This is a genomic window from Vibrio aerogenes (assembly GCF_024346755.1).
GTDB classification, from domain to species: Bacteria; Pseudomonadota; Gammaproteobacteria; order Enterobacterales; family Vibrionaceae; genus Vibrio; species Vibrio aerogenes.
The window spans coordinates 3,344,448-3,575,133 of sequence record NZ_AP024861.1; the positions used below are offsets into that span (position 1 = coordinate 3,344,448).

At 46.7% G+C, this 230,686-nt stretch carries 218 protein-coding genes, 12 tRNA genes, 6 rRNA genes and 9 pseudogenes (2 of these 245 only partly in view); 94 read left to right on the forward strand and 151 right to left on the reverse strand.

All coding sequences use genetic code 11. From position 1 onward, the window contains the following. The 3 genes from recJ to xerD all read right to left on the reverse strand — a co-directional run. Positions 1–1,354: the 5' portion of a single-stranded-DNA-specific exonuclease RecJ gene (gene recJ / locus OCV29_RS14745; RefSeq protein ID WP_073602612.1), read on the reverse strand. The gene continues 392 nt to the left of window position 1, outside the view; 1,354 of the gene's 1,746 nt are visible here — the first part of the coding sequence; the start codon lies at positions 1,352–1,354; its stop codon lies off the left edge, out of view. Between the two features lie 89 nt (positions 1,355–1,443). After that, a complete protein-coding gene (dsbC, locus tag OCV29_RS14750; RefSeq protein WP_073602613.1) occupies positions 1,444–2,187 on the reverse strand; it encodes a bifunctional protein-disulfide isomerase/oxidoreductase DsbC in 744 nt (247 codons plus the stop codon). A gap of 18 nt (positions 2,188–2,205) precedes the next feature. Beyond that, on the reverse strand, positions 2,206–3,114 hold the full coding sequence (gene xerD / locus OCV29_RS14755) for a site-specific tyrosine recombinase XerD (RefSeq protein ID WP_073602614.1): 909 nt from the start codon (positions 3,112–3,114) through the stop codon (positions 2,206–2,208). 175 nt (positions 3,115–3,289) lie between these two features. On the opposite strand from xerD, the gene fldB reads away from it, so the two are divergent. Continuing rightward, the gene (gene fldB / locus OCV29_RS14760) at positions 3,290–3,808 is read left to right on the forward strand and encodes a flavodoxin FldB (protein WP_261887335.1); all 519 of its coding nucleotides are present in this window, start codon (positions 3,290–3,292) and stop codon (positions 3,806–3,808) included. 89 nt (positions 3,809–3,897) lie between these two features. On the opposite strand, the gene OCV29_RS14765 is transcribed toward fldB, so the two are convergent. Next, positions 3,898–5,190, reverse strand: a complete 1,293-nt coding sequence (locus OCV29_RS14765) for a hypothetical protein (RefSeq protein ID WP_073602616.1) — start codon at positions 5,188–5,190, stop codon at positions 3,898–3,900. A gap of 340 nt (positions 5,191–5,530) precedes the next feature. Here OCV29_RS14765 and OCV29_RS14770 point away from each other — a divergent pair, with 340 nt between their 5' ends. After that, entirely contained in the window at positions 5,531–7,195 is a 1,665-nt protein-coding gene (locus OCV29_RS14770; RefSeq protein ID WP_073602617.1) for a glycoside hydrolase family 32 protein, read from the forward strand. Between the two features lie 353 nt (positions 7,196–7,548). On the opposite strand, the gene OCV29_RS14775 is transcribed toward OCV29_RS14770, so the two are convergent. Then, positions 7,549–7,947, reverse strand: coding sequence for a hypothetical protein (locus tag OCV29_RS14775; protein WP_073602618.1), 399 nt, complete (start codon positions 7,945–7,947; stop codon positions 7,549–7,551). Positions 7,948–8,268: 321 nt separating this feature from the next. Here OCV29_RS14775 and OCV29_RS14780 point away from each other — a divergent pair, with 321 nt between their 5' ends. The 4 genes from OCV29_RS14780 (at position 8,269) to OCV29_RS14795 (ending at position 15,925) form a co-directional block, all read left to right on the forward strand. After that, on the forward strand, positions 8,269–9,258 hold the full coding sequence (locus OCV29_RS14780) for a sensor domain-containing diguanylate cyclase (protein WP_073602701.1): 990 nt from the start codon (positions 8,269–8,271) through the stop codon (positions 9,256–9,258). Between the two features lie 194 nt (positions 9,259–9,452). After that, complete coding sequence (locus OCV29_RS14785; RefSeq protein WP_073602619.1) at positions 9,453–11,360, forward strand: methyl-accepting chemotaxis protein; 1,908 nt, start codon at positions 9,453–9,455, stop codon at positions 11,358–11,360. Positions 11,361–11,807: 447 nt separating this feature from the next. Then, positions 11,808–13,721: a methyl-accepting chemotaxis protein gene (locus tag OCV29_RS14790; protein ID WP_073602620.1), complete on the forward strand. Its 1,914-nt coding sequence runs from the start codon at positions 11,808–11,810 to the stop codon at positions 13,719–13,721. Positions 13,722–14,017: 296 nt separating this feature from the next. After that, positions 14,018–15,925, forward strand: coding sequence for a methyl-accepting chemotaxis protein (locus tag OCV29_RS14795; RefSeq protein ID WP_073602621.1), 1,908 nt, complete (start codon positions 14,018–14,020; stop codon positions 15,923–15,925). Between the two features lie 78 nt (positions 15,926–16,003). Here the strand turns inward: OCV29_RS14795 and OCV29_RS14800 are convergent, their stop codons facing one another. From OCV29_RS14800 to budA, 5 genes are all read right to left on the reverse strand, one after another. Next, positions 16,004–16,378 carry a VOC family protein gene (locus tag OCV29_RS14800; RefSeq protein ID WP_084193235.1) on the reverse strand — a complete coding sequence of 125 codons (375 nt, stop codon included), beginning with the start codon at positions 16,376–16,378 and terminating at the stop codon, positions 16,004–16,006. A 221-nt stretch (positions 16,379–16,599) separates the two neighbouring features. Further along, positions 16,600–19,578 (reverse strand): hypothetical protein, encoded by a 2,979-nt coding sequence (locus tag OCV29_RS14805; protein WP_073602622.1) that lies wholly within the window; start codon positions 19,576–19,578, stop codon positions 16,600–16,602. Positions 19,579–20,015: 437 nt separating this feature from the next. Beyond that, on the reverse strand, positions 20,016–20,774 hold the full coding sequence (locus OCV29_RS14810) for an SDR family NAD(P)-dependent oxidoreductase (protein ID WP_073602623.1): 759 nt from the start codon (positions 20,772–20,774) through the stop codon (positions 20,016–20,018). A 74-nt stretch (positions 20,775–20,848) separates the two neighbouring features. Next, a complete protein-coding gene (gene alsS / locus OCV29_RS14815; RefSeq protein ID WP_073602624.1) occupies positions 20,849–22,561 on the reverse strand; it encodes an acetolactate synthase AlsS in 1,713 nt (570 codons plus the stop codon). 82 nt (positions 22,562–22,643) lie between these two features. Beyond that, the gene (gene budA / locus OCV29_RS14820) at positions 22,644–23,429 is read right to left on the reverse strand and encodes an acetolactate decarboxylase (RefSeq protein ID WP_073602625.1); all 786 of its coding nucleotides are present in this window, start codon (positions 23,427–23,429) and stop codon (positions 22,644–22,646) included. A gap of 101 nt (positions 23,430–23,530) precedes the next feature. On the opposite strand from budA, the gene OCV29_RS14825 reads away from it, so the two are divergent. From OCV29_RS14825 to OCV29_RS14855, 7 genes are all read left to right on the forward strand, one after another. After that, entirely contained in the window at positions 23,531–24,421 is an 891-nt protein-coding gene (locus OCV29_RS14825; RefSeq protein ID WP_073602626.1) for a LysR family transcriptional regulator, read from the forward strand. A 382-nt stretch (positions 24,422–24,803) separates the two neighbouring features. Beyond that, positions 24,804–26,552, forward strand: a complete 1,749-nt coding sequence (locus OCV29_RS14830) for a lysophospholipid acyltransferase family protein (protein ID WP_073602627.1) — start codon at positions 24,804–24,806, stop codon at positions 26,550–26,552. A gap of 192 nt (positions 26,553–26,744) precedes the next feature. Further along, positions 26,745–27,644, forward strand: coding sequence for an N-acetylmuramidase family protein (locus OCV29_RS14835; protein WP_073602628.1), 900 nt, complete (start codon positions 26,745–26,747; stop codon positions 27,642–27,644). Between the two features lie 77 nt (positions 27,645–27,721). Continuing rightward, on the forward strand, positions 27,722–28,567 hold the full coding sequence (locus tag OCV29_RS14840; RefSeq protein WP_245796774.1) for a class I SAM-dependent methyltransferase: 846 nt from the start codon (positions 27,722–27,724) through the stop codon (positions 28,565–28,567). After that, positions 28,564–30,120 (forward strand): transporter substrate-binding domain-containing protein, encoded by a 1,557-nt coding sequence (locus OCV29_RS14845; protein ID WP_073602629.1) that lies wholly within the window; start codon positions 28,564–28,566, stop codon positions 30,118–30,120. The genes OCV29_RS14840 and OCV29_RS14845 overlap by 4 nt, the downstream gene beginning before the upstream one ends. After that, on the forward strand, positions 30,117–30,755 hold the full coding sequence (locus OCV29_RS14850; protein ID WP_073602630.1) for an ABC transporter permease: 639 nt from the start codon (positions 30,117–30,119) through the stop codon (positions 30,753–30,755). Before OCV29_RS14845 ends, OCV29_RS14850 begins: the two co-directional genes overlap by 4 nt. Then, positions 30,748–32,859, forward strand: coding sequence for a PDC sensor domain-containing protein (locus OCV29_RS14855; RefSeq protein WP_073602631.1), 2,112 nt, complete (start codon positions 30,748–30,750; stop codon positions 32,857–32,859). The genes OCV29_RS14850 and OCV29_RS14855 overlap by 8 nt, the downstream gene beginning before the upstream one ends. Positions 32,860–32,957: 98 nt before the next feature. Here the strand turns inward: OCV29_RS14855 and OCV29_RS14860 are convergent, their stop codons facing one another. Together OCV29_RS14860 and OCV29_RS14865 are read right to left on the reverse strand one after the other, a co-directional pair. After that, the gene (locus tag OCV29_RS14860; protein ID WP_073602632.1) at positions 32,958–33,398 is read right to left on the reverse strand and encodes a GNAT family N-acetyltransferase; all 441 of its coding nucleotides are present in this window, start codon (positions 33,396–33,398) and stop codon (positions 32,958–32,960) included. 152 nt (positions 33,399–33,550) lie between these two features. Continuing rightward, complete coding sequence (locus OCV29_RS14865; protein WP_073602633.1) at positions 33,551–33,757, reverse strand: hypothetical protein; 207 nt, start codon at positions 33,755–33,757, stop codon at positions 33,551–33,553. A gap of 95 nt (positions 33,758–33,852) precedes the next feature. Between OCV29_RS14865 and OCV29_RS14870 the strand changes: the two genes are divergently transcribed. After that, a complete protein-coding gene (locus OCV29_RS14870; RefSeq protein ID WP_073602634.1) occupies positions 33,853–34,710 on the forward strand; it encodes an alpha/beta fold hydrolase in 858 nt (285 codons plus the stop codon). A gap of 30 nt (positions 34,711–34,740) precedes the next feature. Here the strand turns inward: OCV29_RS14870 and OCV29_RS14875 are convergent, their stop codons facing one another. The 15 genes from OCV29_RS14875 to rsxA form a co-directional block, all read right to left on the reverse strand. Continuing rightward, positions 34,741–35,688, reverse strand: coding sequence for a helix-turn-helix domain-containing protein (locus OCV29_RS14875; RefSeq protein ID WP_073602635.1), 948 nt, complete (start codon positions 35,686–35,688; stop codon positions 34,741–34,743). Between the two features lie 1,278 nt (positions 35,689–36,966). Beyond that, complete coding sequence (locus tag OCV29_RS14880) at positions 36,967–37,425, reverse strand: HPP family protein (RefSeq protein ID WP_073602636.1); 459 nt, start codon at positions 37,423–37,425, stop codon at positions 36,967–36,969. Between the two features lie 136 nt (positions 37,426–37,561). Then, a complete protein-coding gene (locus OCV29_RS14885; RefSeq protein WP_073602637.1) occupies positions 37,562–38,557 on the reverse strand; it encodes a trypsin-like serine peptidase in 996 nt (331 codons plus the stop codon). A 678-nt stretch (positions 38,558–39,235) separates the two neighbouring features. Next, positions 39,236–40,423: an AraC family transcriptional regulator gene (locus tag OCV29_RS14890; protein ID WP_073602638.1), complete on the reverse strand. Its 1,188-nt coding sequence runs from the start codon at positions 40,421–40,423 to the stop codon at positions 39,236–39,238. 584 nt (positions 40,424–41,007) lie between these two features. Beyond that, positions 41,008–41,586 (reverse strand): PqiC family protein, encoded by a 579-nt coding sequence (locus tag OCV29_RS14895; RefSeq protein ID WP_073602639.1) that lies wholly within the window; start codon positions 41,584–41,586, stop codon positions 41,008–41,010. Further along, positions 41,583–43,229 carry an intermembrane transport protein PqiB gene (gene pqiB / locus OCV29_RS14900; protein WP_073602640.1) on the reverse strand — a complete coding sequence of 549 codons (1,647 nt, stop codon included), beginning with the start codon at positions 43,227–43,229 and terminating at the stop codon, positions 41,583–41,585. Before pqiB ends, OCV29_RS14895 begins: the two co-directional genes overlap by 4 nt. Further along, positions 43,219–44,610, reverse strand: coding sequence for a paraquat-inducible protein A (locus OCV29_RS14905; RefSeq protein ID WP_084193237.1), 1,392 nt, complete (start codon positions 44,608–44,610; stop codon positions 43,219–43,221). The genes pqiB and OCV29_RS14905 overlap by 11 nt, the downstream gene beginning before the upstream one ends. 393 nt (positions 44,611–45,003) lie before the next feature. After that, positions 45,004–45,537: a flavodoxin gene (locus tag OCV29_RS14910; RefSeq protein WP_073602643.1), complete on the reverse strand. Its 534-nt coding sequence runs from the start codon at positions 45,535–45,537 to the stop codon at positions 45,004–45,006. A gap of 139 nt (positions 45,538–45,676) precedes the next feature. After that, positions 45,677–45,940 carry an RnfH family protein gene (locus OCV29_RS14915; protein ID WP_073602644.1) on the reverse strand — a complete coding sequence of 88 codons (264 nt, stop codon included), beginning with the start codon at positions 45,938–45,940 and terminating at the stop codon, positions 45,677–45,679. Continuing rightward, a complete protein-coding gene (locus OCV29_RS14920; protein WP_073602645.1) occupies positions 45,937–46,632 on the reverse strand; it encodes an electron transport complex subunit E in 696 nt (231 codons plus the stop codon). The genes OCV29_RS14915 and OCV29_RS14920 overlap by 4 nt, the downstream gene beginning before the upstream one ends. Next, entirely contained in the window at positions 46,625–47,251 is a 627-nt protein-coding gene (locus OCV29_RS14925; RefSeq protein WP_073602646.1) for an RnfABCDGE type electron transport complex subunit G, read from the reverse strand. The genes OCV29_RS14920 and OCV29_RS14925 overlap by 8 nt, the downstream gene beginning before the upstream one ends. A 3-nt stretch (positions 47,252–47,254) precedes the next feature. Beyond that, complete coding sequence (locus OCV29_RS14930) at positions 47,255–48,250, reverse strand: RnfABCDGE type electron transport complex subunit D (protein ID WP_073602647.1); 996 nt, start codon at positions 48,248–48,250, stop codon at positions 47,255–47,257. After that, positions 48,243–50,024: an electron transport complex subunit RsxC gene (gene rsxC / locus OCV29_RS14935; protein ID WP_073602648.1), complete on the reverse strand. Its 1,782-nt coding sequence runs from the start codon at positions 50,022–50,024 to the stop codon at positions 48,243–48,245. Before rsxC ends, OCV29_RS14930 begins: the two co-directional genes overlap by 8 nt. A 15-nt stretch (positions 50,025–50,039) precedes the next feature. Continuing rightward, positions 50,040–50,573 (reverse strand): RnfABCDGE type electron transport complex subunit B, encoded by a 534-nt coding sequence (locus OCV29_RS14940; protein WP_073602649.1) that lies wholly within the window; start codon positions 50,571–50,573, stop codon positions 50,040–50,042. A 13-nt stretch (positions 50,574–50,586) separates the two neighbouring features. After that, positions 50,587–51,162: an electron transport complex subunit RsxA gene (gene rsxA, locus OCV29_RS14945; RefSeq protein ID WP_073602650.1), complete on the reverse strand. Its 576-nt coding sequence runs from the start codon at positions 51,160–51,162 to the stop codon at positions 50,587–50,589. Between the two features lie 473 nt (positions 51,163–51,635). On the opposite strand from rsxA, the gene nifL reads away from it, so the two are divergent. From nifL to OCV29_RS14975, 6 genes are all read left to right on the forward strand, one after another. Then, complete coding sequence (nifL, locus tag OCV29_RS14950; protein WP_073602651.1) at positions 51,636–53,165, forward strand: nitrogen fixation negative regulator NifL; 1,530 nt, start codon at positions 51,636–51,638, stop codon at positions 53,163–53,165. 6 nt (positions 53,166–53,171) lie between these two features. Then, positions 53,172–54,764: a nif-specific transcriptional activator NifA gene (gene nifA / locus OCV29_RS14955; RefSeq protein WP_073602652.1), complete on the forward strand. Its 1,593-nt coding sequence runs from the start codon at positions 53,172–53,174 to the stop codon at positions 54,762–54,764. 184 nt (positions 54,765–54,948) lie between these two features. After that, positions 54,949–56,313: a nitrogenase cofactor biosynthesis protein NifB gene (gene nifB, locus OCV29_RS14960; protein ID WP_073602653.1), complete on the forward strand. Its 1,365-nt coding sequence runs from the start codon at positions 54,949–54,951 to the stop codon at positions 56,311–56,313. Continuing rightward, on the forward strand, positions 56,294–56,551 hold the full coding sequence (locus OCV29_RS14965) for a 4Fe-4S binding protein (protein ID WP_073602654.1): 258 nt from the start codon (positions 56,294–56,296) through the stop codon (positions 56,549–56,551). Before nifB ends, OCV29_RS14965 begins: the two co-directional genes overlap by 20 nt. Then, the gene (locus OCV29_RS14970; protein WP_084193239.1) at positions 56,551–57,144 is read left to right on the forward strand and encodes a nitrogen fixation protein NifQ; all 594 of its coding nucleotides are present in this window, start codon (positions 56,551–56,553) and stop codon (positions 57,142–57,144) included. The genes OCV29_RS14965 and OCV29_RS14970 overlap by 1 nt, the downstream gene beginning before the upstream one ends. Before the next feature lie 245 nt (positions 57,145–57,389). Beyond that, entirely contained in the window at positions 57,390–57,695 is a 306-nt protein-coding gene (locus OCV29_RS14975) for a hypothetical protein (protein WP_073602705.1), read from the forward strand. Between the two features lie 295 nt (positions 57,696–57,990). Here the strand turns inward: OCV29_RS14975 and OCV29_RS14980 are convergent, their stop codons facing one another. From OCV29_RS14980 to OCV29_RS14990, 3 genes are all read right to left on the reverse strand, one after another. Next, the gene (locus tag OCV29_RS14980) at positions 57,991–58,287 is read right to left on the reverse strand and encodes a hypothetical protein (RefSeq protein ID WP_073602655.1); all 297 of its coding nucleotides are present in this window, start codon (positions 58,285–58,287) and stop codon (positions 57,991–57,993) included. A 256-nt stretch (positions 58,288–58,543) separates the two neighbouring features. Continuing rightward, on the reverse strand, positions 58,544–58,954 hold the full coding sequence (locus tag OCV29_RS14985) for a VOC family protein (protein ID WP_073602656.1): 411 nt from the start codon (positions 58,952–58,954) through the stop codon (positions 58,544–58,546). 180 nt (positions 58,955–59,134) lie between these two features. Continuing rightward, positions 59,135–59,302, reverse strand: a complete 168-nt coding sequence (locus OCV29_RS14990; RefSeq protein ID WP_175561511.1) for a hypothetical protein — start codon at positions 59,300–59,302, stop codon at positions 59,135–59,137. 182 nt (positions 59,303–59,484) lie between these two features. On the opposite strand from OCV29_RS14990, the gene OCV29_RS14995 reads away from it, so the two are divergent. Next, the gene (locus OCV29_RS14995; protein WP_073602658.1) at positions 59,485–60,405 is read left to right on the forward strand and encodes a helix-turn-helix domain-containing protein; all 921 of its coding nucleotides are present in this window, start codon (positions 59,485–59,487) and stop codon (positions 60,403–60,405) included. Positions 60,406–60,548: 143 nt separating this feature from the next. Here the strand turns inward: OCV29_RS14995 and OCV29_RS23675 are convergent. The 3 genes and pseudogenes from OCV29_RS23675 to OCV29_RS15015 all read right to left on the reverse strand — a co-directional run bounded on the left by OCV29_RS23675 (position 60,549) and on the right by OCV29_RS15015 (position 63,054). Continuing rightward, positions 60,549–61,414, reverse strand: a pseudogene (locus OCV29_RS23675) (queuosine precursor transporter). A 180-nt stretch (positions 61,415–61,594) separates the two neighbouring features. Further along, positions 61,595–61,768 carry a hypothetical protein gene (locus tag OCV29_RS15010; protein WP_175561512.1) on the reverse strand — a complete coding sequence of 58 codons (174 nt, stop codon included), beginning with the start codon at positions 61,766–61,768 and terminating at the stop codon, positions 61,595–61,597. Positions 61,769–61,947: 179 nt separating this feature from the next. Further along, entirely contained in the window at positions 61,948–63,054 is a 1,107-nt protein-coding gene (locus OCV29_RS15015; protein ID WP_073602659.1) for a S1 family peptidase, read from the reverse strand. Between the two features lie 764 nt (positions 63,055–63,818). Here OCV29_RS15015 and OCV29_RS15020 point away from each other — a divergent pair. From OCV29_RS15020 to OCV29_RS15040, 5 genes are all read left to right on the forward strand, one after another. Next, positions 63,819–64,226: a hypothetical protein gene (locus OCV29_RS15020; RefSeq protein ID WP_073602661.1), complete on the forward strand. Its 408-nt coding sequence runs from the start codon at positions 63,819–63,821 to the stop codon at positions 64,224–64,226. A gap of 182 nt (positions 64,227–64,408) precedes the next feature. Next, positions 64,409–64,921 carry an SLC5/6 family protein gene (locus tag OCV29_RS15025; protein WP_073602662.1) on the forward strand — a complete coding sequence of 171 codons (513 nt, stop codon included), beginning with the start codon at positions 64,409–64,411 and terminating at the stop codon, positions 64,919–64,921. A gap of 122 nt (positions 64,922–65,043) precedes the next feature. Then, entirely contained in the window at positions 65,044–65,490 is a 447-nt protein-coding gene (locus OCV29_RS15030; protein ID WP_139281511.1) for a hypothetical protein, read from the forward strand. 1,331 nt (positions 65,491–66,821) lie between these two features. Further along, complete coding sequence (locus tag OCV29_RS15035) at positions 66,822–67,745, forward strand: hypothetical protein (protein WP_073602666.1); 924 nt, start codon at positions 66,822–66,824, stop codon at positions 67,743–67,745. Positions 67,746–67,980: 235 nt separating this feature from the next. Then, a complete protein-coding gene (locus OCV29_RS15040) occupies positions 67,981–68,427 on the forward strand; it encodes a hypothetical protein (RefSeq protein WP_139281512.1) in 447 nt (148 codons plus the stop codon). Positions 68,428–68,504: 77 nt separating this feature from the next. Here the strand turns inward: OCV29_RS15040 and OCV29_RS15045 are convergent, their stop codons facing one another. The 20 genes and pseudogenes from OCV29_RS15045 to OCV29_RS15135 form a co-directional block, all read right to left on the reverse strand. Further along, positions 68,505–68,987, reverse strand: a complete 483-nt coding sequence (locus OCV29_RS15045; protein ID WP_073602668.1) for a hypothetical protein — start codon at positions 68,985–68,987, stop codon at positions 68,505–68,507. After that, positions 68,987–69,454 (reverse strand): hypothetical protein, encoded by a 468-nt coding sequence (locus OCV29_RS15050; protein ID WP_073602669.1) that lies wholly within the window; start codon positions 69,452–69,454, stop codon positions 68,987–68,989. Before OCV29_RS15050 ends, OCV29_RS15045 begins: the two co-directional genes overlap by 1 nt. Before the next feature lie 116 nt (positions 69,455–69,570). Next, positions 69,571–70,032 carry a hypothetical protein gene (locus tag OCV29_RS15055; protein ID WP_139281513.1) on the reverse strand — a complete coding sequence of 154 codons (462 nt, stop codon included), beginning with the start codon at positions 70,030–70,032 and terminating at the stop codon, positions 69,571–69,573. A 33-nt stretch (positions 70,033–70,065) separates the two neighbouring features. After that, a complete protein-coding gene (locus tag OCV29_RS15060) occupies positions 70,066–70,494 on the reverse strand; it encodes a hypothetical protein (RefSeq protein ID WP_139281514.1) in 429 nt (142 codons plus the stop codon). A gap of 211 nt (positions 70,495–70,705) precedes the next feature. Continuing rightward, positions 70,706–71,560 (reverse strand): peptidylprolyl isomerase, encoded by an 855-nt coding sequence (locus OCV29_RS15065; protein WP_073602672.1) that lies wholly within the window; start codon positions 71,558–71,560, stop codon positions 70,706–70,708. Next, positions 71,557–72,039 carry a nitrogen fixation protein NifZ gene (locus tag OCV29_RS15070; protein ID WP_073602673.1) on the reverse strand — a complete coding sequence of 161 codons (483 nt, stop codon included), beginning with the start codon at positions 72,037–72,039 and terminating at the stop codon, positions 71,557–71,559. The genes OCV29_RS15065 and OCV29_RS15070 overlap by 4 nt, the downstream gene beginning before the upstream one ends. Positions 72,040–72,127: 88 nt before the next feature. After that, positions 72,128–72,610, reverse strand: coding sequence for a nitrogenase-stabilizing/protective protein NifW (locus OCV29_RS15075; protein WP_084193247.1), 483 nt, complete (start codon positions 72,608–72,610; stop codon positions 72,128–72,130). Further along, the gene (nifV, locus tag OCV29_RS15080) at positions 72,588–73,763 is read right to left on the reverse strand and encodes a homocitrate synthase (protein ID WP_245796775.1); all 1,176 of its coding nucleotides are present in this window, start codon (positions 73,761–73,763) and stop codon (positions 72,588–72,590) included. Before nifV ends, OCV29_RS15075 begins: the two co-directional genes overlap by 23 nt. A gap of 108 nt (positions 73,764–73,871) precedes the next feature. Then, positions 73,872–75,110, reverse strand: a complete 1,239-nt coding sequence (gene nifS / locus OCV29_RS15085) for a cysteine desulfurase NifS (protein ID WP_261887336.1) — start codon at positions 75,108–75,110, stop codon at positions 73,872–73,874. Continuing rightward, entirely contained in the window at positions 75,100–76,002 is a 903-nt protein-coding gene (gene nifU / locus OCV29_RS15090; protein ID WP_073602674.1) for a Fe-S cluster assembly protein NifU, read from the reverse strand. The genes nifS and nifU overlap by 11 nt, the downstream gene beginning before the upstream one ends. A gap of 379 nt (positions 76,003–76,381) precedes the next feature. Then, the gene (gene fdxB / locus OCV29_RS15095; RefSeq protein WP_073602675.1) at positions 76,382–76,672 is read right to left on the reverse strand and encodes a ferredoxin III, nif-specific; all 291 of its coding nucleotides are present in this window, start codon (positions 76,670–76,672) and stop codon (positions 76,382–76,384) included. A 9-nt stretch (positions 76,673–76,681) separates the two neighbouring features. Further along, on the reverse strand, positions 76,682–77,170 hold the full coding sequence (locus tag OCV29_RS15100; RefSeq protein ID WP_073602676.1) for a NifB/NifX family molybdenum-iron cluster-binding protein: 489 nt from the start codon (positions 77,168–77,170) through the stop codon (positions 76,682–76,684). Further along, positions 77,167–78,534, reverse strand: a complete 1,368-nt coding sequence (nifN, locus tag OCV29_RS15105; protein ID WP_073602677.1) for a nitrogenase iron-molybdenum cofactor biosynthesis protein NifN — start codon at positions 78,532–78,534, stop codon at positions 77,167–77,169. Before nifN ends, OCV29_RS15100 begins: the two co-directional genes overlap by 4 nt. 13 nt (positions 78,535–78,547) lie before the next feature. Beyond that, entirely contained in the window at positions 78,548–80,002 is a 1,455-nt protein-coding gene (gene nifE / locus OCV29_RS15110) for a nitrogenase iron-molybdenum cofactor biosynthesis protein NifE (RefSeq protein ID WP_073602678.1), read from the reverse strand. Between the two features lie 271 nt (positions 80,003–80,273). After that, a complete protein-coding gene (locus tag OCV29_RS15115) occupies positions 80,274–81,209 on the reverse strand; it encodes a 5-oxoprolinase subunit C family protein (protein WP_073602679.1) in 936 nt (311 codons plus the stop codon). After that, the gene (pxpB, locus tag OCV29_RS15120; RefSeq protein ID WP_073602680.1) at positions 81,206–81,910 is read right to left on the reverse strand and encodes a 5-oxoprolinase subunit PxpB; all 705 of its coding nucleotides are present in this window, start codon (positions 81,908–81,910) and stop codon (positions 81,206–81,208) included. The genes OCV29_RS15115 and pxpB overlap by 4 nt, the downstream gene beginning before the upstream one ends. Then, entirely contained in the window at positions 81,907–82,638 is a 732-nt protein-coding gene (locus OCV29_RS15125; protein ID WP_073602709.1) for a 5-oxoprolinase subunit PxpA, read from the reverse strand. The genes pxpB and OCV29_RS15125 overlap by 4 nt, the downstream gene beginning before the upstream one ends. 195 nt (positions 82,639–82,833) lie before the next feature. Further along, entirely contained in the window at positions 82,834–83,718 is an 885-nt protein-coding gene (locus OCV29_RS15130) for a HEPN domain-containing protein (RefSeq protein ID WP_261887337.1), read from the reverse strand. A gap of 185 nt (positions 83,719–83,903) precedes the next feature. Then, positions 83,904–83,987, reverse strand: a pseudogene (locus OCV29_RS23590) (RidA family protein); the annotation flags it as partial. Between the two features lie 178 nt (positions 83,988–84,165). Continuing rightward, entirely contained in the window at positions 84,166–84,606 is a 441-nt protein-coding gene (locus OCV29_RS15135; protein WP_073606215.1) for a GFA family protein, read from the reverse strand. Positions 84,607–85,012: 406 nt separating this feature from the next. Here OCV29_RS15135 and OCV29_RS15140 point away from each other — a divergent pair, with 406 nt between their 5' ends. From OCV29_RS15140 to OCV29_RS15150, 3 genes and pseudogenes are all read left to right on the forward strand, one after another. Next, the gene (locus OCV29_RS15140) at positions 85,013–85,297 is read left to right on the forward strand and encodes a type II toxin-antitoxin system RelB/DinJ family antitoxin (protein ID WP_073606214.1); all 285 of its coding nucleotides are present in this window, start codon (positions 85,013–85,015) and stop codon (positions 85,295–85,297) included. Beyond that, on the forward strand, positions 85,294–85,572 hold the full coding sequence (locus OCV29_RS15145) for a type II toxin-antitoxin system RelE/ParE family toxin (protein WP_073606213.1): 279 nt from the start codon (positions 85,294–85,296) through the stop codon (positions 85,570–85,572). Before OCV29_RS15140 ends, OCV29_RS15145 begins: the two co-directional genes overlap by 4 nt. A gap of 151 nt (positions 85,573–85,723) precedes the next feature. Beyond that, positions 85,724–85,997: pseudogene (locus tag OCV29_RS15150) on the forward strand (type II toxin-antitoxin system TacA family antitoxin). A gap of 84 nt (positions 85,998–86,081) precedes the next feature. Here OCV29_RS15150 and OCV29_RS15160 read toward each other — a convergent pair. From OCV29_RS15160 to OCV29_RS15165, 3 genes and pseudogenes are all read right to left on the reverse strand, one after another. Beyond that, positions 86,082–86,966, reverse strand: coding sequence for a HEPN domain-containing protein (locus OCV29_RS15160; protein ID WP_261887338.1), 885 nt, complete (start codon positions 86,964–86,966; stop codon positions 86,082–86,084). Positions 86,967–87,151: 185 nt separating this feature from the next. Beyond that, positions 87,152–87,235: pseudogene (locus tag OCV29_RS23595) on the reverse strand (RidA family protein); the annotation flags it as partial. Positions 87,236–87,365: 130 nt separating this feature from the next. Further along, the gene (locus OCV29_RS15165; RefSeq protein WP_073606177.1) at positions 87,366–87,857 is read right to left on the reverse strand and encodes a GFA family protein; all 492 of its coding nucleotides are present in this window, start codon (positions 87,855–87,857) and stop codon (positions 87,366–87,368) included. Positions 87,858–88,044: 187 nt separating this feature from the next. On the opposite strand from OCV29_RS15165, the gene OCV29_RS15170 reads away from it, so the two are divergent. Both OCV29_RS15170 and OCV29_RS15175 read left to right on the forward strand, forming a co-directional pair. Continuing rightward, complete coding sequence (locus tag OCV29_RS15170; protein ID WP_073606178.1) at positions 88,045–88,677, forward strand: LysE family translocator; 633 nt, start codon at positions 88,045–88,047, stop codon at positions 88,675–88,677. A gap of 219 nt (positions 88,678–88,896) precedes the next feature. Beyond that, entirely contained in the window at positions 88,897–89,157 is a 261-nt protein-coding gene (locus OCV29_RS15175) for a GNAT family N-acetyltransferase (protein WP_073606179.1), read from the forward strand. On the opposite strand, the gene OCV29_RS15180 is transcribed toward OCV29_RS15175, so the two are convergent. The 5 genes from OCV29_RS15180 to OCV29_RS15200 form a co-directional block, all read right to left on the reverse strand. Beyond that, complete coding sequence (locus OCV29_RS15180; protein ID WP_139281727.1) at positions 89,154–89,480, reverse strand: transposase; 327 nt, start codon at positions 89,478–89,480, stop codon at positions 89,154–89,156. The two genes, OCV29_RS15175 and OCV29_RS15180, sit on opposite strands and share 4 nt — an antisense overlap. A 368-nt stretch (positions 89,481–89,848) precedes the next feature. Continuing rightward, positions 89,849–90,343, reverse strand: coding sequence for a GNAT family N-acetyltransferase (locus tag OCV29_RS15185; RefSeq protein ID WP_073606180.1), 495 nt, complete (start codon positions 90,341–90,343; stop codon positions 89,849–89,851). Between the two features lie 108 nt (positions 90,344–90,451). Then, positions 90,452–90,979 carry a hypothetical protein gene (locus tag OCV29_RS15190; RefSeq protein ID WP_073606181.1) on the reverse strand — a complete coding sequence of 176 codons (528 nt, stop codon included), beginning with the start codon at positions 90,977–90,979 and terminating at the stop codon, positions 90,452–90,454. A gap of 504 nt (positions 90,980–91,483) precedes the next feature. After that, complete coding sequence (locus OCV29_RS15195; RefSeq protein ID WP_073606182.1) at positions 91,484–91,939, reverse strand: hypothetical protein; 456 nt, start codon at positions 91,937–91,939, stop codon at positions 91,484–91,486. A gap of 18 nt (positions 91,940–91,957) precedes the next feature. Then, entirely contained in the window at positions 91,958–92,911 is a 954-nt protein-coding gene (locus OCV29_RS15200) for a phage integrase (RefSeq protein ID WP_073606183.1), read from the reverse strand. Between the two features lie 188 nt (positions 92,912–93,099). Between OCV29_RS15200 and OCV29_RS15205 the strand changes: the two are divergent. The 19 genes and pseudogenes from OCV29_RS15205 to OCV29_RS15295 all read left to right on the forward strand — a co-directional run. Then, positions 93,100–94,257 (forward strand): annotated as a pseudogene (locus tag OCV29_RS15205) (replication endonuclease); the annotation flags it as partial. Between the two features lie 9 nt (positions 94,258–94,266). Next, a complete protein-coding gene (locus OCV29_RS15210; protein ID WP_073580014.1) occupies positions 94,267–94,446 on the forward strand; it encodes a hypothetical protein in 180 nt (59 codons plus the stop codon). Then, positions 94,439–94,837: a hypothetical protein gene (locus OCV29_RS15215; protein ID WP_073606184.1), complete on the forward strand. Its 399-nt coding sequence runs from the start codon at positions 94,439–94,441 to the stop codon at positions 94,835–94,837. Before OCV29_RS15210 ends, OCV29_RS15215 begins: the two co-directional genes overlap by 8 nt. Beyond that, positions 94,837–95,307: a hypothetical protein gene (locus OCV29_RS15220; RefSeq protein ID WP_073606185.1), complete on the forward strand. Its 471-nt coding sequence runs from the start codon at positions 94,837–94,839 to the stop codon at positions 95,305–95,307. Before OCV29_RS15215 ends, OCV29_RS15220 begins: the two co-directional genes overlap by 1 nt. 4 nt (positions 95,308–95,311) lie before the next feature. Next, complete coding sequence (locus tag OCV29_RS15225) at positions 95,312–95,971, forward strand: type IV secretory system conjugative DNA transfer family protein (protein ID WP_073606186.1); 660 nt, start codon at positions 95,312–95,314, stop codon at positions 95,969–95,971. A 248-nt stretch (positions 95,972–96,219) separates the two neighbouring features. Next, a complete protein-coding gene (locus OCV29_RS15230) occupies positions 96,220–97,023 on the forward strand; it encodes a major capsid protein P2 (RefSeq protein ID WP_073606187.1) in 804 nt (267 codons plus the stop codon). A gap of 8 nt (positions 97,024–97,031) precedes the next feature. Continuing rightward, on the forward strand, positions 97,032–97,304 hold the full coding sequence (locus OCV29_RS15235; protein ID WP_073606188.1) for a hypothetical protein: 273 nt from the start codon (positions 97,032–97,034) through the stop codon (positions 97,302–97,304). A gap of 9 nt (positions 97,305–97,313) precedes the next feature. Then, a complete protein-coding gene (locus tag OCV29_RS15240) occupies positions 97,314–97,466 on the forward strand; it encodes a hypothetical protein (RefSeq protein ID WP_175561618.1) in 153 nt (50 codons plus the stop codon). Beyond that, positions 97,463–97,654 (forward strand): hypothetical protein, encoded by a 192-nt coding sequence (locus OCV29_RS15245; RefSeq protein ID WP_073606189.1) that lies wholly within the window; start codon positions 97,463–97,465, stop codon positions 97,652–97,654. Before OCV29_RS15240 ends, OCV29_RS15245 begins: the two co-directional genes overlap by 4 nt. Before the next feature lie 2 nt (positions 97,655–97,656). Then, a complete protein-coding gene (locus tag OCV29_RS15250) occupies positions 97,657–98,364 on the forward strand; it encodes a hypothetical protein (RefSeq protein WP_073606190.1) in 708 nt (235 codons plus the stop codon). A 1-nt stretch (position 98,365) separates the two neighbouring features. Further along, entirely contained in the window at positions 98,366–98,974 is a 609-nt protein-coding gene (locus OCV29_RS15255) for a YdcH family protein (RefSeq protein ID WP_073606191.1), read from the forward strand. Beyond that, positions 98,971–99,498: a hypothetical protein gene (locus tag OCV29_RS15260; protein ID WP_073606192.1), complete on the forward strand. Its 528-nt coding sequence runs from the start codon at positions 98,971–98,973 to the stop codon at positions 99,496–99,498. Before OCV29_RS15255 ends, OCV29_RS15260 begins: the two co-directional genes overlap by 4 nt. Further along, positions 99,491–99,664, forward strand: coding sequence for a hypothetical protein (locus OCV29_RS15265; RefSeq protein ID WP_175561619.1), 174 nt, complete (start codon positions 99,491–99,493; stop codon positions 99,662–99,664). Before OCV29_RS15260 ends, OCV29_RS15265 begins: the two co-directional genes overlap by 8 nt. 25 nt (positions 99,665–99,689) lie before the next feature. Next, positions 99,690–100,100 carry a virion protein gene (locus OCV29_RS15270; RefSeq protein ID WP_073606197.1) on the forward strand — a complete coding sequence of 137 codons (411 nt, stop codon included), beginning with the start codon at positions 99,690–99,692 and terminating at the stop codon, positions 100,098–100,100. Positions 100,101–100,191: 91 nt separating this feature from the next. Further along, positions 100,192–100,413, forward strand: coding sequence for a hypothetical protein (locus OCV29_RS15275; protein WP_073606193.1), 222 nt, complete (start codon positions 100,192–100,194; stop codon positions 100,411–100,413). Further along, a complete protein-coding gene (locus tag OCV29_RS15280) occupies positions 100,413–100,562 on the forward strand; it encodes a hypothetical protein (RefSeq protein ID WP_175561620.1) in 150 nt (49 codons plus the stop codon). Before OCV29_RS15275 ends, OCV29_RS15280 begins: the two co-directional genes overlap by 1 nt. A 173-nt stretch (positions 100,563–100,735) precedes the next feature. After that, positions 100,736–101,017 (forward strand): annotated as a pseudogene (locus OCV29_RS15285) (type VI secretion system PAAR protein); the annotation flags it as partial. 233 nt (positions 101,018–101,250) lie between these two features. Next, positions 101,251–101,910, forward strand: coding sequence for a hypothetical protein (locus OCV29_RS15290; RefSeq protein ID WP_073606195.1), 660 nt, complete (start codon positions 101,251–101,253; stop codon positions 101,908–101,910). Then, the gene (locus tag OCV29_RS15295; protein WP_073606196.1) at positions 101,907–102,302 is read left to right on the forward strand and encodes a hypothetical protein; all 396 of its coding nucleotides are present in this window, start codon (positions 101,907–101,909) and stop codon (positions 102,300–102,302) included. The genes OCV29_RS15290 and OCV29_RS15295 overlap by 4 nt, the downstream gene beginning before the upstream one ends. Positions 102,303–102,399: 97 nt before the next feature. Here OCV29_RS15295 and OCV29_RS15300 read toward each other — a convergent pair. The 30 genes and pseudogenes from OCV29_RS15300 to dusA form a co-directional block, all read right to left on the reverse strand. Beyond that, positions 102,400–102,476, reverse strand: a tRNA-Trp gene (locus OCV29_RS15300). Between the two features lie 22 nt (positions 102,477–102,498). Beyond that, positions 102,499–102,575 (reverse strand) — tRNA-Asp (locus tag OCV29_RS15305). Positions 102,576–102,637: 62 nt separating this feature from the next. Further along, positions 102,638–102,753: ribosomal RNA gene (rrf, locus tag OCV29_RS15310) — 5S ribosomal RNA — on the reverse strand. 120 nt (positions 102,754–102,873) lie between these two features. After that, positions 102,874–105,763, reverse strand: a 23S ribosomal RNA gene (locus tag OCV29_RS15315). 333 nt (positions 105,764–106,096) lie between these two features. Continuing rightward, positions 106,097–106,172, reverse strand: a tRNA-Val gene (locus OCV29_RS15320). 10 nt (positions 106,173–106,182) lie between these two features. Beyond that, positions 106,183–106,258, reverse strand: a tRNA-Ala gene (locus tag OCV29_RS15325). 10 nt (positions 106,259–106,268) lie between these two features. Continuing rightward, positions 106,269–106,344: transfer RNA gene (locus OCV29_RS15330), tRNA-Lys, on the reverse strand. A 19-nt stretch (positions 106,345–106,363) separates the two neighbouring features. Further along, positions 106,364–106,439, reverse strand: a tRNA-Glu gene (locus OCV29_RS15335). A 66-nt stretch (positions 106,440–106,505) separates the two neighbouring features. Further along, positions 106,506–108,047 (reverse strand): 16S ribosomal RNA (locus OCV29_RS15340). Between the two features lie 321 nt (positions 108,048–108,368). Further along, a 5S ribosomal RNA gene (gene rrf, locus OCV29_RS15345) occupies positions 108,369–108,484 on the reverse strand. Between the two features lie 122 nt (positions 108,485–108,606). Then, a 23S ribosomal RNA gene (locus OCV29_RS15350) occupies positions 108,607–111,496 on the reverse strand. A 297-nt stretch (positions 111,497–111,793) separates the two neighbouring features. After that, a tRNA-Ile gene (locus OCV29_RS15355) sits at positions 111,794–111,870 on the reverse strand. A gap of 59 nt (positions 111,871–111,929) precedes the next feature. Beyond that, positions 111,930–113,471: ribosomal RNA gene (locus tag OCV29_RS15360) — 16S ribosomal RNA — on the reverse strand. The 16S, 23S and 5S rRNA genes sit together here with 7 tRNA genes alongside, the layout of an rRNA operon. A 546-nt stretch (positions 113,472–114,017) precedes the next feature. After that, positions 114,018–114,794: a phosphoadenylyl-sulfate reductase gene (locus OCV29_RS15365; RefSeq protein WP_073603631.1), complete on the reverse strand. Its 777-nt coding sequence runs from the start codon at positions 114,792–114,794 to the stop codon at positions 114,018–114,020. Next, positions 114,787–116,520: an assimilatory sulfite reductase (NADPH) hemoprotein subunit gene (gene cysI, locus OCV29_RS15370; RefSeq protein WP_073603630.1), complete on the reverse strand. Its 1,734-nt coding sequence runs from the start codon at positions 116,518–116,520 to the stop codon at positions 114,787–114,789. The genes OCV29_RS15365 and cysI overlap by 8 nt, the downstream gene beginning before the upstream one ends. After that, positions 116,520–118,343 (reverse strand): assimilatory sulfite reductase (NADPH) flavoprotein subunit, encoded by a 1,824-nt coding sequence (locus OCV29_RS15375; protein ID WP_073603629.1) that lies wholly within the window; start codon positions 118,341–118,343, stop codon positions 116,520–116,522. The genes cysI and OCV29_RS15375 overlap by 1 nt, the downstream gene beginning before the upstream one ends. A 105-nt stretch (positions 118,344–118,448) precedes the next feature. After that, entirely contained in the window at positions 118,449–118,685 is a 237-nt protein-coding gene (locus OCV29_RS15380) for a hypothetical protein (RefSeq protein WP_073603628.1), read from the reverse strand. Positions 118,686–118,773: 88 nt separating this feature from the next. Continuing rightward, the gene (locus OCV29_RS15385; protein WP_073603627.1) at positions 118,774–119,694 is read right to left on the reverse strand and encodes a LysR family transcriptional regulator; all 921 of its coding nucleotides are present in this window, start codon (positions 119,692–119,694) and stop codon (positions 118,774–118,776) included. Then, positions 119,694–120,710 carry an ABC transporter ATP-binding protein gene (locus OCV29_RS15390; RefSeq protein WP_073603626.1) on the reverse strand — a complete coding sequence of 339 codons (1,017 nt, stop codon included), beginning with the start codon at positions 120,708–120,710 and terminating at the stop codon, positions 119,694–119,696. Before OCV29_RS15390 ends, OCV29_RS15385 begins: the two co-directional genes overlap by 1 nt. Next, complete coding sequence (locus OCV29_RS15395; protein ID WP_073603625.1) at positions 120,694–121,701, reverse strand: ABC transporter ATP-binding protein; 1,008 nt, start codon at positions 121,699–121,701, stop codon at positions 120,694–120,696. The genes OCV29_RS15390 and OCV29_RS15395 overlap by 17 nt, the downstream gene beginning before the upstream one ends. A 3-nt stretch (positions 121,702–121,704) precedes the next feature. Then, a pseudogene (locus tag OCV29_RS15400) lies at positions 121,705–122,630 on the reverse strand (ABC transporter permease). Then, positions 122,630–123,610 (reverse strand): ABC transporter permease, encoded by a 981-nt coding sequence (locus OCV29_RS15405; RefSeq protein ID WP_073603624.1) that lies wholly within the window; start codon positions 123,608–123,610, stop codon positions 122,630–122,632. The pseudogene OCV29_RS15400 and the gene OCV29_RS15405 overlap by 1 nt, the downstream one beginning before the upstream one ends. After that, positions 123,610–125,214, reverse strand: a complete 1,605-nt coding sequence (locus OCV29_RS15410; protein ID WP_084193306.1) for an ABC transporter substrate-binding protein — start codon at positions 125,212–125,214, stop codon at positions 123,610–123,612. The genes OCV29_RS15405 and OCV29_RS15410 overlap by 1 nt, the downstream gene beginning before the upstream one ends. A 212-nt stretch (positions 125,215–125,426) precedes the next feature. Next, the gene (locus OCV29_RS15415; protein ID WP_073603622.1) at positions 125,427–126,419 is read right to left on the reverse strand and encodes a peptide ABC transporter ATP-binding protein; all 993 of its coding nucleotides are present in this window, start codon (positions 126,417–126,419) and stop codon (positions 125,427–125,429) included. After that, the gene (gene dppD / locus OCV29_RS15420; RefSeq protein ID WP_073603621.1) at positions 126,416–127,384 is read right to left on the reverse strand and encodes a dipeptide ABC transporter ATP-binding protein; all 969 of its coding nucleotides are present in this window, start codon (positions 127,382–127,384) and stop codon (positions 126,416–126,418) included. Before dppD ends, OCV29_RS15415 begins: the two co-directional genes overlap by 4 nt. A 9-nt stretch (positions 127,385–127,393) precedes the next feature. Beyond that, complete coding sequence (dppC, locus tag OCV29_RS15425; RefSeq protein WP_073603620.1) at positions 127,394–128,296, reverse strand: dipeptide ABC transporter permease DppC; 903 nt, start codon at positions 128,294–128,296, stop codon at positions 127,394–127,396. Positions 128,297–128,306: 10 nt separating this feature from the next. Beyond that, positions 128,307–129,317: an ABC transporter permease subunit gene (locus OCV29_RS15430; protein WP_073603619.1), complete on the reverse strand. Its 1,011-nt coding sequence runs from the start codon at positions 129,315–129,317 to the stop codon at positions 128,307–128,309. Positions 129,318–129,434: 117 nt separating this feature from the next. Then, on the reverse strand, positions 129,435–131,030 hold the full coding sequence (locus OCV29_RS15435) for an ABC transporter substrate-binding protein (protein WP_073603618.1): 1,596 nt from the start codon (positions 131,028–131,030) through the stop codon (positions 129,435–129,437). Between the two features lie 452 nt (positions 131,031–131,482). Continuing rightward, on the reverse strand, positions 131,483–131,680 hold the full coding sequence (locus tag OCV29_RS15440; protein WP_073603617.1) for an envelope stress response protein PspG: 198 nt from the start codon (positions 131,678–131,680) through the stop codon (positions 131,483–131,485). Between the two features lie 238 nt (positions 131,681–131,918). Then, the gene (gene dusA, locus OCV29_RS15445) at positions 131,919–132,899 is read right to left on the reverse strand and encodes a tRNA dihydrouridine(20/20a) synthase DusA (protein WP_073603616.1); all 981 of its coding nucleotides are present in this window, start codon (positions 132,897–132,899) and stop codon (positions 131,919–131,921) included. A 128-nt stretch (positions 132,900–133,027) separates the two neighbouring features. Between dusA and OCV29_RS15450 the strand changes: the two are divergent. Further along, positions 133,028–133,195: pseudogene (locus OCV29_RS15450) on the forward strand (site-specific integrase); the annotation flags it as partial. A 147-nt stretch (positions 133,196–133,342) separates the two neighbouring features. Here OCV29_RS15450 and OCV29_RS15455 read toward each other — a convergent pair. The 4 genes and pseudogenes from OCV29_RS15455 to OCV29_RS15470 form a co-directional block, all read right to left on the reverse strand. Beyond that, positions 133,343–133,525 (reverse strand): annotated as a pseudogene (locus OCV29_RS15455) (S24 family peptidase); the annotation flags it as partial. Between the two features lie 34 nt (positions 133,526–133,559). After that, entirely contained in the window at positions 133,560–133,820 is a 261-nt protein-coding gene (locus OCV29_RS15460) for a bacteriocin immunity protein (RefSeq protein WP_073603614.1), read from the reverse strand. Beyond that, positions 133,817–135,520, reverse strand: coding sequence for a type VI secretion system tube protein TssD (gene tssD, locus OCV29_RS15465; RefSeq protein WP_073603613.1), 1,704 nt, complete (start codon positions 135,518–135,520; stop codon positions 133,817–133,819). The genes OCV29_RS15460 and tssD (OCV29_RS15465) overlap by 4 nt, the downstream gene beginning before the upstream one ends. 197 nt (positions 135,521–135,717) lie before the next feature. Continuing rightward, positions 135,718–135,900, reverse strand: a complete 183-nt coding sequence (locus tag OCV29_RS15470) for a hypothetical protein (RefSeq protein WP_139281571.1) — start codon at positions 135,898–135,900, stop codon at positions 135,718–135,720. Between the two features lie 112 nt (positions 135,901–136,012). Between OCV29_RS15470 and OCV29_RS15475 the strand changes: the two genes are divergently transcribed. Genes OCV29_RS15475 through OCV29_RS15485 form a run of 3 tightly spaced genes read left to right on the forward strand, consistent with a single transcriptional unit; the run spans position 136,013 to position 137,340 of the window. Continuing rightward, positions 136,013–136,171, forward strand: a complete 159-nt coding sequence (locus tag OCV29_RS15475) for a DUF6402 family protein (RefSeq protein ID WP_175561535.1) — start codon at positions 136,013–136,015, stop codon at positions 136,169–136,171. Next, positions 136,168–136,680 (forward strand): DUF6201 family protein, encoded by a 513-nt coding sequence (locus tag OCV29_RS15480; protein WP_073603611.1) that lies wholly within the window; start codon positions 136,168–136,170, stop codon positions 136,678–136,680. Before OCV29_RS15475 ends, OCV29_RS15480 begins: the two co-directional genes overlap by 4 nt. Positions 136,681–136,719: 39 nt before the next feature. Next, complete coding sequence (locus OCV29_RS15485) at positions 136,720–137,340, forward strand: glutathione S-transferase family protein (protein ID WP_073603610.1); 621 nt, start codon at positions 136,720–136,722, stop codon at positions 137,338–137,340. Positions 137,341–137,486: 146 nt separating this feature from the next. Here OCV29_RS15485 and OCV29_RS15490 read toward each other — a convergent pair whose 3' ends face one another. The 11 genes from OCV29_RS15490 to OCV29_RS15540 all read right to left on the reverse strand — a co-directional run bounded on the left by OCV29_RS15490 (position 137,487) and on the right by OCV29_RS15540 (position 148,584). Then, on the reverse strand, positions 137,487–137,945 hold the full coding sequence (locus tag OCV29_RS15490; protein WP_073603609.1) for a GNAT family N-acetyltransferase: 459 nt from the start codon (positions 137,943–137,945) through the stop codon (positions 137,487–137,489). Between the two features lie 44 nt (positions 137,946–137,989). Further along, positions 137,990–138,205 carry a hypothetical protein gene (locus OCV29_RS15495; RefSeq protein WP_139281570.1) on the reverse strand — a complete coding sequence of 72 codons (216 nt, stop codon included), beginning with the start codon at positions 138,203–138,205 and terminating at the stop codon, positions 137,990–137,992. Between the two features lie 242 nt (positions 138,206–138,447). After that, complete coding sequence (locus OCV29_RS15500) at positions 138,448–139,392, reverse strand: sugar-binding transcriptional regulator (RefSeq protein ID WP_073603607.1); 945 nt, start codon at positions 139,390–139,392, stop codon at positions 138,448–138,450. A 150-nt stretch (positions 139,393–139,542) separates the two neighbouring features. After that, positions 139,543–140,964: an L-fucose/L-arabinose isomerase family protein gene (locus tag OCV29_RS15505; RefSeq protein ID WP_217653295.1), complete on the reverse strand. Its 1,422-nt coding sequence runs from the start codon at positions 140,962–140,964 to the stop codon at positions 139,543–139,545. Beyond that, positions 140,964–142,472, reverse strand: coding sequence for an FGGY family carbohydrate kinase (locus OCV29_RS15510; RefSeq protein ID WP_073603606.1), 1,509 nt, complete (start codon positions 142,470–142,472; stop codon positions 140,964–140,966). Before OCV29_RS15510 ends, OCV29_RS15505 begins: the two co-directional genes overlap by 1 nt. 1 nt (position 142,473) lies before the next feature. Next, positions 142,474–143,418: a transketolase family protein gene (locus tag OCV29_RS15515; protein ID WP_073603605.1), complete on the reverse strand. Its 945-nt coding sequence runs from the start codon at positions 143,416–143,418 to the stop codon at positions 142,474–142,476. Next, positions 143,411–144,241 (reverse strand): transketolase, encoded by an 831-nt coding sequence (locus OCV29_RS15520; RefSeq protein WP_073603604.1) that lies wholly within the window; start codon positions 144,239–144,241, stop codon positions 143,411–143,413. Before OCV29_RS15520 ends, OCV29_RS15515 begins: the two co-directional genes overlap by 8 nt. 154 nt (positions 144,242–144,395) lie before the next feature. Further along, positions 144,396–145,475 (reverse strand): ABC transporter permease, encoded by a 1,080-nt coding sequence (locus OCV29_RS15525; protein WP_217653301.1) that lies wholly within the window; start codon positions 145,473–145,475, stop codon positions 144,396–144,398. Next, entirely contained in the window at positions 145,475–146,992 is a 1,518-nt protein-coding gene (locus tag OCV29_RS15530) for a sugar ABC transporter ATP-binding protein (protein ID WP_073604131.1), read from the reverse strand. Before OCV29_RS15530 ends, OCV29_RS15525 begins: the two co-directional genes overlap by 1 nt. Positions 146,993–146,997: 5 nt before the next feature. Continuing rightward, a complete protein-coding gene (locus OCV29_RS15535) occupies positions 146,998–147,582 on the reverse strand; it encodes a DUF2291 family protein (RefSeq protein ID WP_073604132.1) in 585 nt (194 codons plus the stop codon). 66 nt (positions 147,583–147,648) lie between these two features. Beyond that, positions 147,649–148,584 carry a D-ribose ABC transporter substrate-binding protein gene (locus OCV29_RS15540; RefSeq protein WP_073604133.1) on the reverse strand — a complete coding sequence of 312 codons (936 nt, stop codon included), beginning with the start codon at positions 148,582–148,584 and terminating at the stop codon, positions 147,649–147,651. Between the two features lie 280 nt (positions 148,585–148,864). Here OCV29_RS15540 and OCV29_RS15545 point away from each other — a divergent pair, with 280 nt between their 5' ends. The 4 genes from OCV29_RS15545 to OCV29_RS15560 all read left to right on the forward strand — a co-directional run bounded on the left by OCV29_RS15545 (position 148,865) and on the right by OCV29_RS15560 (position 151,208). After that, complete coding sequence (locus OCV29_RS15545; protein ID WP_073604177.1) at positions 148,865–149,632, forward strand: transporter substrate-binding domain-containing protein; 768 nt, start codon at positions 148,865–148,867, stop codon at positions 149,630–149,632. A gap of 267 nt (positions 149,633–149,899) precedes the next feature. Continuing rightward, positions 149,900–150,235: a type II toxin-antitoxin system RelE/ParE family toxin gene (locus OCV29_RS15550; RefSeq protein WP_261887339.1), complete on the forward strand. Its 336-nt coding sequence runs from the start codon at positions 149,900–149,902 to the stop codon at positions 150,233–150,235. After that, positions 150,232–150,516 carry a NadS family protein gene (gene nadS / locus OCV29_RS15555; protein WP_073604134.1) on the forward strand — a complete coding sequence of 95 codons (285 nt, stop codon included), beginning with the start codon at positions 150,232–150,234 and terminating at the stop codon, positions 150,514–150,516. The genes OCV29_RS15550 and nadS overlap by 4 nt, the downstream gene beginning before the upstream one ends. Positions 150,517–150,608: 92 nt before the next feature. After that, entirely contained in the window at positions 150,609–151,208 is a 600-nt protein-coding gene (locus OCV29_RS15560) for an HD domain-containing protein (protein WP_073604178.1), read from the forward strand. A 51-nt stretch (positions 151,209–151,259) separates the two neighbouring features. Here OCV29_RS15560 and OCV29_RS15565 read toward each other — a convergent pair whose 3' ends face one another. The 3 genes from OCV29_RS15565 to OCV29_RS15575 all read right to left on the reverse strand — a co-directional run bounded on the left by OCV29_RS15565 (position 151,260) and on the right by OCV29_RS15575 (position 154,927). Then, a complete protein-coding gene (locus tag OCV29_RS15565; RefSeq protein WP_073604135.1) occupies positions 151,260–152,750 on the reverse strand; it encodes an esterase/lipase family protein in 1,491 nt (496 codons plus the stop codon). Between the two features lie 175 nt (positions 152,751–152,925). Further along, a complete protein-coding gene (locus tag OCV29_RS15570; RefSeq protein WP_073604136.1) occupies positions 152,926–153,945 on the reverse strand; it encodes an AraC family transcriptional regulator in 1,020 nt (339 codons plus the stop codon). Continuing rightward, positions 153,935–154,927, reverse strand: coding sequence for a diguanylate cyclase domain-containing protein (locus OCV29_RS15575; protein WP_073604137.1), 993 nt, complete (start codon positions 154,925–154,927; stop codon positions 153,935–153,937). Before OCV29_RS15575 ends, OCV29_RS15570 begins: the two co-directional genes overlap by 11 nt. A 341-nt stretch (positions 154,928–155,268) precedes the next feature. Here OCV29_RS15575 and OCV29_RS15580 point away from each other — a divergent pair, with 341 nt between their 5' ends. Then, positions 155,269–157,347 (forward strand): phytase, encoded by a 2,079-nt coding sequence (locus OCV29_RS15580; RefSeq protein ID WP_073604138.1) that lies wholly within the window; start codon positions 155,269–155,271, stop codon positions 157,345–157,347. Positions 157,348–157,478: 131 nt separating this feature from the next. Here the strand turns inward: OCV29_RS15580 and OCV29_RS15585 are convergent, their stop codons facing one another. Next, on the reverse strand, positions 157,479–157,844 hold the full coding sequence (locus tag OCV29_RS15585) for an HMA2 domain-containing protein (RefSeq protein WP_245796870.1): 366 nt from the start codon (positions 157,842–157,844) through the stop codon (positions 157,479–157,481). Between the two features lie 185 nt (positions 157,845–158,029). Here OCV29_RS15585 and OCV29_RS15590 point away from each other — a divergent pair, with 185 nt between their 5' ends. From OCV29_RS15590 to OCV29_RS15615, 6 genes are all read left to right on the forward strand, one after another. Continuing rightward, complete coding sequence (locus OCV29_RS15590; protein ID WP_175561548.1) at positions 158,030–158,362, forward strand: HMA2 domain-containing protein; 333 nt, start codon at positions 158,030–158,032, stop codon at positions 158,360–158,362. Continuing rightward, complete coding sequence (locus OCV29_RS15595; protein ID WP_073604140.1) at positions 158,359–159,216, forward strand: hypothetical protein; 858 nt, start codon at positions 158,359–158,361, stop codon at positions 159,214–159,216. The genes OCV29_RS15590 and OCV29_RS15595 overlap by 4 nt, the downstream gene beginning before the upstream one ends. Next, entirely contained in the window at positions 159,213–159,524 is a 312-nt protein-coding gene (locus OCV29_RS15600) for a magnetosome protein MamC (RefSeq protein WP_073604141.1), read from the forward strand. The genes OCV29_RS15595 and OCV29_RS15600 overlap by 4 nt, the downstream gene beginning before the upstream one ends. Beyond that, entirely contained in the window at positions 159,511–159,846 is a 336-nt protein-coding gene (locus OCV29_RS15605; RefSeq protein ID WP_245796872.1) for a YtxH domain-containing protein, read from the forward strand. Before OCV29_RS15600 ends, OCV29_RS15605 begins: the two co-directional genes overlap by 14 nt. Position 159,847: 1 nt before the next feature. After that, positions 159,848–161,908: a heavy metal translocating P-type ATPase gene (locus OCV29_RS15610; protein ID WP_084193342.1), complete on the forward strand. Its 2,061-nt coding sequence runs from the start codon at positions 159,848–159,850 to the stop codon at positions 161,906–161,908. 496 nt (positions 161,909–162,404) lie between these two features. Beyond that, complete coding sequence (locus OCV29_RS15615) at positions 162,405–163,358, forward strand: hypothetical protein (protein ID WP_073604143.1); 954 nt, start codon at positions 162,405–162,407, stop codon at positions 163,356–163,358. Between the two features lie 23 nt (positions 163,359–163,381). Here OCV29_RS15615 and OCV29_RS15620 read toward each other — a convergent pair whose 3' ends face one another. The 7 genes from OCV29_RS15620 to OCV29_RS15650 form a co-directional block, all read right to left on the reverse strand. Further along, positions 163,382–164,257: a GH32 C-terminal domain-containing protein gene (locus OCV29_RS15620; protein WP_073604144.1), complete on the reverse strand. Its 876-nt coding sequence runs from the start codon at positions 164,255–164,257 to the stop codon at positions 163,382–163,384. A 291-nt stretch (positions 164,258–164,548) separates the two neighbouring features. Beyond that, positions 164,549–165,763, reverse strand: a complete 1,215-nt coding sequence (locus OCV29_RS15625) for a hypothetical protein (protein ID WP_084193343.1) — start codon at positions 165,761–165,763, stop codon at positions 164,549–164,551. After that, the gene (locus OCV29_RS15630) at positions 165,753–166,442 is read right to left on the reverse strand and encodes an ABC transporter ATP-binding protein (protein ID WP_073604145.1); all 690 of its coding nucleotides are present in this window, start codon (positions 166,440–166,442) and stop codon (positions 165,753–165,755) included. The genes OCV29_RS15625 and OCV29_RS15630 overlap by 11 nt, the downstream gene beginning before the upstream one ends. Further along, positions 166,442–167,677, reverse strand: coding sequence for an ABC transporter permease (locus tag OCV29_RS15635; protein ID WP_073604146.1), 1,236 nt, complete (start codon positions 167,675–167,677; stop codon positions 166,442–166,444). The genes OCV29_RS15630 and OCV29_RS15635 overlap by 1 nt, the downstream gene beginning before the upstream one ends. Beyond that, on the reverse strand, positions 167,667–168,896 hold the full coding sequence (locus OCV29_RS15640; protein WP_073604182.1) for an ABC transporter permease: 1,230 nt from the start codon (positions 168,894–168,896) through the stop codon (positions 167,667–167,669). Before OCV29_RS15640 ends, OCV29_RS15635 begins: the two co-directional genes overlap by 11 nt. Before the next feature lie 4 nt (positions 168,897–168,900). Continuing rightward, positions 168,901–169,647 carry an outer membrane lipoprotein-sorting protein gene (locus tag OCV29_RS15645; protein ID WP_073604147.1) on the reverse strand — a complete coding sequence of 249 codons (747 nt, stop codon included), beginning with the start codon at positions 169,645–169,647 and terminating at the stop codon, positions 168,901–168,903. A 136-nt stretch (positions 169,648–169,783) separates the two neighbouring features. Further along, positions 169,784–173,092, reverse strand: coding sequence for an AAA domain-containing protein (locus OCV29_RS15650; protein WP_073604148.1), 3,309 nt, complete (start codon positions 173,090–173,092; stop codon positions 169,784–169,786). Between the two features lie 440 nt (positions 173,093–173,532). Here OCV29_RS15650 and OCV29_RS15655 point away from each other — a divergent pair, with 440 nt between their 5' ends. The 14 genes from OCV29_RS15655 to OCV29_RS15720 all read left to right on the forward strand — a co-directional run bounded on the left by OCV29_RS15655 (position 173,533) and on the right by OCV29_RS15720 (position 191,318). Further along, positions 173,533–173,853: an STAS domain-containing protein gene (locus OCV29_RS15655; RefSeq protein WP_073604149.1), complete on the forward strand. Its 321-nt coding sequence runs from the start codon at positions 173,533–173,535 to the stop codon at positions 173,851–173,853. Positions 173,854–173,885: 32 nt separating this feature from the next. Beyond that, on the forward strand, positions 173,886–174,725 hold the full coding sequence (locus tag OCV29_RS15660; protein WP_073604150.1) for an OmpA family protein: 840 nt from the start codon (positions 173,886–173,888) through the stop codon (positions 174,723–174,725). A gap of 1 nt (position 174,726) precedes the next feature. Then, on the forward strand, positions 174,727–176,823 hold the full coding sequence (locus tag OCV29_RS15665; protein ID WP_073604151.1) for an SLBB domain-containing protein: 2,097 nt from the start codon (positions 174,727–174,729) through the stop codon (positions 176,821–176,823). Continuing rightward, a complete protein-coding gene (locus OCV29_RS15670; RefSeq protein ID WP_073604152.1) occupies positions 176,820–177,509 on the forward strand; it encodes a P-loop NTPase family protein in 690 nt (229 codons plus the stop codon). The genes OCV29_RS15665 and OCV29_RS15670 overlap by 4 nt, the downstream gene beginning before the upstream one ends. A gap of 94 nt (positions 177,510–177,603) precedes the next feature. Beyond that, entirely contained in the window at positions 177,604–179,862 is a 2,259-nt protein-coding gene (locus OCV29_RS15675) for an ATP-binding protein (protein WP_306345604.1), read from the forward strand. Between the two features lie 141 nt (positions 179,863–180,003). Continuing rightward, the gene (locus OCV29_RS15680) at positions 180,004–181,545 is read left to right on the forward strand and encodes a sigma 54-interacting transcriptional regulator (protein WP_073604154.1); all 1,542 of its coding nucleotides are present in this window, start codon (positions 180,004–180,006) and stop codon (positions 181,543–181,545) included. Next, positions 181,523–182,551, forward strand: a complete 1,029-nt coding sequence (locus OCV29_RS15685) for a glycosyltransferase family 4 protein (protein WP_073604155.1) — start codon at positions 181,523–181,525, stop codon at positions 182,549–182,551. Before OCV29_RS15680 ends, OCV29_RS15685 begins: the two co-directional genes overlap by 23 nt. Positions 182,552–182,671: 120 nt before the next feature. Further along, entirely contained in the window at positions 182,672–183,874 is a 1,203-nt protein-coding gene (locus OCV29_RS15690; protein WP_073604156.1) for a glycosyltransferase, read from the forward strand. A gap of 1 nt (position 183,875) precedes the next feature. After that, on the forward strand, positions 183,876–185,096 hold the full coding sequence (locus tag OCV29_RS15695) for a glycosyltransferase family 4 protein (RefSeq protein WP_073604157.1): 1,221 nt from the start codon (positions 183,876–183,878) through the stop codon (positions 185,094–185,096). Then, the gene (locus OCV29_RS15700; protein WP_073604158.1) at positions 185,093–186,544 is read left to right on the forward strand and encodes a lipopolysaccharide biosynthesis protein; all 1,452 of its coding nucleotides are present in this window, start codon (positions 185,093–185,095) and stop codon (positions 186,542–186,544) included. The genes OCV29_RS15695 and OCV29_RS15700 overlap by 4 nt, the downstream gene beginning before the upstream one ends. Positions 186,545–186,574: 30 nt before the next feature. Further along, positions 186,575–187,975: an O-antigen ligase family protein gene (locus tag OCV29_RS15705; protein ID WP_370737201.1), complete on the forward strand. Its 1,401-nt coding sequence runs from the start codon at positions 186,575–186,577 to the stop codon at positions 187,973–187,975. A gap of 73 nt (positions 187,976–188,048) precedes the next feature. Further along, positions 188,049–188,759 carry an acyltransferase gene (locus OCV29_RS15710; protein ID WP_073604159.1) on the forward strand — a complete coding sequence of 237 codons (711 nt, stop codon included), beginning with the start codon at positions 188,049–188,051 and terminating at the stop codon, positions 188,757–188,759. 10 nt (positions 188,760–188,769) lie between these two features. Continuing rightward, the gene (locus OCV29_RS15715) at positions 188,770–189,894 is read left to right on the forward strand and encodes a glycosyltransferase (protein ID WP_073604160.1); all 1,125 of its coding nucleotides are present in this window, start codon (positions 188,770–188,772) and stop codon (positions 189,892–189,894) included. Continuing rightward, entirely contained in the window at positions 189,891–191,318 is a 1,428-nt protein-coding gene (locus OCV29_RS15720) for a GumC family protein (RefSeq protein WP_073604161.1), read from the forward strand. The genes OCV29_RS15715 and OCV29_RS15720 overlap by 4 nt, the downstream gene beginning before the upstream one ends. Positions 191,319–191,363: 45 nt before the next feature. Here the strand turns inward: OCV29_RS15720 and OCV29_RS15725 are convergent, their stop codons facing one another. The 3 genes from OCV29_RS15725 to tssD (OCV29_RS15735) are packed head-to-tail and all read right to left on the reverse strand — an operon-like array spanning position 191,364 to position 192,902. Next, entirely contained in the window at positions 191,364–191,729 is a 366-nt protein-coding gene (locus OCV29_RS15725; RefSeq protein ID WP_139281599.1) for a hypothetical protein, read from the reverse strand. Positions 191,730–191,748: 19 nt separating this feature from the next. Further along, complete coding sequence (locus OCV29_RS15730) at positions 191,749–192,363, reverse strand: hypothetical protein (RefSeq protein ID WP_073604163.1); 615 nt, start codon at positions 192,361–192,363, stop codon at positions 191,749–191,751. A gap of 44 nt (positions 192,364–192,407) precedes the next feature. Continuing rightward, positions 192,408–192,902 carry a type VI secretion system tube protein TssD gene (gene tssD, locus OCV29_RS15735; RefSeq protein WP_073604164.1) on the reverse strand — a complete coding sequence of 165 codons (495 nt, stop codon included), beginning with the start codon at positions 192,900–192,902 and terminating at the stop codon, positions 192,408–192,410. 331 nt (positions 192,903–193,233) lie between these two features. Here tssD (OCV29_RS15735) and OCV29_RS15740 point away from each other — a divergent pair, with 331 nt between their 5' ends. The 5 genes from OCV29_RS15740 to OCV29_RS15760 all read left to right on the forward strand — a co-directional run bounded on the left by OCV29_RS15740 (position 193,234) and on the right by OCV29_RS15760 (position 197,457). Then, on the forward strand, positions 193,234–194,331 hold the full coding sequence (locus OCV29_RS15740; RefSeq protein ID WP_073604165.1) for a glycosyltransferase: 1,098 nt from the start codon (positions 193,234–193,236) through the stop codon (positions 194,329–194,331). After that, a complete protein-coding gene (locus tag OCV29_RS15745) occupies positions 194,328–195,515 on the forward strand; it encodes a glycosyltransferase family 2 protein (protein WP_073604166.1) in 1,188 nt (395 codons plus the stop codon). The genes OCV29_RS15740 and OCV29_RS15745 overlap by 4 nt, the downstream gene beginning before the upstream one ends. Before the next feature lie 11 nt (positions 195,516–195,526). Further along, positions 195,527–196,162 (forward strand): sugar transferase, encoded by a 636-nt coding sequence (locus OCV29_RS15750; RefSeq protein WP_073604184.1) that lies wholly within the window; start codon positions 195,527–195,529, stop codon positions 196,160–196,162. Positions 196,163–196,526: 364 nt separating this feature from the next. After that, complete coding sequence (gene zur, locus OCV29_RS15755) at positions 196,527–197,006, forward strand: zinc uptake transcriptional repressor Zur (RefSeq protein ID WP_073604185.1); 480 nt, start codon at positions 196,527–196,529, stop codon at positions 197,004–197,006. Further along, positions 196,996–197,457, forward strand: coding sequence for a chemotaxis protein CheX (locus OCV29_RS15760; protein ID WP_073604167.1), 462 nt, complete (start codon positions 196,996–196,998; stop codon positions 197,455–197,457). Before zur ends, OCV29_RS15760 begins: the two co-directional genes overlap by 11 nt. Before the next feature lie 84 nt (positions 197,458–197,541). Here OCV29_RS15760 and pgi read toward each other — a convergent pair whose 3' ends face one another. Next, positions 197,542–199,191 (reverse strand): glucose-6-phosphate isomerase, encoded by a 1,650-nt coding sequence (pgi, locus tag OCV29_RS15765; RefSeq protein WP_073604186.1) that lies wholly within the window; start codon positions 199,189–199,191, stop codon positions 197,542–197,544. A 325-nt stretch (positions 199,192–199,516) separates the two neighbouring features. On the opposite strand from pgi, the gene OCV29_RS15770 reads away from it, so the two are divergent. Beyond that, entirely contained in the window at positions 199,517–199,936 is a 420-nt protein-coding gene (locus tag OCV29_RS15770) for a secondary thiamine-phosphate synthase enzyme YjbQ (protein ID WP_073604168.1), read from the forward strand. Positions 199,937–199,987: 51 nt separating this feature from the next. Here OCV29_RS15770 and OCV29_RS15775 read toward each other — a convergent pair whose 3' ends face one another. Beyond that, positions 199,988–201,400: a replicative DNA helicase gene (locus OCV29_RS15775; RefSeq protein WP_073604169.1), complete on the reverse strand. Its 1,413-nt coding sequence runs from the start codon at positions 201,398–201,400 to the stop codon at positions 199,988–199,990. A gap of 211 nt (positions 201,401–201,611) precedes the next feature. Here OCV29_RS15775 and OCV29_RS15780 point away from each other — a divergent pair, with 211 nt between their 5' ends. Then, positions 201,612–202,340: a DUF481 domain-containing protein gene (locus OCV29_RS15780; protein WP_073604170.1), complete on the forward strand. Its 729-nt coding sequence runs from the start codon at positions 201,612–201,614 to the stop codon at positions 202,338–202,340. A 97-nt stretch (positions 202,341–202,437) separates the two neighbouring features. Here OCV29_RS15780 and rplI read toward each other — a convergent pair whose 3' ends face one another. The 14 genes from rplI to fkpA form a co-directional block, all read right to left on the reverse strand. After that, positions 202,438–202,887 carry a 50S ribosomal protein L9 gene (gene rplI, locus OCV29_RS15785; RefSeq protein WP_073604171.1) on the reverse strand — a complete coding sequence of 150 codons (450 nt, stop codon included), beginning with the start codon at positions 202,885–202,887 and terminating at the stop codon, positions 202,438–202,440. Between the two features lie 33 nt (positions 202,888–202,920). Next, the gene (gene rpsR / locus OCV29_RS15790) at positions 202,921–203,148 is read right to left on the reverse strand and encodes a 30S ribosomal protein S18 (RefSeq protein ID WP_000090471.1); all 228 of its coding nucleotides are present in this window, start codon (positions 203,146–203,148) and stop codon (positions 202,921–202,923) included. 87 nt (positions 203,149–203,235) lie between these two features. Beyond that, positions 203,236–203,631 carry a 30S ribosomal protein S6 gene (gene rpsF, locus OCV29_RS15795; RefSeq protein WP_073604172.1) on the reverse strand — a complete coding sequence of 132 codons (396 nt, stop codon included), beginning with the start codon at positions 203,629–203,631 and terminating at the stop codon, positions 203,236–203,238. 231 nt (positions 203,632–203,862) lie between these two features. Further along, positions 203,863–204,339, reverse strand: a complete 477-nt coding sequence (bfr, locus tag OCV29_RS15800; protein WP_073604173.1) for a bacterioferritin — start codon at positions 204,337–204,339, stop codon at positions 203,863–203,865. 86 nt (positions 204,340–204,425) lie between these two features. Further along, positions 204,426–204,614, reverse strand: coding sequence for a (2Fe-2S)-binding protein (locus OCV29_RS15805; protein WP_073604174.1), 189 nt, complete (start codon positions 204,612–204,614; stop codon positions 204,426–204,428). A 180-nt stretch (positions 204,615–204,794) separates the two neighbouring features. Continuing rightward, positions 204,795–205,979, reverse strand: coding sequence for an elongation factor Tu (gene tuf, locus OCV29_RS15810; RefSeq protein ID WP_073603663.1), 1,185 nt, complete (start codon positions 205,977–205,979; stop codon positions 204,795–204,797). A 112-nt stretch (positions 205,980–206,091) separates the two neighbouring features. Further along, complete coding sequence (fusA, locus tag OCV29_RS15815; protein ID WP_073606012.1) at positions 206,092–208,188, reverse strand: elongation factor G; 2,097 nt, start codon at positions 208,186–208,188, stop codon at positions 206,092–206,094. 74 nt (positions 208,189–208,262) lie between these two features. Then, positions 208,263–208,733: a 30S ribosomal protein S7 gene (gene rpsG / locus OCV29_RS15820; RefSeq protein WP_073579955.1), complete on the reverse strand. Its 471-nt coding sequence runs from the start codon at positions 208,731–208,733 to the stop codon at positions 208,263–208,265. Positions 208,734–208,839: 106 nt separating this feature from the next. Then, positions 208,840–209,214: a 30S ribosomal protein S12 gene (gene rpsL, locus OCV29_RS15825; RefSeq protein WP_004737194.1), complete on the reverse strand. Its 375-nt coding sequence runs from the start codon at positions 209,212–209,214 to the stop codon at positions 208,840–208,842. Between the two features lie 149 nt (positions 209,215–209,363). After that, complete coding sequence (tusB, locus tag OCV29_RS15830; RefSeq protein WP_073606011.1) at positions 209,364–209,639, reverse strand: sulfurtransferase complex subunit TusB; 276 nt, start codon at positions 209,637–209,639, stop codon at positions 209,364–209,366. A gap of 10 nt (positions 209,640–209,649) precedes the next feature. Further along, positions 209,650–210,006 (reverse strand): sulfurtransferase complex subunit TusC, encoded by a 357-nt coding sequence (gene tusC, locus OCV29_RS15835; protein ID WP_073606010.1) that lies wholly within the window; start codon positions 210,004–210,006, stop codon positions 209,650–209,652. Continuing rightward, positions 210,003–210,398 carry a sulfurtransferase complex subunit TusD gene (tusD, locus tag OCV29_RS15840; protein WP_073606009.1) on the reverse strand — a complete coding sequence of 132 codons (396 nt, stop codon included), beginning with the start codon at positions 210,396–210,398 and terminating at the stop codon, positions 210,003–210,005. The genes tusC and tusD overlap by 4 nt, the downstream gene beginning before the upstream one ends. Next, positions 210,395–211,117: a helix-turn-helix transcriptional regulator gene (locus OCV29_RS15845; RefSeq protein WP_073579951.1), complete on the reverse strand. Its 723-nt coding sequence runs from the start codon at positions 211,115–211,117 to the stop codon at positions 210,395–210,397. Before OCV29_RS15845 ends, tusD begins: the two co-directional genes overlap by 4 nt. Before the next feature lie 166 nt (positions 211,118–211,283). Beyond that, positions 211,284–212,090, reverse strand: a complete 807-nt coding sequence (gene fkpA / locus OCV29_RS15850) for an FKBP-type peptidyl-prolyl cis-trans isomerase (protein WP_073606008.1) — start codon at positions 212,088–212,090, stop codon at positions 211,284–211,286. 143 nt (positions 212,091–212,233) lie between these two features. On the opposite strand from fkpA, the gene OCV29_RS15855 reads away from it, so the two are divergent. Both OCV29_RS15855 and OCV29_RS15860 read left to right on the forward strand, forming a co-directional pair. After that, positions 212,234–213,214: a WD40 repeat domain-containing protein gene (locus OCV29_RS15855; RefSeq protein WP_073606007.1), complete on the forward strand. Its 981-nt coding sequence runs from the start codon at positions 212,234–212,236 to the stop codon at positions 213,212–213,214. A 4-nt stretch (positions 213,215–213,218) separates the two neighbouring features. After that, positions 213,219–213,446, forward strand: coding sequence for a SlyX family protein (locus tag OCV29_RS15860; RefSeq protein WP_073606006.1), 228 nt, complete (start codon positions 213,219–213,221; stop codon positions 213,444–213,446). Between the two features lie 10 nt (positions 213,447–213,456). On the opposite strand, the gene OCV29_RS15865 is transcribed toward OCV29_RS15860, so the two are convergent. The 9 genes from OCV29_RS15865 to tsaE all read right to left on the reverse strand — a co-directional run bounded on the left by OCV29_RS15865 (position 213,457) and on the right by tsaE (position 222,810). Then, entirely contained in the window at positions 213,457–213,645 is a 189-nt protein-coding gene (locus OCV29_RS15865) for a DUF2065 domain-containing protein (protein ID WP_073606005.1), read from the reverse strand. Between the two features lie 75 nt (positions 213,646–213,720). Further along, positions 213,721–214,698 (reverse strand): protease modulator HflC, encoded by a 978-nt coding sequence (hflC, locus tag OCV29_RS15870; protein ID WP_073606004.1) that lies wholly within the window; start codon positions 214,696–214,698, stop codon positions 213,721–213,723. Positions 214,699–214,700: 2 nt separating this feature from the next. Then, entirely contained in the window at positions 214,701–215,891 is a 1,191-nt protein-coding gene (hflK, locus tag OCV29_RS15875) for an FtsH protease activity modulator HflK (protein ID WP_073606003.1), read from the reverse strand. A gap of 46 nt (positions 215,892–215,937) precedes the next feature. Next, the gene (gene hflX, locus OCV29_RS15880) at positions 215,938–217,227 is read right to left on the reverse strand and encodes a ribosome rescue GTPase HflX (RefSeq protein ID WP_073606002.1); all 1,290 of its coding nucleotides are present in this window, start codon (positions 217,225–217,227) and stop codon (positions 215,938–215,940) included. Between the two features lie 32 nt (positions 217,228–217,259). Continuing rightward, the gene (gene hfq, locus OCV29_RS15885) at positions 217,260–217,523 is read right to left on the reverse strand and encodes an RNA chaperone Hfq (RefSeq protein ID WP_073606001.1); all 264 of its coding nucleotides are present in this window, start codon (positions 217,521–217,523) and stop codon (positions 217,260–217,262) included. 200 nt (positions 217,524–217,723) lie between these two features. Continuing rightward, positions 217,724–218,656, reverse strand: coding sequence for a tRNA (adenosine(37)-N6)-dimethylallyltransferase MiaA (miaA, locus tag OCV29_RS15890; protein ID WP_073606000.1), 933 nt, complete (start codon positions 218,654–218,656; stop codon positions 217,724–217,726). Next, positions 218,653–220,626, reverse strand: a complete 1,974-nt coding sequence (mutL, locus tag OCV29_RS15895) for a DNA mismatch repair endonuclease MutL (protein WP_073605999.1) — start codon at positions 220,624–220,626, stop codon at positions 218,653–218,655. Before mutL ends, miaA begins: the two co-directional genes overlap by 4 nt. Before the next feature lie 4 nt (positions 220,627–220,630). Continuing rightward, positions 220,631–222,352, reverse strand: coding sequence for an N-acetylmuramoyl-L-alanine amidase (locus OCV29_RS15900; RefSeq protein ID WP_073605998.1), 1,722 nt, complete (start codon positions 222,350–222,352; stop codon positions 220,631–220,633). After that, positions 222,349–222,810, reverse strand: a complete 462-nt coding sequence (gene tsaE, locus OCV29_RS15905; RefSeq protein WP_073605997.1) for a tRNA (adenosine(37)-N6)-threonylcarbamoyltransferase complex ATPase subunit type 1 TsaE — start codon at positions 222,808–222,810, stop codon at positions 222,349–222,351. The genes OCV29_RS15900 and tsaE overlap by 4 nt, the downstream gene beginning before the upstream one ends. 235 nt (positions 222,811–223,045) lie before the next feature. Between tsaE and queG the strand changes: the two genes are divergently transcribed. Both queG and OCV29_RS15915 read left to right on the forward strand, forming a co-directional pair. Further along, positions 223,046–224,164 carry a tRNA epoxyqueuosine(34) reductase QueG gene (gene queG / locus OCV29_RS15910; protein WP_073605996.1) on the forward strand — a complete coding sequence of 373 codons (1,119 nt, stop codon included), beginning with the start codon at positions 223,046–223,048 and terminating at the stop codon, positions 224,162–224,164. A gap of 116 nt (positions 224,165–224,280) precedes the next feature. Continuing rightward, the gene (locus OCV29_RS15915; RefSeq protein WP_073605995.1) at positions 224,281–224,772 is read left to right on the forward strand and encodes a hypothetical protein; all 492 of its coding nucleotides are present in this window, start codon (positions 224,281–224,283) and stop codon (positions 224,770–224,772) included. An 840-nt stretch (positions 224,773–225,612) separates the two neighbouring features. Here the strand turns inward: OCV29_RS15915 and OCV29_RS15920 are convergent. The 6 genes from OCV29_RS15920 to orn all read right to left on the reverse strand — a co-directional run bounded on the left by OCV29_RS15920 (position 225,613) and on the right by orn (position 226,769). Then, positions 225,613–225,688: transfer RNA gene (locus OCV29_RS15920), tRNA-Gly, on the reverse strand. A gap of 13 nt (positions 225,689–225,701) precedes the next feature. After that, positions 225,702–225,778, reverse strand: a tRNA-Met gene (locus OCV29_RS15925). A 39-nt stretch (positions 225,779–225,817) separates the two neighbouring features. Then, positions 225,818–225,893: transfer RNA gene (locus tag OCV29_RS15930), tRNA-Gly, on the reverse strand. A 13-nt stretch (positions 225,894–225,906) separates the two neighbouring features. Further along, positions 225,907–225,983: transfer RNA gene (locus tag OCV29_RS15935), tRNA-Met, on the reverse strand. 39 nt (positions 225,984–226,022) lie between these two features. Beyond that, positions 226,023–226,098: transfer RNA gene (locus OCV29_RS15940), tRNA-Gly, on the reverse strand. Between the two features lie 125 nt (positions 226,099–226,223). After that, positions 226,224–226,769 (reverse strand): oligoribonuclease, encoded by a 546-nt coding sequence (gene orn, locus OCV29_RS15945; RefSeq protein ID WP_073603684.1) that lies wholly within the window; start codon positions 226,767–226,769, stop codon positions 226,224–226,226. Positions 226,770–226,923: 154 nt separating this feature from the next. On the opposite strand from orn, the gene rsgA reads away from it, so the two are divergent. The 4 genes from rsgA to OCV29_RS15965 all read left to right on the forward strand — a co-directional run. Further along, on the forward strand, positions 226,924–227,985 hold the full coding sequence (gene rsgA, locus OCV29_RS15950) for a small ribosomal subunit biogenesis GTPase RsgA (RefSeq protein WP_073603683.1): 1,062 nt from the start codon (positions 226,924–226,926) through the stop codon (positions 227,983–227,985). An 83-nt stretch (positions 227,986–228,068) separates the two neighbouring features. Next, positions 228,069–228,926: an archaetidylserine decarboxylase gene (gene asd, locus OCV29_RS15955; protein ID WP_073603682.1), complete on the forward strand. Its 858-nt coding sequence runs from the start codon at positions 228,069–228,071 to the stop codon at positions 228,924–228,926. 116 nt (positions 228,927–229,042) lie between these two features. Then, positions 229,043–230,344 carry a S1 family peptidase gene (locus OCV29_RS15960; RefSeq protein ID WP_175561537.1) on the forward strand — a complete coding sequence of 434 codons (1,302 nt, stop codon included), beginning with the start codon at positions 229,043–229,045 and terminating at the stop codon, positions 230,342–230,344. Beyond that, positions 230,337–230,686, forward strand: the 5' portion of a protein-coding gene (locus OCV29_RS15965; protein ID WP_073603680.1) for a hypothetical protein. Its footprint extends 7 nt past the window's final position; 350 of the gene's 357 nt are visible here — the first part of the coding sequence; its start codon is at positions 230,337–230,339; the stop codon falls past the right edge of the window. The genes OCV29_RS15960 and OCV29_RS15965 overlap by 8 nt, the downstream gene beginning before the upstream one ends.

Below are 230,686 nucleotides of genomic sequence, written 5' to 3' on the forward strand. Positions count from 1 at the left end.
GCACAATTTCATCAAACCGCGCAGAAAAACGCTCAAAATCGCGCTCCCGAATCGATAATCCGGCAGCCATCGCATGGCCACCAAACTTCAGGATCAAATCCGGAGAACTGGTATCAATTAAATCAAGCGCATCCCGCATGTGTAATCCGGGTACAGAACGACATGAACCTTTCAGAATCCCTTCCCCTGCATCAGCAAACGCAATCACAGGGCGGTGATAAGTATCTTTTATCCGGGAAGCTAAAATACCAATCACCCCCTGATGCCAGTCACGCTGAAACAGGGCAATGCCAAAAGGTAAAGCCGCATTCTCGCCAAGTTTCAAACGCTCACAAAACGCTAATGCTTCTTGCTTCATACCGGATTCGATCTCTTTCCGGGTCTGGTTCAGTCCATCCAGTTCGCTGGCCATCCGGCGGGCAGCATAGATATTGTCGCTCAGCAACAGCTCAACACCGAATGACATATCGTCCAGCCGGCCTGCCGCATTAATTCTCGGCCCCAGAGCGAAGCCAAAATCAGAAGCCACCAATGTCCGGGGATCCCGGTTAGCGACTTCAATTAACGCCTGAATTCCCGGACGGGTCTGACCTGCCCTAATCCGCTGAAGCCCCTGATACACCAGTACCCGGTTGTTGTCATCCAGCGGAACCACATCAGCAACCGTACCAAGCGCGACTAAATCCAGTAAGGTCATTAGCTTGGGTTCAACAAGCCCGGCCTGTACAAACCAGTTCTGCCGCCGCATATGTACGCAAAGTGCCATCATGATATAAAAAGCGACCCCGACACCCGCCAGCGCTTTAGAAGGAAACCCACAGTCAGGCAGATTAGGATTCACAATCGCATCAGCTTCCGGCAAGGTGATGCCAGGTAAGTGGTGATCGGTCACAATAACCTGCAAACCCTGTGTTTTTGCATAACGAACACCTTCCAGAGAAGACACGCCGTTATCCACGGTCATAATGACTTCAGCCCCCATGTCTATCGCCTGAACAACGACTTCAGGGCTTAATCCATACCCATCATCAAACCGGTTGGGCACCAGATAATCAACATTCCTGCAACCCAGCATCCTGAGCGCCAGTACAGATAACGCCGTGCTGGTCGCTCCGTCTGCATCAAAATCTCCGACAATAATAATCCGGCGCTGCTCACGTACTGCCTGATACAGAATCTCAACGGCTCGATCGATGCCTTTGAACAGCTGATAGCTGTGCAAAGCCCGGGCACTTTTTTCCAGCTGGCTGACATCATGGATTCCCCGGCCGACATAAAGACGGCGCAGTATCGAAGGGATGGTTTCCGGTAACAGTGAAATATCAGGTTGAGGTCTTCTTTTTATTTCAATCATATCGTTAAAAGCCCGGTATACACCGGGCCTCTTTTTAAGAAACTAAGCCTGTTAAGAAACCAGGCTTATTAAGAAACTAAACTGCGTGATCAGATAGATTCTAACCGCTTTAGCAATTCTTTGGGAGGAAGATATCCGCCGACCATCACGCCATTAGGTAAAAAGATTGCAGGCGTTCCTTTCACACCCAGCTCTTTACCCAATTCATAATGGTTATTAATCATCGTCTTGCACTGGTCAATGTTTTTGCCTGGTTCAACCTGCTTCCGGTTCATTTTGGCATCTTCCAATGCTTTCTGCGGATCATCTGCACACCAGATCGCAGCCATATGATCAGCGACCGGCCCTTTACCGCCCTGACGAGGGAAAGCCAGATAACGGATCGTAATGCCTAAATCGTTATATTCTTTTAACTGGCTATGTAAGCGAACACAGTAACCACAAGTGATATCTGTAAACACAGTGACAGCATACTTCTCATCTTTCGCTTTGAATTCGATCATCTGATCTTTCAGCGCTTCGATTTTTTTCGCATGAATTGGAGCAAGACGTTTGGCAATCACATCTTCATAGCTGCCATCATCATGCAGTTTAAACAGTGTACCGGCAACAAACAGCTTACCATCTGGTGTTGAGAAAAGCGTGCCATTTGACGTACTGACTTCTAATAAACCATCGATATCCTGAGAAGGTACAACGTTATGTACTTTCAGGCCGATTTTTTCAAAACGTTTGGTAATTTCCTGTTTATCAAACGACACTGACGCGTAAGAAAAAACAGAAAAAAGAGTACAACATAAAATCATTATCTGGGGGATACGTATAACGCGCATCATATTTCACCTTATTATTTAAGCCCTTGGATGGTGCTCACTATGTAATTGTTTCAATCTTTCAGTGGCCACATGAGTATAAATTTGTGTTGTCGATAAGTCACTATGTCCGAGCAACATCTGTACGACTCTTAGATCTGCACCATAGTTCAGTAAATGTGTTGCAAATGCATGTCTTAACACATGGGGTGATAGTTTTTCGGCATCAATCCCGGCAATAATCGCATAATGTTTAATCCTGTGCCAGAAAGTCTGACGGGTCATTTGCTTCGCCCGGCGGCTGGGAAAAACAACATCGGAAGAGTGGTCTCCAAGCAAGACTCCCCGCCCATTTTGCAGAAAAACCTCTATCCACTCTATCGCATTTTCCCCGACCGGCACTAATCTTTCTTTATCGCCTTTCCCCATGACACGGACAACGCCCTGCCGCAAACTAAGATTTTCCATGGTCAGGCTGACAAGTTCTGTGACACGCAGCCCGGTTGCATAAAGTAATTCCAGCATGGCTTTATCCCGCAATTCCAGCGGATCATTGGTATCCGGCGCACTGAGCAATGCTTCAACCTGAGCTTCACTCAAATCTTTTGGTAATCGTTTTGGCAATTTGGGGGCGACTAATAAGGCACTGGGGTCATCCGCACGGAATTTCTCCCGGTATAAATACTGGAACAAACGACGAATCGCAGAGAGCATTCTCGCCCGTGACGTCTGTTTATACATCTGATCGACCAGCCAGGCCTGATACGCCTGTAACTCAGAAACACCAACTGACACCAGCTGGTAGTTCTGTTCTTTCATCCAGCCTAATAACTTCAGCAGGTCATTTCTGTACGAAACCAGTGTATTATCTGAGAGTCCCCGCTCCATCCACATCGCATCTAAAAAATGTTCAACCTGATGCTGATCGTCGGTAAAAGAATCTGACACACTTATATCCCATACTTAATATTTTAACGTGCTTCATTAAATAACACAGAAACACACAGATTACAGATCATTCAACGGTAAAGTTTTTGAAAATTATAGACGCTGTCCAACTTACCTTGAGCCTCTTGATAGATAACGTTAGAATCTGACAAACTTTTAAACACTATATAACCTCATGAAAATTGACCTCTTCTACGGTTCCACAACCTGCTATACCGAAATGACAGCTGAAAAAATCCGGGCAATCCTCGGCGAAGATTTAGTTGATATACATAATGTTAAAGAGACACCCCTCACGGAAATGGAAGCTTATGATTTCCTGATTCTTGGTATTTCCACCTGGGACTTTGGCGAAATTCAGGAAGACTGGCATGCCGTCTGGAATCAAATCCAGCAGTTAAATCTGCACGGAAAATTTATCGCCCTCTACGGGCTGGGTGATCAGCAAGGTTATGGCGAATGGTATCTTGATGCGATGGGATTACTACACGATGAACTGAGCAGTTGTGGGGTAACCTTCCTGGGCTACTGGCCGAATCAGGGCTACGAGTTTGAGTCCTCAAAGGCTCTGACAGAAGATGGCAACCATTTTGTCGGCCTGGCACTAGATGAGGATTCTCAGTATGAACTGACAGATGAAAGGCTGGCAAACTGGTGCGAGCAGATACTGACTGAGTATCGCGACACATTGTAATGGCTGCCAGTTCAATCAGGCGAAAGAAAGTGTCACTTTCGCCTGTTTCGGCCCGTGGTCAAGTCGCCAGATCACCTCAATCAGTATCTTCAGGTCATCCGGGTATATATCCACAACAATGTAAAGCAGAAGCCATACATCAACAGCGCATAACGCCAGTTAAGTTTCAGCAGTGTTCCTGCACTAATCTCATAACGGGACTGTATACTGAGCTGAACGCCGGAAAAAGGTGACAAACTAATCCCCAGCGACCACCCCATCAATAAAGTCAAACCCAGCAGATTTGGATCCGATACCGCGGGCGCCAGGATACTGCCGGCCAACACAACACTGGTTACCGGATGCATGCCTGTCATGGCCAGAACAACCAGAATCAACAGCGTTATCCCTGCTTCAATATAACCAAAATGTGCCGGTGCCAGATGTAGATCCAAAGACGTCAGTACACCAGCAACACCCGCCGCCAAAAGTGCAGCCGCAGCAAACAGCACCACTTCCCCGGCAGAGCCGGCAATGCCCGATTCAATATGCCGAATCATTGTCTGACTCCCGGCCCGGCTGCCGTGATTCAGTAACAGCCACAGCGCAGTGAAAGAGACAGATGTCACCGAAACTAAAGTTAATACACTCAATGATGCAAAGGCCTCATGTGCGAAGATAACCACCAATGCCAGAAAACAAGGCATCCATAATGAGTCCCATGCCATGGGATAACCATGCAGCTCTTTTGCTGATGGCTGCCTGAGAATTTCCCAGGCGCTGACAGCAATTCCGGCCAGACTCACCGGAATACCAAATAAAACCAGTGTACTGAGCTGAGAACCGGGCGCACTCACCAGCGTCAGCCCCATGGCTGCAAAAAACGGTGACCAGAAAGCACAGATACAAAATGCCCGCAGCAGCAATAGCCCCTGGACAGGCGTTATTTGCTCATGTTTGGCCAGCCGGTCTCCGACAATAATCACAGAAGACATATTCAATACAGCACCAAATAAATGCGCACCAAGTAATGTGCGCAGCAATGCCCGTCGCCCTTTCGGCAACATGCCTGGTGCCCGCTGCTCCGCGCCGGTACACAGTTTTAAAAAACCGACAGCAATCAGCATATTAATCACTTTCTGATTGGCTTCCAGTGCAGTCAGTAAATACTGCCCGCTCATACCGTGAATCACACCGAAAATCAGGCACAGACTCCCGATCAACAACAGGGCGACGATCTGTTTTTTTTGATTGGGTTTAACACACGGCAACAACAAAATTGCCGCTAACCAGACAGGAATGCCGGCCCAGAAAGAGCGCAATGGCGTCAGCGCTGAAACAACCGAAAGTACCAGACTCCCAAGTAACAGCCAGCCAGATATTTTCGCAACGTTGGAACTCATGGCAGAAATATATTGAAAGATGAGGAAATGATCTCAACGTATCATATTGAGCACACGGTATAAATCGATAATCGCTTCACAGTTTTTATTTTCGGCAGGGCTCTGTCTCTCCGACAGACTGTTTTTCTGCATTCTGACCCGCTATGATCCCAAACATCAGTGATCGGAACCCGCATAATGCCACTTTCTGCTCACCCAAATAACCCCAGAGCGTGTTTATCTTTCATCGCCTGACCTGTAGTCGCCTGAAAATTGCTCAGTCAAGGCGCGAAAAGTATTCAACCAACAAAAAACATTCAACCAACAAAAAGTATTCAGTTAATACAAACAGAGAGCAGAAATGACACCAGAAGAATTGATTACAGCATGTGGCGGTCAGGATAATCTGTGCCGGGCACTCAAAGTCAACGACACGGTTATTTTAGAGTTAAACGACCCGTCACTGAGAACAGCACCCGCCGCTTCACTTCCGTTTAATGCTGCACTGTCCCAGGTGACCTGGCACCCCGAGACACCACTGACTCCGGATCAATGGCAGTTTTTCGGCCAATTGATAGATGACAGTATCCGCCGTCAACTCTCACAACTGAAGAAAACAGAACCTGCTCAGTTCCGGCCTCAATGGCACATTGCACCGGTTCAGGGCATGCTCAATGATCCAAACGGATTTATCTTTCATCAGGGAAAATACCATCTCTTTCACGGGCTGTATCAATTCTCCGGAAAGCACAAAGATCGCTGCTGGGTTCACTACACCAGTGATGATCTCGTCCACTGGACACCGCAGCCAGTCGCACTGTGTACTGCTGACTGGTTTGACAGCCACGGCGTCTACTCAGGCCATGCCGTCAGTCAGGACAATGAACTGGTGATCATCTACACCGGTAATGTCCGGATTGGAGAACAGCGCGATCGGATGAGTACACAATGTCTGGCAACTTCAACAGATGGTATTCACTTCACCAAACATGGTCCCTTAATTGACGAACTTCCTCCCGGCGTTACCCCGCACTTCAGGGATCCCAAAATTTTCCGTCATCGTGATCACTGGATCATGCTGCTTGGCGCACAGGAAGAAACCGCTGACGGAACCCTCAGGGCGCGTCTGGCTCTTTACCGTTCAGAGAATTTACGGGACTGGCAGTATTGCGGACTTTACGGGGAAACACTGAACAACGGACACTTCGGGTACATGTGGGAATGCCCCGATCTGTTTGAGGCCGACGGGCAGTTACTCTCGATGCTCTGCCCACAGGGGATTGAATCCCACAGCCCTTTTTACACCATTCCTCATCACTGTGGCTATGTGAAAGCGACACTGGATAGTGAAGATCACCTGTCGCTCAGCGACTTCAGACATCTGGATCATGGGTTTGACTTTTATGCGCCGCAAACAACTCAGGCAGCCGATGGCCGGCGGTTATTAATCGGCTGGATGGGCATGCCGGATGAAACCCAACGGCCTTCTGTCCATGAAGGCTGGTTACATCAGCTCACCTGTATCAGGGAACTGACTTATCAAAACAACCAGCTTTATCAGCAGCCAGTCAGGGAACTGTTACAGCTGCGTGGCACTGAACAAATGGTCAGTTTCTCAGGATTATCGACACGGGAAGTAATCCCGATGACATCCAAAAGCTTTGAACTGCAAACTCATTTCAGCTGGCCGCAACAGGGGCAAAAAACATTACGTTTAATGGATAACGGTGAATATTATTGTGATTTGATCCTCGATGCCAAAAACCGGCGTATTGTGCTGGATCGCAGTCATGCTCTGCCTCAGGATGGTGATACATTGCGCGATATTCCCTGGCCGGAGCAGGAAGATGTCAGTATTCAGCTGTTTTCCGATCAATCCTCTTTGGAAATATTTATCAATGGCGGGCGATATGTGATGACATCCTGCATTTTTACTCCGGCGAATGCATGCCGTCTGCAATTACTGAGCAGCCACCCTTGCACCTGGCATGACATACAGTACTGGCATTTAAGTTCGGGAAAATGATACCAAAGTGATACTGAAATCCGCTTCGTCATCACTAAAATAACAGTGTAAGCCGGCTTGATAATGCGCATCACGGCAGGAGAAAAAGCGATGATGTTCAGGGCATCTGTTGTTCAGAACATCTGTTTTTCCTGAAAATATGGTTTCCCTGAAATATAGCGTTTCTGAAAATATAGCTTTTCTGAAAATACAGCGTTTCTGGAAATATAGCTTTCCTGTCCAAATTCGTTTCAAGACGATTGTACGAAGACTCCTGTGATAATCCTGAAAATCTTGAAATGGCCCTTGTTTTTCTGTTTGCAGGGGCTTTTTTTATGTCCGGACCTCTCAGGCTGGCTCATTTACCAGCAAATTTACCAGCAAAAGTTCAAAAACCAGAAATCAGTAGTTTCATCACGGATAAAATGTGCATGTTGATCCAGATAAATATCCAGGCGACACACATCGGGCAGATAAGCTTGTCCGGTATGTCCTATGATATCCATCCGCCCGATACTGTCTTGGTGACGGGTATATGACCAATGGATGACTGCACTCAGATCTTTTGAGAAAATCGTTTCTACCAGAGGCCGCTTAATCACCATCATCCCGGCTCCTTGAGACAGCAGAATTTTATCTTCACTCTGATCATAATTGCTTAATACAACTTCGATCGGAAAAGCGGGATTGTCATAATGGATGTATAAACGCTTGGGAAAGAAAAAAGCGATGGCGATGAGCAGAATCAACAGAAAGACCAGAAAATTAACCATCCTTCCCCGTGATATTCTCACAGGTTTCCGGTGCGCGTTGTCGATGGTTAATTGTCCTGAATAAATAGCAGAGTTTGATGTGGATTGGAAAAGCATGGCTGATGATCTCGCTATGAAATACATATTAACTCTCAAATGAGATTTTTAATATTTTATGCTTTTATCAGCCTGAATTCGACAGGTAATAGCAACAGTATGTATATCTTGGGAAATATCGTCAGGAAAACCAGCCCGGTATTAACAGAACACCACGATACCCAGCCTCTAAAATATCAGTTCTATGCTATTTTTAAGATGTGTTCAATTCATAACCCATTTTCTATGCTCAAACCTAAACGACCAGAAAACGAACAAAACAGACTCACCGCCCTGCGTCACCTGAATGTGTTGGACACGCCCCCGGAAGAAAGATTTGATCGGATAACACGGCTGGCCAGACGGCTTTTTGACGTTCCGATCGCACTGGTGAGCCTGGTTGACGAAAACCGTCAATGGTTTAAATCATGTTTTGGCCTTGATGCACAAGAAACCTCCCGGGATATTTCTTTTTGTGGCCACACAATTCTGGAAAATCAACCATTTATCGTCCCTGATGCATCTAAAGATCTCCGCTTTGCCGACAATCCACTGGTCACCGGAGCCCCGCATATACGCTTTTATGCCGGTGTCCCCCTTCATTATCAGGGCTGTGCCGATGAAATCTGTCATCTCGGCACACTGTGCATTATTGATCAAACCCCCAAATATATGTCTGAAGCTGAACTTGCAGATTTAATTGATCTGGCGCGGCTTGCAGAGCGTGAACTTTCAGCCTCCCACATCGCCAGTATTGATGAACTCACTCATATTCAGAACCGGCGCGGCTTTATTTCACTGGCTCAGAAAGCATCATCCTTCTGTCAAAGAGAAAATAAACCTTACTCGCTTGCTTACATCGATTTAAATCAGTTTAAACCCATCAATGATCAGTTTGGCCATGCCGAAGGTGATAAAGCACTGCAAATGTTCGCCCAACTCATGCAGGAAAGCTTCAGGGAATCTGATGTCATCGCCCGGATGGGTGGTGATGAATTTGTCGTTTTGATGCCAGGCATCGATGAACACAATGCACAGATAGCAATCAACAGGTTCAGGACGCTGGTGAATCAATACAATCAGGATGCCGGCAATGGCTACGATATCATTTTCTGTGAAGGGTTGATTTCTGTCTCTCCCGGACACCATCAAACGATCGAAGCACTCCTGTGTGAAGCAGATAAGCTGATGTATCAAAACAAAAACATCAAGTCATCCGGCACAAAACCAGAATAAAGATCGGTTGATCTTCCATGTCATATCCATCATTGAACCCCACATCGGTGAACGCTTTGATTTCATTCGTCCCGTATTAAAAATCACAATGTCGATCCAAGTCATCAAAATAAATGACCATTTCGTTAGTTATCGGCTAGTTTTAATAAAAGACAGACATCAATTGAAGCGGGAATAGATCAAGGGGGCATTCAATGTTGAATCTGGGCTTTAAAACAACATTATTATTATCGGTGATTGCCATTGTAACGCTGACTGTTGGTTCATCGAATTACCTCTCATATCTCCGCGCAAGTGAGATTCTGCACGACTCGATTTATGAAGGTATCGAACAGCGGGTCAGTCTTGAAGGTCAGGCGGTGTCTGATTTCATTGGCTCCAAAACCAGTGCCGTCGTCAATCTGGCCAATGATTACCGGACATACCGGTATACGGACCAGCACGCAGAACGAATGCGGGTGGGAGCAATTTCAGCACTGATACCCACGTTAACGGTTGGGTTTGCAAACGGGGATGCCTATGCTTCCTATGAAAACAATATCTGGGTAAACGGTAAAAACCCCGACAGCTATGACCCGCGTAAACGGGGATGGTATCAGGATGCAATGCGCTCATCCGGCCCGATATTTACTGCGCCATACAATGATGCAACCACCGGAGAATTAATGGTCAGTATCGGTCAGCATGCCGGTGACGGAACCGTAATTCTTGCCGATATCCCTTTAACCGTCTTGTCTGAAACGGTCTCTCATATCAAAATTAACGGCGCTGTCGCCTTAATCATGACCGATGATTCAACAGTACTTGCCAGCACCTCTCCTGTGGTTAAAACCGGAGAAAAACTCACTGATTTTCCTGCACTGGTTCAGGTCGCACGGGGCGTGAAAAATCATGAGAATAAAATTATTGATTATAGTCTGAACAATGTTGATAAAGTCATGTTCTCCAAGAAAATTAAATACGGGAATAAAGACTGGTACATGCTGATAGGTATCGATAATGATGTGGTCTTCAGCCAGCTCTATGAGATGAGAACCAAATCGCTGATTCTGACGGTGATATATGTCGTTCTCAGTATTGTCGTCACGCTGCTGGTACTCAACTTCCTCTATCGCCCGATACTGGCGCTCAAAAAGACGGTCACCGGACTCAGTGAAGGCAATGGTGATTTAACCCAGCGCCTGGATGTGAAAACCAGTGATGACTTAGGACAAATTGCCGGTGGCATCAATAAGTTCATCGCCAGCCTGCAAAATATGATGCTCGATATTCAGGCATCTACCCTGACCCTGAAAGACAATATTGGCAAGCTCAAACTTCAGTCAGAAGATAATGCTTCAATTTTAAATCACCATGTTCAGGAAACTGAACAGATTGTGACGGCCATTGAAGAGATGAGTGCAACCGCTGATTCTGTGGCCCAGAATGCCGGTGACGCCGCTCAGTACACCAAAGAAGCTGCTGACATAGGAAGTAACGCACTGACAATTGTGGATGAAGCAAAATCCAGAGTCACCAATCTGGTCGATGACGTCGACACAACCGCCAACAGCCTGCAAGCCATGAGTGATGAAACCAAGGATATCAGTACCGTGCTGAATGTCATCGGTGATATTGCAGAACAAACCAATTTGCTGGCTTTAAATGCAGCCATTGAAGCGGCACGGGCCGGTGAACAGGGACGCGGGTTTGCAGTGGTCGCCGATGAAGTCCGGGCATTAGCCAGCCGGACCCAATCCAGTACCGAGGAAATAGAACAGGCTCTGAGTCGCCTGCTTTCACGCAACAGTCAGGTCGTCGAAGCAATGAACGGCACCAAATCAGCCTGTCAGGAAACTTCAGAGACCACAGAGCAAGTCAGTCACAGTATCAATTCATTAACTGAGCAGGTTTCCGGCATTACCGAGCTCACCATCCAGATTGCCACGGCAGCGGAAGAACAGAGCAGTGTGTCTCAGGAAATCAGCCGCAATATGACGGCTATCAATGATATCGTGACACAACTGAATAAAAACGGAGAAGAAAGTCTTCACCAAACAGAAAACATTAACGATGTGAATACCAGTCTGGCAGGAATCGTCGGACAATTTAAACTGCAGTAAAATAAAATACTGGATAGCTATTCATTTCAGGATAGTTATTCATTTCAGGATAGTCATTCATCTCAGGATAGTCATCTTCATTGATGGCTATCCTGACGTCCCCCGACCCAATCCAAAGTAAACATACAAGCGGTATACAAATTCACCCAACAAATAGATCTAAAGGCATATCACTACAGCTAAATATACAAATAAGGTGATATAAACCACACGATATACATCAACACACAACCCCCATCTTTAAATAAAACAAAAAGTTACAAACTTAATCATAATCATAGAAAATTATTTTCATAAAAAACATTTCTAAAATCTATTCCATAACAACATTCAAATATGTTATACCAACACTCACGGCGATAAATGAATATTTATTGCTCAATATTAATTTTATATGACAAATTAAATGAATAAACATCATTTAAAAATGAGTGAAAGAGGTTATTAATGGTGGGTTTTGGTTTTAAGAAAACACTTCTGTTTTCGATCATTGCAATCGTGGCAATTACGCTGGGTTCATCCAGCTTCCTGTCTTACCACGAAGCCAGTGATATTTTCAGAGCATCGATTTATGCCGATATGGAAGAACGGGTTAATATTGAAGCTCAGAAAATTACAGATTTCTTTCAAATGAAAGCAGAAACTGTTTCCAGAGTCGCAGATGACTACCGCCATCATCAATATACCGATGAACATATCGAACGCATGCGGGTTGCCGCTGCGGCATCAGGTATTCCGGAGCTCAAAGTCGGGCTTGCCAATGGCGATGCATACGTTTCTTACTCTGATGACGTTTGGGTCGACGGTAAAAAACCTTCTGGCTATGATCCCCGTAAAAGAGGCTGGTATCAGGATGCACTGAAATCGTCCGGCACAATTTTCACTGCCCCTTACCGTGATATCACAACCGGTGAACTGATCATCAGTATCGGTAAACATGCAGGCCATGGCACCGTCATTCTGGGTAACATTCCCCTGAGTGTTTTATCCGAAGCTGTTTCAGAAATTCACTTAAAAGGTATCGTGGCATTAATTATCGCTGATGACTCAACAATTCTGGCCAGCAGCTCCGCGGTCGCCAAAACGGAAACAAAACTGTCGTCTTATCCGGATCTGGCAGATATTGCCCGGAAAGTCGTCACACAGCAGGTGGAACATGGTGAATATGACTACACCTTAAACGGTGTCAACAAAGTGATGTTTGCCCGGAAAATCAACTATGGTGACAAAAGCTGGTACATGATGATTGGCCTCAATAAAGACGTTGTCTTTAAGAAGCTTAATGACATGAAATATAAAGCTTTAATTCTGGCCAGTCTTTATATCGCACTGAGTATCATCGTAACGCTGCTGGTCCTGAATTATCTCTATCGCCCGATTCTGGCACTGAAAAAGACCATAACCGGTTTATCTCAGGGCAATGGTGATCTGACCCAACGTCTCGAAGTGCAATCAAACGATGACCTCGGCCAGATTGCTGATGGAGTCAATCAGTTTATTGCCAGCCTGCAAAACATGATGCTGGACATTCAAGCTTCAACCCTCAGTCTGAAAGACAACATCTCCAGCCTGAAAACACAATCTGATGATAATGCCACCATACTGAACCAGCATGTGCAGGAAACCGAGCAGGTTGTCACCGCGATTGAGGAGATGAATGCAACAGCGGATTCTGTCGCTCAGCACGCCGGTGATGCAGCACAACTGACCAAAGAAGCGGAAACGATTGGCAACAACGCGCTAACGGTGATGGATGAGGGTAAAAATAAAGTCGTCAGTCTGGTCGATGAAGTCGGCACCACGGCCAACATTCTTCAGCTGATGAGTGAAGAAACCAAAGAGATCAACGCAGTTCTGACTGTGATTGGCGACATTGCCGAACAAACAAATTTACTGGCTCTGAATGCTGCCATTGAAGCCGCCAGAGCTGGTGAACAAGGACGGGGATTTGCTGTCGTCGCCGATGAGGTGCGGGCACTGGCCAGCCGCACGCAGTCAAGCACCGAAGAAATTGAACAGGCACTGAATCAGCTGCTTTCAAGAAACACAGAGGTTGTTAACTCAATGAATGCCACCAAATCGACGTGCCAGCAAACCTCTGACACCACAGAGCGGGTGAGTCAGAGCATCACTTCACTGACCGATCAGGTCACCGGGATTACTGAGTTGAGCATTCAAATTGCAACCGCTGCGGAAGAGCAAAGCAGCGTCTCTCAGGAGATCAGCCGGAATATGAGTACGATTAACAGCATGGTGAACCAGCTCAATGAGAATGGTGAAGCAACAGCACTGCAAACCGGGAACATTACCCGGGTGAATAACGACCTGATAGCCATCATCAATCAGTTTAAACTTCAGTAACAACAGATTATCTGGCTGAAAACATTTGTGGCGGGACGATTTCACTGCCGCCACAAATTGCACAAAAATAAGCAAAACACCCTCGATAAATGTAAATAAACTGTTATATATCAGTGACTAACCAATGTAACAGACAATAAAAAATCCATATTCTTGAGACACAAGACTAATAATTTGGATTAAAACAAAAAAACAAATGACTAAATCGTCATTTAACTTCAAGATTTACCGGTATATATACCCATATATGGGTATACACATATTTTGTTATGCCGAATCGTAAGCAAAGGAGTTTTATGATGAATTTCGGTTTCAAAAAAACACTCTTACTCTCCATTATTACCATAGTGACCGTAACTGTAGGTTCATCAAATTATCTGTCCTATCTTCGTGCCAGCGATATTTTCAGCACCTCCATCTACAACGGCATGGAAGAGCGGGTGTCTCTGGAAGCCCAAAAAGTAGCCGGTTATATCAAAACCAAAACAGATTCAGTGGCGAATATTGCCAGTGACTACCAGGCACACCAATATAGCAGCGATCACGCAGAGCGCATGCGGGTTGCCGCATTATCGGCTCATATTCCGGCACTGACTGTCGGCTTTGCCAACGGTGATGCGTATGCATCGTTCTCCAACAGCAATTGGGTTGACGGTAAAAACCCACCAGATTATGACCCCCGGAAACGAGGCTGGTATCAGGATGCGATGCAAACAACCCGTGCTATCTTCACACAGCCCTATCATGATGCAACAAGCGGAGAACTGATGGTCAGTATCGGCAAACAAGCCAGTCATGGCACGGTTATTCTGGCTGATATACCACTGACGATCTTATCTGATACCGTGGCTCAAATTCAGCTCGATGGCGTTGTAGCCCTGATTATTACTGAGGACTCCACCATACTTGCCAGCACATCTCAGGCGGTGAAAGTCGGCGATAAACTGATACATAATCAGGATCTTTCTAATATGGTTCACCGACTGACAGCCAGTGATCATGCCATTGTTGACTACACACTGGATCAGGTCGAAAAAGTCATGTTTTCCCGGAAGATAAAATACGGCGATAAAAACTGGTACATGCTGATCGGTCTGGATAAAGATGTGATTTTCAGTAAGTTAAATGAGATGAAATACAAAGCCATGGCACTGACAGCGATTTATGTGGTGCTCAGTATTATCATTACGCTTTTGGTGCTGAATTTCCTCTATCGTCCGATTCTGGCACTGAAAACCACGATTATCGGCCTTTCGCAGGGAGATGGCGATTTAACCCAGCGTCTTGAAGTGAAAACCAACGATGATTTGGGCCAGATGGCCGACGGTGTCAACAAATTTATTGCCAGTCTGCAAACCATGATGTTAGACATACAAGCATCCACACTCACGCTGAAAGACAATATTTCCCGGCTGAAACATCAGTCAGAAGACAATGCCTCCATTCTGAATCAGCACATGCATGAAACGGAACAGGTTGTCACCGCAATTGAAGAAATGAGCGCTACAGCAGATTCTGTTGCACAAAATGCAGGAGAAGCGGCTCAGTTCACCAAAGAAGCAGCAACGATCGGCAGCAATGCTCTGATGGTCATGGATGAAGGAAAAGCCAAAGTCATCAGCCTGGTAGATGAAGTCGATACCACAGCAAGCAGCTTACTGGCGATGAGTGAAGAAACAAAAGGCATCAATGAGATTCTGAATGTCATTGGCGGCATTGCCGAACAAACCAACCTGTTGGCACTCAACGCAGCCATTGAAGCAGCAAGGGCCGGAGAACAGGGACGCGGCTTTGCCGTAGTTGCTGATGAAGTCCGGGCACTGGCCAGCCGGACCCAGGCCAGTACCGAAGAAATTGAGCAGGCGCTGACGCATTTGCAATCAAGAAACGCCCAGGTTGTCGACGCAATGAACGCAACCAAAGTCACCTGTCAGGAAACCTCTGAAAGTACAGAAGAAGTCAGCCATAGCATTACTGCTTTAACCGGTCAGGTTTCCGGTATCACTGAGCTCAGCATGCAAATTGCGACAGCAGCTGAAGAACAAAGCAGTGTGTCTCAGGAAATCAGCCGCAATATGAATGCAATCAATGATATGGTGACACAACTGAATCAGAATGGTGAAGACACAGTCCAACAAACAGATAATATCGATCAGGTTAACGCCGGACTCATCAATATTCTCAATCAGTTCAAACTGAAATAACCCCGTATCTTCACAATAAAAAATCCCTCATAAAAAATGAGGGATTTTTTCGTCACTGCGCAGGCAAATACCAGTCAATCATGGTGTTATCGCTTTATGACAGACCGCTTCAATATTATGTCCATCCGGGTCAATCACAAAAGCACCATAATAATTTGCATGATAATGCTCCCGGATCCCCGGCGGACCATTATCTTTCGCGCCGGCAGAAATTGCAGCCTGATAGAAACGGTCGACGTCTTCACGGGAGTCCGCAAGAAACGCAATATGCATTGGGTGTTGCACCATTTCACCGGTACCAATCCAAAACTCCGCTTTATTCTCTTTTCCGAAACCAGCCCAGCCGTACACTTCCTTCACCAGCTCAATGCCTAATGGTGCCAGTGATTTGAGGTAAAATGCTTTACTCTTGCCGAAATCAGAAACCCCCATACCGATATGATCAATCATCATGATGTCACCCCCGTTTTATATTCAGCGATACACAATAAAAATCATCACATAAAGCACTGTATATTCATACAGATAAAGAATCAAGAGAACGATGCAATGAAATCAGCCAGAAAACAGAGAAAGATATGAGGAAAACAGAGAAAGATATGAGATAGCAGCATAAAAAAGTTCAGGGGCTCGCATACCCCTGAACAAAAGATGAAGAAGGATCCAGAATATAATTATTGTTGAACCAGTGTCAGCACGACTTCACCACTGTAAGTTCCCGCTTCAATGTCAGTCGCTTCCCCATTGACTGTCATTTGCACGGTATAACCCACAGGCGCTTGTATGGTCGCGCTGTCAGCCAGTGTCAGTTTGCCCAGATAAGAATCATGCTGAATCAGCCATGATGATGAAGCATCAAATGAAGCACTGATTCCCCAGTTAGCCGTTGCACCATAATAGTTACCATTCAGGCTGGAATCATCACCATTGCCATCGGTATAAGACAGGGATTCAACGTTCCACAAGCCGTTAGAACCATCCGCAAACGAGCCGGTAAACATCGTACTGTTAAATGTCACACTCATTGCTGAAGAACGCGCTGACGAACGACCTTCCACAGCACGGGTCACATCCCCTTCATTCCAGACCACACCAGACACTCTGGACTGGTTGAACGTAATCACAGGACTGGAACCCGCCTCAGAAGAAACCAGATAACGGTAATCTTTCCGGTTCAGGTTCTCAGCTTTACACTGATTCAGCTCAAGATTGATGCCTGATGCTTCAAATTCGAAAACAGAGCTCGTCAATCCGCCATAACTGCTGCCCACAGTCAGATAAGGCACATCAGAAAAGTCGGTGCTGCCGGTATATTGGCCTGCAGAGTAATTGTAATACGTGTTGTCCAGCACACTACTGCGCAGAGGTGTATTGGCAGTATAATGGCGTCCGGCAAGCTGACTCAGCGTCTGCAGTAATGTGCTCTGCGCATCGGCAGTCACATCATAATGGTCACACAGCTGGCCGAGAGTCATCTCCGGATCACTCATCATATAATGCATCAGTTCAGCACCACCACTGGCAGTCTCCCATGCCGCAACCGCTTTGGCTGCTGTCTCTCCGGTCACATAACCAAATGAGTTATTGCTGGCCTGAAACGACACCTTGGTAAACGTTGAGGTTGATGAACTGTTAATTCCTCCCCGGTTTCGAAAGCCTATCTGACCGGATATCTGGCTGTTCTTCATGCTGAATGTCCCACCGGAAGCAGAAACGACACCGGCATCCATCCGGGAGACAAACGATGAATTTTCTGCGGTGATGATACCGCCACCGATCACGTAAGCACCGGCAGAACGGTTCCCGTAAACCCGGGTGTGGAAGTTCTTCACTTCAACCACGCCATTGCCGAAGTCATTTGCCAGCGCCGACGCCTGTCCGACCGCATAACTACCGTAGATACCGGTAATCGCATTGACATCTTCCAGATACGCATACCCGCCGTACACAACATCAGCCGCATGGTTATTCCAGCCCTGCAGGTTCATATCTGCGTTGTACAGTTTGACAGAAGAAGTATCAAACGGTGCAGAACCGGTTTCTGTGTCGGTTCCTGATGCACCGGCAATAATCCCGTTGGCACCATCGCCGGTTGCGCTTAACGTACTTCTTGGTCCGGTCAGACTTCCGACTGTAATTGCCCCCCCATTGGTCGCATACAGCAGCGCATTCATGCCCCATTCCATCACAATTTCATTGTTATAGGTGCTCAGACCGCTTTCATAAGACATTTTGGCCCAGTTACCGACAGAAGTAGAGTTTGCATGCAGCTCATCGACTGTCACCGAACCATAGTTTGTCGCCCACAACACACTGCGCTCTTCATTGATTGCCGCTTCCAGCGGCTCGCCATCTTTATCTGTATCAGCAAAGAGGACTGTTTTTGTCACCGCATCACTTTCACCATCCGCTTTCACCACGGCATTGGCAAACGACAAATAAACCGGATTCAGGATATTCCGCGCACTCAATCCGTTCAGGTTATCATTGTCACTGACAATGGAAGTCGAGTTATAAGCATAAGAGATCGTATAAGGTGAGTAATAAAGCGTATCAATATCACCATCAGAATCCGTATCCCGCCAGGTCACATATTTATAGTAACCACTGCCGGTTGAAGGGAATAATCCGCTGGTGCTGTCCGCTGAGACAGACTCTCCGGTTTTCACATCGTACGCCACGGCTGCGTCATCCACGGTCACCGGATTTCCGTTGAGATAATATCCGGCAGCAAACTGCAGTTTACTTTTAACCTCGCTGTAAGATGAATCAGCGGCAATTGCGGTATTTAACGTCTCAGCATCTGCTGCTGTCAGAGAACGGAATGTTTTACTTAACTCATCTTCAGTGACGGTGCTTTCAAATCCGGAATAAATTTCAACAACCTGCGCCTCTGCAACATAATCGGCACCACTGAAGGTGACCGAACTGCCATCGACCGCGACATCATCACTCTCGTGGCTGGCACTTTCTGCAATTGCAGTAATCGCAGAAGTCGTCAGTTCATAGCCGGAAGGAGTGGTGACATTGAGATAATTCCCCCCTGCAATGGCCGCCGCAGTTGAGTTGGTGAGCGTGACAGATATCGCTTCACTGCCTGTTGTCACCACGGATTTTCCCCCGGCGGAGGTCTGTGTTGTTGAGGAAGGAAGGTAAAGCGCCGCATTCCCGCTGCTTTGAAATGCAGCATCATCAATGACAACATCCGGATTCGCAAAAGAAATAATCGCGGCGGTATTCAAATCATAAAATGCCCAGTCTGAAACATCAGTCACGGTATCAGGCACATAAACCGCAGCAATTTCACTGTGGTGACCAAACGCCTGAGAAGCAAGTTTCGTCACCGGCGCACCACCTAACACACTGGGAACTATCACAACACTATCGGATTTTCCCGCATAGTAAGTCAGAGTACTTGTCACTGTTTTGGTATCACCGGATGTTGTGGTAATGACATCAAATGACCAGTTACCTTCTGTCGCAGACACCTGGGTCGTTGTGCTGGTTTCTTCGCCACCCGGAGGTGCTCCCGGTGGGGTGCCCTGAGAAGTATCATCTGTTGAATCTGTTGTCGCCGAATAAGCAGGTAATCCGGCAAAAAGAACACCTAAAAGTAAAACCCGGCAAGGGTTTAACCGAAAAGTTGGTTTCATAGTACGCTCCACTGTGAGTGCTTTTCATGCTGTCCGGCGTAGCGTTAAACCGGTATGGCATTGTCTACAACGCGATTATATTTTTATGTAACCCCATGATATGAATAATAAAAATATCAATACGTAAACAAAAAACTGATGAAAAGCTGATTTTATAAAACTGATAGCACACTATCACAGCAGGGATGACCACCATAGATTTCAACGGGTAAATGAAAGTAAACGAGTGTCAAGTAGCGTAAATAGACAATAAATCAGGATATTTTCCGGGGTGTAAGTTCCATTTCAAAGCAAGCTCCATTTCAAACACGCTCTAGTCATTTTTCCGGGTATATAACAAATGAAAAAAGAGACGAGAGGTCCACAGAGTACCACTCGTCTCAGGCAGGTATATCAAATTGTTTTTTTATACTTCAAATTGACTGGATCATACGCGATCAGACAATCTTGGGTTGTCCGTCAGAGGTTGTTGCCCCTCCGTCTACCGGTAAATTCACCCCGGTGAGGAAAGAGGCATCATCACTGACTAAAAAAGTCACAACCGACGCGACTTCTTCCGGCTCAGCCGCCCGGCCAAGGGCAATTCTTTCATTAAACTTATCACGAACTTCCTGAGGCCAGCCATTGGTCATATTGGTTTTCACCAGGCTCGGACACACAGCATTAATCCGCACACCAGCTTCACCATGATCTAATGCCATTGCCCGTGTCAGGTTCACAACCGCTCCCTTGGCAGCGCAATAGAATGCCGCTCCCCAGTCACCGCCAAGTCCGGAAACCGAAGCCGTATTCACAATACAGCCCTTGGTTTTCAGCAGTTCCGGCAGAGCAAATTTTGAACAATACACCACACCGTCAATGTCAACACCGGAAATTTTCTTCCAGTCTTCAACACTGGTTTCCAGCACAGAGCCCGGTATATGAACGCCCGCATTATTCACCAGAATATCCAGCTGACCAAAGCGATTCACTCCCTCAGCCACCATCGTTTCGACCTGTTGTGGATCGGAAACATCGACCTTCAGTGTCATCACTCTTTGTACATCAAACTGCTGTGCCGTTTGTGCCAGTTGTTCCTGATTCCAGTCCACTAAAATCAGTTTTGCACCCTCGGTATACAATCTGCGGGCAATTGCAGCACCAATCCCGTTTGCAGCACCTGTCACAAGTGCTGTTTTACCCTCAATACCTTTCATTTGCTACTCCTCGTAACGTCATTTCTCTTTGATTAATATGAATAATCTCAATAAAACGACGTACAGAATACGCCTTAACTGAATACAGAATCAAGGGTTCCGACTTTTCTTGGTGCCATTAATTTATGGTTATCTTTATAATCAACTGGTATCGCAACGACAACCGGACCTTCGGTTTCCATCGCTTCCCTCAGAACCGGCATCAACATGGAAGGCTCAGTAACAGCCATCCCTTTCGCACCGAATGAATCGGCATAAGCTTTAAAATCAATTGGTCCAAAATCAACACAGGCGTGACGCTGATATTTTTTCAGTTCCTGGATCGCCACCATGTTGTAGCCGTTATCCACCCAGATAATATGTACAATATTGCTTTTCAGGCGGACTGCAGTTTCAAGTTCCATACTGGATTGCATGAATCCGCCATCACCGGAAACTGAAATCACTTTCTGACCAGGATTCAATAAACTTGCACCAATCCCCCAGGGCAGTGCAACCCCCATGGTTTGCTGTCCATTTGAAATCAGCATCTGACGCGCCCGGAAGCAACTCAGATAGCGGGCGATCCAGATATGGAAACTTCCCATATCAAGACACAGGGTTGTATCCGGCGTAATCACAGCCTGCATCGCTTTAAGCACTTCCAGAGGATGGAATCCATCCAGATAAGATTTAGACGAGTAATGAGTGATAATCTCACGCTGTTGTGCAACTTCACTCAAAATAGTACTGGCGGTCAATGAAAGCTGGCTTTTATCGCTCAGTCTTTCTGTCATCATATCCAGTGTTTTTGCGATGTGACCAATCACTTCAACACAAGGCTGATAGCAGCGGTCAAAGTCGGCAGCCATCACATCCAGATGAACCACCGGTGTATGTTGCTGATTCCACAGCTCCGGATCATACTCAATCGGGCTGTAACCAATGGTCAGAACTAAATCAGCATCTGCCAGCAACAGGTCACCGGGCTGATTATTGAATAATCCGATCCGTCCACCAAAACGGTGGTAATAACTGATATCAACTGCACCAGCTGCCTGATAAGTGCCAACAACCGGTAGCTGGGTTTTTTCAAGAAAACGACCAATGGCTGATGCATTTTCCGGACGGCTGGCCTGCAATCCAAGTAAAACCACACACCGTTTCGCTTTGCTGATTTCTTTCACCGCATCAAGAATTGCATCCTGATCCGCTGCCCCCTGCACGGGCTGGTGATTGGGCACAATCATGTCATTCGAGGTCATATCACCCAAAACATCCTGTGGCAGGCTGACGAAAGAAGACCCGGCTCTGCCATATTCCGCCGCCCGGAAAGCATTTGCCATGACTTCACCCGCAGCATCTACATGCTGAATTTCAGCGCTGTACTTCGTGACCGGACGAAAAATATTGACGGTATCCATACTCTGGTGAGTCAGTTTTTCTTTATCTGCCCGTTTCACGGCACCACCAATTGCAACCAGCGGATCACCTTCCGATGTCGCCGTTGCCAGACCAGAAAGTAAATTGCCGCATCCCGGTCCTGAAGTCACCATTGTCACACCGGCTTTTCCGGTTAAACGACCGACGACACCAGCCATAAATGCGCCATTAGCTTCGTGACGCACCGGGATCATTTGAATATTGGTATCCTCAATCGCATCGAACAGCCGGTCAATTTTTGCACCGGGAATACCAAAAATGAATTTTGTGCCTTGTTGCTCCAGTTGACGTGCAATTAACTGAGCGCCGTTGATGGATGCTTCAGGCTGAGTTTCATGCATTTTATGTACAGTTGATGATTTCATAGCGGCAACCTCGTTGATTATCTTCAATATTTTGTATTTATATATGGTGTGTTTGCAGCACCGACGTTTTTGTTAAAGCAAGCTATTGCTCAGTTTTTTCTATTGCTGCCTGAATGTCTTCAGGGTTCAGATTAGCGTCCAGGAAATCCACGGTCGTCGGTGTATCAATGAACAGTTTTGAAACCCGGCCAATCTGAATCTTGCCTGATTTCACCTGATATTCCTGAATGTGTCCGCCCCCCAGTCTGTCATCGGTAATAAAGTGCTCGTGATATCCGGGAACATTAATTCCGGTGAAGTACTCTGGCGTGCGAAAGCCGACAACAACACCTTTCGCATTCTCAAAAGTGAACGTGGGTTGTTCTTCAACGACTTCCACCATGGGCCGGTAGGGCCGCTCCTGCTTTGGAACTGTTCTGGTCCGGACAAAGTTAAATTCACCATCAATCCGCACCGCACAGAAAAGGTTCTGGCTGGGTGCAAATTCATTCACGATCTGATGAATTTGTTCTCTGCTGACCGGACGTACCAAAGGCAGTTCGATTTCAGGTTTGAACCAGGTCATCACAGCAAACGGCGTACACTGTTCATGGCGAGCGCGATTTGCAGAACCATCTGACTTCAGCTGGAAGACTTCGCTGTCAAAAGCAATCAGCTCTCCATCCAGTTGATTAAATGTCCCTAATCCAAAGTCGCCATGTTCCAGCAGTTCTTTGATTGTGGTTGTGCCTTCATAAACCCCGGCAATTAAAGCGCTCATGAGTGAGGTCTGATAAATTTCCCCCTCTCCGGTTTCCTGATGATAACGTTGAAATGCGTTTGCGACATGAACCGGACAATCACAGACCTGTGCTGTTAATCTACTCATTATTTTCCCCTCGCTTCTATGCAAGTTAATGTATAAATACATTGACTTCTGAGGGCGTCTGAATCCAATATAAATTAGATTAAATTCGATACGGAAAAAATATGGAACTTCGTTACCTGAAGTATTTTGTGGCTGTCGCAGAAACTAAACACTTCACCAGAGCCGCAGAAAGACTGGGAATTGCCCAGCCTCCGCTTAGTCAGCAGATAAAAAAACTGGAACATGAAGTCGGTGCACCACTCTTCAACCGGCTGACCCGTGGTGTGGAATTGACACCGGCCGGGGAAACACTTTATCCGCATGCTGTAAGAATTTTATCTTCAGTTGATGAAGCCCTGAGTAAGGTTCAACAGGTCGCAAGGGGTGAAATTAATAAGATCAAGCTCGGATTTGCCACCTCGACCGGTATGCTGGAAAAAGTTTTAACACTTGTACACCGGTTTCAGTCACGCCATCCGGATATTCAGATTATTCCGTCTGAAGTACCGATGCCGCAACTGGTCGACAATCTGCTGGACAAAAACGTAGATATCGCTTTTCTGCGCCTGCCCTGTTACGCTAGTGAAAAGCTGGAAAAGTGGGAATTGTTTGATGACCCGTTTGTCGCGGTATTACCCGAGTCTAATCCGCTGAGCCACCATCATCAGTTGTCACTGCACCAGCTGAAAGATCAGAAGCTGGTTGTTTTTCCCAGAGAAACAGGGCCAGGTTTATTTGATGCGCTGCACCAGGCTTTGGACAATTTTGACATCAAACCACAAAGTAATATCAGTGCACCACAGCTTCGAGCAACCGTTTCCATGGCGCTGGCCGGTATCGGGATTGCGTTGGTGCCACAATCTCTGACCGAGCATCTCAGCGGACAGAGTAAAATTATTCCCGTCAGTGATATGCCACTGTCCAGCCGGGTGGTGTTGTCATGGAACAAAACATCTTTGAGTGAACCGGTGCGACAGTTTATCGCTCTGACAAAGTCCTATGGTATTGCATAAAATGTCCTGTGGTATGTCATCATATGGTATTGCATAACATAAATCGTGACTCACATTCACCAGGATCAACAGCCTCTTCTGACCACCTCAAAAAACGGGATTCAGCGTGTTACCGTTAATTTCAGGTCAAAATACTGAAATTTTACTGTTAGCACGCCCTTTGAATAAGCAAAGATTGTCGTATATCAATGAGATAAATTCCTCCTCTCCCACTGATACGCAACTATACTGATATCGACATTTTTCAATGTCCCCTTATAATAAAAACGATGTTTTATTCATCATATTGTCATGCGGGTGACATCAAACTCTCATTAAAAGAGCACAGTATTGAAATATCACCAAACTAGCATGACTTGCAGAAGACTGAAACGAGGTTGATATGTTATCAAATAGCCCTTTTAAACTGCCGAGAAAGACCCCCTTCGGCCTTGGCGAACATCTGACAGAGTGGGCAACCGGATTACGTAAGCTCGATAAATTTTATGCCCAGCGTCCTGCAGGTTGCGATACCAGAGAGTTCTTAAGGTTTACGCTGGAAATTCTTGGCATTGATTATCAGGTCGTGAAAGGTGGTCTGGGACATATTCCTGCTTCGGGCCCGGCTGTCATTGTCGCGAATCATCCTCTGGGCTGTGTTGAAGGTGTGATTCTGGCAGAGCTTCTTCTTCAGGTCCGTTCTGATGTACAAATTCTGGCAAACCATTATCTGAAAACCGTCCCTGAACTGGATTCACTTTTCATCGGTGTAGACGTGTTTAAACCCAACTCAAATCTTTCTGCTGTACGGGCTGCACACCGGCATCTCGCTGATGGCGGGCTGCTGCTGATTTTCCCGGCCGGTGAAGTTTCTCACCTTGTCAAAGACAAACAGCAACGTCTGCAGGATATTGAATGGAGCCAGTCGGTCAGTAAACTGGTCCGGAAAAATAAAGCGATCTCTGTACCGGTATTTATTAACGGGCAGAATTCAAAACGTTTTTATATGGCTGGTAAAATTCATCCGCTGCTCAGAACGCTGATGCTCGGACGTGAATTACTGAACAAGAAGTCATCCAAACCGATTGAAATTGCCATTGGCCAGCAAATTCAGTTTAAAGAAATGAAATCGCTGACTGATGAGCAGCTGGTTCATTACCTGCGTTTTAATACATATTTACTCAACCCGGCCACGAAACAGCTGCGGAACAAAGAAATGGGTGATCAAAGCCTGCCACCGATTGCCGGACGCTTACCCATCGAAGATCTGAAACAGGATATTGACCGTCTGACCCCGGAAGAGCATCTGTTAACCCATAACGAATTTGATGTGTACTGTGCCCGGCCAGAGTCCATTCCGGCAATCATGCATGAAATTGGCAGGGTTCGTGAGCAAAATTTCCGTCAGGTTGGTGAAGGAACAGGTTTGTCTCTGGATGTTGATAAATTTGATCGCGATTATTTGCATCTGTTCATCTGGGATCAGGATAAAGAACAGTTAGTCGGTGCCTATCGCCTCGGACTGGTTGATCAACTGATGGAAAGACACGGCTTATCCGGTCTGTATTCCAGCACCTTGTTTAATTATGACCCGAAATTCATTCAAAAGATGGGTAAATGCATTGAAATGGGGCGTTCCGTCGTTGCAGAAGCATACCAGCGAAATATGACCTCTTTGCTGCTGCTCTGGAAAGGGATCGCCACATATGTCAGCCGTAATCCCGAATATACCCACCTGTTCGGCCCGGTCAGTATCAGTAACGACTATAGTGAAGATGCCCGTCAAATCCTGACAGAAAGTCTCTCCGTCAATTACTACGATCAGCAGCAGGCCCAGCTGGTCTCTCCGACCAACCCATTACCGAAAAATCATCATTATGACTGGCATAAATCTCTGTTAAATGCCTTGTCTGATTTGCAGTTACTTTCCCGCCTGATCGCCCGGATTGATGATGGCAAAGGTGTTCCGGTTTTATTGCGCCAATACCTGAGCCTGAACGGGAAACTGGTCTGTTTCAATGTCGATCCTGACTTTAACGACGCCCTTGATGGCCTGATTGTGGTTGACCTGCGTCAGGTGCAGGAAAAAACACTGGGCCGGTATATGGGCAACGAACACGCCAAAGAATACCTGACCTGTCATCAAAAATAGTCATTCAATCGTGATGAGATAACCACCTCGCTTCTCCGGTATTACACCGCCAGTGGGCCGGAGAAGCGCCTTCCCCCTCATTCATTATCAAATAAACCAATCCCCCGTGAATCGCCCGGCTCTCCCCGATTAAGACAGCTCAGTTCCGGTTAACTTGACGCATATAATCATCCGGTGACAGGAAAAAATATCATGAAACACCTTAACCTGACCGCCCCGGTTGGCGCCGGGGCAGTGAATGAACCTGACGATGTGCTGAATATCCAACGGGCTTTGAATCAGATTGCTGAAAAAATCGGACTGACCACACCCCTTGCGGAAGATGGCAGAATCCTGACAGATAATCATGACTCTCCAACCTGCAATGCTATCGGTTTAATGCAGCAGACGCTGTGTCAGTTTCAACATCCGGACATGCGGATTGACTGCAACGGTAAAACCCACAAAACACTGGATCTGGCGCTGGAACCCGAAGTCAGCTTTGAAGAGATGTTCACCGCCGGGGGATCACCTCAGCAAGGACTGACAGAAGATGATTTTCACGCGGCGTCTGAAGTACTTCGTTGCGAAACCGCTGCCATTCAGGCCGTTTCCGAAGTGGAGTCAGCAGGGAGCGGATTCTTCAGTAACAAGCTGCCAATCATCCTGTTTGAAGCCCACAAATTTTCCGGTTTTACCCATCACAGATTTGATGACACTCACCCGCACATTTCTTCCCGCAAATGGGACCGCTCACTTTATCTGGGAGGAGAAAAAGAGTATGACCGGCTGAAGCAGGCGATGGCGCTTGACAGCACTGCCGCACTGAAATCAGCCTCTTACGGACGTTACCAGCTGATGGGATTCAATTACCAAAGCGCGGGCTACGACAATGTTCAGAGCCTGGTTCACAGCATGGTGACGTCCGAACGCAATCACCTGATGGCCTTTATTCACTTCATTAAGTCAAACCCGAAACTACATCAGGCCATGCAGCGTCTGAACTGGCCGGAATTTGCCCGTGAATATAACGGCCCCGGCTACGCCGCCAATCACTATGATGTCCGCCTGCAAACCGCTTATGAGCATTTTAATCAGCATGCGCATAAGTAGTTGCCTGATACCGATTTTCCTGAATCGATTCTTTCATCAATCAATCATCCCGCAGATCCATGAGAAGGAGCTGAATTTTGATTACATCCAATATCCGGGAAACAGCGAAAGCATACGATAGTTATCATGGCATTGGGCTGTACTGTACCCGTTATCCTCAAGCGAATGCCCGTGTACTGAACACCATTTTTGATGTGTTATCAAAGATGCCAAAACCGTGTCGGGTACTGGATTATGGCTGTGGATATGGTCGCTATCTCTATCCGATCCTCAAACAGACCCAACACCATGTTTATGGATATGATATCAGCGAAGTGGCGATTTCACAGGCCTTGACGAACCTGAATGAGTTTCAGGAACGAATGTCACTCTTCAACCATCATGAGACACTGGATGATGCACTGAATCATGGTGACCATAACAATAGTAATCATAACAAGAGTGACCATAACAAGAGTGATCATGCAGGAAAGATCGATGCAGGATTACTGCTGTTTGGCGTTTTGTCTCACCTGAAAGGGAAAGATGAACGATGCCGGTTATTAAAGTGGTTTTATCAGCATCTGCACCCGGATCATGGCCGGTTAATTCTGTCTGTTCCGAACCGGCGACGGCGTTTTCTGTATCATCAGTGGCAGACAAAACGCCATCATCCGGAAATACCAGCTGGCGATATTACTTATCACCGGCATCAGTCTGGCCGGAAAATCCCGCTCTATTATCATCTCTATCAATGCCATGAACTGACATCAGAACTGGAAGAAGCCGGATTTGAACTTGAGCATTTAACTGCCGAAAGTTTTTTTCCGGAACGGACTGTGCTCAATTCCCCTTTATTAAGCAAGCTCGACCACAGACTCTGTGAATGCCTTCCGGTATCTGCAGGCTACGGTATCCTGGCTGTGGCGAGGAGGCGGACATGAAATATCGTCACACCTTCTTCCTGTGTCTGCTCTGCTGTATCTGGCTACAATCTGCTTATGCCGCTGATTTATTAGAAAAAATCAGAGACAGGGGCGTCATCGTGATCGGCGTTAAAATCGACTATCCCCCCTGGGGAATGATCGATAAAAACCAGCAACACGCCGGATTTGAGCCCGATATCGGGCGGCAAATTGCCAAAGAACTGAATGTTAAAGTCAGGTTCAAGGCCGTCACCAGTGCCAACCGCTTTCAAAAACTGAATGAAAAAGATGTTGATATGCTGATCGCAACCGTCGGTGATACCCAGAAAAGACATCAACAAGTCCATATGGTTCTTCCTCACTATTTCCGCAGTGGTGTCACCGTACTGGCCCACTACAGCAAAGAGATCCGGCTCTGGGCTGATCTGATCGGGAAACCGGTCTGTTTAACAGCAGGGGCCTATTTCAACAAAACGCTGGTACAAAACTACCGGATAGAACCGATTATTCTGATGAGTAACCGGGATGTAAAGCTGGCGCTGCTCACCAATAAATGTCAGGCATGGGCTTATGACAACAGCAGTCTGTTTCACCTGAGTCAAATGCCTCAATGGCAGGATTATGAACTGCCGCTGGAGTCAATTCTGCCCATCCACTGGTCACTGGTTACCCGAAAAGATACGGCTTCAAAATCGCTGGCTTCATGGTTATCCGGGTTTCTGATCAAACATATCCGTCAGGGGGATTTACTGACCTGGGCCAAAGGCTGGGATTTGCCGGATCAACACTATCTTCAACAACAACATCAGCTCTGGCTGAGCAAGGATGAAAACGGTCAGCCGGTGTGTAGTCACTTCCCTTCCGCGGCCAACCGGGGGCTCTGTTTCGAACCCACATTGAGCCTGACAAATCCCTCAACCCATACTTACTGGCCATTTGACAAATTTGACAGCGAGTTACTGGCTCAGTCTTTACTGCATACCGTCTTTTATACCTTACTCGCACTGATCATCACTGTGGTCATTGCCATCACCTTTTCGTTCCTGACGCTGTATACACCGGCCTGGTTTGGAAAAGCCATGGCTTTTCTCACCCATATTCAGAGCACGATTCCCCCGATTCTGATGTTGTATCTGGTGTATTTCGGTGCTCTGTCTTACTGGTACGACGCGGGTCAGGAATCGATTCTGGATGGTGTCAGTATCTCTTTGATCGTCCTGTCACTCTATGCTGCCGCCGGCATCAATAATCTGGTCATTTCATCCTCATTAAGTGGCGGCAAACTGATTCATCGATACATGAAAAATTATACAGGCGTGAAGGCCAACCTGATCAATCTGGCAAAGGCTGCCGGGCTGGCAAGTGTGGTTGCTTCTCCCAATGCCGTACTCGTGATTAACAGTCTGGTCGCCAGCACCGGTCAACCGGTTTTACTGATGAGCCTGCTGGCTGCATTTTATTACACCGAAGTCATGCTGTTTACAGCACTCACTGAATCCTGCATGTCCGCTTTCCGGGCCCGCTATGCCCGCAACACCGTCAGTAAAACATTGCCCGGAGACCCGTTATGAGTCACTCAGAATTGTATGCTTTAACGCTGTTATTATTACCGGCATTTACCTATAACCTGCTGATTTCACTGCTGGCAACCGTAGCCGGCATTCCAACCGGATGGGTGCTCAGTCTGTTGAGCCTGACCTCCTGCCGTTGGTTTCATCCGATCGCACGGCTGATACAGTCAGTCTTCTGTAATGTACCCAGTTTTGTCTTGCTGTTTTATCTGACCATGATCATGCCTTCTCATCTGGAGTTATTCAGCTTTCAGTGGCAACTCTCCCCGCTCATCAAAACCGTGATTGCGCTGGCCATCCCGGTGACCGGCTACAGCTGTGATGCATTTATACAGCAGCATCAGGGACACAAAGCCATCACTCTGGCAGCACTCAAGCAATTCTTTATCGTGATTTTAATGGCCTCAACAACGGCTTCGGTGATTGGTGTGAAAGAAATTCTGGCAACAGCCAATATGTTTATCGCCTCGGCCGGTCACGCAGGCATCATGCTGCCCGTTTATGGCGTTGTCACATTCATTTTCGTCCTCTCCGGCCTGCTGATTCAGCTGATTTTTGCCATTCTGAAGCATCGCTTCATTCACAAAATCACGTCCGGGACCACCACGCGCGCTCAGGAGATCAATCATGAATAACCACATCCTGGCATCGGGGCTGACATCCAGACATCTGCGCCGGATTTCCCTGCTTTTTGCATTCTTTGCCGCCGGATTACTGTTACTCAAATTTCAGTGGCAAACACAGGTTGATACAAAAATCAGACATGATTTGGTGTATCAGAGCATTCAGGCTGGCACGCAAATCAATCAGCGGCTGGAAACACTGGCCAGTCAGACCCGGATGCTCAGGTTACAGATCATCCGGAACCATCTCAGCGATCAACAGATCCGGCAAAAAATCCGCGACGTGGTTGAGAATACCGAAGGAGTTTTCCGCAGCGGTATCGCATTCAAACGCAACCGGTGGTCCGGAAAAACAGTACTTTACTCGCCTTATTATCAGAAAGATCACCACAATACCCCGTCTCAGCAGATTACGGACAGCTATGACTATACCCGTCAGGATTCAGCGGAAGGCGTGAGAACGCTTTGGTTCAGTCAACCCATGGAACAGGGCAATATGTGGACTGAGCCCTATTTTGACAAGCAGGCGGGTGCCTGGCTCATCACTTACGCAATGCCGTTCCGCTCAAATTATGATGGCCAACATGCCAACGGCAATGATGGTGTGGTTTTCCTCAGTATTTCCTTAAGTGAGCTGACCAATAAAATGTTTCAGCTCCATCTGGGAAATCAGGGATTCGGCGTGCTGATCTCAGGCACAGGGAAGCTGATTACGTCTCCCGATCAATCGATTATCGGCCACAGCATTTTTCAGTTGTCACCGAAAGGTTATCCACTGCTCAATGCCATTTCCCCACTGTTACAAAGGGGAGAACTCTCCACATTCATTCATCCGCTAACCGGTCATGAGCAGTGGATGGTGCTCAGGCGGGTCGATGCGCTGAATGCATGGCTGGCACTGATCATTGATGCCAACGAACTACGGCTGAACCGGAGTGTATCCACCTGGTACTGGGATACGGTTCCTTTCTTTGCCATTGCTGCACTGGTCACCTTACTGGCCTCGTATCATTTCCCGGCTCAGATTCATCAGGCCACCAACCGGGTTTATACCGCTTTATCCGTTTGTCTGTTTTCCTGCCTGCTTCTGCTCTGGTATCAGGCTCTGACACCAAAACCACTCGCGCAGGGACAAATTCTGCTGGTGGATAAACAAAGTGCACGGATGGCATTAAAAAAAATCAGCGCTCTCTCCGCTCAAAAAGTGACCTTGCAACATGTCCAGCCGATCCGGATAGAAATTCAGTCGATTGATTTGCTCAAAGCCGATCAAATCAGTCTGATCGGAGAAGTGATTTCCTGGTCGGGAGAAAGCAGGTATCCGCCATTACAAATCGACTATGTTGAAAATATCAGCTGGTCACTAAAGCGCTCTTACCCGAAAACGCAGGTCTGGGAGTTTGTCGCAACCATCAAACAACCTTTTGATTATGGCTCTTTCCCGCTCGATAATGAGATTATCCGGCTGACGTTGCTGCCCCCGCCTCATGACAAAAACACCGTGCTCATTCCGCAATTCTCCAGCTACCGTTCCATGCGGCCCGAATCCAGACCGGGTGTCGCCATTCAGAAAGATGAGTTCTCCGGCTGGAAATTGCTGCGGACTTACTTTAACTATCAGCAAGCGGCCTTCACCGGATACGGCGATCAGGTTCACCCGCTCAACCATCTGCCCGCCATTAATCTGGACCTGAACATCGTGATTCAGCGCAATATAACCGGCCCGATCATCAGCCATATTATGCCTCTGCTGGTGGTCAGTTTTCTGACCTACTGTATGCTCAGGCTCTGGACGAAAGATGAAAAAAAACAAGCACTGTGGGGATTCAGCACCGCGACAGTTCTCCAGTACTGTGCATCACTGTTCTTCATCCTGATCATTGCCCATGTTGCTCTGCGGGATGCACTCAATGCACACGGCATCATTTTTATTGAGTACTTCTACTTTCTGGCGTACCTGCAGATCATGTTTACAGCGATTGGCGCGTTGGTTTACACCTCCGGCATTCATGTGTGGGTGTTTGAATACCAGCAGGGGGCGAGGATTAAACAGTGGTACTGGCCTTTTATTTTGCTGCTGTCTTTGTTAATTACCACGATTTTCATTGAAAAATAGCAACGGAGACAGATAACCAGCCCCATAAAAACCACCCGGTATAAGGGTGGCAGGATAAATCATTTTCTGATCCGGATTGATATCAGTTTTTTTGAGGGTTACTCTGGCTGAAGCAGCATTTCATATTCAGCTTCCGACTCACCCACTGGCTTAAAGCCCAGACGCAGATAAAGCCGTTGTGCCGGGTTCGATTTGATCACACTCAGCCCGACACTGGCACCGATTGTCCGGGCTTGATCGATCACCGACTGAATCACCTGCCGGCCAATCTTTCTGTTCTGATAATCCGGGTGGATCTGAATCTGAAAAATATACCACTGATGTTGTTCAGTCAGATAAACCGCTTTAAATAAACCAGCGGCAACACCATCACATTCAATGATCCGGGCGTGTTCAAATTCGTACCGGACTCTTTGCAGATAATCCTCACGCCCGGTTGGCATCCCCACCGCTTCGAGATAACGCCGCATGGTCAGATCTCTCAACTCAATTAAGAAACCGATATCCGATGACTGTGCTTTTCTGAGTGTCATCTCCATATTGAGTCCATCCTTTTCCGGGTTAGAAGCCGGTCAAAGTATAGCAAATGTGGCTGGGGGGCAATTAGCCACATCACATAATACTCACAGATAAAAACAACCAGACATCCGTTGCTTTTTCCGGTAATGACAGACAGAAAAACAAAACAGACTTATAAAGCTTTTTGACAGGGAGTAATCTGTTGCTCACCAAAAGCAAGTAATTTAATTTCCATGAGTACCCCGAAGTACTCCACATGAATACAAGGCTCACTCTGTTGCTTAAGCTGATTGTTTAATTCCACCAGAAGATCCGCGATAAAGTTTTTAACAGATTGGTCGGCTTCTGCCAGATTCGTCGTTAACTGGTTCTGATTCATATTTCACCTGCCCGTTGATTTGAAGCGTATCCGATTACACGATTATTTTTATGGATGATTTATATTGCTTCTTCTACCTAATGATGGAGAAGACAATGAACATTAATCACATGATTTTAGACGGCAACTTGTTTAGGTATTCATTATATAAAAAAGAGAATTCAGACCAGTCAGACCAATATGTGATATTCCTTCTGGGTGCATTACAAGATATTGAATCGGTTGACTCCTTTTCCCGTCAATTCTCCCAACATCTTAATTGCCTGACTATTGAAGTTCCCGGAACAGGACGAACCACCCCTTTGAATTCAACAATTAGTATTCGGGAGCAATCTAAAATGCTACTTGATTTTATTATGCATTTGGGTATTCCACGTGCACACCTAATAGCTTTCTCATACGCTACTGCTTTAGCTATAGAACTTTGTGACCTCTGGCCTTATGTTTCCAGCTTATCGATCTGTGGTGGTGTTCCCGGTATTCCTGAATCCGGAAGGTTATCAACAAAAAAAGCAATTGCCGCAGCAATGACAGATGTAAAAGAATTCGCACATACATTTACTCAATCACTGACTGTAAAGAATCCGAACATTCCCCGATATAAAGCAATAATAAGAGCGACTGAAAGAAGTATATCTAAATTTGACTCAGTGAGAGTTGACATATTTGTTGAAAATACAATAAGACTATTAGTTCACTCTCCATCTGATGTAAATAAAATAAAAATACCTTGCACAATATGTATTGGAGAACATGATCCTTATGTTACCAGAGAAGCCGCGGAAATATTTTCTCATCAACTAATAAATAGTAACTTTATTATTATTAAAGATGCAGACCATTTGGTTCACCTTCAACATCCGGAAAAAGTATATTCAGCAATGATAACGTTAGCCGCTTCATCAGTCGCAATTAAAAATACATTCAAAGAATTAGATGTAATCATTCAGTAGGCATATTCTCATACAACATATACAACAAGGTCAACTGAAAATAGTGGGTATTTTGGGTTGACCATGTTCACTCAATATCTCATCAGAATCGTCCTCTTGATTCAGATTCAGAAGCTCAACAACGATTTTTACAATCGACACTTTTTGCTTCTGAGTCAAATAGCTCAATGCCTCAACAATCAATGAATCCCGTATCTGTTGTGTTTGTCTGAGCTTATGAAATTCAGGATACACCTGCATTTCACTGGTAAAGTTAACATGATCTTTTAATTTAAATCCTAATTTGACTCTGGCACCAATTGAAATAGAAAAAGGTACAGTTTTTGTCTCATCCTCCAGAACAGAATACTGATATTCTGATATCCCAAGCACTCTTGCCAATGTATCTACTGTCAGGTTATGTTTTTTCCTGAATTGTCTTACTGTAAGCGCCACAGAACGATAATAATCTTCTGTAAACAGATTATAATCCAGTACTTTGGGTGGAAATAGCTTATTATAATCATCAATAACGCCATATTCTTTTTCAGTCTGCTGCTTAAATTTGATGAAATCAGACATAGTTGATGAATCCATATAGCTGCATATAATGCTCAACAATGCTTCAAACTGAACCGATGGTAACTTACCTATACAAACCAGAACTTCAACAGCATGATCATCCATCCCACGGTAAAATTCTTTCATTTTAAACCCATAATAAAAAGCGGTCATAGGAACCATCATTACCCACGAATATGCAGCAACAAAATGAACAGGGCGCATTGATGGATAGCTTTGCTGCATGTAACGCTTTATAGCTTTTTCATTGATACCAGAAAATTTTTCAGCCAACCGGGAAAAAGTTAATTTTTGAGTTCGTTTGACATAAGACATTGATATTGAAATATTTATATTTATATCTTCCAGAACTTTATCTAAATATAAAACCTCCTCATCAGAGATATGAAATGAAATGTTATCTTTTATTTCTGACATACAAATAACCTAACCACTAAGTTGAGAAACAAAGAATATTTGATTTATCTTATAAGTCAATCTTGTTATTAAAACCATTGAATAATCAAGTCAGAATATTATTTTTATATAATGCTATTTTAGTGACGGTTTGACTTAATGTTTGTTTTTACGATTATCATTAACATTATTTTCTCCCTCAATAAACCTTTACAGTAATTTACATTAATTAAACCCGACTGTTATCTTGTCCTGTCATTGAACTTATAATTTCCCAGAGACACATCAGCTTACAGTTCGACAGCAAGTATTGAATTGTTCCCACGCTCCCGCGAGGGAATACATACCAGACTCGATACAATCACAGCGATGTAAGGGGATCACATCATCGGAAGTTTTCTGCATCGGTGGACTGTTTGGTGCGCTATTGGATTCATCGATCCAAGCAGCTTTGAGTGCCGCGCCCCAGACGGTTTTTGAAAGACCAAAAACCGCCGAAAAAGTCTTTTTATCTTTGGCTTAAACGCGCGCGGGACAGGACCAATTTTTATCGCCATCCGTGGCGAGAAAAATTTTGAACACACGTCGTGTCTGTTCATCCTTTGATTGTTCGTTGATTTGAGATGTTTTATGAATTGTTCCCACGCTCCCGCGTGGGAATACATACCCGACTCAAAACCATCACAGCGATGTAAAGGGACATCATCGGAAGTTTTCTGCATCAGTGGACTATTTGGTGCGCTATTAAGTCCATCGATCCAAGCAGCTTTGAGTGCCGCGCCCCAGACGGTTTTTGAAAGACCAAAAACCGCCGAAAAAGTCTTTTTATCTTTGGCTTAAACGCGCGCCGGACAGGACCAATTTTTATCGCCATCCGTGGCGAGAAAAATTTTGAACAGACATCGTGTCTGTTCATCCTTTGGTTGTTCGTTGATTTGAGATAATCAAGATTGAATTGTTCCCACGCTCCTGCGTGGGAATACATACCAGACTCAACACCATCACAGCGATGTAAGAGGTCACATCATTGGAAGCTTTTCGCTTCTGTGACCTGTTTGGTGCGCTATTGAATCTATCGATCCAAGCGGCTTTGGGTGCCTAAGCCCCAGACGGTTTTTTTAAGGATTGGCTGAGCTGGTTCCACTCCACACCAGATGCATAACAGACTGATACCAATCTGGTCAATTCGCTGATCATCCGGATGTGTCTGGTGAAGCAAACATACAAATACATGGATGGCTTGAGCGGTTCATGGAACCAGATATATCCGGATCAGAAAATGACTTCGTTTGGTATGACTCAAAACGACGACGTATACATCTTTATATACAGATAACGCATCGCACGGCCAAGGACGACAATCACAACGGTGCCCAGTAATACCGGGGTGATCAGAAAGTCCCAGCTTTGGCCGGTCAGCATAATCAACAGTGGGTTGGCACCGGCTGGCGGATGAATGATCCGGGTCAGCAACATGGTTGTCACCGCAATACCGGTCGCTAATGCGAGATAAAAAGAAGTTACGCCGATAAACTCCACAAATGTCAGCCCGATCACAGCGGTCATCATATGGCCGAGAATGACATTTTTAGGTCTGGAAAACGGACTGGCTGAAACGCCAAACACCAGTGCCGCTGTCGCACCAAATGGCGCCATCAACAACGCTGACTCCCCAATAGCTTTCTCAGAAAGAGACAAGATTCCAATTGCGATAGCTGCACCAAAACCGGCAAAAAATGCAAACATCAAAAAGCGCATCAGTTTCTCCACACTATCGCAATTGTTATTTATATCATGGTTGATAAAAGTACGGATTGCGACGTCATATCCATACAGTGAGCAGGGTTAGTGAGCTGTATCAACAATGAAGTAAAAACAGCCTGCCCGGTTGGGGCTATTGAGCCTGATAAGCTGACATCCAGTCTTGCAGCGTCGCATATACGGTACTGGTTAAACGCGTTCCGCAATTGCGGCTGGACGATCCTGTTGTGTGAATTCCCCGGACCACATTGCTGTTATCCCGGATGGCGCTCCCGCTTTCACCACCAGCGGTATCCAGTGTATAACAAATACGGTAATCAGAAATCGCCGATGTCGTGCCCGAATCTGTCCACATGGTGCCAAAAGGTTTATCCCCCGGATAACCGGTCACGGCATGGGTTCCTCCGGAATAAATACCCCATGATGCATGTCCACCATTCGGCGCTTCATCGAGCACGATCAGTGCGTAATCGTAATTGGAATTCCCGTTATTAAGCCATGCAGAGGTTGTCACGGCAGTTTTCCAGCTGCTTGTTCCCCACGGTTTGGCTGAACCATTTTGTCCGGCGGAAAAGCCAAGTTCCCTGTACCAGCTACCGGCACCGTTCGAAACGCAATGTCCCGCTGTTAAAACATATTTATCGCCAATTAAGGTGCCTGTGCAGCCAATATCAATCCGGCCAATATACTGATACGGGGCGGATGTGGTATTGGTCACCCGGGTCCGGCTGTCTTCGGCACCAATCACCACCCCCTGAGCATCCCGTGTTTTAGAAGAGAATGGCGCTATCGTGGCGGCCTTTTCCGGGGAGTAAAAAAGCTTTTCATCCAGCCCATACCGATGCAGGCCCTGTGCTGCCTGTTCCAGTGCTGTCAGCGCTTCCACCGAAAGCGAAAGAGCAGACTGTGAGCCATCCCGGTTCACTGCTACGGCAGACATCGCCTGAGCACGCTGCGCTACAGACTCCGCAAATGTTGCGGTCTCATCAGCGATGGGAGGCTGAACGATATTGACGCCTTCAATAAAGTTTGCCTTCTGATCCATCTCAACAAATTGAGACAATTCATTGGCAGACACACCAAGAGAAAAAAGACCGGCGAATGACAGACAAATCATATTCTTTTTCATTTTTATTCCTTTCATTTCTGGTTACACAAAGAACAGCTGCATGACGCTGTTCTGATGGGCTTATGCTGCCTCATCAGCAATAAGCAACTAAATGTATATACAGAAAACAATACGGATTAAATCGCCAATTTCTATTGATGGAAGAGAAATCATAAATAAAAGGAATGATTATTGATAATATGCAATTGAGTTTATATTGTTATGGGTTAAACAAAAATTGAATGATTGCGGAAGCTCCCGCGACTCAGGGAACAACACTGCCAGACATGAAAAAAAAGCCGGCAAATGCCGGCTCGAAATCAGGAGAACAAATTAAGATAAAAATAACAAGTTAAAGAATACTCACAAGATTAGAGAGACATATCACATAAAAGTTCATCAAAAATATGACGCTATTCATAGGGGAAACGGGCATTATTGCATTTCCAAACCACCTCATCCCTTACCATACAAGGCCTGATGCCGTGTTTCGGTTTTGATTGCAAAGTTATGTCAATTTATTGTCAATGCATGTCAGTAAAAAAATATGCCCGGAAAAACATGCACATACAGTTTCTCCGGGCATATCTGAACGCTTCAGGATCTGTTGACCCTAGAGCGTGTTTCATCTGAGAGACTCAAGTGAGATCATAATGCAGAATTCACTCTGTCAGATTTTCCGGGATTTCAGCCAGCAGATTACGCAACGTACTGTTCTGATGACAAATCATGTTTCTCCGCCCGTTGACTGTTCCGGTATTGCCGCGGTGTACATCCGATATAACGCTTGAACATTTTCTCAAAGTGGCTGAGATCACCAAAACCACAGCTCATGCAGACATCTGTAATTTTTATATGGGTATTCTCGGATATTAATTGCTGAGCAAAACGTACCCGTACCTGACAAAGTATCGTTTTAAACGACACTTTAAGGTGTTTACGAAACAAATAAGATAGATGAGAAGCACTGGTATAACTGGCTTCTGACATCAGGGTCAGCGAGATATCTTCCTGATAATTCTGGCTGAGAAAGTGGAGTGCCTTGATCAGAGCCGGATGATAATGCCGGAAAGGTTCAAGATGCTGATTCAGCAGGCAATCAATAATATCGGCAGTCCTGGACTGCCGCGGCCTGACACCACAACTCAAGACATCATGAACCGTTACAACTGGCTCAGGCAGTGAAGCCAGAGATAGCAGCACATGTTGTAATTGCTCAATGTTACCCGGCCATTCATAATGCCGCATTAAATGCATCGCTTCTGGTGTCAGATGCATTTTTTTATTCAAAGAGCGGCTGATAAATTCGATATGATATTCAATATCTTCAGCCCTTTCCCGTAAAGGCGGTAAATGAAAGTTCAGCTGCAGCACTGAAGGTCCCAGTATTTTTGACAGATACTGAGGTTGCAGCACAAAAGATTCGAGCGATTCGGTACAGGAGACCATCAACCGAACCTGATTTTTCCTGAGTTTTTCCTGAATCACATCCATTGAAAACAGAAAAATCAATTCATCTTTAAAGACGGATTTCAGACTATCAATTTCTTCAAAATAAACAGCACCACCTTTGGCCAGTTCGATACATCTCAATACGTTTTCCCGGTAAGTTCCCGGATTATGAACATTGGCAGGAATACAGATAAAGGGGTGTAAGCGGTGGCTGCTGTTCTGGTGAATCAGGTAAGCGATATCCCGTTTTTCACATCCTGATTCGCCTGAAATAAATACAGGAAAATTCACTTCAGAGGCAAACATCATTTTTTGCCGGAGACGTTCTGCGGTGTCTGAATGTCCCAATATGGGGTAACATAACTGACCGGATGAAATAACATCCTCTTTATCTATATTTGAAATTTGCTCTGATTGCTTCGTTTTATTTATCATTATCTAATTCCTTTTATCACTTATTGACGTTGAAATTCATGCTAAACGGGTCAACAAGACTGAAGATTGGAATTTATAATGATGTTTACGGTCAAATGAATGACCATAATGTTTCCCTGACTATCTTAATAAAAAACAAGTAACATACCAATTAATTAATCAGTTGAAATAAAAGCAATAATTACCTGTAATTTTAGTCAGTTATAATATTAACATTATCATCAGAAAAGAGTGTCCAGCTTTGGTTAATATTCATATCAGCAAAACTACGTGTTAAATTTTAAATTGTTCAAAATTCAAAAAAATAACCATACGAAAAACTTGATAAATATTAAATATATTCTACGCGCAAAAGTGAAATATCTGAAAAAGCCAAATGAAAACTATTTATTAAAATGAAAACCATTTATTAAAATAAAATACCTTCGGAAAAATAAATTGATATATACCCAGATGACCTCAAGATGCATGTTCAGCGAAAATTAACTGGTTTCAGAGCCAGGCTAAAACCAAACTCACATGCTGGCATCAATACAGGCCGGGAACCCGGCCGGAAGAATAAACCTGACGCCCAAGGCCGGGCCTCAGAGCTGACTGGACAGAGAATCCGTAAATTGCCCCACCCCTTCAGACAATGCACTCACTAACGCTGCATATCCGGATTCTTTCAAAGCAATATGAAGATCAAAATAATGATTCCGGATGCGCTGCCCGGTTGGGTTTAATAGTGTCCATTCTCCGGCAATCTCAGCTTCACCGGTATAGACTCCGTTAAACTTCTGAATCCGGACAATTAAACGCAAAGGCTTACCGGTCAAAGGATCATTACTCATGGCTTCCGGCCAGTAACGGGTTTGCTTTGAGCGTAAATCCTGAATGATCCGGGACGTAATCTGATCTGAAATCCGCTGGGCCCACTGATTATGGCGGGCCTGAATCACCTGCGTCTGTGACGTCCGGTAAACCAGGCCGGGTTGATTGAGATAATCCGCCAGCTCGGTTTTAACCACCAGCAGCGGCGCGGTTTGCTGCGCAACCGGCGGCAGCGGATTGACCGGCAACAGAAACATCTGGTTTGAAACATTCTCCTGATGACTGCAACCCGTGACCAAAACCACCAGCCCACAGATCAGAAAGCACTGCCGAATCCAATCTCTGATCATTTCTTCGCTCCTTTTGCCGGTACAGGATCCTGTTTTTGCTCATCGCCGAAAACCAGCGAATTCGGTTTATTTTTAATTTGTCGTAAAACGGGCTGCAGCTCAACCATCGCCTGCTCAAATTGCTTGAGTGCACCATCCAGATCCTGATAAACCGTGGAATCGGGACTAAAACCATCCAGCGTTTGCTGAATCTTTTGTAAACTGGCCTGCACTTCAGCCGGAAGCGATTGGGTCTCTTTCTTATCAATCAGCTTTTGCACACTTTGTGTCGCCTGATTAAATGATGCCAGCGATTTCTCCAGCGTTTTCAATGATCGGTTCAGTGAGTCAGCCGTTTCGTCCAGCGGCAGATGATTGAGCTTTTTCAGCAAATCGGTAAACTGCTTCTGTACTTCGGTAAAACCGCCGGGTTTGGTCGGGAAAATTTCATACCCTTCAAAAAATGACGGTTTGTATACTTTATCCGGTTCATTGTAATCAATACCGATATACAACGCCCCCGTCAGCAGGCTGCCGGTTTTCAGCTCGGCCCTCAGTCCGGCGGAAAACTCTTTGCGAATCATATTCTTAAACCGTTCAACCGGCAACGTCTGACGCGCCGCATAGATGCGTTCCAGTTCAATCCGGATTAACACCGGAATTTGCGTTGAATGAAAATCATAATCTTGTCTCGCCCGGCTGAACGGCACCTTTTTCACGGTTCCGATACGCAGGCCCCGGTATTCGACCGGCGCACCGGCATTCAGTCCCCGAATCGATTCATTGAAGAACATCAGATATTCGATATATTGATTATAACGCTCTTCATTCATCTGCTTCTGATCATCGAATAAACGAAAACGGGTGCGTTGCTCTGTCACCACCTCACCGGGGTCTTCCCCTTCAGGCACCCCAAAACTGACCCCGCCGGAAATCAGGCTCTCAATCGAATCAAAATGAAGCTTCACCCCTTCAGTTCCCATATCAAGACTGAGACCTGAATTAATCCAGAAACGGGTATTTTTACGAATCAAATCATCGTAAGGCTGGAAGACAAAAATCTCATAAAAGGCCTTTTGCCGGGCGACATCAAATGTCACTTTTTCCACCCGGCCGGCAGTAAAACCTTTATAAATCACCGGATCACCAACCGTCAGTTTGCCAGCCAGTTCATGGGTCAGCACGATCCGCAAGCCTTTGGCGTCTGCCGGAGCAACCGGCGGTTGCTCCAGAATTGTAAATTCACGCTTTTCTTTTTCAGCCCGGCCGGGCTGAAGCTGAATATAAGCACCGGACAGCAAGGTATCCAGCCCGGAGATGCCTTCGCTGCCCACCCGTGGTTTGACCACCCAGAACAAAGAATCTTCTTTCAACATCCGCCGGGCATCTTTATTCATACGGGCTGTGACCAGAATCGAATCATAATTTTCGTTCAGTTTTACCCCGGTCACGATCCCGACTTTTACATTCAGTGAACGAATTTCAGTTTTACCGACTTTAATCCCTTCGGCTGTCTGCATCTTCAGAGTTATTTCCGGCCCCGTACTATAGATGAACTGAAATAGCATCCAGGCACCAATCAACATCGCAATCACCGGAATAATCCAGATAGCGGATATCTGAGTCTGATTTTTTACTTTGCCCTGTAACTGTTTATCGCTCATTCTCTTTCATCCCGTTAAACTCTCCCATACTCGACGTAACATGGTATCCGGTGGCATGCTCTCTGGTGGCATCGTCTCTGGTAACATGCTCTCCACTGTCTTTTTCAGAAGGGTTCTGCCATAAATCTCTCGGGTCAAACACCATCGCTGACAGCATGGTAAAAATGACAACAATTGCAAATGAGACCGCCGCTGGCCCCGGATAGACAGCCATCAGGTTCTGCAACTGAACCAGTGCAGCCATCAGTGACACCACAAAAATATCCACCATCGACCAACGGCCGATAAATTCAGTCATCCGGTAAATTTTTATACGTTGCATGACGTCTTTGCCCGGTAACGACTGCGCTTTTTTTGCCGACAGGAATAACCACCCCAAGATAAACATTTTTGCCAGCGGAATGAACATACTGGCGATAAAAATCACCACAGCAACCGGATAAGAGCCCATATCCCACAGTAACAGAATCCCTTCCAGAATTGTCGTCGGGGTATTGGAACCAAAACTGACGGTATTCATCATCGGATACAGGTTGGCCGGAATATAAAAAATAACCGATGTCACCAGCAAAGCCCAGGAACGCTGCAGATTGAGTTCCGGATGATAAGGATGCAGCAGACTGCCACAGCGGATGCAGCCGGTATGTTTCCCTGCGGATTCAGGATTAATCTGATGGCAGACATGACAAGACGTATGATTGCCATCCAAATGCGTATCACCAGCTTTCACCCCTTCAACCGGCTGAGGCGGAATAAACTGGTTCCACAGCCAGAAGCGATCAATCAGCGAAACACATTTCACCACCAACACACTATAAACACAAAATGCCCAGAAAGAGCTGCCTAAACCGATATCTGCCAGCGAAGAAATTTTCACCAGACTAACTAACACCCCAATCAGAAAAACATCCACCATCAGCCAGGGTTCAACCCGGAAAAGCACCCGGCAAAGTAACCGGATACGCCGGCGCTGACGCTCTGAGCAAAGATGAGAAGACGCACTCCCCGCTTTGAGATACAGATACAAAATCAGGCTGATATAAATGGCCGGTAAAATAAGAACGGTTGCCAGCAGCACAAAGGCAATCAGGAAGTATTTGAACTGGTCAAGCATTTCCACCGCATGAAACAAGGTAATTTCCTGCGATAGTCCTTTGACACTAAACGACATAAACGGAAATGAGATACTGAGAATCAGCATCATCAGACAGGAAACCGAATACGCAACCACCCGCTGGGATGGCTGAAGTACCCTGAATGTCAGCCGGTGACGGCATCGCGGGCAAAGCAGCTTCTGACCTTCATCAAGCGCTGTCGCCTCCACAACAAGGCCGCACTCCTGACAGGCAATTAATGGCGGGCTGATCCTTTCAGCTGTCATATTCCTAACCGGCAATCAATCCAATTGTTATAATCTAACATATCAGATATAAAGCCGGAAACTTTGCTTTTGTGTCAAAATCAGACATCACACGACACGACCCCGTCCGTCTCCGGATTGATCAAAATACATCTGATGGTTTCACTCGTGTGGGCTGCGTGATACCAATCTGGAAAATAAACTGATCATCTGGATATGTCTGGTGGAGCAAACATACAAGGGCATGGATGGCTTGAGCGGTTTGCGGAACCAGATATATCCAGATCAGAAAATTACTTAGAATGGTATGACATGAAATCAAACAGGAAGTCAGATAAGCGGCAGATTGCCGCTTATATGTCATGATGAAATTATTCTGGTTTTTATTGATGACCTGAGTGGGTGATGATTCGTTTACAACACCATCTCTGCCCTGATTTGTTCAATCCAGCCGGTCACCCGCTGATCCGTCATTCCGGACTGATTGTCTTTATCAATCACCAGCCCGACAAACTCGTCTTCATCGACCGCATTGGAAGCATTGAACGTATAGCCTTCAGTTGGCCAGAATCCATAGATTTCCGCCCCACAGTTGGCAACATAGTCATACAGCTCTCCCAGACCATCAACAAATTCATCCGGATAGCCGACCTGATCACCTAATCCGAACAAAGCGACCTTTTTCCCTGATAAATCCAGCCCTTCAAAATTGGGCAGAAACTCTTCCCAGCTTTGTTCCTGACAATCGACCGATAATCCGGGCAGTTGTCCGTCTCCCAATGTTGGTGTCCCCAGAATCAGATACTCATACGCTTCTAAATCTGAAGCCTCACACCGGTTAATGTTTTTAGGTTTGTCGGCAAGATCACCTAACAGTTTTGCCATCTGCTTTGCAACTTTGCGGGTACTGCCTGTATCTGTTCCAAAAAATATTCCAACCTTTGCCATAATGCTTCACTCCTTGAAAAAAAGGTTCTGAAAAACTGTGTCTGTAAAGATACTTTGCAAGCGCCGTACCTGACATAACCTCATGAAAAATAAGAACATCAATTCATAAAAACCAACAAATTGTCGTAAACCGGACAATTTATTCGTCATCATCGTCATCTTCATCATCCGGCTTCCATGTGATGGGACGATAAATTTCAACCCGGTCGCCGGGCGATAGCAGATTATCCAGCGGCTTAACCTTGCCAAATACGCCAACCTTCTGAGTATCCAGCTGAATATCCGGAAACATGTTGAGAATATCTGACTGATGAATCGCACTCAGCAATGTGGCTTCATCGTCGACTTCAACCGGAATCCAGACCTGTTCCGAGGGCATTGCATAAACCACACTCACTTTCATAGCCGGTCTCCTTCTGCCGTTAATGCAGCCGTGGCTTTCATCTGACGCACCAGAATTTCACCTTTTTGCTTCACCGCTAACAACAAACCCAGCATCAGAAACCCGCCTGGCGGCAGGATAATCAACAGCAATCCCCGGTAATCTGGTATCACCGTCATTTCAAGAAATGCAAAATGATGGCCGAGCAATAAGCTGGCATTGGAAAACAGAGTCCCGCTGCCAAGCACTTCTCTTACGCCGCCAAGAACAGTCAGCACCCAGGTAAAACCAATGCCCATAAACACACCGTCGGTCACCGAAGGGAGTGGGGCATTTTTACTGGCAAAGGATTCCACCCGGCCCAGAATGGCGCAGTTGGTCACAATCAGCGGAATAAACAACCCCAGCACTTTATGCAAAGGATGCAGCCAGGCATTTAAAATCGCATCAATCAGGGTCACCAGAGTCGCAATAATGATCACATTCACCGGAATCCGCACCGCTTTACTGATCAGGCCACTGGCCAGCGAATTCAGCAGATTCGCCATGATCATCACCGCCGTGGTCGCCAGACCGAGTCCGAGCCCGTTGGTCGCACTGCTGGTCACCGCCAGCAGAGGACATAACGCCAGTGACTGTTTCAGCACGATATTGTTGTGCCACAGTCCATCCTGAATAATCGGAGAATAGACGCTGCGTTTATCTTTATTCATGGCTCTCTCCCTGCGCCTGATGCATTCCCTGATACTCACTCAGCGCTGACATGGCTTTGTGAATCCCTCTGACCACACTTCTTGGTGTAATCGTTGCCCCGCTGAACTGATCAAAATCTCCGCCATCTTTTTTGACGGCCCATACCGGGGTGTTGCGCAGCGAACGCTGATTAAAGCTCAGCACCCAGTTGCTTTTTTCCAGCTCAATTTTATCTCCCAGCCCCGGCGTTTCGGTATGACTGATGATTCTGACGCCCTGAATCACACCATTCAGGTCGACGCCAATCAAATACTTGATCGGGCCACTGTAACCTTCTTCATCTCCCTTGATCACATGATGTGTCAGCTGCCCCTGAGCATTTTTGACCTCATAAATATGAAAGATCTGCCCTTGAAAGGTCACCTGATGGTCATCCCGGAAGACATCATTGGCGTACAATTTTCCGCCCAAAACCTGATCAAGCAGCGCATTCTGGTCTTCTGAAATTCTCATGGCGATCACCGGCCGGGTCACAACCTCAGTCCCGACCAGCAGCAGCGCAGCCAGCCCGCAGGCGGCGGCAAGCAAGCCACTCTGATAACTGATTTTATCTTTCCACTGTTCTACTCTGTCCATCATGACTTACTTCCCCGCGGTTGAATGGCTGCCAAAAATCCCCGGCCGCAGGTAATGATCAATCAGCGGACTGGCGGAGTTCATGATTAACACGGCAAACGCCACACCTTCGGGGTAGCTGCCAAACGCCCGAATCAGCCAGATCAAAAAGCCACATCCGGCACCATATAACATTTGCCCTTTCACACTGGTTGGTGATGTAACCAGATCGGTCGCGATATAGAACGCACCCAACATGGCACCGCCACTGAAAAGGTGGACCAGCACCGGCAGTGCATGCTGCGGGTCAATCACATGAGCAATTGCGGCAGGAATCAGTAATCCCAGCAAAAAGGTGACCGGAATCGCCCAGTGAATGATGCCTTTGTAAATCAGCCAGATGCCGCCCAGCAGAATCAACAGACTGCTGGTTTCTCCCAGACTACCGGCCTGCTGACCGAAAAAAACGTGTGATAACAGAATCGGATCTGTCCGCTCAGAACTCAGCGCTGTCGCTGAAGTCATTCCATCAAAGTGCAGCCATCCGGCTGACACCCGGACCAGATTATCGCTGAAATCGACGGGTGCCGGCGTCGCCCAGCGGGTCATCTCCACCGGAAAGCAAATGATCAGCATCACCCGCGCCAACATCGCCGGATTAAACAGGTTCTGCCCCAGTCCGCCATAAATCTGTTTACCAATCACAATGGCAAATGCACTGCCAAACACACACATCCATGGCGGCAGAGAAGCCGGTAAACTCATCGCCAGTAACAGCCCGGTTAATGCCGAAGAACCATCCATACAGGCACTGCTCTTTTTCTGCATCACCACCAAACATGCCCACTCAGTGAGAATCGCCGCAGCCATACAGGTTGACACCACAAGGATGCTGTTTAATCCGAACTGATAAAAGCCAAACAGCGTGGCAGGAAGCAGCGTCGCAATCACCGTATACATGATCCGGATGCTGCTGTTTTTATTGTGGGCAAAAGGCCCGGTTGCCGGTTCAAAATTAATCATTGTTGCCCTCCATGGCGGTTACTTCTTCTGGCTGAGTCACAGCTTCCAGCTTCATCCGGTTCCGGGGATGACGCGGGGGACGAGGTGGCCGGGCCGGGCGTGGCGACACAGTCACTGTTTCTTTTTCCGTTTCTGTCACCTCAGCCTCTGCCGCAGAAGGTGTGGCTGTGGCTTGTATTTTCTCCCCTCTGGGTTTTCTCGCCGGGCGTGCCGGTCTTACCGGGCGCTGTGGTGCAGCCGTTAGTTCGGCGACAGCCGTTGGTTCGGCGACAACCGTTTCAGCACTGGCAGATTGGCGGGCCGGACGTTTTGGCCGGGCTGCTGGCTTTTTCTGCGCTGCTTTCTTTTTCTTCGCCGCTTGTTTTTCGGCTTCCTCTTTTTCCAGCCGCTGTTTCCTTGCCTCGGTCAGTTCTTTGGCGCGGGCTGATTTTTTCTCCTGTTGATGATTGGCCCAAATTGCACCTTTGGCATGCATAAAGTATTGCACCAGCGGAATATGTGACGGACAAACGTAGCTGCATGCGCCGCAGGATAAACAGCTCAACACCCCCAGCTCTTTCGCCATGGCAAAATCAGACACCCGGGTGTGAGCCGCCAGCTGAAAAGGCATCAGCCCCATCGGACAGGCACGGACACACTGCCCGCAGCGGATACATTCCTGATGCTGATGACTGTTCACCACTTCATCTTCTGTCAGTGCCAGTAATCCGCCGACGGTTTTATCAACGGGGACATGCGGCGATGAAATCACCTGCCCCATCATCGGTCCGCCGAAAATTAGTCTCTCGGTCTCCTGAGACATACCGCCACAGTAGGCAATAATTTCATTGACCGGCGTCCCGACCGGCACTTCCACATTGCGGGGTTCACCAATCCCTTTGCCGGACACGGTAATCACCCGCGTCACCAGCGGGCGACGGAAACGTACCGCATGATAAACCGCACGGGACGTCGCAATGTTATTGACCAGCACACCAATCTGATTGGAGCTGCCACCTTTTGGCACCTCTTTTCCTGTCAGCGTTTTGATCAACTGTTTGGCAGATCCCATCGGATAAATGCTCGGGACTTTCTGCACATGGATATCTTCATCCTCTGATGCCGCATAAAACATTGCCTGAAATGCCAATGGTTTGTTATCTTCAATACCGATTAACACCCGTTTGGCACCGGAAGCTTTTAAGATAAGCCGGGCACCCACAATGATTTCAGCCGCATACTCCTGCATGGTCAGATCATCGCTGGTCAGGTATGGCTCACACTCCCCGCCATTTAAAATCACGGTATCCACCTGATTACGTTTTGCCGATCTCAGCTTCAGCCCGGTCGGAAACCCCGCCCCGCCCAGTCCGACGATCCCGGCTTCACTGACCCGCTCGATAATGGTTTCATCATCCACCGTTGCCAGATTAGCACCGGTAATCAGCTCCCCCCACGAGCGATCTTCATTCGCCCGGATCACAATAGTGTCACTTTTAACCCGTGCCGGATGCGCCGTAATATGCGCCGTAATTGCGGTCACAATGCCATTCACAGAGCTATGAACCGGTGCCACCCGGTCAGAGCGCGAGACAGCAACCAGCTGTCCCCTTTTCACTTTGTCGCCCACCGCAACCAGCGGCGTCAGTCTGGCTCCATTTCGCTGTTGCAGCGAGAGATAAACATGCCGCGGCCAGAACCCACGATCAATGTGCTTATCATTGGTCAGAGATTTAAAAGATTCCGGATGGACGCCGCCGGAAAAAGGACGGCGGAGGTGAAGTAAATTCATCATCAATGCTCCCGCTGATTATACCAGTGCCACTTGTTTTGGCTTCGGCCAGTACCAGGTCGCAGAATCTGGTTCAATTTCCTGTATCGTCAAACAAGCCTGAGGACAGGACTGGCTGCACAGCTTGCAACCGGTACAAATGTCCTGAATCACGGTATGCATCTGCTTGGGTGCACCGACAATGGCATCAAAAGGACACGCTTTAAAACAGCGGCCACAGCCCGAGCAGCCTGATTCATCGATCACCGCCACCCACTGTTTATCTTCCTCGCTCATCTCGACAGATACGCCCAGAATATCCGCCACATTCAGTGCCAGCGAAGCCCCGCCCGGAGGACAGCAATCGGGACTCAGTTCCCCGGAAACCATTTTTTCAGCAGCCTGGCGACATCCCGCCTCACCACACTGCCCGCACTGACCGCCGGGCAACAGGTTTTCAATTTGATCCACCAGCGGATCACTTTCGACTTTAAAAACGATTGCAGCAAAACCGAGCGCAGTTCCCAGCATGCCGCCCATAATCACGAAAAATATAAATGACGATAAGATCATACCCACCTCCCTGTCAGGCCATTCCTGAAAAACCCATAAAGGCCATCGATAAAATGCCTGCGGTAATAAACGCGATTGGCGTTCCTTTAAAAGCAGCCGGCACATGACTGAGCCTTAACTGGCTGCGCAACCCGGCGAACAGCGTAATCACCACCAGAAACCCAAATGCAGATCCGGCACTGAACATCACCGCTGAGACAAAAGAATAATCCTGCTGAACCGCCAGCAAAGCCACACCGAGTACCGCACAATTGGTGGTAATCAATGGCAGATAAACCCCCAGCGCCTGATATAAACCCGGAAAAGCTTTTCTGACATAAAGCTCGGTGAACTGCACCACGGCAGCGATGACTAAGATGAAAGTGATGATGCGCATAAATTCCAGCCCGAGCGGTCTTAAAACAGCGAACTCCAGAATCCAGGTCGTTGCGGCAGCAAACGTCAGCACAAATGCCGTGGCGATGCCCATCCCGAGAGCGCTGTCGACCTTGCCTGAAACGCCCATAAACGGACATAAACCTAAAAACTTGGCCAGAACCACGTTATTTACGAATGCCGCACTGAGCATAATGATCAATCCATCGGTCATGCTGATAGTCCTTGCGATGTTCGTTCTCAGGGACATTTCTGCACGAGCTGTGCCATTGTGCATGAATGCACCATCAAGTCGCGTCATCGCCTGAAATCACGTTGGGTTGCATAAAAACAGACAGGGTTGCCGCGAATATTCAGAATTGTCGTAAAGCAGACAAAAACGGATAGGTGATGAAGATTTGTCCTGAATCAAACAAAGCTTCACTTTAAGCCTTGTTATCAGCACTGGTGCGGCACAGAAGCCAATCCGTGCATTGAGTGGAATAAGATATGCATAGTGTAATAAATAGACAGAGAAATAAATATACAGAAAAATAAATATGCAAAGAGATAAATCAACAGAGCAATAAACAACCACTTTATACCATTCACACTCAACACAATTCAGGAGAGCGAATACCAGTCAGGAAAACAGACAGATCATCTTGAGGTCACTCAGGTTAATCATCATTGCTAAGGAAAGCTTCTATGGGACAACCAGATACGCTTATGTTACAGACCCCTTCCCCGGCATTCGGCGAAGAAGTCTTTGCGCAGATTGTTTCCAACGCCCCGGTTGCCATCAGCATCACGGATGAGTCGGGAAACATTCTTTTTGTGAATCAAACTTTCTGCAACATCACGGGCTACAGTCATGAAGAGCTGACAGGCCAGCATTCTTCAAAGCTTTCTTATAAAGCAACGCCCCGTTCTGTGTATGAAAAACTCTGGTCTGCCATCACACAGGGACACCACTGGCAGGGACAGCTCCTCAACCGGAAAAAAAACGGCGACCCTTATATTGCTGATATGTCGGTTTCACGCATCAACAATGGCCATGGAGAGATCCGCTACTACGCCATCCACAAAGACATTACCGAAGAACATCATCTGCAACTCCACCAGAAAAACCAGTCACTCATGTTTGAAGCGGTGCTGCATGCCGCTCCGATGGCGATTGCTTTAGTTGACCAGCAACACAGGGCTATTTTCAAAAATGAACGTTTTGAGAAGATGAAGGATAATATTCATACCTCGCCGGTTCAGTTGCTGCTCGATACACTCAATGATGATTACGGGTATGACTCGCTGGAAGAGTTTATGGGAAGCGACACCCAGAAATATAAGGGTATTCATATCGGTAATCAGGGACCAGCCCATGAGCGGTGGTTTGATTTCATACTGGTAAAAATACCGGTTTCAGATACCACCGCAGAAACCTATTTCAACCGGGAACAGGGCTTCTATATTGTGGTTGCCATTAATGAGCGAACCCGTGAAAAGTTGCTGGTCGAGGAAAGGCGTATTAACTCGGTCAAACTCATGACCCGTGATAACAAATATGTGCATGCAATGCAGGAAGCACTGATGGCAACCCTGCACCAGCTTCAGGGGCCGTTTAATATGATTGAGTCGGCGATCAATATTCTCAAAAGAACCAACGCCGCCTGCCCCGGACTGGTTGCGATGGATGAAGCGATGAACACCGCAGTTCATGCCATGGATGATATCAAACAGGCGATTCCGGAACGGACATCCGAAGCCTTTCAGCCGGTCAATCTCAACCTGATTGTCAAAGATGCCACCTCCATCAGTACCGACGAGCTGCTGATGTCTTCGACGCATCTCAATCTGAACCTCGACCCGTCACTACCGGTGATTCATGGCATGCCTCACCGCCTGGTGCTGGCCCTCAAACAGCTGATCGATAATGCAATCGACGCCATTCAGGTAGCGAATCCGCAGGAACGTATTTTACAGATCACAACCTATGTTGAAGATCATGACGTCCATCTGGCAGTTGAAGACTCAGGCGGCGGCGTTGCCAAAGCGATTCAGATGAAAATCTTTCATCCGTTTTTCAGTACCAAGCCCAAACACCAGTCCGGTTGCCGGGGGATTGGTTTATCTATCGTTCAGCAGGTATTAAACGAACATGCAGCAACCATTGCGATGACGCACAGCACGCAGCTGAGCGGTGCCAAAGTACTCATTACATTTCCGGTGAACGGGTGGTAAACAGTTATGACAGTCTCTTATTCATCATTAGATTTAGAGCGTCAGCTGCTTGCAGCCATGTACAATATCAGTTGCGTTCTGAACAGTAGCCTCAATTATTGTGACACGACAGATAACGTGTTGAAAATCCTCCATGAGGAGTGCCAGCTCAAATGCGGCATGCTGACCATTCTCGACCAGTCCAGGGATATCCTGCTGGTTAAATCCGTTCATTCCCCCGCTTCCGGGGTGAATATCAGCCAAAAGCCCGTGCACTACAAAGTCGGTGAAGGAATTGTCGGCGAAGTGTTCCGTCAGGGCAGCTCCATGGTGATCAGAAATCTGGGGCAGGATATGCGTTTTGCAGACAAACTGGCCCTGTATGACTACGATAAGCCTTTTGTCTGCGTTCCCCTCAAAGATGCCAATAATCAGGTAATTGGTGCCCTGTCTGCCCAGCCACCGAATCTCGATGATCAGGCCATTACCATGCTGACCCGGTTTCTCGATATGGCCGCCAATCTGATTGCCCGCAACGTGCAGTTAGCCCACCAGATAGAGACCCAGCAACAACAGCTGGTCAGTGAGCGCGACGGGCTCAGGCGTAAAGTCAGAAACAATTACAGCTTTAAAAATCTGGTCGGACACACCAAGTCAATGCGGCAGATTTTCGAACAAATCCGGCTGGTTTCCCGCTGGGATTCAACCGTGCTTGTCCGGGGAGAATCAGGCACGGGCAAAGAGCTGGTCGCCAATGCCATTCATTATAACTCACCACGTGCAGCCAACCCTTTTATCAAACTCAATTGTGCTGCACTGCCGGACAACCTGCTGGAATCTGAACTGTTCGGCCATGAAAAAGGCGCATTTACCGGTGCAGTCAAACAGCGGAAAGGCCGATTTGAAATGTCGGATCACGGCACTATTTTTCTCGATGAAATCGGTGAAACCAGCCCGGCGTTTCAGGCCAAGCTGCTCCGGGTATTACAGGAGAAGGAATTTGAGCGGGTCGGCGGTTCCTCCACCATTTGTGTTGATGTGCGGATTATTGCAGCCACCAACAGAAATCTGGAACAGGAAGTCGCCAACGGCAATTTCCGTGAAGACTTGTATTACCGGCTCAATGTGATGCCGATGCATTTACCGGCATTACGGGAGAGAATTCAGGATATCCCCGAACTGACCGAATTTATGCTGCAAAAAATCGGCAAAGCACAACGGCGTAAACTCACGATTACCGACAGCGCCATCCGGACCATGATGACTTACGGCTGGCCCGGTAATGTCCGGGAACTGGAAAACACGCTGGAACGGGCTTCTGTGTTAAGTGAATCCGGAGAAATCAGCCCGGAACTGATCATCTTTAATCAGGTTGAACCTATGTTCCCGGCGCAAACCAGACCGGCTTCCCCCGCGCCACAGTCATTCACTTCAACGCCGCTGAATGAGCTGCCCAGTATCAATAAAGAAAAGCAATTTAACGATGAACGGGAAATGGTGATTGATGCACTGGAACGTTCCGGATGGGTCAAAGCTAAAGCAGCCCGGCTGTTGAATATGACCCCCAGACAAATTGCTTACCGGATTCAAATCATGAATATTGAAATGAAACAAATCTGACAACTTCCGGCTGTCAATCATTGTCTTAAACCAGACAATGATTGACAAAACCTGCTGACACAAACCATACAATTCACTTTAAAACCATGCAATTTACTTTAAAAACAATCAATTAAGCCAAGGCACAAGGTTTGCAACAGTCCAGAGGTTACTCTTTGGATATGGATTAATTATTGAGGTGTTTATGGAAGCAAACACACCCGTGCGGGCAAGGGATACGCATTCTTCTGAAATCCGCCATTTTCTGTCAAAACAGGTGCAGGAAAAAATAGCGCAACACCCGTGCTATTCGAAAAACGCTCATCAGTACGCCCGGATGCACCTCCCTGTAGCCCCGGCATGTAATATTCAGTGTCATTACTGTAACCGTAAATACGATTGCAGTAATGAATCCCGGCCGGGCGTGGTTTCCCGCGTTGCCTCTCCTGATATCGCACTCAAACAATTTGCCACGATAAAAAAACGGGCACCCAACTTAACCGTGGTCGGTATTGCCGGTCCCGGCGATGCACTGGCGAATCCGGACGCAACTTTCAGCACACTGACCGCAATCAGGCAGGCAGATCCTGACGTACAGTTATGTATTTCAACCAACGGACTGATGCTGGCCCCTTATGTTGACGAACTGGTTGCCGTGGGCGTCAGTCACCTGACCATCACGATCAACTGCACCGACCCGGACATCGGCAGTCAAATCTATCCGTGGATTTACTTCAATCATCAGAGACTCAGAGGCAGAGAGGCCGCAAAAACGCTGATTGAACAACAGTTTGCGGGTTTAAAAGCAGCGGCAGATGCCGGCATGCTGGTGAAAGTCAATACCGTGCTGATTCCGGGTGTCAATGATCATCACATCAAAACCGTCTCCGAAGCAGTCAAAGCACATGGCGCGCTGCTGCATAATATCATGCCGCTGATTTCAGACCCGGCTCACGGCACCTGGTTTGGTCTGACACATCAAAGAGGCCCCACCGACGAAGAGCTGGCGCAAGCCCGGACTGAGTCAGGTGACTATATGCCGCAAATGACACACTGCCAGCAATGCCGGGCAGACGCAGTTGGCGTGCTCGGCGGTTGCTCCTCATCCAGTGAATCCCCCGAACATCCGGAGATGGCAGAGAACACGACATCATCGCCCCGGCTGCGGATTGCTGTCGCCGCCAGTGATGATTCAGGCCTGATCAACACGCACTTCGGTCATGCAAAGTGGTTTGAAATTTATGAGTATTCTGCACAAAGCGGCCACTTCGGTTTTATCGAAAACCGTTCCACCAGCCAGTATTGTAGCGATCAGCACTGCGACGATGACTTTGATGAAAAAGAACGCATCATCCGGTCAGTCTCTGATTGCGATATGGTGCTGTGTGCCCGCATGGGAATCACGCCATGGCGTCAGCTGGAAAAACTGGGCGTCCGGCCCAATGTCGATTTTGCTTATCAGGCCACGCATGAAGTGTTACCGCAAATGATTCAGGATCAGATAAACCAGTCACAGCAAAACACAACGACATCCACAGAACGAGGTGATCATGAAGTATGCAATTACTGATAAATGTGTCGGATGCCATGCCTGTTCTCTGGTTTGTCCAAGTCAGGCTGTCTATCAGGACTGCGACAACGACAATCAGTTCCACATTCACAGCAAACGCTGTACCGGCTGTCTCGGAAAATTTGATACACCGCAGTGCGCCACAATTTGTCCGGTTGAAGAGGCGATTATTGACAGCCATGCCCGCCCGGTCAACCCGGCCGGCAGCTTAACCGGCATTGTCAGGGAGATGCGTTGATGAACACAGAAGCCCTTATGGTCACAGAAGCCATTATGGTTACAAAAGCCCATACTGAAACCAAGACCGGTGCAGGACAATTCTGGTCGCCGGTCATTCAGGCTTACCTGAGTGACAAGACCGCACTGCCGCCATATATGGGGCTGTCGCCCGGAGACTTTTCACGAACATGCCACATCTTTCACATCTCCCCGCCTGCAGAATTCAGTCATCAGCATCCGCAACGTCAGCTGCTCGCTGAACTGGCCGAACTACGGCAGACCGAGCGGCAGGATCTGGTCGCTTTACTCAATCAATACCGAAACCAACAGGAACCACTTTCAGCACTGATGACAACTGTTCTCAGCTTCGCCTGCCTCGGGACGCAACACCTGTGGCGGGATCTGGGTATGCCAGAGCGCCCAAAGCTGACACAGCTATTTGGTTTTTATTATCCGCAGCTGCAGGCACGCAATGATAAAAACATGCGCTGGAAACGTTTTTTATATCGTCAGCTCTGCAGCAGCGGAGGCGATTACGTCTGCCGCTCCCCCAGCTGCGACACCTGCACCAGCTTTGCCGAATGTTTTGAGGTGGAAGCCAGTCCGCAGTGATAGCGGGATTATTGATGTGACAAATCTGACATTTAATCATACTCATTCGTGACGGTTCAAAAGGATACAGCAAAAGATATCCCACAAACTCAAGCACAATACCCGGACATCGATGATTCAACTGATTATCATGAACCAATGATTCGGTATCCCCAAATGATCTGTTGATGAAGCGCTCTGAACCCTGCATCTTGAGATCACATGGGTATATAATGCTCGCAACGAACCATCAGGATCAGGATTTTATGATGACAATCAGATTTGAAGATACAGGTTGTCCACCATCAGTATCAGGTGGATATCTGCTGATAACCCGTAATGGAAAAGAAATAGCAACTGTCAGTATCCCTTCTCCTGTATTTACAGGAAGAATTCAGGAAATTACAAACCAGAACAGTGATAGTATTGAAGATCATGACGGCAACAGATACTCAGTTCAGGTCTCCTCCACACCATCCGGGGTTGACTGGGAAATGACCGTCACAGCAGCAGGCGACGAAAACCAGCTTAAGTGTGAAATAGCCGTAGAGTATCAGCCAAATGATTACTGATAGCGATTCTTATTCACCAAGTCATCGCCACCATTTAGTACATCGAAATGGCTTTGACTTTGATGGACATGAAATATGTATCTCCGACCATGCACTTATCGAATGTATCGAGCAAATTACATTCCTGATAGAAAACGTTGACAGGAAATACCATATCTACAAATCAAAACAGTCAGGTAATTAAATAACCACAAGTATCCCGGCATCAGCGTTTTCGGACGATATCGAAATGAAAAGACTGATACCATTTACCCGGACGGCGTCAGCCCCTCTTCAAATACTTTCGTCCGACACGTTAACATGGTAAAGAGTTACCAGGTAAAGGGATGTGCTTTTTTCCGGGTTTAACCTTTTTACTCTTTTTAAAACCGGCTTTATAGCTGGGGCAGACCAGACAACACTGTTTATTCGCTTCAGACTGAATCGTTGCAATATGTGCTTCTTCACCAATCATGCGCATCGCTTTGATCATACTGTCAGCATAAGAGCGCACCAGTGATGCCGCAAACTCACTGGTATAGACACCTCTTTTGACATCATTTTTCCGACGCTGGGAAAAATGGCGCAGAGAACCGATTAATTGCTTGAGCATAGCTTTACCTCCTGCACTACATCCGGAACCACCGGTTAATTTTGAGCAAAAAATAACCTGCAAGTTATATTCCAATCAGACAGTGTTTTTTATTTTTTGTTTCCGTTTGATGACAAGTGCATGATCAATAAGATGATCTTTATCGCATATATACGGTTAAATTGAGGACATTGACGGAAATTCGTCACCTGTTAGAAGAAGATCGGTAAAAAGTGACGATTTTTTGCCATCTCTGAATTGCCGGGCGGCAACATAGTTACAGCAACGAATTCAATTCTGGCGCATGGCAGACCGCCTCTACATTATTGCCGTCCGGGTCAATGACAAACGCACCGTAGTAATTTTCATGATACATCGGCCGCAATCCCGGTTTGCCGTTATCTTCTCCACCGTGCGCCATAGCCTGCTCATAAAATCGCTCAACTTCAGCACGGGATTTAGCAGAAAAAGCCGTGTGCCGCGGGGTAAATTCTTTTTTCGTTTCGATAATCCAGAAGGCCGGTTTATCTTCCGGACCAAAGGCACACATTCTCTGGGTCGGAAAGCTTTGGTTCCATTCAGCAACAAATTCCATCTGTAATGAGTAACCCAACGGAGCAAAAGCAGCTTCATAAAATGATTTTGTCGCATCAAAGTCAGTGGCATACGTACTGAGGTGATCAATCACAATTCATTCTCCTTTTGTCATACTATCAATCATGAATGTTTTCCGTTAAATCAACCAAATATCATTCACTTCCCTTAAAGCATAGTATGAAAAAAGCATAGTATGAAAACTTCGGCCAGCGCCGTGTTTGTTGGCCTGATATTGAAACAGTCTGAGAAAGCCAGCAGAAAAGCTGGCTGATTATCGTTGCTCGGTCACTTTATCCGCCACATGCTGAGCAGTTTGGGCCAGCACCCGGCAGCTCTGTGCCAGAGCAGCTTTCTCTTCCGGAGTGAGAATATTACCATCTGCCGGAACTGCGCTGCGAAGCACGACTTCAAACCAGAATTTAAGTTCTTCGAAATCCATATTTCCCATGCCCGACCAGTGAAGTTTAAAGTGATTACTTAAGTTATCACGATTATATTTTTCATCACACTTAATATCAACCAGATTCATATGATATAATTAATTTTCTGATTCAATGCTGCATTTCAGATGCGACCTTCTTAAAGAGTTCATTAACCACATGAATATGTTAGAGATTTCCGATGGAACGTGCTGAATGTCAAACCATGGCTGAACGCTTTTTATGGGCGCTCGAACAAAAAGGCATTTCTCAGCGGGAACTGGCCCGCAGGCTCGATACGAATCCGGTTTTTCTGAGCAAGCTCGGTACAGGCAAGTCAAAGAAAACCAGAATGGTGGTTGATATCGCGCTGGCACTGGATGTCACACCGGAATGGCTGGAATACGGCATTGAAGATAACCGGGCCCTCACCGGACTTACCAAAGAAGACCTGCATGCCGCCAGTCAGACTTTTATCACCAAAGTCATCGATAAGATCAGCGCGGCCTCACTCAGTGCAGATGAGATACACCAGAAAACCGGGCTTCCCAGACAGGTCATCTCCCGTATTCTGTCGGGTCAGCATGAATTATCTCTGGTTGAAGCCATGCTGCTGTGTGACCTCTTCAAGACCTCGCTCTATGAAATGATTAAAAAAGAGCCGGGTGGTACTCAGATTCCTTTAATCAGTGGTCAGGATATCATTCATCACGTCATTGCCCCTGGATTCGTGATGACGGTTGACTTTATTCCGGACAGCAAACATCTGATCGGTATCCGCAATGATGGTGCTTTTACCGGCCAGTACCTGAATCAGGGCAATGTGGTGATTGTCGACCCGGATGTGAAATCATTTAATATGAAAAACGGCGATACCTGCCTGTTTGTGGTGGATAACAAAATTGATATCGGGCTGAAGAATCCGACAGAAATCAGAAGCCTGAACTTTTTCAAAAATGTGTATGATCTTTCCCGGATTGACATGATCGGTAAGGTTGCCTTCTTAGAGCTGAATCCGGCGACCTCTGACACCAGTCACATGGTCAAAGAAGAAAAAGAGCAGTTAATCGAAACGATCCAGCGAATTATTCCCGGCGGTACATTAGTCCCTCAATACAGTTAGTCCCTCATTACGGTTAGTCACACAATACGGTTAGTCACCCCATACAGTGAACACCGCCATATAGCTGCCATATAAAAGCTAAAAGCCCCGCCGCGCCGAAAACGACGCGGGGGCCTTCAGGCAGAACCGCTCTGATCAGCGCTTCAGGCTTTAAACAGGTTATTCTCTTCACTGTAATCAATCTCCCACCGGAAGGGTGAAAAATTGGTCTGGCTGTCGAGCATGTCACTTTGTTCAGCACGCTTAAACCAGAGAATTACCCGCTTGGTCACAATGGGGTACATGATGATTTCATACAATACCTTGGTACAGAAAGAGAACACCAGAAAATGCAGCATATCAATCATGGGCCAAACACCATAAAAGGCAATAAAACAGAATAACCCAACAGCAATCATTTCTGAAATGAATAGCGAACGAAAGATACGCTGAAATAAAAAGCCACGCTTCTTCACCTTAATCTTCTGAAACACATAGCTTGAAATCATAAACGAAATTACGAATGTAATAGCCGAAGCGATATAGGTTCGGATCATATTACCAAACACGATCTCATAGGATTCCTGCAGGTGCCAGAATTGAGAAGGAGGCAGAATCAGTACCAGCCAGATACAAAAGGGGAAAAAACCATGGAGAAAAATGCACTCCATACCACTCTGCGGGCATATTGAAATCCATAAACATCGGTAATGATATAATCAAAAATATAAGATAAGGGGTAAACAAACATACCACCGGTAATGGTAAATCCATTCAGTGAGACTAATTTACTCGATAATATATTACTGGTAATCATCACCATCACTAACATAACTGTCAGAGGAAGTATGTATTTATATTCCTGTTTCCTAATCGTGTAATTAATTTTTTCAAGGTCATAACAGCCTCTGGCACGGCCAGCAAAATAAGCTGACTTCCCATCTATTTTATTAAGAATATCCGGATTTTCATCAATCAACTCTTGTGTAAGACGAATTTTCTGTCCATTGACATCAATATATTTCTCCATGATTTATCTCTATTTATTGGTTACTAAATAAAAATATAGTGAATCCATATATTCATCAATAGAAAAATTAACTTTTATAATAAATGCCTTCAAATCTAGCTTTATTTTATCAGTTGAAACCTGTCGCTTCATGGTATCGGAGATACCAGTACACATCCTCCACAATCAGAACAATGCTCTTCAGTAATACCTGATGATGACCACCTTCTTTTTCTGGCGGCGATCTAATGCCCGTCCGGGATTTAAATTCAGCGCTTTAATTAATTGACCGATATCCCGGTAGGCGAGATAACCGGTTCCGGACACGGTGCTGTGGGAATATTTATCCACGTCCGGTTTTGAAAATTCAACCATATTATTATTTCATCCTGACATATAAAACTGACGTATATTTAAAGACATATTATATACCGATATAACCTGAAGATGCATTACTCAGGTCACCTGGGTATATTTATAAAAAGATGAGTAAGTACGGTTTTATTTTATCAATAGCCAGTCAGACACTGGCTATATTATTTACAGAAGGGTCATTACTGGGCAAAAATTAAATTCATTTTCAATTCATCTGCTTTTGAATGGCTGGTATAAACCTGAACAGAGATTGTATTTACATCCGGATCAACCAGATCAGGATTCACTTTCACATCGATCTCACAATCGCTGTTTTGATAAAGTGTCGAGAAACATGAATTACCGACAATAAATACCCCTTCCGGTGCTTCGATCCGGGTAATCTCAAACGGCTCCGAACCCAGGTTACGAACAGGTAATCTCAGTGCAGAATTAATATTTCTGGCGGTCAATCTTGTTTTTTGCGTAAAGCTGACCCCACTGGTAAATTTCCCCAGCCATCCATTGCCGGAAAAGTACCCCACATTGGTATATACACCATAAGCATCAGGCTGCGCGCAACCCGCGCCCCAGCTGACGATACCAAACTGTTTATAATGACCATTCACTTCACGAACCAGCGGGCCGCCACTGTCTCCCTGACAAGCATCTTTACCACCTTGTTTCAGGCCCACACACAATGAATCTTCACCGATACCGGCATAATTACCGCCCAACGCCTGACAGGTGCTTAAATCAACAAAAGGCATGGAGACATAGTTTAAAGTTTCCGGAAAGTCGCTGCCGGTCGCTGATTTATTTCCCCATCCGATCACGGTCATCGCATCCCCGGCGATAAGCGCACCGGCATCAGCCTGACTGGCCAGCGCAATACTGCTGGCATCAACGGTTTCTTCCAATTCGAGCACAGCAATATCGTTCGCGCTGTTACCATAGTCATCATGCGTATAGATGGCCTGAACGCCCACACGCCGGGCTTCAGTTTTTTCCTGACTCAAATGCGTGAGACCGATCGACACGTCGATCTCCCCGGCTTTTAATCCTTCAACACAGTGCGCCGCCGTTAACACGTAACGCCCGCCGATAAAGCTCCCGCCACAAAACTGGCTCATAGCTGCACTCGTGTCTTTCATCACCAGCGCAGTCATAAAGGGCCACTGGCTGGTGGATGACTCCGAGCCATTGACGATCCTTGCAACTTCAGAATGAATATTGCCAGCGGATGCCGTCTGTGTCGCTGCCAGAATACTGCCAGCCAGTATGGAAATGGTTCGTTTGATTCTCATATAAAGTTACTCTTTTATGCATTTGGTTTTATATAAAATAATCTGAACGAAAGCATTCCGTCAATATCCGGCACAGCACGCGCTTCTATTGATAATTCTATGATGTAACGCATACAAAACTTTTGGGGTGAGTATCAATTTACGACGTCAATTCATAAGGAAATGATAGACATAAAACTTGTTGATAAATAAAATAGGACCATTTTCCAAAATATGAGACACAAGTCATATAGCACACATCACCATTAATAGTGAAAAACAAGGCATGATTTCCAGCGGTTATAACACAAAAGATTCAATGGGCAACAAATATCAGGAAACTCATGCGGATGAGATTACTGTATTGGCTTGCAACCAAATGATTGCAGAAGGTGCACAACAACATAGCTATCTGAACGAAACTCCTTAAAGATATAACAAGTCAACATGAAAAACATTTATATATATATCAGTTTTTTATTATTAACTTTCTGCAATAACTCTTTCAGTGCATTATCTGATCATACATTTTTATTCATTAACCCAGTAGTCAGTGTAAAGTCTTATATCGCTGACACAACCAAAGTTAATTACTTACAAGACCAGATTACCGCTCCATGGAATATGAATGTCCATGTAAAAAAGAAGAACGATAAAAAAGTTGTTAATAGCTGTCAATCCACATTACAGGCTTATACTCAAGTTTTTTTCCGGTCAGGCAATCAGAGTTCAGTGCTTACCAATATTCTTACATTCAATGTCGCGCCATTGATCTAGTCACTAAAATGACACAACCAAAAATATCTTATATACAAGAATTCATTCTGGATAAAAATTCAGTTCAGTTGTTTCCGGCTTCTGTAGGAGAAGTCATTTCAAATGATGATCAACGACGTATTGATAAGAATCCAGACATGACATTTGGAGAATTCACCCAAATAAAAAACTTTGCAAAACAGGATAAATACTCAGTCAGTATTGAGGATAATAGTGGTGGAATCCAATATATGACAATCTTAGCCAAGGGTGATTTTAATGGTGATCAAGTAGAAGATTTATTACTGAGTGTAAACAATCAGGTTAAGGAAGGAACATATAATACATATAATTTATACGTATTAACAAAGACTACTCAAAATGGATTATGGAAAATTATAAATTCATATCCAAAAAAATACAAAAATCTAAGATAGAAGAATAATTACTCTCTTATTTTTTTCATTCACTGTCTACTAATACTTAGTTAATCAGAATTATTAAATATTATCGATGATTATTTTGATTTAACTAACAAATTAGCAAATAAATTAGATAAAACAGAAAGTAACATGATTAATGACTTTAATAACTCTATAAGTAATGAAGTAAACAAGCAATGGATACAACAGATAAAAAGGATTTCTTGGTGAATTCCAACAAGTTAATCCGAGTGAAAAGTGAGGTATCTCTAACTAAAAGAGTACTTGGCTCTTTATTTTTTTTGAGTCTTGCAATGATATCACTCATTATATTTTGCTATACATTATATCACTTAATTGAGTCTATGATTAATCATCAGCCTGTTATTGTATTTAGTCAATCTCCAATGTATTTTCTGGGTTGTATACCTGTAATGTTTATTGGTTTCTTTGTTGTATTATTTTCAAACAAAATTAATTTTAGTTCAAAAGTTTTTTCTATAAAAATTGCTGGATTCTTCTTGGTAATATCATTCATATTTCCTCAGATTATGGATTATATTGTCAGCTCTTATATTAAGGACAATCATTACTTATACTGCAAAAAAGCTTCAGAACATAGAGCCAGATACTCAAAAAAAATATATACAATTGATAAGCAGGTTTGTGAATCTGAAATTGAAAAAAGGATAAAAAGAATCGAAGGATAACAATTTATCATTTTTATTAATTTAAAATGTGAATATGAGTAAAAGGTGATTATAGGCATGAATAGTTCTGTTAATGAACAAACAAGTAAACAATGGACTTATCAAATTTGGAATAAGTTTTAGTGAACAATAAAAACTCAGACTACTTTACAATCCGGCGAGTAAAGCCATTAGTTATTTTAGGCGTTTTAATTTTAGGTTCTTCAGCTTTATTTATTCCAAATTTTTTTGAGTTAATCAATGGAATGCAAACAATGAACCCAATCATTGAACTTGAAGATGGTTTAATGCATTTATTGGGGTGTATCATTGCACTTTCATGCTTATTTATAATCACATTATTACCTGAAAAAAAAGCCCAAAGCGCTAAGAGTTTTTTAATGGCTGGCTCTATTGCTGGCATTATATTGATCTTTATCTTTCCAGGTATAATGAAATTTCAAGTAGATGAGTTTATAGATAAAAATCATTATCTATATTGTAAAAGAGCATCCTATCACTCAGGTAAATATGATAGTTATGTCTATACATCTAATGAAGAAATATGTAGCTCTTTATCTAAAAAATAAATTAATAATACCATTAAAAATAGCTATTTATTAAGGTGGTGTTCAAATTTCTGTGTCATTTCAATATAACAGAAAAATTGCTACAAAAGATGAGCGATGAAGAAATAAGAAGAGAAGCAATGGAGTCAATCAATGATAAAATAAACCAGCAGTGGATCCCTCAAATCAGAGGTATATGCTGGTGAATAATAAAAACACACAAATAGAAATAACTCTAACAAAAAGGATAGCAACGATAATTTTATCTGGTGCGATGTCGATTAGTAGCCTAGTTTATTTTTTTACAGTTTTTATGATCTTATCTACTCTATGAATACTCACTTGCCCGCTATTTATTTTAATAAATCGCCAATGATATTTTTAGGATGTGGGTTATTTGTCTTCGCGTTATTTTTGATGTCTCTTTTTACAAACCATCTTAATTTAATATTCATGTCAATTATAAGAGTTATGTTTCTTGTTGGTTTTATAATGATATTTGCATTTCCTTATATTATGAATGTATATGTAGAAGATTTTATGAGTGATAATAATTACATTTATTGCTCAGATGCATCTACTCACCGAGGTAAATTCATTGAATACGTTTATACTCGTGATACGCTCACATGTAAGACTGAAGCTGACAAAAAACGTAGAGAATATAAGCCATATTAGAAAGTAAATTAAATTTTACCATGGATCTTATAATCTAAAATAAAACATGTTAAAAACACAACCAAGCTACAAAATTATAATTTCATACCTACTTGAAATAATTCTGCTATCATTTTTCAATGGCTTTATATTTCTCGGGCTATTCATATCTTTCATTTACGACACTCTTCTAAAAAACAATCAGACAGGATCAATTTTTATTCCTGTAATGACCAGTATACTGACCTTGATTTATTTATCGTTTCACCGATATAGAAAATATAAAAATGAAGGAATATGGTTATTAAAAAATGATACATTACACCAAGGTGATACGATCAATTTTTCAATTGAATTAAACAAAATACAAGCACTGATCACTTGTCGACCTTCGAAGAAAATGACCAATTATATCGGTCGAAAAGGAAATAACATTGGAGCATACAATTTTATAGAAGATGGAAGACTTATCATAAAAATTGATTCTCATACATATTTACCTTTATATCTCCATGAGTATAAAAATGGTAAATTAATCATGGATACATTAGTTCAGTCATTTCAACCGAAGTTAATTGAAAACTATCAATTTAATCTGGAAGAGTGTCATAACTTAACGATGAAAAATAGAAATAAATTAGTTAGAACTAATTAGTAACTGTTCACATATGAAAAAACAGTAAAAACGATTAATTATGGAACATCTACTTTTTTGGCCAGTATCAATATTTTTATTTTTCTTTATACATAATATGAGAAAGTTAAATTTTTCAAACTGGTTTTTAGAGTGCATATATATCGTAACCCTTATTCAATTAGGTTCAACATATTACATCATATTTAAAGATGATGGAGATGTTGTCTTTTTATTACAGCATGTTTATACAATAAAAAGTGACCTGATTAAATTAGTTTCAATATTAATGCCTTTTTATATTGTATTTTGGGGATTGCTAGGTATTAAAAACACAGAGAAACACAACAAAAAAATCCCATCTCCCTCCCTGCTTAATCAAAAAGTATTAAAGACCAAAATACAGCCAAAAAATTTATTAATACAATGTATTATATCTGTACCTCTATTCATTATTTTTATCTTTATTCTACATTTCCTCTCTTTAATAATCGGTAAATCTTCATTATTGAATGAATTCTACGATGATAAGATTACATATATCTATACTTATTTTATATTTTGTCCATTTTATTTTTACCTATATTACAATCACCATAAAAAAACAGAAAAGTGGCGATTAGATGAAAAGCAACTCTCTTGTGGGAAACCTGTTATCTTTTCAGTTAAACTTGATGACATAGATACAATTATTGTTGGCACACCTGTTAAAAAATTATCAGATAATATATTGTTCAGACTATATAGTAAAAAGAATAGTAAAACATTTTCTACACGTATAGATGGAAGTATTATAATTAAGTTAAAAAACAAAAAATATATTAATCTGAATATATCTCATTTATATGGTGGAGGTGATATTATTCAAAAAATTCTCCATATCAAATTCGATAAAGTTAATGATAATTATCAATTCAGCACAGAAGAAAGACGTTTATTTGGTTCTCGAAAGAGAAACCGTCTGCTTTCTTTAAAATCTGAATGATATAATGTTAATTGAATCATACCAATGAGTATTGAGACTCTTGTAGCAGGGTGAAGGGATTTTCAACTTGCCACAAGGATACATCTCATATCTTATATATCCTGACTAAAACAAAAGAGAATGGAGACTGTACTGTACTGTACTGTACTGTACTGTACTGGGAGAATACCCTGAACAATAAGTTAATATGTATGAAAAAAGCAATAAATGAGCTTATCAAATTGAGAAAATTTTAGTGAACAATAAAAACTCAGACTACTTTACAATCCGGCGAGTAAAGCCATTAGTTATTTTAGGCGTTTTAATTTTAGGTTCTGCAGCTTTATTTATTCCAAATTTTTTTGAGTTAATCAATGGAATGCAAACAATGAACCCAGTCATTGAACTTGAAGATGGTTTAATGCATTTATTGGGGTGTATCATTGCACTTTCATGCTTATTTATAATCACATTATTAACTAAAAAAAAAGCCCAAAGCGCAAAGAGTTTTTTAATGGCTGGCTCTATTGCTGGCATTATATTGATCTTTATCTTTCCGCGTATAATGAAATTTCAAGTAGATAAGTTTATAGATAAAAATCATTATCTATATTGTAAAAGAGCATCCTATCACTCAGGTAAATATGATAGTTATGTCTATACATCTAATGAAGAAATATGTCGCTCTTTATCGAAAAAATAAATTAATAATATCTTTAAAAAATACTTTTGAATTTCCATGTAATTCCGAACACCTGCTTGGTTTTAGTTCGGATTCTATTACCCCTTGTTTTTCATCTTCGCAGTTTCAATCTGGCAGATATCAGTCGTTTTTGTATACACCGTCGTCCAGTATTTTCCTTCATGGTCAGAGATGGCTTCACAATAAATGTAATGGTTTTCTTCCACAAAATGATCGACCCAAAACATCATGAGATAGGGGGAAATCAATGCAATTAAAAGCCCGTAAAACGCGACTTGAACAGAAAAAAACAGCATTTTTGGGGATACTTTTTCTGCAAAAAGGATAAGCATAAAAAATGAAAAACATGATAGCCCTAAACCACCAACACTAATATATCCTTTACTGAATTGAATAACAGGCTGAAATGTCTGCATTCCATAAATCAATTCATATAAATACGTTGAACATGAATGAAATCCAATGAATGTCATACCACCAAGGAATAATACAGCCGGTATTTTATATCTAAGTGGCATCCTTCTATCCTGAATGCTGTTATGATTATCTTCACCCTTCATCAGCCTTTATTTCCTCTAACCTTCGCAGTTTCAATTTGGCAGATATCAATCGTTTTTGTATACACCGTCGTCCAGTATTTTCCTTCATGGTCAGAGATGGCTTCACAATAAGTGTAATGGTTTTCTTCCACAAAATGATCGACCCAGAACATCATTAAATAGGGGGAGATGATTGAAATTAAAAGACCATAAAACATAACCTGAAATGAAAAAAACAGCATTTTTGGGGATATTTTTTCTGCAAAAAGAACAAGCATAAAAGATGAAAAACATGATAATCCTAAACCACCAACACTAATGTCGCCTTTACTAAATTGAATAATTGGTTGAAATGAAACCATTCCATCAATTAAGTTATAGATATATTTTGGAAATGAAAACAGGCAAACCAATGTCAAACCACCAAATAAAAGAATACCTGAAGATTTATATTTCAGTGGTAATTTACCTCTTTCTTTTTTATTCACCAAATAACCCTCACTTTTGCTCCACCAGTCCGGATTTTTCCGATTTCCTCATTTATATTTGAGTGGCATCTATCTATCCTGAATACTGTCCTGATTATCTACACGCCTCATTAGCATTAATTATTTTTCACTTTCTCAGTTTCAATCTGGCAGATATCAGTCGTTTTTGTATACACCGTCGTCCAGTATTTTCCTTCATGATCAGAGATGGGTTCACAATAATTGTAATGATTTTCTTCCACAAAATGATCAACCCAAAACATCACTAAATAGGGAGAGATAAGTGCAATTAAAAGGCCATAAAAAGCCACACTAAACAGGCAGATGAAAACCTTTGGTGACATTTTTTCGCAAAAAATAATCATGATAAAACCAGCAATGCATGACAGCATAAAACCACCTTCACTGATTTCTTTTTTGCTAAAATGAATGACTGGCTGTAAAGTATTCATTCCGTGAATCAATTGATAAATATTGTTCGGGAATGAATACAGGCAGCTAAGCGACAGGCCACCAAAGACGACAATAGCAAATATTTTATACTTCAGTGGCATTTTTACTTTGTCTTGCTTACTCACCACTTAGTCCTCTGATGTTTAAATACCCATTGCCTATTGTTCATCATGCTCACGCTTACGCTCAATTAGCCCAATGCAGGTATCTATATCTGAAGTATAAACAGAATGTCTGTATCGAGCTGAGTGAGTAGAAACCACTTCACAGTAAACATAATGATTATTACTCATAAAATTATCGACAAAAAAACCAATAATATGAGGAAATATAAACATCACCACAAGACTGGAAATTAAAGCTCGATTTAAGAGTGACTCAATGACAGGAGGCATTTTCTTATGAAAAATTGACAGCAAAAAGAGTATCAGAGTTCCCAGACCCGCGCCTGCAAAGTACATCAATGACTGACTAAATTCTATGACAGAACTGTGATCAATCATTTCCTTAATCAGGCGATAAAAACTAATGGAAAATACGGAAATAGTAAAAACACAACAACATCCAAATAAAATGACACCAATCATTCTGTATTTCATTGAAGTTGTTTTTTTTATGCAATTGAAAAGTGGCCCTATTCTATTTATCAATATGTTTCATGTCTATCCTTTACTTATCAAACAATACGTTAAATAGATATCCACCCCAAATTTTTTGCATCTGTTACATAATAAAATTATCAACAATCATTTAGACGAATTTTTAAATTGCATGTAATGAAGCGAAACAAACCACCACTCACACACATTCAGATGCATGGCTTTGCAACTGCAAAATCCACTGACGCTGTAAGAACGCTTTGGCCCGGAGATGGTGCTTCTCCTGTAAGAATGGGAATGCCTCTTCAAAGCTCGCCTGCCCTGCGGCCCGGTTCTGATGATATGTGACCAGATGGAAGCCCATTTCGGTTTCGACCGGCGGGCTGATTTCCTGTGGGTTTAACCGGTGTAACGCTTCAGAGACCGGCCGGTAGAGATCCCCTTCTTTACACCAGCCCAGATAGCCCTGATTCATCGCGCTTGGGCATTCCGAGTAACGCTGCGCCAGCTGAGCGAATGACTTTGGCCGGGCTCTGGCAGCAATATCACGGATGCGCCTGAGGGCATTGCTCCGGGTATTCTCTGCAAAATCATCATTGACCGTAATTAAAATCTGGCTCATTTCCCAGGTCGCCGGTTTTGAGAATTCCTGCTGATGTTGCTGGTAATAAAGTCTGGCTTTGGTGACATCCAGCGGAGGAATATCAGAAGAAACCGCATCCAGTACCTTGTCACACATCAGTTGATCGCAAAGCGCCTGACGAAACCCTTCCTGACTCAACAGCTGAGATTTCATCGTCTGATGAAATGCAGCTTCCGACTCAAATTGATCCACACATGCCTGATACGCCTGCGCCAGTTCATCAGGACCAACCGGCGTTACCTGAGCGGCGGCGGCCGATGTCAGAATCAGCTGCTGGATGTCAAACATCCGGCAGGCTTTTTCTTCTGCTTCAGCCCGCTGAACCGATGACAGATATTCCGGGTTCAGCTGATACAGGTCCGTCGCAACTTTTGCCATTAAATAACGCTTTTTCTGTTCGTTCCTGTTCATCCCTGTTGCTCCTGTGAAACCGCTGCCGGTGTAAGTTGCGCAAACACACTGGCATCGAGCTGAAACCGCAAATCACTCAGCGTGATTTCATATTTTAATGTGCCATCCTCCAGATCACGGTAGGCGCGCTGAATCTCTACAATCTGGCCTTTTTCGGCCAGCACCTCACCATTCATCGCCAGCGTCCGGGTGAGCTTTGCTTTATCCAGTGAATGAAAATATCGTGGCACCCAGTCCAGACGGGCTGCAATCAACTCTTCATCCCGGATACCAATCACCTGATTCACCTCCGGAAAAAACACCTGATAAATCACCTGAGTTTGCAGAAAAAAGCCATAAGTTCTGACGATACCGACACAACCGGCTTCGATCAGAACCTCTCCTTTTTCCATGCCGGGAAAACTCCCGTCATTACGGACAGTGCGGATCACCCTGACTTCTTCTCCGGCATCAAATCTTGCCGTGAACACGCTTTCCATCTCCCGCCTCCTTATTCTGTGCTGACACGATTCTCTGCAATTACTATTCTCTGCAACCACTCTGCTCTGCAATCACTCTGCGCTACAATCACGATGCTGTGCAATCACTGCTACAGCTCTGGCAGCCACTGGCTTCAAAAGCCAGCTCCCGGCCCTGTGTCAGTTGGCTGTAAGCCATACACAAGGCGCGTCTATGCTGATCGTAGCCAGGCTTCGCCTCACCCGCAGGCAAGAGCTTCTGGTACATTCTGAGCAACTGGATGTGTTTGATCTGAACCAGCCGGGTGTCATACGCAATCTCAAAAAAATCGAGAAAATCTTCCGCTGTTTCCAGTCCGTCCATTGCCGCAAGTCTATCGGCATCCACAACGCTGCTATTGTGGCTATTGTGGCGACTGTCCCCATTAACGCTGCTATTGTGGCGACTGTCCCCATTAAAATCGTCCTGATTCACAGACGAATTAACGCGACTGTCCCGATTAAAACCACCCTGACTCACTGACAAATTAACGCGACTGTCCCCATTAAAATCGCCCGACGAATGATCGCTATCCTGCATATTGATAGTCATGAATCCCTCCGGTCATTGTTAAATCAATCAGCGACATCAGATCATCGTTCCCCGGCACGCATTTACAGGTCTCAGACCAGTCGCGGAGTGCTTCACGAATCTCTTCGCACTGAGCACGGGTCAGGGAAATTCCCAGCTGACGGTACACGGCATCAATGGCATGAATCCCGGAATGTTTACCCAGCACCAGATGATGCTTGCGGCCAATCAGTGATGGCGGAAAGCTTTGATAGTTATTGATGTCTTTCAGAAGTCCGTCGATATGGACACCGGATTCATGGGTAAATGCGTAGTCCCCCACGATGGCCTTCTGGGGCGATAAAGTCCGCCCGGAGACAATATGTAAGTAACGACACAGTGCGGGCAGTCTGGCCAGATCAATGTCACTCTGCGGTTTGTTTAACACATTTAATGCCACCGCGACTTCTTCCAGCGCCGCATTCCCTGCCCTTTCACCCAGCCCGGTGACGGTTGTATTGACGCTGTAAGCACCGGCATCCACGGCTGCCAGTGTATTCGCGGTCGCCAGTCCCAAATCGTTATGGGCATGCATTTCAATCTGCAAATCGGTCCGCTGTCTGAGATCTGAGATTTTATGATATGTCGATACAGGGTCCAGCACGCCCAGCGTATCAGCAAACCGGACACGACGGGCGCCCGCTTCACCGGCAATATCCACCACCCGGTGCAGCAGCTCATCCTCTGCCCGTGACGCATCTTCCATCCCTACACACACCGATAAACCGGCATCAACCGCCCGGCGGATATTCTCCAGACAAAGGCTCAGCAACTTTTTCACCGGAATATTCAGCTTGTTTTTCAGTTGCTGCACAGAAACCGGCACAGATAAATCCACCCAGTCCAGCCCCAGCCCGCAGGCTGAACGAATATCTTCGTGCGTCATCCGGCACCATGCCATGGTGCTGGCCTGCCGGAGCGAACCGGTGATCTCCCTGATCGTCGCCCGCTCTTTTTCACCCATTGCAGGAATGCCGATCTCCAGCTCCGGCACGCCGGCGGATTCCAGCATTAATGCAATGTGGACTTTTTCTCCGGTTGAAAACCCCACGCCGGGACTTTGTTCGCCATCGCGCAGGGTCGTGTCATTGATGACGACACCGGGCGTCTGCATTTCTCCTGTCACAAAAGCCATACGCACTCCTTTTGCTCTGGCCGCGTCATTTTCTGTTTTCCCTGACCTGCTATCTTCCCTGGCCTGATGTTTCCTCTGGCCTGATATTTTCCCTGATCAGATCAGAAATCAGGCATAACTTGGCGAGAAAATCTCGGCCGAGCCGGTATTCTTCTCGTTATCCCAGTAAGGAGACAAGGTTCTTAACCGCGCCACAATCTCCGGCAGAGTCTCCAGTACATAATCAATGTCTTCATCTTTGGTAAACCGGGACAGTGAGAAACGTAACGTGCCATGCGCTGCCGTGAAGGGTATCTGCATCGCTTTCATCACGCGGGAAGGTTCAAGTGAGCCCGATGTACAGGCAGAGCCGGAAGATGCCGCAATACCCGCCTGATTCATCAGCAGCAACAGCGCTTCACCCTCCACATATTCAACCGCAATATTGGTCGTGTTCGGCACCCTTTTCGCCGGGTTGCCGGTAATAAATGTATTGGGAATTCGTGCCAACAGTCCCTGTTCAAGACGATCCCGCATCAGCTGAATCCTGTACGTGTCTTTCTCCAGTGCGTCATACGCCAGCTCTGCCGCTTTGCCCAGCGCAACCACAGAGGCCGCATTTTCAGTCCCGGCGCGGCGCCCGCGCTCCTGATGCCCGCCCCGGAGCAGTGGCCGGAAACGCGTACCGCGTTTCACATACAGCGCTCCCACACCTTTGGGCGCATGAAATTTATGCCCGGAGATGGACAGCATATCAATATCGGTTGGTTTCACATCAATCGCATATTTACCCGCCACCTGCACCGCATCAACATGGAACTGTGCCCCGGCTTTTTTCGCCATCCGTGCCAGCCGGCGAATCGGAAACAGTGTGCCGGTTTCATTGTTTGCCCACATCATGGAGACAATCGCCGTATTGTCACTCAGTGCCGCCCGGTACTCGTCCATATTCAGCCGTCCTTTCTTATCGACGCTGATCCAGTGAATTTTGTAGCCTTTGCGTTCCAGATGCTGGCAGAGCTGAAGCGTTGCCGGATGTTCAACCTGAGAAGTAATAATCTCTTTCTTATCAGGAAAGGCCTCCACCGCAGATAAAATTGCGGTCGTATTTGCTTCCGTTGCACAGGAGGTAAAAATGACTTCACTGGAATACTGCGCGCCGATCAGCATTTGTACCTGCTCGCGGGCAATTTCCATCGCCTGGCCGACTCTGGCTCCCAGTTTATGAATTGAAGACGGATTGCCGTAATACTCCGACAGAAAAGGCATCATACATTCCAGCACACGCGGATCAATCCGGGTGGTGGCATTATTATCGAGATAAACCATTTTGGTGACTCCTTTCGGCGCTGCAGAATTAAACATCATAAGTCGCCTCCTTTTTGTGCGCCGTGTGCGCATCCTGAACCGGGAAAACAGTAACAGATTCACCCAGAGCCGCTGACACCTTGTGCTCCACATTCGCCAGTGTCAGTCCGGCCAGACCGCAACCGGTACAGGCACCGGTCAGTGAGACAAACACGACATTCTCTTCAATATCGACCAGTTGAATATCACCGCCGTCAGCCATAACTGCCGGACGCACTTCTGCAATCACGGCTTCAACAATCTGCCAGACCCCTTCACCAACAGCCTGATCGGTTTCCGGCTTAATAGCGACAGCCGCCGCAGGCTGTGATTTTTCCGCGTCTTCCTGCGCAAAATAATCTTCCAGCACCCATTCAATTTTTTCATGGCAGGAAGTACAGGCACCACCGGCTTTGGTATAGTTGATCACTTCTTCCAGCGTGGTTAAACCATTGGCTTTCACCACCCGTTTGATCATCAGATCATCAATGGCAAAGCACTTACAAATCAGTTCACCTTCTTCATGATCGTCTTCGACAATTTCTCCGCGATAATCCGCCACCGCAGCCTGAAGGGCTTCCATCCCCATCACCGAGCAGTGCATTTTTTCCGGTGGCAGCCCATCGAGAAACTCAGCAATATCCTGATTGGTGACAGACAAAGCCTCATCGACCGTTTTTCCGATAATCATTTCGGTCAGCGCGGATGAAGAAGCAATGGCACTGCCGCAACCAAAGGTTTGAAATCCGGCATCTTCAATGACCTCGGAATCCGGGTTAATTTTCAGGGTAAGACTTAACGCATCACCACAACTGATTGAACCAACATCCCCTTTCGCATTCGCCTGATCGACAAGCTTTGCATTTCTCGGATGAAAAAAATGTTCTTTAACCTTCTCTGAATAATCCCACATAAGTGCTCCTTACCCTGTGCTGACCAACGCTTCTGAACTGAAAGCTTCCGTGTCGGTTGTTCCGGATTTTCAGCCGAATCACATTCCGGCATCTGATGATTACATCTCTGATTTCACCGCGTTCCTGACAAAATAAACCGTTCTGAACCATAAAACGCGCAAAGTGTAACAATGTTGTTAAATTCCGTTGCAATTGTTAAACCAGAAATAAATGTGAGGTAAGTCGTTGATTTGAATGAAATGGAGAGGCGGGTTTACCGGCTACTGTGCACAAAAGCCGACATTTTGTCGGCTTTATTACAATAAACTTTGTTGCATATATGACGACCTCCAACAGCAGATTAAAAGACAGGATGGCATGACACCATCCTGAGTGAAATTATGCGGCAACCGGTGCAAATGACTGACAATTTTTAGGACAGACCTTACTACAGGCCATGCAACCAATACAGTCACCGGCATTCTCGATCGTCATGACCATCATCATTTCATCTTCATCATAATAATCATCGTCTTCATCAATATCTTCTTTTTCAACCAGATTGAACACATCCCGCGCGCAGACTTTGTAACATCGTCCACAGCCAATGCAGTCGTCCTGGCTGATTTCCTGTATAAATTGTGGTTCCCACTCTGTACCGCTCCGGGTCAGGCCCTTGATATTACCCATATTGCTTCCTTACCATTCTTCATCAATGAGTTGAGAAAGTCTTTGTGCTTTCTTCAACCCGGATTCATCTTCCTGTGCTTTTCGCTTCATTGCCCGTGCTAACCAACCGCCCGGTTCCCCACTGAGTTCATCCCGAACCGTCACCAGCAGATCATGAATTTCACGGCCTTCAGTCACTTTGACCGGATGAATATTTTTCTCCAGCAACTGGCGGATCGCCGATGCACCACAAGCGTTACAGAAAACGGCAGCGCAGCCGGTCAAATCCGAAATCCGTGTTGGCAGTTTATTGTGTGTGTCCGCAGAGAGATCTGCGTATTCAATCGCTTCCAGCAAGTGCCATTCCTGCGCATTGACCCCGTAAACCAGCATGCTCTTACAGCTGCCAAAGTGTTGGTCCACACTTTGACGGTCATGGGTGGCAAAGGCGACTTTTACCGTGAAGTCTTCTTCTGCCGGGCGGGGCTCAACGTGCAGCTTTCTTTCACTGATTTTCATGCCGCCCCCTGATGCACCACATCCTCAGCACTGAAGCGATATCGGCTGATATGTGGCTTCACTTCATCTGTGTGATGGCGCAGCAGCAAATTAGCCAACGCAAACAGCCGCTCCCGGCAACCTTCATAACCCAGCTGTCTGATATCCATATTGCCGAACTGATCAAAACAGGGATAGCCCGCACGGAGCACCGGATAATCCGGCTCAGTGATTTGCGCAGCATGGGTATTACTAATCAATAACTTTGCTTCACTGCCCGGCATATCAATCTGTGATAAGTCTCCGACCTGAACCGCAAGTGCCGGCAGCGTTTTCAGTACCGGCGCATCAATGGTGGTGACCACCTGAACCACCTGCGCGCCGACACTATCAAGCAACTGACAATAACCGGCGGCTAAATCAGGCTCCAGTCCAATCACAAAGCGTTCATTGCTCAGTAAGAAATGGCTGTCAATCATTGCATCCTGCAGGCGCTTTCTCGCCCGGCTGATCCATGCAGGTACAGGCAGTCCGCTCAGTTCAGACAGTGCCATGATCAGCTGATCAGTCTGCGCTATTGTCATTCCCATTCCAGACTGGAGATACGGGATATCAAACCGGGCCTGAAGCCATTTGGCCGTTGGTTCAAACGACGGGCCAATCACCAGAGTCAGGTCACTTTCTGACATCATTTCGACTTCAAGTACCGAGGTGCCGCCGGTGCTGGTCGGGGCGTAATCCTCACCGGCCAGATGACCATCCAGAGACTGAGACAAATCAGGAATAAACACCGCATCCAGCTCAAATGCTTCGATATACCGGCGCAGCGTTTCCACATCCGCCGCCGTACATCCGACGGAACACAAAACGTTCACCTGCTTTCTTTGCCGGTCACGTTTCACCGGTGGTGCCACTAACTGGCGGATAATCGCATCCGCGGCCTGCACATAACCGGTTTGCATCGAGCCGGTAAAGTCCGGCGTATGAATGGAGACAATCCGGGTCGCCTCAAATTGCGGATGTTGCTTTTTAAAAGTTGCAATCACCCGGTAAATATCCGAGCCCTGCATTTCTGTCAGGCCCGTCGTCATCACGGCAATCATATCCGGTGATTGTTTCTCACACAGCAGGTGCAACGCATCATTTAAGTTCTCATCGCCCCCCATCACCGCAGAGACCTGATCAATGGCGGTATTTTGCAGCGGAATCGGTTCACGCAGGTGTTGAATCAGATAAATTTTGGTAAAGGCCCCGCAGCCCTGAGAGCCGTGCATCAGCGGAATCGTGCGCTGAAAACCAAGGCTGGCTAAGGTTGCTCCTGTGGCCGGGCTGGTTTTCAAAGGCTGGGTCACCAGTGGGGAATTCTGTTTTTTAACGGTCACCATAAGCGGCTCTCCTTTATGCTTGATCCGGAAGAATACGGTGCTGAGCATTGTGCGGTATCAGGTCGATCGCCGGTGTGACCGGAGATGAACCATTCCCGTCCCAGGGCGCCGGACTTCTGGCAGCCTGCCAGACCGGGCTGTTGATCGTGCGGCACAGCTCTTCGGCCAGCGTTACCATACCGCGATAACCGGCATAAGCGTGTTCCCGCTCCTGATTAATATCGAGAAACGGCAAACGTGCTTTGAGCGCCGTATACATATTCCGGCCCCCCGCAATCATGACATCAGCATGATGCTGATAGTAAGTATCCAGCAGCAGCCTTGCGCCACCTTCATCCAGCATCAGCGCGTCTTCACCCATGATTTCAATAATGCGATTTTTATCTGACTGGGTAGATTTACGGGTGCCGGTCGCCACCACTTCAATGCCCAGTTCTTGTAAAGCGGTGATCACCGACCAGGATTTCACCCCGCCGGTATAAAGCAGCGCTTTTTTACCACTCAGTTTTTCTTTATAAGGGGCCAGCAGCTGACGGGTTTTCGCTTCTTCCTGCTCAATCAGTGCTTCTGTCTCTTCGGTCAGTTTCGGGTCATTTAATAACCGGGCAAAAGAGCGCAACGCCAGTGACGTGTCTTCAATCCCGTAGAAGCTGCCTTCAAACCACGGCACCTGCCATTTTTCTTCCAGTTTGCGGGCGACATTAATCTGCGCCCGTGAGCACACCACCATCGCCGCATCTGCCCGGTGAATGGTCTGAATCTGGTGGAACTGCGTATCACCGGCCATGCAGCACAGCACCCGCAGCCCGAGCGCTTCAAACAGCGGCGAGACATGCCAGAACTCTCCGGCAATGTTGTATTCACCAATCAACACAATATCGTGCACCCGGCGCGACGGATCATGTGCCATCACTGGCTTTTCAGGCGGCTCAGCAGTACCGGCAACCTTTTCGACCATCACATTTCCGGCAATCCGGTTACCGAGGTTTTTATTCCCGTAGAACCCTGCCGCGTCCACCGCTATCACCGGAATCTGCCATTTTTCTTGTGCCAACGCACAAATCGCTTCAATATCGTTGCCTTCCAGCGCAGGCACACAGGTCATGTAGACAAACACTGCCGGTGGCTGATAGTCCGTAATCAACTGTTTGATCGCATGGAGCAGACGCTTCTCCGCCCGCCCCATAATCACATCCTGCTCATTCAAATCAGTGGTAAAACCGTAACGGAATAAGTTTCTGCCGGTCGCCCGCGTGCCGCGGTTGTTCCAGCTGTTTCCGGCACAGGCAATCGGGCCATGCACAATGTGGCCGACATCGGCAATCGGCAACAGGCTGATCTGTGCACCATCAAAACAACATCCGCCCGCAGTGGCACCGGGCGTCGCTTTGCTGCAACCGGATTTACTGCCGCTGTTATGTTCACAGGCGGGTTCGTCCTGCAAAAGTTTAATTTCTGACTGTTTCATGGCACCTCCGGTGTTTGATCTGTTCATTCCGTTTGAACAAGCATTATTATCAGACACAAGTTGCAAAGAATAAGCCACAGGTAATAGACTGATATTAAAGAAAATTATTTTTATCAGTGTGAGATTGTCGGGAAATTGTCGGGAATGTGACAATTGAAAGCAGGGCAGGCAGAATATCCGGACACCGGACATTCAGAGAAGATGGGGCATTTCTGTCGCTTCACATCATGCGGCACCCAAAAGGCACATATCAGCGACAGATAAAAACAGGCTACAGAGAAAAATAGCGCAGAAAGCGACAGTAAGCTTGCGTTTCGCGTTCGATCTCTCCCCGGTAAAAATGGATCAGGCTGCCCGGTCTGGCCTGAGCCAGTTTCATCAGGCTCATTTTTGAGACACAGCCGATTTTGGGATATCCGCCTAATGTCTGCCGATCATTAAGCAGAATAATCGGCTGGCCGTTGGCCGGAAACTGAACCGCACCAAAGGCAATCCCTTCGGAGATCACCCCACCCGCTGAGGCATTGACCGGCTGCCCCGATAAGCGAATCCCCATCCGGTCTGACTTATCGGTGATTCGGTAAGGTTTGGCATAAAACTGCTGCTTCGCCTCCCGGCTGAATGTGTCTTCCTGACAAGATTCAATCACAGATAAACACAGTTCATCCGGATAGCGGGGAATGAATTGCCTTGGCACCCACTGCGAAGCGTCGGCAGACAGTGTCTTGCGACTCTGACCACCAGCCACCGGTAAAATATCGCCTTTTTGCAGCGCGCCACCATTCAGCCCGCCCAGCTGATTGCGCACCACGGTCGCACAACTCCCAAACACTGGCGACACATCAAACCCGCCTGCAACAGCTAAATAAGCCCGGAAACCAGACCTTGCGAAACCCAGTTGCAGGGTCTGTCCTTTTCTGAGTAAAAAGCTGCGCCAGACTGCCAGTGGCTGACCGTCGATCGCAGGAGCCGTATCTGCACCGGTCAGAGACAAAACCATATCGTCACACGCAACAAAGGCTGCATTTCCCATGGTGATTTCGATCACCGGTGCATCCGCGGTGTTTCCTGCCAGCCGGTTGGCCCAGCAGTGTGCATGCAGGTCCACAGGCCCGCCTGCACTTAATCCGTGGCGGGCGACGCCAAAACGCCCCAAATCCTGAATCAGGCTGAGCATGCCGGCAGAGGTGACTTGTAATCCGCTCATAAGCTCCCTCCTGACGCCAGAAATGCTTCTCTGGTCATCGGCTGAAAACGGATTTTATCGCCGACTTCAAACGGCATCATCGGCTCATGCGTCATGTTAAACAGCTCAACCGGACAGTTACCGATAATTTGCCAGCCACCGGGGGTATCCAGCGGGTAAACGGCGGTCTGGCTGTCCGCAATACCCACGCTCCCTTTTGCCACTTTCATTCTTGGCTCGGCATGGCGCGGCATCGTAATGCGGGGATCGACCGACCCGAGAAACGCAAACCCCGGCGCAAAGCCAATCGCGCATACGGTATATTCCGTCTGGCTGTGTATCTCTATCACTTCATCAACCGTCAACTGGCGGGCTTGCGCCAGCGCTTGTAGATCCGGCGCGACTTCCGGGTGGTAGTAAACCGGCAGGGAAACCACCTTAGCGGCAGAACTCACTTCAGACAAAGTTAAAACCTGTTCCGCCTGCTGCTGACACCAGTGAACCAGCTGATCCGGGTCAGCTTTCAGTGGATGGTACGCAATGAAAACCGACGTATAAGAAGGGATAACTTCTTCGAGCGCCCCCTGAAATTGCTGTTGAACTGCGTGAGTAAAGACCGCGATTTTATCAACTAACCGGGTATCGATGGTCTCTCCGAAGTAAACCATCAGGCTGTTTTCGCAAACCCGTGAAACTTTTATTTTCTTTGATTCTGTTTTCATTGATCAACCACTTGACGCAGCAAATGAACGGTCTGCACCGATTCCTGATTGTCACCATGAACACAAACCGTATCAGCTTTCATGCGCAGTTCCGTGCCATCAATCGAGATGACACTGCCGTGCATGACCAGTTGTTTCAGCTGTCCGATAATCTGTTCCGGGTCATGATAAACCGCACCGGGCAGGCTTCGGGGGGTCAGCGAGCCTTCGCTGGTATAAGCTCTGTCAGCAAAGGCTTCAAATAACAGGGAAACGCCTGCTTCGTCGGCAATGGCCTGATAGGCAGAATTATCAACTTTTGCCAGAATCATTAAAGGCACGCCAAATCCGGCCTGCGCCATTCCCTGAATAATCGCCCGATAGACAGCTTCATCACGCATCATATCCATATACAGCGCGCCGTGAGGCTTGACGTATTCGACGGTTGCACCGTACAACCGACACATCCCCATCATGGCACCCACCTGATAGACCACAAGATTGGAGATCTCACTACTGGTATGAGGAATGGAGCGGCGGCCAAAGCCTTTTTTGTCATCATAGCCCGGATGCGCCCCAATCGTGACGCCATGTTTGACCGCGCTTTGAATGGTTTTTGCCATCACATCCGGGTCTGATGCATGGAAGCCACAAGCGATATTTGCCATATCAATAAACGGCATCACCGCTTCGTCCATCCCGGCAACCCAACTGCCGTAGCTTTCTCCCAAATCACAATTCAACTTCATCATCATGCTCTCTGCCATCGTCCGTGATTAAAAATACACCACAAAATACAATCTGAATGCAAATAAATTACTTTCATTTGCGGTAATCCATCCAACGCTATTCGGGACGCACTGCGTTGCGAATTGGAAAGTGAGATGACATAAAGAAAGTGAGATAACATCAATGAACCGCGACTTCATCTGAAACAACCCGGTTTATTGGCTGATAGCCAGTCTCCCCAAACAAACCCGCTCAACCAAGGCTTTCAGCTTTTCCACTTCCCCGGCCAGATAAGTCAGCTCTTCTTTGGTGATCTCGTAATGCATGGAATAGCGGGCATCAATATACGCCCGTTGCAGACGGCGGAAACTGCGGCGACGGAATTTATCATCCATCGGGAAAATATTGGCAAATGCCAGATCCTGATCCACACAATACTTTTGCAGCTTTTCGATATTATGGGTTTTTGGCAGGTAGTTGGTGAAAACAAGTAAAGTACAAGCGTAAAAGCGTTCCGCTGATTGATGGAGTAAAAAAGCTGCTATGGATAGCTCGTCTTCAGAAATTGAAAACTGGTAGTTACGAAAGAAACCTTGTGCCGATTTAAACCATTGATCAAAATGCCCTTGCGCAATTTTCCGGCGCTCTTCCTTAGTTAAATTACCCGGTTCGGCCAGTGGTTTTTTATTGGCATCGAACAGTAAAATGCCCTGCTCGCGGATATCTTTGAAAAAATAGTGACCTTTTTGCAGCTGCTCATTCACTTCGTTTAGCGTGTGCACAATCAGCCCCAGCGGTGCACTTCTGATTTTCCGCTCGATCTGCTCTTCTGCCTTGCGCCAGACGATATCTTCATCCACCAGCGCATCTTTATTTACAATCACCAGAATATCGTAGTCACTGACATAACCGTTCGGAATATCACTCACCCAACCACCTTTGGCATGGCTGCCGAACAGAATGATTTTATGAATCTGAAACCCGGTTTTACTCCCTTGCTTTCCGACGAGATATTCATCCAGCGTATTGCGGAGAATCGCTGAAATCTGCGCAAGCTCCTGCTGCTTTTTTTCCGGAAGATGGTCAAGGGATGTTTTCATAGATTCGGGGGAAAAGTCGCTGGTGAACAATGGGTTTAGTTTGGCCGGAGTGAAATCAAATGTCTATGATTTTTGTGCAACGATAAAATAAAGCGCCAGCTGCAAGTCCCGTCTGTATTCGCACGCTCCCGCGTGGGAGTAGATAGGATGTTTTGGATTCAGACGACTGAGCCCATCAGTCATCACGAAGTCGCCACCGTCCAAACTAAGTCTTTATAAGCAGAGGACTTATTCCGGCCCTGATAAATGCCTCTCTTTCTTTCAATCATTTCTCCCTGAACGGCTTACCACTCGTAGCCATTCACGTAACCGTTTGAGATATATTTATTCGATCACCCGATAGTAACAAGTGTGGCACGCTTATGAGTTTGGTTGATCCAAGCAGCTTCTGGTGTTCATGCCCCAGCCCCTTTTCGCAACAGAAAAAACGTCAGCTGGAGTGACTTGTTATGTTTTTTTTGCACTATTTCGACCTTCTTCATATTGAGGTAAATTATCTGTTACTTGATACCAATTTGCTCCATAATTTGTGAATATATGAGCATCAGGTTTTTGCTGAATTTCAGAATCTATTGTTCCCAGTGAGAACTCAACATATTCACCGCTATCATTGGACGGAACGAAGACAAGACTCGATCCACAATTACTACAGAATAACCTTTTTGTTCCATTAGCAGCCAAATATTCTTTAATTAATTCTTCGCCGCTCAACCAATTAAAATTTGATTTTTTCGCTTCCCCGAATGTAGCAAATGCCGCGCCATGAAATTTTCTACACATATTACAGTGGCAATGAGCCATTTTTTCTTCAATATGCGACACAGAATATTTTACCGATCCGCACAAGCAGGAACCAAAGTACTTAGAACTATCTTCCTTTCTACTCATTCATTACCACCTTTAGTCATTAGAGAACATAACGCCTGGCGCAGCAGCACCTAACCATTGCACCAGCGAGTATTTGGATTTCCCTGCTATTTTCCACCATAGCTCCTTTTTACTGTTTAACATTTTATTAGTGCACACTGCTCCTGTCTTAAAATTATACAAATTACTAAATTTAAATATGACTGTATACCCATACACTGTTAGTCGATTTCTGGTAAGGCCAAATATAGGCAAATAGATAAAGGCATAGTCAGGACAGAGGTTTAGTCAGGACAGGCACTTTTTCACTAAAATCCACGCACAGCAGAAATGCCACGCATGCCGAATCACGCTTCAATTTTCTGTGAGTTGCCCATCTCAAAGGCCAGTGCTAACATTTGTACACACACCAACAAAGGAAAACATCATGGACACCAGAATTCAATTTCGTGTTGATGAAGAAACAAAACGTCTGGCTCAACAAATGGCTGAGAGTCAGGGTCGCACACTGAGTGATGCTTGCCGTGAGCTGACTGAGCAACTCGCTGAGCAGCAAAGAAAAACATTATCTCACGATGCATGGCTCACTGAACAAGTCAACCTGGCATTTGAGAAGTTAGACTCCGGAAAAGCGGTTTTCACTGAACACCAAACGGCTAAATCCCGAATGGAAGCGCGCAAAGCCAGAATCCGTAACCGAGGTAAGCAATGATTTTATGGGAAGAAGAGTCACTGAATGATCGCGAAAAGATCTTTGAGTTTCTCTATGACTTCAACCCTGATGCAGCAGAGAAAACTGACAACCTCATTGAAGAAAAAGCAGAAAACCTGACCGGGCAGCCTCTCATGGGCGTACAGCGAGATGGCATTCGTGGACGCTTACTCATTATTCCTGAAATTTCGATGATCATTTCCTATTGTGTCGAAGGCGATATCATCCGAATTATGCGTGTGCTCCACCAGAAACAAAAATTCCCTATGGATTGATACGCCTCTGGGAAACAAGCACTTTCAACCTCAACCAAAAAGCCAGCTTGCGTGCCAGAGTGACACAACGATTGCTTACCGGACACTTTATGACCATGGTACCCATGTGACGATACCCATGTGACATTTTGACACAACAGGAAATAACATTATGGCGACTAATTTACCTTGCATCACCGCCAGAGTTGATGTCGACACCCAAGACTTACTGACTAAAGCTGATACAATTGCTGGCATATCCAGTATTAATTCATTTGTTCTCAGTGCTGCAATTGAAAAAAGCAAAACAAGTCATCGAGCGTGAGCAAGCTTTAAAACTGAGCCAGGCTGATGCGATGTTGCTCATGGAAGCTTTAGACCGTCCTGCAACACCGAACGCAAAACTAAAAGTCACCTCTGACCGATACGAGTTCAAAGATCAGTGATGAATACGGTACTTTTAGAGAAAGTGAAACACGATGGAAACCGGTTCAACTGTAGCATCGAAGCGCTCAATCATTACTAAAAAGTCATGACGAAATAGCCAGTCCCCCCAAACAAACCCGCTCAACCAAGGCTTTCAGCTTTTCCACTTCCCCGGCCAGATAAGTCAGCTCTTCTTTGGTGATCTCGTAATGCATGGAATAGCGGGCATCAATATACGCCCGTTGCAGACGGCGGAAACTGCGGCGACGGAATTTATCATCCATCGGGAAAATATTGGCAAATGCCAGATCCTGATCCACACAATACTTTTGCAGCTTTTCGATATTATGGGTTTTTGGCAGGTAGTTGGTGAAAACAAGTAAAGTACAAGCGTAAAAGCGTTCCGCTGATTGATGGAGTAAAAAAGCTGCTATGGATAGCTCGTCTTCAGAAATTGAAAACTGGTAGTTACGAAAGAAACCTTGTGCCGATTTAAACCATTGATCAAAATGCCCTTGTGCAATTTCCCGGCGCTCTTCCTCAGTTAAATCACCCGGTTCGGCCAGTGGTTTTTTATTGGCATCAAACAGTAAAATGCCCTGCTCGCGGATATCTTTGAAAAAATAGTGACCTTTTTGCAGCTGCTCATTCACTTCGTTTAGCGTGTGCACAATCAGCCCCAGCGGCGCACTTCTGATTTTCCGCTCGATCTGCTCTTCTGCCTTGCGCCAGACGATATCTTCATCCACCAGCGCATCTTTATTTACAATCACCAGAATATCGTAGTCACTGACATAACCGTTCGGAATATCACTCACCCAACCACCTTTGGCATGGCTGCCGAACAGAATGATTTTATGAATCTGAAACCCGGTTTTACTCCCTTGCTTTCCGACGAGATATTCATCCAGCGTATTGCGGAGAATCGCTGAAATCTGCGCAAGCTCCTGCTGCTTTTTTTCCGGAAGATGGTCAAGAGATGTTTTCATAGATTCGGGGGAAAAGTCGCTGATGAACAATGGGTTTAGTTTGGCCGGAGTGAAATCAAATGTCTATGATTTTTGCGCAACGATAAAATAAAGCGCCAGCTGCAAGTCCCGTCTGTATTCCCACGCTCCCGCGTGGGAGTAGATAGGATGTTTTGGATTCAGACGACTGAGCCCATCAGTCATCACGAAGTCACCACCGTCCAAACTAAGTCTTTATAAGCAGAGGACTTATTCCAGCCCTGATAAATGCCTCTCTTTCTTTCAATCATTTATTCCTCCCTGAACGTCTTACCACTCGTAGCCATTCACGTAACCGTTTGAGATATATTTATTCGATCACCCGATAGTAACAAGTGTGGCACGCTTATGAGTTTGGTTGCTCCAAGCAGCTTCTGGTGTTCATGCCCCAGCCCCTTTTCGCAACAGAAAAAACGTCAGCTGGAGTGACTTGTTATGTTTTTTTGCACTATTTCGACCTTCTTCATATTGAGGTAAATCATCTGTTACTTGATACCAATTTGCTCCATAATTTGTGAATATATGAGCATCAGGTTTTTGCTGAATTTCAGAATCTATTGTTCCCAGTGAGAACTCAACATATTCACCGCTATCATTGGACGGAACGAAGACAAGACTCGATCCACAATTACTACAGAATAACCTTTTTGTTCCATTAGCAGCCAAATATTCTTTAATTAATTCTTCGCCGCTCAACCAATTAAAATTTGATTTTTTCGCTTCCCCGAATGTAGCAAATGCCGCGCCATGAAATTTTCTACACATATTACAGTGGCAATGAGCCATTTTTTCTTCAATATGCGACACAGAATATTTTACCGATCCGCACAAGCAGGAACCAAAGTACTTAGAACTATCTTCCTTTCTACTCATTCATTACCACCTTTAGTCATTAGAGAACATAACGCCTGGCGCAGCAGCACCTAACCATTGCACCAGCGAGTATTTGACGCTGATTTATGGTGCCTGTCCGCATTGCGTGAATAATATAGATAGTGTAAGTATTGTTAAACATTCAAGCGGTTAGTCAAGAGACACTCTAAGGAAACATAGGTTGGACATGATAGATTTAAATATATTACCACTCTTCTTTGTATCGATTTTTTTTCTAGTGCTTTCCCCTGGCCCAGATTTGTTGCTGATTTCAACTTATTCTTCAGTTCGTGGGTTTAAATCGGGAGCTTCGATAGCCTTCGGGATTTTTATAGCTGGGCTAGTTCAGACTTTTTTGGTGGCGTTTGGTCTTGGTCAACTATTGCAGGCTGTACCAACTTTGGCCCTGGGAGTTAAGATTGTTGGCGCTCTATATCTTGCTTGGTTAGGTTTGAAAATGCTTAAGTCATGGCTTGGTGACGATTTTGCAGAGAAGAATGATACAAAAACTAAATCTCTTACTATGACCCAGCTAATTTATCAGGGTTTATTTAATAATTTGATGAATCCCAAAGCCCTGCTATTTTTCAGCATGTTTTTACCTCAATTCACTAGCTCACAGATCGATGTTACTTCGCAAATTTTGATTTTGGGATTATTACTAAGCACTACAGCTCTGATAATTAACATATTGTTTTCACTTGTATTTAGCAAACTTGGCTCTTTTATCAATGGTAAATTAAGTCTGGGGCGTCATATTGATGGAATATTAGGCTTAGTATTCTTGGGATTAGCCACTCGTTTGGCAACTAGCAAGTAGACGAGTGTAAGCAATGCATATTCCGGGGCAATCCGGACACTTGTTCTATAACAGGGACATATATGGTCACTCCGTCTGAGTCAATACTTTTTACTTAGAAGAGATTTATGGTGCCTGCCCGCTGTGTGTTTCACGCTGGCCAGCAGCTCGTTTGAGAAAAGCCATCTGTCAAACCGGGAGAGAAGGAAGTCTCCCTACCGGACAATGCCATGCATATTAATGAGCAAAATCGCCGTATGTAAAAGCATACAGGGTCAGGGACTGGGAAAGTGGCTTCTGGGCCGGGCAATCCGTCAGGCTTTTCTTGCTTCACGAGATGTTGGCGTCTATGCGCTATTCCTTCAGGCACGAGGGGGACGGGAACAGTTCTACCTTGATGCCGGTATGATTCGCTCCCGGCTTCAGCCAAATATGTTCATTTACCCACTGAAGCAGTATGAAAAGGGGTTAAAACAGTATCTGGGAATCAAATTGTCTTAATCAGGTATCATACAATGTAGGGCGTTTTCTTTTTCTAACTGCTCAATGCGTTTTTGCTCCGGAGTTTTTGATGGTGCAGGGCCGGGTGCTGATTTTTCAAGTCCTTTGATGCCGTTCTCCGCGAACTCTCTGCGCCACAGGGAAAGCTGATTGGAGTAAAGTTTTTCACGGCGGAGTAAGGCACCAAGCTCGCCATGTTGACAGGCATCCGCCTGCTGTATAATGGATAGCTTATATTCGGTCGTAAAGACGCGTCGGGTTTTCTTTTCCAGCGCCGGAGATGGCTTGACCTGCGGATCAACAGTTGTGTTCTTTGGCATCATGAACTCCTTTTTCACCCTGATTTATATGTTATCTCAAAAACAGGTGGTTCAATAGCAGGTTGACACACAGGGCCCCAACACGCGGATTTGGAAAACCCATAACACCATTGATAAATCAATGGGTTACAAAAAGGGGAAATTGCATATCGGGCGTATGTGGGCGCAAGGGGTCACAGGGAAACAAAAATAAGCCCGTCAATTAGTGGTCGTGATCTTGAATAAATGGCACAAATGAATGGTTATTGAATTTTCGGCATAAAAAACCACACGGAGATGCGGTTTTTTGGGGTGAACTGGCATGATGAACAATTGGGCTAAAAGACGTTTCCAATGGCTTTTAGGTTTTGTTATGGACTTTTATATGTTTCCTATAAGTTCATTTTCATTTCCACAAAAGTTTCCCCTAGAAACTTCCCGTGATATTTGCCATTGTTAACCAATGTATTTTCAACAATAAAACCATTTTTCTCTAATACCCTTCTTGATACAATGTTTTTTTTCAACACTCCTGTCTCTAGTTGGGTTAGCTTTAATTCCATTTTTGCGTAATTCACTAATTCTTTGACCGCCTTGGTTGCTGCCCCTTTACCCCAAAACTCAACTGCAATCCAGTAATATATCTTGGCCGTATTGATAGCTCTATTTACATCATATAGTGCAGATACACCTATAAATTGCCCATCCATTATTATGGAAAATGCGTAACGGGATCCATCTGACCGTCCTCTGATTTCCTGTTCCACATAAGAATTAGCATCTTCTATAGTGTACGGGAATAAAATGGGGTAAGTGTTAGAAATACTTTGATTATTTAAATACTTGTAAATATAGTAAGCATCGGATTGCTTTAAAAAATTAAGCATATGGATTACACCGCTAGAAAGCCCCCCATTATTAACAAACAATTGTTAATGATTGGGGGACACCTCATTCTCAGTTATTTTTCAATTAGCGCTCATGTTTACTTTTTGTTATTGGCGTACGATTTCGCAAGCTTTCCACTCTCCTCCCTCAGGAATTTTCAAGAATTCGAAATATGCTTTGGTCGCCTGACCTGACACACTCTTATCAAAGGCTCTGAAATCGTCAGAATATATTTGTCCGTAATTGGAATCATAGTAGGCGAATTGACTTCTGGTGCGGCTTATGTAAATACCAACACTGTGTGCTCCCTCCTTACCATATACTCCTGCGGAGAAATAGCCATTTCCTAGATTATTTAATAATTTTGACATGGTACTATAACTTTTATCATTTTCAACTAAATGCAGGCCAGCATCTCTCCATATTACGGCTTCTCCAACTTTTTCATACTTTTTTTGTTTTTCAACTGAACTTCTTGTCAGAATGTTAACCAGTATATTAGATTGGTTTAAACCATAGCCGTTATCGACGGCATCCATCGCTTTTTTGATCCATTCCACTGTAAGAGCCATACATTGACCATCACCATAATTATTCTTATCTGCCTGGAATGATTCCCATTGATTTTGTTGCATAATTATCCCCTTTGTTTTAATTTAATGTTATAGGCCTTCTTCATTGCCTATAACAACCCAATAAACGGACAATGACCCATTAACACCCAGTCCGACTGTTATTGAACCACTGGTTAACGTGATAAACTTAAATCACTTAAATAAATATTAAAGTCTTCTTTCTATTACGACCTTTTATCCATACACAGGAACCTTTAACTAAATCATTTTTCTTACACACATACTCACATAAAATCACAAATAAATAATTTAAAAAGAAAAATATTATACCGGACGTATTGGTCCCTTAAAGGAAGAAAGACAGGTAGAACTATAATGAAAATCCATACACAATTAACATCAAAGCTATTGAATAGTTATATGGGTTAATATTGAAGTTTTTGAGATAAATATAAAAAACCTCCACTACAATTCATGGAGGTGATTTATATCTCAGACTATTTTACATGGTTATTTTCACATAACGGTTTATATATGCGTTTAGCCCATCGATAACAATACTGACTAAATTCTACATTTAACTAAAATATCCCCGGTATCTTTATTAACTAAATCCGCCTCAAAAACAAACTCTTCAGCAATTTTTTTCTTTGATGAGTCACTTAAATCAGGCCAGATATCACTAATCATTTTATCTGATGGAAGAATTCTTTTTGATGCGGCTAAAAATACAGCGCAATCATCTTTCTTGATGTATTTTTCTTTCGCCTCAAAAGAAAATTTAAACCCAAGTCTACCGCCAGTAGTCACGCTCTCAATTTTTTTCACGCGATATTTCGTATGTTTGATCTTTTCACCTTGCAGCTGTTCAGTCATATAAGGTGCTGCAATATCAAGATAAATCCGACCAACATCATACTTGGTTGCCGGTGTGGTTTTTAACCGGCTCCAAACATCCGCGCTTGCAGAAAAAGAAGCGACTGATGTGGCGGCTAAAGCTAAAAGAATAAAACGTTTCATGAGTACCTCTGACGATTATTATTGATGTTGATTTAATGGATTTAATTTAACTGCATCTGAAAGATGACTTGGTGCAAGATGTGAATACCGCATTGTTGTGGTGATCTCGCTATGCCCCAAAATATCTTTCAATACAACTATATTACCACCCTGCATCACAAAATGACTGGCGAACGTATGGCGCAGAACGTGGGACATCTGCCCTCTGGGTAACTGAATTTGTGCTCTGGCAACGGCTTTACGAAAAGCGCTCAAACTGGATAGAAACAATTTCTCGTCACCGGTTTTGCCAAGACTAATCAGTTCAGCAAACAACGAATCATTGATTGGTACAGCTCTGTTTTTGCCTGACTTAGTATTCAGGAAAGTGATCTTCCCCCCGGCCACCTGCGATGCTTTCAGTGATTCCGCCTCACTCCACCGCGCCCCGGTCGCAAGACAGACCTTTACCACATAAATCAAAGATTCATTGCTGGAAAGCTGGCAAGCATGAAGAAGCTTGTCTATTTCATCATGGGTCAGAAAACGTAGCTCACCGTCACGCTCTTTAAACTGCCGAATGTGCTGCACCGGGTTATCATATTCAATCACTCCAAGGCGTTTAAGTTCGTTAAACATCGCCCGTAGATAAGCATGTTCACGGTTGGTCGTGGTAGTGGTGACTTCCTGCGTCCGCTGTTCCCGGTATTTGGCGAAATGCTCGTTAGTCAGGTCTGAAGCTATCGGATTCCCTAACCGCTCAGACATCCGGTAAAGCAATTTTCTCAGCCGGATATGGTCACGTAAGGTTTTACCATGCATCCGATACCAGATTGTAATCATCTCATCTAACCGGCGTGTATCCCGGTTCGGGTGCAGTTCCTGATCTCTTAACGATAAGGTAATTTCATGGTTCTTTGCGTCCCGCTCACGGACAAAAAAACGGTTTGGATCATCGGTGGTATAAAACCCCCACTCACTGTATTCAATCATAATAATAGACTAAAAAATCAGATAGATACGCGAACACTTGTTGCATCGAATATTTCATACTCATACCCAAGTTCAGACAATTTGTCTAAACTTGGCGCTAACAACTCATGAAACACCTCTTCATGAAGTTCATATAATTTAAATTCTTCCAGCTCAATATAAATAACTTCTTTCCCTTCGGCTACACCGTCTCGATTGAATCAGAGCGCGGTGATTGTGTCGATATGTCGGAAGTCCACGCTTCATCACAGGCCAACCCGGAAAACCGCCGCCATGAACTGATGACCCGGATCGCCGGTTGTCAGGAATACGCCGATGCAAATAACCATGCAGCGGTGTTTATCACCATGACCACACCCAGCCGCTTTCACCGCCTGAAAAAGCGCGGTCATTACTGGATTGAAAACCCGGCTTTTGATGGCAGTTGTCCACGTGATGCCCATGCATGGCTGAGCCTGAACTGGTCACGCTTTCGCAGTTGGGCAGACCGCCACGGACTGGATTATTACGGTTTAAGAGTGGTTGAGCCGCATCAGGACGGTACACCACACTGGCACGGTGTATTTTTCATGCCACTGGATCAGACAGGCCCGTTTATCAAAGCGCTTCAGCACTACCAGTGCCAACAAGACAGCGCAGAACTTTATGACGCATCAGGCAAACCCAAACACAAGGCGATGAAAGCCCGGTTTGATGCCAAGTTGCTGGATGGCACCGAAGGCGGCGCAGTGGCTTATCTTGCCAAGTATATTTCTAAAAATGTCGATGGCTTCGGGCTGGATGACCTCACCGATTCAGATAACCGCAAAGCCAAACTTCAGGACACCGTGAAAAACGTCACAGCGTGGTCACGTCAGTTCTGTTTCAGACAATTTCAGTTTCAGAAAACACCCAGCGCCACAGTCTGGCGCGAGCTTCGCCGGATTCAGGATAAACAGGAATATTGTTTATTCGAAAAAGCACGCCGGGCGGCGGATATGGGCTTTTTCTCTGCTTATTTTGATTACATGGGCGGTCACCGCCTGCCGCAATCATTGCGCCCGATTAAGCCACGGACAAAGGCCAGAGAGAATAAATATGGTGAAACTATTCATCATATCATTGGCCTTGAGGGAAGTGGTTTAGTCGTCCTCACCCACGAAACCGAATGGAAGTTAGTTAAAAAGCCTGCTGTGAAACAGGAGGCTTCTCAAGACGGCGGGAGCCGTCGCCCTTGGTCTAGTGGCAATAACTATACGCCAGCCGAAAAACCAACCAGACAGCAACAAATCATCAGTAATTTTCTTCTTCAATGCGAGCTGGACCGGTGCGGTCCACCCGAATATGAGGAATTTTTCTCAACCTAAAGGGGATACATGAGCAATCTTCAAACCGAAACAAACCGTTTACTCAATGAAATGGATACGGAATCCAAAGCGTATAAGCCACCAATGGGATTTGGTTTCATTAAACCTTGGCTGATGAAAACAATCTGGTTATTCAAAGCCTTTAATCAGCGATTAAACACACTGGAGGGGAAGATCAATCATGACTGATACCACGGATATTTTAGGCTATGTGCTTTGCCGGACCTGCCATCAACCCAAAGCCATTAAACAGGGGAAAGGTAAAAGAGCCGCGTTCGTGCATGGCCGGTGTGAATGTGGCCCGGATACCCGCACCGGTAAAGCGGCACAGGCTGAAATGAAAGCTTATCAATCCCTTGAAGCAGTTCAGGCACAGATTGAAGCGATGAAGCAGCCAGAGCCGGAACAAACGGAATCTTTGCCTATCCAGACGGAAAAACAAACCCAATCCCCAACGGAACCGGAAACCAAACAGGAACCACAATCTCAACCGGTCACGACGGTGAAATGTGTGGGTATCGGTGCCTTTCTGGGGCTGGTCTGTGGCGGAATCATCAAAACAATCAAGGCGGTGGCATAATGGAAACAGAATATTCAGAAAACGAAGTACAACCCGAGGAAATCTTAGAAACCCATTCCGAAGCGGAAGAAAACGCATTGCTTCAGGAGCTTTCCGGGGAAGATTTCAATCCGGATACGGTTATCAATTCATCTGATCCGAAAAAAGCGGCAGCGCTCGCTGCCGGGGAAGCGACGACTAAAGCCGTTCTGGGAGTAACAGAGCAAATCATTAAACAATTTGCCCATAAAGATTTTACTTTCGATACCGCGCAGATTGAGAACGTCGCCACCGCCGCCGCGCCCCTGTTCGTCAAATATAACGGGGAGCTTCCGCCGTGGCTCGCAGCTTACCGGGAAGAGCTGACCTTTGTCGTTGCTGCCGGTGCACTTGGCTTTTCCTCATTCACACAAATCAAAGCCCTCAAAGCGATTGATCAAGCCAAAGATGTCACCCCACAGGAGCCAGAGCCACAACCACAGGAAGCCTGAATTCATGCAGCCAATTAACCCGGATAATTCGCTGAAAAACGGCCATGTCTTTGCGGTTGGGATGAGCGGAAGCGGCAAGACTTCAGCGGCAAAAAAACTATTTATACAGGCGACTGATCAGGTCGCCATTTTTGACCCGATGGGCGATTACACCGGCAAACTTGCCGGGCGTTTCGTCCGGGGTTATGAGCATATCAAAGATTTTGCAACCGCGCTGATGGCCGGAAGAAAGACCCGGCAGGGATTCAAGATTGCCTATCAGCCGAAACACGAGACCAAACCGAAAGACTTTGATCAGTTCTGTCAGGTGGTCTGGGCCGTGGGAAACGGCAAACACAAAAAGCCCCTGAAAATCATCTGTGAAGAAGTGGCGGAGCACAGCGAGAACGCAGGAAAAGCCACCGGGTATCACGGAAAGATTTTGCGCCTGGGCAGGAAGTTTAATCTTCACTCAATCAATTTATTTCAGAGAGGTCAGGAAGTATCAAAAACCATCATTGATAACTGTCAGCATGCATGTGTGATGATGCAAAAGACCCGCGCCAGTGCAATTTATCTGGAAAAAATGACCGGGATATCAGCGGCGGATATCGATCAGTTAAACCCGCTCGAGTATCTCCTGCAGGACGGCAAACAATATCAAAAGGGGGTGATCCGCTGGTAAAATGAGACTCAAATCACATTTATTCTAAACCCGATTCTAAATCGGGTTAGGAACCGATTGTAAATATGATGTTTAAGTGAAGGCCGCCTGATGTTGGGCGGCTTTTTAATTTGAGGAACACATGAAACTAACCGGAAAGAATATTGCTGTGGTAGGCCTGATTGCTGCCGTTGTTGCTGCGGGTGTGGTTTGGGCATCGAACAATGTTGATGCTGTTGAAGATGCAATCGGTTAAGGGAGTTTAATTGATGAATTCAGTCATGAAATTGAACTCGTTTACCGGCGTTGGCTGGGGTGAAAAAGCATCGCTGACAATCCCGACGGGACCCGTCTATGAAGAGATTTTTCTCGAAACAAATCTGAAGCCGGAGCAAATCCACCGGGTGACAATCACGCTGAACGGGGATGAAATCATCGTGCTTGACGGGCAACTGATGAAAGCCCTTGAAGCATACAAAGGCATGCCTTCATCGGATTTCTATCATATCCCGCTGGCCGATATTTCAGCCAAGACCAAGAACGGCATGAAATACACCGCGCTGGTCACAGAGCCCGGCGACAATATCATTTTGGATATTGATATCGCCCCGAAAGGCGATGCAGACCCGGCCACCGTTTATCTGAAAGGTCACGCCACCGTTTCACCGGCTCAGGGCGTGCGGGTACTTGTACCGCAAATCAAACGCCAGACCATGCAGGCCACTGCCACCGAAAACGAATTTCTTGATTTGGTTTCCGGGCCGCTGCTGCTGGTACGCCGGATGCACTTCTTATCTGAAGAAGTGCACAGCCTCGAAATCTACCGCGATTATGTGAAAGTTTATGACACCACGCGATCAGTCGATACGATGCGCGCCAAGCGGAATAAGCGATTCTGGCAGTCAGGCATGTATCACTTTGATCCGATTATGCGCGGCTATTTTATTGATGAGCTGTTTAAAACGGCCCATCTGAACGAGTTGAAATTCACTGTGAAAACCAATAAGCCGGTTGGCGCAATTCCGATTGTTGTAGAGTCCATCAAAATCGTTCGTCCGGACTTGATTAAGTAGGGGGATCCATGTCGTTTTTAGATGATCTGGGTAACTTTGGTTCGGGTTTACTTGATAGCGTTGGGGAGGGATTCGACAACCTTGTCGATGCGGCGACCAAACCCACGCAGAGCGTGAACTCAAAGACCGCCCCGCAAACCATGCAGCAGGCGGATGACAACGGGAACGCAGTCACCGCCAGTCAGGTGCAGCCCAACACGGACAAAACATTGCTCTATGTCGGTGGCGGGGTTGGCGTTTGTCTGATTCTGGGAATCATCGTTCTGGCAGTGAAAAAGTAAGGGGGAGACATGCCATTGATTTATCTGGCCCCGCTTGCTGCCGGGGCGCTCGGATTCGGGGCGGGGTTCTGGTCCGGCTCCGGGGCAACCAAGCTGATTAAGCTCGGCGCGGTCGGTGGCGGTTGTTATCTGGCTTACCGTGCACTGAAGGGGGCGAAATGATACCGAACCTGAATAACAGTGGCACCCTTGACGGCGGTGATACCTCGTCCGGGTTGTCCAACTACAGCGGCGGTTTGACGGTTGGTGATATGTATGTGAACAGCAAACGCAATCCGTCTGTCCTCTGGATATCAGCCGTTGCCGGTGTGCTGGGTGTGCTGTTTCTGATCACAAAGGGAGGTCATTAACTGTGGGTTTATTCAGTCATGATCACTCGGCAAGTACCGTCAATAATACCAATACATCCGGTCAAACCTCAGTCGGGGGTGACAACCTTGGTGTATTACTCAGTGGCGTCAATGACAGTACCATCAACGCCACGATGACCGATCACAACGCCATCAAAGCCGCTTCTGAAATAGCGGCTCAGGCGATTAAAGGCAATGTATCGGCCGTTTCTGATGCACTGAGTTCAAATAACAAAACCACCAAAGAAGCGTTTGATTTTGGCAATCACTCGCTCGAATTTGGCAAAGACGCCCTGAAAACCAGCCAGAAAGCCATGAAAGAATCACTGGGGTTTGGGCGCGATGCACTGGCGGCGAGTCAGGCCACGACGAAAGCGGCTCTTCAGTCGAATGAAAGCACCCTGAAACGTGCCCTCTCTACCGCTCAGGAGTCCTTTTCTGATGCGCTGGATTTCGGGACGGCTTCAGCAAAGCGGCAAACAGAAACCGCGAAAGAAGCCATGCAGTCACTGCGCAAAAACAATGAAGACACGATCAGTGCGGTGCGCTCTATGGCAAGCCAATCCAACCAGACCGCAAAAGCAGCGCTGACACTGGCGGACGGCGCATCACAACGCAGTCAAACGGGCAGTTCATCGGACATGATGAAAGTCACCATAGCCATTGCGGTTGTGCTTGGGGTCGCCATGGTCGCAATGATGAGGAAGTAACATGATTATTCAGGCCAGTACAAAAAAACAGATTTCCGTCGGTGGTCGTGGCCGTTACCTGATTGTCAGGGCTTCTTCTGCCCCGGTTTATGTCTCTACGGATACATTGCGCCCTCAGCGTCTTCAGACCGGAGACCGGATCAATGTGGAACAGTTTAATGAATTGTTTGTTGAGCATCATCAGTCAGGTGATGTGACATTCGATTATCAGATTTCTGATTTAGAGCATAAACCCGCCGCCACGGACGACATAGTGATTAGAAAAATCATTGAGCCGATTCAGTTTGAAGCCCATGTCAAAGTCGATGATGGTCTTCAGGTGAAAACCATCTTACCGGCTCAGATGAGCACATTTGATGATATCACCATCCAGCCGGGTGAACGCGTCCGGCTCACCCGTGGCGGATTTCATCAGGTCACGATTCAGGTGATCAGTGATGAGATGACAAAAGTCAGAGTTGGTGACGTGAATGCAGGTGCAAGCCGGGGCTTACTGGTGATGGGGAGCAAATCCGCCATAGGCAGTCTGAGTATTGATTATACGGGTGAGCTGCATGCTTATAACGCCAGTGAGACCACCGCAATATTAACCATCATGGGGGTTCAATGAAGATTAACAATCCGGTTGACCTGTCTTCAGATTTTGCGGCGTTGGCTGCAAAGCTGACGACAGCTCAGGCCGAAATTCAGAGTAGCCACAGCACACTATCAGAGAGTGTGACTGAAAAACTTGAAACAATGAAAACAGATGTGAGTGACTCACTAAATTCGGCCAGTAAGCAAACATCGACAACACTCACACAGACCAGAGCGGCGATTGAATCAGCGATTAAGTCAACAACAACAGCGGTCAACGCTACAGAGACGGCGATGATTGAAGCATGCTCTGATGCAAAAACAAAGGTTCTGACGGCTATCGGCAACCACAGCGTGATTCGACGTATCTATCAAATAACAATCAAGTCACACGGGACCATCAACATTCCAGCGGTGAACCCGGCAAAAACATTTGTGAACGTGAATGTAGAAGATTCGGCTGGGTATGCAGTGCTGACGTCATCAACAACACTGAGTTTGAACCGAATCGGCTCAGCAGATAAATACATGAGAATACAGGTCATTGAATATGTTTAGCGTACAACTGAATGAAAACAATATTGTTGTCGGAGTGATGTCATTTCCGCCTCAAGTGCCTAATCAAATCGCTGTACAGGAATTTGACGATAGTTTACTGGGCAAGCAATACATCAACGGCCAGTTTACGGAAGTATCCGCCCATGATGAAAGCAATCCTGATTAGTGCAGCAATCACCGGAGTTTGTTACATGACATACAGAGCCACACTACCGCGGGGCGTTCGTAACAATAACCCGCTCAATATCCGTGATTCGAATAATGACTGGCTGGGTAAATCCGGCCTCAATACAGATAAAGAATTCGAAGAATTTAAAAACCCGGTGTATGGATTCCGGGCCGGAGCGCGAATATTACGCAGTTATGCCCGTCAGGGCTACACCACATTAAGCCAGATGATTTACCGCTTTGCACCGGCCAGTGAAAACAACTCAGCCTTGTATGTACAGCAAGTCAGCCAGTGGACCGGGATTCAGCCGGATCAGGTTGTGAACGTGAATAATCACCAACAACTGGCGGCCCTGCTTCACGCGATGAGCCGCAAAGAAGTCGGTAACTATTACGGTCTGGACATGGCACGTGAGGGGGTAGACATGGCATGAATAAGCAGGACATGAAGAAAATAGCCTTATCTGTTGCTGGCGCAATACTTGCCGCCTACACCATTAAATATCTGAAGAGGAATCAATTACTATGAGTGAATTTTTAAAAGACAAATTCAATATCGATTTAAGCCAGCCTTCGACTCAGAAGGGGCTTGCGTTAGTCGGTGCCGGGGCTGCTTTAGCGTTCGGTCACCCGGACTTATTAACGGCCAGTGTGACTGATACAGGGATTCAGTACGGCGGAATTGTTGGAACGGTAGTTCCTGTATTGATTGGTTTGTTTGAGACAGTACGGGATGAGTTTAAATAATGGCAGAATATCAGACTTTTATCGTGGCCGCTGTCAGTGCGTTGTTTAGTGGGGTTGGCGTTGGCGTGACGTTGAGAACGGATGTGAAGTGGCTCAGGCTGATGATTGAAAAGCTTGATGTACGGGTAACCAGACTGGAGAATAAGTAGACTATGAATCCTGTATCAATCAAAATTATTAGCCTTTTAATCATCAGCATTATCAATAAATAGTAGTAAATATTTGGCAAAGATATTAGTTCAGTTACCTATTTATATGAATGACTATATGTTATTCATTTGCAATATTAATATGTGTAAATTTATCAAATAGGTACATAATCATGGCCAAAGGTGCAAAAATAGGTGACATAGGATCTGGCCATGACGGATTTCCGCCAACACCAATCACAGCAGGTTCACCTACAGTAAAATTTGATGGTATACCAGCGGCTCGTGTCGGCGACCCGCTGGCACCACACGCCAAACCGAAACATCCCCCACATCCAAGAAAAATATCTTCCGGCTCATCTACCGTTATGATTGATAATAAACCAGCTGCTATTTCAGGCAGCAATGTTGATTGTGGGGGAACAATTAAGTGTGGCGGAACTGTTAATATCGGTGATCCGGATATCAAAGTAGAGATAGAAAAGTTATTTGATATTTCTGTAAAACTTTTAGATGAAGACAGCAACCCCCTTGAAAAAGTAAAATTCAAGGTAGAAATGGCCGATGGCAGTCGTATTTCCGGCATAACTGACTCAGATGGTTTATCTGATATTTTTGGTACTAAGAATATTGTTCAATCCGGTAAAGTTCGCCTCATAAACTCATGGTTAATAAGGGATTTATAAGCATGACAGATACAATAACAACAACACCACAGGCAGATAAAAAACCAGCAAAAGTAAAAGTAAAACTAGATCCGGGTGATTTCATAATTCCCATTGTTTACCCTGATTATTTGGTTCATATTGATCCCGAAGATAGAGGCATTTGGGGGATAAATATCTTAGATGAAAGAGAAGCATTTGGTCATGCTGGTATATTAATAATTAATGGTCAATCAGGAATATCTAAATACTACGAATATGGTCGGTACGATAAAGGTAAGTTCGGTTTAATTAATAAAGAATCGATTTCTGACGCTGTTGTAAAAAACGGGAGAATAACTGAGTCGAGTTTAACTAAAATAATGAAAGAGTTGTCTGATAAATCTGGACAACATGGTCGAATAGAAGCTGTCATTATTATTGGTAATTATTATGATAAAGCATTCAAATGGCTTAATGATCCTACTGGACCATATAGAAATCCTACGAGACAAAAATATAATGTCAGAAACTTCAACTGCATACAGTTTGTATTAGACTTACTAGATGCACTTTCTATTGAGACTCATTGGCCGGGATTCATATCAATACCAGATGAGGAAATGGAAGAATTACAAGAAGACTACCGGGATTTAAAATACAACCCCCAAACGAATAAAATAACAATCGAGAACGAAAATTGAAAAAAATAATTAAGATACTTTTATATATTATCGGATTTATAGTGGTCATCATTAGCATAATATTTATAGCATTTATAATTAAGATCACAAATGTAGAAGATAAAACATATATTGAAAATGGTGTCACAAAACTTGAGGGCCATCCTGAATTAAAGGGAGTTGGTGGTAAAGCTTTTTTCTGGTTTATTGATTTAGAAAAGCCAAAAGGTGAAGACTATATAATTATAGCTTATGGTGAATCAGGCGCCTATGCAGGGAAATTCAAGATAATTGACTCAAAAAATGAAATAATAAAAATAGAAGATATATTTCTTTTTGATGGTATATGGATCAAAGTAAAGAATACTTCAGGTGATACAAAAAACTTTTTTGTCAAAAAAATAGAGGAATAATACCAATATTATAAAGTTCTGAATTTTCCTTAACTACAAACACAAAAAACCCGCTCAATGAGCGGGTTTCTATTTTGCATAATTATGCAAATTGTAATGGCAGGGGTGGAGGGATTCGAACCCCCAACACGCGGATTTGGAATCCGCTGCTCTGCCAATTGGAGCTACACCCCTAAATCTTTTCTAATCCAAATAATGGCGGAGCGGACGGGACTCGAACCCGCGACCCCCGGCGTGACAGGCCGGTATTCTAACCAACTGAACTACCGCTCCACTTCAGATTGTCTGACACATGAAGTCTTACTTTAATCTGCTTCATCTGTCCGGTATATAAAGCCTGGCAGTGACCTACTCTCACATGGGGAAACCCCACACTACCATCGGCGCAATTGCGTTTCACTTCTGAGTTCGGCATGGATTCAGGTGGGTCCACAACGCTATGGCCGCCAGGCAAATTCTGTTTCTTATCTCCACTTTTTAAAAAAGTGAAAACAAAAATTCCGGAAAACTGACTTCGCTCTCACACATCCAATTGTCTTAATCTGAGTCCACAAAACCCCTTGGGTGTTGTATGGTTAAGCCTCACGGGCAATTAGTACAGGTTAGCTCAACGCCTCACAACGCTTACACACCCTGCCTATCAACGTCCTGGTCTCGGACAACCCTTCAGAGCACTTAAAGTGCCAGGGAGAACTCATCTCAGGGCTCGCTTCCCGCTTAGATGCTTTCAGCGGTTATCGATTCCGAACTTAGCTACCGGGCAATGCGTCTGGCGACACAACCCGAACACCAGAGGTTCGTCCACTCCGGTCCTCTCGTACTAGGAGCAGCCCCCTTCAATTCTCCAACGCCCACGGCAGATAGGGACCGAACTGTCTCACGACGTTCTAAACCCAGCTCGCGTACCACTTTAAATGGCGAACAGCCATACCCTTGGGACCGACTTCAGCCCCAGGATGTGATGAGCCGACATCGAGGTGCCAAACACCGCCGTCGATATGAACTCTTGGGCGGTATCAGCCTGTTATCCCCGGAGTACCTTTTATCCGTTGAGCGATGGCCCTTCCATTCAGAACCACCGGATCACTATGACCTGCTTTCGCACCTGCTCGAGCCGTCACTCTCGCAGTTAAGCGGGCTTATGCCATTGCACTAACCTCACGATGTCCAACCGTGATTAGCCCACCTTCGTGCTCCTCCGTTACTCTTTGGGAGGAGACCGCCCCAGTCAAACTACCCACCAGACACTGTCCTTGTCCCGGATAACGGGACTAAGTTAGAACATCAAACATACAAGGGTGGTATTTCAAGGATGGCTCCATGCATACTGGCGTACACACTTCAAAGCCTCCCACCTATCCTACACATGTAGGCTCAATGTTCAGTGCCAAGCTGTAGTAAAGGTTCACGGGGTCTTTCCGTCTAGCCGCGGGTACACTGCATCTTCACAGCGATTTCAATTTCACTGAGTCTCGGGTGGAGACAGCGTGGCCATCATTACGCCATTCGTGCAGGTCGGAACTTACCCGACAAGGAATTTCGCTACCTTAGGACCGTTATAGTTACGGCCGCCGTTTACCGGGGCTTCGATCAAGAGCTTCGCCTAAGCTAACCCCATCAATTAACCTTCCGGCACCGGGCAGGCGTCACACCGTATACGTCATCTTACGATTTTGCACAGTGCTGTGTTTTTAATAAACAGTTGCAGCCACCTGGTATCTGCGACTCTCATCAGCTCCAAGAGCAAGTCTCTTCACCGTCAAGAGCGTACCTTCTCCCGAAGTTACGGTACCATTTTGCCTAGTTCCTTCACCCGAGTTCTCTCAAGCGCCTTGGTATTCTCTACCCGACCACCTGTGTCGGTTTGGGGTACGATTCCTTACAATCTGAAGCTTAGAGGCTTTTCCCGGAAGCATGGCATCAATGACTTCACTACCTTAGTAGCCCGACATCGTGTCTCAGCCTTATCGTGGAACCGGATTTGCCTAATCCCACAGCCTACGCACTTGAACCAGGACAACCGTCGCCTGGCCCACCTAGCCTTCTCCGTCCCCCCATCGCAATTGTAAGAAGTACGGGAATATTAACCCGTTTCCCATCGACTACGCTTTTCAGCCTCGCCTTAGGGGTCGACTTACCCTGCCCCGATTAACGTTGGACAGGAACCCTTGGTCTTCCGGCGTGGGGGTTTTTCACCCCCATTATCGTTACTCATGTCAGCATTCGCACTTCTGATACGTCCAGCATGCCTTACAGCACACCTTCAGCCGCTTACAGAACGCTCCCCTACCCAATACGATAAATCGTATTGCCGCAGCTTCGGTTTATTGCTTAGCCCCGTTACATCTTCCGCGCAGGCCGACTCGACTAGTGAGCTATTACGCTTTCTTTAAATGATGGCTGCTTCTAAGCCAACATCCTAGCTGTCTGAGCCTTCCCACATCGTTTCCCACTTAGCAATAATTTGGGACCTTAGCTGGCGGTCTGGGTTGTTTCCCTCTCCACGACGGACGTTAGCACCCGCCGTGTGTCTCCCGGATAGTACTTACTGGTATTCGGAGTTTGCAAAGGGTTGGTAAGTCGGGATGACCCCCTAGCCTTAACAGTGCTCTACCCCCAGTAGTATTCGTCCGAGGCGCTACCTAAATAGCTTTCGGGGAGAACCAGCTATCTCCGGGTTTGATTGGCCTTTCACCCCTAGCCACAAGTCATCCGCTAATTTTTCAACATTAGTCGGTTCGGTCCTCCAGTTGATGTTACTCAACCTTCAACCTGCCCATGGCTAGATCACCCGGTTTCGGGTCTATATCCAGAGACTGAACGCCCAGTTAAGACTCGCTTTCGCTACGGCTTCCCTATCCGGTTAACCTTGCCACTGAATATAAGTCGCTGACCCATTATACAAAAGGTACGCAGTCACCCCATAAAAGAGGCTCCTACTGCTTGTACGTATACGGTTTCAGGTTCTGTTTCACTCCCCTCACAGGGGTTCTTTTCGCCTTTCCCTCACGGTACTGGTTCACTATCGGTCAGTCAGGAGTATTTAGCCTTGGAGGATGGTCCCCCCATGTTCAGACAGGATATCACGTGTCCCGTCCTACTCGTTTTCACCTTATATGCATCTTCGGTTACGGGGCTGTCACCCTGTATCGCGGCACTTTCCAGAGCCTTCACCTGACACATATAAAACTTAAGGGCTAATCCGGGGTCGCTCGCCGCTACTGCCGGAATCTCTGTTGATTTCTTTTCCTCGGGGTACTTAGATGTTTCAGTTCCCCCGGTTCGCCTCTTTACCCTATGGATTCAGGTAAAGATACCTGCTGCTGCAGGTGGGTTTCCCCATTCGGAAATCCCGGACTCATGTGGGTCTTACTCCCTCATCCGGGCTTATCGCAAGTTAGTACGTCCTTCATCGCCTCTGACTGCCAAGGCATCCACCGTATACGCTTAGTCACTTAACCATACAACCCCAAAGGGTCTTACAGTCAAACAACCAAGGTGTCTGCAATTATTTAAACATGATGCAGACTTTGATTTTGCCGGACTCAAATTTTTCTTCTGCTTAAAGCAGAAGCCAAGAACACTTGAATGTGTTTGGTGTATTCATATATGAATACTTTGAGAACTTTTACAAACAATTCTTATTTGAATTAAACAAGAACTGCTTTGTCAGCTTTCCAAATTGTTAAAGAGCTAAAGTGTATAAATACACTTCTTAATAACTTTCAGCGTCACAACTTCTGACCACATCTGTCAACGCAGCCTGGAAACTGTATCCAAAAGTAATTAAGAAGTGGTGGGCGATACCGGGTTCGAACCAGTGACCCCCTGCTTGTAAGGCAGGTGCTCTCCCAACTGAGCTAATCGCCCGTTTTCGATATGGTGGAGCTATGCGGGATCGAACCGCAGACCTCCTGCGTGCAAGGCAGGCGCTCTCCCAGCTGAGCTATAGCCCCATATCAAAAATGGTGGGTCGTACAGGATTCGAACCTGTGACAAATTGGTTAAAAGCCAACTGCTCTACCAGCTGAGCTAACGACCCGTCTTTCTTTCAAAGAAAGTGGTATCCCGTAGGGGAGTCGAACCCCTGTTACCGCCGTGAAAGGGCGGTGTCCTAGGCCTCTAGACGAACGGGACACTTTACATATCTCTTTATAAAACCAAATCAATCTGTGTGAGCACTCATCAACGTATCTTTATCGTTAAGGAGGTGATCCAGCGCCAGGTTCCCCTAGCGCTACCTTGTTACGACTTCACCCCAGTCATGAACCACAAAGTGGCAAGCGTCCTCCCGAAGGTTAAACTACCTGCTTCTTTTGCAGCCCACTCCCATGGTGTGACGGGCGGTGTGTACAAGGCCCGGGAACGTATTCACCGTAGCATTCTGATCTACGATTACTAGCGATTCCGACTTCATGGAGTCGAGTTGCAGACTCCAATCCGGACTACGACGGACTTTTTGGGATTCGCACACTTTCGCAAGTTAGCTGCCCTCTGTATCCGCCATTGTAGCACGTGTGTAGCCCTACTCGTAAGGGCCATGATGACTTGACGTCGTCCCCACCTTCCTCCGGTTTATCACCGGCAGTCTCCCTGAAGTTCCCACCCGAAGTGCTGGCAATCAAGGATAAGGGTTGCGCTCGTTGCGGGACTTAACCCAACATTTCACAACACGAGCTGACGACAGCCATGCAGCACCTGTCTCAGAGCTCCCGAAGGCACTAATCCATCTCTGGAAAATTCTCTGGATGTCAAGAGTAGGTAAGGTTCTTCGCGTTGCATCGAATTAAACCACATGCTCCACCGCTTGTGCGGGCCCCCGTCAATTCATTTGAGTTTTAATCTTGCGACCGTACTCCCCAGGCGGTCTACTTAACGCGTTAGCTCCGAAAGCCACGGCTCAAGGCCACAACCTCCAAGTAGACATCGTTTACGGCGTGGACTACCAGGGTATCTAATCCTGTTTGCTCCCCACGCTTTCGCATCTGAGTGTCAGTATCTGTCCAGGGGGCCGCCTTCGCCACCGGTATTCCTTCAGATCTCTACGCATTTCACCGCTACACCTGAAATTCTACCCCCCTCTACAGTACTCTAGATGACCAGTTTCAAATGCTGTTCCGGGGTTAAGCCCCGGGCTTTCACATCTGACTTAATCATCCACCTGCATGCGCTTTACGCCCAGTAATTCCGATTAACGCTCGCACCCTCCGTATTACCGCGGCTGCTGGCACGGAGTTAGCCGGTGCTTCTTCTGCAGCTAACGTCAAATGATGCACGTATTAAATACACCACCTTCCTCACTGCTGAAAGTACTTTACAACCCGAAGGCCTTCTTCATACACGCGGCATGGCTGCATCAGGCTTGCGCCCATTGTGCAATATTCCCCACTGCTGCCTCCCGTAGGAGTCTGGACCGTGTCTCAGTTCCAGTGTGGCTGATCATCCTCTCAGACCAGCTAGGGATCGTCGCCTTGGTGAGCCCTTACCTCACCAACAAGCTAATCCCACCTGGGCATATCCCGACGCGAGAGGCCCGAAGGTCCCCCTCTTTGGTCCGTAGACGTTATGCGGTATTAGCCATCGTTTCCAATGGTTATCCCCCACATCAGGGCAATTTCCCAGGCATTACTCACCCGTCCGCCGCTCGACGCCAAGAAAGCAAGCTTTCTTTCGTTTCCGCCCGACTTGCATGTGTTAAGCCTGCCGCCAGCGTTCAATCTGAGCCATGATCAAACTCTTCAATTAAAGTTTTTTCTGAAGCCGGAGCTTCTGCTCAATGAATACTGTGATATTACATCGTAATATCGAATTGACTGTGCCAATATCTCATCAGAGATATCGATTTGGTCACTCATTCACTGATAAATCTTTTTATAAGATATCTGTTAACGAGTACCCACACAGATTGATTGGTTTATATTGTTAAAGAGCTTTGCTTTCAGTGCCTTAGCACCTGACAGGACGCGTATATTACGCTTTCCTGACTGAAAGTCAACATAAAATTCTCATTCTTTTGAAAACTTTATGGTGACTTCTTTTCATCAACTGAAAAGAAGCGAAAATAAAGCCTGGCAGTGACCTACTCTCACATGGGGAAACCCCACACTACCATCGGCGCAATTGCGTTTCACTTCTGAGTTCGGCATGGATTCAGGTGGGTCCACAACGCTATGGCCGCCAGGCAAATTCTGTTTCTTATCTCCACTTTTTAAAAAAGTGAAAACAAAAATTCTGGAAAACTGACTGACTCTCTACACATCCAATTGTCTTTAATCTTGAGTCCACAAAACCCCTTGGGTGTTGTATGGTTAAGCCTCACGGGCAATTAGTACAGGTTAGCTCAACGCCTCACAACGCTTACACACCCTGCCTATCAACGTCCTGGTCTCGGACAACCCTTCAGAGCACTTAAAGTGCCAGGGAGAACTCATCTCAGGGCTCGCTTCCCGCTTAGATGCTTTCAGCGGTTATCGATTCCGAACTTAGCTACCGGGCAATGCGTCTGGCGACACAACCCGAACACCAGAGGTTCGTCCACTCCGGTCCTCTCGTACTAGGAGCAGCCCCCTTCAATTCTCCAACGCCCACGGCAGATAGGGACCGAACTGTCTCACGACGTTCTAAACCCAGCTCGCGTACCACTTTAAATGGCGAACAGCCATACCCTTGGGACCGACTTCAGCCCCAGGATGTGATGAGCCGACATCGAGGTGCCAAACACCGCCGTCGATATGAACTCTTGGGCGGTATCAGCCTGTTATCCCCGGAGTACCTTTTATCCGTTGAGCGATGGCCCTTCCATTCAGAACCACCGGATCACTATGACCTGCTTTCGCACCTGCTCGAGCCGTCACTCTCGCAGTTAAGCGGGCTTATGCCATTGCACTAACCTCACGATGTCCAACCGTGATTAGCCCACCTTCGTGCTCCTCCGTTACTCTTTGGGAGGAGACCGCCCCAGTCAAACTACCCACCAGACACTGTCCTTGTCCCGGATAACGGGACTAAGTTAGAACATCAAACATACAAGGGTGGTATTTCAAGGATGGCTCCATGCATACTGGCGTACACACTTCAAAGCCTCCCACCTATCCTACACATGTAGGCTCAATGTTCAGTGCCAAGCTGTAGTAAAGGTTCACGGGGTCTTTCCGTCTAGCCGCGGGTACACTGCATCTTCACAGCGATTTCAATTTCACTGAGTCTCGGGTGGAGACAGCGTGGCCATCATTACGCCATTCGTGCAGGTCGGAACTTACCCGACAAGGAATTTCGCTACCTTAGGACCGTTATAGTTACGGCCGCCGTTTACCGGGGCTTCGATCAAGAGCTTCGCCTAAGCTAACCCCATCAATTAACCTTCCGGCACCGGGCAGGCGTCACACCGTATACGTCATCTTACGATTTTGCACAGTGCTGTGTTTTTAATAAACAGTTGCAGCCACCTGGTATCTGCGACTCTCATCAGCTCCAAGAGCAAGTCTCTTCACCGTCAAGAGCGTACCTTCTCCCGAAGTTACGGTACCATTTTGCCTAGTTCCTTCACCCGAGTTCTCTCAAGCGCCTTGGTATTCTCTACCCGACCACCTGTGTCGGTTTGGGGTACGATTCCTTACAATCTGAAGCTTAGAGGCTTTTCCCGGAAGCATGGCATCAATGACTTCACTACCTTAGTAGCCCGACATCGTGTCTCAGCCTTATCGTGGAACCGGATTTGCCTAATCCCACAGCCTACGCACTTGAACCAGGACAACCGTCGCCTGGCCCACCTAGCCTTCTCCGTCCCCCCATCGCAATTGTAAGAAGTACGGGAATATTAACCCGTTTCCCATCGACTACGCTTTTCAGCCTCGCCTTAGGGGTCGACTTACCCTGCCCCGATTAACGTTGGACAGGAACCCTTGGTCTTCCGGCGTGGGGGTTTTTCACCCCCATTATCGTTACTCATGTCAGCATTCGCACTTCTGATACGTCCAGCATGCCTTACAGCACACCTTCAGCCGCTTACAGAACGCTCCCCTACCCAATACGATAAATCGTATTGCCGCAGCTTCGGTTTATTGCTTAGCCCCGTTACATCTTCCGCGCAGGCCGACTCGACTAGTGAGCTATTACGCTTTCTTTAAATGATGGCTGCTTCTAAGCCAACATCCTAGCTGTCTGAGCCTTCCCACATCGTTTCCCACTTAGCAATAATTTGGGACCTTAGCTGGCGGTCTGGGTTGTTTCCCTCTCCACGACGGACGTTAGCACCCGCCGTGTGTCTCCCGGATAGTACTTACTGGTATTCGGAGTTTGCAAAGGGTTGGTAAGTCGGGATGACCCCCTAGCCTTAACAGTGCTCTACCCCCAGTAGTATTCGTCCGAGGCGCTACCTAAATAGCTTTCGGGGAGAACCAGCTATCTCCGGGTTTGATTGGCCTTTCACCCCTAGCCACAAGTCATCCGCTAATTTTTCAACATTAGTCGGTTCGGTCCTCCAGTTGATGTTACTCAACCTTCAACCTGCCCATGGCTAGATCACCCGGTTTCGGGTCTATATCCAGAGACTGAACGCCCAGTTAAGACTCGCTTTCGCTACGGCTTCCCTATCCGGTTAACCTTGCCACTGAATATAAGTCGCTGACCCATTATACAAAAGGTACGCAGTCACCCCATAAAAGAGGCTCCTACTGCTTGTACGTATACGGTTTCAGGTTCTGTTTCACTCCCCTCACAGGGGTTCTTTTCGCCTTTCCCTCACGGTACTGGTTCACTATCGGTCAGTCAGGAGTATTTAGCCTTGGAGGATGGTCCCCCCATGTTCAGACAGGATATCACGTGTCCCGTCCTACTCGTTTTCACCTTATATGCATCTTCGGTTACGGGGCTGTCACCCTGTATCGCGGCACTTTCCAGAGCCTTCACCTGACACATATAAAACTTAAGGGCTAATCCGGGGTCGCTCGCCGCTACTGCCGGAATCTCTGTTGATTTCTTTTCCTCGGGGTACTTAGATGTTTCAGTTCCCCCGGTTCGCCTCTTTACCCTATGGATTCAGGTAAAGATACCTGCTGCTGCAGGTGGGTTTCCCCATTCGGAAATCCCGGACTCATGTGGGTCTTACTCCCTCATCCGGGCTTATCGCAAGTTAGTACGTCCTTCATCGCCTCTGACTGCCAAGGCATCCACCGTATACGCTTAGTCACTTAACCATACAACCCCAAAGGGTCTTACAGTCAAACAACCAAGGTGTCTGCAATTATTTAAACATGATGCAGACTTTGATTTTGCCGGACTCAAATTTTTTCTTCTGCCAAAGCAGAAGCCAAGAACACTTGAATGTGTTTGGTGTATTCATATATGAATACTTTGAGAACTTTTACAAACAATTCTTATTTGAAATAAACAAGAACTGCTTTGTCAGCTTTCCAAATTGTTAAAGAGCTAAGCCTGTCAGAAACAGGCTATTTTTAAATATTCTTAAAAAAAACATTTAAAAATACAAACGTTGGTGGGTCTGAGTGGACTTGAACCACCGACCTCTCGCTTATCAGGCGAACGCTCTAACCACCTGAGCTACAGACCCAACGACTCTTTCTAAACCAAATCAATCTGTGTGAGCACTCATCAACGTATCTTTATCGTTAAGGAGGTGATCCAGCGCCAGGTTCCCCTAGCGCTACCTTGTTACGACTTCACCCCAGTCATGAACCACAAAGTGGCAAGCGTCCTCCCGAAGGTTAAACTACCTGCTTCTTTTGCAGCCCACTCCCATGGTGTGACGGGCGGTGTGTACAAGGCCCGGGAACGTATTCACCGTAGCATTCTGATCTACGATTACTAGCGATTCCGACTTCATGGAGTCGAGTTGCAGACTCCAATCCGGACTACGACGGACTTTTTGGGATTCGCACACTTTCGCAAGTTAGCTGCCCTCTGTATCCGCCATTGTAGCACGTGTGTAGCCCTACTCGTAAGGGCCATGATGACTTGACGTCGTCCCCACCTTCCTCCGGTTTATCACCGGCAGTCTCCCTGAAGTTCCCACCCGAAGTGCTGGCAATCAAGGATAAGGGTTGCGCTCGTTGCGGGACTTAACCCAACATTTCACAACACGAGCTGACGACAGCCATGCAGCACCTGTCTCAGAGCTCCCGAAGGCACTAATCCATCTCTGGAAAATTCTCTGGATGTCAAGAGTAGGTAAGGTTCTTCGCGTTGCATCGAATTAAACCACATGCTCCACCGCTTGTGCGGGCCCCCGTCAATTCATTTGAGTTTTAATCTTGCGACCGTACTCCCCAGGCGGTCTACTTAACGCGTTAGCTCCGAAAGCCACGGCTCAAGGCCACAACCTCCAAGTAGACATCGTTTACGGCGTGGACTACCAGGGTATCTAATCCTGTTTGCTCCCCACGCTTTCGCATCTGAGTGTCAGTATCTGTCCAGGGGGCCGCCTTCGCCACCGGTATTCCTTCAGATCTCTACGCATTTCACCGCTACACCTGAAATTCTACCCCCCTCTACAGTACTCTAGATGACCAGTTTCAAATGCTGTTCCGGGGTTAAGCCCCGGGCTTTCACATCTGACTTAATCATCCACCTGCATGCGCTTTACGCCCAGTAATTCCGATTAACGCTCGCACCCTCCGTATTACCGCGGCTGCTGGCACGGAGTTAGCCGGTGCTTCTTCTGCAGCTAACGTCAAATGATGCACGTATTAAATACACCACCTTCCTCACTGCTGAAAGTACTTTACAACCCGAAGGCCTTCTTCATACACGCGGCATGGCTGCATCAGGCTTGCGCCCATTGTGCAATATTCCCCACTGCTGCCTCCCGTAGGAGTCTGGACCGTGTCTCAGTTCCAGTGTGGCTGATCATCCTCTCAGACCAGCTAGGGATCGTCGCCTTGGTGAGCCCTTACCTCACCAACAAGCTAATCCCACCTGGGCATATCCCGACGCGAGAGGCCCGAAGGTCCCCCTCTTTGGTCCGTAGACGTTATGCGGTATTAGCCATCGTTTCCAATGGTTATCCCCCACATCAGGGCAATTTCCCAGGCATTACTCACCCGTCCGCCGCTCGACGCCAAGAAAGCAAGCTTTCTTTCGTTTCCGCCCGACTTGCATGTGTTAAGCCTGCCGCCAGCGTTCAATCTGAGCCATGATCAAACTCTTCAATTAAAGTTTTTTCTGAAGCCGGAGCTTCTGCTCAATGAATACTGTGATATTACATCGTAATATCGAATTGACTGTGCCAATATCTCATCAGAGATATCGATTTGGTCACTCATTCACTGATAAATCTTTTTATAAGATATCTGTTAACGAGTACCCACACAGATTGATTGGTTTATATTGTTAAAGAACTGTTCTTCTCAGCATTGCTTCGAAGAGGCGGTCATTCTAGCGGGATAATTTTCAGTGTCAAACACTTTTTTTTAAAATTTTCTCACTTCGTTTTCAGAAGACCTTGTTGACTCCAGAGAGCTTATCGCCCCTTGCCTGCCAACGAGAGCGCATTATAGAGATCGGCCTCACATTGGCAAGTACTTTTTGCAAAAAAATACAAAAATAAGTGTTAAGTGAACAATATTCCTCCAAAGTGGTATTTATCCCACTTTACCCAAAGATAAGGAACAACTTATCCACAGATTTATTCACTCTTCATCTGCTGGAGATAAAAATAAGACCACCGTTCAGGTAGTCTTATCTCTGACAGAAGAGTACTTAAATGCCAGAACCATCAGATTCACCATCATCCTCATGAAGGCCACATTCCCGTTTCAGTCCAAAGAAGCGGGTTTCCTCTTCTGACATTCCGGGTTCCCACTTTCTTGTAGTATGCGTATCACCGACGGACAGATAGCCTTCATCCCATAGTGGATGATATGAAAGTCCGTGCTCCTCCAGATAATAGTGCACATCTTTATTAGACCAATCAATGACTGGTAAAAACTTAAAGACACCATTCTGGACAGCTAAAATCGGCAGATTAGCTCTTGAAGATGACTGCTCTCTGCGAAGACCCGAGAACCAGGTTCCTACATTTAAGTCATGCAGTGCCCGCTTCATTGGCTCGACTTTGTTTATGCGATTATATTTTTCGATACCTTCAAGTCCCTGCTCCCATAGCTTTCCGTATCGGGCTTCCTGCCAGGCAGCACTTTCATTCGAACGATAAACTTTCAGGTTCAGATTCAGCTGCTCAGTCAGTAAATCAATAAACTGATAGGTCTCAGGAAACAAGTAGCCGGTATCCGTCAGTATCACCGGAATGTCAGGTTGGCATCGCGTCACCATGTGTAGCATCAAAGCAGCCTGAATACCGAAGCTGGAAGAAACAGCAAATGAACCCTGCAAGTTTTCCAGTGCCCACTTAATTCGCTGCTGAGCAGACAATGTTTCCAAATGACTATTTAACTCGGCAAGGCGAAGCGACTGCTCCGCCTTAGTCATATTTAATAACTCAGCCAGCTTGGGCTGATATAGCACAGTATCAGGCATGAAAATCCCTCTTTGATACAGTGACTTCTGCAATAATTCCTGTTCTGATAGTGAAGTCACCAAAACCTTCGCCTTCATGGCGCTCTTTCACCCAACGACCAATCAATTGATCGAGCTCTTCAAGAATCTGTTTATCCGTTATATTCTCTTTATACATTTTGGGAACACGGGTTCCCGCGACATTACCGCCAAGGTGAAGGTTATAACGTCCCGGCGCTTTGCCAACCAAACCAACTTCTGCCAGCATGGCGCGGCCACATCCATTCGGACATCCGGTAACCCTCAGAATGATAGATTCATCTTCACCTAAACCGTGCTTCTTCTGAATACTTTCTACTTGTGTTACAAAGTCCGGCAGAAAGCGTTCAGCTTCGGCCATTGCCAGCGGACAAGTCGGAAACGCAACACACGCCATTGAGTTTTTGCGCTGCTCACTGACCGTATCATCAATCAGACCATACTGGCGTGCCAGTTTATCGATCTTTGCTTTTTGACTTTTCGGCACACCCGCGATAATCAGATTCTGGTTTGCTGTCATCCGGAAATCACCCTTGTGAATTTTGGCAATTTCCGCAACACCACTTTTCAAAGGCTTATCGGGATAGTCAAGCAGGCGGCCATTTTCAATAAACAGTGCTAAATGGAATTTACCATCAATTCCTTCTGCCCAGCCAATCCGATCTCCGCGCGTGGTGAACTCATATGGACGACTTGCCTCAAACTGAATACCAGCCCGTTTTTCAACTTCAGCTTTAAAGACATCAATGCCAATCCGATCCAATGTGTACTTGGTTTTCGCATTTTTCCGGTTAGAACGATTTCCCCAGTCCCGCTGTGTTGTGACAACTGCCGCCGCAATATCCAGAGTTTTCTCCAAAGGAATAAAGCCAAAGTCATCGGCTCTGCGCGGGTAGGTTGATGTGTCACCGTGTGTCATCGCCAAGCCACCGCCGACTAACACATTAAAGCCAATCAGCTTGCCTTCGTTCGCAATCGCAACGAAGTTCAGATCGTTCGCATGAACGTCAATATCATTATGTGGCGGAATTACAACGGTTGTTTTAAATTTCCGTGGTAAATAGGTTGAACCCAGAATCGGTTCTTCATCCGTGGTCTCTACCTTTTCTCCATCCAACCAGATTTCTGCATACGCACGGGTTTTTGGCAACAGGTGTTCACTGATTTTCTTTGCCCACTCATAAGCTTCCTGATGAAGCTCAGATTCAACCGGATTTGAGGTACACAGCACGTTCCGGTTTACATCCCCTGCAGTAGCAATTGAATCAATCCCTATCTGATTCAAAGTCTGATGCATTAACTTAATATTTGGCTTCAGCACCCCATGAAACTGGAATGTTTGACGGGTCGTCAGGCGAATACTGCCATAAAGCGTATGTTCTGTAGCAAACTGATCGATGGCCAGCCATTGTTTCGGTGTGATGATTCCACCAGGCATTCTTGCCCGCAGCATCACATTATGCAGTGGCTCTAGTTTCTGTTTGGTTCTTTCAGCACGAATATCCCGGTCATCCTGCTGATACATGCCGTGGAATCGAATCAGCTGAAAATTATCCGCCGTAAAACCACCGGTGATATTATCCTGAAGATCCTGTTCAATGGTGCCCCGTAAAAAATTACTTTCTTTCTTTAAACGTTCATTATCAGAAAGAGGTCCTAATACCTGCCCTAAAACTTCCTGAACATTTGTATCTTTATCAATACTCATTAGTAGACATCCCTCTGGTAACGCTTCGCTTTACGAAGATCATTGATATAAGCTTCAGCCGCACTCTGCTCCAAACCACCTTCCTGCTTCGCAACAGTAATCAAGGCATCATGTACATCTTTCGCCATTCTTGTCGCATCGCCACACACGTAGATATATGCTCCCTCATTGATCCATTGCCAGATTTGGGGCGCATTTTCCAGAATACGATGCTGGACATACACTTTTTCATGTTGATCCCGGCTAAATGCGACATCCATCCGTGTCAGCGCACCAGATTTGAGATATTTCTGCCATTCAACCTGATATAAAAAATCCTGAGTAAATGTCCGGTCACCAAAGAATAACCAGTTCTTACCTCCAGCTCCCCTGTTATCCCGCTCCTGAATAAAGCTCCGGAATGGCGCAATGCCGGTTCCCGGCCCAACCATAATCACGGGTGTATTATCATCCTGAGGAAGTTTGAAGTTTTTATTATGCTCAACAAAAACTTTGACCGGCTCACCTTCTTCAAGGCGCTGAGTCAGAAAGCCGGACGCACCACCATGACGACGTTCTCCGTTATGGTCAAATTCAACCAGCCCGACAGTCAGATGTACTTCTTCATCGACTTCACTCTGGCTTGAAGCTATCGAATACATACGTGGCGTTAACCGGCGGAAAATCTGAGTCAGTTCTTCAGCAGTCAGCTTGATTTGTGCTTCAAGCAGCACATCAATGACCTGAGTCCCGGCTGAGTATTCTCTGAGCTTATCTTTATCGGCGACGAGGTCATTTAATAGCTTCGACTCTGAACGCTCAGCAATCTGGCTAATCATTTGCGGATTAGATGCCGTAATTTCAAAGGCACTGATTAAGGCCTGATGGATCGAAAGACTCTCACCATCAACTTCCACACCTTCAACGCCTGAAAGGCCGACGGCTTTCAGAATCTGATTCGCAAGTGCTGAACTATTCTGATACCAGACGCCTAATGCATCACCCGGTTGATAGCTGATACCGGAGTCTTCCAGATCAATTTCAATATGCCGGACATCTTTTCCGGAATCACGGCCAGTAATTTTCTGGTTTGTCAGCAAAGTGGCCGTGTATGGATTTTGCTTCGTGTATTGAGTCTGAGTGATGCTGGCCTGACCAAGAGGTAACTGAACCACTTCTGCCTGTGATTCTGAAATGGCATCGCTCAATAATTCAAGCGCTTTCCCACGCCATTCTGAAGCAGAAGCTTCATAGTCAACATCACAATCAACACGCGCCATAAACGGTGTCGCACCCAGCTTAGACAAAAATGCATCAAAATCTTTACCGGTCTGACAGAAGAATTCATAACTGGAATCTCCCAGACCAATCACACCGTATTTCAGGTTAGGTAATTTGGGAGCTTTCTTAGACTGCAAAAATTCATGCAGTTCCAGTGCATTATCCGGAGCTTCACCTTCCCCATTAGTCGAAGCCACAATCACAACATGCGTTTCTTTCGCAAGGTCTTTACCCTTGTAATCACTGGCATCAAATAATCGAACAGGCAAACCTTTTGCCTGAGCTTCCTGTTCAAGCGCCTCGGCGACACCCTTTGCATTTCCTGTCTGCGATGCATAAATAATGGTCAGTTGTCCGGCTGGTTTAGCTGCCGGAGCCGAAGCAGGAACAGCACCGGTCGAGGGTTGGGAAGATTGGCTTAATCCCCAAAAATAGCCACTGACCCAGGCCAGCTGTTGTGGGGACAATTGGGAAACGGCTTGTTGCAACTGATTCAGTTGTTCGCCATTTACCGGGCTGGATAACAATCCCAGCTCTTCTGGAGTATTTTTTGCTGAAGACATTGTCACGACGTCCTTATTTATTGCGTGACGATAGATTAACCAAGCTCCGTAATAACAAGAAAGAATAGATAAGTATGTTTTATAACTTTTTGGAAGTAAGACAGATTAAACTTCAAATTTATCAACTTTGACATGCTTAAATCCGACTTCCATTGCAGACTTTGAAGCCAAATCATGGTTCCCGTAATAACACTCTTCGCCATGAGAATCTGTTAACAAAATAAAGCCTCCCTGAACATGACGAAATTCAACAATCCACTGTCCTTCATCAGAATAGGGTTCAACAATGGCTTCAACTAACTGACGTTCCCTGAACAACACCTTTAACTCATCAATCGTCATCACAAACCTCGCTCATTCTTTGTCCGGTTAATCGTGGTTGATTGTGAATGCTGCACTGATCAAGTTTATACCAGTCGTTAACAAAATGTTAAATTCGATGAAATACTTCTCTGATTTGAGTCCAGAAATGTTGCAGGTGAGAATTACCACTTTCTTTGCGGCGGTACAAACGGATTTCCAGAGGAACATCCCAGTGGCTATCACCCGCTCTTATCAACCGGGACTGAGAATTACGGAGCAACTTCATTGGCAACCAGCCAACACCATAACCTTCACAGATCAATGCCTGTACACTGGCAGAATGCAGACTGGAAGTAATCACCTTCAACCGGGCAATGTCATGTTGACGTTTCAGATGATGTGTCAGTGCAAGATTCAGCGAGGCATGGTCATCATAAGCAATATAAGGCAAGGGGTCGGAGATACTCCCCGGCAGCCTGTACAGGGCACGCTGATCGCCAGAAACGACAGAACAAGGCACCAGCAGTTCTTCAGCAAGAGAAATGAACTCAAAATTCTCATCATCCAGCGCCTTCAGATATTCGATCGCAGGGTGCCAGTAACAGAGCAGTAAATCGGCTTCATTCGCAGTCATCGCATTGATGAAGTCGTTACCAACCCAGGCACTCGACCTCATATTGACATCCAGCTTCATCCCGATTTCCTGACAGAAAGGCTCGAAATCATCACGATAAAAACTCAAAAACAGCGCCTGACTGGTCACAAAGCGGATCTGAGACTGAGACTGCTCATGAATTTCAAGACAACGGATTTTCGTCTCACGCAACTGTCGGGTAATCGTTTCAGCACACAGCAGAAAGACTTCCCCTTCCGCAGTCAGTGAGAGCGGTAAGGTATTCCGATCCACAAGTGTTACTTTCATCTCTTCTTCGAGCAGCTTAATCCGCCGGCTGAAAGTCGGCTGAGTGACATTCTGCTCATCCGCTGCCCGCGAAAAATGCCGGGTCCGCGCTAAAGCGATAAAGTCTTCTAACCAACGAATCTCCATCAGCAACGCCCCTCCCTGACAGCATGACACGCAACTTCACTGCCATCCGGCTGAATTTGCACCACAGGAATCTCTTCATAACAGCGTTGATTCGCGATCGGGCACCGCTGGCAGAAAATACATCCCTCCGGAATATCAAAAGTCGTGGGCACTTCTCCTTTTAATAACGTCGGCTGAAGATGCAGGTTATCAAGGCGGGGAATCGAAGAGAGCAAAGCTTTGGTGTACGGATGTTTAGGGGCCGAAAATAAAGTGGCCCGATCCGCAATCTCACAGACACGCCCCAGATACATCACCACCACCCGCGTGGCAAAATGTTCAACAACAGCTAAATCATGCGTAATAAATAAATAAGTCAGTTGATGTGTTTGCTGTTTCTCCATCATCAGATTCAGCACCTGAGCCTGCACAGACACATCCAGTGCAGAAAGTGGTTCATCTGCAATAATCAGTTCCGGCTCAACGGATAAAGCACGGGCAAGAGAAATCCGCTGATGCTGCCCACCGGAAAATTCATGGGGATAACGATGTTGCGCGTCTGTGCTCAAACCAACAGAATCAAGCAAAGCACAAATTCTTTGATTTTGCGCTTCAGCGTTCAGGTCAGGCAGATGAATTGACAGCGCTTCCTGAAGCATTTGATATACGGTCATCTTCGGGTTTAAAGAGGCATAAGGATTTTGAAAAATCATCTGTATTTTTTTACGGAATTTCATCCGCTGATGATCATTGAGGTGATCAATCCGCTCGTCCCGATAGTAAATCTCACCAGCGGTCGCAGTCAGCAGTCCAATCACTGTACGGGCCAGTGTTGACTTACCACATCCCGACTCACCCACCACACATAAACGCTCACCGGCAAACAACGAAAAAGACACACCATTCAGCGCATGAACCAAAATATCCCGCGAGAATCCGGTTCTTTTTGCTTTCAATACTTCATTCCACCCCTGACGAAGCAGAAATACCTTTTCCAGCTGATTGATCCGGAGTAGCTCATCAGATGTCTGTGTCATGATCTACCTCACTCTCAGCGTTAAATGTCTGCATCTTTTCAATCACAAAACAAGCCGTTGCCGAGACCCCGGTATAAATAAACTCAGGCGTTAAATACCTGCACTGCGACAACGCATAAGGACAACGGGGATGAAAAGCACACCCTGATGGCCGGGCGGTCAGTGATGGCATATTTCCTTCAATCTGATTCAGTGGCTGACCGGGGAGTGCCATTTGAGGTAACGCATTGATCAAACCCTGAGTATAAGGGTGCTGCGGGTCATTAATAATGCCCAGTGTCGGGCCCTGTTCTACAATTTTCCCTGCGTACATCACTAATGTTCGCTCACAGATACGGGAAATCACACCAAAATCATGACTGATAAAAAGCAAAGCAACCTGATTCCGTTCACAAATTTCCTTAAGAATATGAAGAATCTCTGCCTGCAAAGTCACATCCAGCGCCGTTGTTGGTTCATCGGCAATGATCAGCTCCGGCTTTAACAACAACACAATGGCAATAATCACCCGCTGCCGAATACCACCAGATAACTGATGTGGATACTGATAGAAGCACTGTTCCGGCGTACGAATACGGACCTGCTGTAACGTCTCAATCGCCAGCTGGCGGGCCTGATGATACGAGACTTTACGATAGCTCTGAATCGCCTCAACCATCTGATCCCCAACCGTCAACACCGGGTTCAGTGACATCATCATGTCCTGAAAAATCATCGCAATCCGGTGTCCGCGAATTGTACGCCACTCCCGGCGGGACAATGACGTCAGTTCATGCCCGCGGAAACGAACAGAACCACCGGCAATGTACCCCTGGCCCGGCAATAAGTTAGTGATCGCATAACCCAGTATTGATTTTCCGGCACCCGACTCCCCCACCACAGCCACTCGTTCTCCTGGCTGAATGGAGAATGAAATATCCAAAAGCGCGGCCAAATCCTGATGATGTTGCTTAAACCGGACCGATAGGTTACTGACACTCAGCAAAGTCATCGATTAATATCTCCCGATCCGGGGATTCATGTGAATCCGGAACCAATCACCCAACAAATTCATCACAAAAATCAGTACAATCAGCGCGATACTGGGAAAAAACATATCCACCAGGAACCCGCAAACAAATAACTGACTCCGGAAGAAATCAGAGCGCCTAATGAGGGTTGTGTCGGTGGCATGCCTAACCCAAGAAATGACAACGCAGCCTCTGCAACAATGGCGTTAGCAATCTGGATGGTCAGAATCACCAATACAGAAGATAAACTATTGGGTAAAATATGCCGGAACATAATCCTGCTCTGACTGACCCCCAAAACTCTGGCCGCATCGACATACTCTTTTTCTTTTTCGGCTAATACACTGGCCCGGACCATCCGGGCAAAGACAGGCCATTCAGCAATACCAATGACCAGAATCAGCATCAGCATAGCCAGTTGCTGATACGCCGCACTGCCAAAAGCTGCCTGAAATAATGCCAGAACAATGATTGCAACCATAATGGTTGAAAATGACAGCTGAATATCCGCACACCGCATTAAAAAACTGTCCAGCCTCCCGCCGATATAACCAGCAATCAGTCCAATCGTAATGCCTGCGACCATCTGTATCAGCACAGCAGAAACACCGATCGTCAATGAAAGCCGGGTACCGTACAGAATCACAGTGATCAAATCCCGTCCCTGTGTATCTGTTCCCAGCCAGAAACGCGAGTCTCCGCTCACCCAATAGGGCGGGATTTCAGCATTGACCAGATCCATAAAATCATTGCCAGCGGTATCGTAAGGTGCCAGTAAAGGCGCCAGCAATGCAATCAGCGCATAAAAGATAAAAATCGCCAGCGCCAGCAACGTCAGCTTATCATTACGTAATGCTATCAGGAGATGCTGAAACCGTTTTTGACCTGAAGGATGAAAATCAATCATCATCAGACTCCATATCCCGGTATGCGAACTCTGGGATTCACCAAACCATAAATTAAATCAACAAGGGTATTGAGCAGAACAAAACCACATCCGACAACAATCAGATAAGCCGCGATTAACGGTGTATCAACCCGGGTAATCGCCTCCATAAATAACCGGCCCATGCCCGGCCACTGAAAAATAGTTTCCGTGACGATCGTATACGCAACCAATGTGCCCACCTGAATGCCACCAATCGTAATCACCGGCAACATCGTGTTTTTCAATGCATGAATGAAATAAATCCGGACAGAGGAAAGCCCTTTTGAGCGGGCAAAGCGGATGTAGTCACTGTGAAGTACATCGGTCATTTCTGCACAGATCAGCCGGATAAACATGGGAATTAAAACAAATGCAATCGACACCGCCGGTAAAATCAGGTGCTTCAACCCGTCAACCGTCATCATCCCCGACTGCCAGAATCCAAACAGTTCAACGGTATCACCCCGGCCAAAACTCGGGAGCCAGCGCAGTTCGACGGAAAGCAGCCAAACCAGCAGAATACCAAAAATGAAGATCGGAACAGATAAACCCAGCGTGCTGAAAAACATGATCGTCCGGGCAAAAAAATGACGGGGACGAATCGCAGCAATCACGCCCAGTGGGGTCGCGACCAAAGCGACCAGTATTAAAGCACAAACAGACAACTCAACGGTTGCCGGTAACTTACTGAAAATCACGTTCAGCGTCGGTTCTTTATAATAGTATGAAGTGCCGAGATCACCATGAATCGCTCTGGATAAAAAATGCTGGTATTGCACCAATAAAGGCTGATCCAACCCCAGTTCAGCTTTTAACTGCATCCGGGTTTCAAGACTGACATTTTGTCCCAGCATCTGCTGCACGGGGTCACCCAATTGCCCCTGAACAAGAAAGCTGACGAGCGTAATCGTTAATAAAACACCCGCGGCCTGAATCAGCCGTCTGAAAATAAATCTCAGCATTACTTTACTACACCACCTGATACCTGATTCGGTTGATCCTGAGCGTGAACCACTAAGTCTCCCAGATAAGGATAGTTCTGAACATTCAATACATCCTGAAGTTCAACACCTTTTCTGACAGCCCATAAAATTCGCTGCCAGTGCAGCGGCACCACAGGCACGTCTTTCGCCAGGATCTGCTCAATATTTTGCAGAATCAAAGTCCGCTTTTCGCGATCCATTTCTTTTCCTGCTGCCTGAATCTGCTTGTCCACCTCCGGATTACAATAGCCGGTGACATTATAAGTCCCTAACCCGGTACGACCGTTCCGGCAAGCCACCATAAATTCGTAGATATTATTTGAATCCAGTGTATCTGACTGCCAGCCTACCATCATGATGTCAGCAGTCTGCTGATCATAGAGCTGAAAATACTGCGCTTTGGGGAGTGTTTTCAGATCCACCTGAATATGAATTTGTCTGAGCATGGCAACGACAGCCTGCGCGACCTGCTCATCATTCATATAACGGTTGTTCGGTGCAATCATCGACAGACGAAAACCCTGCTCATACCCGGCCTGTTTCATAAGCTGCCTTGCTTTTTGCAAATCATACCCCGGGAGCAGCTCATCAACATGTCCGGCGAACTGTTCAGCGCTGAGTTGCCCGGCAGGCTGTCCGAGTCCCCGCAGAATTTTTTTCACAATCAATCGCTGATTAATCGCCAGATTAATGGCTTTCCGGACTCTGACGTCGCGCAATTCAGCCCGGTGCTGCTGATTCAGTTGCAACATAATAATCCGGGTACCCGGCAGGCTGATCAACTGAATTTCCGGTAGCCGGTTAACCCGCTGAACATCGACAGAGGCGACCGGTGTAATCACATCGGCATCCCCGGTTAAAAGAGCAGCTAAACGGGTTGAATCCGAAGTCACAGGCACAATCTCAATCCGCTGAACATTCCCCGGAGAGTCTTTATCCCAGTAATCAGGATTACGCACAAACACCATTTTTTCACCGCGGACTCTTTCCTGCAGCTTATAAGGCCCGGTACCAGATGCATGAACCGAAGCGAAAGAACGACCATACTTAATAATTTCGTCCTGCCCCTGGTAAAAGCGCTGATCAATCGTAAACACATAAGTCAGCACATGCAGAAGTAAGGGAGACGGGTGATATGTAAAGATATCAATCGTCAATGGATCAACAACGGACACATGACTGATATCGCGAAACAGTGCTTTAAAATCAGAAGATTGTTGTAACCGGTGAATCGTAAATGCCACATCATCTGCCCGGAAAGGGTTTCCGGTATGAAAAAATACGCCATGACGTAAAAACACACGTAATGTTGTCGCATTCATCCATTGCCAGCGGGTTGCCAGACGAGGTTCAAAGGAGCCATCCTGACGCCAGCGAACCAGCGGATCAAATACCATATGGGAGTATTGAAGTGCGCTTTCGGAAAGCTGTTCATGGGGATCAAGTGACACCAGTTCAGCATCCATTGCTATTTTCAGCTGAACCCCATCAGGGCCCGAACCGGTTATGGCTTGCCCGGCAATTCCAGACTCAGCAAAGAGAATACAAATGCAGACCGCCATCCAACGCCACATAGTTTTCACATCCTTGTTCAAACAGTTGATTCTGAAAAGGCTGACCTGATTGACTGAGAGTATGGATACAGGATCAGATCAGCATGGATTACAAATTCATCATAAGTGTTATGATTTGCCGCCGCTTTATCAAAAACAAAAAGTGCGGTCAACCTCTCTGAATCTGAACTTTAGAGACTGCACAGATAACATGGAATACTTTTGCCATCTGTGCAGAAAGATCAACTGAGCGTTACCCGGTTTTCTTCAACAGCGTGACAAGCTGTTAAGTGCGCCTCAGAATCTGAGCGCAATGTTGGTGTTTCCTGACGGCAACGATCATTTGCATACTGACACCTGCCGTGGAATGCACAACCCGATGGCGGATTCAGCGGAGAAGGTAGCTCTCCCTGCAGTTTAATCCGCTGACGGCGTTTATCCGGTGACAGTTGTGGTGTACTGGAAAGCAGCGCCTGCGTATAAGGATGGCGCGGATTTTCAAACAGTTGCTGACATGTGCCCTGCTCCACCACTTTACCGAGATACATCACCATCACATCATCGGCAATATGTTCAACCACGGATAAGTCATGAGAGATGAACACATAGCTCAGGCCAAACTCTTGTTGCAGATCCATCATCAGATTCAGCACCTGCGCCTGTACCGACACATCCAGCGCCGAAACCGGCTCATCAGCGACAATGATCTGCGGGTCCAGCATCAACCCACGGGCAATAGCAATCCGCTGGCGCTGACCACCGGAAAACATATGCGGATAACGGTCATAATGTTCCCGTTTCAGCCCGACCTTTTCCATCATTTCGAGCGCTTTTTCTTTGCGTGCTTCTTTGCTCATCTGCGTATTGATGACCAGCGGCTCTTCTAAAATTGCTCCGATTTTTTTACGTGGGTTCAGCGACCCATACGGATTCTGGAAAATAATCTGTATTTTCTGGCGCAGCGCTTTGTGTCCGGATTTCGATAACGTCAACAACTCCTCACCATTGAAGGATAAACTGCCTTCCGTTGGAGTTTCAATCATCGCCAGCATCCGGCCTAAAGTGGATTTCCCGCACCCGGACTCCCCGACAACCGCCAGAGTTTTTCCGTGGCCCAGCTCAAAACTAATCCCATCGACGGCTTTCACAACCGCCTCAGGTTTCAGCATCCCCTGCTTGACGTGGTAATGTTGCTTCAGATTCGCGGCTTTTAAAATCACAGAATTCTGACTCATGCTGCTGGCCTCCCTTCTGAGTTAAGCGGCGTATGACATTTCACCTGGAGCTCAACCGGCCCCTGAGTTTGCGGCTCTTCCTGACGACAACGCTCTGTCGCATACGGACAACGCGGGCTCAGCAGGCAACCTTGTGGCCGGTCATACTGACCGGGAACCACGCCGGGTAAGGCATCCAGCCGGGCTTTTCCTGAAGCAGACTCGGGCAGCGATGCCAGCAAAGCCTGTGTATACGGATGTTTCGGAGCAGCAAAGACCTCAGCAGCCGGGCCGGATTCCACAATCTGACCGGCATACATAACAATCACCCGGTGAGCGACTTCTGCCACCAGCGCCAGATCATGGGTGATCAGCACCAGTCCCATCTGCTTTTCCCGCTGTAATTCCACCAGCAGATCGATAATCTGCGCCTGAATCGTCACATCCAGCGCTGTGGTTGGCTCATCGGCAATCAGCAAGCGCGGATTGCAGGCAATCGCCATCGCGATCATCACCCGTTGGCTCATCCCGCCAGATAACTGATGCGGATAAGCCTTCAAACGGGATTCCGGTGCCGGAATGCCCACCAGTGTCAGCAACTCAACCGCCCGCTCACGCAAAGCTTTTTTACTGCCGCCCTGATGTGTTTTCAGTGCTTCCATGATCTGATAGCCGACCGTAAAGCAAGGGTTCAGGCTGGTCATCGGGTCCTGGAAAATCATCGCAATGTCATCGCCGGTCAATTGACGACGACGCTTCTCGGGCATCGATAACAGATCCTGACCATCAAAAGTCAGCTGCTCTGCCAAGACTTTGCCCGGATAATCAATCAATCCCATGACCGATAAAGAGCTGACACTTTTACCTGAGCCGGATTCACCGACAATCCCCAGCACTTCGCCTTCTTCAACCTGATAACTGATATTGTCAACCGCCCGGAAATGCCCGAACGAGACGGAAAGGTTTTCTAATTTCAATAATGCCATGATGCCTCCCTACTGCTTCAACTTAGGATCAAGTGCATCACGCAAACCATCACCCATCAGGTTAAATGCCAGAACCGTGATTAAAATCATCAGTCCCGGGAAGGTCACGACCCACCACGCACGTTGGACAAACTGAAGTGCATCCGCCAGCATGCTGCCCCATTCCGGTGTTGGCGGCTGTGCGCCTAACCCGAGAAAGCCCAGCGCAGCCATATCCAGAATCGCAGAAGAGAAACCCAGTGTGGCCTGAACAATCAGTGGTGCCAGACAGTTCGGCAAAATACAAACGAACATTAAGCGCATTGCACTGGCACCCAGCACCCGTGAAGATGTCACATAATCCCGCGACATTTCAGCCAGCGTTGCAGCCCTTGTCAGACGGACATAATGCGGCAGGGAAACCACCGAAATAGCCAGCGCGGCATTGACAATACTCGGACCGAGCACCGCAACAATCGCAATCGCCAGCAACAAACTTGGCATTGCCAGCATGATATCGACGATCCGCATAATCGCGGTATCAACTATCCCTTTGAAGTAACCGGCGACTAATCCCATCAAAATACCGATCATCAAAGATGCGGTGACTGCGACAACACCGACAGAAATCGACAGCCGGGTGCCATGAATCAAGCGGGATAAAATATCCCGGCCCACATCATCGGTGCCTAAAACATAAGACCAGTTGCCACCATCGAGCCATGCGGGTGGCAGCAATAAAGCGTCACGCATCTGTGCTGACGGGGAATGTGGTGCCACCACATCAGCAAAAATAGCCAGCAGACAAATGAAGACAATAAAACAGAACCCGGCCAAAGCGCCGCGGTTACTGCTGAAATAGAACCAGAACTCCTGCAATGGCGTTTTTGGTGCCGGTGCAGAGCCGTTCACCTGAGTTGAATCAGTACTCATCACCTTCTCCTTAACGACTATGCCGGATACGTGGATTCACAATGCCGTAGGCAATGTCCACCAGCAAATTCACAATAATGATCATGGTCGCCACAATCAAAATGCCGCCCTGAACCACCGGATAATCCCGGCGGCTAATCGACTCAATCAGCCATTTACCAATGCCCGGCCAGGCAAAAACGGTCTCCGTCAAAATCGCGCCGGACAGCAAAATACCCACTTGCAAACCAATCACGGTAATCACCGGAATCAGCGCATTACGCAACGCATGAATCACGATAACGCGCCACGGCGCAATCCCTTTGGAGCGGGCAGTACGGATATAATCTTCGCTGAGGACTTCTAACATCGAGGAACGGGTCATCCGGGCAATCACTGCCATCGGAATCGTGCCGAGCACAATACTGGGTAACACAAGGTGAGACACCGCCGAAGTAAACGCGCCTTCTTCGCCGGAGAGGAATGAATCAATCAGCATAAATCCGGTGACGTCATCGATCCAGTAACTGACATCAATACGCCCGGAAACCGGCGTCCACCCCAGCGTGACGGAGAACACCAGCATGAGTAACAATGCCCACCAGAAGATCGGCATCGAATATCCCGTCAATGAGATGGTCATGACGGAATGGTCAAAAATCGTGCCCCGCTTCACGGCGGCAAATATGCCGGCGGGCAACCCGACTAAAATAGCAAAAATTGCGGCACAAAAGGCCAGCTCAACCGTGGCCGGAAATAAATTCAAAAACTCTCGCAGCACCGGTTCTTTGGTAACCAGTGAATGCCCTAAATCACCGTGCACGATCCCTTCCACATAGCGGAAGTACTGAACATATAAAGGTTGGTCAAAACCAAACTGAGCACTCAGTTCTGCATGACGCTCAGCAGAGACCCCCCGTTCTCCGGCCATCACCTCAATCGGATCGCCCGGAATCATGCGGATAAGCGTAAACGTCAGCAGGGTGATCCCGATAAAGGTTGGCACGACCAGACCCAACCGACGAAAAATAAACTGGAACATAAAAAGACAAGCTCTCTGATAATCATAATCATGAGCGACAGTACTCTGCCGTCGCTCTGCACACTGGCTTCTGCTTCCTGAAACCAGTGTGCTGTTTCATGTCAAACGAGGAAGAAATTATTTTTCCAGGCTGACCTGATAGAAGTAATGACCACCAAGCGGATCAATCTTGTAGTTTTTCACTTCTTTGCGGATTGGCTCATAAACCACAGAGTGCGCCACTGTAATCCACGGTGCCTGCTCTTTAAACAGCACTTGCGCCTGCTTGTACAATTTCGTCCGCTCTGCTTTATCAGAGGCACGTCTTGCCTTGATCAAAATGTCGTCAAAGTCTTTGTTACACCACTGAGAACGGTTTGAACCACCGACCGCATCACAGCTCAGCAATACATACAGGAAGTTATCCGGATCACCGTTATCACCGGTCCAGCCCATCAGGAAGGTATCGTGTTCACCTTTCTTGGTCCGGGCCAGATATTCACCCCATTCGTAAGATACGATCTTCGCGTCAACGCCGACTTTCTTCCAGTCTTCCTGAATAACCTCAGCCATCCGGCGGGCATTCGGGTTATAAGGACGAGAGACCGGCATCGCCCAGATATTGGTTTTAAAGCCGTTCGGATAGCCGGCTTCTTTCAGCAACTGTTTGGCTTTCACCGGATCATACGGATAATCCACCACATCATTGTTGTAAGACCACATCGTTGGCGGGATTGGGTTTTTCGCAATTTTACCTGCGCCCTGGAAGACCGCATCGATAATCGCTTTTTTGTTGGTTGCAAGGCTCAGCGCCTGACGAACGCGGTAATCCGTGAACGGTTTTTTCTGGGTATTGAAACCAAGATAACCGACATTCAACCCTTCCTGAGAAAGTACTTTGATGTTTTTATCTTGCTTCATCTGATCCAGATCAGCCGGATTTGGATACGGGATCATGTCACATTCACCCGCTTTCAGCTTGGCATAACGGACTGAAGCATCCGGTGTAATGGAGAAAACCAGACGATCAAGCTTTGATTTACCACGCCAGTAATCTTTAAACGCCACATAACGAATCAGAGAATCTTTCTGATACTGAACCTTAGTGAATGGACCTGTGCCTACCGGGTTAATATCCAGCTGTTCAGGTGTGCCTTTCTTCATCAGAACATCAGCCTGCTCGGCTGAGAAGATCGACGCGAAATCCATCCCCAAATCCGCAAGAAACGGCGCTTCAGGATGGTTCAGGACAAACTTCACCGTGTAGTCATCGACTTTCACGATATCTTTAATCAGAGAGTCCATCCCCATGCCAGTGAAGTATTCATAAGAACCGCCGGAGACTTTGTGATAAGGATGGTTTTTATCCCACTGACGTTTGAATGAGAAAATCACATCGTCCGCATTAAAATCACGGGTTGGTTTGAAGGTTTTATTGGACTGAAATTTCACGCCTTTACGCAGATGGAAGGTATATTCTGTGCCATCTTTGGAAATGTCATAGCTTTCCGCCAGACCCGGTTCCAGTTCTGTCGTTCCCAGCTTAAACTCAACCAAGCGGTTGAACATCGCTTTTGAAGAGGCATCAAATGTGGTGCCGGACGTATAAAACGTCGGGTTAAACCCTTCAGGGCTTCCTTCAGAACAATAAACAAATGTGGTCGCGGCCTGTGCCGAAGACAATGCACCCATCGCCATTAATGCGAGTGAAAGTGACGTTAACCTTTTCTTCATGGTAACTCTCCATTCAGATTCGTTGTGTTTGCAGTATGGTTTTATTATGTTTGCCAGCTCTGTGTGGATAGACACAGTCATGAAAAAAGGGACGGGGTTTTCCGGCGGGAAAAGGCAGAAATATCCTGAAAACGTCTGTCTACTCATCCATGAGCATAGCGAATTAAAGTCAACTCAAAGCTGAGTTTCCTGAATAAAAGCGTATCGGAGAGAACAAAAATAACCAATCGAAATAACGATATGCCTTATACACATATTCAATAACTAACAAAAATCACATTTATTTCAGAGAGTTATATAAGAGGGAGGCGTTTAAAAAAAAGACAGGTCTGAAAATACCTGAGTCATATTCCGGGTGAATGACATCCGTATCATCACCTTACATCGGGTATATTTCAGCTGAATGAAACCGCATCACCGGCTTTGGCGCGATTCATTCTTTTTCATCATGACTATGACTTCTTTTTCACAAAGTAATACACGATCGCAATCACGATCAAAACCGGCAGCCACTTGAACAACATTCCCAGTACGCCAAAGAACAACATGAGCACGATACTCAGTCCGATGGCGACACCAATAGAAACAATCGTCACCCCCATCACAGCCAGTGTTCCGACAAAAACCAGCAACATTAATAACTCATACATGGTGCATTTACTCCTTCAATCATCCAACAGGAAACAAACTCAGCTTTGGTCAGAAAGGGCTGTCGGATATTCCGGTTCAACCGGATTGATTCACGTTAATGCTGCATCATTGCAGAAAACAGGCCAAAACCATGGTAAATTTAAGCGCCTGTTTTTAATAGATAAAAATAATAAATCGTGCGCATTGTGAAATGACATGATACACAGAATGGTCAATTTCACTGAATCTTAGTCAATTTCACACGTCTAATTCGGCAGGAATTTTCTTCAGGGCCGTTTGCAATACTTCAATCCCTGCGCCGGGTTTATGCGCATTTTCACTGATATACCGCCGCCACTGTCGTGCCCCCGGCATGTTCTGGAACAGGCCGATCATATGGCGGGAAATATGCCCCAGATACGCACCGTTCGCTAATTGCGCTTCAATATAAGGATACATGGCTTCAACCACTTCCGAGCGCTTCTTCACTGGTGTCTCCAGCCCGAAGATCTGTTGATCCACTTCCGCCAGCAGATAAGGATTCTGATACGCTTCGCGGCCCACCATCACACCATCGAGGTGCTCTAAATGATTTTTGACATCTGCCAGAGTTTTGACACCACCATTGACCGCAATATTCAGATGGGGAAAATCCTGCTTAATCTGATACGCCCGCGGGTAATCCAGCGGCGGAATTTCGCGGTTTTCCTTCGGGCTTAAACCACTCAGCCAAGCTTTCCGCGCATGAATAGTAAACTGCTCACAACCGCCCTGTTCAGAAACGATGGTAACAAAGTCAGTTAAGAATTCGTACGAATCCTGTTCATCAATCCCAATGCGGGTTTTCACCGTCACAGGAATATCGACCACCGCCTTCATTGCTGCAACGCATTCAGCAACCAGTTGTGGCTCCGCCATCAGGCAAGCGCCAAAGCGGCCATTCTGCACCCGATCAGACGGACAACCGACATTCAGGTTCACCTCATCGTATCCCCGCTCCTGCGCCAGCTTCGCACACACCGCCAGATCCTGCGGATTCGAGCCGCCAAGCTGCAACGCCACCGGATGTTCTTCCTCGTTATACTTCAGAAAATCCCCCCGGCCATGAATAATCGCGCCGGTTGTGATCATTTCGGTATACAGCAATGTTTGGGAAGAAAGCAGACGATGGAAATAGCGACAGTGTCGATCAGTCCAGTCCAACATCGGGGCAACAGAAAAGCGGCTTGCTGAGAACATATTTGATATACCTGTATATTTTTCAACACCTTAGCAAATATTTCACTATGGCAGTATCAGAGCAGTGGTCTTTATTTGAACGCGGATTATACATATCTGGTGAGGGTGGGACAAATAGGAGATTCAGGGTAAGAAACCGGAAAGATCCACGCACGAAACAAGGCAATCATATGATTGTACCTTTGCTGGGTGGCGCGTTTGATATCGTGATGAAACAGCCAAAAGAGAGTGATTTAATCTTTCCCCACAATCCACGTAGTGTCAGACTTTCAGCGGGTCAGAAACAAATAAGGGATTATTGATAAATATGACGCAACTAAGGAAGCAGTAAAGCACTGCCTAAACGCCGTTAGCAATGAACGCCTATCCATGGGATAAAATCACAAAAGAATATATTCATATGCTTTAGGATTTAAGCCTCAAACGTCTCATAACAAAACTACTCACATCCTCTGCCCAGACCAAACCACCTCACTAATAATCTCAAAATCATTACTCATGATCTCATCTTTGGTCAGTTCCCATTTTTCATAAGTGCTGTTGTCACTGACCGCGCTTAACCCATTCTTTGAAAACTGTAGCCGTTTCACCATTAGCTGACCGTCGAAGCGGAAAGCATAAATCCCCGTAAACCGGGGATTTTATACAGACTGTTCAGTCTTAATCTTTAAAGCATGGTAAGCCCTGAGAAAGCCGCCACTCCTTCACGATTTCAACAATCCGCTCTGGCGTCGCATCTGCCGGATCATCCGGATAGTAAATTAAATCTGAGCCATCAGGATGTTCTGTGATTTCTTCAAAATGCTCAATCAGTAAGTCGAGTTCTTCTTCTGTATTTGTATCCGCTTTACATATTTTTCTCAGAAGATCGGTAAACTCAGATTGTGTATATTTTTCTAGTGTTTGTTTTTTAAAACTCATTTATTACCCTTATGAATATCTATATGTCTTTGAGGGGTTAATACTCGCAAGTTATCTACATCATAAACTTTGCCGCCATGTTGAATCTCTTCTACATGATGAATTTCAAACGACTGTCTTTTTCCTACAGAATCCTTTTTTCTGGCTCTCGGAGCATATCCTTTACTCATTCGGTCTATATTGTTTCCAATGAATTGTGTTTTGAGTTGTCTATCTTCCGAAACGGCCAGCCAGAACGCCTTTCTGAACTTATCAAAGCTACTGAACCGTTGTCCTCTGAGCTTATCCGCAATCTGTGACGGAACCGGCGAACCCAGTTCTTCACCGGCTTTTTCCAGCCAGATCCCCGTCATATCTTCACCCTGACCAGTCACAACGCCGGGTTCATCTCTGGCACTGCCTTTAAAGACCACATACAGCGGTGGTAGCCCGGTATCTGCCGGAAAAACCAGAATATAATCTTTCAAATCCGCATCAGCAACCGGGGTGATATAAGTCTTCTCAAACTCTTTACCCTGATCCGCCTGTGGATGTATCCAGATATCATGTGACTCAAGTTCCGGGATCGGGTTCACCAGAATCGGTTGACCACCAAAATCACCCGAAAGCGGCACCCACTCAATCGTGAGCCCTTCTTCCAGTGTGACTTCAAACTTATCGCCGTTTTGTGTCACCGTGCGTTTGGGAATACTGTCACCGTCAACATGATAGCCATATAACTGGCCGGAAGCATCAAAGCCCAGACGGATATTTGTTTTCACCATGTCCTGTTGCCGGATCTCGTCTTCTGTATAAAGTGTCCCATCTCCCATTTTGGTGGGTGCCAGCGCTGCAAGTATGCCTGCCCGGCCAAGCACTTTCATCATCATACCCGGCAGTTCTGCCAGTGCCTGACCTGCAACTCTGGAGAGCACCTGTTCCCCGGTGCGTTCTATCGCCAGTGCGTATGCAGCATACAGCCCGATACCGGACAGGGATTCCCGCTGCATGCCAACCTCACAGGTTCCGTCCGGCACCGTCACCGAACGGGCAAAGCGCTGCGGTACAGTTTTTTTTTCCTCTTCTGTTTCCGGTTTTTCCGGCAGGACGCTTTTCTGCCAGCTCTGCTGTGCTTTTGCCGCCTGTCGTTCCGCCGTTTTTTCTGCCTGAACCATCTCCTTTATCTGCTCTGCATAGCGCTCCGCTGTGCTTAGTGGCGGTGCCATGGCTGCAAGGCTGTTCGCATCAGTCCAGCCATCATAAGCCAGTGTGCCACACGGAAAATGTTCCCACTGTACCCCTTTGTACCGGAAAGTGATCATCTCATGCATATCTTCGCCGGGACTGTGTACTGCATGTGGTGACATGTCTGTCACTTCACAAATGACAGCTTTCTGAAATGCCACCGAATAAAACCGCTCGTAATGACCGCGATCATTCGTCCGGTAAAAATCAATGCTACCCTCAAGATATTCCTTCCTGGCAAACGCTGTCGCCAACAGTGGTGATGCTTTGTCTTTGGGCTTGGTGATCTGAATGCCATCGTGATGCACTCCGTGTTGATTCGGCAGTTTAGACAGAGAATAGTGACAGGCCAGCACCGTGATTTGATCGGTATGCGTTTCCTGATATCGGTTGCCCATCGAGTCTTTGGTATTACAGCCACCAGAAATCAGCCCCTGCTTTGCCCCCTTCAGGGTCAGCCAGGCCACATGTGCCATGTATATGTTCTCCTTTATTGATTATTCATACACACTTTATAAAACAGAGCGCATCCCGCCTGATAAAAGCCCGTGACGGGCTAACCCGTTGAATCACTGAGTGACGGGAAATAAATACGCCGGAGGGAGGAAGGGACGGAATTAATCCGTATCAGAAGACTTACTGAGGTACTCACTGGTTGTAAAGTGTAAAGCCATCATGGCATGATGCCGGACTTTCCTTTGACGGTTTGTGGTGCCAGGCCAAAGTATTTCTGACTGATTTGAAACAATAGCACAACGGCTGATTCATACTCTGCAATCAGAAAAATATGATTCGAATTAGCAAGAAAGCCAATCAACCATGCTTGAAAAACAAACCATTCAATAAAATCAGACAATTCCCCGCCACAACATCTCATCATACAAATAAAATGAAACAAAGTGTATAAATAAATTCATATGAGACTAAAAATAATCTCTTACCAGCAATTTAGGTCACGGGTGAGTTCTATGATTAAAGCTGTAAGTTTTCCGGGTATGCACCTACCCGTTTCCAATCACGATTTTCGCGCATGGCAGGACAAACACAACAGCGGCGGTGATTTTCTGGTGTTTTCTGATATTTTATGGATGCCACCTCAGCCCGGAAAAGAGATTATCCAGTTATGACTATCTTCAAACGACTGATAAAAACAATTGGTGGATTATTACTGCTGACTTTTATTTCGTGGTGGCTGGTTTTGTCGCCCGTGTCTTTTCCGTCTGAAAATGACGCATATTATATCTATAGCAAAGATAAAAAATGGAAAGTTGGCGTTTACTGGGTATCACCAACTTCTCCGGCAGGCTTGTACCAGTTTCTTATGAATAAGCGTTACATTGTACTTTACGATGCGAACGGACATTACATCGGGCAAAGTACACCTTTCTGCTTTATGACATTTGATGAGTCTAATATCTTATTTCCTTCGATCACTGATGATCATAACCTATGGTTTATTCCGGAAACCTGTGACTATACAATACAAGTCAGAAAGCCAGCATGGTGGAGTCAGATCATCCATCAAACCAATCGCATTTTTCATGTAAAACCACCAAAAGGTTTGGAGCTTCATGAATATGGTCAGATAACGACAAAAGCCAGAAAGAGGTTTCCAATCCACACGCTCGCCGTATAATCACACAGTTTAATAAAGCTAAAAGCCAAAGGAAGAACGATGATCACACTCCATCACTTAAACCAATCCCGTTCCAAACGTATTATCTGGTTATTAGAAGAACTGGGCGTCGACTACAACATTCAGGCCTATCAACGTGATACAAAAACTCATCTGGCGCCACCGGAGCTGAAGGCAATTCACCCTCTGGGAAAATCCCCGGTCATAGAAGAAGATGGCGATGTTCTGGCTGAGTCTGGTGCCATTACCGAAACATTGATTGAGCGGTTTGCGCCCGACAAATTAGCACCGCCGCGTGATTCACAAGACTACGCAACGTATCGCCACTGGCTGCACTTTGCAGAAAGCTCAGCCATGGTGCCAACGTTGCTGACGATTTTCCTGTCTATGGAACCCAATGAAACACAGTTTCTGTCAGGTTATGCTGCAACAGAGATGGAAAAAGTCATGGGATATCTGAATCAGGTCCTCGATGGCAAGACCTATTTAGTCGGCGACAAGCTTACCGGTGCCGATATCATGATGTCATTTATTCCTGAACTGCTGGCAAATCTTGGTGAATTGTCCAAATATCCAAACCTGGCCCGATATCACCAGCACCTCTCATCTTTGCCGGGAAATCAGAAGGCCGCCGCCTTAGAAGCGGAGTATGACGCGTGAACGTGAAGCAAATCAAACCATAAGCAGCTGAATTGGTTCGATATTTATATCAAAATAAAAAAGCCTGCACACAGCGGGCTTTTGCATCCATCCTGCAGATAAACACCAGTCAAAGTTTTTACTGCTGACAATATTACAGCGACGGTTTATTTCACAGGCATCTTGTAAATCCGGGTCGCATCACCGTTCAAGTCATACCCGTCTTCAATTCTGGTCCAGCCAAATTTCTCGTACAAACCATCATGATCCGTCACGAGATACATTGTCTGATAATCAGAGCCTGCCAGCTCTTTTTTCGCATGTTCAAAATACAAATTCATCAGTCGCTTTCCCCTGTACGCCGGATCAACATACACACTACACACCCAGGGCGTCAAATCATGACGACTGACAAAATCGTTGATAATCAGTCCGAAGCAACCAATAATTTTTTCCCGATCCAGCATCACGTAAAACTGAGGAATTCCCCCAGGAGCTTGTGGGGAGTGGCTGATTGCATCGTAATAAAAAGCATAGTTCCGTTCAGAGCCCCATTGACGGTGAATATATCTCACCGCTTCTTCCAGTCCACCGTCATAGTCTCTGCAATTCACAATCTGGTACATCTTTACTCCTTTTCCGTATGCAGTTTTTAGCTAAAAGAATGTGCTCAACTCATAAAGAGACGGGCAACAACAACGACACCGCCAATGCCGCCAATCACTCCGGCAGCCAGCGTACTCACTACCACAATCACAGTTTTATCGTAAAGAGGATCTGTAGCCGGCCGACGTATGATATTCACGACCAACAGACTGATGAGCAATCCGGCCACACCACACACCGCAGCCATAATGATGCCCGCAATACCAATCGCCATTCCCACAATCATGCCCCTTGTTTATATTCAATGCATTGATTCAGGTTGGGCATACTAAACGCTCAAGAAGTGAAAGACAAAGAAAACTGAATTGAATGAAATCCGTAAGATCTATTCTTAAAACAACGGAAGAAGAAACCAGCCTCACTACAAAAATCAGCAAAACCGGAGGATTGTAATCAGGCAAAGGGATCCCCTCCTGAGAGACATCCGGATATGGTAAGCTCAGGGACTATACCAAAATGATCTCAAAGCAGCTTTTTCGCCGTATGCACATCAATCATCAGGATATCGATATATCCACCGGTCAGTGCGCCTTTGATTGCAGCCAGTTTATCCATCCCGCCCGCTAATGCGACCACTCTCGGACACGCTTTGATTAAATTCAGATCCATCCCAATCACCGGATCTTCACTTTCATCCAGCACAGGCTGGCCGTTTTCATCATAATAGTGCAGGCAAATATCACCCACTGCGCCACGTTTTGCCAGTTCTTCCAGCATCTCTTCATTGTAATAATTCCCTGAAGAAATCAGCAGGTTGGAGGGCTCAAGCATACCAATTCCCACCAGCGCAAAATCAACCTGCTCAAACATACCAACCACCAGATCGACTTCCTCGGTGTTCAGCAGCATGTTCTTATATTTCACGGTTCGCTCAATACTCTGGGAAGGTAACAGGTGATGCGGGCAATTCAGAAAATGCGCCAGAGAATGCGTCAGCATCGATGCCTGAGCATTGCCGTTCACACCGACCCCGCCCAGCAGCTGAACCACACCTTTCGCTTTGATATTCAGCGGATGAAGCTGCTCAACCATCGCCCGAATCGTGGTACTCCAAGCCGACACACCGACCAGAGAATCAGCCGGCAGCGAGGTTTGCATATAATGCGCAGCCGCAGAACCAATCGCCCGCTTAATGCTGTCATCATCCGCGTTTTCCGGCACATCAACCACAATGGCCTGAGCCAGATTATATTTTCGCTGTAATTCAGCTTCAATATTCAGAAATACATTCGGGGGCTGAACGACACTAATTTTCACGATCCCTTCTTTGACACAGCGGGAAATGGCTCTTGAAACAAACGACTGTGACAGATCCAGTTGTCTGGCTATATCAGATTGCTTTTTATTTTCGTCGTAGTACAACGTGGCTATCTTCACCAGTAATCGCTGTTCATCTCTTTTTAACATGCAAAAATCTCTGCCTTAATTTGCCCTAAACAATGAATCCGAACGCCCGACATTATATACCCAAATGATCTCAAGATGCATGTTCACAAATGATGACATTGACAAAAACTGACCAGCTTACGAACTGAACCGGCCAGCTTTTTCAATCAATTATTGATGTTGATAACACGCGACGCCAAGATATTTGGTAAACGCTTCGTACAGTACATCCCCGACCGAAGAGTGATTCATCGCAACATGATGCTCAAAGCCGTTATTGCAAATATAAGCCAGCAACGACTCTAACTCATTGACCTGCACAACCGCACGACACCCAACCGTATCCAGTGCGTCATCCACAAACCGGCCTTCTCCGACATAAGACTTCACCACACCCTCAAACTCATCCGTGGATAAACGGAAATAAGTCAAAGGTCCGGATTTCATCCGCCCGTTAATCGCACCGCAGGTATTTTCACATCCCACCGTTGTGCCGATAATATCCGCCGTACTCATAAACGGATTATCCAGCTCCGATGTTGCAAAGTTACCGCAGTGGAACAGCACGCACTTATCGCGGGATTCACCAAAGTTGTTATTCCAGTCCGCAATCGAAGCCGGTTGCTGAGAAGCCATCGACAACGCATACATAGATAACGCCCCCATCACGTCCACTTCACAGGCGCTCGGAATTAACTGCCCGGACATCACACTCATGATCGAACAGACATTCACGCCCAACGTTTGCTGCAACGATGTCCAGCACTGAATCGCCGTTGTCTGGATATCATTTTCAGAAATCCACTGGCTGATCACGACAAACAGCTTGGCCATCATCAACAATTTATCTTCAGCAATCTGCTGCGTGTCGGCATTATTTTTCAGTAATGCCAGTTTTTCATCAATCCGGATATCATCGTCTTTGATGTTATCTACGCTGGCAAAAATTTCTGACAAGTCGATGGTTTCAACCGTAACGCCCAATCGCTCCAGCATTTTTTCGCTGTAACGAACCGTATTAAAGCTGGCCGGTCTGGCACCGATTGCACCCACCCGGCAACCCCGCATTTTATTCACTACCCGGCACACCCGTTCAAACTGCGCCAAATCCTGTTTGAAGATATCACTGTTCACTTCGCACACATGTTGCGTTGTCAGTGAATAGGGAATGCCGTACTGACGCAGGTTATTACACAGCGAAATTTTGCCACAGAAACTATCCCGCCGGGTTGCCAGCCCCATTTTATCCAGCGAGTCAGACTCCGCCTGAACCAGCACAGGGACATCCAGCCCTGACAGACGAATCGCATTCGCAATGGCCTTCTCATCACCAAAGTTCGGCAGGCATACTAAAATGCCCTGAATTTCATCTTTATGTTGTTTGAGCAACTCAGCTGCGACTTTGGCATCCTGATAGGTTTCCACGCCACCATACTGAGTTTGTGTCTCAGACAGCATGACAGCTTTGATGCCCATCTGTTCAAAAACCGTCAGCACATCTTTCCTTGCATCATCAACCAGATAGCTGGGAAAAAAGTTACGGTTACCGAAAAGAACGCCCAGGGTAATTTGCTCCAGTGTATTATTCATCATCAAGACCTCTTCGATTCATTGGATAAAGGGCTCGCTTGAAAGCGGGCGCGCTGAATGGCTTGTTGCCATTGCTTATAATGTTGGTGGATCTGTTCAGCATCAGGATTTGGTATCACGACTTCACTGGCAGGCAGTAATGCAGTCAGAGACTGATGATCCGGCCACCAGTTCAACGCACGGCCGGCAAGAAATGCAGCGCCCAGTGCAGAGACTTCGGCAATATCCCGTTTGATGATCCTTTTTTGTAATAAATCTGCCTGAAACTGCATCAGTTGCTGATTCTTCGTCGGGCCGCCATCGACAGACAACTCACTCAGTGTCATCTCTGCCGATTGCTCCATGGCAAACAGTAAATCAGCGACCTGATAGGCAACCGACTCAAACGCAGCTCTTGCGATATGTGCCGGTGTTGCAGCATCGGTTAAACCTGTAATCAATCCGCGGGCATTCGCATCCCAGTGAGGTGCCCCCAGTCCGGCCAGTGCCGGTACAAAAAACACTTCGCGGCTGTCTTTTACAGACCAGGCCATCTCGCTGAGTTGATCAATTTCTGTAATCCCCAGCATTCTGGAAATGAATTGAATCGCGGACCCGGTATGGGTGATATTGCCTTCCATTGCCAGACCAGGCTTTCCATCGTCCCATGCGACCGTTGTGCTCACGCCCAAATCCTGTTTTGGTGGCGTTTCAATACGCACCATGAGTGAGCTGCCTGTACCATAGGTCGCTTTCACCACGCCGGGATTAAACCCGCCCTGTCCGTACAAAGCCGCATGGGAATCACCAATCTGAGACAACACAGGAATGCCGTCTGGCAACACAGACAAGCCGCTGGTCTGGCCGCGCAGTCCACAGGAAGGTAAAACGTCAGGTAAGCATTGCCGGGGAATTTGATACAGATCGAGGAGCTGAGAATCCCAGGCGAAAGTATGAATATTAAACAACTGATACCGGGAAGCATTCGACGCATCCGTGACGAATTGCTGACCGCCCGTCAGTTTCCAGACCAGCCAGCTATCCACCGTTCCGGCACAAAGCTCGCCCTTCACCGCTCTTTCTGTCCCCTGTTCCAGCGTATCAAGTAACCAGCGAATCTTCGTAGCCGGGAACAGCGGGTCAATCACCGAGCCGGTGAACGCTTTCACCTGCTCTGCTTCCGGCTTCTGCGCGATCTGTCTGCAAATCTCTTCAGAGCGACGACACTGCCAGCTCACCAGCGGCGTCAGGGCTTTCCCCGTGCTGCGCTCCCAAATCAATACCGATTCACGCTGATTACTGATCGCAATGCCTGATGGCACATCACCCGCTAAAGGCTGTAAACATGCACTGATGGCGCTGACCGTTGCCTGCCATATCTGTTCAGGATCCTGCTCAGCCCAGCCCGGATGAGGATACACCAGCTCAACCGGCTGACTGCCTTTGCTCAGCACCTGCCCGCTCTGGCTGACAGCAATCGCTTTTGCGTTTGTGGTTCCCTCGTCAATTGCCAGGATAAAAGGCTGAGCCATACTACTTCTCCCTCAACAGATTCAGTGCTGTATCAACAACACTTCCTGCATCAATGCCGTGATAAGCTCTCATTGACTGACGGTCGCCAGCCAGCGCATAAGCGCCGTCGTGAATACCCAGCCTTTTCAGCCGGGTGCCGGTATCAAACTCGGCAATCACTTCTGCCACCATCGCGCCGACACCGCCGTTCACATTGTGTTCTTCCACGGTAACCGCGAAGCGGATACCGGTGAGTTGCCTTGCCAGCTCATCCGTGTCACAGGGACGAATTGACGAAAGACAAATCGCTTTGGCCGACACGCCGGAGGCATTCAGCGTCGCGGCGGCTTCTGCCACTTCATGCATCACCGATCCCATGCCAATCAGGGCAATTTCTTCCCCTTCAGCGATGACATCAACCCGGCCCGGCTCAAACTGATAACTGTCTGAGAAAATCTCCGGCAGCGGTTTTCCGTCCATCCGGATATAAACCGGCCCTTGTTTTTCTATCGCATAATCGATGATTTGGCGACACTGTTTGGGAGAAGCTGGTGCGTATATCTCAATATTGCCAAATCCCCGCATCACAGAGATATCATCAATACTGTGGTGCGTGCTGGCTAAAGGCCCATAGCTGGCACCCGAGTTCAGACCAAACAGTTTCACATTGGTATTGTTGTAACAGACGTCGACTTTCACCTGCTCATTCGCACGGGAAATCAGAAACGGAGCCGCATTACAGGTCACCGCGACTTTACCGCCCAGCGCCAGCCCGGCAGCCGTACCGACCAGCGCCTGTTCCGCAATCCCGACATTCACCAGCCGGTCCGGAAACGCTTCAATGAAAGGGGCAATTTTTGCGGTCGAGGTTGAGTCGGCCACCACCGGCACTAAATCTACACCGCGATTGACCGCTTCGATAAAACGTTCCACCATAATATTTGCAAAATGCTCTGCATTAGCCATGACTTAACTCCTCCAGTGCCTGCGTCACTTCTTCACCTTTCGGTACCCGGTGATGCCATTCCGGACGCCCCTGAATAAAGGAAATACCCGCACCTTTGATCGTATTCGCAATCACAACATTCGGTTTTCCCTCTTGCTTCAAGCCTTCCAGCGCATCCACCACCGAGCCGACATCATTGCCATCACACTCAGTGACCTGCATCCCGAACGCTTCCCATTTTTTATCCAGCGGATCGGTCTTCATGATGTCTTTGGTGTAACCCGCCAGCTGAAGTTTGTTCTTATCATTGATGATGATTAAGTTATCCAGGCCGTAATGTGCCGCTACCAGAGCCGCTTCCCAGTTGCTGCCTTCTGCCAGCTCTCCGTCACCGGTCACCACATAGATTTTTCTTTTGCTGCCGGATTTTTTTGCCGCCAGAGCCAGCCCGACGGCCACAGGCAAACCATGCCCCAAAGCACCGGTATTAAGCTCAACGCCCGGTGTTTTTTGCCTGACCGGATGACCGGGTAATTTTGAGTCTGCATGCTGATAATGTGGCAGCCAGTCCACAGGGAAATAGCCCGCCTCAGCCAGACAGCAGTAATAGCCGCCCGCCGCATGGCCTTTCGACTGAATGTAAACATCACGCTCCGGATCATCTGTTCTGTCCGGTGCACAGTTCAGGATCCGGAAGTAAAGTGATGTCACGATTTCGACTTGTGATAAGTCAGCCCCCGTATGCCCGCCAGCCGGGCTCTCCGCGTTCAGGACCACAATCCGTTTACGGATTTCGGTGGCTTTCTTTTTCAGTTCATCGATAGATAAACAGTAAGGATTCATAGTAACCTCCAATATATTCACTATTGAATATATATTCCATCAGGGCAAAAAATATGGCCCTCTGTTTTGTAGATGAGGATATGTACATAAAAATACGTACATAAAAATATGTGCATGAAGATAAAAGCCGGTTCGTTATACGCCGCATATCGTATCAACCGACCGTCTTCTGCGACGTAATCGCAGCTTTGTACTGCATTTTGCTCTGCATTTGATCAATGATGACCGCAATAATAATCACGATACCTTTAATCACCATCTGCCAGAATTCACTCACCCCCATCATCACCAGACCATCGGCCAGAATTCCGATCACAAACGCACCAATCAGCGTCCCGGTCACCGTGCCACGTCCACCGGCTAAAGAAGTCCCGCCGAGCACAACGGCCGCAATCGCATTCATCTCAAACGCCGTCCCGGTTGCCGGGTGACTGGCGACCAGTTGTGAAGTCACCACGATTCCGGCAATCGCTGCACAGAATCCGGAAATGGTATAAACCCACACCTTCACGCTATTCACTTTCACACCGGATAATTCGGCAGCCCGCTCGTTGTCACCAATCGAGTAAACATGACGGCCAAACGGCAGTTTCTTCGCCACATACGCAATCACACCGGCGACAATAAACATCAGCCAGATCGCATACGGAATCCCCAGCAGAGAACCGGCTCCAATCACATCAAACCCGGTATTCCCTAATTGCGGATTGCCCTGTAATCCCGGAAAAGTCTCACCACCGGAGAGCAACATCGCCGCCCCGCGGATGATATACATGGTTCCCAGCGTACAGATGAACGGTGCCACGTTATACCGGGTGATAATCACCCCATTCACCGCGCCAATCAGTCCGCCAACCACCAGCACCACCGGCACGATGACCCAGACACTGGGGAAAATCGCAATCCCGAACATGGGCAGCACGATTCCGTGAGAAATCATGTAACCAGCCACCATGCCGCAAAAACCCAGCGTTGCCCCAATCGATAAATCAATGCCTGCGGTAATAATGACAAACGTGATCCCTAACGCGAGAAATGCGTTAATCGAGATATGTTTAATCATGATGATCAGACTGGCCGGGGCCAGAAAACCATCCACCGTAAAAGAAAAGAAACCCAAAATAATAAACAGCGCAATAAACGTTCTCAGCTTGAGTAAAATCAAACCAATATTGGCTGAATTGAATTGTGATGCCGACGCCGGCATATTCTCTATTGCTTTCGTTTTCATCATTAAAATCCCTGAGCACTTGCCAGTACTAACTCTTCTTCAGTGGTTTCCCTGCGCAATACATTTGCCGTCAGTTTTCCGTTCGACATCACCAGAATCCGGTCTGAGACAGACATAATTTCTTTCAGATCCGAGGTGGAAAACAGAACACCAATTCCCTGCTCCGACAATTTCACCATCATTTCAAATACATCCCCTTTGGCCCCGACATCGATGCCCCGTGTGGGTTCATCGAGCAGCAGCACTTTGGGTTCATTGAGCAATGATCGTCCAATGACAACTTTTTGCTGATTTCCTCCGCTTAATGCCTGAATTTCAACACCGGGAGACGAGACTTTGATCGACAAATCGCTGATCGCCCGGCTCACGGCAGCTTCTTCATCTTTTTCTGAAATCGTAATGCCTTTTAACCGCTTCCACAGGCTTGAAATGGTCAGATTGGTCGCCACAGAGCTGACCGGAAAAATTCCGGACTGCTTGCGATCTTCCGGCACGAGTCCGATGCCCATTTTGATCCGGTCCGGCGTTGAAGTGTTTGCACCGATAATTTTACCGTTCAGTGAAAAGCGTCCTGCGTATTGTGCTTTCCCGACCAGACACTCGAATAGTTCGGTCCGCCCTGCGCCCATCAGTCCATAAATGCCGACAATTTCACCTTCCCGGACAAAGAAAGACACATCGTCCACCACATTCGACTCGGCCTCATTGGTTAACGTAATCCCTTCCGCTTCGAGCACCTTAATGCCGTACTGACGGTTTTCCGGTAAAAAGTCTGCCACCGGATCATTGCCCAGCATTTCGCGCACAATCCACGATACATCAATGTCTTCAACCGCGGCTTCAGCCTGAAATTTACCGTCCCGCAAAATCGTAATGTACGTACCGATTTCCATCAGTTCTTCTAAACGATGGGAAATATAAATAATCGAAACCCCCTGCGCCGTCAGGTCACGAATGACATCAAACAGGATCTCAACTTCAGTTTTACTCAGGGCTGATGTCGGCTCGTCCAGAATCAGAATGTCGACTTTTTCTGACAACGCTTTGCCAATCTCAACTAACTGTTTTTGCCCGACCTTTAAACCGGAAACCAGTGCATTCGGGTCAATCTCCTGCTTGAGCCGTTTCATTAACCGGGCTGCAACTTCACACTGTTTTGTGTTATCGATCGGTGCAAGTCCTGTTTGCAGTTCTCTGCCGAGAAAAATATTTTCAGCCACCGTCAGGTTATCCGACAGATTCAGCTCCTGATGCACCATCCCGATACCGTGCTCCGCTGCACTCCGGGTGCTGTCTATCACCACCGGCTGTCCTTCAATCAACAGCTGCCCCAGCGTCTGCTGCTGAACACCGGCCAGTATTTTCATCAGGGTCGACTTCCCTGCGCCGTTTTCACCAATGATGACATTCACAGCACCGCGATAAACATTGTAGGAAACATTGTCCAGTGCCTTCGTGCCGGGAAACACCATCGAGATATTCTCAGCACGCATGATGATGTCTTTATTTTTCGTATTCATGGCTGTTATCTCTTGGTCATTTCCAGCGGAATCACATCCGTAATTCCGGCTTTTTTACGGGTTACAGCAGCTAAAATATCCACCTGATGGCCAACCCACGACGCATCCGGACGGACGAAATGTTGCATCGCTTTCTTGTTTAACGCCTTGGACAACCGGGCAAACTGCACCTGATTTTTAAAATCATCAAACTGAATAAAGCTGGCTGCATCACGGATGGAGTTCCCCCGGATAATCGGACCGATTTGTAATACCACCTGATGCTGAGCACTGGTCACCGTCATCGTGGCCCGCTTTTTACTGTCATCAAGACTGTTCACGATGCCGTGAATCCGGACAAACCGGCTGCTATCCTCTTTCATGGTTTGCTCCCCGAACGCCCCGGAAACCTTTTGAGCTTCACTTAAAATATGATCCCAGAATTTGTCTGCTAACGCGGCTGGCGTCATATTCTTCAGCGAGGCGGCCTCTGCAGCAGACATCGGGATAATGGGTTTGCCATGCTGATCCAGCTTCACCACATCGCAGCCCCATAAAGCCAGGCAACACAGCGGAATCAGTGACAATTTGAGTACATGGTCTATTTTCATGTGTTCAACATCCTTCGCTACAACCAAAACTATCGGAGCCAAAGTTGCCTTCAGCTCCGGTCAACCTTACTTCAGTGCAAAGGTATCGAGTTTTCCCGCATTGGCGCTATCGATCAGAATACAATCCATCAGTTGCTTCTCTGGTTCACCGGTACTGCCGGTTCTGAGATATTTATCCGCCTGTTCAACCGCCATCTGAGCCTGAGCCCAGGCAGGCTGTAACACGGTTGCTTTAATGTTTGCTTTAGCAAGAATCGAGTCCCGCACATAATCACTGCCATCAAACCCCACCACAATCACATCACTGCGGCCAGCCGCTTTCAGCGCCGCTTCTGCACCGAGAGCCATGGTGTCATTACCGGAAATCACCCCTTTAATATCGGGATTCGCCTGTAAAATGGATTCCATCCGCGTAAAGGCTTCGGTTTGACTCCAGTTCGCCGTTTGCCGGGCGACCATTTTCATATCGGTATAATCATCAATGATGTCGTGATATCCCTGAGAGCGAACATGCGCATTGGTATCAGACTCACGCCCGACCAGCTCCACGTAGTTCCCTTTTTCACCCATCAGCTCAACAAACTTCTCAGCGCCCAGCTGTGCGCCCTGGTAGTTGTTCGACACAATCTGGGAAACCGCGACACCGGTTAAATTGATTTCACGATCGATTAAAAAGGAGGGAATACCGGCTTTTTTCGCTTTCTCCAGCGAGCCGATGGTGACGTCAGAACCGGCATTATCAATAATGATCGCTTTGGCTTTACGGGCAATGGCGGTGGTAATCAGTTGGTCCTGTTTGTTGGCATCGTCGTCATGCGATGCAATCAGTGTTGAATAACCTAACGCCTCCGCTTTGGCTTTTGCGCCCATCGCTTCGGCTTTAAAAAAAGGATTGTCATGGGAAGGGGTAATGATAGCTATCAGGCCATTGTCAGCCATAGCGAACCCCGAAAAAACTGAGGCGATCGCTAACATGCTGATTGTTAATATTTTATTTTTCATCTTTATCACCTTGAATATATATTCACTTAACGTTATTTATTCAATACCAGCCTAGTTATATATCAATAACCTGTCCAGATCAATTTGAACAAAATCTGAACAGCGTCACAATCAGGCAACATGATCCTTTGATTTGTGTTGGAATAACGGTGTGCAACAGCATCAGAATAAAGGTGCCGTCAGCTTGCACTCTGAATGTAAAAAACAGGTTTTATTCCGCGCCATAAAGCAGATATGATTCTCAGGACAACTATTAACAAAGGAATCATTAATAATGACTATGGATAAAAAATCCCTGACCACACTTTTCACGGTTTTACTGTTGGCGTTTGCTGTGCCTGCTCAGGCTGACCTGCTCAAAGAGATCGTCAACCGCGGGGTGATAAAAGTCGGCACAACCGGCGATTACAAACCATTTACGTTTCTGGAAAATGGCCACTACAGCGGTTACGACATTGATGTCGCACAGCATCTGGCAGAGCAAATGGGCGTGAAAGTTGAATTTGTCCAAACCAGCTGGAAACACCTGACGGACGGATTGAAAAACGGCGAATATGACATCGCCATGGGCGGGATCACCAAGCGGATGAACCGTGAGATGATCGCCGATATTTCACAAGGTTATATGACATTTGGAAAATGTTTTCTGGTCGCCAGCGGTCTTGGCAGCCGGTTCGATACACTGGAAAAAGTGAACCAGCCGAAAGTCAGAGTGGGCGTCAACATTGGCGGCACCAACGAAAAATTCGCAATGAAATATCTGCCGGATGCCACGCTCGTCAAATTTAAAAACAACCTTGATGTCCCGGAAGCGGTCGCAGCGGGCAAAGTGGATGTGATGATCACCGAAACCCCGGAAGCGCTGTTTTATGATCACAAAGACAAACGCCTGGACGCCGTGCGTGCCCATAATCCGTTCACGAAAAGTCAGTTCGGTTATCTGGTGCCGGCAGGTGAGCAACGCCTGCTGAATGTCGTCAATTACGCGATGGAAGATATGGCCCTGAAAGGCATCGATAAAGCACTGATGCAAAAAAATGGCTTATAAGCCGGTTATGTTCAGGGTCTGTTGACCCTGATAAGCCCATGTTGCTGCGTGTTTCCCGTCCGTAAGGGAACACGCCATGCTTTCCCCAAAAATATAAACCCTGATGAATTGCCAGATTAGCATAATCACTTAAAGGATGAGAAAAGATGGGTTTTGTGCCAACTGGCAAGCAATTCCAGCTCACCCAACAACGGAAAAATGGCTGATGTGATTTACTGTGCTTGAAGTATGTACTTTGTACACCTAAAATCACACAGGAGAACTCACGTGCATCATGCAATCGAGTTTGTCGAGACCTCGGTTTTTACCCGGCAAATCAAGTTACTCGCAACCGAGAATGAACTGATTAAACTGCAAATTGAACTGATCGTTCAGCCAGATAAAGGCGTTTTAATTCAAGGTACCGGGGGGCTCCGTAAAGTCAGAATGGCCACAGGAAACCGGGGAAAAAGTGGCTGTTTACGAGTCATCTATTTTCTGGCTCATGCCGAAAAAATATATCTATTACTGGCATACCCAAAGAATGAGAAAGAGACATTAACACCAACCGAAAAAAACGAGCTGAAAAATCTGGTGAAAATACTAAAAGGAGAAGATCAATGACCATCTTCGAAGATCTGAAAACTTCCCTTGAAGAAGCCACCGCCATCAAACGAGGGCAGAAAAAAGCGGCAAAAACTACCCGCTATGAAATTGCGGATGTGAAAGCGATACGGGCGCAACTGAAAGTCTCTCAGGCTGAGTTTGCGGCTGCACTCGGCACCAGTGTTGATACCATTAAAAGCTGGGAGAGCAGACGCAGGAACCCGACCGGGCTGGCAGCTAAAGTGCTGGCAATGATCAAAGATAACCCTGAGTTTTATCAACAGCTGACTCTGTATTAAAATCCGGTGAAGATACAAAAATCGCTCAGGAGTCGCCGTTGAATCTTATTGAAACCTTTGAAAATCAGCTGATAACATGGATTCAGGCTGAAATGACACAGGACCCCGCCCATGATATCAACCATGTATTGCGGGTAGTGAAAACCGCCAGGCAGTTATGTCACACTGAACAGGCGCAGGCTGAAGTGGTGCTGCCCGCTGCCTATCTGCATGACTGTTTTGCTTATCCGAAAGATCACCCGGATCGCAGCCAGAGCTCGGCGATTGCCGCCGATAAAGCCGTCAGTTTTTTAGCGAGCGCCGGTTATCCGTCACAATATCATCAGGCGATCCATCACGCGATTGTGGCTCACAGCTTTAGTGCGAACGTCAAACCACAAACACTTGAAGCGATGATCGTGCAGGATGCCGACCGGCTGGATTCTCTTGGCGCGATAGGCATCGCACGGACGATGCTGGTTGGTGGCGGGCTACAGCGTTCTCTTTATTTGGCAGAGGACCCTTTTTGTCAGTCACGCTCACCGGATGACGGGACTTATATCATCGATCACTTCTATACCAAGCTGCTGTTACTGGAAAGTACCATGAACACAGCCTCAGCGAAGGCGGAAGCCCGGATAAGAACCGCATGGATGACGCAGTATCTGCAACAGCTGGGCCATGAAATCGGTCATGATAACGGCGGGGAATAATACCGGCCGCCCGGCAAAAAAATCCCGGAAACTCCGGGATTCAGCCAGCGCCTAATTCACACCATCCCCGGAGGGTTTGGTTTTCCTGAAATCCTGCCGGGTTTCAGTTTTCAAAATCAGACCTTCTTTATGCATTTTCGGTGACTCTGCACTATCAAAACGGAACACATTTTTATCGACACAGCGATGCAACACAATGTTGATATAACACGTTTCATTCGGTCTCAGCTCAAACGCGTCATTTTCAACGCGGAACTCAACCGGCCGGTAATAAGACAGGCAGTTTTCAGGCTTAGCGACAAACACGGAATCATCATCTGGTTGACCAGACTTGTTGACTAACCGGTAACGACTTGGCCGGGCAATGATCCGAAAGCCTGTCAGCTTTTTAGTGATGAGGTTGTTGTAATCCACGTAATAAACCAGATGATTCGGGTGTGCGGCGTTCTTCTGCCGGTCGACAAAGACACCTTTCGCCAAATCATCCGGATCATCATCTTTCTCTCCTAACACAATCAAATCAAAGTCAGTCACCGGCACGCCTTCATCGTCTTCGACAATAAACACCAGAGTGATATAACGGTGCTTGTTCTTCTGCGTTTTTTGGGTGAGTATCTCCAGTTCTGAACCACGCTGAAGATATTCATCTGCGGTACTGACCTGAAAACATTTGAGGATTTCCTTCACCTGTTCTTTAGGCGATTTCTCACTGGTGACACTGCGCATAATACCTTTATATTTCCCGGAATGGCTCGCTCTTGGCACCACACCAAGCGGTACATTCACCGGCCGCTGCATTTCACCTTCCTGTTTTAACAGGTGCACATAGAAGAGCTCGTTTAAGTATTCTTTTTTCAACGGTGCGCTTTCACCGGATTCCACAAATTTCACCATACTGTAGTTCATATTGGCACCGGAAACCCGCACCACACCGTCCGAGCCGGGTTCGGTCAGATAGCTGTTCACAAAATCATATAATTTCCGGTCAATCATCTGGCCGGTTAACACAAACGGGAAATACCCTGCTGCGGCAGGCTGGTAATCCAGTGTGGCAGTAGCCAGATCAATCTGCTGCTGGCTGCCCAGTGATAACCAGTCCAGCACCAGTTGTCCCGGCTCAACCCCATCAAACCAGGCTTTGATCCGCCCGACTCTCTCTTTACCTAATGCAGCCAGTGGTGAGCCATGATTGGCCGGCGCAAGCATCACTAAGTGTCGGAGCGGACAATCGGTTAAGCCATTGCTGCCAAAGTAGCGCTCCACCCATTCCCGGACCACCGGGCCGCCGGTTGAGTGTGTGATACAGGAAAATTCAGCAATCTTTTCTCCATCCGGGATCTGCTCATGCAGCGCATGATCAAATGCCCGGACAATGTCATCCACATTCACCGTATCATTAAAACTGATATATTTTCCCAGCCAGATATGCCTGATATCCACTGTCAGTCCGTAATTGCCAGCCTGTGCTGCAATCGCCTCCGGCAGATATCCATAGGTGTTGGTATCTGTCACACTCCAGCCATGTACAAAAATCACGATCATCGTCTTATCCTTATTTTTTGCAGGGTATTCCTTTGAAAGCATAATTTATGCAATCAGATTACCATGGGATGATTGACGTATTTTTGCGGTTGGATGGATGATTTTCAGAGAATTGAGAACCGGGAAAGCCTTGCCGGACAGGGATGCGCTCCAGACAGTATCACCGGAAAAACGCTCACCCTGCCGCCCAGCGTCTGAGTGCGCGGCGGAAGTTGCTGACATCAAAGAATTTCAGCTCTGAAGCGATACGCTCATCGTCAAAGCCATAAACAGAACGAAGATAAACGGCTTGCTGCTGGCGGACTTCATCAAGCAGAACACGATAACTGGCATGGTGGGCTTTTAAATGGCGTTTCAGCGTCGCCGGGCTTGTCTCTGTCTGGCGGGCCAGCGCTTCCAGTGAGGGCGGCGTCGCAGGTGCAGCGCGAAATTGCTGACGAATCCAGCTGAGCATGCCGGTAGCTGGCGGCGGCATCTGACTTTGTGCCAGTGCATACAGTGTCGGAGAGCTGTCAGGTAATGGCCTGTCCAGCCATTGAGAAGGCAGGGACAGCGCGGTGATTTGCTGAGCATACTGAATGGCTTCTCCCCAGTACATCTGATACTGCGCCTGCCAGTCCGGGGCTTTCCAGTGCACCACGGCCTGCCATGGCAAAGCACAACCCAGCCGCCAGCGGGTGAATGAAATGATCGCGGTAAACAGGCTTTCGGTTAACCAGCGCAGATACGCAGTTTTGCTTTTGTCACTGAGTGCGAAGGACTCGCCAAAGGGATCCTCCACCAGCAAATAACAGCGCGATTCAGTTTCCCGGATCCGCAGTTGCAGCAACGGAAAAAAAGTCAGCACATACTGGCAGAGATTGTCCAGCAATGCTCTCAGTGTCGGGGCGTGTGTCAGCAAATGTGCAGATGTTCCCAGCGATCCGGGAAACAAACGCTGTCCGAACACAAAACTCAGCGAGGGTTCATTTTCCAGCTGACTGAGATTAAACACCAGCCGGGCAAACTGCCGGGGGCTGATTTTCAGTTCACCGGAAAACAGATCTTCATAAAAAATACCGGTACGGCGCAGCACATAGTGCAGGTTCAGCCCGCGTTCTTTGACTAAATCCAACAGTAACGCCAGATGATGTTCAGCCGGGATCAGCTTTTGATCCCGTTCTGCACGGCGCTGTTGTCCGGTGTTACTGGTCATGCTGCCACCGGTACTGCGGCATACTGTCAGCAGGCTCATGCGGAAAATGCATTGCCGTATCAATCAGTTGGCGGACCGCTTTTTGTGGTGAACGAACCTCACCACCCGATACCAGTTTGGTCTGCCACTGCAACGCGGCCAGCTCACCGGCTGAAGTACAGAAAGAGAACTGGCTGAGCTGCTGCTGGAGATGCTGGCGCAACCGGACAGCGACCGTTTCGCTGGTGTCTTCCAGCATCACCACATAGCGCTGTGCAGCATAGTGACAGACCAGATCCTGTGGCCGGACACTAATCAGTAACAGCTCCGACAAGGCGATATTCAGCCGTGTGGCTTCCCCGCTGCCCCGCTCATGTACAAACTGCTCTGAATCCTGCATGTCCAGCACCAGCAACCAGGTCTGACGCCAGCGTTGCGGTTGCTTCTGGCTGATGGCGGCTTTGACCTGCTGCAATAAAGCCTGATGCAGGTAATCCACCCCCGGCAAACGTACACCTTCGGTCACCAGCGGATTCTTGTTGTTCATCTTCTGCCGCAGCAGCAGATAACGGGTCAGCGCCTGCTGTTCCTGCCGCCACTGCCAGAAAGCATAGGTCATCAGCCCAAGACCGAAACACATATACTCCATGATGCTGCCGATGATGGTGTAAGTCTGCAAACGGATGAACTCATCAATAAAGTCCTGCGCCAGAGCAATGATCATCCCGATGATTCCGGCAGCAAAATAGCTGGTGGTCCGGCCCGGCGCCCGAATCGACAGAATCACCATCAGCCAGATCATGACCATCAGAACTGATAAGCCTTCCCCGGCGATATCAATCCAGTCCAGTTCTGCCCGGGATTTCACTTCACCATTGGCGTAGTTCATCGTGACCAGCGCTGTCAGTAATACGATCAGCCATATAAACCAGCGCCGGTGTACAGACAGCGCATAAGTCATATCTGCCAGACGGTAACAAAGCAGATTCCAGCGTTTTTTCATTCGTCTTCCATTCAGTTTTTCTGAGACTGGCATCCGATTATGCGCAGATTATGTGATACAAATTTGAACCACCGGCAAAAAAGTCTCAAAAGCTCACCCAACCGGCTCTCCGCCACAAAAACCGCCGCGAAAAGAAGGATGGTTTGGCCGGAAAACCATGAAGCAGCGTTGGCTGTGTCTTAGTCGCAAAAGCTCACCCGCCGCGATGAAAACAGCTAACTTATTGATTTATAAAACAGGATAAAAACAACTGTCACATCTCTGCAAAAAAACGCAACTAGTTTGCTCTGCGAATCATTCATTTGCTGAAAATTAACTGAACATTTTCTGGAGAGAACAAAATGCGTTATTTAGCAGCCGGAACCTGCATTGCGGCAGCCTTACTGACAGGGTGTCATTCATCAGACAGTGACCAAACCACCAGTGCATCAAAATCACTGGTGACTTCAGTCACCGCAACAACCAGTTATGAGGATATCGGCGATGCCGCTTACTGGGTCAATGACAGTGATGCAACAAAAAGCCTTCTGGCGGTCACACTGGAAGGCGACGGACTGGCGGTTTATAACCGTTCCGGCGAAGAGCTGACACGTCTGACCGGTATCGAACCCACCGGCGCCGATGTCCGTTACGGTATGACTTCTGCCAGCGGCGATTCAGTCGACTTACTGGCTGTTGCCCTGCCCGACGACAACAGCTTTGGCTTTTATGCCATCAGCTATGAGAATGAAGTACAGCTGAAAGATTTAGGCACTATCACCACAGATTTATCGGCTGAAGGCGTGTGTCTGTATAAAAACACCACCAGCGGCGAGCTGATTTTAACCGGCGTGACAGAAGACGGCATTGCCGCACAATACAAGCTCAAATATGACGGCAGTGAAATCAAAAGTGTGCTGACCGACGATCAGGGCGCGCCCGTTGCCGTGCGTAAGCTGAGTGTCGGTGGCGAACTGAGTGCCTGTATCGTCGATGATGAAACCTCAACCCTGTACATCGCAGAGCAGGATCTCGGCGTCTGGGCTTATGGCGCAGCGCCGGAAGATATTAACTCCCGCCGTCTGGTTGACAGCATTGAACCACTGGGCGCTTTGAGTGAAATCGAAGGGCTGGATTTGATTTATCTGGCGGATGGCAAAGGTTATCTGCTGGCAGCCGATGAGAATAAAGGTTTAACCCTGTACAACCGTGAGACATGGCAACTGGCGGCACAGATCACAGCCGAAGGTGTGGATGAGATTAAATCTCTGTCTGTCGGTGATGAAGGGATCTGGATTGCGAATTCAGAGCTGGATGAGCCCCGTTATGAAGCACTGAGCTTTGCAACCCTCAATCAGACTTCCGGGATCAGCAGCATGCCAGTGGAAAATCCGCTCAGTCCGGCTCATCTGAGCCAGTCCGGCGTGGCACTGGTGAAAGTCAGCGCTGAAACCGCACCCGTGGCGAAAAGCGGTGATGCCGCTGACGATCCGGCGTTCTGGTATAACGCAGAGGCACCGGAAAAAAGTCAGATCATCGCCACCAATAAAAAAGGCGGCCTGATGGCTTACAGTCTGGATGGGACTGAACTGCAATACCTCAAAAGCGGCAGACCCAATAATGTGGATGTGATTCAGTCGGTCTCTGACGGACAGGGTGGCACACTGGCGCTGGCTGCTGCCAGCAACCGGGATGAAAATACCATTGCACTGTATAAAATTCAGCTGGCGACCGACACGCAGGATCCGATTGTGGCCCTGAACGCCGTCGGTTCGAATGTCAGCAGCGAAGTCCCGCAACTTTTGTCTGGTGTAAATGAAGTGTACGGTCTGTGTATGTATCAGTCGTCTGACGGCACCCCTTATGTCTTTGTCAACGGTAAAGACGGTTCCATTGAGCAGTGGCGGATTTCCGTATCCGGCACAGAGGTGGAAGGCAGCGTGGTGCGGACATTCAGTGTCGCGTCTCAGCCGGAAGGTTGTGTGGCTGATACCGAAACAGCTTCTCTGTATGTCGGTGAAGAAGATAAAGGCATCTGGAAGTTCTCTGCCGCTGAATCTGCCGACAGCAGTGCTGAACTGGTAGCCGAGGTCGATGGTAAAAATCTGGTCGCCGATGTCGAGGGGATCACGATTTATAATAACGGTTCAGAGAAGTATCTGATCGCATCCAGTCAGGGCAACCACACTTATGCGATGTACGATATCAACCAGAATCACCAATACGCGGGCAGTTTTGCACTGATTGCAGACGATGAAAACGGGCTGGATGGTGCCAGTGAAACGGATGGGATTCATGCGGTATCGCTGAATCTGGGAGCACAGTATCCGGCCGGACTGTTCATTGCGCAGGACGGGTATAACGTGAACGCAACTTACACGCAGCAAAATCAGAATTTCAAACTGGCTGACTGGCAGCGAATTGCAGCAGCGATGGAATAAATGATTTCAGACTGATACCGATTCAGATGATCCGTTCATTTTACGGATCAGGATGAGCAACGAACGCCCGCAGCAGTGCGGGCGTTTCTGCTTAGACAATCTTTCGGCTTAAACTTAAATAATCTTTCGGCTCAGACAAGCAAGCGCGTCACGGAAGGCACCACCAACCGGGTAAATGCCAGTGCAACCAGCCCTTTCGCAACAGATTTAGTCCCTTTCACCGCGGCATTCTCAATAAAGAACTGCTTCTGATCAACCTGAGTCCATCCGTAACCGGACAGAATTTCCAGCAACGCTTCACAAGTCATTTTCTGATGATCAAACCGGACCGCGACTGAACCGGCATAGACTTTGTGTTTCACCGCCGCTATCGCTTCCATCTGCTGCAATTTTTTAATGTCTTCCTCAATCTGCTGCGGATTATTACGGATAAAGTCAGAACGCACCCGGAGTCGCTGATCTGTTTTATGGATATAGGTATTCATAGCAGTTAACACACATGATAATCAGTCTTATTTTCAATAGTAATACCATTTACATGAGAATGTAAAAGAAAGCAACCAACTTTTGCAGTTAAAAATAAATCAGATTGCGCCTCAGATCATGGAAACCGAAGATAAACAATCAAATGCATAAAATATAAAACCAATGTCATATAGATATACTCTACAATCGGCGGGCTATGAACGAGAAGATAAATACAGTTTTAAAACTAAGGAATTGGGTTCACATTGCCCATCATATTCCGGGGAGAATCCGGCTCAGGTATAAGCTGGGAATTATCGCGCATCTGGCACGTTTTAATGCAAATGATATCGAAAAAGCACTGAGCAATATTCCCGCATTCAGAAATTATACGTTAAACAGAAGTACAGGCAGTATTTTGATCGAATACGACCCTTCCATCGTCGATCCAACACGCCTTGAAGCCCTGTTTTCTCCTGAAGATATGATCGCAGAGCGAGCCTGCAATGACCTTGCCGAATGTCTGAATTTAAATGGAGTCAATCAATGAGTGACAACCCGCAAAACCCTGCCTATCAGGAGTTTCCTCCCGGTATGTACGGATTCGGCTGCCCGGTATACCCTCCGGCCTTCCCGCAACCCGGAATGATGAATCCGGCGATGGCCCACTATCATGCACAAATGCACGCCATGGCGCTTCAGCAAGCCCAGGCTTTACAACATCAGGCAGCGCAATATCAGGCGATGATGGCTGCACAGGCGGGAATGAATCCCGGTCAACAACCATTTCAGCCACCACAATCACCACAACCTGTCACGGGTGCCACGGGAACGCCGGTTTCTGGCGCATCCGTTTCAGAACAGCCAGTCTCCGGGCAGTCTATGGCCGGACCGTCTGTTGCAAATCACGCCGGTCCACAGTTTCAGCCCCAGCAGTTTCAACCCCAACAACAAGCGTCTCAGCCGCCGTTTGGGGACGATCTGATGATGCAACAGGGCCAGGCAATGCTTGAAAATGCATTAGGTGAAGAAGACGCAGGTTTATTTAAAGAGTTATTAGGGAGTTTAGGCATGAACGACAAAGAATTCTGGAAAGGTGCACTCATCGGTGCCGCAGCGGCGCTGGTACTGGGGAACGAAAATGTTCGCAAAGGGATTGCAGGACTGGTCACCGGCACGGGTGAAAAACTGAAAACAGGCAGTACTGCCGTCAAAGACGGGGCCGTCAATACCGCCTCTTCCGTCAGACAAAATGTCGCCGCCGGTGGCGAAATCTTCCGTGATACCTATCAGGCAGGTAAAGCCGGATTCAAAGATTCTGTCGAGCGTCAGAAAGAAGCCAGACAAACGCAGCCGGAAGAATCCGCAGCCGAACCTGAATCCGAAGCAGGCTCCAATATATGAGTAACATCCACGATGAACTCAGCCCTGCCAGCCGCGCCATGCTGGTTGGGGCCATGCTCGGCGGTGCGGCTTCTGTCGCCTCACAATGGAAAGAACGGCAGTCCGGCATTATCAGTCCGAATCAGTTTGCCACCAATGTCACGAAAGACACGCTCAAAGCCGGGGCAATCAGCGGGGCAACCACTTATATCGCAGGCAAGATGGCTGGTCAGCCCGTCCTGTCCATGTTGACGATTCTTGCTGCCGGTGCCGCTGGCGTTTACATACTGGAACAAAATCAGGAGAACAAAAACAATGAGCCAGGATAAATCATACCCTGAAAACTTTAATCAATATCCTAAAAACTACAGCCAAAATCCTTACCCGAATGACGCAGCGCCTCAGATGCAACCGCCACAGGACGGCACTGTGTATAAAACCCAGAATTCAACCACACATCTGATCATGGGTGTCGTCGCCGGGGCCGCTGTCACCTATTTACTGACCAATAAAAACGTCAGAAGCGGCATCGCTTCGACCGGAGAAAAGGCTTGGTCTGCTGTCAGAGGTGAAGTAGAAGAGCTGAAAGAACGGCTGGAAGATACGCAGGCTGAACTGGAATATTACCGGAACTTACATAAAGGCGACTAAGGTGATTACTGTTCAAAATTCTTTTCCCGGACGCATCCGTTTTAAATCACGGGCCCTCATTCAGCACCGGGGAATCGGAGACTGGATAAAGCAAAGCCTGATCGCAATTCAGGGAGTCCGGGAAATCCGGGTCAATGAATATGCCGGGTCAGTGGTGGTTGAGTATGATCCACAACTGCTGGACTCAGAAACCATTCAGGCCCGGATTTCGGCCCTGAACCTGAGCGAAGCGGAATATACAGCAACAGAACATCAATACACCCGGGGGGATGTGGCCCTGAATCTGATTGGCGTACTCAGTGCGATCTTACTGCCTCAGCATCTGGGCGCACTCTCTACCGCCACGCTGATTGCACCGTCGTTGCTGACCGGTTTGTCCGAACTCAGGGACAGAAGACTTTCGGTGGAAGTGCTTGATGCCGTAGCGCTCGGACTGTCTTTCTGGCGGGAAGATTACCGCACTGCCATGGTGACACAAAGCCTGATCAGCCTTGGGGAATATATGGAGCAGCGAACCAGCCGCAACAGTGATCAACTGCTGGCTGATTTGATGACGCCACAGGATACCGTCGTCTGGCTCGTTGATGAAAACGGACACCGGGAACAGCGCCACTCAACTCTCCTGAAAGAAGGCGATCTGATTGAGCTTTCCCCCGGTGATGCGATTCCGGCCGATGGCCACATCGAAGAAGGGATGGCACTCATCAATCAGGCTTCCCTGACCGGAGAGAGTGTGCCGGTCCGCCGTGAAACCGACGCACTGGTTTACTCGGGTACTTCCATTCATGAAGGTCAGATCAAAGTCCGGATTGAGAAAACCGGCAGTGAGTCTACCACCGCCCAAATCGCGAAACTGATTTATGATTCTCTGTCTGAAAAAAGTGAAACGCAGCAAATCACTCAGGACATGGCCGACCGGCGGGTCAAAATTACTCTCGGTATGGGTGCCGGTGTCTTTCTGCTGACACAGGACATCAACCGGGTGGCTTCAGTCTTTCTGGTCGACTATTCCTGTGCGCTGAAGCTGAGTACCCCCGTCACATTCAAGTCCATCATGTTCAGGGCGGCGCAAAACGGCATTCTGCTGAAAGGCGGCAGTGCGATTGAAAAGCTGGTCAAAGTCGATACCTGCGTGTTCGATAAAACCGGTACGCTGACCTACGGGGATATGGAAGTGACAGATATTGTCTCTTTCAGCAACAGCAACAGTGCACGGGATATACTGGCAATCAGCGCCTCGGTCGAAGAGCACAGTAATCACCCGCTGTCTCAGGCCATTGTCAATGCGGCCCGCAATCATCAGCTGCCGCATATTGATCACGGTGAAGTGGAATACATCATTGCCCATGGGCTGCGGACTACCCTCAGCGACCATGCTTTGATCATCGGCAGCCGGCATTTCCTTGAAGCCCATGAAGCCGTTGATTTTTCACCCTGCGAAGATCAAATCACCAGCTATGAAGCCATCGGACGACATCTGCTGTTTATCTCTTTCGAAGGTGAGCTGATCGGCATGATCGGTCTGCGGGATCACCTGAGAGAAGATGCGTTTAAAACCCTTGAACAGCTGCGGGAACTGGGAGTAAATCATCTGGTCATGATCTCCGGTGACCGGAAATTCAAAGCACAGAAACTGGGTGATGAAATGCACTTTGACGAAGTGCATGCAGAAGCCACTCCGGAAAGTAAATCATCGATCATCGAATCACTGCAGGCACGCGGTCATACCGTGATGTTTGTGGGAGATGGCGTCAATGATGCACCAGCCCTGAGTAAAGCTGATATTGGTATTGCCATGTGCATGGGCACTGAACTGGCAAGGCAGGTCGCAGATGTCGTGCTGCTGCATGATCAGCTGTACAGTCTGGTTGAAGCCCGCAAACTGGCACAAATGGCTATGTCTGTGATTCAAAGCAACATCAAAATTGCAGAGTATGTTAACAGTGGCATTATGCTGGCAGCGGCGATGGGCTGGCTATCACCCACCATGAGCTCCCTGCTGCATAACAGTACCACCCTCGGCATTCTTGCCCGGTCTGTTTCGGTCCGGCATTCCGGATAACTGCGCCTCCTGTCAAAACCGGCCCGGCTGTAAACAGCCGGTTTTCTTTTCGTCCGGGTCACCGCGTTTCCGGACAATCTTATCTTCCTTTCTGGCATTTTAGCTGCCATCATCCGATTGTTGACATCATCCGTTGGTAAACCAATCTGGAAAATAAACTGATCATCTGGATGTGTCTGGTGGAGCAAACATACAAGGGCATGGATGCCCTTGTTGAAGCGCCCATGGATGGCTTGAGCGGTTTGTGGAACCAGATATATCCAGATCAGAAAATAACTTAGAATGGTATAAGATCATCCGTTGGTAAGATCATCGTACAGATTGCAGACCTGAACGACATGTACAAAGGCAGAACAGAAATAATTTCACACAAACAACACATACTCAATCGGTCCCTTAACATCTATACTCATACTGTTCGGTATATTCGCTGCACCCAAAATACCGACTGTTGTATCTCATCGCATGATACCAAAGCGCTGGATACGGAGATTTTATGAAGAGATCCCAAAAAATTATTCGCTACTGTTTGCTTGGTTACACCGTGTTTTTATCTGGCTTTTCAGATATGTACCATGTCACAGCAAGTTTCACCTATGCATCAATGGCACTTCCCAATGATGCCAGGCTCACCTCCAAAGCATCGCTTGCAAGAAATAAGTCCGCTCCCGGCTGGACTCAGGGTGCCTCGATTGTTCAGGGAATTCCACGCGGCGATACCACGCCGGCATACTGGGCGAATGAAATTCTCGACCCAACACTGACCACATCAGCGCCATGGCATGCCATCACCCTCTGGGTCACCATATTTGAGCAGATCGATAACCAGATGAAAGATGTCAGGGTCAAAATGAAAGATGCCGACATATGGCTGCTGCGCTCAACAGATGGCAGCAATAATCCGGCGACAGCAAAATGGGAAAATATCACCCCACAGCACCAGGCCATCAGCTGGGCAGCCTATTATTCTTCCGACATGAAGCATTATATTTCCGATGCCGACTATCGCATTTCTTCAGATAATACCAACGAATATGAGTTGCACTCTCAGGGATATCCGATTCATGGTGGCACCAATGTTATCAGCTTTAATGCTGACAATATTCTGGCCGCATTTGTCAGGGTCAAAGCATGGCTGGTGCCGGAAAATGAAGAAAAAATAAAAAACAGCCAAAATGCAAAAATTTTGCTCAGTGTCGGCGCTGATTACTATCCTTCTGCGGAATCATCCGTTGCCGGAGGCAGCTTTGCGAATGCCAATTACTTACCTGGCGTCGGTGGCAGCCGGTTTCAGTATTTAAGCCTGACCCCGACCTGGTTCTATATGGGGACGGTCGCACCGGACGATCTGTCGACTGTTGACAAAAGCAGTCTGTTTTACCAGTCCGGCGGCAAAACCAGCTTAACCAAATCAGAATGGATGGCAAACCCGCCACCGGTCGGCTACTGAATCACTTCAGGCAAACAACCGGATTAAAAAATCAGGTGTGAGTGTTCCCAGACAGAGTGTATGGACCAGATCGATATTTTTTTCAGGACAGAAACACCGCCATGGCTGAAGAGCTTCATCCCGGTGTCTGATAATTGAGGAAAAATCTGCTCGGTCAGCACAACCTGACTGACACCGGAAAATACCGTCACGGATGACATATCTACCCGAATCCTTAATTTCAGCACTCCGGCATCTAATTTCACCCGCGCGTAATGTTTTGCCGGGAAAAAACGGACAAAATCGTGGCTTGTATGATGACTGTCGATATAAATACTTTCAGCCCCGGCATCATAACCGATCACAGCAACGGCCCCTTGCTCAGCAGAGCGAATCTGAAACCCGACCTCTTTCGCCAGCCCCGGCTGAATTTCGGCTTCAATCTCAAAGACCGGGACACTAATCTGGTGCTCGTGCAATAAAGTCATTCCTGGTTTAATTTCATGCGCCTGATCGGAGTGATATAACAATGAATCCCGTTGTCCGGTTAAACCGGATAACGGAACCGGGACGAGACCGGACTGACCCTGATGTCTGAACACTGCGTGACTGTCAGCATCACCGGCATCTGAATCTCCCGGCCACCGCGACATCTCCGGATCACGGCGTTGATAAGACCGGTCTGGCCAGAAGATATTCTCTACAGCCTCTTTACTTCGAATGCCTGTGTCCAATGTATGATGTCCGGAATAATAGGCAAATGAATCCTGATTCAATTTTTCCGAACCATGCAAAGAGGTACTGAAACTATCTGAAGCAAGCGCTTTCACAACAAAGCTGCTGATAATACCGGTCGTAATAATAAGGCTGACAGACCTGACGACGATGTATTTAAAACTGATTAATGATGATATATCCATCTGACGTGTTCCTGATATTATTTTTCTTTTATTGGTTTCACAGAAAGTGAATCGATTTAGCCGCGGGAAGCTAGCACATTACCATTATTAATCAATATGCATACATTATATGTGTGATTTTCTGCTGATAAAGGAGAGCAATTGATGAGTACTTAGTTGATGAGTACTTAGTTGATGAAACAGAAGCTTGATGAAAAAGAGGCTTGATAAAACAGAGGCCTGATGAAGCAAATTATCTGGTGAAATCACTTCTGATAAAACAACGCCTGAAAGTAACGTTCCGGGATCTATTCAAAAATTCCAGCGAATTAGCCCATACATCCGGGTCTGCTGATTCTGGCCGTACAGACTGCTGCCTGGCCCCCCGAAATACTGAACACCACTTTGCAGTTGCCAGTCATCCGCCAGTGAATACAGGCCAGACAGACTCAAATAGACAGATTGATCCTGATAATAAATCCCGGACATCGTCAGCCGGAGTAACGCAGTCAGATCAACACTGGCTTCACCGTAATAACTGTGCCGGGAAAAACTCAGCCTGCGGGCGTTTAACGATTGACTCAAAAAAGATTGATCCAAAAAAGTCACCGTGCCCGTCAGCGCTTCCGGATGAGAGATATACAACCATGCTGCTTTAATCAGCCAGTGATTATCACCGGCAAAGCTGTAATCCGTTTCCAGTGTCGATACCAGCGTCGCATGAGTTTCTCTGCCTTGCCAGTCGCGATGTTCCGGATGAAACCAGCTGAGCTCCCCGCGAAAACCAGCACCCAGAATATCTCCGGCAAATCCCGTACCCATCACCTGATCGAATCCGGATTTTCCGCCCAGCAACTGAATATCCCAACCGCTGTGACTGAAGAACCAGCGACCGGAATAACCCGTCAGTTCATGGTTTTGATTTGGGTTATATGCCAGCCCGATACCACTGGCATAACCGGTTTTCCGGCTGATCAACAGTGCATCAGTCCCGGGACGTTCCGCATCATCAATCTCATACAGAGAGTAGGTATTAAACAGATCATTGGGATTCCAGATCGTTGCCATACTCCAGTTGATTCGCTGCCGTCCGCCCTTCACCTGCCAGTCCTGATGGTTCCACGTGAAGTACAAACGTTCAAGCTGGCTATTCCCTGCTGCATGACTGCTTTCATGCCAGTTGGCAGACAGATCAACAGAGCCGGGATCCTGTGAAATCAGCGCAGTATAACGTGGGTCTTGGGCTGTATCGCCCCAAATCAACCTGTGGCGCAACCCGGCATTCAAACGAAAATCCGGGTTGAAGCGGTATTCCGCTTTCAGTCGCTGCCGGAGCATCTGATCAAGTGAGTGGGGCTGCCGGGCCGGATCAGTGACGGTGATCTGATAACTCACCTCACCAGACAGATCATAGTTTTTCTCCGGCATCAGTCCGGGAATCGCTGCCAGCGTGGTGCGACTTAACAGGCATGTCAGGCTCAACAGCACACCGATCAGCCCGGACAGCACACCCGCTTCAGCGCACATGACGCTGATCTGCCTTTAACTGACCATCTTCAAACACAATCACCCGCCGGGCCCGCTGAATCACCCGCGGATCATGGGTGGAAAAGATAAAGGTAATGCCTTCCTTCTCATTCAATTGCTGCATAATATCCAGCAGCCCGGCGGTACTTTGCGCATCGAGGTTTGCCGTCGGTTCATCGGCCATCACAAACTGCGGGCGGGAAGCCAGTGCCCTTGCGACAGCGACCCGCTGTTGCTGTCCGCCGGAAAGCTTCGCCGGACGCTTGTGTTGCTGCGTTTCCAGCCCCACCTGCGCCAGCAGTTCAGTCGCCCGCTGGCGACATTCCGCCTCACTTTTTCCCTGCAACTGCATGACAAACTCAACATTTTCCAGTGCGGTCAGCACCGGTAACAAACTGTAATCCTGAAAAATAAACCCGATATGATCGCGGCGAAAGGCACTTCGCTGCTTTTCACTCAGCTCATTCAGGCAACAACCATCGATACTGACCTGACCGGATGTCGGTTGATCAAGCCCGCTCAGCAGATTGAGCAACGTGGTTTTTCCGGAGCCGGATGGCCCCATCACCGCAACAAATTCGCCCGGTTCAATGATCAGATCGAGCGCTTTCACCGCATGAACCGGAAACTCAGTGTTCTGATGATAGACCTTAGATAATTGCTTGATTTCAATCGCCATTAATGTTTCTCCGCCATCGCTTCAACCGGGCGTTGTTTTAAAATCTGCCGCGCCGGATACAAAGCGGCTAACAGCGCCGACAAGACCACAGTGGCAAATATCACCAGATATTCAGTCACCGAGACGTATGGATACAACACGGTATCAATCCCGTACGCGCCCAGCCCCTCAGCCACTCGTCCCAAAGGCAGGCCGGTGTGTTGCAGCAAGGTTATCAGCACGCCACTACCCGCAACGCCCAACAGTGCCCCACAGATGCCCAGCCAGCCACTTTCAAGCACAATCAGTCCAAAGAGCTGGCGTTTTTCCATCCCGACCGCCATCAGAACACCGAACTCCTGTGTGCGCTCGAACACCGACATCAGCATCACATTAACAATGCCCAATCCCATCGCCAGCACAAAGATACCCAGAATAATCGCAGCACTGGTCCGGGTGGTTGCCAGCATTGAGGCCAGCAATGGCTGTACCTGTGTCCAGTCCTGCACCAGATTTTGCGCAGACATTTCAGCTGCGATGTTCGCCCGTAGCTGTATCAGGGGTTGTAAATCATCCACTTGTCTGCCATCGGTTGCCAGCACAGCGATTTCATGCACACCAGCCATCCCGGCAATGGTTTGCAAATCATCCCGGCGGACAAATATATTGTTGTCATCAAACGGGCTGGATGGCGTTTGAAAAATCCCGTGTACCCGGAACGCGGCACCGGTCACTTCTCCGCTGCCGTTGGTCAGGGTTAATACCACTTTCGATTTGACGTTCAGTTTGAGCCGTTTGGCGATTTTAGCCGACACCAATACCGGCTTTTTCCCCTGCGCTGAAAGCCAGTTTCCCGCCACCATGCTGCCTGCCAGCGGGGTAAGCTTTGCTTCTGCTTCCGTATCAATGCCATTTATCCGGACGCCTCTGGAACTGCGGGCTGAACTGATCATTCCGTCAATCAGAAACCGGGCAGAGAAGGCTTTCACCTGCGGATTGTGTGCCAGTTGCAGCTGCAATCGCTCAGCATCGGCAATCGTCGCCTGAATCTCCGGATTTTTCACATACTGCCGGTGATGAATTTGCAGATGACTGATCTGCCAGTCAATCGCATTGTGCACCATGTTATCGAACATGCCGGACATCAATCCGGTGATCATCACCGCCCCCATTAACCCGAACATCATCGCCCCCAGCATGACACCGGTTCGCAGCTTGTTGCGCCACAAATTGCGCCATGCCAGCTTAATCAGCATGCGATCCTCCTTTCAGTCCGCTCACAATCTTCAACCGGAAAATTCGCCACAGCGGATAAATCAGGCAGAGGGTTAAAAGCACAATCACCGCCATCACCTGATCAATCACCAGTTGCGGATCGAGTGATACCGGCAAAACCGGTTCAAAGCCTGATTCCAGCATCATCTGCGCCGATTCACCGGTCATCTCGATCGGGTGAAACCAGAGATAGAGCAGAACCGGCGTCGCAACCAGCATCCCGAGAAAAATCCCCAGCCCGGCAAGCAGTACGGATTCCGTGCTCACCAGCCGCACCAGCCGCCCGCGGGACATACCGGTTGCCAGCATTACCGCAAATTCGCGCTGCCGTTCGAGGATCATCATCAGCACAGTTGCAAACAGTGCAAAGCCGACGATCCCGTACAGCACATAGATCATGAAAATGCCGCTGACTTTATCCATCAAAATCTGCTGCGCGAGCTCAGGTGACAGCTCCTGCCAGCTCCGCACATTCACCCCATGACCATAGCTACGCCGGAGCTGCGCAATGATGTTTGGCAGTGCGTCCTGATGATGTGTATGCAGCACCCACGCACTGACCTGATCGCCGGTGCTGTAGAGTATTTGTGCCTGTTTGAGCGACATATAAACCAGCTGCCGGTCCAGTTGCGGCAGCGGAAAATGCACAATACCTTTGACCCGGAAAACCCCGGCGGCAGTTTGCCCGTGATAACCCTGACCATAGAGCACCATTTCATCACCGACGCCCAGATGAAAATAGTTCGCCAGTCCCTGACCAATCAGAATCTGCGTATCTTTCTCCGTCAGGAAGGTTCCACTTGTCAGTTTCTGACTCAGATGCGAGTAACCTTCTTCCAGTTCAGGGATCGCCCCAATCACCATCACGCCTTTGGATTGCTCACCGGCGGCCGCCAGCGCGAAAGATTCAAGGCGTGGCAGCCGGTCTGAAATGTCAGGATGTTCGCGGACCGGACGGATGAAATCATCCGATTGCGGCAGTAAATCATCAATGCTGAGACTATCGGCATAGTCAGGATGCTGCAGCTGAATCAGGCCGGTATAAAAACGGGCGGCATGGTCAATCCCGAGCGCATAACTGCCCTCCTGCAAGGCACGAGTCAACAGGGACAGCACCAACGCCAGCGCCAGTGCAGAAGCCGTCAGCAAGGTACGCCGCTTTTGTCGCCAGAGATTCCGCCATGCGAGCCGGAGTAACATCATGCTAATCCCTCAGCGATTTCATCTGACTCAGAGAAAAGAAGTTGTCTTCAACCGCAAAATCAAACTGTGCTTCATGGGTGATAAACTCAGTTTTATAACCCGGTTTATCAGCGGGATACATCTCCATCCGGCTGGCAACCATTCGGCCACCCATCTTGCGGATATCGAATGTTTTCATGGTATTGATCAGTGCTTCAAACTCATCAAAGAACTCAACTTTGCGTTGCAGGTAGGTCTGCGTGGAAATCCATAACCGGATCCGGCTCCAGACCACCGGCGAATCCGGCTTTGCGATGGCGTCGATCACATAAGTCATTTCACCGTCAAACAGTTCCTGTGTGACCAGTTTGTGCCGGTAATCCACCACAATCGATGACTGGTTAATCAGATCATCATGAGTAAAATCAGACCCCATCCAGGACTGGCTCAGCATCGAGGGTGCGATTTTGATCACCCGATCTATCGCCGGCACCCAGTTCCACATCTCCCGGAAGCGTTTCAGGGACGCACTGCCTTTATCTTTCGCCGGAGCGGTGACCAGCACCAGAGCATAGTCCCGTCCTTTGGTCCAGCTTTTCATCGTCATACTACGGGTCCAGTCCGGGCGGACAATCCGCATCGTTGCCACACTGTAGCTGGATTCGCCCTGCATCTGCCGGTCCGATTTGTCAACGATCTGCGTGGCGCTCTCAGCAGCCACAGATAACAGCGGAAAACAGAGAAACCAAAAAACAATCACAACTCTCATGATGATGCCTGCATATCAACAAGTTCATCTTTGATGATAGCCGGAATCAACCCCAGTGAATGTTACTTCACCAGAGAATTTGATGATTTACAGAGAATTTATCGGAATGATGAATGTTTTGGTTCTGCTGCCCGGTTTAGATTTCTCCTGCCGCGATCTGTCGATCTTCTTCCTTCAGTAACATGTGGCAAAGCGATTCAACATACGGTTTATCAGACCAGATCGTTGCATCACCAATCACAAACAGATGACGCCGGGCGCACATCAGTGCCACATTGAGCAGGTTTGGCATCGCGGTAAACCATTCTGCGCTGCTGCGTTTTTCAATGTCACACCCCAGCAACAGCACCACGGTCTCATTCGACTGTCCCTGGAAATCAGAGATCGTGCCGGTGTGATGACGCAGGAAATGATTGAATGTGTGTTGATCCCAGCCAAGCGCAGCCAGCAGGCTTTCACCATGAGCGGTCAGATAATCGCGCACACCAGAAACAACCGCTTTAAATGGCGACAGGATATAAATTTCTTCCACACGTTCCGGTTGTACCGCCGCCTGCATCAGCAGCGCCAGTGTTTCTGCACCCACAGCCTCTTTGTACTGTTTATCGGTGCACCGGCCCGGCGTATGAATCCAGCGGTTTTCCCCCAGCACCGGGTGAGGCCGGGCAGCGATTGATCCATCCTGCACCGGAATAAGCCGGTTATGGTAAGCAAACTGATTGGCTAAGCTGAACATCGGCTCAGTACACCCCCGGTGCACCCACAGCGGAATACCGATCCACTGTGACTGACCCGCAATATCCAGCCTGCAACCATAAGGATTGACCCGATCAGCTATTTGCTGCAGTGACCAGCTGGCCGGATCCCATTGCAGCCACCCGTCACCCATTGAATCTGACAGCTGCGCCTGAATCAGTTGAGGCGGCGCAATCATCGGTGCTGGTGACTGCTGTGAATCACCCATGACCAGCGTGCGTTTCGTGCGCATCAAAGCCCCAACCGCCGCTTGTGGTTCCACTTCTCCGGCCTGCAGAATCATCAACCAGCCTAAAGATTGTTCTGGCAGGCTGGCAAACATCCGGCTAAAGGCAGGCAGTGAAGTTGAAATGACCGGCGTCAGCATAAAGAGCATTTGCCACAATGCCAGTGGACTGAGATTTTTTTGCGACACCGGCGCAGCCGTCAAAAGATTTTCCAGCTCACGGAACTGCGCAGCAAAATGGCGGTTATCAAGGGCTTCCATGATCCAGGCTTCATGCAGTGTCATCGCGGTAATAAAGACTTCGGATCGCAGCTGATTGGTTTTACGGTTATGCCAGAATGACTGTCGCTGGACTTGCGGATCCGTCATGCGCAGATCATCGCCCGGTAATTGACACTCTTTCAACTGCTCTTTAATCTGAATCAGCACTTGCTGGTTTTCTACCAGATCGGCCTTAATTTCTTCATACTGCCGTTCAATCGCGACCTGATGATGTAAGTTGACATCCAGTTCGTGCTGATGCTCTTCTGCCGTTTGTGTTTCATCGTCGAGTTGGCGTTGCAGTTCCGCCAGATGATCAACCTGCTGCTGCAAGCGTTGCTGATACTGCTGATTGGTCCCGAGATTAAATAAACGGGCAAAGAACCCCGGCTGCTCCGGGTAAATGGCTTCCAGCTTCGTCTGAGCGGCTTCAATTTCCCGTTTCAGGCTGGCTTGATTCTCTTGATGTGCTGCCAGTGAGATCCGCAGTGTGGTCTCGGTTTGTTTCAGACTGCTCAGTTGTGCTTTGAGGGAGGTCTGCAACTGGCGGCTTTCTTCTTGTGCCTGTCTCAGTTCATCATATTTTACGAAACTGGTGTTGAGTGATTCATAGTCAGCAAGAGCCGTCTGAAACTGCTGTTTTGCCGCTTCAAATGTCAGGCCGGTATATTGCTGTTTATATTGCCAGAGATTTAAATGATCACTGGCCGGGTCGCGTTCTGCCGGAGGCTCTTTCTTCCAGAAGTTCTCCTGAAATACCCGCTCGCAAAAATCCCCGCGTTTTTGTTTGGTTCCCAGAACGGCAGCAATGGTACTCCAGACCCGTTCATCAGGATTTTTGACCGGTTGCAGCCGGTTTCTGTGTCTGAGGGCACTCATCTGATGCGCAACCGGCCTGATACAGGACAAGTGCTGGTAACATTTCGCCAGCGAAGTCACCTCAGACAGCTCTCGCGTCATTTGCTCTGCATCGCGATAATGGTCTGATGCCAGCACCATTTCAAATCCGGTCAATGCCGGATGGAGGAATCCGTCTTTGGTCAGCCCCTCAGAGACATCATTCAGGCCAGCCAGTACTTTGGCTCTGGCGACCACATTTTGTGCCACCACATTCTGTACCACTGATGTTGCCCCTGTCCCCGGTGGCGTGTTGACGGACATCAGCCCTTCTTCAGCCAGAGACTTTAAGCTCGCATTCACCGCAAACTGCTGCATGAAAGACAAATGTTCAGATAAATCAGAAGGCCAGCGGCCCGGCGGCGTTGCGCCCGGATGAAAATGCTCCGCAATGAACGATAGCGCTTCGTCCTGATACAGATCGGCATACCGTTCCGGCACCCGCCCGAGAAACTGCATCAACCCTGCCCCGGCCGTTCCCCGCCCGACACAACGGGCCGCACGCTCAATATCCCGCAGATAAGCCGAGTTAAGAATCGGGAGCAAAGCCGCTTCTTTCTCCGGCTCATCATCGGGAGTTTGTTCCGCATACACACGCTGAGTGAGTTTTAAATCAGGCACTTCCGGCTGTTGGGAAAATTCCATCCGGAACAGATATTCAGATGTTGCACCAGGCAGCACCAAGTCCTTTGGCTCTAAGCCTGCCCACTGATATAAAGCTTCAATCAAGGCATGAATAGCGTCCGTATCCAGCACTTTCTTCCCCGGATTGGTTCTCAGCGGCAATAAACCAAACTGGATTTGAGCAATGCTTTCTTTGAGTTTTTCGTTATCCGCATCAAACAGAGTCAGTGATAAGTCGGTGCGCTGCTGGTGAATAAGCTGCCCGATGGCCCACGGCAACGTACTGACCGACAAAGTATCAAACAACGGCGTGCCATGCTCATCCAGCGTCAGCTTCGCAAAACAGCTCCAGCCTTCCCGATCCAGACGTTGTGCCGTTTCCTCTTCACTACGCGGATTAAACCCCCATTTCTTTTCAGCGATATGACTTAAAACAGCCCGGTCAAACAACCCCAGATAAAGGGTGTATGTGGTTTTTTTGTAGGTATCGATACCAAGACGGGGTTTAAGCTGGGTCGCGATCCATGGCAGCAAAAAGTTTTGTTTTTCATGGAACTCATCCACTTTGACTGCCACTGAAGGGATTGGAGATTCATGTTCATCCGGCACGGCATAAGTGCGGAAAAATTCAACCTGACTCCAGGCTCTGAGTACCTGAACTGCTTCTTGTTGGGGGGTCATTTACCTAACCTGAACTGACAATATGAAAAATAGACCCAAATGACCTGAAAATGTATGTTCAGCGAGAATTGATTGGCTTGAGGTCAATTGGGTGAATAACCTTTGGTTTTATCTCAACCACAAAGCAAAAATAGTACGCGATAATATGCGCAGATGAAAAGCGTAACCCTAAAAAAGAGAACTGTATTCAACGATTTCTTATTCCACGCCGGATATCACTCAATCACCTGAGCGCGTGTTTCACGGTTTAAAAGTTTGAGAATGATCTGGCAGACAAGGACGCTTCCCTTGGGCTTCAACACGATTCTCAATTTGATAAACGGTTTTTCTCAATTTGACATCAGCCAGCATTAAAAACCTAAGATATTGAAAAATAAAAACTATTTTTCTGGCACATATTCTGCTCTGTCTCCTGTACAACACACACAGGAGATACGACCATGGAACTTCAAAAAATCAATAATAACGACATTCATCTGACACTACAGTTCAACGGCAATCTGGATGCAGATGGTACCCGCAACATTCAGCCGGTAATTGATGACATTATCTGGGCTGAGCCTCACCGCGAAGTAGAACTGGATTTCAGTGACGTCCGGTTTATGGATTCTTCCGGTGTTGGCGCTTTGGTTTACCTTTACAAGCGACTGGTGGAAAAGAAACGCAACATGCGGCTGGAAAATGTGTCCGGTCAGCCACTGGAAATCATCCATCTGCTGAGGATCAGCAAAACAATCGCGGTCAATTCCCGCACCCACTGAAAGTCATCTGACATCAGAAAAGGAGAATCTGCATGCATATCAAATGGTCTGGCATAAATATCAACATTGTTGCTGCTCTTCTGGCTCTTTTGCTTCAGGGATGCGCCAGCTATCCCGGTGCAGGTCAGGGAGGCATGGCCGAGCAATACATGTCTGCAGAATTCTCCCCGGTGATGCCGGACGAACCGCTGGGGCCGGAACACGGCCTGCGCTTCGACTGGCAGCTGGCAAAACTTCATCTGAACAGTCTGATTCAGGAAGGTGCCAAATGGTGCTTCCCTGCCACAGTCGTTCAGGCACAGGAAACACAAAACCGTATCGCCCGCGAAATCAGCGGCGGCTTACTCACCGATGCTGCAAATGATTTGATAATTCTTCGCAAGCGTCTGAATAAACTGGAAAATCAATTGGGTTATGTCACCCGGCACGCACGCTGTCAGCCACCGGCAAACGAGCAACAATTCCGTCAGCAACTGACCCGGATAGATGAAATCTATCAGTTGCTGAACAGTGACAACCAGTTCGCACTCAATTCCTATGCGATTAATCCGGTTTACATGGGAAAACTGGCGCAGGCGGTGATGCTGCTGCGCGAAGATACACATCTGTCTCTGGCAATTACCGGCCATGCAGACAATCAGGGGACCGAGGCACATAACGAGAAACTGGCGATGGAAAGAGCCAGACAAGTCAAACGTTACCTGATGATATTCGGCCTTGAACCCAACCGCATCAAAACCGAATCGCTGGGTGAATCCCTGCCGCGCTACAAAAGCGATGCACCGGAAGCCCGCCTGACCAATCGCAGGGTCAGTATTGAAATCCTGTCAGAGCAACAGACAGGGATGAACGTCAGTCAGGGAGAGCTATAAGATGAAAACCATTTACCAGTCATTACTGATTTTACTGCTGGCATGCAGTATCTTCCCGGCCCGGGCAAACACAGAGACGATTCAGATTGGCGATCTGATTCAGGTCAACCTACCGGGAGAAGAAGCACTCAACCGCGGCTTTCAGGTCGACAAGCGCGGCCGGATTACCCTGCCGGAAATCGGCCCGGTTTATGTCGCTGGCTATAACGAAGCGCAGCTGAATCAAACCATTATGGATGCGCTGAACAAAGTCTTCCGTGATACATCCAATGCCAGCATTTTTATTGCTGAGCAACAGATGATTATCTCGGTTCAGGGCTATGTCACCTCTCCCGGCGAGTATACGCTGCCCAGTCACGCCGGGATTCAGACGGCGCTGCATGCCGCAGGCGGCGCACGGGCCGGTGCACAGCTGGATAAAATGCAGCTCAAGCGCCGGGGCGATAAACAGGAATTCAACTACAAGAAGTTTCTCGACAGTGGTGACGAGTCGGTGCTGCCTGCACTGCGCTCCATGGATGTGCTGTTTGTTCCCGCATCGCCAATCGTCGGCAACATTGAACAGGAATTTGATGCGGCAAAACTGGCGAACGCCGGTGACAGTGCCGATTCCAAAAGAGCCATCAAAGTCTTCGGTGAAGTGAACGCCCCAGGTTCATTCTCGTATAAAGCCAACAGCGATCTGGTCGATATTCTGATGCGCTCCGGCGGTGTCACCCGCTATGCTGCCGTCGAGCAAATCCGGGTCATCAGTAACAATTCGCCGAAGTTATTCAATCTTAAGTCTTATCTCGATTCCGGCGACACCTCACTGCTACCGGAAATCGCACCCGGCACGACGATTTTTATTCCCAAGCAGGAAGAAGAAATCAAAGCAGGGGCGAACATGGTTTACATCATGGGTGAAGTGGCCCGTCCCGGTGCTTTTGAAGGCAAAAGCGGCGCGACTTTTATGGATATTCTCGCCAACGCCGGCGGCCCGACCCGGTTCGCTGAAGCCCGGCAAATCCGCATTATCAAGGCCGGAGGCGATGTCATTCGCTTTGACCTGACCGCCTACACCGAAGGTTTATCCAAACAGGCACCGCCACCGATTCAGTCCGGCGACGCGATTTTTGTCCCGGAAAAAGTGGATATGAATGAAAAATCATGGCTGAAAGTTGCACCGGACCGGGCAGTCAATGTGATTGGTGAAGTCGTCAGACCCGGACGAATTGAATGGTCTGACGAAATGAACTTCATGGATTTATTATCCCACGTTGGTGGCCCGACGCTGCGCGCCGATACCACCCGGATTGAAATTGTCACCCCGGATCAACCGCTGCTGAAGTTCGATCTGGACCAGTTTATCGCTCAGGGTGCGCCTGCCAATAAGATGCCGGTGATTCGGGCCGGTTCCATTATCCGGGTGCATGATCTGCCCCAGGATCCATCTGACAATAAATCACAGTGGGTCAGACAAAGCTCTGATGCCTCTATCTATGTGTTTGGTCAGGTCAATTCGCCGGGACGTTACCGGTTTACCGATGAGATGCACTTTCTGGATATTTTGTCCGCGGCAGACGGCCCGACCAAAGATGCCGATATTCACAATATCCGGGTCACTCACCGGGATAAACCCTACGCCAAAGTCAGCAAGCTGAACCTGTCTTTGTATTTTGAAACCGGCGATGAAAACCTGCTGCCGAAAGTGAAAACCGGCGACACCATTTATATTCCGGAGAAAGACCGAAACTGGCTGGAACGCTCGAAAGAGTCGACGATCCGCATTCTCGGTGCAATCAATAAACCCGGCCGCTATGTCTTCAACGACAATATGACCATTCTGGATCTGCTGGCTGAAGCCGGAGGTCCGAGTAAATCGGCTTATCTGGAGAAAATTACTATCGTCAATATGTCGTGCTGTCAGAATCAGGCCCGGACTTTTGATCTGGTCAACTTCAGCCAGACAGCCAATATTTACGGCCTGCCGGTATTGCGCACGGGTGATACGATTTTCATTCCCGAGCGCAGTGAAAGTTTCATGGAAAAAGCCCGTCAGGCCTTTGATGATGTCTTCCGGATGACCACCACAATCCTGCTGATAGGAGCCTTGTGATGATTCCTGCAACGCATGCTGAAGTTGAGCAAATCTATCTGGCGGCTGAAATGGCCAAAGCGCGTTCCATCTGTGTCACTGCCTGCCAGACAGGGGAAGGTGTCACGTCGGTTGCCAGTGCGCTCACAGAAAGATATCTGCTGGCCGGGCACCAAACCCTGCTGGTTGATCTGAACCTGTTTAATCCGGCATTCAACGAGATCAATATGCTGCCCGGAGCAGCCACAGAAAAGTGGATAGAGCACAAAGAAACATCGCGCCTGTTTACCGGGCTGAGTATCCCCGGTGAGCCGGCAACGCTGCTGCGCTATAAAGATCCGGTGGTTCTTAACACGCAAATGCAAACCTGGCTGCAACAGTTTGATCGGGTCATCGTGGATACCTCTCCGTTACTGAATATCAACCGGGGCAACATCCCGGCGCAATGTGTCGCCAGCGCCTGTGAGCAAACCATTCTGGTCGTCATGGGCGGTGTGACCAGTTCTCACCAACTCAGGAAAGCAATGACCTTGCTCAGCGCTGAGCAGATATCCCTGCTGGGGACGATACTCAATGGCAGAGACCAGCCACCGCTGCGACTGGAATTAATTCGTGAGCTCAACCGGATTCCGTTATTTCCGGCCCGCTTAAAGCAGCGGATTATTCAGTGGCTGATGAAGAGCGATATGCTCTCAACATATGCATAAAGGAGACATCAAGAGGCATATCCGACAGATGTCAGCTAAGGTTATGAATAGTCACAAACACTTTGAGCAGAAGAATTTTATTCAGACAGGATGCATGATGAAATTCAAAACCAAAACCATTCTCGGTATCGCTTTTATTGAGATTATTTTGCTGGTCATCATTGTACTCAGTGCCATCTCTTTTATGACTCAGTCTGCCGAAACACAACTGGTTCAGCGCGCGAATGCCACAGCGAACATTCTGGCCAAAGCAGTCGAAAAAGACGTGTTATCTTTTGACATCAGTTCACTGGATGAGATCGTCCAGGAAGTGATCAAATCAGAAGACATCGCTTATATCCGGATCATTGGCTATGGTAAAACGCTGGTCAGTCAGGGGGATCCCAAAGCGCTTCAGCAGACAACAACCATAGATAAAAGCCTGAATGATGTCGACGATGGTATTTTTGATGTCCGGGTTGATCTGAAAACCAATACCAGCACCTACGGTCATATCGACATCGGTTTCAGTAATCAATCCATCACAACACAAATTACAACCGCCAGAGATTCAATGACGGGCATTGCAACGATTGAAGTTTTGCTGGTAGCACTCTTTTCCTTTTTCATCGGCCATTATCTGACGAAAAGTTTAACCCAACTCACTCAGGCCGCGAAAAAACTGTCACAGGAAGGGCCCGGCTATCAGGTCACGCTGAAATCCTCGGATGAGTTAGGTCAGGTCGCCAGTGCATTCAATCAGATGTCTTCCAGCCTCGCCAAAAGCTATGATGATTTAAAGATTGCCCGTCATCAGGCCGAAGATGCCAGCCAAAGCAAATCTCTGTTTCTTGCCTCAATGTCTCATGAAATCCGGACACCGCTGAATGGTGTCATTGGACTGCTGTCCCTGCTTAAAGAAACTTCTTTGGATAAACATCAGACACATCTGGTCGAAACCGCCAGCCAGTCCGGTTTTTTTCTGATGTCGGTCATCAATGATATTCTTGATTACACCAAGATGGAGTCGAATACCCTGTCTTTGGATCGCAAGCCTTTCGATCTGCACGAATGCATCGATCAGGTGATCAATAGTTTTCGTCCGTCCGCATGTTTTAAAAGTATTTGCCTTGAACCCACGATCACGCCTTCTGTCCCCCAATGGGTCAAAGGCGATCAGTACCGTGTGCAGCAAATTCTGCATAACCTGATTGGCAACGCGGTGAAATTTACCGAACAGGGGAGCATTCAGGTGATTATCCGGGCAGATAGAAACAAAGCAGGTATCTTACTGACCGGCCAGATCATCGATACCGGAATTGGCATTGAACCATCGATGATTGATCAACTGTTTGAAGAATTTACCATGGCAGATAACACCTATTCCAGAACACAGGAAGGTTCCGGACTGGGCCTTGCTATCTGTCGTAAGCTCTGTGAACTGATGGACGGACAAATTTCTGCCGAAAGCCAGCCGGGTGAAGGCTCAACCTTCACGTTTCAGATCAGGCTGGGTGAATCTGACGGCGTGCAGGTCAGTGAGGAACCTGTCACGACCATCAAACCCGAATGGAAACATGCCCGGATTCTGGTGGCAGAAGACAATAAAGCCAACCAAATTGTCATCGAAAATATGTTTTTACATGCCGGTATCACCATTGAACTGGCCCATAACGGGCTGGAAGCCGTCGAAAAAGTCAAAAACGGCCATTTTGATCTGGTCTTCATGGATATGTCGATGCCACAAATGGATGGTATGCAGGCCTGTCAGGAAATCCGGGCCATGGCAGACAAACAAAAGGCAGAACTCCCGATCATCGCACTCACGGCTCATGCCTTGCACGGTGACAAAGAACGATTTATCACCGCCGGATTGACCGACTACTTATCCAAACCCGTCAGGCTGTCGCAACTGCTGGAAAAAATGGCGCTGTACTTAAAAACAGATGAGATTGAAATCAGTACGGATCTGCCGGAAGGATCTTTACAACCGGCGCCGGAAAGCGCAGCAGAGCACCCGGCAGAACCTGACGGACTGGTGGATGAAACCATTATTCAGCAGGTCATCGCCGATACCAGCATTGAAGTTTTGCCGGTCTTGATTGATCACTACGTGGAAGAATGCCAGCAAAGAGTCAAAAAAATCAGCTGTGCAATCAATCACAAAAAGGCTGAATGTCTTAAATTTGAGACACATACATTAGGCAGTTCGGCTCTGGCACTGGGGAACCGTAATCTTGCAGAGCTGGCCAGAAAGATTGAACACCTGTGTATAGACGGGAAAGATGAGGAAGCGTATCAGGCAGGGGAAGCATTACCACAGCTGGCAGCCGACTCGCTCGCCGCCCTGCAGCTGCGGAAAACCATGTCCTGACGGATTCGGTGACTTCGCGACAAAAACAGAGACCAGACGGTCTTCACAATACAAAATAATACCGCAGATTTCTCACCCCGGCCAAACTTGGACTATATATTAAGGAACCAATTGGATATAAATCAGGAAGGTCGATTCTGAATGAGAAACAAAGTATTACTCGTTGAAGACTCCAGCTCGCTTGCCATTTTATACAAACAATACGTTAAAGATGAACCATTCGATTTATTCCATCTTGAAACCGGTGCAGAGGCGATTGATTTCATCAGCAAACAAAAGCCTCAGGTCGTTATTCTGGATTTAAAACTACCTGATATGTCCGGCGAGAATGTGCTCGACTGGATCAGTGAACATGAGATACCAACCGTAGTGATCATCGCCACGGCACATGGGTCGGTTGATATCGCCGTGAACCTGATACAAAAAGGCGCCGATGACTTTCTCGAAAAGCCCATCAACGCAGACAGGCTGAAGACCTCGATCAATCTACACCTTCAGCGCAGTAAGCTGGCGCATCTGGTAGAAGATATGGAACACCGCTACAGCCGGAAAAACTTTCACGGCTTTATCGGCTCATCTCTGCAGATGCAGGCCGTTTACAAAATGATTGAATCGGTCGCCCCCACCACCGCCAGTGTGTTTATCAACGGTGAAAGCGGCACCGGGAAAGAAGTGTGTGCAGAAGCGATTCATGAACACAGCCAGCGTCAAAATAAACCTTTTGTCGCCCTGAACTGTGGTGCGATTCCCAGAGATTTACTGGAGAGTGAAATCTTCGGCCATATGAAAGGTGCTTTTACCGGCGCAACCACGGACCGGAAAGGCGCGGCGTCTCAGGCGGACGGAGGAACTCTGTTTCTGGATGAATTGTGCGAAATGGAACTGGAAATGCAGAAAAAACTGCTGCGTTTTCTGCAGTCCGGTACATTCACCCCGCTCGGTGGCTCCAGAGAGCAGAAAGTCGATGTCCGGATCATTTGTGCCACCAACCGGGATCCGCTTGAAGAAGTCGAAGCCGGACGCTTCCGGGAAGATCTCTACTACCGGGTCAATGTCGTACCGATAGAAATGCCGCCGCTGCGCGAGCGTGGCAATGACATCATCGCACTGGCACAAAGCTTTCTGGTCAAATATGCGAAGCAGGATAAAAAGCGTTTCACCCTCATCAGCCGGGATGCACAAACTGTACTGAAGAAATACCACTGGCCGGGTAACGTCCGGCAGCTGCAAAATATCATGCGTAATATCGTGGTACTCAATAATGATTCGACGGTCAGTGTGGAACATCTGCCGGATCAAATCAAACAGAAACGCCCGCAGCCGGGCCCGCCCCAGAACGGCGCAGGTAAAAATACCAACCGGCAAGCCGTTGTAGATGCGATCCACGAGACACCAGCGCCACCACAATCACTTCAGGAGGTGACGCCTGTCCCCGTTCCCATTGTCACAGATACCGCCGTCACGGAGGGCACACCAATGACGGATCCGGCGACAGCACAGACACCCCCCCCCAACATCCGACCAATGTGGCAGGTGGAACGGGAAACAATTCAACAGGCGATTGACTATTGTGATGGCAATGTACTGAATGCCGCGGTGCTGCTTGAACTCAGCCCGTCAACGGTTTACCGGAAAAAGCAAGCATGGGAAACAGAGCAGGATGAATTTATTTCAAAGGAATGAGATCTGGCTGGTACTGGACAGCCGGGTCTTTGGTGGCATTGAAAGCCATGTACTTCAGCTGGCCTGCGGTTTAAAAGTGCATCGCCCGGTGCGGATTATTTTGCTGAAAGCGTATCCGGACAGTCAGGAAATGATTGAAAAACTCAGGCTGAATGACATTCCTTTTACCGTATTGTCTGAATATTTTCCGCATCATAAAACGCCCGCGGCTTTAAAACAGGCCATTCATCGTTTTCGCCCGGCAGTCGTTCATGCGCACGGCTATAAAGCGAGTCTGTTATGTAAGCTGGCCAGGCGCACCTCGAAAGAAACATTCAGACAAATCTCCACCTTTCATGCCGGTGAAATTCCCGCTGGCCGGGTCAAATGGTACGACATGCTGGACCGGATTACTGCATTCATGTCCGATCAGAGTCTGGCGGTCAGTCAGTTGATCCAGCAACGAATTCCCTTCCGGACAGAGAAGGTGAATAACTTCGTGGACACGGAAAGCTTACCCGTCAGTCAAGGGCAGCAAATCGCTTTTGTCGGCCGTTTAAGTTATGAAAAAGGTCCGGATTTTCTGCCGGAAATTACCCGGCTGCTGCCGGAAGTCAACATTCACTGTTATGGCGATGGTCCGCTGTTCAGCCAGCTCAGCCGCTCCGGGCAGCATAATCTGATTCTTCATGGTCACAAAAGTGCTATGGATACATTCTGGCCGGATATCGGTCTGCTGATTATCTGCTCCAGAGCTGAAGGTTTACCTATGGCAGCACTTGAAGCAATGGGCCGTGGCATTCCTGTCGCAGCAACAGCGGTTGGCGAGCTGCCCGAACTGATTCGTCACGGAGAAAATGGTTATCTGGTCCGGCAGGCACAGGAGTTAGTCAGCTGTATCCAGGACTGGCTGCACCGCTCTGAGGCAGAACGGCGGCAGATGCAATTACAGGCGCGTGAAACCATTGTTCAGCATTACTCTAATCTCACTATGATTCCGGATATGATGAGAAAATATTTTGTTTAATCTGATTCTCATTTTGAGAACAGAAAAAACCAGCCAAGAATCACTTAAAATTCAATAAGATAAAAACATCATTTATTGGCACCTCCTTTGCTATATCTCAGTGTAACCAAGGAGGAACCCATGAAAAAAAAGCATCATATCTTGTTTGTTCACTACGGCGATAACTGGATTCGCGGCAGTGAACGCTGCCTGCTGGAACACCTCGCTCATCTGGATAAAAACAGCTTTCGTCCGTTTATCTGGACCAACAGTGAAGCTTTGCATACCGAAGTCAAACGGATGGGGTTGCATAGTGAGCTGTCAGAGTTTCCGCTGCTGTTTGGCTGGCGGAAACCGCGGATTGACCTGCTGGCCTGGTTCAGATTAGTGAAACAGGGCATGCAGATGATTCGATCAAATCAAATCAATATGATTCATCTGAACAGCGCAGCCCCCTGTCAGTGGATGAACTTCAGTGCCAGAATGATGAATATTCCGCTGCTGACTCAGATTCACACCGATTACCCGGCCCGTGACCGGCTGACACTCGGGCTGCATTTTTCACCCAAAATCATCGCGGTCAGCAGTGCTGTCACCCGCTCTCTGATTCGTGATGGTTATCCGCAATCCCGGCTTTCCGTCATTCATAACGGAATCGATACGGAACGCCTTTCTGAGTATGCTGCCGTCGATATTCACGAGTATCTTGATTTACCTGAAGATGCCTTTGTTTTTCTGACCGTTGGTTCACTGATTAAACGTAAAGGTATTGACAGAATCCTCTCTGCACTCAGACACGTGGCACTGGAGTATCCGCAAACCCATCTGGTTGTGATTGGTGACGGGCCATTACGCAAGAATCTCGAACTGATTGCAGATGAGCTTCATCTGACAGAGCAGGTCCATTTTGTCGGCGAGAAAGACAATGCCATGGGCTGGATGCGGGGTGCTGATGCATTCATCAGTGGTGCCAGAAATGAACCTTTCGGTCTGGTGATTACTGAAGCGGCACTGGCTGAGCTGCCGATTATCGCGCCGGAAACCGGCGGTATTCCGGAAATCATCAGTCATAAAAAGCACGGTCTGTTGTACAAGAACACCGGTGTCAAACCCATGGTTGATATGATGCGTCTGCTGCTGAAAAACCCGGCAGCGGCCCGGAAACTCGCCCAAAATGCCAATGCGCATATCCGCAAAAATTATACGATTGAGCATAATACTCAGGCGATTGAATCCCATTACCGCAAGGCGCTTGCAGCCCGTTACATCCCCAGTCTTTCATGGTTTGCGGCCTGCCGCCCGATCAAAACTTACGTGTCTAAACGACTGTTTCAGGGAGGCTGATATGGCAGCACAACACGGCCCGGAGAAACACAGCCCGGTACAACATTGTCTGGTTTTTGATCCAATTGCATTCAAGGGGGGCTCCAAGATTGCCACCCGCGAAATCATCGCGTTATGTGACCCAAAAAAAGTCCGTTTCACGATCGCAACAAGAGACCCGGATTCATGGCGGGAAAGTGCACGGCAGGCAAACCATATCCGGATTATCGCTCTCCGGTCTGCCGGGCAATTCAGCCGGGCAACACAGGGCATGGCTTTCTGGATGAAGCATTTGATCTACCTGATGATGTTATTGCGTCTCCGGTTCTCTGCCGGTCCGTTTGATACCCTGATTGGTGCATCCGGACCCGGCGTGGATATGGCCCTGTATCTGTTGAACAGCCTCTTCAAATGCCGGATCATTCAGCTGATACACGGACCGGTCGGGCGATCACGGGCCACAGGCCGCGCTCTGATGAAAGCCGATCAGGTTTTTTTTCTCGCGTCAGCCCGCAGCAGTATGGCGGATGCTATCCGGGCCGGTTACCGGTCAGGAACCCCGGCGGATAAGGCAGAAGCCCTGACCCGCAAAGCGCTGTCATCACCTCATTTTCATCCCCTGACCAACGGACTCAGCCAAAAAAACTGGCCCACACCCTGCCAGTACAACCAGCCAACATTATTCTGGTGTGCCTCTTTACTTAAATGGAAAGGACTGGATTTACTGCTCGAAGCACTGAAAAGTTTTGCCGGTGAACAACCTCAGCTGTCAGCCAATATCTGTTTTATCCGGCCCAAAGATTCTTCCCTTGAAGTCAGTCAGGCTCCACAGCGTATGGAACGGGTCTATTGGTTTCACGATCCGGACAATCTGGACCAAATCCGCAGTCAGAGTAATATTTTTGTCTCCACCAGCAACAATGAACCCTTTGGCTTGTCCGTTCTCGAAGCAATGGCTGCTGAAATGTGCGTCATTATTCCGCGCGATAATGCTTACTGGGATACCGTATTAACCCACAATGTGAACTGTCTGAAATACCAGCCAGATGATCCGCAAAGTCTGGCAGAAGCCATCCTTCAGGCGGTCCGTCATCCGGCTCTGATTCAACGTCTGGGTCAGTCTGCGGCCAGACAGGCTCAGGATTATCAGGCCGAGATCACTTATCAGCCGGCAGCTGACTGCATTCAAAACCCGCATACACCGGTCGGTTGCAGTCAATTCCCTGCAGGAGAGACGCAATGACCCGAAAAACCGTCCATTCCATGCTGATTTACGGGACCAGCCTGCTGATGATGAAAGGCCTGTCACTGCTGATGCTGCCGGTCATGACCCACTATATGGATGCGGGACAGCTGGGAAAGCTGGAGTTGATCGCCAGTATCGGCGCTTTTCTCGGTATTTTGTCCACAGCTGCCATGCATGAAAACCTGTATCGTTTTGTCGGCCATCTGACGGATCAGCTCAAACGCTTTCATCAGGCGGCAGGATTAATGACATTTTCCATGCTGATAGGCACCGGCATTGGTGTGCTGCTTCTGACAATATTGCTGACGTTGCCTGAAGCATGGTGGCAAAGCATTCCGCTGACGAAAACTGAGAGTGCGCTATTGATACTGGCACTTGCTTTTGAAGGCCCTGTTTCTCTTCATCTGGCGTGGCTGCGGATGAATGACCGGGCAACCACTTTTTTCAGTGTCAGCGTGCTCACAACTGTGCTGCAAATTATGATGATTACCGGCGTCTTGCTCTGGCATCCTTCCGTCACCGGTATTTTACTCGCCGGCACAGTCACCCGCTATGTTCAGCTGGTCATTCTACACCGGGTAAACGGTTTTCCGGTCCGCCCGCCCACACAGGCAAAACAACTGCTGGCTTACAGCACTCCACTGATGTTATCCGCCTTAATCGCGTTTGGTCTGAGCGGTGCTGAGCGCTGGATGATTGCCTATGCCTCCGATCTGACAACATTGGGCTATTACGCCATTGCCGCCAAGTTTGCCCTGGCGATGTGTATTTTAGTGCAGCCTTTTGGGATGTGGTGGATGCCAAAGCGGTTTCAGGTGTTATCAGAACAAGGCGGACAAGCGGCTGTCCGGCAAACTCAGGCAGGCATTGTTTATATTCTGGCACTGGCGGTATTGATCTGTTTTGTCGGTCAGATATTTATCCGGCTTGCGCTTCCACAGAGCTATTACCCGGCTCAGCAGTTGTTGATTATGACAATGGTGATTGCACTGTTTAAAGAAATCACCGAGCTGCTTAACCTCGGGATGCTTTACCAGAAAAAAACCGGCGTGCTGTTTCGTCTGAATTTAATCATGACCGCTGGTACACTGCTGACGACGCTGATGCTGATGCATCGCGGGATAGAATGGATTTTGTGGACGCTGGCAGCCGCTCAGGGGATTCGCTGCCTGTGTGTTTTAATCATCGGACAACGCCACCAGCCTCTGCCATATCAGCATACGTCGCTGGTATGCCTTCTGTGTATGAGCGGGATATTTCTCAGTGCCGCGTGGTTTGTCCAGGCAACCCATCTCCGGCTGTTGCTGGCAATCACCGCCCCCGTTTGTCTGATACTTTTTGCCCTGTCTCTGAATTATATCCGGATACCGTATCAGGCAGGGCGTCTGGCTGAAATACGCTCAATGCTGATGCAGTCACTACCACGATTTCAAAAGCGCTTATAGAGACGGACAGGAAAGGAAAGGAGAAGCTGAATGACGATGAGGAAAGAAACCAGCCGGCCGGGAATGGTGATCTGTCTGACCGTCTGCCTGCTGATGGCCGGTATGTGGTATCTGATCCCTCATCCGGTCATTCCTGTCGCCATTGCCATCCTGCCTCTGGCTGCGATGTTTGCCCTGACGCAAACCTTCTGGCTGGTAATTCTGTTTATCATTTTCTCTTTCTTTCGTATCCATGAGGCGATTCCTGCGCTGTTCCCGCTCAAAATCCCCTTGCTCTTGTCTCTTGGTTCACTGGCCGCATTAATGTGGCATGTGCTGATCAGCCGCCAGCTCAAAGTGTACTGGCATCCGTCCCTGACCTGGCTGGCCATTTTCTGGGTACTGGTGTGTGTCGGTATCGTGTTTGCGTCCAACCGGGGCATCGCCCTGAACAACTTTAAAGGGATTTACTGGAAAATCATGATCATGACGCTGGCGACCGTTTGGCTGGTCAATAATGCAAAAAATCTGAAAATGACGACTTTTTTGATCATTGGCGCCGGAATGATCGTCGGTTCGGTCGCAATGAGTAATTCGATTCAGGGCATCGGTCTGGTAGAAGGCTCGCGGGTCACCGTGGGCAGAGACCTCGGCTCAATGCTGGGAGACCCGAACGATCTGGCGCTGGTGCTGATGTTTCCGCTGGCATTTTCCATCAGCCTGAGTACCACCAAAGGCATTCCGTGGTCACAGCGTTTACTTGGGCTCATCGCAACAGCACTGTTAATGAGCGCCGTCATTGCCACACAAAGCCGGGGTGGTCTGCTGGGGTCACTGGCGGTATTCGGCATTTTTGCGTTGCGCCTGATTCGCAGCAAAGTCCTGCTGCTTACTCTGGGCAGTATTGCTGCACTGCTGCTTTACAGTGTTGCCGGTATTTCCGATCGCGCATCCGGGGGAGCGGCGGAAGAAGGCGTTGACGCTTCAGCAATGGGTCGCTTGTATGCCTGGGAAGCCGCATTCAAAATGGCGCTGGACAATCCGCTGTTCGGTGTCGGACTCAACAATTTTTATTCAAACTACTTTTTTTACAGTCCTCACTGGGACGGACTGAATCACGCGGTTCACAGCACCTGGTTTGGCGTGCTGGCTGAAACCGGATTTCTCGGACTGTTCATTTTTGTTGCGTTTATTGTGTCCTTAATCCGGACCGCTTCACGCACACTCAAATCTCTGCCTGAAAACTGCAATCCCCATCTGGCAGCCAATGCTGTCGCCGTTTATGCCGCCCTGATTGGCACCATCGTATCCGGCACCTTCCTGACACAAGGCTTCAACTGGCCGGTTTATATTCTGGCAGCCCTGACTGTAGCCATCGCCCGGATTAGTCAAAACGATTGTCAAAATGAGAATCAAAACCGGCACCAGCAGAAAAATCAACTAACAGACTGATTTTAAAAGCATAAAAACCCGGCACAAGATTTGTAACGTGATGCATACAAGTCCACGATTCAGGGAAATCATTATGCTGAACACAAAGGTTCATGACTTCAAACAATGGCTCAGACATCACCCGAACCCGCGCCACCGGCAGATGTTTCAAACCTTAAAAAAGGTCCGTGCTTTTGAGCTGCCCTCTCCCCGTGTATACAACGGGCTGGTTTGTGGCATTTACACCCTCAGCACCACGGTCAGTTCAACACTGATGCGCTGGCTGGTTTATACACCGGTTTTTCGTGCCAGGGCAACCATGACCGGCCGCCGCCTGTATCTGTACAGCGGTACACCTTATATCAGTGGCCCGTTGCAAATCTATGTGGGGGATGACTGCCGGATTTCCGGACAAACCACCATGACCGGACGCAGCACCTCAAAAAATCCGACATTACGGATTGGTCATAATGTCGGGATTGGCTGGCAAACCACCCTTGCAGTCGGCACGCAGATCATCCTTGAGGATAATGTCCGGATCGCCGGACGGGCATTTCTGTGTGGCTATTCAGGCCACCCACTGGATGCAGCCCGCAGAGCAAGGGGAGAGCCCGATGATGATGATCAGGCCGGTGACATTCATCTCAAACGCGATTGCTGGCTGGGCACCAATGTGTCCGTCAAGCAGGGCGTCACGATTGGTGAAGGCACGATTGTCGCCTCAGACAGTGTGGTCATTCACGATTTACCAGATTTTGTACTGGCTGCCGGGAATCCGGCCAAAGTCATCCGGTCACTGAAGTAAGGAGAACGATATGCGTGATTTTATTGTGTTCGGGGAAGATTTTGGCGGGTTGCCATCCAGCACTCAGCACCTGATTTCCCACTTCCCTGAACATTGCCGGATTCTCTGGGTCAATTCGATCGGATTACGTCAGCCCCGCCTGAGCCGTCATGATATCCGTCGTGCTGTTCATAAACTTTTCAGGGTATCCAAACCGGCATATCAGTACGAAGAGAAACCACCCGCCACCAATATCAGTGTGGTAAATCTTGTCACGATTCCTGCGCCACGCTCGCGCTGGGCACGTACAATTGCCCGTGAGATCATGCAGTACCAGCTGAGAATCATGATCAAAGAGTTCCGCCTCAATAAACCAGTCTTATGGACATCGCTGCCAACGGCGGCTGATTTATGTGGCAAGCTTGGCGAAAGCCATGTGGTGTATTACTGCGGGGACGATTTCTCGGCGCTCGAAGGGGTTGACCATCAAACGATTTCACGGCATGAGGCCGATTTGGTCAGTAAAGCAGATTTAATCCTTGCAGCAAGCCCGGCGTTACAGAATAAGTTTCCCGCTGAAAAAACCTGTCTGCTGCCTCATGGTGTCGATACAGAGCTCTTCTCAACCCCCGTTACACGGGCGCAGGATCTGCCGCAGCATGGTCCGGTCGCCGGTTTTTACGGCAGTTTATCTTCCTGGCTCGATGACACACTGATCGGGCAGGTCGCCAAAGCCTTACCCCACTGGCAGTTCGTCTTTATCGGACCACAAACACAATCACGCCCGTCTTTGCCGGAGCTGCCGAATATTCACCTGCTGGGGCCAAGAGCTCACCATCAGTTGCCCGCTTACTGTCAGCACTGGGATGTCAGCCTGTTGCCTTTTATTCTCAATCAGCAAATACAAGCCTGTAGTCCGTTAAAGTTAATGGAGTATCTGGCAGCAGGCAGGCCAGTCGTCACAACCGACTATCCGGCTATCGAGCCCTACCGGCTTCATCTGAACGTCACCGATAGTGCTGAATCCATGATTGATACACTCCGCAGATATGAATGCAATCCGGACAGCCTGAATATCGCTCCCGCGACAATTGTCCGGCAGGAGAGCTGGCAACGGCGGAGTCATGTTATTTCCCAGTTACTGGAGCTGTTATGAATGAGTTGAAATTTCGCTTTGCAGTTCTGCTTGGTGCAGCATGGCGCAGAAGATATGTGATTGTACTGCCGATTCTGTTACTGCCTTTCGCCGGTGCGCTGATCAGTTCAATGGCACCACTGGCTTATCAGGCACATACCAGCATGCTGATTCAGGAAACGGCGAAGATGAATCCTTTTCTGGAAGATTTGGCCGTTTCAACCATGCTCAATGATCGGATGAGTGCCCTCAGTACTTTGCTGAAAAGCCGTCATGTACTTCTGTCCGTCGCTGAAGAAAGGCAGTTAATCAATCAGCAAATGACGAGCCAGCAAATAGACTATGTCATCGCGAAACTTTCCGGCAGCCTGAATGTAAGAATGCTGGGCAAAGATTTTATCAAGATCGAACTGAAGGCCAGCACCCCACAGGGAATGAAAGAAACACTTCAGGCGGTGAGTGATCATTTTATCGAACAGCTTCTTGCACCAGAGCGTTCATCAATCCGCGATTCAAGCGAGTTTCTCAGTATTCATATTGAGAAAAGAAGAACAGCGCTGGATGACGCAGAAAATGCACTGGCAGAATTTAAAAACCAGTACGCTGCTTTTTCCCCGCAAATGCAGAATCAGATCCTGAATCAGCTCGCCTCTCTGAAACAGTCCTTGTCTGAGAAAGAGGCTGAACTGGCCGGGGTGAAAAAGAGTTTGGGCGGTCTGGATCAACAGCTTTCCAAAACCAATCCGGTTGTAGGCAAGATTGAGGAACAGATTATCCGGATCCGCAGCCAGCTGACGCTGCTTCAGGCCCGTTACACGGATGCTCACAGCTCGGTTCAGGCGAAAAAACGGGAGTTATCCCGGCTGGAGTCAGAAAGAACCAAACTCCTCAGTGAAACCGAGCGCCTGCTGAACAGCAATCAGTTATGGGATATGGCAAGTCACATTTCAGTCTCGCAACAAGGTGAGATGAAACCTCTGCTGATTACTCAACTACAAAATTTACAGGTCACCCGCAGCCGGTTTGAAAGCCTTCAGGAAGAGACCAAGAGCCTGCAACAGATGATCACAAAGCTGGAAAATCAGGCCTTTTCTTTCGGCGATCATGCCAAAACACTGCACCGTCTGCAGCGGGATGTGGACATCAAACGGGATCTGTACGACGAACTGATCCAGCGTTACGAAATGGCCCAGCTCACCGGTTCTCTGGGGATCTTCGAGCAAACCAAACGGGTCAAGATTATCGATTTACCCTACACACCCAGCACACCGTCAAACCTGCCTCTGATGATTTTTGTCATCGCCGGTGGTTTTGCCGGCCTGTTCATCGGCATCGGTATTGCTACATTAATGGAGTTGTTTGATACCAGTATCCGTCGTCAGGACGAGCTGGAATCTATCTGCCAGGCACCAGTATTGACGATTTTACCGAGGATTAGGAGTTGAGCAAATGCGTCCAGTCAAACCATGATTAGCCGGCGCATTTAGGCTCTATTCTTCAATCTTTGTGGAGACAATTAAGGTATCTGGCCTTAACCTCATGGGTGTTTTTATCCATTTATCCCAGAATTTTTTTGTATCCGCTCCCTGCAAACCAAGACACCCTAAAGTACCGGGAAGATTCCCATCTGGATGGATCCCAAAACCATGCCTGTGTGTCGAAAAACCGGGCTTTAATGGAATAAAAAAACCTTTTCCAGTCAATGGATTGATATATCCAGATTCCATATTCGATTTATTTCCCGCTGCAATCCGACGTTTTTCAATCTTATATACACCATCAGGAATCGCACCTTTACCATATCCTCCCGTCACGATCTCAAACTGCGCATCTCCCCATTTCAGATATCCGATCATCCGGCTGCCTTTACCATGCTTACTTTTTATAAATCTGATTTGTATCGGCATTTTTGGTACTCTCAGTTAAATCTTTAAAATAACGCCAGTAATCCAAGGGTAACTGATGTGTTTTTCTTACCCTGTTAAACAGATCTGGATTTGTCATTTGAATTTCAGATAGGTTTTCATATAAACCCGATAAAGCAGAACCATCCAACAACTGAGACAGTTTAAATAACACCTTAAGCGCCTCTGCATCAGTCATGGCATAAACAGAGAGAAGTGCATAAAAAGGGTTGGTCACCGATACCCATAAAGAGTTATTCTGTACCAGTTCAGATATATTGGTATTCGAGTGTTGAATAAACCGGTTAATATATCGGGATTCCTGTGTTCTTTTCGCCAGTAAATACTCGTAATAATATTGGCTCGTTTTATCCGTTGTTTGCTGATAATCCATTTCAATTTCTTTCAGCAAAGCCTCTGATAATTCCAGATTTGATAAAATAATAAAACCTGTCGGCCTGTTTTGCTCAATATAGTGATGATATATATTGTCTGCTATATTCTGTTGGGCATAACCGCCAGTCGGCAACAAAAAAGTCAGGAACCCAAAAGCTATATACAAGACAGAACAGCAACTTTTATTCATCGAAACTCTCCAGTATGTTTTTTGACGAGTAGTACGATCGTGGCTTAGTCCAACCAGCCTCCCTGATCCCAGTTATCATATCCCATCGTTCCGGATGACTTATGGTTCCATATGATTTCTTTGTAACTTAATCCAATCACTTCATGCATTTCATCCTGATGTTTTTTGATTGTATTTGGCAATGAAAAATCAATACTGGAAATGATCGCTTTCTTTAATTCAATCGAATAAAACTTCTCGTTATAGCCTTGCTCATTCGTACGATAAAAATTTATGGTACAGTCCAGATGTTCTTGTTTTGCAAATGCAGTTGAAAGGAGCGGAGTTGATTTATCAATAAATTTAGTAATAAATATCGGTGTATGCGTTTTTCCGTGTTCCTGAATATCTTTAGATAGATGATGTTCACATTCAATCAAAGAGATTTCATCCGAATGAGTTTCCTGATATTTATTTCCCATTGAATCTTTAGTGTTACATCCACTGGAAATCATACCCTGTTTTTCACCATTAATTGTGATATACGCTACGTGTGCCATTTGATCATCACCTTAATTAAACTCAAATGGGAATATTTTATGATTCACAGAGCATAATGGCTATCCTTATTATTTATTCATCTAATACAATATGATATCTATTCAAATTCCTCAGATGATTAAGCGGGTTGATTATCAGTATCAGTCATTCCGGAACACGCCCTGGCCCGCTTCCCTATTCTCAATAAGAAAATCACTCCGATTCTCAAATCCGGAAAATCACATTCATCCGGAAAAACAAACCATAACTAACTGAATTAAAACATAAAAAAAATTGGCACATTCAATGCTACCTGAAGGACAGAGAAGAAAGTCACAGGAGTCTTAATTGATGCAGCCAACACCACAACAAACAACAACCATTCATGTGGTTCAACACTTATCCCCCGGCGGGCTGGAATGTCTGGTTCTGGAATTACTCCGGCTGGCCTCACCCTCTAATCAGGTTTTGATTGTCAGTCTTGAAGGAGAACACCAGCAGGCACTGGAGAAATGGCCGAGACTCAGACCATTCTCGGGGCAACTGCACTTTCTGGGAAAATCATCCGGCTGGTGTAAAACAACATTATTCCGGTTGAAAGCACTGTTTAAAACTACCCGGCCGGATATTGTGCACACCCATCATATCGGTCCGTTAATTTATGGCGGCATCGCTGCTAAGAGTACCCGGGTTCCGGTTTGTATTCATACAGAACATGACGTCTGGCATCTGCAAAACTGGCGTCATCGTTTGCTCGAAAAAGTGGTGCTGAACTGGGTACGGCCTGTACTGGTTGGCGATGCAAATCAGGTCACACAAACCCTTCGCAGCTATTTTAACTATCCGGATGCGCTGACCATTAAAAACGGCGTCGACTGTGAACGCTTCACTCCTGGCGACAAAACATCAGCCCGGACGACACTTGGTCTGCCTGAAGCCACTTATATGATTGGCTGTGCCGGACGTCTTGAATGGGTCAAAGGACATGATCAGATGATCAAGGCCTTCAAACAACTGCCGGAAAATTATCACTTAGCCATTGCAGGTCAGGGCAGTCAGGAAGCGCAGCTTCGACAGCTTGCAGATGAAAGCGGCCTCAGTCAACGGGTGCATTTTCTGGGGCTTGTCGATAACATGCAAACCTTTTATCAGGCGCTTGATTTATTTTGCCTGCCTTCCCGTAGTGAAGGTTTTCCGCTTTCACCACTTGAAGCGCAGGCTTGCGGGATTCCGGTCGTTGTCACCCATACCGGCGCTTGCGAAGAAACCCTTTGTCAGCAGACCGGAAAGCTGGTCAAAGCCAACTGTGTTTTCTCCCTGATTCAGGCCCTGAAAGATGCAGAAACAACCGTGCTCAGCACCTCTCCAAGAGCGTATGTTGAAAAACACTGCAATATTCAGCAGATGGTGGCCGCTTACGAATCAATCGGTCTGGAGGCGATGAAATGACGATACTCATGGTCACATTCTGGGTTGCTGCCGGTTTGATTATTTATCACCATTTCGGTTATCCGCTTTGGCTGAGATGGTATGCCGGCAGGCATCCCGGAGAAAAAATATCATTAGCCCGCCGGGGTTATCAGTCCAGCGGGGCTGATGAAGAATTACCCACGGTGACAGTGCTGATCCCTGCTTACAACGAAGCCCGCTGGATTGCTGAAAAAATCAGGAATCTGTCTGCGCTCGATTACCCAAAGAAAAGGCTGAAAATTATCATTGCCTGTGACGGATGCGAGGATGAGACAAGCCGGATTGCACAGGAAACCATTCAGGAAGCAATTTGCGCTGAAACTTATTTTGAAATTCATGATTACCCTGAGAACCGGGGCAAAATCGCGATCATTAATCATGAAATGCAGTCATTTGACTCTGACCTAACCGTGCTGAGTGACACCAGTGCATTAATTTCCGTGGATGCGTTGCTGATTGCTGCCCGTCATTTCGAAAATGAACGGCTTGGTGTACTCAACAGCCGGTATCAGTTGCTGGAAACACCGGGTGAAGGCGAAGCAAAATACTGGCACTACCAGAGCCAGATCAAACAACATGAAGCATCAACCGGCGCAACTATGGGTTCTCACGGTGCTTTTTATATCTTCCGGACCCACCTGTTTGAGCCACTGGCACAGAACACAATTAATGATGATTTTATCCTGCCAATGAAAATCGTAAAGCAAGGCTATCAATCACTTTACGACAGTGAGATGCGGGCACTGGAACTGGAGCCGACGTCGCTCAAACAGGATTTTCAGCGACGTCTGCGCATCTCTGCGGGAAATATGCAGCAATTGATTGTTTTGTCCGGGTTACTGAATCCGAAATACGGATTAATCGCCTTTTCCCTGTTTTCCGGTAAAGGATTGCGTTTGTTTATTCCATATTTGATGCTGACCTGTCTGATTTGCAATGTGCTGCTGATACACCATCCATTTTATCTGGGTCTGCTGCTGATACAGATGACTGTGTATAGCACTCCGGCCGTCGCACAGGTCTTTCCCGGCATCCGGCAATATAAACCACTCCAGTGGATGCACTACTTTTTAACCGGTCACTGGGCCAACCTGCTGGGCGGGTTGAGATATTTATCCGGCATGGAAACCAACCGCTGGACCAAAATAAACCACAAGAGGTAATCATTATGTATATGTTTTCATTGACTCAACCATTAATTCATAGCGTCAAGCGCAGCATTGATATTCTGGGCGCGCTTGCCGGGCTGATTGTCTTATCTCCGGTATTGCCGATTGTGGCGCTTGCGATTAAAGCAACATCACCAGGCCCGGTTATTTATCGTCAGTGGCGTGTGGGGAAATCCACACCGGAGCAGGTCAATTTGTTTGAAATGTTTAAATTCCGGACCATGGTGCAAAACGCAGAAGTACAATCCGGCGCAGTATGGGCGACGGAGAATGATCCGAGAATTACCCGCATCGGACGTTTCCTTAGAAAAACCCGGCTGGATGAAATTCCGCAGCTGGTCAACGTGCTCAAAGGTGAGATGTCCCTGATTGGTCCGAGACCGGAGCGTCCGGCCTTCTACAGTAATCTTGAAGAAAAAATCCCGTTTTTTACTGAGCGGACCTACGGAATTTTACCGGGAATCACCGGACTCGCGCAAATCAGTCAGGGATACGACACCTGTATCGATGATGTACGACGTAAAGTAGCTTTCGATCACAGTTATTCACTGTCAATGTATTCATTCAAAAGCTGGCTGCTGATGGATATGAAAATTATCGGCAAAACACTTTTGGTGATGGTCTGCGGCAAAGGACAATGATTTATCTTCCCGGCAAAGAGGCAGAATACCAGACCGGTCTGCCTCTTTGACACCTGCTTTCTGACACATTTCTTCCTGCTCCCGCCTGTATCGCTATCAGATAATCAAAAATGTTATGATCGTTTTTTTAATTTTAAGCTTCGGTGATTGCCATCAAGTATGATCTTTCTGTATATAATAAAAGTATAACCCGGCATGATGACAGTGATTCCCTGCTGCTAATGAACTGAACCTGACTGATAATATTCATTTTTCAGGGAAGGTGTCACACTGAGGCAGTGTAAACCACCTAAACTTGTCAGAAATGTTGCACGATATTACGCTTGGATTAGTATATGCTTATAAGATTCTGGTGGTTAAGGTGATGAATTTGGACCACAATTTAACAAAGCAGATAGAAGAAATATGCGCTGCAAGAGGAGTCAGGCTGACTTCTCAACGCAAACAGGTGTTTGAGTTAATCAGTTCGAGTAACAAAGCAGCCAGTGCGTATGAATTACTTGAAGCACTCAAAAAAAATGAGCCTCAGGCAAAACCACCCACAGTTTACCGGGCGCTTGATTTTTTACTGGAGCAAGGGTTCATTCACCGGGTTGAGTCAACCAACAGTTTTATCTCGTGTTGCTCCTGTAACGCACATAAGCATTTTTCTCATCTTTTAATATGTGATAAATGTGGTGATGTGATTGAAGTGCAAAGTGAGCATTTCATTTCATCACTGGAAGATAATGCAGAGAAACATGGCTTTCAGATTACAAATCACGTAATCGAATCACATGGAACCTGCCAGATATGTTCCTCTGAAATTAACAATGAAACAATAGAAGAAGATTATGCGCGCTGAGTTTGTAAATCCGTTTTTAGCATCATTAATGAATGTCTTAAAGACCATGGCTTCTCTGGAGTTAAAGCCACAAAAGCCCCGGGTGAAAAAAGACGAAATCGCCCGTGGGGATATCTCTGGCTTGATCGGTATGGTCGGGCCGCAAACAAAAGGCTCTATGTCCATCACCTTTGATGAAAGTCTGGCACTTGAAATCATGCAGAACATGCTTGGAGAACGTCCAAATGGTCTGAATGAAGAAGTCACAGATATGGTCGGTGAAATTACCAATATGGTCACAGGGGGTGCGAAGCGAATTCTCGCTGAAAGTGGTTTTGAATTTGACATGGCGACGCCAGTTGTCGTTTCAGGAAAAGGTCACACGCTCCGCCATAAATGTGAAGGTGCTATTATCATCATGCCTTTTTCTTCACAATGGGGAAATGCGTTCATTGAAATTTGTTTTGAGTAAGCACGAATTCAACTTGATTGATAATGATATAAAAAGGTTGGGATTCCCAACCTTTTTATATTCAGGATGACAAATCAACCCGGACTAGCGAAAACGCTTGTACGCATTGATCAGTCCGTTGGTCGAGCAGTCATGCGAAGTCACTTGAGACTCGTCCTGTAGTTCAGGCAAGATGTTATTTGCCAGTTGCTTACCAAGCTCTACACCCCACTGATCAAAACTGAAAATGTTCCAAATCACGCCCTGTGTGAAAATTTTGTGCTCATACATCGCGATCAGCTGACCCAGCGTTTTCGGTGTAATCTTTTTCACCAGTAAAGAGTTCGTCGGGCGGTTCCCTTCAAACACTTTAAACGGTACCAGTTCCGCCACTTCAGCTGCACTTTTGCCTGCCGCTGCAAATTCAGCTTCAACCTTCTCTTTTGACTTACCGAAAGCAAGCGCTTCCGTTTGTGCGAAAAAGTTCGACAGAAGCTTCGGATGATGATCACCCGTTGGATTATGAGAGATTGCAGGTGCAATAAAATCACATGGAATCAGTTTAGTGCCCTGATGAATCAGCTGGTAGAAAGCATGCTGGCCATTTGTGCCGGGTTCCCCCCAAATGACCGGGCCGGTTTGATAGTCTACTGGCGTCCCGTTACGATCGACATACTTGCCATTGGATTCCATATTACCTTGCTGGAAATAAGCGGCAAAACGGTGCATGTATTGGTCGTAAGGCAGAATTGCTTCTGATTCAGCACCATAAAAGTTGTTGTACCAGATACCAATCAAAGCCAGCAGAACAGGCACATTTGCTTCAAACGGTGTTTCAGCAAAATGTTTGTCAACTTCGTGTGCGCCGGTCAGTAACTCAATAAAATTGTCATAACCAATGCTCAGTACAATAGACAGCCCAATCGCAGACCAAAGAGAATAACGGCCACCGACCCAGTCCCAGAATTCAAACATGTTGTCGGTATCAATCCCAAAGGCTTCAACCGCTTTCGCATTCGTAGACAAGGCTGCAAAGTGTTTGGCAACCTGAGATTCATCATTCGCAGCTTTCAAAAACCATGCACGGGCGGTATGTGCATTTGTCATGGTTTCCTGTGTGGTAAAAGTTTTCGATGCAATCAAAAACAAGGTTGTTGCAGGATTTAATCCTTTCAGCACTTCTTCAACATGTGTTCCGTCAACATTGGAAACAAAGTGCATTTCCAGCTGGTTTTTGTAGGGTCTTAATGCCTCAGTCACCATGTAAGGCCCCAGATCTGAACCACCGATACCGATATTCACCACATCGGTAATCGCTTTACCGGTGTATCCTTTCCAGTCACCGGAAATAATACGCTCAGAAAAACCTTTCATTTTTTCCAGTACCGCATTCACTGCCGGCATGACATCTTCACCGTCGGAATAAACAGGCGAGTTACTCCGGTTACGCAGTGCGACATGAAGTACTGATCGGTTTTCAGTCAGATTGATTTTTTCACCGCTGAACATCGCTTCAATCGCGCTTTTCAGATCAGCCTCATCAGCTAGTTCTAACAGGAGTTTCAGCGTTTCTTCGCTAATCAGGTTCTTGGAATAATCAACAAGAATATCATCCCCTAATGTCAGAGAGAACTTGTCAAAACGTTGCGCATCCTGTGCAAATAAAGTACTTAAATCAACATTCTTTACTGATTCAAAATGAGCAGAAAGGGCTTTCCAGGCCTTTGTTTCTGTCGGATTAATATTTTTTAACATGGTCATTTATCCCGATGATTGAATTAGTTTTACACCTCAGACAACCCGCGTTGCCATCTCAGTCTGAAAATTAACGATTCGCTGATTATACTTAATTTTTGTTGCGAAATTATGTTTTATCTCAAATCGTGTGAATAGATTTTTCTCTGCCAAAAACAGTGAATACCGCTCAGAGCATCAACAAATACCAGAAATACAAACAAAATCAGAATGCGATGAACTGAATCAACCTGCTCAACAGCATGATTAACATTGTATGGTAAGTGTGTTTTACTCACCATAAGTTCAACATTGGTATCAACAATTATTCTGATAGGTATTTGTTATGTGGTCTCAAGTCACTATCCGAATTCCCGCGAAACGCCGGGGATTCCATCTGATAACCGCAGAAATTGTGCAGCAATTGCCTCAGCTGTCTTCTGTTTCTGTCGGCATGGTTAATCTGTTTATTCAACACACGTCTGCCAGCCTCACAATCAATGAAAATGCAGATCCGACAGTCAGAACCGACATGGAAGCGCATTTTGACCGGTTTGTACCGGAAAATGCGCCCTATTATCAACATACATATGAAGGTGACGATGATATGCCCGCACACATTAAATCGTCGGTTCTGGGCTGTAGTCTGATGATACCGGTCACAAACGGGCGTCTTGCATTGGGAACATGGCAGGGAATTTATTTAGGTGAACACAGGAATCATGGCGGACAAAGGACAGTCATTGCGACGATTCAGGGAGAGTAACCTCCCTGACTTATTTCGTGACAATAATTAAACTGATACTTTTAAAGCAGCCTATTCATCATCAATATCAAACGCAGGCCCGGCGTAATTATCAAAGCGGGAGAAATGTCCCTGGAATGTCAGCCTGACCGAACCAATCGGGCCGTTTCGTTGCTTACCAATGATAATTTCAGCGGTACCTTTCATGGAACTATCCGGGTGATACACTTCATCCCGATAGATAAACATGATTAAGTCGGCATCCTGCTCTATCGAGCCGGATTCCCGTAAATCTGAGTTAACCGGTCTTTTATCAGCCCGTTGCTCCAGAGAACGGTTCAGCTGAGACAGTGCAACAACCGGGATGTTGAGTTCTTTTGCCAGCGCTTTTAATGAGCGGGAAATTTCCGCAATTTCCAGTGTCCGGTTCTCAGACATAGCAGGCACCCGCATCAACTGTAGATAGTCGACCATAATCATGGAAATCCCACCATATTCACGGGCAACCCGGCGGGCACGGGAGCGTAATTCTGTCGGTGTCAGCCCGGCGCTGTCATCAATCAGAATATTTTTCTTCTCCATCAGCATGCCCATCGTGGACGAGATTCTCGCCCAGTCTTCATCATCCAGCTGTCCGGTTCTGATTTTAGTCTGATCAACACGCGACAACGAAGCCAGCGTCCGCATCATGATCTGCTCCGCCGGCATCTCCAGTGAGAAAATCAGAACGGGTTTATCCTGAGACATGGCTGCATTTTCACACAAGTTCATGGCAAAAGTTGTCTTACCCATCGAAGGACGCGCTGCAACAATAATTAAATCAGAAGACTGTAAACCCGCGGTTTTTTTATTCAGATCGGTAAAGCCGGTCGTCACACCAGTGACGCCATCCTGAGGACTCTTATACAGCTGTTCTATGCGTTCCAGCGTATTTTCAAGAATCGTATCAATACGCTGAGGGCCTTCGTTATCACGCGTTTTGGACTCAGCAATCGCAAAAACCTTACTTTCGGCCAGGTCCAGCAAATCATCTGAATTACGACCCTGCGGATCATAGCTGGCATCCGCAATCTCATTCGCGACACCAATCAGTTTACGAACCATAGCCCTTTCAGACACAATTTTGGCATACGCTGTGATATTTGCAGCACTGGGGGTGTTCTTCGCTAAATCGGTTAAATAGGCCAGACCACCAACATCTTCCAGCTGTTCTCTGAGTTCAAGATGCTCTGATAGGGTGATCAAATCCAGTGGATGGCCACTTTCCAGAATAGACTGAATCCCGTCAAATATCAGACGGTGCGGGCGGCTGTAAAAATCATCTGCGATCACAAATTCAGCAACCGTATCCCAACGCTCATTATCCAGAAGCAATCCGCCTAATACGGATTGTTCTGCTTCCAGGGAATGCGGCGGCGTTTTAATGGCTTCAACCTGAGCATCCACACGTTGACGTGCTCTGTTTTCAAATCTGGGTTCGGGCATGACTCTACTCAGAAAAATCAAAAGGCGTATTATACCGGGAAACAGGCTTTATGACATTTGTAATTATATCAGGCAACCTTAAGAATATTTACCTGATACTGACTGAGTATATGACGATTCGGATTAACATGCAGTTTTATGACTGGCAGAGATCTGAAGGCAGGCAGTGACACACCCCTGGCGAATAGTACTGAATGTTTGCATCGGTTGTATGACATTTAACATTCAGGCTAAAGAGAACGATTCATCTCCTCAAAATACGGATGAGACCGCACTATTTACAACACAGGTAGATTTCGGCTACCAGAGACATACCGGTAATAAAGATACAAAATCCCTGAATTTTAACCTTCAGGCAGAATATATCCGTGGAAGGTACCGGACAAATGGCGTCTGGAAGTTTTACCGGCTCTACAAGAATGGCGATGAAGACAAACGCAAATCAAACTATGAATTACAAAGTGACTATAAGATTGGTCCGAAAGGCTATCTGTTCAGTAGCCTGAACGGCATTAACTCAAAGTACAGTGCTTACTTTAAAGACTATACCTTGTCTGCCGGATATGGGTATCAGCTGACGCATACCGAGACATTAACATTCGAGATAGAAATTGGTCCTGGTTACCGCTACCAAAAACCCAATTTAGATGAAATCGACGATGATGATCTGATTTTTCCGGAAACAGTCCAAGAGCCGATTATCCGGACAAACACAAATCTGAAATGGGAAATAATAGACGACCTTCATCTGCTGACTGAAGTGACGATGGTTTCAGGGAAAAGTAATACATTAACGACGACAGACATAAGTCTTGTCACTGACATTACCCAAAATTTTGCAACGAAAGTAACTTATTCACGTTTGTATCACTCTCGTGTGCCCGACGGTCTGAATAAAACGGATACAGCAACCTCAATCAATCTGGTTTTTCACTTTTAAGCAGAATTTTTAAACAAACAGAAAAAAACCCACTATCAGATAGTGGGTTTATATCGTATTACGTCAGTCATTGATATGACGGAGGCAATATGATTGATTACTCAGCAACAACCTGAAGTTTTACTGTCGCAAATACTTCGGAGTGAAGTTGAACACTGATTTCAAATTCACCAGTTGTACGTAGTGCACCTTCTGGAAGGCGAACTTCGCTTTTCGCAATTTCAACACCAGCAGCAGTTACTGCATCAGCGATGTCACGCGTACCGATAGAACCGAATAGTTTACCTTCTTCACCAGCTTTTGAAGTGATGACAACAGCTTCAAGCGCGTTTACTTTTTCAGCACGAGCTTGTGCAGCAGTCAGTTGCTCAGCAACTTTCGCTTCCAGCTCAGCACGACGCTGTTCAAACATTTCAACGTTTGATTTAGTTGCCATAACAGCTTTACCCTGAGGGATAAGGAAGTTACGTGCATAACCAGATTTCACGTTCACTGTATCGCCAAGGCCACCCAGGTTACCGATTTTATCAAGTAGAATAACTTGCATTGCTTAATCCTCTTTCTTAATAAACGGTGCCAATTACTGATGCTTATCAGTATATGGAAGAAGGGCCAGGTAACGAGCACGCTTAATTGCACGAGCAAGTTGACGCTGATACTTAGCGCTGGTGCCAGTAATACGGCTTGGTACGATTTTGCCAGCTTCTGTGATGTAGTTTTTCAATGTTGCTACATCTTTATAATCAATCTCTTGTACGCCTTCTGCAGTAAAACGGCAGAACTTACGACGACGGAAGAAACGAGCCATGGGCTATCTCCTGATCTAAATTTGAGTCATTCACCGTTGTTTGACATTTATGAAATGCAAAACAAACGAATACTAAGTTAATGATGCTTATTCAGCGCTTGCGCCGCTTTCAGCTTCTTCTGCTGGTCTTTCTGCACGAGGCTCTTCACGCTTAGTGCGCTCTTCTCTTGCCTTCAGCATTACTGATGGCTCAGTAACAGCAGACTTAGTACGCATGATCATGTTACGCAGAACTGCATCGTTGAAACGGAAAGCAGTTTCAAGTTCATCAATCACTTGCTGTTCAGCTTCTACGTTCATCAGAACATAATGAGCTTTGTGCAGTTTATTGATTGGGTATGCCAGTTGACGACGGCCCCAATCTTCAAGACGGTGAATAGTACCGCCAGATTCAGTGATAGAAGTCGTGTAACGCTCAGTCATGCCAGCAACTTGCTCGCTTTGATCTGGGTGCACCATAAATACGATTTCGTAATGACGCATTGGTTGCTCCTTACGGATTATTCAGCTTCCACAGTTGGTCCGGTCAGCCAGAGGAAGCAAGGAACGATAATAGAGGACCGGAAATTCAAGTCGACGAATAGTACAGAAAGGAAACGATTTTAGCAAGGAATAATCGTAAGAATGAATAAATTAAGGGCGACCAAATGATAGCCCTTCTCTCCATCTTGTTATGTAGCGCTTTTTAGGGTCTGTTTACTTTCCGGATTGGTATTAATCTTCATCCACAAATTGTGCTTGCAGGTAATTTTCCAGCCCGGTCATCTCGATCAACCCAAGCTGAGTTTCCAGCCAGTCTACATGCTCTTCTTCATCTTCAAGAATATCCTGAAAGAGATCCCGGGAGACATAATCCCGGATATCTTCCGCATAAGCAATCGCATCTTTCAAATCAGGAATCGCATCCATCTCCAGCTTTAAGTCACATGTCAGCATTTCTTTGACATCTTCACCGATATGAAGTTTGCCTAAATCCTGAAGGTTTGGTAATCCTTCCAGAAAAAGAATTCTCTCTATCAGGTGGTCAGCGTGTTTCATCTCATCAATAGATTCATGGTATTCTTTGTCTGCCAGATGAATCAGGCCTTTATCTTTATACATACGGGCATGAAGAAAATATTGATTGATAGCAACCAGTTCATTGCCAAGAATTTTATTCAGATGTTGAATAATGATTGGATCACCTTTCATAACAAACTCCTCTTAAAGTTCTCATTAACTTTAGAACGAATAAGAGTGGAGTCAAATCAGGTGCAAATTAAAAAAGAAGGGAAAGACTAACTCGCTTGCTTATATTTTGCCGCAACCGCATGCTCCAGAACAGCTTTAGCCTGACGGATACACTTTCCACACTGACTTCCCAAAGCTGTACATTTTCTGACTTCTTTTATATCAGTTACATCATGCTCAATAACGAGCTGGTGCAATTTTTTGTCAGAGATACCATGGCAAACACATACAAACATAACTAAATTATCATTAACAAACACTCATGCAAATATAAACGATTATAATTTTCATTTCCATTGATGGGTGCAAATTTTGTTCATTTTATTTCGTTTCTGTCAATCAGCTTTCTTTGAAAACAAAAGAAGGAAGACACAAAGCCTTCCTTCTTTTTAGTGTGATAGCTAATAAATCGTCAATTAAGCGATGATCTTAGCAACAACACCGGCGCCTACTGTACGGCCACCTTCACGAATCGCAAAACGAAGACCTTCGTCCATCGCGATTGGCGCAATCAGCTCAACAATCATCTTGATGTTGTCGCCTGGCATAACCATTTCTACGCCTTCTGGTAACTCAATCGCACCTGTTACGTCCGTTGTACGGAAGTAGAACTGTGGACGGTAACCTTTGAAGAATGGTGTATGACGACCACCTTCATCTTTTGACAACACGTAAACTTCTGATTCGAATTTAGTGTGCGGCGTGATTGAACCTGGCTTAGCAAGTACCTGACCACGCTCTACTTCATCACGCTTAGTACCACGCAGAAGCACACCAACGTTCTCACCTGCACGACCTTCGTCAAGCAGCTTACGGAACATTTCTACACCAGTACAAGTCGTCTTAGTCGTCTCTTTGATACCGATGATTTCTACTTCGTCACCAACTGTGATGATGCCTTGCTCTACACGACCTGTTACTACTGTACCACGGCCCTGGATTGAGAATACATCTTCGATTGGCAGAATGAAATCCTGATCGATTGCACGCTCTGGCTCTGGGATATAAGTATCCAAAGCTTCTGCAAGCTCAACAATCTTGTCTTCCCACTCTTTCTCACCGTTCAGTGCACCCAGTGCTGAGCCCTGAATTACTGGCAAGTCATCTCCTGGGAATTCATATTCTGAAAGCAGTTCACGTACTTCCATTTCTACCAGCTCAAGCAGCTCTTCATCATCTACCATGTCACATTTGTTCATGAAGACGATGATGTAAGGAATACCTACCTGACGACCCAGCAGGATGTGCTCACGAGTCTGTGGCATTGGACCATCTGTCGCTGCAACAACCAGGATACCACCATCCATCTGTGCCGCACCTGTGATCATGTTTTTTACATAATCCGCGTGTCCAGGACAGTCTACGTGCGCGTAGTGGCGGCTTGGAGTGTCATACTCAACGTGTGAAGTCGCGATTGTGATACCACGCTCACGCTCTTCAGGCGCGTTATCGATTGATGCGAAATCTTTCGCTTCACCACCATACACTTTGGCAAGTGTTGTACAGATTGCTGCTGTTAGCGTTGTTTTACCGTGGTCAACGTGGCCGATAGTACCAACGTTTACGTGCGGTTTCGTACGTTCAAATTTTTCTTTAGACACGATCGTGTTCCTTCCTAGTTATGATTCACCCCAAGTTAACGTCATCCAGGGGCGCGCCAGAAATTGCTATTTTATGCGCCAACTTTTCTTAGCGCAATAGATTCGTTATTAATCAACCACGCTCTGCAATGATTGCATCTGCAATATTTTTCGGTACTTCAGCATACTCAGAAAATTCCATTGAGTAAGAAGCCCGTCCCTGCGTTGCAGAACGTAAGTCTGTTGCGTAACCAAACATCTCAGAAAGTGGGACTTTAGAATGAACGATTTTCAGTCCTGCCGGACCTTCATCCATCCCTTCGATGATACCCCGCCGGCGGTTTAAATCACCGACGACATCACCCATCCAGTCTTCCGGAGTGGTTACTTCAACTTTCATAAGTGGCTCAAGAATAACCGGTTGTGCATCAAGCGCACCTTTCTTGAATGCCATAGAACCAGCGATTTTAAACGCCATTTCACTCGAGTCGACATCATGATATGAACCATCAAACAGTGTCGCCTTGACATCCAGTACTGGATACCCGGCTAAAACACCATTATTCATCTGTTCTTCAATCCCTTTCGCGACTGAACTGATGTATTCTCTTGGCACAACGCCACCCACGATTTCATCAACGAAAACAAACCCTTCACCATCTTCTGCAGGTTCCAGTTTCAGCCATACATGACCATACTGACCCCGACCACCAGACTGACGGACAAATTTGCCTTCAACTTCCGTTGAACCACGAATGGTTTCACGGTATGCAACCTGAGGTTTACCCACGTTACAATCAACGCTGAATTCGCGTTTCATACGGTCAACGATGATATCCAGATGGAGTTCACCCATACCGGAAATTAACGTCTGACCTGTGTCATCATCCGTTTCAACACGGAATGACGGATCTTCTGCTGCCAGTTTACCAAGAGCAATTGACATTTTCTCCTGGTCTGCTTTAGAACGGGGTTCAACAGCAATTTGAATCACCGGCTCAGGAAACTCCATTCTCTCCAGAATAACTTTATTATTCTGGTCACAAATCGTGTCACCTGTTGTGACTTCTTTCAGCCCGATTGCAGCGGCAATATCTCCGGCACGAACTTCTTTGACTTCTTCACGCTTATTTGAGTGCATTTGCACAATACGGCCAACACGTTCACGCTTTTGCTTCACTGTGTTATAGACCATATCACCGGAGTTCAGAACACCGGAATAAACACGAACAAAGGTCAATGTACCAACAAACGGATCGGTTGCAATCTTAAAGGCAAGTGCTGAAAATGGTTCAGTGTCATCGGCATGACGTTCAACTTCATTTTCATCGTCATCAACACCTTTGATCGAAGGCACATCCACAGGCGATGGTAAGAATTCGACCACAGCATCCAGTACAGCCTGGACACCTTTATTTTTAAAAGCACTACCGCATGTTGCTAATACAATTTCATTATTCAGTGTACGGATACGAAGACCTGACTTAATTTCTTCTTCAGTCAGTTCACCTTCTTCAAGGTACTTTTCCATCAGTTCTTCGTTGGCTTCAGCAGCGGACTCAATCATATGACTGCGCCATTCTTCGGCCTGTTCAAGCATGTCTGCCGGAATGTCTTCATAGGAAAAGGTCATTCCCTGATCATCTTCATTCCAGTTAATCGCTTTCATCTTGAACAAATCAATCACGCCTTTGAAGTCATCTTCAGCGCCAATGTTTAATTGAATTGGTACAGGATTCGCACCAAGACGATCTTTAATCTGATCCACAACACGTAGAAAATCTGCACCAGCACGGTCCATCTTATTGACGAAAACCATACGGGGCACATGATATTTATCTGCTTGCCGCCAGACTGTCTCTGATTGAGGTTCAACACCGGAAGCACCACAGAAAACAACCACCGCACCATCAAGCACACGCAAAGAACGTTCAACTTCAATCGTGAAATCAACGTGTCCGGGGGTGTCAATGATATTGATACGATGATCGGGAAACTGCGCCTGCATACCACGCCAGAAAGTTGTTGTCGCAGCAGAAGTGATAGTAATACCACGTTCTTGTTCCTGCTCCATCCAGTCCATGGTTGCGGCACCATCGTGAACTTCGCCGATTTTATGAGAAAGGCCGGTATAGAACAGAATACGTTCAGTTGTGGTTGTTTTCCCTGCATCTACGTGAGCACAGATACCGATATTACGGTAACGCTCGATAGGAGTTTTACGAGCCACGATTGTATCCTCTTAACTAAGGTCTACCTTAGAAAATAGATGTACCGCAGGAGAACCCTGCGGTACAGAAGGTATTACCAACGGTAATGAGCGAATGCTTTGTTCGCTTCAGCCATACGGTGTACGTCTTCACGTTTCTTAACCGCGGCACCTTTGTTTTCAGCTGCGTCCAGCATTTCTGCAGACAGACGGGCAGCCATAGATTTTTCACCACGCTTACGCGCAGCTTCAACTAACCAACGCATTGCAAGTGCATTACGACGAACCGGACGAACTTCAACCGGAACCTGGTAAGTTGAACCACCCACACGGCGAGACTTAACTTCGACTGCCGGGCGGACATTTTCAAGAGCTTCTTCAAATACAGCTAAGTGATCTTTACCAGATTTCTCAGCCATTGTATCTAATGCAGAATAAACAATTTTTTCTGCAACTGATTTTTTTCCGTCAACCATCAAGATGTTAACGAACTTTGCCAGCAGTTCAGATTTGAACTTAGGATCTGGAAGGATCTTACGCTGACCAATTACGCGACGACGTGGCATGGATATTCTCCGTTGTCTTCTTCAGGTTATCCAAAACTATACAGTTTCTTCAAAATTAATAATTGAGTGTTTGGCCTTACTTAACGCTTATTTCAACAGAGAAACATTAAGACTTAGGACGCTTCACACCGTACTTAGAGCGACCTTGTTTACGGTCATTTACGCCTGCACAGTCAAGTGCACCGCGAACAGTGTGGTAACGCACACCTGGAAGGTCTTTAACACGACCACCACGGATAAGTACAACACTGTGCTCCTGAAGGTTATGACCTTCACCGCCGATGTATGAAGTCACTTCAAAACCGTTTGTCAAACGTACACGACAAACTTTACGAAGTGCTGAGTTTGGTTTTTTTGGTGTAGTCGTGTAAACACGAGTACATACACCACGTTTTTGTGGGCACGCTTCTAGTGCAGGCACGTTGCTTTTTACAACCTGCTTAACACGAGGCTTACGTACCAACTGGTTAATAGTTGCCATTAACTAGCTCCTGAATTACTTAAAGTAAGCTTGTGAAAAATCTATCCCTATACAATTAGGGACGCAAAATTCTATGCACTCAGGATGAATGTGTCAAGAAATATACAGATCTTTTTGCGGCAAAAATGCATCAGATTAAATAAAAACAACTAGACCCAGGTCATCGAGGCGATGTTTTTAGCCGTCAGATCAACAAAACCTGAATAATCAATGCAACAAATATCATTTCCTGTGTACGGACGAAGTCCTCTTGCATCAATATCTTCAGCTAATGCAAATACATTTTTACCAGATACCATCTGATAAAATTCGTGATTTTGACTGGCACAGTACACACCATCTTCAATGAGAAGAATCGTGTCAGATGATACGATATAAAAAAGTGCCTTTTTGATTGCCTGCTGGCTTTGAATAATATGTAGCATAATGTTCTGACTAAAATGTCAGCACCTTTTTACTGTTGCGAATGACTTGTGAAATTTCGTCAGCAGAGCTTCGCCGGGCCGGGATAATCAACTGAGCATCTTCAAGTCCCAGACGAACCAGAGAATGCCGGCAAGCATGCACATTTTCAATGTCATATAACTCCAGAAGTTTCAACATTGAAATATAATCTTTACCCAGAATAATCGAGGGCTGCTGATTGACCAGCAGACTGGCGACCCCTTCACCCAGAAAAATAACATGAATGTCTTCACTAAAGGCTGAAGCAGCCAGCAACGCATCAAGTCCTTCTCTGCCAGATGAACTCATATGTGGTGGCTGAGAAAAAACAAAAGTCATGTCATTCAAAACTGAACCACCCTGTCTTGTGTCATTAAAGCCTGAGCCAGACTCCCAAGCCCGGCCTGACTGAAATCATCAGCCAGATTGACCGCTGACAGTTCGTGCAATTCACATTCTTCCTGGCTGACGATTCCCCGTCTTAAAGAGGCAGCGACACAGGTTTCCAGGCGAACCTGATGATCACGGGCCAGTTTCTGCCACGCGTTGGCCAAATCAAACTCATCATTGGCTGGCACTGATAACCGGCTTCCGTTTGTCACACCGTCCTGATAAAAAAACACACTCACCAGGATATGTCCTTTTTGTAACAGCGCCAAAGCAAACTGATAGGCACTCCGGGCCGATTGCGTCCCGTAGAGTGGCCCATTCACAACAATCGTGTAAGTCAGCTTACTCAACTTTCATCATCCTCGGTCTTTCTCTGCCTGATATATAAATAAACCGTATGCTTGGAAATATTCAACCGCTCCGCCACCCGGTTAATGGCATCCTTGATATCAAAAATACCTTTATCGAATAGCTCCATCACAATTTGACGGTTTTTTGTGTTGTTAGAAACAAACTTATTGGCATTAATTTCTTCAATTGTTCTTTCTACCGTTTGATCAACCAGCTCTTCAACATCACTTGCAAAGTTAACAGAAGAGGCTGCTTCTTTCGCTTCCTGAGTTGGCATGAAAGACTGAAGTACCTGAGAGAAAGGAGCATCCAGATTAACATTGATACAAAGTAGCCCGATCACACGGTTATCCCCGTTACGGATTGCAACCGTAATGGATTTCATTAAAACGCCACCCTTAGCCCGGGTAAAGTAGGAACGGGAAAAATTGCGCTCAGATCCTTCAATATCTCTGAGCATTTTCAGAGCTAAATCAGTGATTGGAGAACCCACTTGTCTCCCTGTATTTTCGCCATTTGCAATTTTAATTGCTGAGGTATTTAAATCTTCCAGAGAGTGCAAAACAATTTCACAAAATGGTCCAATCAAGCTCGCTAAGCCATCGACAACAGCTTCATAAGACTGAAGAATGATCTTGTCGTGTTCTGTAAAAGGCTTCGCATGTACTGACTCCATTTCTAACAACATATCTGCATTCAATGTCTCAGTTGTAGTCACAGTTATCGACCTTAGAAAAATTCAACAAATTAATGTAAGTTTATCAGAAAATTTTAAACTAAAAGCAAGTAATCTGACTAACTCGTGATTTAAAGCAATTTTGTAACCTGCCACAAAAAAGGCCGGCGCATCATGCACCGGCCTTGAAATGAAACGAAATTCAGTACTATTTTTTAGGTTTAGACTTGGCTTTGTCTTCCGCTTTTTCAACTTTCAGCAACTCAACTTCAAACACCAGTGTTGAGTTTGCAGGAATTGTTGGTGTATCACGATCACCGTAAGCCAGCTCTGGCGGGATAACAAATTTATACTTAGAACCGACCGTCATTAGCTGAACGCCTTCAGTCCAGCCTTTAATCACACGATCAAGCGGGAATGTTGCCGGTTGACCACGATCATAAGAACTATCGAACTGAGTGCCATCAATCAGAGTTCCTTTATAGTGAACCTGAACCGTATCTGTTGCTTTAGGAGATTTGCCTTTACCTTTTTCCAAGACCTGATAAAGCAAGCCGGATTCAGTTTTCTTAACCCCTTTTTCCTTCTCAAATTTAGCACGGAACTCATCGCCTGCTTTTTTACTTGCTTCTGCTTTTTCTTTTGCTTTCTCAGTCGCCAGAGTTTTAAGGCGCTTATCAAAATCAGATAAAGTTGCACGAACATCTTCATCTGTTAACTCTGCTTTATCAGCAAAGGCGTGTTCAATACCTTTCAGCACTAACTCTTTATTCAGGTCAATGCCATACTCTTTTGGCTTATCAAGATTCGTATTCAAATAGTTCGCAAGAGATAAACCAATCGCATAAGCGACTTTATCATTATCTGAGTCAAAATGGGCAGTTGACTGAGTTGCTTTTTCTGATTCGACTTTTTGCTCTGCAGTCGTTGAAGTCGCCTTCGTTTCTTCTGTTTGACACCCTGCTGCCATCATAACAACCGCAGCCAATAATGACACTTTAAACAATGATTTCATTAAATTCTCCAAAATTATTCAGGTAAGCCTTCTGTTATTGCTCAGTATTTCTTGACTTCTATCTATGAGCAACACATTGTTGTACCAATATAACGTGATGTGATTCGATTGTCTTTAGACACACTAAACGGGAATTAAGTTCAATGCGAATATTCTCTCTTTATATCCCCATATTTATTGTCAGCATTTTGTTAAATGGATGCTTTTTCTCTCCCTCTCCGGTTCAACAGTGGAAAGTTTCACCAGAAGGCGTTACAGCTTTTGGGTTGAGCAGGGATGGCCGCTTTGCACTGACCTACTCTCCCAAAAAACAACTTATACTATGGGATCTGACCGAAAATAAACAACTGGCAGATTTAGGTGCTTTAAACCAAAAAGAAAGTACTGTCACAAAAATCAGAATATCAGATAATGATCGATATGCTGTTACTGCCGGACAAACAAACTTTGCAGTCTGGGATCTGGCATGGACTCAGGCGAAAGGTTTATGGTCCATCTCGGATGGCATTATCCGGGACATCGATTTATCTAAAAACGGCACCCGTATACTGATGGGACTCTCAAACGGAAAAGCAATATATGTTGATTTGACAACAGGAAGAAGAATGGAATTTCTTGCGCATCGGGAAAAAGTGAACTCGGTTGCCTTATCAGCGAATGGACACTATGCGCTCACGGGTGGTAATGATTATATCGCTTATTTATGGGATACCAAAACCGGACACGTCCTGAGAAAATTTGACCATGAGCAGCGGGTCGTCCGGGTCGCTCTGCAAAGAGATGGAAAGTATGCATTTACTTCAGATGGAGGTAATCAGGCCAGAATCTGGGATCTTCAAACCGGAAAAGAACTTTCTCATCTGAAAAGTTTTTCAAGACAGCTCATTTTTTCAAGCGCCCGTTTTTCTGAAAGTGGTGATCAACTCATCACCGGCACGCCATCCGGGAATGTCATGGTTTGGAATAGTACTAATGGAGATAAACTGGCAGAGTTTAAAACACAGTTATCTAAAAATACCCGCCCACCACGGGCGGTTGTATACGATGTAGCCTTTAATGAACAAGGCTTGGCAATTTCTGCGAACTCAGCCGGAATAGCTGAGGCCTGGCAAGTAAGTGAGTAATAACATGAGTGACGAGAAAATCCAGATATTAGAGAAACGTATCAATGATCTGGAGTGCCAGATAGCTTTTCAGGAAAATACCATAGAGGCACTGAATGATGCTTTATCTCAGCAGCAAAAAGTGATTACTGAAATGCAGCTCCAGATGAAGTATGTCGTCAATAAGGTCAAAACGATGAGTGAGCCAAATCTGGCTTCACAATCGGAAGAAACACCACCACCTCATTACTAACACAGATGAGTTAACGTAAATAGAAGTACAGAATGATCAGCCCCGCGACAACAAAACAACCACCAATGCGGCGAAGAATATTATTGGATTGCTGAGAAACCTGAGCAATCGCGCGACGCCATCCATCTGGCGCTAAAAATGGGCCGATACCTTCGGCAATCAGCAGCAAGCCGATAGCCAACCAAAAAGCGTGGGACATAGTTGTTCTGTTCCGTAACTATAAAGGCTCCTGAAAGGAGCCTTTATACTATGACATACCGAAGATGTCGAAATATTATTTAGAATGGCTTCCACCAGATTTGTTCATATACTGGAAAAACTCACTTTGTGGATCCAGCACTAAAATGTCACTCTTCTGGCTAAACGACTCTTCATAAGCCTTTAAAGAGCGAAGGAATGTATAAAATTCCATGTCTTTATTGTATGCATCTGAATAAATCTTCGCAGCTTTCGCATCAGCGTCACCCCGGGTAACCCGGGCAGTCTTGCCAGCTTCAGCTAAAATAGTGGCCACTTCTAACTCAGCCTGAGCTTTAATGATCTCCGCTTTTTCACGTCCCTGAGAACGATGTTTTCGGGCGACAGACTCACGCTCAGCTCTCATTCTTTTATAGATTGACTCACTGATCTCATCAGGCAGGTTGATTTTTTTCATCCTGAAATCCACGATGTAAACACCTAAATCTTTCATCGCGCTCTTACGAGTGTTTAGCAAAACTTCTTCCATGATCTGGTCACGCTGACCATCAATTTCCAAAGCCTGCTTCGCAGCTTCCGTTGCAACAACATCTTCATCGGCACTATCAGGCAGGACATTATCATTCCTTGGGCCGGAGACAATCTGCTTAATCTCTCTTGAACCAATCTCAGAACGGAGTACGTCAGTGACTTTTCGTTCCAGAAGCGCCTGAGCTGTCAGTGCATTACCGCCACCGGTTGTCAGATAATAACGTCCGAAATCTTCAATTCGCCATTTAACATAGGAATCGATGATCACATCTTTTTTCTCAGACGTCACAAAACGATCAGCCCGCCCATCCATCGTTTGGATTTTTGCATCAAGCCTCTTCACCCGATCAAATAACGGCATTTTAAAATGCAGTCCGGGCTCATAAATCTTAGCGACATTATCGTCTTTTAAGATACGGCCAAACCTGACCACAATGCCACGCTTACCTTCAGGAATTACAAACAACGACATCAGAAGAACAATAACAACTAACACAATCACAGGGATTATTAACTTACGCATTCTTAGTATCTCCCTTGACGAGTTCCGGTTGAACGTGAAGATGAATCATCGGTCGGCTTTTTCTGCGATTCAAGCTCGATATGATCATATAGCGGAGAAGACTTCAGCTGACGCTTGGTTGGTGCTGTTCCCCCTTGTTCTGCCAGTTTATCAATCGGTAAATACAGCAAATTGCCGGTCGATTTTGAATCAACCAGGATTTTAGAACTATGTGAGTAGACTTCCTGCATTGTATCCAGGTATAAACGGCTTCGGGTTACTTCAGGTGCCGCCTTGTACTCGGGCAGTAATTTTTCAAACTGGGCAACCTGACCTTGTGCTTCGTTCAGGACCCTTTCACTATACCCTTGAGCTTCTTTCTTCAAACGCTCCGCCCGTCCTGTCGCTTTCGGAATAATTTCATTCTTATAAGCTTCAGCTTCACGGATAAAACGGGCTTCATCTTCCCTGGCTGCAATTGCATCATCGAATGCATCTTTAACCTGTTCAGGTGGCCGGGCTGACTGGAAGTTAACCGCAACAACAACCAGACCCATATCATACTTGTCTATGATCTCATTCAGCGTCTCTTGGGTACTTTGACGTATTTTCAAACGCCCACTGGTCAAAATACTATCCATCAGGGAATCACCAATCACAGCCCGAAGCGCTGAATCGGTGGCCTGACGGAGACTATCATCCGCACTTGACACCCGATACAAATACTTATACGGATCTGATACTTGGTACTGAACGTCCATGGCTACCGTCACGACGTTTTCATCCTTTGTTAACATTAACCCGGTCGCACGCAGAGAACGAATCGCTTTAATGTTAACCGGTGTGACTTCATCGATAAATACTGCTCGCCAGTTCAGACCCGGTTCCACAATATGATCATATTTACCCAGACGCAGCACGACACCACGCTCAGCTTCACCAATTGTGTAAAACCCGGAAAATATCCAGACAAGTACGGCAATAATAACACTAAATCCGATGATACTCCCACCCGGAAAAGAAGAGCCTTTACCGCCGCTCCCTTTTTTCCCGAACTTACCACCAATTTTCTGGCTCAGTTTATTAAACACTTCATCAAGATCCGGAGGCCCTTGCTCGCGGCCGCCACGATTACCATGGTCATTATTGTTACCCCACGGGTCTTTATCACGGTCATTATTACCGTTGTTATTACCAGGCTCATTCCACGCCATTAGTAATCTCCATCATTTTGATATGACGTTATACTTTAGCAGTCCTTTAAGTAACTATAAAGTCACGTAAAACCACACTTTCTCTTTTTTCAAGTCTAGACCAATCTGCTTGTTGCATACGAATTAAAATCAACAAATTACCATCCTGGTCATAGGATTCCTGCTGAATCGCTTTTGTCTGAAAGAATAAACTACGCATTCGTCCCTGATGAGTCGGGGGAATACAGAGTGTGTACTGAACCATTTCTTCTGACAGTCTTTCACTTAAAGCGTCAAACAGCAGATCGATTCCTTTTCCTTCAATAGCAGAAACCCAAACACTTTGTGGCACACCTTCATCATCATACTCAATTCTGGGTGCCTGTCCTTCTATGTTGTCAATTTTATTCATAACCACTATAGAAGGAACTTCATCGGCTTCAATTTCAGCTAATACTTCGTGAACAGCAGCAATATTGTCCCGAAATCGCTCATCACTTGCATCTACAACATGTAACAAAATGTCAGCATCCCGGGTTTCTTGTAAGGTTGCCTTAAACGCAGCAACGAGATCATGGGGAAGATGACGGATAAAACCCACAGTATCCGCTAAAACTGCACTCCCAACATCTTTAAGATCTATCTTTCTTAATGTCGGATCCAGAGTCGCAAATAGCTGATCAGCGGCATAAACACCAGCTTCTGTCACCCGGTTAAATAGTGTTGACTTCCCGGCATTGGTATACCCGACTAATGAAATTGTGGGAATCTCTGCACGGTGTCTTGCCCGCCGCCCTTGCTCTCTTTGTTTTGCAACTTTATCCAGTCGGCGCAATATGGCTTTAATGCGATCCCGTAACAAACGGCGGTCTGTTTCGAGCTGAGTTTCCCCGGGACCACGCAACCCTATCCCGCCTTTTTGTCTCTCAAGGTGAGTCCACCCCCGAACCAGACGTGTAGACAAATGCCGAAGCTGAGCTAATTCAACCTGCAGTTTACCTTCATGAGTCCGGGCTCTTTGAGCAAAGATATCAAGGATCAATCCGGTCCGGTCAATAACCCGGCACTGACACAATTTTTCCAGATTACGTTCCTGGGCAGGAGAGAGGGCGTGGTTGAAAAGCACCACGTCAGCTTCTGATAATTGCACAGCCCGTGCAATCTCTTCGGCTTTACCCTCACCGACATAATATTTGGGGTGTGGAGACTGACGACTACCGGTCACAACCTGTAATGTCTCGACTCCAGCGGAATTCACAAGCATTTCAAACTCGCTTAGATCATCCCATTCCCCTTCTTGCGTAAAATTGATATGAACAAGTACGGCTTGCTCACCGGCTTCATAACGGTCAAACAAGCAACCAACTCCTTAATTGTGAATCGTTCAAATTAATCGTCTGATTTATCAGATGGACGATCTGATGAAGGACGTTCGCCACCATGATGGTTTACAGCACGTGCAGGCACAACTGCAGAAATTGCGTGCTTGTACACCATTTGATTCACTGTATTTTTTAATAAAATAACGAACTGATCAAAAGATTCAATCTGTCCCTGCAATTTAATACCGTTCACTAAATAAATTGATACGGGAATACGCTCGCGACGTAATGCGTTTAAGAATGGGTCTTGTAGAGATTGCCCCTTAGCCATTTTTATTTTCCTTATTTTCTATTTCTATTTAATTATTTAGCTAGTGGTATACCAAGCTTTACACAGCCTTTGCATCCGAGCTAAATGAGTAAAACAACATCCTGATACACTCAAGTTATGGTAGTATTTCAACCAAAATTCAAGCGATAGTGTAAAACAGAATGTTCGACACAAAAACGATCACATTATACACAGCGTATTTAATCAGAAGCTATCGAATTCGATATAATTTCATACGCTTGTTCAGCATGATCGCTATCCAGCCAGGTCAAATCATCCCAACTTCGTAACCAGGTCATTTGACGCTTGGCCAATTGGCGAGTTGCACAAATTCCCCGAAAAATTGCATCATCAAGCGTGCAACTCCCATCTAAATATTCCCACATCTGCCGGTATCCGACACACCGGATTGATGGCAAATCCGGATGAAGATCTTTCCGAGCATATAATGCTTTGACTTCATCTTCAAATCCGGATTCCATCATTTTCCGAAACCTTAACTCAATCCGGCGGTGTAACTCTGCTCTTTCTGCGGGCGCAATAGCAAATTGTCTGACTCTGAAAGGCAGCCGTTCCCCTTTCTCCCGGGTCAGCTCTGTCAATGATTTGCCAGAAATATAAAAGACTTCCAGTGCCCGGGACAAACGCTGGGGATCATTCGGATGAATCCGCTCAGCTGACTCGGGATCTACTTCAGCTAAACGTTGATGGAGCGCGTGCCATCCCATCGTCTTCGCATCCTGTTCTATTTTTTGCCTGATTTCTGGATCCGCTGCCGGTAAAGGGGAAAGCCCTTCGAGTAAAGCCTTAAAGTAAAGCATCGTTCCCCCAACTAACAGGGGAATTTTACCCTTTTTTACAATTACATCCATATGATGCAGCGCATCCCGACGGAAATCTGCCGCCGAGTAAGCCGCTTGAGGGTCAAGAATATCAATTAGCCGGTGAGGTGCTTTTGCCAGCTCCTCCGGAGTCGGCTTTGCCGTTCCAATATCCATTCCCCGATAAATTAACGCAGAATCCACACTAATAATTTCCATCGGAAAGGACTGGCATAAACGAATCGCCAAATCTGTCTTTCCTGATGCTGTTGGCCCCATTAAAAACAGGGCAAGAGGTAACTGTTCGTTCATGAATCTAATGTTCTAATGGTAGCTGAAAAATCAGCTAACTGAATAAAATGAGAGTCGTTCAGAGGTAAATTTCCCTGAAAAAGCTGTTCCAGTTCCGCGATTAATTGTATCGCTTCCGATAAAGTGTAGTGCTTCGGTTTACCAGAAGCGATGTAATCAGCAAGCCACGTCGTCATATAGGCTAAAAATTCTTGCTTTTCATCGCTGACGGCAGCACAAGATAACAGATCCGGAATTAATTTTTGTAAGTTCTGTTGCCGCAATGGTTGCGGCACAGTCATCACCATCAGACTATCCGTACTCTTATGTTTCGGCTTGAGCTCAATACCCAGCTGTGCCAGTTCCTGCTGATATTTCCCTGCCGCTTCGATACATTCCATTGAAACAGGAACAGAGAGCGGGACTAATAAAGGCTGTCCTTTCAGCGTTGATTGCCTGACATCCAATTGTTTTCTAATCTTCAGTAAACAAGCCCGGTTCAGTGCAATCAGGCAGCATGATGGCTCAGCATTGACTAAAAGATATTTTCCCTCGATGACAGTCAACGCCTTTCCTAACTTTACAATATCCTTTGTCTGCACTTTCGGTGCATCATCCTGGAGATGATGTGAAACATCAGCCAGAGGGTACTCTTCTGTTTTCATTAACTGCTGATAAACCCGGGCCTCGCCGGCCTTAACATTCATTTTCTTCTGTTCATAGACAGGAGTCTTTCTGTGCGCAGGGGACCTTTGGCCTGGGCCACGGGTCCACTGACCTGAAGGCTGAGATTCCCGGACAGACGGAGGAGCAGACCGGTGAGATTCAGCCCGTCCCGGATACTCTGGTGTGCGCCGCACGGCATCCAGCACCTGGGCTGATAAACCCTGATTTTGCTCACCGGGCTCTTCCTGATGCGGTTCTCTCTGGTGTAGCTGCTCCGATCCTTTGCGGCTGAAAGCAGCCTGATTCACTTCAGGTGCATGAAGATATTGCCCTTCTGCTAAAGCGCTGGTCAGCGCCTGATAAATAAAGTCATGAATTAAACGGGACTGATGAAACCTCACTTCATGCTTGGCAGGATGCACGTTGACATCAACCTGATGTGGGTCAAGGCAGATATACAAGACATAGGCAGCAAACTGTTCAGGCGCTAAAGTTGCCTCATAACTTTGCCGGATAGCATGATTGATCAGCTTATCTTTCATCATCCGGCCATTCACATAACAATATTGTAAATCGCTTTGCTGTCTCGCCCCTTCAGGGGTTGTAATCCAGCCAAACAGGCTAAATCCCTGATGCTCGAGTCCAACCTTTAACATATGGCGAACAAAAGTTTGTCCACAAACAGCCGCAAGACGTTTTTCCTGCTGGATATCAGTATTGGCTGCACGATACTGACGAATTATTTTACCGTTATGCCTGACGCAAATGGTGACATCAAAACGGCTTAAAGCAATCCGTTTCAATACATCGTCGATGTGAGTAAATTCTGTCTTTTCTGTCCGGAGAAATTTTCGTCTTGCCGGTGTGTTAAAAAACAGATCAAGCACTTCAACGGTTGTTCCTGCCGGATGCGCAGCTGGCTGGAGCCTGACAGCCATATCCCGGCCTTCACTGTGTGCCATCCACGCTTGTTCCTGATTCTCAGGACGGGATGTTAAAGTCAAACGGGAAACGGAGCTGATACTGGCCAATGCTTCTCCGCGAAACCCAAGACTCACGATTGCTTCAAGATCATCCAGTGTATGTATTTTTGAAGTCGCATGACGGCTTAAGGCTAAGGTGAGTTCGTTCTCCGGAATACCATGTCCATTATCCCGGACACGGATCAGCTTAGAACCACCTTTTTCGATATCAACATCAATTCGTGTTGCACCCGAATCCAGACTATTTTCAACCAGCTCTTTCACCACGGAGGCGGGTCTTTCCACCACTTCTCCTGCAGCGATCTGATTCGCCAGCCTTGCTGGCAGTATTTTGATTGTCATGAATTTATCTGTTCGGAATAATTAGGATTTGATTGATTGTCAGCTTATCAGTACGAAGTTTATTCACCTGACGCAGATGACTGATACTCACACCATACAAGCTGGCAATTTTACCCAGGTAATCTCCTTTTTTGACCCGGTGTTTACGCACGGGTTTATCTTTCAGGCTCACGGTGATTTTTAACTTCTGTCCGACCTTAAGCACTGAGGATTTCAGCTTATTTTCTCTGCGAATATCAGCCACAGAAACCTTGTAATGACTGGCAATTTTTCCAAGAAATTCACCAGGCTTCACCACATGCGTAATAATCTGAGTTTCAACGGGGTTACGGATAACTGGTACAGTAATCGGTACTTTGCCGGATCCCGGAATCGTTAATGCTTTTCCAATCGTAATTGTGTTTTTTTTCAGATGGTTAGCACTCTTTAACGCCTGAACCGTCAACCCATATTTTTGTGCAATGAGAGATAATGATTCCCCGCGACGCACGATATGTTTACGGGATTTTTTCCGGCTGGCAAATAATGTCCCTTCAGGTGGGTTATCTTCAAAATAACGAACAACGGCTTTCGCCATTGCCCGGGCCAGTTTGTCCTGATGGGTCCGCTGAAACAATAGCTTCTCTTCGGTCGGATTTGAAATAAAGCCGGTCTCAACCAGGACAGAAGGAATATCAGGCGATTTCAGGACAGCAAGGCTGGCATTCACAGGTTTCTTTTTATGTAAACGCGCGACACGACCAACCTCTTTCAAAATATCACGGGCAACTTTATACCCTTCTTTTTGGGAATGACTGAACTGCAAATCTAATAATGTTTGACTAATGTTTTTGTCGTTATTGCTTTTTGAGAGTACCTGCCCCGCCCCTCCAAGCAATTCAGATTGTTTTTCATGATCCTCAACCCATTTTGCGATTTCTGAATTTGCTCTTTTTGTATTCAGTACAAACACAGAAGCGCCACGGGGCTGGGGAGATATAAAAGCATCCGCATGAATTGAAATGAGCAGGTGGGCTTTATTTTTTCTGGCAATCTGGGAACGCCGGTTGAGATTCACAAAATAGTCTCCCCGCCGGGTGAGTACTGTTTTTATACCGGGAACCGCATTCAACTGAGCTCCGAGCTTTTTAGCGATACTCAAAGTCACACTTTTCTCATATTTTCCCCGTGGACCAATTGACCCCGGATCTTCACCACCATGCCCGGCATCAATCGCAACGATAATATCTGCATTCCCTGAAAACTGAGAGGCATCTTTGGCTACTTTTATTGCCTGAGGCGGCACAATCACAGGCAATGCCACTTTACCGTGAGGTAAATCAATCACTAACCTGTGTCCATACTCCTTTTTCGGTGTCGGAGCGAGCTTAAAGACCTGAGGTGAGAGCTTCTTTTTTAATTCAAACACCAACCGGTAAGTCCCCTTATCCGGTGGTGTACTTTTTCTGATTTTCTTCAATACCGGGCTCTTCTGCGCAACGACAGGTAACTTCGTCCTGAGCCGGGTATCTTTCAGGTCTACAACTAAACGATAGGGATTACTCAATGTAAAATAGCTATACCGGGCTTCAGATGACAAATCTACAACCACCCGGGTTTCATCCGGAGAAGGCCATATTCTTATTCCGTTGAGAGAATTAGCGAATGTACTTTGGCTACTCAATAGTAAGAGTACAAAGAAACAAATATAAACAATACAGGAATAAAAATGACGAATACTTCTCATAGCTCCAACTGACTTAATAACGTTCGGCCATACTCACTATTTGCTGACAACTCAACAACCCGATGCTCTCCGCTGTAACGAATACTAATATCAATATCTGACAGAGGTAGCAAACCTTTCCCTCTCTCAGGCCACTCAATTAAACAAATTGCATCTGATGAAAAATAGTCCCTGATTCCCATAAACTCTAATTCTTCAGGATCTGACAAGCGATAAAGATCAAAATGATAAACGCTCCAAGACTGTAATTCATAGGGTTCAACCAATGTATATGTCGGACTCTTCACATTTCCCTGATGTCCAAGCGCCTGAATGAATCCGCGGCTGAGCGTCGTCTTACCGGCACCTAAATCGCCATATAGATAAAAAGTTGTTTGTTGAGAGCATAGCAAAGCCAAAGCACTTCCTAACTTAATCGTATCTGACTCATCATTTAATAAAAATGTTTTTATCTTCATCCCGCTATGCTCGTATAACCATCATGTCTTTTCATTGAATGAGTAAATAGTAAACTGGGTTAGAATCAGGAAACAAGCCCTATTCTGTAAGCAACCAGAAAAACTCTGTAAAATTTTACTATATGCATGAGTTCTCTTTGTGTTTTTCAGACTGATCATAACCACCTTTTCCGTGACTGGATCATCATTCTTATATTCGTTAAAATTCGCTCCCGGTTTTATCAGGTGTCATAAGATGAATTATCAGGTATTAGCTGAGAAAATAAAGGGCTGGGCCCTTGAACTCGGATTTGAAAAAGCGGGTATCTGTGACGTTGATCTAAGCCGGCATGAAACTGAACTCCAGCGATGGCTGGATGCAGGTTATCATGGGGAAATGGAGTGGATGGCCAGACATGGTATGATGCGGGCCAGACCGGATGAACTTCTCCCCGGAACCATTCGGGTCATTAGTGTCCGGATGACTTACCTCCCCCCCGAAGCTAAATTCTCCCTGGATTTATCGACTCCGACTCACGCCTATATCAGCCGGTATGCTTTAGGGCGTGATTACCATAAGCTACTCAGAAACCAGCTTAAAAAACTGGCAGAAAAAATTAAGCAAGAAACAACATCATTAAATTACCGGCCATTTGTTGACTCTGCACCAATTCTGGAACGCCCGCTGGCAGAAAAAGCAGGACTGGGCTGGACAGGTAAACATTCTCTGATTCTCGATAAAGAGGCTGGCTCATGGTTTTTTCTCGGGGAAATATTAGTTGATATCCCTCTGCCTGTTGACCAGCCAGTTGAAAATCAGTGTGGCTCTTGTAAAGCCTGCATAACCTCTTGCCCGACCCAGGCAATCGTGAGTGATGGCGTGGTGGACGCAAGACGCTGTATCTCCTACCTGACCATTGAATACTCCGGCGTAATTCCGGAAGAATTCAGAGAAGCGATTGGCAACCGTATTTACGGGTGTGATGACTGCCAGCTGGTCTGCCCATGGAACCGCTTTTCACCACTAACCGGACAACCGGATTTTCATCGCAGAAAAGTATTAGAAACTCCGGATTTAACAGAGTTGTTTCTGTGGGATGAACAAACATTTCTCAAAAATATGGAAGGTTCTGCAATCCGCAGAATTGGTCATCTGCAATGGTTAAGAAACCTTGCGGTTTCAATGGGCAACGCGCCTTACTCAGAAGAGCTCACCCTGGCTCTGGAGCAACGACTCGGGCTTTCCGAAATGCTTGACATCCACATTCATTGGGCGATATCACAGCAAAACAAAAAGCAAAATATCAGTCATCAAAACCGGAAACATGATCGTTTAATCCGAATTATACAAAAAGGCCTCACAAGAGACGCATAACAAGCATGCGAAACGCTCAGCCAGTCATGAAAAGGAACCATCGCCAGACCAGACTCAGGTAAAAACTGTCTATACTTTTTGATAAATGACACGAAACAACTGATTCTGGCGTCAAAATGAAAATCCAGCACATCCTGTTTACCGGCCTGATGATCTTTCTGGCAAGCTGTTCAGCTTTTGCCGATCCCGGCAATGCAAGAATTTTGCTGACAGGAACAAACCTGAACATGGCATCCCCTCAAGAACTCACAGTCAAGAATTTAGAATCAATGTTTAGCCTCGTGACCCTTGATTTATACAACCCGTGGGAAAAGAAAACGGATAAGTACACAGGCTTTTGGATGACAGAATTTGTAACGAAATTGGCGAAACCCGGACTCAGAACACTGAACTTCAAAGCTATTGATAATTATCAGGTTGATTTTACTGAGAAAGACTGGACAAAATTTAAGATATTGATTGCAACACGAGTCAATAACCAATATCAACCAGTGAGACATAAGGGACCGATGCGGCTTATATATGCTGACTATGATTCATCGAACATTGAGCATGAGTTAACCCTGACCAAGTGGATGTGGATGATTAAAAAAGTTGAATTTAAGTAAGGTGGCACAGTCAATTTCAACCATAGAAAAAGTGGATTCGATTCGTTTTACCTGTAAGGCTATTTAATTTCAAAACCCCTTGCAGTCAGAGAACTGGAAAATTTTGTAAACCACCAGTACCAAAATGTGATTGAACCACGACTTACAGATGATAGTGAAAAATAATTTCAGTATAAAATTTCATTTCTTACAGACAGCACATCAAAAGATAGTTCATCAGATTAACTATGTCTTTTTAGTAAAGAGTCAGAAACCTTAGTGTCACCACCTGTATACACTTAGATTCAGCTAAATCCGGAGCACATAGCCCATACAAATAAAGCTCACCTGAAACTATCACTTCTCTTAATCACATCATCATGTGGAAAAAACTTTCAGTACGACCGATTTTTTTACTCAGATAAAAGTTAATCACACAACATTGACATGATAAAGATCAATGCACATCACCTAAAAGATCAAATGCACATAAAGATCAATTCCCGGAAAACTTTAAAATATACATTAAAAACAATAACTTAACGATAAATAGCATGAAACGCTACAACTCAAATACTTTACAAGATCTTTTGCTAAGCAGCTTTTTTATATACTCAAATACAGATTACCCACGATGTTATCCACAAAAAAAAACTGTGGATAAGTCTGTTAATTAATGATGTAGATAACACGTGAATTACTGACGGAACATCATATATCTGAGTGTATGATAAACAGATGAAACGCAGTGATAAGTAAGGTGTGAATAAATTTAATAACTACAGGAACGATGCTTCGCAGCATGAAGGAAATAACGATAAATCAGTCTACATTAAAAATCTGACTAATTACAATATCAGATGGAGCGACATACGAGGTTCGAACTCGTGACCTCAACCTTGGCAAGGTTGCGCTCTACCAACTGAGCTAATGTCGCATCAATATAAATTTGGTTGCGGGGGCCGGATTTGAACCGACGACCTTCGGGTTATGAGCCCGACGAGCTACCAAGCTGCTCCACCCCGCGTCCGTCATTATCAATAACGATTGATAATAATTTGAAATCTGGAGCGACATACGAGGTTCGAACTCGTGACCTCAACCTTGGCAAGGTTGCGCTCTACCAACTGAGCTAATGTCGCATCAATGTAAATTTGGTTGCGGGGGCCGGATTTGAACCGACGACCTTCGGGTTATGAGCCCGACGAGCTACCAAGCTGCTCCACCCCGCGTCCGTTATTATCAATAACGATTGATAATAATTTGAAATCTGGAGCGACATACGAGGTTCGAACTCGTGACCTCAACCTTGGCAAGGTTGCGCTCTACCAACTGAGCTAATGTCGCAACAAACAACGCTTTGTGCTGTTTAGGGCTGCGAATTATAAGAGCATTTTTTTGTGATGCAAGTCTTTATCGCAAAAAAAGAGATTTTTTTCATTGATTGAACAAAAACCATCCAATTATGGACTTTAAATGCTGAAAACTGTTTGACGATAATAGTGAAGTTCAGCAATTGATTCGCGAATATCATCCAGAGCCTGATGACTTCCCTGCTTAGAAAAACCATCAAGAATTTCTGGCTTCCAGCGTCTGACGAGTTCCTTAAGTGTACTCACATCCAAATACCGATAATGGAAATAAGACTCAAGCAACGGCATATGTTTCACCAGAAAACGTCTGTCCTGACCAACGCTGTTACCGCAAATGGGGGATTTCCCTTCCGGCACCCATTGCTTCAGGAATTTAATTGTCTGCTCAACCGCAATTTGTTCATCAATCTGACTTTTCCTGACGCGTTCAACTAAACCACTTGCGGTATGTGTGTTGGTACACCATTCATCCATTTTCTCCAGCTCTGATTCTGGTTGATGAATGGCAAATACAGGCCCTTCAGCAAGGATATTTAACTCACTATCCGTTACAATCGTTGCAATTTCGATAATTTTATGAACTTCAGGATTCAATCCTGTCATTTCTAAATCAATCCAAATCAAGTTTTGATCGTTTATTGACATAGATACTTACCTGTACAGGTTTAACAATAAAAAAGGTACTATACCCAAATTAGACTGAGTGAGATAGTTTGAATCTGCCCTCTTTAACTATGGCAGATTTATTCTTCACCATGAGCAATACACATATTCCTGAAAAAGTGAAAAGTAATTCATCGTGGCAAAAAGAAAGAATTTAACCAAAGGTCAGGTCCGGCGAGTCCGTCATAATCAAACCAAACGATTACAGAAAGAAACTTCTGTAGAATGGGATGAAACCATGCTTGGCAGTCCAAGACCCGGACTGATTATCAGCCGTTTTGGACAACATGCAGATGTTGAAGACACTGAAAATCAGGAAGTTCACCGTTGCAATCTTCGCCGCGGAATCGAAACACTGGTTTCCGGCGATCAAGTGATATGGCGTCCGGGGCTGGAAAACATGGCTGGTATTGCCGGCGTCATTGAAGCTGTAGAACCCAGAAAGTCCGTATTAACCCGGCCAGATTACTATGACGGACTCAAACCGGTAGCTGCCAATATTGATCAGATGATCATTGTCTCCTCTGTTGTACCTGAGCTATCGTTTAATATTATCGATCGCTACCTGATCGCAGCTGAAACGCTGGGAATACACCCGGTGTTAGTTTTAAATAAAATTGATTTACTCCCGCCACCAGAGCACTCAAAACTAACAGATATGTTTCGCGTTTATACTGAACTCGGCTATACATCTCTTTTCGTCAGTAAAGAGTCAGGTGAAGGCATTGAAGCGCTTGAATTGCTTCTGAAAGACAGCACCAATATTTTTGTTGGACAGTCCGGAGTTGGCAAATCAAGTTTAGTGAATGCGGTCATCCCCAAACTTGAGGAAGCAGTTGAAGAAGGAAAGATTTCCGAAAACTCAGGCCTTGGACAGCATACAACCACAGCAGCTCGTTTGTACCATATCCCGACAGGCGGAAATTTGATTGACTCTCCGGGAGTCCGGGAATTTGGTTTATGGCACTTATCTGATGAAGAAGTCACACAAGCGTTTATTGAATTCAGACCATATCTGGGAGGATGTAAATTCAGAGATTGTAAGCATAAAGACGATCCCGGATGTCTGATTCTTGAAGCCCTGGCGCAAGGAAAAATAAATCCGGTCAGGTTTGAAAACTACCATAAGATACTGGAAAGCCTGAAAGAGAACAAAGCAAACCGCCAATATTCGAGAAGCAAGCGGGCGGATTTGTAAAACACATCATATGGTTAAAAAACATAAGTATTTAGATTTTTTGTTGATTATTTTATATGACATCCTTTTTGGGAATGATATTTATGGATAAATTTAAAGTTGGTCTCCAGTACTGGCTGCCTCAACACACTCTGACCCGACTTGCAGGAAAGCTGGCTTCCGCAAAAGCCGGCTTTTTGACAACGGCGATGATTCGGCTGTTTATTAAACAGTACAACGTCAATATGGATGAAGCGCTTCATCCCGAACCTGAGCATTACAAAACATTTAATGATTTTTTTGTCCGGGAATTAAAGCCTGAAGCCCGTTCTGTTGCGCCGGAATCATCAGTGCTCACTTATCCCGCCGATGCCTGTGTCAGTCAGTTTGGTCCAATTGTTGAGGGCAAGCTGATTCAGGCGAAAGGGCATACTTACTCCGTATCAGAATTATTAGGCGGCGATTCCGGACTCGCGGATAAATTTACGGATGGTGGATTTGCTACATTATATCTTTCTCCGCGCGACTATCACCGGGTCCATATGCCTTGTGATGGCACGTTGCAGCAGATGATATACATTCCGGGCGACCTGTTTTCCGTCAATCCTCTTACTGCAGAGAATGTCCCTAACCTTTTTGCCAGAAATGAGCGATTGGTTTGCATCTTTGACACTGAATTCGGGCCGGTTGCTCAGGTACTTGTCGGTGCAACAATTGTAGGCAGTATTGAGGTAGTCTGGGCAGGAACAGTCACACCGCCCCGCGGCAATACGATATACCGCTGGACTTACTCGCCAGAGGGGGAGAAAGCTGTCTTCCTGAAGAAAGGTCAGGAAATGGGCCGCTTTAAACTCGGCTCAACAGTGATCAACTTATTCGCAAAAGACGCCGTGCACTTTGACGACATGATGAGCAAAGATATCCCGACCCGTATGGGTGCAAAATATGCGCACCGGGCATAATGCGATGACATATCAAATCCATATGCTATATTACGCATTTGATACTTAAACTCTTAACCAGTACGAATGGCTGTTTAATGCCTGATAATATTTCCGGGAAAATTCAAGGGCCCAAAATGAAAAGTAGTTTATCGAACATTGCATCAGTCAGTGTCGCTTTGTGCGTTTCTCTGGCATCAATATCTGTTCATGCCGCATCAGCAGATTCCTCACGCATCATTAATGGTACAGAGTCAGTAAAAGGTGACTGGCCATTTATGACAGCAATCATCACCAAGGGCAAGACAGCCAGCAGAGGGCAATTCTGTGGTGGTAGTTTTATTGGTGGACGTTATGTGTTGACAGCGTCCCACTGTGTCAATCATAGATCTCCGGACGATATTGAGGTCTCAGTTGGTATCCATGATTTATCAAACGAAGATACCGAAGGTCAGCGTGTGGGTGTTCAGGCCATCTATATGCATGAAGACTACGATGCAGAACTAACAGACAATGATATTGCAATTATTGAACTTGACCAGGCAATTACAGCGACCAGCATTCCGCTTGCTTCAAACACTCTCGTTGATTCACTGGAAACAAGTAACCCGGATCTGACGGTCATGGGATGGGGGAATCTGTCAACCACATCAACAGTTTATCCCAATGTTCTGTATCAGGTGGATGTTCCCTATGTCGATCGCAGTACCTGCCAAAATATAGGTGGCGATTATAGCACCGTGGGAGAGGATGCCATTTGCGCCGGTTATGCAGAAGGAGGAAAAGACTCCTGCCAGGGCGATAGTGGGGGTCCACTGCTTTATAATGATAACGGCACTTACAAACAAGTGGGAATTGTGAGTTGGGGAGATGGCTGTGCTCAGCCAAATGCTTACGGTGTCTATACTAATGTTGGTTATTTCAATCAAGGATGGATTGCACAGCATACTGACGGGGTAAGTTACACCCAGAACAAATATTTTATCAATTCTGATGAAGAGCAATATACACTTCAGTTCCCGGTTCGGAACTACAGTACTGAGTCGTTTGATATTACCAATATTACGCTGCCGGCAGGTTTTACATTGACAGAAAATACATGTACATCGACACTTGCAGAAAATGACAGCTGCCAGCTCACTGTTCAGGTAGATGTAGCCACGGCAACTGCATCGCCCAGCTATTCATCTTCTACATCAGCAACATCCAATGGAACAACCGTTACAACTGAAACAAAACGTTCTACCATTTCAGTGACAACGGATCATTCCCAATCTCCGGAATTAGAAATGAACACGTCGTTCATTACAACAAGCAGCTCCGCCGCCACCACGACAACTACGTCATCAAAATCAAGCGGTGGTGCTTCATTAGGCTTAGGACTATTCGCAGTTTTTGCGTTCATATCCAGAAGAAGAAAGGTCAGTCGTTATGCGTAAATTATGGACATTACTCTTTATGGGAGGCATTGTAATGGGCGTTTCATCCTGCTCTGCTGACCCGGCAAAGGGAGAACTGATCCCTTTGGAAAGCTATCAAATTAATCACAATATGCTGACATTCAAAGCACAATCAACCGGATGTACTCAAAGTAATTACTTTGTTATCCGTACCGATAAAGTTGATAACAAAACAGCGATGATCTCTGTTTTACAAACGACTCAGGACAGATGTAAAAGAATGCCTTTCTTCGATACATTCTCGCTGCCGTTAGATAATGAACTGCAGAAAAAGGAGATAAAACTGGCTAACCCGAAAGCATCCCCTTTTGTGAAAAGAAC

What these genes read in the sequence shown, in the direction of transcription:
- dsbC (WP_073602613.1), bottom strand. Translation starts at nt 2,187, where the DNA reads ATGCGCGTTATACGTATCCCCCAGATAATGATTTTATGTTGTACTCTT.
- fldB (WP_261887335.1), top strand. Translation starts at nt 3,290, where the DNA reads ATGAAAATTGACCTCTTCTACGGTTCCACAACCTGCTATACCGAAATG.
- OCV29_RS14765 (WP_073602616.1), bottom strand. Translation starts at nt 5,190, where the DNA reads ATGAGTTCCAACGTTGCGAAAATATCTGGCTGGCTGTTACTTGGGAGT.
- OCV29_RS14770 (WP_073602617.1), top strand. Translation starts at nt 5,531, where the DNA reads ATGACACCAGAAGAATTGATTACAGCATGTGGCGGTCAGGATAATCTG.
- OCV29_RS14775 (WP_073602618.1), bottom strand. Translation starts at nt 7,947, where the DNA reads ATGGTTAATTTTCTGGTCTTTCTGTTGATTCTGCTCATCGCCATCGCT.
- OCV29_RS14780 (WP_073602701.1), top strand. Translation starts at nt 8,269, where the DNA reads ATGCTCAAACCTAAACGACCAGAAAACGAACAAAACAGACTCACCGCC.
- OCV29_RS14785 (WP_073602619.1), top strand. Translation starts at nt 9,453, where the DNA reads ATGTTGAATCTGGGCTTTAAAACAACATTATTATTATCGGTGATTGCC.
- OCV29_RS14790 (WP_073602620.1), top strand. Translation starts at nt 11,808, where the DNA reads ATGGTGGGTTTTGGTTTTAAGAAAACACTTCTGTTTTCGATCATTGCA.
- OCV29_RS14795 (WP_073602621.1), top strand. Translation starts at nt 14,018, where the DNA reads ATGATGAATTTCGGTTTCAAAAAAACACTCTTACTCTCCATTATTACC.
- OCV29_RS14800 (WP_084193235.1), bottom strand. Translation starts at nt 16,378, where the DNA reads ATGATGATTGATCATATCGGTATGGGGGTTTCTGATTTCGGCAAGAGT.
- OCV29_RS14805 (WP_073602622.1), bottom strand. Translation starts at nt 19,578, where the DNA reads ATGAAACCAACTTTTCGGTTAAACCCTTGCCGGGTTTTACTTTTAGGT.
- OCV29_RS14810 (WP_073602623.1), bottom strand. Translation starts at nt 20,774, where the DNA reads ATGAAAGGTATTGAGGGTAAAACAGCACTTGTGACAGGTGCTGCAAAC.
- alsS (WP_073602624.1), bottom strand. Translation starts at nt 22,561, where the DNA reads ATGAAATCATCAACTGTACATAAAATGCATGAAACTCAGCCTGAAGCA.
- budA (WP_073602625.1), bottom strand. Translation starts at nt 23,429, where the DNA reads ATGAGTAGATTAACAGCACAGGTCTGTGATTGTCCGGTTCATGTCGCA.
- OCV29_RS14825 (WP_073602626.1), top strand. Translation starts at nt 23,531, where the DNA reads ATGGAACTTCGTTACCTGAAGTATTTTGTGGCTGTCGCAGAAACTAAA.
- OCV29_RS14830 (WP_073602627.1), top strand. Translation starts at nt 24,804, where the DNA reads ATGTTATCAAATAGCCCTTTTAAACTGCCGAGAAAGACCCCCTTCGGC.
- OCV29_RS14835 (WP_073602628.1), top strand. Translation starts at nt 26,745, where the DNA reads ATGAAACACCTTAACCTGACCGCCCCGGTTGGCGCCGGGGCAGTGAAT.
- OCV29_RS14845 (WP_073602629.1), top strand. Translation starts at nt 28,564, where the DNA reads ATGAAATATCGTCACACCTTCTTCCTGTGTCTGCTCTGCTGTATCTGG.
- OCV29_RS14850 (WP_073602630.1), top strand. Translation starts at nt 30,117, where the DNA reads ATGAGTCACTCAGAATTGTATGCTTTAACGCTGTTATTATTACCGGCA.
- OCV29_RS14855 (WP_073602631.1), top strand. Translation starts at nt 30,748, where the DNA reads ATGAATAACCACATCCTGGCATCGGGGCTGACATCCAGACATCTGCGC.
- OCV29_RS14860 (WP_073602632.1), bottom strand. Translation starts at nt 33,398, where the DNA reads ATGGAGATGACACTCAGAAAAGCACAGTCATCGGATATCGGTTTCTTA.
- OCV29_RS14865 (WP_073602633.1), bottom strand. Translation starts at nt 33,757, where the DNA reads ATGAATCAGAACCAGTTAACGACGAATCTGGCAGAAGCCGACCAATCT.
- OCV29_RS14870 (WP_073602634.1), top strand. Translation starts at nt 33,853, where the DNA reads ATGAACATTAATCACATGATTTTAGACGGCAACTTGTTTAGGTATTCA.
- OCV29_RS14875 (WP_073602635.1), bottom strand. Translation starts at nt 35,688, where the DNA reads ATGTCAGAAATAAAAGATAACATTTCATTTCATATCTCTGATGAGGAG.
- OCV29_RS14880 (WP_073602636.1), bottom strand. Translation starts at nt 37,425, where the DNA reads ATGCGCTTTTTGATGTTTGCATTTTTTGCCGGTTTTGGTGCAGCTATC.
- OCV29_RS14885 (WP_073602637.1), bottom strand. Translation starts at nt 38,557, where the DNA reads ATGAAAAAGAATATGATTTGTCTGTCATTCGCCGGTCTTTTTTCTCTT.
- OCV29_RS14890 (WP_073602638.1), bottom strand. Translation starts at nt 40,423, where the DNA reads ATGATAAATAAAACGAAGCAATCAGAGCAAATTTCAAATATAGATAAA.
- OCV29_RS14895 (WP_073602639.1), bottom strand. Translation starts at nt 41,586, where the DNA reads ATGATCAGAGATTGGATTCGGCAGTGCTTTCTGATCTGTGGGCTGGTG.
- pqiB (WP_073602640.1), bottom strand. Translation starts at nt 43,229, where the DNA reads ATGAGCGATAAACAGTTACAGGGCAAAGTAAAAAATCAGACTCAGATA.
- OCV29_RS14905 (WP_084193237.1), bottom strand. Translation starts at nt 44,610, where the DNA reads ATGACAGCTGAAAGGATCAGCCCGCCATTAATTGCCTGTCAGGAGTGC.
- OCV29_RS14910 (WP_073602643.1), bottom strand. Translation starts at nt 45,537, where the DNA reads ATGGCAAAGGTTGGAATATTTTTTGGAACAGATACAGGCAGTACCCGC.
- OCV29_RS14915 (WP_073602644.1), bottom strand. Translation starts at nt 45,940, where the DNA reads ATGAAAGTGAGTGTGGTTTATGCAATGCCCTCGGAACAGGTCTGGATT.
- OCV29_RS14920 (WP_073602645.1), bottom strand. Translation starts at nt 46,632, where the DNA reads ATGAATAAAGATAAACGCAGCGTCTATTCTCCGATTATTCAGGATGGA.
- OCV29_RS14925 (WP_073602646.1), bottom strand. Translation starts at nt 47,251, where the DNA reads ATGATGGACAGAGTAGAACAGTGGAAAGATAAAATCAGTTATCAGAGT.
- OCV29_RS14930 (WP_073602647.1), bottom strand. Translation starts at nt 48,250, where the DNA reads ATGATTAATTTTGAACCGGCAACCGGGCCTTTTGCCCACAATAAAAAC.
- rsxC (WP_073602648.1), bottom strand. Translation starts at nt 50,024, where the DNA reads ATGATGAATTTACTTCACCTCCGCCGTCCTTTTTCCGGCGGCGTCCAT.
- OCV29_RS14940 (WP_073602649.1), bottom strand. Translation starts at nt 50,573, where the DNA reads ATGATCTTATCGTCATTTATATTTTTCGTGATTATGGGCGGCATGCTG.
- rsxA (WP_073602650.1), bottom strand. Translation starts at nt 51,162, where the DNA reads ATGACCGATGGATTGATCATTATGCTCAGTGCGGCATTCGTAAATAAC.
- nifL (WP_073602651.1), top strand. Translation starts at nt 51,636, where the DNA reads ATGGGACAACCAGATACGCTTATGTTACAGACCCCTTCCCCGGCATTC.
- nifA (WP_073602652.1), top strand. Translation starts at nt 53,172, where the DNA reads ATGACAGTCTCTTATTCATCATTAGATTTAGAGCGTCAGCTGCTTGCA.
- nifB (WP_073602653.1), top strand. Translation starts at nt 54,949, where the DNA reads ATGGAAGCAAACACACCCGTGCGGGCAAGGGATACGCATTCTTCTGAA.
- OCV29_RS14965 (WP_073602654.1), top strand. Translation starts at nt 56,294, where the DNA reads ATGAAGTATGCAATTACTGATAAATGTGTCGGATGCCATGCCTGTTCT.
- OCV29_RS14970 (WP_084193239.1), top strand. Translation starts at nt 56,551, where the DNA reads ATGAACACAGAAGCCCTTATGGTCACAGAAGCCATTATGGTTACAAAA.
- OCV29_RS14975 (WP_073602705.1), top strand. Translation starts at nt 57,390, where the DNA reads ATGATGACAATCAGATTTGAAGATACAGGTTGTCCACCATCAGTATCA.
- OCV29_RS14980 (WP_073602655.1), bottom strand. Translation starts at nt 58,287, where the DNA reads ATGCTCAAGCAATTAATCGGTTCTCTGCGCCATTTTTCCCAGCGTCGG.
- OCV29_RS14990 (WP_175561511.1), bottom strand. Translation starts at nt 59,302, where the DNA reads ATGGATTTCGAAGAACTTAAATTCTGGTTTGAAGTCGTGCTTCGCAGC.
- OCV29_RS14995 (WP_073602658.1), top strand. Translation starts at nt 59,485, where the DNA reads ATGGAACGTGCTGAATGTCAAACCATGGCTGAACGCTTTTTATGGGCG.
- OCV29_RS15010 (WP_175561512.1), bottom strand. Translation starts at nt 61,768, where the DNA reads ATGGTTGAATTTTCAAAACCGGACGTGGATAAATATTCCCACAGCACC.
- OCV29_RS15015 (WP_073602659.1), bottom strand. Translation starts at nt 63,054, where the DNA reads ATGAGAATCAAACGAACCATTTCCATACTGGCTGGCAGTATTCTGGCA.
- OCV29_RS15020 (WP_073602661.1), top strand. Translation starts at nt 63,819, where the DNA reads ATGACACAACCAAAAATATCTTATATACAAGAATTCATTCTGGATAAA.
- OCV29_RS15025 (WP_073602662.1), top strand. Translation starts at nt 64,409, where the DNA reads ATGGATACAACAGATAAAAAGGATTTCTTGGTGAATTCCAACAAGTTA.
- OCV29_RS15035 (WP_073602666.1), top strand. Translation starts at nt 66,822, where the DNA reads ATGGAACATCTACTTTTTTGGCCAGTATCAATATTTTTATTTTTCTTT.
- OCV29_RS15045 (WP_073602668.1), bottom strand. Translation starts at nt 68,987, where the DNA reads ATGAAGGGTGAAGATAATCATAACAGCATTCAGGATAGAAGGATGCCA.
- OCV29_RS15060 (WP_139281514.1), bottom strand. Translation starts at nt 70,494, where the DNA reads ATGATTGGTGTCATTTTATTTGGATGTTGTTGTGTTTTTACTATTTCC.
- OCV29_RS15065 (WP_073602672.1), bottom strand. Translation starts at nt 71,560, where the DNA reads ATGAACAGGAACGAACAGAAAAAGCGTTATTTAATGGCAAAAGTTGCG.
- OCV29_RS15070 (WP_073602673.1), bottom strand. Translation starts at nt 72,039, where the DNA reads ATGGAAAGCGTGTTCACGGCAAGATTTGATGCCGGAGAAGAAGTCAGG.
- OCV29_RS15075 (WP_084193247.1), bottom strand. Translation starts at nt 72,610, where the DNA reads ATGACTATCAATATGCAGGATAGCGATCATTCGTCGGGCGATTTTAAT.
- nifV (WP_245796775.1), bottom strand. Translation starts at nt 73,763, where the DNA reads ATGGCTTTTGTGACAGGAGAAATGCAGACGCCCGGTGTCGTCATCAAT.
- nifS (WP_261887336.1), bottom strand. Translation starts at nt 75,110, where the DNA reads ATGATGTTTAATTCTGCAGCGCCGAAAGGAGTCACCAAAATGGTTTAT.
- nifU (WP_073602674.1), bottom strand. Translation starts at nt 76,002, where the DNA reads ATGTGGGATTATTCAGAGAAGGTTAAAGAACATTTTTTTCATCCGAGA.
- fdxB (WP_073602675.1), bottom strand. Translation starts at nt 76,672, where the DNA reads ATGGGTAATATCAAGGGCCTGACCCGGAGCGGTACAGAGTGGGAACCA.
- OCV29_RS15100 (WP_073602676.1), bottom strand. Translation starts at nt 77,170, where the DNA reads ATGAAAATCAGTGAAAGAAAGCTGCACGTTGAGCCCCGCCCGGCAGAA.
- nifN (WP_073602677.1), bottom strand. Translation starts at nt 78,534, where the DNA reads ATGGTGACCGTTAAAAAACAGAATTCCCCACTGGTGACCCAGCCTTTG.
- nifE (WP_073602678.1), bottom strand. Translation starts at nt 80,002, where the DNA reads ATGAAACAGTCAGAAATTAAACTTTTGCAGGACGAACCCGCCTGTGAA.
- OCV29_RS15115 (WP_073602679.1), bottom strand. Translation starts at nt 81,209, where the DNA reads ATGAGCGGATTACAAGTCACCTCTGCCGGCATGCTCAGCCTGATTCAG.
- pxpB (WP_073602680.1), bottom strand. Translation starts at nt 81,910, where the DNA reads ATGAAAACAGAATCAAAGAAAATAAAAGTTTCACGGGTTTGCGAAAAC.
- OCV29_RS15125 (WP_073602709.1), bottom strand. Translation starts at nt 82,638, where the DNA reads ATGAAGTTGAATTGTGATTTGGGAGAAAGCTACGGCAGTTGGGTTGCC.
- OCV29_RS15130 (WP_261887337.1), bottom strand. Translation starts at nt 83,718, where the DNA reads ATGAAAACATCCCTTGACCATCTTCCGGAAAAAAAGCAGCAGGAGCTT.
- OCV29_RS15135 (WP_073606215.1), bottom strand. Translation starts at nt 84,606, where the DNA reads ATGAGTAGAAAGGAAGATAGTTCTAAGTACTTTGGTTCCTGCTTGTGC.
- OCV29_RS15140 (WP_073606214.1), top strand. Translation starts at nt 85,013, where the DNA reads ATGGACACCAGAATTCAATTTCGTGTTGATGAAGAAACAAAACGTCTG.
- OCV29_RS15145 (WP_073606213.1), top strand. Translation starts at nt 85,294, where the DNA reads ATGATTTTATGGGAAGAAGAGTCACTGAATGATCGCGAAAAGATCTTT.
- OCV29_RS15160 (WP_261887338.1), bottom strand. Translation starts at nt 86,966, where the DNA reads ATGAAAACATCTCTTGACCATCTTCCGGAAAAAAAGCAGCAGGAGCTT.
- OCV29_RS15165 (WP_073606177.1), bottom strand. Translation starts at nt 87,857, where the DNA reads ATGAGTAGAAAGGAAGATAGTTCTAAGTACTTTGGTTCCTGCTTGTGC.
- OCV29_RS15170 (WP_073606178.1), top strand. Translation starts at nt 88,045, where the DNA reads ATGATAGATTTAAATATATTACCACTCTTCTTTGTATCGATTTTTTTT.
- OCV29_RS15175 (WP_073606179.1), top strand. Translation starts at nt 88,897, where the DNA reads ATGAGCAAAATCGCCGTATGTAAAAGCATACAGGGTCAGGGACTGGGA.
- OCV29_RS15180 (WP_139281727.1), bottom strand. Translation starts at nt 89,480, where the DNA reads ATGATGCCAAAGAACACAACTGTTGATCCGCAGGTCAAGCCATCTCCG.
- OCV29_RS15185 (WP_073606180.1), bottom strand. Translation starts at nt 90,343, where the DNA reads ATGCTTAATTTTTTAAAGCAATCCGATGCTTACTATATTTACAAGTAT.
- OCV29_RS15190 (WP_073606181.1), bottom strand. Translation starts at nt 90,979, where the DNA reads ATGCAACAAAATCAATGGGAATCATTCCAGGCAGATAAGAATAATTAT.
- OCV29_RS15195 (WP_073606182.1), bottom strand. Translation starts at nt 91,939, where the DNA reads ATGAAACGTTTTATTCTTTTAGCTTTAGCCGCCACATCAGTCGCTTCT.
- OCV29_RS15200 (WP_073606183.1), bottom strand. Translation starts at nt 92,911, where the DNA reads ATGATTGAATACAGTGAGTGGGGGTTTTATACCACCGATGATCCAAAC.
- OCV29_RS15210 (WP_073580014.1), top strand. Translation starts at nt 94,267, where the DNA reads ATGAGCAATCTTCAAACCGAAACAAACCGTTTACTCAATGAAATGGAT.
- OCV29_RS15215 (WP_073606184.1), top strand. Translation starts at nt 94,439, where the DNA reads ATGACTGATACCACGGATATTTTAGGCTATGTGCTTTGCCGGACCTGC.
- OCV29_RS15220 (WP_073606185.1), top strand. Translation starts at nt 94,837, where the DNA reads ATGGAAACAGAATATTCAGAAAACGAAGTACAACCCGAGGAAATCTTA.
- OCV29_RS15225 (WP_073606186.1), top strand. Translation starts at nt 95,312, where the DNA reads ATGCAGCCAATTAACCCGGATAATTCGCTGAAAAACGGCCATGTCTTT.
- OCV29_RS15230 (WP_073606187.1), top strand. Translation starts at nt 96,220, where the DNA reads ATGAATTCAGTCATGAAATTGAACTCGTTTACCGGCGTTGGCTGGGGT.
- OCV29_RS15235 (WP_073606188.1), top strand. Translation starts at nt 97,032, where the DNA reads ATGTCGTTTTTAGATGATCTGGGTAACTTTGGTTCGGGTTTACTTGAT.
- OCV29_RS15240 (WP_175561618.1), top strand. Translation starts at nt 97,314, where the DNA reads ATGCCATTGATTTATCTGGCCCCGCTTGCTGCCGGGGCGCTCGGATTC.
- OCV29_RS15245 (WP_073606189.1), top strand. Translation starts at nt 97,463, where the DNA reads ATGATACCGAACCTGAATAACAGTGGCACCCTTGACGGCGGTGATACC.
- OCV29_RS15255 (WP_073606191.1), top strand. Translation starts at nt 98,366, where the DNA reads ATGATTATTCAGGCCAGTACAAAAAAACAGATTTCCGTCGGTGGTCGT.
- OCV29_RS15260 (WP_073606192.1), top strand. Translation starts at nt 98,971, where the DNA reads ATGAAGATTAACAATCCGGTTGACCTGTCTTCAGATTTTGCGGCGTTG.
- OCV29_RS15265 (WP_175561619.1), top strand. Translation starts at nt 99,491, where the DNA reads ATGTTTAGCGTACAACTGAATGAAAACAATATTGTTGTCGGAGTGATG.
- OCV29_RS15270 (WP_073606197.1), top strand. Translation starts at nt 99,690, where the DNA reads ATGACATACAGAGCCACACTACCGCGGGGCGTTCGTAACAATAACCCG.
- OCV29_RS15275 (WP_073606193.1), top strand. Translation starts at nt 100,192, where the DNA reads ATGAGTGAATTTTTAAAAGACAAATTCAATATCGATTTAAGCCAGCCT.
- OCV29_RS15280 (WP_175561620.1), top strand. Translation starts at nt 100,413, where the DNA reads ATGGCAGAATATCAGACTTTTATCGTGGCCGCTGTCAGTGCGTTGTTT.
- OCV29_RS15290 (WP_073606195.1), top strand. Translation starts at nt 101,251, where the DNA reads ATGACAGATACAATAACAACAACACCACAGGCAGATAAAAAACCAGCA.
- OCV29_RS15365 (WP_073603631.1), bottom strand. Translation starts at nt 114,794, where the DNA reads ATGCCTGATACTGTGCTATATCAGCCCAAGCTGGCTGAGTTATTAAAT.
- cysI (WP_073603630.1), bottom strand. Translation starts at nt 116,520, where the DNA reads ATGAGTATTGATAAAGATACAAATGTTCAGGAAGTTTTAGGGCAGGTA.
- OCV29_RS15375 (WP_073603629.1), bottom strand. Translation starts at nt 118,343, where the DNA reads ATGTCTTCAGCAAAAAATACTCCAGAAGAGCTGGGATTGTTATCCAGC.
- OCV29_RS15380 (WP_073603628.1), bottom strand. Translation starts at nt 118,685, where the DNA reads ATGACGATTGATGAGTTAAAGGTGTTGTTCAGGGAACGTCAGTTAGTT.
- OCV29_RS15385 (WP_073603627.1), bottom strand. Translation starts at nt 119,694, where the DNA reads ATGGAGATTCGTTGGTTAGAAGACTTTATCGCTTTAGCGCGGACCCGG.
- OCV29_RS15390 (WP_073603626.1), bottom strand. Translation starts at nt 120,710, where the DNA reads ATGACACAGACATCTGATGAGCTACTCCGGATCAATCAGCTGGAAAAG.
- OCV29_RS15395 (WP_073603625.1), bottom strand. Translation starts at nt 121,701, where the DNA reads ATGACTTTGCTGAGTGTCAGTAACCTATCGGTCCGGTTTAAGCAACAT.
- OCV29_RS15405 (WP_073603624.1), bottom strand. Translation starts at nt 123,610, where the DNA reads ATGCTGAGATTTATTTTCAGACGGCTGATTCAGGCCGCGGGTGTTTTA.
- OCV29_RS15415 (WP_073603622.1), bottom strand. Translation starts at nt 126,419, where the DNA reads ATGAGTCAGAATTCTGTGATTTTAAAAGCCGCGAATCTGAAGCAACAT.
- dppD (WP_073603621.1), bottom strand. Translation starts at nt 127,384, where the DNA reads ATGGCATTATTGAAATTAGAAAACCTTTCCGTCTCGTTCGGGCATTTC.
- dppC (WP_073603620.1), bottom strand. Translation starts at nt 128,296, where the DNA reads ATGAGTACTGATTCAACTCAGGTGAACGGCTCTGCACCGGCACCAAAA.
- OCV29_RS15430 (WP_073603619.1), bottom strand. Translation starts at nt 129,317, where the DNA reads ATGTTCCAGTTTATTTTTCGTCGGTTGGGTCTGGTCGTGCCAACCTTT.
- OCV29_RS15435 (WP_073603618.1), bottom strand. Translation starts at nt 131,030, where the DNA reads ATGAAGAAAAGGTTAACGTCACTTTCACTCGCATTAATGGCGATGGGT.
- OCV29_RS15440 (WP_073603617.1), bottom strand. Translation starts at nt 131,680, where the DNA reads ATGTATGAGTTATTAATGTTGCTGGTTTTTGTCGGAACACTGGCTGTG.
- dusA (WP_073603616.1), bottom strand. Translation starts at nt 132,899, where the DNA reads ATGTTCTCAGCAAGCCGCTTTTCTGTTGCCCCGATGTTGGACTGGACT.
- OCV29_RS15460 (WP_073603614.1), bottom strand. Translation starts at nt 133,820, where the DNA reads ATGAGTTTTAAAAAACAAACACTAGAAAAATATACACAATCTGAGTTT.
- tssD (WP_073603613.1), bottom strand. Translation starts at nt 135,520, where the DNA reads ATGGCACATGTGGCCTGGCTGACCCTGAAGGGGGCAAAGCAGGGGCTG.
- OCV29_RS15475 (WP_175561535.1), top strand. Translation starts at nt 136,013, where the DNA reads ATGATTAAAGCTGTAAGTTTTCCGGGTATGCACCTACCCGTTTCCAAT.
- OCV29_RS15480 (WP_073603611.1), top strand. Translation starts at nt 136,168, where the DNA reads ATGACTATCTTCAAACGACTGATAAAAACAATTGGTGGATTATTACTG.
- OCV29_RS15485 (WP_073603610.1), top strand. Translation starts at nt 136,720, where the DNA reads ATGATCACACTCCATCACTTAAACCAATCCCGTTCCAAACGTATTATC.
- OCV29_RS15490 (WP_073603609.1), bottom strand. Translation starts at nt 137,945, where the DNA reads ATGTACCAGATTGTGAATTGCAGAGACTATGACGGTGGACTGGAAGAA.
- OCV29_RS15500 (WP_073603607.1), bottom strand. Translation starts at nt 139,392, where the DNA reads ATGTTAAAAAGAGATGAACAGCGATTACTGGTGAAGATAGCCACGTTG.
- OCV29_RS15505 (WP_217653295.1), bottom strand. Translation starts at nt 140,964, where the DNA reads ATGATGAATAATACACTGGAGCAAATTACCCTGGGCGTTCTTTTCGGT.
- OCV29_RS15510 (WP_073603606.1), bottom strand. Translation starts at nt 142,472, where the DNA reads ATGGCTCAGCCTTTTATCCTGGCAATTGACGAGGGAACCACAAACGCA.
- OCV29_RS15515 (WP_073603605.1), bottom strand. Translation starts at nt 143,418, where the DNA reads ATGGCTAATGCAGAGCATTTTGCAAATATTATGGTGGAACGTTTTATC.
- OCV29_RS15520 (WP_073603604.1), bottom strand. Translation starts at nt 144,241, where the DNA reads ATGAATCCTTACTGTTTATCTATCGATGAACTGAAAAAGAAAGCCACC.
- OCV29_RS15525 (WP_217653301.1), bottom strand. Translation starts at nt 145,475, where the DNA reads ATGATGAAAACGAAAGCAATAGAGAATATGCCGGCGTCGGCATCACAA.
- OCV29_RS15530 (WP_073604131.1), bottom strand. Translation starts at nt 146,992, where the DNA reads ATGAATACGAAAAATAAAGACATCATCATGCGTGCTGAGAATATCTCG.
- OCV29_RS15535 (WP_073604132.1), bottom strand. Translation starts at nt 147,582, where the DNA reads ATGAAAATAGACCATGTACTCAAATTGTCACTGATTCCGCTGTGTTGC.
- OCV29_RS15540 (WP_073604133.1), bottom strand. Translation starts at nt 148,584, where the DNA reads ATGAAAAATAAAATATTAACAATCAGCATGTTAGCGATCGCCTCAGTT.
- OCV29_RS15545 (WP_073604177.1), top strand. Translation starts at nt 148,865, where the DNA reads ATGGATAAAAAATCCCTGACCACACTTTTCACGGTTTTACTGTTGGCG.
- nadS (WP_073604134.1), top strand. Translation starts at nt 150,232, where the DNA reads ATGACCATCTTCGAAGATCTGAAAACTTCCCTTGAAGAAGCCACCGCC.
- OCV29_RS15560 (WP_073604178.1), top strand. Translation starts at nt 150,609, where the DNA reads ATGACACAGGACCCCGCCCATGATATCAACCATGTATTGCGGGTAGTG.
- OCV29_RS15565 (WP_073604135.1), bottom strand. Translation starts at nt 152,750, where the DNA reads ATGATCGTGATTTTTGTACATGGCTGGAGTGTGACAGATACCAACACC.
- OCV29_RS15570 (WP_073604136.1), bottom strand. Translation starts at nt 153,945, where the DNA reads ATGACCAGTAACACCGGACAACAGCGCCGTGCAGAACGGGATCAAAAG.
- OCV29_RS15575 (WP_073604137.1), bottom strand. Translation starts at nt 154,927, where the DNA reads ATGAAAAAACGCTGGAATCTGCTTTGTTACCGTCTGGCAGATATGACT.
- OCV29_RS15580 (WP_073604138.1), top strand. Translation starts at nt 155,269, where the DNA reads ATGCGTTATTTAGCAGCCGGAACCTGCATTGCGGCAGCCTTACTGACA.
- OCV29_RS15590 (WP_175561548.1), top strand. Translation starts at nt 158,030, where the DNA reads ATGAACGAGAAGATAAATACAGTTTTAAAACTAAGGAATTGGGTTCAC.
- OCV29_RS15595 (WP_073604140.1), top strand. Translation starts at nt 158,359, where the DNA reads ATGAGTGACAACCCGCAAAACCCTGCCTATCAGGAGTTTCCTCCCGGT.
- OCV29_RS15600 (WP_073604141.1), top strand. Translation starts at nt 159,213, where the DNA reads ATGAGTAACATCCACGATGAACTCAGCCCTGCCAGCCGCGCCATGCTG.
- OCV29_RS15605 (WP_245796872.1), top strand. Translation starts at nt 159,511, where the DNA reads ATGAGCCAGGATAAATCATACCCTGAAAACTTTAATCAATATCCTAAA.
- OCV29_RS15615 (WP_073604143.1), top strand. Translation starts at nt 162,405, where the DNA reads ATGAAGAGATCCCAAAAAATTATTCGCTACTGTTTGCTTGGTTACACC.
- OCV29_RS15620 (WP_073604144.1), bottom strand. Translation starts at nt 164,257, where the DNA reads ATGGATATATCATCATTAATCAGTTTTAAATACATCGTCGTCAGGTCT.
- OCV29_RS15625 (WP_084193343.1), bottom strand. Translation starts at nt 165,763, where the DNA reads ATGTGCGCTGAAGCGGGTGTGCTGTCCGGGCTGATCGGTGTGCTGTTG.
- OCV29_RS15630 (WP_073604145.1), bottom strand. Translation starts at nt 166,442, where the DNA reads ATGGCGATTGAAATCAAGCAATTATCTAAGGTCTATCATCAGAACACT.
- OCV29_RS15635 (WP_073604146.1), bottom strand. Translation starts at nt 167,677, where the DNA reads ATGCTGATTAAGCTGGCATGGCGCAATTTGTGGCGCAACAAGCTGCGA.
- OCV29_RS15640 (WP_073604182.1), bottom strand. Translation starts at nt 168,896, where the DNA reads ATGTTACTCCGGCTCGCATGGCGGAATCTCTGGCGACAAAAGCGGCGT.
- OCV29_RS15645 (WP_073604147.1), bottom strand. Translation starts at nt 169,647, where the DNA reads ATGAGAGTTGTGATTGTTTTTTGGTTTCTCTGTTTTCCGCTGTTATCT.
- OCV29_RS15650 (WP_073604148.1), bottom strand. Translation starts at nt 173,092, where the DNA reads ATGACCCCCCAACAAGAAGCAGTTCAGGTACTCAGAGCCTGGAGTCAG.
- OCV29_RS15655 (WP_073604149.1), top strand. Translation starts at nt 173,533, where the DNA reads ATGGAACTTCAAAAAATCAATAATAACGACATTCATCTGACACTACAG.
- OCV29_RS15660 (WP_073604150.1), top strand. Translation starts at nt 173,886, where the DNA reads ATGCATATCAAATGGTCTGGCATAAATATCAACATTGTTGCTGCTCTT.
- OCV29_RS15665 (WP_073604151.1), top strand. Translation starts at nt 174,727, where the DNA reads ATGAAAACCATTTACCAGTCATTACTGATTTTACTGCTGGCATGCAGT.
- OCV29_RS15675 (WP_306345604.1), top strand. Translation starts at nt 177,604, where the DNA reads ATGATGAAATTCAAAACCAAAACCATTCTCGGTATCGCTTTTATTGAG.
- OCV29_RS15680 (WP_073604154.1), top strand. Translation starts at nt 180,004, where the DNA reads ATGAGAAACAAAGTATTACTCGTTGAAGACTCCAGCTCGCTTGCCATT.
- OCV29_RS15685 (WP_073604155.1), top strand. Translation starts at nt 181,523, where the DNA reads ATGAATTTATTTCAAAGGAATGAGATCTGGCTGGTACTGGACAGCCGG.
- OCV29_RS15690 (WP_073604156.1), top strand. Translation starts at nt 182,672, where the DNA reads ATGAAAAAAAAGCATCATATCTTGTTTGTTCACTACGGCGATAACTGG.
- OCV29_RS15695 (WP_073604157.1), top strand. Translation starts at nt 183,876, where the DNA reads ATGGCAGCACAACACGGCCCGGAGAAACACAGCCCGGTACAACATTGT.
- OCV29_RS15700 (WP_073604158.1), top strand. Translation starts at nt 185,093, where the DNA reads ATGACCCGAAAAACCGTCCATTCCATGCTGATTTACGGGACCAGCCTG.
- OCV29_RS15705 (WP_370737201.1), top strand. Translation starts at nt 186,575, where the DNA reads ATGACGATGAGGAAAGAAACCAGCCGGCCGGGAATGGTGATCTGTCTG.
- OCV29_RS15710 (WP_073604159.1), top strand. Translation starts at nt 188,049, where the DNA reads ATGCTGAACACAAAGGTTCATGACTTCAAACAATGGCTCAGACATCAC.
- OCV29_RS15715 (WP_073604160.1), top strand. Translation starts at nt 188,770, where the DNA reads ATGCGTGATTTTATTGTGTTCGGGGAAGATTTTGGCGGGTTGCCATCC.
- OCV29_RS15720 (WP_073604161.1), top strand. Translation starts at nt 189,891, where the DNA reads ATGAATGAGTTGAAATTTCGCTTTGCAGTTCTGCTTGGTGCAGCATGG.
- OCV29_RS15725 (WP_139281599.1), bottom strand. Translation starts at nt 191,729, where the DNA reads ATGATCGGATATCTGAAATGGGGAGATGCGCAGTTTGAGATCGTGACG.
- OCV29_RS15730 (WP_073604163.1), bottom strand. Translation starts at nt 192,363, where the DNA reads ATGAATAAAAGTTGCTGTTCTGTCTTGTATATAGCTTTTGGGTTCCTG.
- tssD (WP_073604164.1), bottom strand. Translation starts at nt 192,902, where the DNA reads ATGGCACACGTAGCGTATATCACAATTAATGGTGAAAAACAGGGTATG.
- OCV29_RS15740 (WP_073604165.1), top strand. Translation starts at nt 193,234, where the DNA reads ATGCAGCCAACACCACAACAAACAACAACCATTCATGTGGTTCAACAC.
- OCV29_RS15745 (WP_073604166.1), top strand. Translation starts at nt 194,328, where the DNA reads ATGACGATACTCATGGTCACATTCTGGGTTGCTGCCGGTTTGATTATT.
- OCV29_RS15750 (WP_073604184.1), top strand. Translation starts at nt 195,527, where the DNA reads ATGTTTTCATTGACTCAACCATTAATTCATAGCGTCAAGCGCAGCATT.
- zur (WP_073604185.1), top strand. Translation starts at nt 196,527, where the DNA reads ATGAATTTGGACCACAATTTAACAAAGCAGATAGAAGAAATATGCGCT.
- OCV29_RS15760 (WP_073604167.1), top strand. Translation starts at nt 196,996, where the DNA reads ATGCGCGCTGAGTTTGTAAATCCGTTTTTAGCATCATTAATGAATGTC.
- pgi (WP_073604186.1), bottom strand. Translation starts at nt 199,191, where the DNA reads ATGTTAAAAAATATTAATCCGACAGAAACAAAGGCCTGGAAAGCCCTT.
- OCV29_RS15770 (WP_073604168.1), top strand. Translation starts at nt 199,517, where the DNA reads ATGTGGTCTCAAGTCACTATCCGAATTCCCGCGAAACGCCGGGGATTC.
- OCV29_RS15775 (WP_073604169.1), bottom strand. Translation starts at nt 201,400, where the DNA reads ATGCCCGAACCCAGATTTGAAAACAGAGCACGTCAACGTGTGGATGCT.
- OCV29_RS15780 (WP_073604170.1), top strand. Translation starts at nt 201,612, where the DNA reads ATGACATTTAACATTCAGGCTAAAGAGAACGATTCATCTCCTCAAAAT.
- rplI (WP_073604171.1), bottom strand. Translation starts at nt 202,887, where the DNA reads ATGCAAGTTATTCTACTTGATAAAATCGGTAACCTGGGTGGCCTTGGC.
- rpsR (WP_000090471.1), bottom strand. Translation starts at nt 203,148, where the DNA reads ATGGCTCGTTTCTTCCGTCGTCGTAAGTTCTGCCGTTTTACTGCAGAA.
- rpsF (WP_073604172.1), bottom strand. Translation starts at nt 203,631, where the DNA reads ATGCGTCATTACGAAATCGTATTTATGGTGCACCCAGATCAAAGCGAG.
- bfr (WP_073604173.1), bottom strand. Translation starts at nt 204,339, where the DNA reads ATGAAAGGTGATCCAATCATTATTCAACATCTGAATAAAATTCTTGGC.
- OCV29_RS15805 (WP_073604174.1), bottom strand. Translation starts at nt 204,614, where the DNA reads ATGTTTGTATGTGTTTGCCATGGTATCTCTGACAAAAAATTGCACCAG.
- rpsG (WP_073579955.1), bottom strand. Translation starts at nt 208,733, where the DNA reads ATGCCACGTCGTCGCGTAATTGGTCAGCGTAAGATCCTTCCAGATCCT.
- rpsL (WP_004737194.1), bottom strand. Translation starts at nt 209,214, where the DNA reads ATGGCAACTATTAACCAGTTGGTACGTAAGCCTCGTGTTAAGCAGGTT.
- tusB (WP_073606011.1), bottom strand. Translation starts at nt 209,639, where the DNA reads ATGCTACATATTATTCAAAGCCAGCAGGCAATCAAAAAGGCACTTTTT.
- fkpA (WP_073606008.1), bottom strand. Translation starts at nt 212,090, where the DNA reads ATGAAATCATTGTTTAAAGTGTCATTATTGGCTGCGGTTGTTATGATG.
- OCV29_RS15855 (WP_073606007.1), top strand. Translation starts at nt 212,234, where the DNA reads ATGCGAATATTCTCTCTTTATATCCCCATATTTATTGTCAGCATTTTG.
- OCV29_RS15860 (WP_073606006.1), top strand. Translation starts at nt 213,219, where the DNA reads ATGAGTGACGAGAAAATCCAGATATTAGAGAAACGTATCAATGATCTG.
- OCV29_RS15865 (WP_073606005.1), bottom strand. Translation starts at nt 213,645, where the DNA reads ATGTCCCACGCTTTTTGGTTGGCTATCGGCTTGCTGCTGATTGCCGAA.
- hflC (WP_073606004.1), bottom strand. Translation starts at nt 214,698, where the DNA reads ATGCGTAAGTTAATAATCCCTGTGATTGTGTTAGTTGTTATTGTTCTT.
- hflK (WP_073606003.1), bottom strand. Translation starts at nt 215,891, where the DNA reads ATGGCGTGGAATGAGCCTGGTAATAACAACGGTAATAATGACCGTGAT.
- hfq (WP_073606001.1), bottom strand. Translation starts at nt 217,523, where the DNA reads ATGGCTAAGGGGCAATCTCTACAAGACCCATTCTTAAACGCATTACGT.
- miaA (WP_073606000.1), bottom strand. Translation starts at nt 218,656, where the DNA reads ATGAACGAACAGTTACCTCTTGCCCTGTTTTTAATGGGGCCAACAGCA.
- mutL (WP_073605999.1), bottom strand. Translation starts at nt 220,626, where the DNA reads ATGACAATCAAAATACTGCCAGCAAGGCTGGCGAATCAGATCGCTGCA.
- OCV29_RS15900 (WP_073605998.1), bottom strand. Translation starts at nt 222,352, where the DNA reads ATGAGAAGTATTCGTCATTTTTATTCCTGTATTGTTTATATTTGTTTC.
- tsaE (WP_073605997.1), bottom strand. Translation starts at nt 222,810, where the DNA reads ATGAAGATAAAAACATTTTTATTAAATGATGAGTCAGATACGATTAAG.
- queG (WP_073605996.1), top strand. Translation starts at nt 223,046, where the DNA reads ATGAATTATCAGGTATTAGCTGAGAAAATAAAGGGCTGGGCCCTTGAA.
- OCV29_RS15915 (WP_073605995.1), top strand. Translation starts at nt 224,281, where the DNA reads ATGAAAATCCAGCACATCCTGTTTACCGGCCTGATGATCTTTCTGGCA.
- orn (WP_073603684.1), bottom strand. Translation starts at nt 226,769, where the DNA reads ATGTCAATAAACGATCAAAACTTGATTTGGATTGATTTAGAAATGACA.
- asd (WP_073603682.1), top strand. Translation starts at nt 228,069, where the DNA reads ATGGATAAATTTAAAGTTGGTCTCCAGTACTGGCTGCCTCAACACACT.
- OCV29_RS15960 (WP_175561537.1), top strand. Translation starts at nt 229,043, where the DNA reads ATGAAAAGTAGTTTATCGAACATTGCATCAGTCAGTGTCGCTTTGTGC.